Here is a 219,709-nt window from a genome sequence, read left to right as displayed (position 1 = left end):
GGCCGAGCAGCTGGGTGTCGACATCGAAATCGTCTCCAACACCGAACTGTACGAGTCCGGCCGGCTGGAGGACGCCACGCGGCACGTCCTCGCGAACGCGGACCGGGCCCGCGAGGTGCTGGCGAACTACCAGAACAAGGTCGACGCCGACTACGTCCCGTTCAACCCCATCTGTGCGGAGTGCGGGACGGTGACCGAGACGGTCACCGGGATCGACCTCGAGGCGGGCACCGTCGACTACCGCTGTACGGAGATGGAGGCCGGCGACACCACCATCGGGGGCTGTGGCCACGAGGGGACCGCGACGTTCCGTGAGGGGAAGCTCCCCTGGCGGTTCGAGTGGCCGGCACAGTGGCGCGTCCTCGGCGTCGACTTCGAGCCGTTCGGGAAGGACCACGCCGAGGGCTCCTGGCCCTCCGGCGACCACATCGCCCGCGCCGTCTTCGGCGACCGCCCGCCCGTCCCGATGGTGTACGAGTGGTTCACCCTCAACGGGGAGCCGTTCTCCTCCTCCGCCGGCAACGTCGTCCTCGCGGGCGAGGTACTGGACCTGCTGGAACGCGAGGTCGTCCACTTCTTCTTCGCGAAGGATCCCAAGCGCGCCCGGGACTTCGACATCACGACGCTGGACCAGCTCGTCGACGAGTTCGACCGCTTCGAGCAGGTCATCCTCGGCGAGGTCGAGGCCCCCGAGACGGAGCGCGAACGCGCCGCACGCGTCTACCCCTTCGTCGTCGACGCGGTCCGCCCGGAACGGGTTCGTATCGCCTACACCTTCGCTGCCGTCCTCGGGATGACCGACGACACCGACCTCCGGGAGACGATGGCCCGCCGCTCCGGGCACATCCCCGAGGGGACGCCCGAGTGGGCCGTCGCGGACGCGCTCGACCGCGTCCCGCTCGCCCGGAACTGGGCCGTCCGGACGGACAACGCGTACAACTACCGGCTCGCCGAGACCCTCCCCGCGGTGGAGTTCGACGACGACACCACCGCCGCGCTCGCGGACCTCGCGGACCGCATCGAGGCCGACGACCCCGACGACGAGGCGCTTCAGGAAGCCATCTACGGGACCGCCCGCGACCACGGCGTCGACGTGGGGGACTTCTTCACCGCCGGCTACCGGCTGTTCCTCGACGAGGACCAGGGCCCGCGGCTGGGGCCCTTCCTCGCTGCGCTCGACAGCGCGTTCGTCGTCCGACGGCTGCGGCTGGAAGGGTAGCGGGCTCCGTTCGGTCGGTCGGCGGCTGCCCCGATAATCCGACTATCCGAACCGTTCGGCTCGAAAAGTAGAGCTACGCGTAATACTCCCAGTCCTCGACGGAAACGGCGTCACCCTCAGCGTAGCCCTCCGTCCGTTCGGGCACGACGACCCAGCCATCGGCGAGCGCCACGGACGACAACACGCCCGACCCCGAGGCGCGCGTCGGCGTCGCTTCCAGTCCGTCCTCGCCCCGTTCGACCGTGACCCGCGCGAAGGTCCGGGTTCCGGGTTCGCTGGGGACCTTCCGCGTCAGCGTCGCCTCCCGGGTCGGGTGGTCGTGCAGCGGCAGGTTACCGGCCCACTTGATGGCGGGGCGGAGGAACTGGACGGCGTTGACGATGCAGGCGACCGGATAGCCGGGGAGCATCAGGACCGGGGTGTCCCGGACGACCCCGAAGCCGAAGGGGTGGCCGGGTTTCAGCGCCACGCCGTGGACCAGCACCTCGCCCAGGCGGTCGACGACGCCCGGGATGAGGTCGCGCTCGCCGACGGAGGAGCCGCCGGTGGTGACGATCAGGTCCTTCGTGAGGTCGCGCTCGACGGCGGCCCGGAGCGCCTCCTCGTCGTCGGTGACGACGTTCCGGTATTTCGCGGCGCCGCCCCAGCGCTCGACGTAGCGCGAGATCGTGAGCCCGTTCGTCTCGACCACCTCGCCCGGGCCGGGGTCGCGCTCGACGACCTCCTCGCCGGTGGGGATGACGCCGACGGTCGGGCGCTCGTAGGCCCGGACCCGGCGGACGCCACAGGACTTCAGCAGACCCATATCGGAGGGTCGGAGCTGATGGCCGGCGTCGTAGAGCCGCTGGCCCTGTTCGACGTCCTCACCCGGCGGCGCGACGTTCTCCCCCTCGGCGACCGCGTCGAACACCTCCACCTCGCCGGCGAAGCGGTCGGTATGCTCGACCATCACGACCGCGTCGGCGCCGTCGGGCAGCGCGCTGCCGGTGTGGACACGGGTGGCTTCGCCCGGGCCGACGGACGCCTCGGCCGGCTCCCCGTCGGTGCCGACCTCGCGGAGGATTTCGGGGGCCCGGTCGCTCGCACCGACGGTGTCACCGGCGCGGACGGCGAAGCCGTCCATCGCGGCTCGGTGGTAGTCCGGCACCGCGTGCCGGGCATCGACCGGCTCGGCCAGCGCGCGCCCCTCGGCGACGGACAGGTCGAGCGTGTCCGTCCGGGAGTGGGCCGTCACGGCCCCCCGGAGCCGCTCGCGGGCGGCCTCGACCCTGGTGACCTTCTTGAACCCGTGCTCGTGCAGGTCGCTCATACCAGCCCCGAGGGGCGCGTGGCGCAAAAACGGGTGGGTCGCAGCGGTCGTGGCCAGCCGGGGGGCTGGCGGAGGACGACCGGGCAAGATACTTGTCCCCGCCGAGCCGACGCCGCGGCGTGAACCGTCGGGCCGCGCTCCGCCGACTGACACGCGACCGCGCCGCCGACGAGTCCTGGCACCCGGCGGCCGACGGGCGGTTGGGCCGACGCGCCTGGCTCAAGCGGGCGGGCGCCGCGACGGCCGGTGTCGGCACCGCGGTCGCCGGCAACAACGTCGTGCTCGGCTACGGCGTCGTCTCCGGGACGAACCTCACCCAGCAGTCCATCGGCGACATCGCCTCCGAGCCGTTCCTGGAGCTCCCCCGGGAGGCGCCGGTCCCGGGCGGCCGGCTCCGCATCGACCGCGGCGGCGACCGGCTGTCCGTCCGGGGTGACGGCGTCCGGCGACTCCCGCTCACGGGGACGACGCCCGCGCTGGCCCGGGAGGCGGCCGCCGCGGTCGCCGTCGACCCCGATACCGTCGAGACCGCGGTCGCGGACGTACTGGCCCTCCGTCGTGGCGACGTGCGGTGGGAGCCGGTCGAGTTCGACGCGTTCCGCGGGACGGTCGCCGAGGGGACCCCGCGCCCGGTCGCCACGGGACTCCTCCGGGCAGGCTACACCGACGGCGACCCGGAGACGGTGGCCGCGTTCACCGGCGCGGACCCGACCGACCCCGTCGCGACCGCCTACGCGCTGGCCGGGGCGTTCCGGGAGACGACCTACTACGACGTGCCGCGGTACGTCGCCGGCGCCATCTAGTTCAACGTCCTCCTCGACACGGTCGAGATCCGCAAGTACCTCCGGTCTGACACCTCCTTCGAGGCGCTCGTCGAGGGCCGCACCGACGGGATGTTCTGCCAGGAGCTCACGCACCGCTCCATCGAGGCGTTCCACGCCCCCTCCGTGCTGGCGCAGTCCCCGCCGGTCGCCAGCGTCATCGCGTTCGACCCGCGTCACCGGCACAACTACACCGCGGTCGCCAGCGTCACCCGCCGGGACGGGGAACTGGTCGCCCCCATCGCCTTCCTCGACTACACCCATTCGACGCTGTACGACGACCTGAACCTGCGCGGCGTGCTCGGGGAGGGGCTGGAGGCGTACAACTCGCGCCACCGTGCCCGGGAGCTGGCGTGGTGGCAGGACAGGTGAGCGGGCCGGGCCCATGAGCGACCGTGACCCGAGCCGCCCGGCCCGCGCTCCCGGCGCACTGGTCGGACGCGTCGCCGTCGACCGGCGGGCGCTGGCGGCGCTCCGGGTCGCGCTCGGCCTGCTGCTCGTCGCGGACCTCGCGCTCCGCGCGCGGGCGCTCGGTGCCCACTACACGGACCGCGGCGTCCTGCCACGGACGGCGCTCCGGGAGACGTACGGCCCGCTGGCGGATCTCTCGCTGCACGCGCTCTCGGGCGGGTTCGCGCTCCAGGTCGCCCTGTTCGGCCTCGCCGCCGTCGCCGCGCTCGCGCTCGCCGCCGGCTACCGGACCCGGCTCGCGGCCGTCGTCTCGTGGCTACTGCTGGTCTCACTGCACGCACGCAACCCGCTGCTGTTGAACGCCGGCGACTCGCTGCTCCGCCGGCTGCTGTTCTGGGGCCTCTTCCTCCCGCTCGGTGGCGTCTGGTCGGTCGACGCGGTCGGCCGGGTCGGCGAGGACGGTGCGGACGGGAGCCGAGGGGCGGGGAGCGTCGCCGGCGTCGCGACGGCCGCCCTGCTCGTCCAGGTCGTCATCCTCTACGTCGTCAACGCGGTCATCAAGCTCCGCGGCGGCGCATGGCTGGACGGGACGGCCGTCCGGTACGTCTTCGGCATCGACCATCTGACCCTGTGGCTGGGCGGCGTGCTCGCCGGACAGGGCCCGCTCCTCTCGGCGCTGGGTCACGTCTGGCTCGGACTGCTCGTCCTGTCGCCGCTCCTGCTCGTCGTGCGGGGCTGGCCGCGGGCGCTGCTCGCGGCGGCCCTCGGCGCCGGGCACCTCGGGATGGCGCCCACGCTGCGGCTCGGCCCGTTCGCCTTCGTCTCGATGGCGGCGCTGTTGCCCTTCCTCCCCTCCGTGGTCTGGGACGCCGCCGGGCGCCGTGTCCGGGCGGTCGTCCCGGCCGAGCGCCGTACCCGTGTCGGGCGGGCCGCCCGGGGGCTGGCGGCGCGGCTTCCGCGTGGCCCCGAGCCGAGCCTCGGCGACGACCTGCGGACGGCGGCGCGGCGCGTCGCGGCCGTCGTCGCGGCCGTACTGCTCGTGACGGTCCTGGCCTGGAACGCCGTCTCCGTCGGCGCCGCGCCCGCACCCGCGGAGGTCCGGGACGTCAGCCGGGAGTACCGCTGGGACATGTTCGCGCCGGAGCCCCGCCGGGTCGACGGCTGGTACGTCGCGCCGGCGACGCTGCCGTCCGGCGAGCGGGTCGACGCCTGGAACGGCGGCGCGGTCTCGTGGGCCCCGCCGCCCGACACCGCCGCGACCTTCCCGACCCACCGGTGGCTGGTCTACCTGCTCGACCTGCGCCGGCCCGGCGGGGCCGAGCTCCGCGACGAGTTCGGCGCCTACCTCTGCCGGCGGACGGCCGCCCGTCACGGGACGACGCCGCTGAACGTCTCCGTGACCTACGTCGAGCGGCCGGTCCGGCTGGACGGGCCGACCGAGACCCGGCGCGTCGGCCTCGGGACCTACCGCTGCCGGGCGTGAGCGCCCCGCGCCCCCAGCCACAAGCGGTATATCCGGGCACGACAACGGTTCGGACATGCCGCAGGGACCGGCCGACCCGCTCGCGTGGCTGGCCGTCGCCGCGTTCGTCGCCGCCGTCCTCGCCGAGGCGCGGGACCGCCGGACCGCACGCTTCGTCGCCGCCGGCGCCTGGGTCCTGTTCGCCGTCTTCTGGCTCGCGCTCATCCCGCAGTTCCTGCTCGTCGAGAAGAGCGCCATCGAGGGTGTCCTCAGCGCGCTCGGCGTGCCGGCGTCGCTCTCGGCCGCCTACCTGCTCTACCGGGGGCGGGAGTCGCTGCTCGTCATCACCCGCGGGGTCGCCGTGATGGGGCTCATCTACCTCCCCGCGACGACCATCCCGTGGCTCTACGGCCCGCTCGTCGAGACCACCACGGCACAGGTCGACTTCCTCATCCGCCTCGCCGGCTACGACCCCATGGTCACGGCCGGCGACAAGGGGCTCCGGAACACCTTCGTCTTCACCACCGGCGGCCACCGCTACGAGACGTTCATCATCCTCGCCTGCACGGGCCTGGGGAGCATGGCCATCTTCGCCGGGGTCATCGCCGCCGTCCGGGCGCCGCTGCGCCGGAAGCTGGCCGCACTCGCCCTCTCGGTCCCGGTCATCTGGGTGCTGAACCTGGTCCGGAACGCGTTCATCGCGGTCGCCTTCGGGAAGCAGTGGTTCCAGGTCGCCGTCCCACAGCTGACGGCGCTGTTCGGTATCCCGCCGGGGGACGAGGGGCTCGTCTCCTTCTACCTCGCCGACAAGGTGCTCGCACAGTCGGCCTCCGTCGCCGCCCTGCTGCTCATCACCTACCCCGTCGTCCGGGTGCTGCCCGAACTCGCGACCGTGCTCGACGACGCGCTGTACGTGCTCACCCATCGCGAGTTCCAGGTCGCGGAGACGCTCGGCCTGGACGACGATGGCCAGACGGAGCCGACCACCCCCGACCCCGACCCCGGTCCGGTCGGTCCGGCCCGGGACGACGACTGATGACCGGGGGCGTGCCCGTGCGTCGGGTCGTCCGGTCCGGTCCGACGGCACGGACTCACGACAAGAGCTATGCGGCGGATTCTCCTAAAGGGGCGCGATGACGGGACCGGTCGAGGCCGCGCTCGGCGCGTTCGCCGCGCTTGGTGCCCTCTCCGACCCGCTCGCATGGCTCGTCGTGGGCGCCTTCGTCGGCGGCAGCCTGCTGGAGCTCCGAGCCCGCGAGCCCGCACGCTACGTCCTCGCCGCGGCATGGCTCCTGTTCGCCCTGTTCTGGCTCACGCTGGTCCATCACTTCGCGTTCGAGCAGAGGTCGCTCATCGAGGGCGTCGGCAGTCTCGCGGCCGTCCCGCTGTCGGCGTACGTCGGCCTCCTGCTCTACCGGGGCCGGGACTCGCTGTTCGTCCTCTCGCGGGCCGTCGGCGTCATGGGGGTGGTGTTCATGCCGTTCGAGGCGCTCGCGGTCCTCCGGCGACCGCTCATCAGGACCGTCACGATGCAGACGGAGTTCCTGATGGCGCTGCTCGGCCAGGACCCGACCGTCCTGACCTGGACGGAGGCGACCGGCCGCATCGCCGCACAGTACGACTGGTCCGGCGCCCGCGCCCGGGCCTTCCGCGACGGCGCGGGCTACTACGACTACCGCAACACGTTCTTCTTCCTCCGCGAGGGGACCGACCCCATCACCTACACCATCCAGCTCGCCTGTACGGGGCTGGGGAGCATGGCCATCTTCGCCGGCCTGATCGCCGCCGTCCGGGCCCCGCTCCGTCGGAAACTCCGCGCGTTCACCGTCTCGGTCCCGGTCATCTACGCGCTCAACCTCGTCCGCAACGTCTTCATCGGGCTGACCTTCGGCCAGCAGCGGCTGCAGGTCCTCGTCCCGGAGGTCATGGCCCTGTTCGGGACGAGCGACCCGCGGATGGTGTCGTACTTCCTCGCGGACCGCGTACTCGCCCAGTCGCTGTCCGTCCTCGCGCTGGTCGCCGTCACGTGGCTCGTAGTCCGGGAGCTCCCGGAGGTGCTGACGGTCGTCGAGGACCTGCTCTACGTCCTCACCGGGAGCGAGTACGACCTCGGCGCGGCGCTCGACGAGGGCGTCGACCCCGACCCGGAGCCGGCCGCGGTGCATGCCGACGGCGGCGACTGACTCCCCCGCTACGCCAGCCGCTCGTCGGCCAGCGCCGGCGGCGCGTCGGCCAGCTCCACGAGCGCGTCGCGCTCGATGTGGTGCAGCCCGCCGGGCAGGACCAGCAGGTGGAGCGGGTCGCCGACCTCCCGCTCGGCCAGGGCGGTCAGCCGGTCCGCGACGACGACCGGGTCGGGGCTCCCGGCCCGCGCGACGACGGCGCCGAGGTCGTCCCCCCGACCCGCCTCGGTCAGCAGGCTCGCGGCCGTGCTCGCGGTCATGTGTTCGTCCGTCTCCGCGCGCTCGTGGCCGACCTTGATATCGAGGAAACAGAGCGTGTGGAGCCCGCGCTCCCGGTTGGCGTCGACGGTCTCCAGCACCGACGCCGGAACGTCGTCGCCACCGTGTGCGTACGGGAACGGGAGCGTCGTCGCCTTCCCGAAGCGGTAGTTCTGGAGCCCCGTCAGCGAGGCGGCCGCGGCGGCGGCGGTGGTCCCGTGGACGATGCTCGTCTCGATGCCGCGCTCGTGGGCGCGCAGCCGGAGGTCGACGTGCGTGGTGGCGATCATCGTGTCACCCGCCGTGAGAAAGACGGCATCGCCGGACTCGGCGGCGTCGAGGACGGGGCCAGGGTCCCGCTCGACACCCTCACGAGCCCGGACCTCGACGTCGACGTCGTGGTGTTCTTCGAGGTCGGCGACGGTCGTCCCGGCCAGTTTGCTGGTGTAGAACTCCGCGAAGACGCGGTCGGCAGCGCGGACGGCGTCGCGGCCCTCGACGGTGACCGAGCGCTCGTCCCAGAGGCCGAGCCCGACGAACGTGAGCATACCGGGCGTCGGCGGGTCGCGGGGGTAAGGGTGACGAACCGACCGCCGACCGTCCGGGCGATCCGGTCCGCCCGCCTGGGTGAAACCGCTCTCTGTGCCTGGCACACCCACTTCCCTCGCCCCGCCGACGGGAGCGTATGAACCGGAGGACGTGCCTCGGCGGAGTGGGGGGCCTGGCCGCCGTGGCCGGCTGTTCGGAGGCGCTCACGGGGCCGTAGACGGACAGCACCAGCGGGGAACGCCGGCTGGAGTACGACGAGTCCGCCGTCGGCTCCCGGGCCCGGGGCGAGGCGGAGTTCCGGACGTACGTCGAGTCGATGGGCGCCGCCTATGGCTCCTATGGCATCTACGGGCGTGACGAGACATCGGAGGGGGAGCTCGAGTTCGGCGGCGCCCGGACCCAGCCGCTCGAACACGGTGCCGACGTCACCTCCGACCACACGCTGGTCCTCTACCGGCTCCCGGATGCCCCCGACGGGAGCCCAGCGGCAGCACTCCGGCTCTGGAGCGCCGTCGACGTCGCGGATACCGACGGCACGGTCGAGCGGGTCGGGACCGCCGTCGACCTGCCCGGCGACGGGGCCTCGATGAGTATCTACGACCCCGGCGGTGACCACCGGGCCGACCGGACGGACGCCTACACCATCGGGACGGCCCGGCTGGACATCGCCGGGCTGTCGGCGACGATGCCGCTCCCGGCGGGAACGGTATCGCTGGACCCCGAACGGACCGCGGTCGGCGACGCGGGCGGCTACGCGCCGCTCTGGACGGGGAGCCACGACGGGACCGTGGGACTGCTGGCGACCTGCGAGATCCGGTGGCCCGCGGGAACCGAGCAGGAGCTGACCTGGTCGATGGCCGTCGAGACGGCCGGGGTCTGACGCGTCACTCCGTCGCGTCCGGACCCGGCGGCGTCACGGGCGCCGGCGGGTCGGCCCCGCGGCGGTCGTCGAGGAACGCGCGCTCGGCCGGGGTGAGCCCCTCGCGCTCGCGGAAGCGGTCCAGCCCGTCGCGGTAGCGGCCGGGGTCGCGGTCGGCCGGGGTCTCGGCGGGCCGCGCGAGCACGAGTTCGGCCAGGCCGCTCTCGGCGCCGGTCCACGCGAACCCGGCCTTGGAGAGCGCCTCGTAGGAGAACGCGTTGTTGACGCCGATGGCGACCCGGTCGAAGCCGCGTCCGGCCGCGCGAGCGGCGACGAACGCCGCCAGCCGGGCGCCCAGACCGCCGCCGCGGGCGTCCTGCCGTACCGTCAGGTAGCGGATCTTCAGCGTCGCCTCGTCCGTCCGGTCGGCGTCGAACGCGGCCGCCGCCAGCACCGCCTCGGGGTCGGCCGGGTCGCCGTCCCGGTACGCGACGGCCTTCCCGGTCGCGGACATGACGAACTTGCCCGCGTACGCGAACTCGCGGTGGTCGAGCCGCAGTGTCGGCCCGTCCGCCGGCCAGCCGAGCAGCGCGTACGCGACGGTCGACCCTTCCATACCTGCTCTCCGGTCGGCAGCGACAAAACGCCCCCGGGACCGTGAGCGAGGGTTCCGAGCGAACGTCGGGGATACCCGCCGAACCGAGTATGCCCGCCGAGAACGCGCCGGATTACCGAGAAACTCCGCGCGCCCCCGTCCCGGGAGCAGGGGGGTCCAAGTCACCCGGGGTCGAACGGGAGTGCATGAACGCCGCCGGTGTCGTCACGTCCCGGGTGGACCGCTCCGCCACGACCGCCGTCCTTGCCGTCGGGGACCTCGCGCTCGTCCTCCTGTTCTTCGCACTCGGAGAGCTACAACACGGCGGCATCGCCGCGCTGCCGTCGCTCCCCTCGTCGGCGGCCCCGTTCCTGTTCGGCTGGGTCGTCGCGTCCCTCGTCGTCGGGGTGTACGGCGCGCCGTGGCGCGAGTCCCGCTTCGACGCGGCCGTCCGGACTGCCGGCGCGTGGACCGGCGCGGTCGCCATCGGCCAGGTGCTCCGGGATACCCCGCTCCTGCCGGGGAGCGCGGACCCCGCGTTCGTCCTCGTCTCGCTCGTCGGCGGGCTGGTCCTGCTGCTGCCCTGGCGGCTCGCCGCGCTCCGGTACGAACTGGTGTGAGGGGGGCGATGGGGAGGGTCGCGGGGCCGTCGCCACACCCAAACCGCAGCCCCGCCAACGGACGGTATGTACGTCTCGAACGCCGTCAAGCCGATAGTCGAGAACCCGCCCGAGGAGCCGGTCTCGCTGGTCCTGCGGAGCGAGGACGGCATCGACCCGGAGACGCTGGTCGACGCCGTCGGGGCGCTGGGTGGGGAGCGCGAGCGCGACCTCGGCTTCGGCGACGTCCTGGTGACCGTCCCCGGCGCGGCAGTCGCGGACGTGCTCGACATCGAAGGGCTGTCGGCGGTCGAGACCAGTGCCGTCGCGGAGCAGTCCGACGCCGGCGGCGCCGGCGAAGACGTGGACGTGGACGTAGAGGGGGGCGACTTCGACGAGGGAGCGTAGGACAGTCCCCCGACGGTCACGTCACCCGCCGGTCGAGCGGGCCCCGGCGACGCCTACGCCTCCTCGAACGCCACGTCGGCGTCCTCGAACGCGTCGGGGGCGTACGTCTTCAGCTCCAGCGCGTGGATGTCGGTCGTCATGTGGCTCTCCAGTGCGTCGTAGACGAGTTCGTGCTGGTCGACGAGCGTCTCGCCTTCGAACGCGGGCGAGACCACGAGCGCGGCGAGGTGATCGTCGTCGTGCTTTCCGCGGGCCCGGCGCACTCGCACGCGAGCGTCCGGCAGCGCCTCGCGGATGAGGTCCGCCACGTCGGATGGGTCCATGGCCACCTGTGTGTCGGGCGCGGACATAAATCCAGAGATGGGTATCCGAGGGGCTCGTCGGCCGATGCTCCCGGGAGACGGTGACGGTGACGGTCGGACCCGGCGACGGAACGCGCGAGCGGCGTGGTGGCCGCCGACGAGGACGGCGGGGCCGGCGAGAACCCGGCGCCAGCCGACGGGGCCGAGGTGTGCGTCCCGAAGCTCAACGGGATACGGTTGGGACGGCGGTCCGCGGACGGACCCGGAGCTCGCGTTCGAGCCGGCGGGATGGGGGGCCGGGCGCTCAGGATGACGGCTCCCCGAGCGGGTCGCGGCCGACACCGGACGCGGGCACTCAGGTCCAGCGGTCCAGCCCGGTCTGTGAAAGCGCCTCGTCGATGCGCTCGAAGCCGCGTTCGACCTCGCTGGCCGGCACCTCCCACTCCCCGGTGACGTACGCCTTCGCGGCCGGGATGTCGGGCTCGATGGCCGTGTCGAAGTCGACGTCGTCGGTCACGTCGGGGTCGAGGAACAGCCGGCGGATAGCGTCCGCGTTGGAGACGTGGCAGTCCTCGGCCTCGAACACCGCCCAGAGGTCGCCGTGCTCGCGGAGCAGCGTGACAGCGGTCTTCGGCCCGATGCCCGAGATACCCTCGTTGAAGTCGGTCCCCATCAGGATGGCCGCATCGACCAGCTGCTCCCAGGTCAGGTCGTGGGTCGCCAGCGTGGCCTCGAAGTCCATCAGCTCGGGGTCACCCTTGCTCGTCAGCTGGCGGAGTGTCAGCGGCGCACCGAGCAACAACGCGTCGTAGTCCTCCGTCCCGGCGTAGTCGACGCTGCCCTGGCGGACCATGTGTGCCGCCTGGGCCTCCCCCTCCGCGGGCGCCTCGATGACGGGCACGTCGAGCAGTTCGAGGAGCTCCCGCGTCGTCGTCCGGATGGTCTCGGTCAGGCGCTGGGTGCGGGACTCCAGCGTGGCGATGGTCTCGGCGTCGGCGCCCTCCTCGCGCGCGGTCTCGAGGTCGTCCTCGTACCGCTCGCGCTGCTCGCGTCGCTCCGCGACCTCGTCGGCCTTCAGCTCGGTCGTCCCGCCGTCGAAGACGAACACCGGCGTCATCCCGTGTTCCAGGAACTTCGGGAGACCCTGGACGGTGCCGATGAGGTTGGCGACCTCCTCGCCGCCGCCGGTGGTGTAGGCGCTCGACCCGGTGAACTTGACCGTCGTCGTCAGGTAGCGGTAGAGCCAGTTGTGCGCGTCGATGGCGACGACGCTCCCGTCCAGGTCGTCGAACGCCACGTCCTCGATGGCCGCCAGCTGGCGGAGGTCCGCGTTGCCCATTACCGCGTTCTTGGGTGGTGCCCGGCTTGAACGTGGCGTCGGGCGGCCGCCGCCGGACGGGCGGTTACAGCGGTTCCTCGCCGTCGATGATGCGCTGGGCGCGCTGTGCGAGCGCGGGGACGCCGTGGCGCATCTTCGGGTACATCGGGTCGTCGGAGTTGCCCTCCAGGTAGCGTCGGAAGAACATCTCGCCGAGACCGGCCAGCTTGTACACCGCGAGTACGCGGTAGAACCGCTCGTTCTCGAACTCGAGGCCGGTCCGCGCCTCGTAGCGGTCGACCAGTTCCCGGCGGGTCGGGTAGCCCTCGCGGGTCATGAACGTGCTCGAGAGCGAGTCCGTCGACTCGGGCGGCTCGGGGTCCTTCCCGTCCCACCAGTACGACAGCATCCAGCCCAGGTCCGTGAACGGGTCGCCCAGGGTGGCCATCTCCCAGTCGAAGACGGCGTTGATGCGTGGCTCCTCGTCCGTGGCGAACATCACGTTGTCCAGCTTGTAGTCGCCGTGGACCAGCGTCGCCGGCGGGTCCTCCGGGACGTTGTCCTGGAGCCAGCTCATCACGTCGTACAGCGTCTCGACCTCGCGCTCCTCGGCGGTCACCTCGAACGCCCAGGTCAGCTGCTCGGACCAGCGCCGGACCTGCCGCTCGGTGAACCCCGGCGGGTAGCCGAAATCGCCCTCCTCCAGCCCGACGGCCTCGTAGTCGACGGCGTGGATCTCGGCGAGCCGGTCGACCAGCTCCTCGCCCACCTGCCGACGGCGGCCGGTCGTCCCGAACCGCTCCGGTTCGTCCTCGCGGAGCACGTCGCCCTGCATCCGCTTCATCACGTAGAAATCCGCGCCGAGGACGTCGTGGTCCTCACAGGAGAGGACGGTCTCGGGCACGCGGACGTCGGTCCCCTGGAGCGCGTCGACGACACGGAACTCCCGGAGCACGTCGTGGGCGTTCTCGGCGGTCTTGCCCGGCGGTGGCCGCCGGATGACGAGTTCCTCGTCCCCCCAGGTGACGAACAGCGTCTCGTTGGAATGGCCCTCCTGGTGGTGCTCGACCTCGTAGGTGCCGCCGTGTGCCCCCAGCTCCGCGCTCAGGTAGTCAGCCAGGGCGTCGCGGTCGACGATGCGCCGGAAGTAGTCGGTCTCGCCGTCGGTCATGTTCGTATTCGGCACCACCAGCACCGTAAATCCTCAGGTACTAACATTGTAAGAACACGTCGGGGACTCATCCGCCCAGTGGGGCGCAGAAGGGGGTTGTGGCCGGCTCCCAGCGGCGTGGATTCGGCGGTTCCTTTACAATGGTTGGACAGCAACCGCGAGTGTATGAACATCGACTACCACGACTCCGAGCGGGCGACGGAGCTGGCCGAGCGCGCACGCCGGTTCATGGACGAGGTCGTCATCCCGACCGAGCGCGAGTATCTGGGCGAGGGCACCGTCGACGAGTCCGTCATCGAGGACCTGCGGGCCGAGGCCCGGGAGCGGGGCGTCTACTGCCCGCAGATCGGCGAGGAACACGGCGGCATGGGCGAGTCGTTCCGCGACGTGTTGCCGCTGTTCGAGGAGGCCGGGCGCTCACTGCTGGGCGCGGTCGCCATGCGCGTCGACGCGCCCGACGAGGGGAACATGCACACCATCGAACTCGTCGGGACCGACGAGCAGAAGCAGGAGTACCTGGAGCCGCTGGTCGCCGGTGACATCCGGTCGGGCTTCTCGATGACCGAGCCCCGGGACGGTGCCGGCTCGGACCCGAAGATGATCTCGACCACCGCCGAGAAAGAGGGCGACGAGTGGGTCATCAACGGCCACAAGTGGTGGACCACGCAGGGCGACGAGTCCGACGTCCTCATCGTGATGGCCCGGACGAACGAGGAGAACCACCCCTACCAGGGCTGCTCGCTGTTCCTCGTCCCGACGGATGCCGACGGTGTCGACATCGTCGAGCCGACACCCCACCTCGGGCAGTCGATGCTCCCCGAGAGCCACGCCGAGATCGCCTACGACGGCGTTCGGGTCCCCGAGGAGAACCTGCTCGGTGGGCTGGACATGGGCTTCGTCCACGCTCAGGAGCGGCTCGGCCCCGCACGGCTGACCCACTGCATGCGCTTCACCGGGATGGCCACCCGCGCGCTCGACGTCGCCAAGACGTACATGGAGGACCGGGAGGCGTTCGGCTCGAAGCTCTCGGAGAAGCAGGCAAAGCGCTACGAGATCGCCGATATGGAGACCCGGCTCCACGCCACCCGGACGATGGTCCGGCACGCCGCGGGGGAACTCGACCGCGGCGAGGAGGCCCGCGTCGAGGTCGGCATGGCGAAGGTGTACGCCGCGAACACCGCCCAGGAGGCGATCGACCTGGCCGTGCAGTGCTGTGGCGGCGCCGGTATCTCCCGAAAGCTCCCGCTCGCGGACTTCTACGAGGCGGTCCGGGCGTTCCGCATCGTCGACGGTGCCGACGAGGTCCACCGGCGCGTCATCGCCCGCGCGGCGTTCGACGACGAGTTCGACGCCGACGAACTGGAGCGACTCCCGACCTTCGGCGAGCCGAGCGTCTGAGTCCCGGGCCAAGAGATTTGCCGAGCGGGGTGGACGCGACCACCGTGTCCGACTTCGATATCCGGCCGGCGACCGAGCGCGACCTCGACGCGCTCTATGACTGCTGGCACGCCTTCGCCGTGGAGATGGCCGACATGGACCCGTACAACGAGCTCGCCGACCGCGACTGCCGCGCGCTCCAGGACGAGTACCGCCGTGAGGCGCTGGCCGACGACGACCGGCGGGTCCTCGTCGGCACGGATGAAACCGACGCCATCGCGGGGTACGTCGCGGCCGAACGGGAGCCCTCGCCCCCGGTGTTCGCCCGCGGCGACCGCGTCAACGTCGGCGAGCTGTACGTCCGTCCGCCCCACCGTGGCGAGGGGCTGGCCGACCGCCTCCTCGACCGGGTCGTCGCGTGGGGCCGCGACCGCGGCTGCGAGCGGCTCTCGCTCAGCGTCAACGTCGACAACGAGCGCGCCCGGGCGTTCTACGAGCGACGCGGGTTCGAGCCACGCCGGCTGAAACTGGACCGGCTCCTGGAGTGACGCCCACCCCCGCCGAGTCGTTTTAGTCCGACCACACCGTGTGAGAGGACATGACTGACACGGACGTCGACGACGAGATCCGCTTTGCGGCGGGCGCCATCCGCGATGCCGACTCCGTCGTCGCGATGACGGGCGCCGGCGTCTCGACGCCGTCGGGCATCCCCGACTTCCGGAGCGAGGGCGGCATCTGGAGCGAGTACGACCCCATGGACTTCCACATCTCCCGGTTCGAGGCCGACCCCGAGGGGTTCTGGAGCGAGCGGGTCGAACTCGTGGAGGACGCCTTCGGCGGCGACGCCGCCCCGAACCCCGCCCACGAGGCGCTGGCCGGGCTGGAGGCCGACGGCCACCTCGACGGGCTCATCACGCAGAACATCGACGGCCTCCACCAGGACGCCGGCAACGAGGAGGTCATCGAGGTCCACGGCAACGGCCAGCGGGTGGCCTGCCGGAACTGTACGACCCGGTACGAGGCAGAGGGCGTGATGGAACGGGTCCAGGCCGGCGCGGTCCCGCCGCGCTGCCCCAGCTGTGAGGGCCTGCTGAAGCCCGACGTGGTCCTGTTCGGCGAGGAGCTGCCGGAGTACCCACTGTTCCGGGCCCAGTCGCTCGCCGAGCGCGCCGACCTGTTCCTCGTCGTCGGCTCCTCGCTCACCGTCGAGCCCGCCGCCTCCTTCCCCCGAACCGCCGCCGACGCCGGCGCGACCCTCTGTATCGTCAACCTCGACCGGACGGACCTCTCGGACCGCGCCGAGTACGACTTCCGCGCCGACGTGACCGATATCCTGCCGGCGCTCCAGGACGCCGTGCGGAAAGGCTCGTAGCTGCGACGCCCACACGCGGGAGCCCGTGACGCGCGACGGGTCCAGCGGGGCGGGTGCTCCCCACCCCTCCCCGCGCGAGCGCCATCGGAAGCGGGTTCCGGCGAACCCTCGCTCCGCCCGCGGGAGCGCCGAACACGGCCCCATACGGCGCTGCTGCGCCGTTCCGGTCGGGATCACGCCCGCACGTTCCTGTCGGCGGAGTCGGCCGACCGTCCCCTGGCCGGGAGCGCGTGAGTGCTCCGGAGGCGTTGCCATCGTCGCTGCTGTCGCCGCCCGATGGTGGCACGAGGGGTTCGGGGCGAGCCGACCCGGGTCCCCGCCGTATCCCAGCGTGAAAGGGAGAGTCATAAGTCCATGCGCCCCCGATGCGTATGTATGAACCTCCCTGCTCGCTCGGAGCTGTCCTTCCGGCACTACCTGGCCGGGACGACGGGGCTGACGGCGGTGTTGATGCTGCTGGGGGTGTACACGGCCGCCGCGGGGGCCGGGCTGACGTGCGCGCAGCGATGGCCACTGTGCGACGGCGCAGTGTTCGGCCTGTTCCCGGCCGACTGGATGAGCTTCATCGAGTGGTTCCACCGGCTGGTGGCGATGGTCGCCGGGTTCGTGGTGCTGGGCGGGACCGCCTACGCGTGGCGAGCCGGGCTGAGCCGCCGCGTTCGCGGGGCGTTGACGGTCGCGACGGCGCTCCTCCCGGCGCAGATCGCCCTGGGCGCGCTCACCGTCACAGAGTACGAGTGGCTCATCCTGACGGCGCACTTCTCGACGGCGACGATCATCTACGGCGGTATCACACTGGCAACGGCGTGGGCGTTCACCGACCGCGTCCGGCCCGGCGCGGCGCGCCGGGCGACGCTGGCAGCGACGGCACTGCTGCCGGCCTTCCTCGTGCTCTCGCCGCGGCTGCTGTTCGTCTACGGCGGCGGCGCGCAGGTGGCGTTGTACGCCGTCGGGCTGACGGCGCTCGCGGCGCTGTGCTGTGCGACCGTCTGGACGACGGTGGTCCGCCGGGCGCTCGCGACGGGGCTCGCGGCCGTGGTCCTCGGCGCGCTGCTGGTGCTCGGGCGGCAGGCCTTCGGGACCGGCGCGCAACTGGTGATGGCCGGCGGGACGCTGCTGGCGTTCTACCTCTCGTTCGTCGCGGCGAACACGGAGGCGCCGTCCGGCGGGTCGCGGCGCCGCGGGGTGGCCCACAGCGGGAGTCACAGCGATGACTGACCCGGTAAGGGCGTATCCTTTTGCCGACCGCGGGCGTTAACGGACCCATGACAGACCTCCTGTCCGACGACGAGATCGAATCACAGCTCCCCGACGGCTGGGCGCGCGACGGCGACCACATCACCCGGACCTACGAGTTCGACTCCTACCTCGAGGGCGTCGGCTTCGCCGGGGGCGCGGGCGGCCTCGCCGAGGAGGCGTTCCACCACCCGACGCTCACGATCGAGTGGTGCGAGGTGACCGTCGAACTCACCAGCCACGAGGAGGGCGGCATCACGGGCAAGGACATCGACCTCGCCGAGCGACTGGACGAACTGGCCGACTGACGATGCGCGACGGCGGCGAGGCGGACCACGACGTTCCGGCGACGCCGCCTCCGTGTCCCGGGTGACGTTCCACCTCGACCCGGAGCCGGGCGTGGCAGTCGAGCCCGAGCGGTTCGAGACCACCCTGGGGTACCGGGCCCCGCCGCCGGGCGAGGAGGGGTGGCTGTTCTTCCGGGGACGACCTGTGGCGCGGCGAGGCGAACGACCCGGCGCACCTCCGGGGGCTGGCGGGCGAGGCCCTCGGCGTCGAGGCCGTTACCGTCGCCCCCGCGAGTTCCGGACCGGCGAGGCGTACCTGTCGGCACTCCGGGACGCCATCGCGGCGGCCCTCGTGGCCTTCCGGGCCGAAGACGTCGACGAAGCGCTGCACAGCTACCTGGGCTCCTCGATCCACGTCCGGCAGTAGGGGTGTGGCCGGAAGCCCCGGCCGTGTCCAGCAGCTACTTACTCCCACGATGGCAAGAGAGGGCGATGAGCAGCCACGGGTACGACGTCTGGCTGTTCGACCTCGACGGGACGCTGGTCGACGTGGCGTCGTCCTACATCCACGAGACGCTCGGCGAGGTCGGGGACCGGCTGGGCCACGGGTTCACACCGGCCGAGGCCGAGGCGGTCTGGCACGGGTTCGGTGGCGGCGCGAACCGCCGCCTGCGCGAGCGCGGTATCGACGTCGATGCCTTCTGGGACACCTTCCACGAGGTCGAGGACCCTCCCGCCCGCGCGGAGGCGACCGCCCTCTACGAGGACGCGGCCTGGCTCGGCGCCCTCGACCGCCCGGTGGGGCTGGTGACCCACTGCCAGTCGTATCTGACGGAGCCGGTGCTCCGGCGGCTGGATATCCGCGACTGGTTCGACACGGTGGTCTGCTGTGACGAGTCGACGGGCTGGAAACCGGACCCGAGGCCCGTCGAACTGGCGCTCGCGGACCTCGACGTCGGCCCGGACCCGTCGGGGCCGCTGGTCGGCGACGGCCCGGCCGACGTCGGCGCGGCCCGGAACGCCGGGCTGGAGGGAATCCACGTCGAGCGACACGGCCACGAGCGGCGCGGGACCTGCGTTGTCGGGGACCGGCGGCTGCGGAGTCTCGCGTCGCTACGCCCCGACACGGGCGGGCTCGCCTCGGACGGCGGCGCCGAGGGACGCCCTACTTCCGGTGGGTGAACAGGACCGGGTTCCCGTCGTGGACGGTCGCGCAGACGTCCATCAGCTCCGAGAGGTTGAGTCGCGTGAACTCCTTGACCACGACGAGGTCGTCGAACGGTTCCTCACACGAGGGGCAGGCCAGTCCGACCGTGTTCTGGTAGGTGTCGGCGACGGGACCGGTCTCGCGTGGCGTGCACGACGAGACGATCTCCTCGAACTCGTCCATACCGTCGGCAACGCTCCCGACCGCTTAAATCCGACCCTTGTCGTGGTCAGAACCCGAGGAGTATCGCGAGGATACCGAGCGCCATGGCCAACCCGACGAGCAGTAGCCCGAACAGCATGAACCGGTCGGCCCCTTCCATGGCCCGGCTTCACGACATCGGCACTTGAACGTTAGTCGTCCGTCGTCGCCTCGGCGGGCGTGGGCGCGGCGGCGCCGTCCTCGGCGAGGGTCCGGTCGCCGGCCTCGGTGGTCGTGTAGACCATCTCGTTGCTGACCGGTTCCAGGAGGCCCTTCTCCACCAGCACGTCCACCCGGTGCTCCGCGTACCGGACGTGGATGCCGAGCCGGTTGGCCACGGTGGGCACGTACTCCGGCGGGTGCTCCCCGAAGAACTCGAGGATCCGCTCGTCGGCCGGATGGCTCTGTGCCGGCATACCATCGCGTTGTGCGGCGTGATACCACTTAACAGTACCGTTGGGGACCGCGGGAGCCGTCGGTTCAGGGGCGACGATATCGGGTCGGGGAAGCGACGCGCCGGGACGACGACCGACCGCGTCACCCGGCGCAGAGGTCGACGGTGACGTACGCCCGGTTCCGCTCCGTGACGACGACGGCGACACCGAGCGTCCCCGCGTTGCGGTTGAGGAGTTTCTCGCGCTCGGCCGGCTCGTCGAACCAGTTCTCGACCGCGTCGACGGCGACCGCGCGGTCGTCGCGGTTGTTCCGGCCGTTCAGTTCGCTCCCGGCCGAGACCTTCGTCACCGTCTCGATGGCGGAACCGCCCTGGATGCCCGTGTTCGTGTCGTCGGCCATCCGGCAGCGGTCGTGGAGGTCGTTGCGTCGGTAGCGCTCCTCCGTGGTGTAGCCGCCGGCCGCGTGCGAGGCGTACCGCTGGGCCGCCATCCGGCGGCTGTGGTTGCCCGCCATGCGGTCGATCTCCGGGAGCGCGCGGAGGCTGTCCTTGCCGAGTTCGGCCCGCCGCTCGTTGATCTCCTCGACGACCAGCGTCTCGATGTTCGACTCGTCGAACGACTCCGGCGGCACCGTTTCCGGCGTCGGTGTCGCCGCGGGCGTGTCGGTCCACGACACCGATTCGTCGGTAGCCGATTCCGTCGGCGTCGTGGCCGTGGTCGTGGTCGTCCGGTCACCGCCGGACTCGGCGTCCCCCCCGTCGGTGGCCGGCGTCGGGGTCGCGTCGCCCCCACCGTCGCCACCGCCACCACCACCGAGGTCGGCCAGCGAGCCGGACCCGCTCACGTAGAGGCCGAGGGCGGCGCCGGCGCCGGTCGCCGTGACGACGATGGCCGCGAGCAGCAGCAGCGCGATCTTGTTGGCCATCCGATTATCCCCAGAACGGCCCGAGGAATCATAACCCTGTCCCGTGCTGTCGAAAGCGGTTAGCCGCCCGGGCTCGAACGGTCGGCCGTGTCGAGCCCCGACCCGGACGATCCGCTCTCCGTGCTCTCGGCGGACGACCCGCACGCCGACCGCCGCCGGCTCGTGCGCCTGGCCGCCGGCCTCTGCTCGCTCGCCCTGGCGGTCGTCTGGTTCCGCGGGCCGCTGGGCGAACTCTGGCCGATGCTGTGGCCGCCGGGCGGCCCGCGCTGGGCGACGCTCGTCCTCGTCGTCGCGTTCTCGCTGGTGCTCCCGATGATGGTCGGCGCGGCGCTGGTCGACGTGCTCTACCGCCGGCGCTAGTCGTCGTCCGCCTCCGGCTGCGACCGCACGGCATCCCGACGGTCGCCCGCCGCCGCCGGCGTCCGTTCCCCGAGCGCCGTCACCCTCGGCGCCCCCGTGACCGCGTCCTCCGTGACGACCGTCTCGACGCCGTAGGCTGCGGCCAGCCGGTCGCCCTGGAGGACCTCGTGTGGGGGGCCGACGGCCCGGATGTCCCCGTCCGCGAGCAGCGCGACCCGGTCGCAGAACCGGGCGGCGAGATCGAGGTCGTGGATGGCGGCGACGGCGGTCCGGGCCGGCCGGTCCGTTCCGTCGCGTTCGGTTGCCGTCGTGACCAGGTCGCGCACGAGGCCGAGGACCCGAACCTGGTGGTTGATGTCGAGGCTGGCGGTCGGCTCGTCGAGCAGGAGCAGCGGGGCCGCCTGCGCGAGCGCCCGGGCCAGGACGACCCGCTGGCGTTCGCCGCCGCTCAGGGACCCGACCGTCCGGTCGGCGAACGCCGCCGTCCCCGTCCGGTCGAGGGCGCGCGTGACGGCCGCGCGGTCGGCCTCGCTCTCGCGGGAGAGCCGCGAGCGGTGGGCGGTCCGTCCCATCGCTACGAGGTCCCGAACGGGGAAGTCGAAGCCGACGTTCGTCTCCTGCGGGACGGTTGCGACCCGGCGGGCACGCCCCCGGGCCGACAGCGACGTCGCGTCGGCACCGTCGGTATGGACCGTGCCGGACTCCGGCGTCACGAGACCGTTGACCGCCCGGAGCAGCGTCGTCTTGCCGGCGCCGTTCGGCCCCACCAGCGCCAGGAACTCCCCGCGGCGGACGGACAGCGAGACGCCGTCGAGGACCGTCCGCCCACCGTAGCTGACTGTCACGTCATCGAGTTCGAGGGCCGGCGGGTCGGCCCCGTCGTGCGCGCCGGTCACAGTGAATGCACCTCCCGGCTGCGGAGCAGGTAGAGGAAGAAGGGTGCACCGAGCGCCGCGGTGACGATGCCGACCGGGACCTCGGCGGGGCCGGCCCTGGCGAGCGTGTCCGTGGCGACGAGGAAGCCGGCGCCGGCGAGCGCCGAGGTCGGGAGCAGGACCCGGTGGTCCGGGCCGACGAGCAGTCGCATCACGTGCGGGACCACGAGGCCGACGAAGCCGATGACACCGGCCACGGCGACCGCGGCCGCGGTCAGGACGGCAGCGACCACCAGCAGTATCTGCTTGGTCCGCTCGACCTCCACCCCGAGCGTCTGTGCGTCGTCCTCGCCGACGAGGAGGACGTTCAGGTCACGGGCGTAGGCGAAGGTGACGGCGAACCCGAGGACGGCGACCGGCCAGACGGCGCCGACCTTCCCCCAGTTCGCCGCGTGGAGGTGGCCCATCAGCCAGTAGACGGCCCGTTCGAGCGAGTCGCCCGCGAACAGCAGCGTGTAGGAGACGACCGCACCGAGGAACGTCTGGACCGCCACGCCCGCGAGCAGCAGCGTCGCGACCGGGGTCCGGCCGCCCTCGCGCGCGATGAGGTAGACCGCGAACCCCGCGAGCAGCGCCACCCCGAACGCCATCGCCTGCAGGTTCGGCACCAGCGGGATGGCGGGCCGGAAGACGATGGCCGCGACGGCACCGACCGCCGCCCCGGTCGAGACGCCGATGATGGACGGGTCGGCCATCGGGTTCCGGAAGAACCCCTGCATCACGGTACCGGCCGTCGCCAGCGCGAAGCCGACGGCCGCACCCAGCGCGATGCGGGGGAGTCGCAGCTCCGTCACGATGACCGCGTCCGACGACTCGACGGTGAACCTGAAGGGGCGGATCCAGCCGACGCCGGCCCCCGAGAGCGTCGGGAGGGCCACCTCGTTGAGGACCGCCTTCGCCACCGTGCCGGCGGGGATGGAGACGGGGCCGATGGTCGCGCTGACCAGCGCGACGAGGGCCAACGCGACCGCGAGGCCCACCGACCACGCCACGGTCCGCGCCCGGTCGTACATGCGCCACAACTCGACTTGGAGTAGGCAAGTACTTGTTGCATACGCGAGTCCGAGCGGGCATGCAGGTTCGTGGGACGCTGTCCGTACTGGCGATGGTCGCGCTGCTGGCCGCCGTCGCCCCGGGTGGGGCGCTGGCGGCCCCGACAGCCGGAGCCGACGGGGTGGACGCCGCCCCGGCGTCGTCGGCGGTCGGGACCGGAGCACAGAACGACTGCTCGTTCCCCGTCAGCCGCACCGACGCGACCGGTACGAGGGTCACGGTCTCCGAGGCTCCCGACCGCGTGGTCGTGCTGGCCCCCAGCGCCGCGCAGACGATGTGGGAGCTGAACGAGGAGGACCGGGTCGTCGGGCTCCCGACGGGTCCCACGACGGCCTACCTCGAGGGCTCGCAGAACCGGACCGACGTGACCAACCGGGACGGCACGGTCAACCGCGAGCAGGTCGTCGGCCTGGAGCCGGACCTGGTGCTCGCGCCGAACATCGTCCCCAACGAGACCGTCTCGCAGCTCCGGGACGCCGGTCTCACCGTCTACAAGGTCGGTTTCGGTCGGTCGCTGGCCGCCATCACCGCGAAGGTGTCGCTGTTCGGGCGCTTCACCGGTGCCTGCGACCGCGCGGCCACCGTGAACGAGGAGTTCAACGGCACGCTGGACGAGATCCGGGCGGACGCACCCGAGGACCGCCCCCGCGTGGCATACTTCTTCTTCAATTTCACCGCCAGCGAGGGGACGTTCATCCACGAGGCCATCGAGACCGGCGGCGGCGAGAATATCGCGGCCGACGTCGGCGACCGTCCGTATCCGCGACTCAGCGACGAGGTCGTCGCCGACCGGAACCCGCAGTGGGTCGTCCGTCCCAGCAGTTCGTCGCTTCCCTCCGGCGAGCCCTGGTCGTCGACCGACGCGTACGTTCTCGACCAGACCCTGACCGTCGACGACAACCTCATCAGCCAGCCCGGGCCCCGCGTCGTCGAGCCGATGCGGAACATGTCCGAGGCGTTCGCGTCGACGCGGCAGGTCCCGACCGACACGCCGACCTCGACGCCTGCCGGGACCGAACCCGCCACGCCGACGGTGACCGAGGGGGCCGACACGACGGCGACGACCAGCGCCGGTGGCACGGGCTCCGGCGGCCAGCCCGGCTTCGGGCTCGTGGCCGTGCTCGTGGCTGCGGTGCTCGGCACGCTGGCACTGGTCCGGCGGTAGCCGGCGGGTCGACCTCGCTCCGAGACACCGACCGCTTCATGACCGCTCCCGTCCACGATGGCGACAGGGCCGATGACGGACAACGACATCGACGCGCGGCGACGGCTGGCCGAGCGGATGGCCGGCGAGATCACCCTGAGCGACGAGCCCGGCGCGACGATGCGCAAGTGGCGGACCGAGTTCGACGTGAGCGGGACGGCACTCGCCGACGAACTCGACGTCTCACCCTCGGTCGTCTCGGACTACGAGGGCGGGCGGCGGGACTCGCCGGGCATCGGCATCGTCCGGCGTGTCGTCGAGGCGCTCCTCTCAATCGACGAGGCCCGGGGCGGTGGCCGCATCCGCCAGCACGCCCGCGTGGTGGAGGCGGGGTTCGACCGCGACATCGTCCACGACCTGCGGGAGTACCCCGCGCGGGTGCCCATCACCCGGGTCTACGGCGCCATCGGTGCGACGGAGCTCGCGGCCGGAGGGGACACGACCGTCGCGGGCCACACCGTCATCGACTCCATCGAGGCCATCACGCGGCTCTCCAGCGAGGAGTTCTACCGGCTGTACGGCCAGTCCACCAACCGCGTGCTCGTGTTCACTGAGGTGACCCGGGGGGAGTCGCCGCTGGTCGCGCTCCGGGTCGTGACGCCGACGCCGTCGGCGGTGGTGCTGCACGGCATCACGCCGGAGGACTGCTGGGAGCACGCCCCGGAGCTCGCGCGGCTGGACGGGTTCTCGCTGGCCGTCGCGGACGGGCCGCTGGAGGAGCTGCTGAACGGGCTGCAGACGGTCGCCTGAGCCGGGTCAGACGTAGCGGTACTTGCGTTCGCCCATCCGTCCCCAGCCGTCGAAGACGAACTCCCCGTCGGGGGTCGTCAGCGCGTCCACGTCCGTCTCCTTCTCGTGGTTGTGCGCGTCGTGGATGCGCTCGTACTCCTCGAAGCTGAGGTCGTAGCGGTCGCGGAGCCGGTCCTTGACCGCCAGCGCGCGGATGGAGTCCGCCCAGCCCGGCTGGATGGTCTCGTGGTGGATCTCCGCCTGTGCGCCGCTCCCGTAGGAACCGACGAGCAGGCGCGCGCCGGCCAGGTCACGGCCCGCCTCGGCGGCCTCCAGCAGCCCGGACGCCCGCGCGACGTGGACGCTGCCGGTGTACCAGTTGCCGCAGTAGCGCGACAGCTCCAGCGTGGGCTCGACGGTCTCGGCGTACCAGTCCCGGTAGACGTCGGTCTCGGCCAGCGCGTCCGTGTACTCCGAGAGGGCGTCCTGGAACGCCCCCACGTCGTCGAACGCCTCCCGGCGGGGCTGGCGACCGATCTCCTCTGCCAGCCGGTCCTCGTACTCCGTGTCCCGGGCGACGTGCCGGAACCCGAGCAGCGCCGCCTTCCGGACCATCCCCGGGAACGGGGTGTGGAACGGCACCAGGGCGAAGTCGTCCGGGTGGGTGTCGCCCGCGACGGACTCGTAGTCCATCAGCGCCTCGCGCATCCGCGCCAGATACACCTGCACCGACCGCTTCCCGTCGACGCTCGGGAACTGCTGGTTGGGCTTGAGGAAGTCCGTCTCGTCGGCGCTCCCGTACCCCTGGGCTGTCGACAGCTCCACGAGGTCCGGGTCCTCGGAGATGAGCATCGCCACGGCGCCGGCGCCCTGTGTCGCCTCGCCCGGGTCCCCGCGTTCGTACAGCGCCGTGTCCGTCGCCACCACCAGCGCCTTCCGGCCGCGATTGCGGCCCGCACGGATCCAGTTGTACGCGTCGTCCAGCGACTGCGTCCCCGAGATGCAGGCGAACTTCCGCTCGCCCTTGTTGGCGTGGTGGAAGTCCTCGTCGTACACCTGTTCGAGGCAGCCCGCGATATAGGTGGAGACGGGCTTGCTGTTGTCGAACGACGACTCCGTGGCCACGTCGATACGGCCGATGTCGGCGGGTGTGAGCCCGCGCCGCTCCAGCAGCCGGCGGGCCGCGTTCGCGCCCATCGTGACGATGTCCTCGTAGACGTCCGGGAACGAGGAGGCAAAGAGGCCCAGCCCCTTCGTGTACTTCCCGGGGTCGTCGTCCTTCGCGGGCGCGTACGTCTCCGCGAGGTCCAGTCGCAACGTGCCGGTGTGGATCTCCATCGCGTCGATGCCGACGGCTTTCTCGCTCATGGGTTGGGGTCTGTTGCGTGCCTTATGGCTTTGTCGACAGGAGTTTCGTCAGGTGTCGAAAGTCAGTTTGACACATTGAATATGGTTGTCTCTTGGCCCCCGTCACTTCGGCTGAACACGACATCGTACGGGTCGGACTGCTGGCCGTTGTTCCCGGTTGTAGCGCCATCGATATTGATTTCCACTTGCGTACTACTCGTAACCGTACCGCCTGGAGTGTACTCCACAACTGCATTCTCATCGTCTCGCGTGGTGAACTGCGCCGACCCACCGCCGCTATCGACTGATATGGTCGACCCCTGGTAATCGACCTGATACTGGTTCGTGTTCGGTCCCGTCGAATCCTGTGCGTCCGACAGATCGATCGTGACGGTCTCATTTGCCGGGAGGTCCTGATCGGGGGTGAACGTGAGGGTCTGTTCAGCGTCGTTCGTCTGCTGGGTATCCATGTCGCTCGCCGAAACGCTACTGAACCCGGGCGCCGGCCCGCTATCGACGGTGACGGTGACAGTCGTCGTCCGGCTGTTCCCGTTCGCATCCGTCCCGGTAATCTCGATATCGTGGTCGCCGGTCGACCAGTCGTCCGTCGTACTTCCACTGACCGTCGTCTCCACGTCCTCGATGGCCTGGTCGAACTGGCCGTCAGCGGCGGAGAAGTCACCGCTGTCGCCCGAAATGGTATCTGACCAAGTGGCCTCGAAGATGTCGCTCCCGCCGCGACCGCTGGTGTCGTCGAACGTCGCCGAGAGGTCGAACTCCTGACTCTGTACTATCGTGTTCGGCTCCGCCTCGGCGTTCGAGACGGCCGGCGGCGTCCCATCGCCGCCCCCACCGCTTCCGCCGCCACTCGACTGCGCGGTCAGTGACTGCTCGACCAGTTCGTAGTCCTCCACGGTCCCGCTCCCGTCCACGTCGGAGATATTGAACACCAGATCCTCCGTTCCGGTCGCGCCCGCTTGCGCGTCGAAGGCGAACGAGACCCGACCGTCGCTGTCGGTCGTCTTCGTCGTGTTACCGGCGGCGAACGCCCCGATATCGTCCGGCGAGTTCGTCGCGTTGGCGGTCACGTCGACCCCGCTGACCGGGTTGTTCAACTCGTCGCGAACCTCCATGACGTACTCGACTGTCCCGCCCTCGTCGACGTTGGCCGGGCTCTGGACGTCCGTGATGTACGCCGCGCCGGGGCTCGTCACGCCGCTCCCGACGCCGACCCGGGCCAGCCGGAGGTCGTACTGGACGCCCTTCTCGAAGGTGAGCGTCACCGTCGCCGGGCTGGTGCTGTCGTCGTAGCTGATGTTGGTGAGGAACTGCTCGTCTCCGTCCGTCGACACGTTGACGCCGGTGTTGTCGCCGTCGAGTTGGTCGCTCAGCAGCGCCTCCCATTCGCTCTCCGCGAGCGTCGTCGGAATCGTCACGTTCAGTGGTCCACTCCCTCCGCGGACCGGAATCGGTTCTCGCGACGCGCTGACGCCTTTGAACTCCAGGGATCCCGATCCGGTCGCCGTCGTCCCGACGTTCCCCGTGAGCGTCACGAGGCTGATCCGGCGTCCGTTCACGATGCTCTGTCCGGTCAGCGTCCGGTCCGGCGCTCCATCACCGCTATTGAACACGACCGAACTCTCGTACACCGTATCCGGGGCAGTGTAGAGGTTGTAGTTCGGCCGGTACACCAGTCGGTCGTCAGGTTGGATGCGCTCGCGTCCCAGAACTGTCTCGTCTCCTCGTCAGTCGGCTCGATACCGCTGAACGAGACATTACCCAGCGACTCGGTCCGCAGCGAGCCGGACGGTGGACCCGGATTGACGAACACCGTCCGACTGGGGTACTGCGGCGCCAACTGAACGGAGGTCGTCAGGTCGGTCCCCGTGACCGACGTCTGGAACACCGTGTTCCGGACGATCTTCATCTCCTCCTGTGCCTGCTGGTTGTGCTTGAACTCGATCTCGCCGTTCTGGTCCGGAACGACGAACACCTGGTAGAGCGAGAGGTTGATGATGAGGATGGCGAACAGCAGCAGCGCCCCCAGTTGGATGGCCTGGGCACGGTCGCCGCTTCCCCGGACGGGACGCATTATTCGTTATACGTATCCCAGCCGGGCATAAGTATCTGCGGACTCGCGCGCGTCCGGACCAGCTATTACTGTCTTCTACGGCATAGGATCGTAGAGCTGCCGCCGTTATTATATCATCTCTACCTCTCATCTGTTTTCACTCGTCACAGATGAGCAATAGTGGCATTCCGATGGTAATCCGGGAGACGGTCGATGGGACGTCGACGGAACGGGCGGTTGCCGGACATCGGGCCGCCTCGGGGTGCGCCCGGGGCGCCGTCCGTACCGATGGACGGCGAGGGCTGGCCGTCCCGATGAGCCAACCGGATACCGTCGCACGGGTCGAAACGGGTGATGCTCCCGTGCCGGTCGCGGGAGACGACCCCGTGGCCCCGTCGTGTCGGCCCCGGAGCGTGACACGGTCGCACCCGTCGCGTCGACCGGCCGCCCGTGCCCCCGCCGGGCGACCGACGCGCGTTACTCCTCCTCCTCGACGACCTCGGGGTCCCGCATCGCCGTCTGGAGGCTGTCCAGCCCGTTAACCCACTCGGCGACGTAGCCGAACTCCAGGTCCTCGACGACCTCGCGGTCCAGCGAGTCGCCGTCGATGACCAGCGTGCCGGCCTGCGCGCAGAAGCCGACCGCGCTGTCGAGGTCCTCCTCGGCCTCGGCGTCGACGGCGGCGCTGATGTAGTCGGCGACGCTGCCGTCCTCGGCGGGGCCCTCGGCGACGTACTCCTCGGCGGCGTAGAAGACGGGGACCAGCGCGGTCTGGACGCTCTCGACCAGCATCGCCGCGTCCTCGTCGTCCATCTCGACCTCCGGGAGGACGATCTCCCGGATGTTGGCGAGCTCCTCCATGGCGCGCTCCTGCCCCAGCTCCCCGTCCGTGTGCCCCGCGATGACCTTCGCCACCGCGATGGCGGTGTCGTCCTGCAGGTTCAGCAGGAGCCGTCCGGCGTCCTCGTCCTCGGGGTCCAGGTCCTCCTCCTCGACCCGTTCCAACCAGTTCTGCCAGCGCTCCGCCGTGTAGTACTCGTCCGGGGGCGTGCTCATGTCTCGGGTGTACGCGCGACCGGGGTTAGGGCTTTCCCTCGGGCGGCCACCGGAGGAATCCGTCACACGGACACGGCGGCGCCCTGAGGCCGTCTGCGTCCAACTCACGGCCCGAATCCGGTTCCGGGGGCCGCGGCGGCTCGCAGGTCACGACGGCGGGGGCGGTCACCCCTCCAGCGTCGCCTCCGTGTCGATACCGTAGACTCGGGCCGGCGTCCCGACGTGGACCGTCCGGACCGCGTCCTCGTGGCCCGTCTCCAGCAGCCACCGGGTCCGCCGCGGCACCGTCTTCGGCCCGAGCACCGCGCCCGGTCGGTCCGGGTCGTCGATGAAGTCCGTCTCGAGCATGAACGGGCGACCCTGCTCGATGGCCCCCTCGATCTTCGGCTTCTTCGCGAGGACGCTCGGCACCGGCCCGACGGTCCGGCTCCCGGCGAAGTGCTTGACGACCTGCTCGCGGGGGAGCCCCCGCTCCTCGGCCCAGTCGGCGATGTCGCCGAACGCCTCGCCGCCCTCCGTGTGGAGCTGGACGGCGCAGTCGGCCTCGGCGCCGACCGCGAAGGCGTGGCGCATCACCGCGTTCGAGGCCGTCCACACCGCCTCGTCCACGTCGTAATGCGGGCGGCCGGACTTGATGGCGAGCGCCGGCCCGTCGTCGACGTACTCGGCGGCGACCTCGAGGCCGGCGCACATCAGGTCCCGGGCCTCCTCGGGAGTGTAGCCGCGGTCGACGAGCCGTGAGATCAGCGCCGGATGGACCCCGAGCACGGGCCACGCCCGGCCGTCCAGCACCTCGGTGGCGCGCTCGACCGCCTCGACGGTCAGGTCGAACCCCTCGCGGAAGTCCGCCGCCGCGTCCACCTCGACACCGAGGCTCCAGGAGGGCTTGTTCAGCACGAGCAGGTGGGTCCCGCCCGCGTCGGCGAACGTCTCGACGGCCGCCGTGTCCTGCCCGTTCACGGGGTCCAGATGGAGATGGTCGTCCAGTATCGGCCCCTCGTAGTCCATACACACGGTCGGAGCGCCGGCGCGAAAAGCGTCCGGGATACGACCCGGCGGTCGCGCCCGTCGCGCGCCACCGAGGTCGCCCCTTCATAACGTCCCCGTCCCAACGCGGGGGTATGAGCGAGCGCAAGGAGTTCAGGGACCTGGCGACGCCGGCGGAGGCGACGGCCGCCATCGAGGACCTGGACCTCACCCCCGACCCCGAGACCGTGCCGCTCCGCGAGGCACGGGGGCGCGTCCTCGGCGCCCGCATCGACGCCGCCATCGACGTCCCGGGCTTCGACCGGGCCTCCGTCGACGGGTACGCCGTCCGAGCGGCGGACACCGTCGGCGCCGACGAGGCCGACCCCGTCGAACTCGACCTGGTCGGCGAGGTCCACGCCGGCGAGGCCCCCGACGTGACCGTCCCTGCGGGCGGCTGCGCGGAGATATCGACCGGCGCGGTGCTCCCCGAGGGCGCCGACGCGGTGGTGATGGTCGAGCGGACGGACAGCGTGTCGGGCGGCGACGCCGCGAGCGACCGAACCGTCCGCGTCCGAACGTCGCTCGCGCCCGGGGACCGCGTGATGTTCGCGGGCGCGGACGTGGCCGCCGGCGAGCGCGCGCTGGGCCCGGGGACGGAGCTCGGTCCCCGGGAGATCGGCCTGCTGGCCGCGCTCGGCGTCGACGAGGTGCCCGTGCGCGGGCGCCCCGTGGTCGGTATCGTCTCGACCGGCGAGGAACTGGTCCGGCCCGGCGGCGACCTCGACAGCGGGGCCGGCCAGATCTACGACGTGAACTCCTACACCACCGCCACGGCGGTCGAGGCGGCCGGCGGCGAGGCGCGACTCTACCCCCACGCCGGCGACGACTACGACGCCATGGAGCGCGTGCTCCGGGAGGCGGCCACGGAGTGCGACCTCGTCCTCTCCTCGGGCTCGACCTCGGCCTCGGCGGTCGACGTCATCTACCGGGTCATCGAGGAGCGCGGCGAGCTGCTGCTCCACGGCGTCGCGGTCAAGCCCGGCAAGCCGATGCTGGTCGGACGGCTGGTCGGGTCCGAACGGGGTTCGGACGCGTCGTCGGACGAGGGCAGCGAGTCCGACGGAGGGTGTGCCTACGTCGGACTCCCGGGCTACCCGGTCTCGGCGCTGACCATCTTCCGCACGTTCGTCGCCCCCGCCATCCGCGACGCGGCCGGGCTCCCCGAGGCTCGGACGGCCACCATGGAGGGGACGATGGCCGTCGCCGAGCGGTACGCCGAGGGTCGGCTCCGCTACATGCCCGCCGGCCTCGTGACCGACGGCGGCGGCCGGACGCTGGTCTACCCGGTGGACAAGGGCAGTGGCGCGACGACCTCGCTCGTGGAGGCCGACGGCGTAGTCGCGGTCGACCCCGACGTGGAGTACCTCGACGCCGGCGAGTCCGTCACCGTCCAGCTGTTCTCGCCGGACGTGCGCCCGCCCACCCTGTTCGGCGTCGGCGAGGACGACCCGCTGCTGTCGACGCTGCTGGACCGAGTGGCGCGGGGGCCACGCCCGGCGAGCGGGGAGCGAGGCGACCCGCGAGCGACGGTGTCGACGACCCACCGGCCGCGCTACCTCGGCGTCGGCTCGCGTGAGGGGCTCCGCCGGCTCCGCGACGACGTCCCCGACGTCGCCGTGACCAGCGCCCCGGGACCCGTCGAGGTCGACCACGAGCCGGTGGGGGCCTGGACGCGCGAGTGGGGGCTGGTCGTCCCGGCGGGCAACCCCGAGGGGGTCGACGGGCTGGCCGACCTCGCCGACCGCGACCTCCGCTTCGTCAACCGGACGACGGCCTCGGGGCTGCGCACGTCGCTGGGCAACGCGGTGGCCGACCTCGCCGCCGAGCGCGGCGTCGACCGCCACGACGTCGTCGACGCCATCGACGGGTTCGACGCCGGGACGCGGGCCCACGAGAGTCCCGCCCGGCGCGTCCTCGCCGGCAGGGCCGACGCCGGACTCGGCCTGCGGGCGACGGCCGCCGACCTCGACGCCGGCTTCGTGCCGGTCGGCGAGGAGACGGTCCACGTCCTCGCGAACCCGGACCGCGTCGAGAAGCCGGGCGTGAACGCCCTCGAACGGGCCATCGCGGAGGCCGACGCGGCCATCGCGGAGCTGCCGGGCTACGGGCGACCCTGACTCAACGCTCGTCTGCCTCCCGCTCCGACCCGTCCACCCGGAGCCGCTCGGGATGCTCCAGCAGTCCGTTGCCGCGCCGCAGGATGCCCCGCAGCGTCCGCACCTCGCGGCCCGTCGGGTGGGCGCGCCCGAGCACGCGCCGGAGTAGTCGCCGGGCCTTCGGCCGCTTCTCCGCTGGGTGGTTGGCGTTGCGGAGGTAGCGCGCGAACTCCTCGTGGAGCCCCTCGATCTCGGCCTCGGCGGCCCGCTCGATGGGGCCGTCGGGGAGTTGGGTCGTCTCGACGGTCAGGTCGCGGAGTTCGTAGAGGACCACCGTCGCGGCCTGCCCCAGGTTCAGCACGGGGTAGTCCTCGCTGGCCGGGATGGCACAGACCTCGTCCAGCCGGCCGAGTTCCTCGTTCGTCAGGCCGACGCGCTCGCGGCCGAAGACGACGCAGGTGTCGGCCTCGACCTCGCCGAGCGAGGCCGCGAGGTCGGCCGGCGTCCGGAACGGGTAGCGGACGTGCCGGCGGGCGTCCTCGCCGGTGACGGCGGTACAGCCGACCGTGTGGTAACGCCCGACGAGGTGGTCGAACGTGACCTCGCGGGCGTTCGGGAGCACGTCCTCGCGGGCGTGGCCGGCCATCCCGTACGCCTCGCCCTCGGGGTCGAGCTCCGGCGGGTCCACGAGGAGGAGCTCCGAGAGGCCGAAGTTCTTCATCGCCCGTGCGATGGTCCCGACGTTGCCCGGGGTCTCGGCGTCGACGACGGCGACGCTGATGTCGGGGGACACGCCCGGGGATAGCGGACGGGGGTGCAAAAGGGTCGCGTCGCCGGCGCGTCCGGGCCCCTCGCGCGGCCCGCTCAGCTCCCCCGTATCCCGTCGAGGGCCGGCGAGCGCGACGGAAGGGCGTCGATGGTGTCGTCCGGTTCCCGATACGGGACCTCGTCCGCCGACTCGACCCACACCGTCCTCATCCCGAAGCAGTGCGCCATCAGCAGGGCCTCGTCGTCGCGGTTGTCACCCTCACCGTCGCAGGTACAGCACGCCCCCGCACAGCGAAGCGAGGGCCCCGAAGGCCGCCAGGACGGCGAACAGCGCGGTGTCGGTGGCGTACGTGAGGACGCCCCCCGCGACGGCGCCGCCCAGCGCGCCGACGCCGAACACGCCGAGGTAGGTGTAGCCGTAGGAGAGCCCCCGCGTCCCGGCGGGGCTGTACTCGGCGACGGTCGCCTGGTAGAACGGCTGGACGACGAACAGGGAGAAGCCGACGAGCGCGCCCATGACCACGAGCGGGACGACCCCCAGCGTCGCGACGGGGAGGAAGAGGACGGCCAGCACCGCGAGCGTGCCGTAGCCGCCGGCCAACCCCAGTTCCACCGGCACCAGATCGGTCAGGCGGCCGCCGGCGTACTGGCCGGCGACGCCGATCATCAGGAGGCCGACGTAGAAGTACCGCTCCGGTTCGAGCTCGCGCCCGGCGAACTCGACCGGGGCCAGCGACGGGAACTGCCCGAGGACCTCCGGCAAGAAGGTGAGCAGGCCGCGGTAGTAGAGCCCCGACAGCATGACCGCGGCGAAGACGAGGACGAAGGAGCCGGTGAAGAGGAGCCGCGAGTCCGTCAGGAACTCCCCGAGCGAGGAGACCGACCCGGAGGCCCGGGCGTCGGCCGCATCGTCGTCGCCGTCGTCCGGCCCCCCGTCGGTCGCCGTCTCCGGGACGGCGGCGGTCTCGTCCACGTCGATGCGGGCGGTCGCCACGGCCGCGACGAGCGCCGGGACCGCGAGCAGCCCGACCACGACCCGCCAGTCGCCGAGCGCGAACAGCAGGACGGCGGTCACCAGCGGGCCCACCGCGATGCCGAGGTTGCCCGCGACGCCGTGGTAGGCGAACGCCGACCCGCGGGCCTCGACGCCCTTGGAGATGAGCGCTAGCCCGGACGGGTGGTAGACGGAGGCAGCGACGCCCCAGGCGAACAGCGCGAACGCGACGGCCAACAGCGACGGCGAGACCGCCAGCAGCAGGAAGGCGGCACCCATCCCCACCAGACAGCCGAGGATGAGCCGACGGGAGCCGTAGGCGTCCGCCAGCACGCCGCCCGGGAGCGCGCCCAGGCCGAACGGGGCGTAGCCGACGGTGAGGACGACGCCCATCACGAAGCCCGTGACGGCGATGGTCGCAGTCGGGAGCCCGAGCGCCGTGAACTCCGCCTGCCAGACCGGGAGCAGGAGCGGGAGCGAGAGCTCGTACGTGTGCACCATCGCGTGGGCGACCATCACCAGTCCGGTGATGGCCCGGTCGTTCCGGTTCACGTCAGCTACCTCCGGCGCCCCGGGTTTCAACACGTCGCTTCGCGGGACGCCGGCGCGCACCGTAGCGCGGTTGCGGCGGTAGAACGGGCCGAGAGGACGGGCGGCCCCGGCCGCAAACGCCAAGCGACCGCCGCGAGAACCGTCGTCCATGACCGATACGGAGGTACTGTTCCTGCGGAGCGACGAGCTGTCGGGACTGGCGACGTTCCCGGACTACATCGACGCCGTCCGGGAGGGGTACCGCGAGGTCGGCGACGGGGCCCCCGCCGAGCCCCGGACGAAGCTCGTCAACGAGTCCCCGCCGGGGATGCTGACGGGCTACATGGCCGTCCTCCCCGAGACCGGCGCGATGGGTGGGTACACCTACGCCGCCGGGTTCGGCGACCGCGACGCGCACTTCCTCCTACCCCTGTTCGACGCCGAGAGCGGGCGCCCGGTGGCGCTGCTCGACGGGGCGTCGCTCAACCCGTTCAAGACCGGCGCGGCGGGCGGCGTGGCGGCCGACGAGCTGGCGCGACCGGACGCCACGGACCTCGCGCTGTTCGGGTCCGGGGCGCAGGCCCGCGGGCAGCTCCGTGCGGCCGCGGCCGTCCGCGACATAGAGACGGTGGAGGTCTACTCCCCGACCAAGGAGCACCGCGAGAGCTTCGCCGCGGAGATGAACGGGGCGCTCGACGCCTCGGTCGCGGCCGTCGCCTCCCCGGACGCCGCCGTCGAGGGGGCCGACATCGTCGTCACGGCGACGAACGCCGGCGAGCCCGTCTTCGACGGTGAGATGCTGGACCCCGGCACCCACGTCACGGTGATGGGCCAGTACGACGCGGGCAAGCGCGAGGTCGACGCGACGACGGTCGAACGTGCGACCTACGTCCCGGACCTCCGGGCGCGGGCACATCAGGACGCCGGCGCCTTCCTGGCCGCCGTGGAGGCGGGCGCCGTCGACGAGGCCCACATCCACGCCGAACTCGGCGAGGTCGTCGCCGGCGTGGCCGACGGGCGGACCGACCGCGAGGAGATCACGGTGTTCGACTCCGGCGGGACCGGTATCGAGACGGTCGCCGCCGCACAGATGCTCTACGAGCGGGCCGAAGCGCAGGGGCTGGGCGAGACCATCGGTTTCGCACCGGCGAGCGAGGCGCTCACCGGCGAGTAGACCGAGAACGGCCGGGGCCGGTGTGGCACGCGGACGACCCCGGCAGCGGGGTGCTCAGTCGGTCTCGGTGGCCCCGCCGGAATCCCCTCCGTGTCCGGGGGTGGACCGGTGGGGGGACGTGTCCTGAACGACGGCGGACGGCCACCGTGGCTCGTCGACGAACCGGGCCGCGGTTCGCGCGACGAGGGAGGAGAGCGCGACGAGCGACAACGGGAGGAGCGTCGCTGCGGCCACCGCATCGATGAGGGCCGGCGCGACGAGCGCCAGCAGCCCCAGCCAGCCGGCGACGAACAGGACGGTGCCGCCCAGTAGCAGGCGGCGCGTGCGGAGGGGTTCCATCGGGACCATCGGGGAGCGTTCCCCGCATCCGTCGGTAGGGCCCGGGGACGGAAAGGTGTAATCTGAAATACATTTCTGTCGGCGAGGTTACTGAAACTCGCTTCACCAGTCCCCCCGGGTCAGAGGTACGGCGCCAGTCCGAGTGCCTGCACGAGCGGCACTCCGGCCGCGAGCGCCCCGGCGAGGTAGCCCCCGATGGCGCCGCCGTTGAGCAGCGGCAGGCCGGCGTGGGCCCGGCCCTGCATGACGAAGTACATCAGGGCGAGCAGTCCGAGGTTGGTGCCGAGCATCGCCGTCAGCGCGGGCAGCGTGAGCGCGAGTCCCGGGACGAGCGAGGAGACCCCGACCGGGGCGAAGAAGCCCGCCGAGGCCACGAGGACGGCGGGCATCACGGCGTCCCCGAGGCCGATGAAGAAGGCGTCGCGGGGGCCGTCGTCCCCCTCGTCGGCGTCACCGGCATCCGACGCACCACTCCCGTCGGTCAGGGCCTCCTCCGCCTCGACGTCGTCGGCGTCGGCGGCGCCCGAATCCGCGTCACTCCCGCCGGCCGCCGGCGCGGCGTCGAGGAAGGAGTACGAGAACGACAGCGGGACGACGAGTACCACGGGCACCTTCAGGTCCATCACGCCCTCCGCGAGCGCGAGCATGTGTTCGGTCCCGTAGACGCTGATGGCGTCGTAGACGGCCAGCACGACCAGCAGCACGAGTGCCGGGAGGACACCGAAGTTGACGCCGAACAGGCCCGCCGCGCCGGCGCCCATCACCACCCCGGCGGCGTCGATGACGTACCACTCCGGGTGGACCCAGAGCGCGACCGTGACGAGCGCCGCCAGCACGACCGCCGGCGTGAACGCCGCCACCCCGGCGACGGGGAGGGTCGGCACCAGCACGGCGAAGACGTAGAAGGAGAGGTAGCCCGAGGAGCCGACCAGCACCGCCCGGATGACCCGGTCGCCGCCGTACCGGAACGCCCCCAGCATCACCACCGTCGCGACGAGGATGGCGCCGATGTACAGCAGGCTGTTGGTCGGGTCCGAGGGGTCCTCCACGTCCTGGAACCCGGCGGTCTTGAACGGCTCCACCAGCGCGAGCGCGCCGACCTGCACGAGGACGAAGATGCCCACGATGGCGGCCACCGCGGCGTACCGCCGGTCCACGTTCATACCGGCCGTGGGGGAGGGCAGCGCTTGGGCGTTGCGCTCTCGACGACGCCGGGAGACGGCCCCCGAGAGTTATGATCCCCCGCCCGCAACCTGGGAGCATGAGTACCGACGCCGACGCGGGCGACGCGACCGAAGCCGACACGACTGGACCGACCATCACCCTCTACCGGCTGGAGGGCTGCCCGTTCTGCGAGTTCGTCGTCGACCGACTGGACGAGCTCGATCTCGACTACGACAGCGTCTGGGTCGAGGGACTCCACTCCCGGCGCAACGAGGTCAACCGCGTCTCCGGACAGCGCCAGGTCCCGGTCATCGTCGACGACGCGACCGGCGTCACGATGAGCCAGTCCTCGCGCATCCTGGAGTACCTCGACGCGACCTACGCCGACGAGCCCGTCACCGTCGGTCCGGACCCCGTGACGGAGGCGGACTGACCGGGGCCCGGCTCAGTCGTCGGACTGCGCCTCCGCGATCTCCTCGTCGGTGATGTCGTGCGGATCCCGCCCCGGGTCCGCGACGTTGGGGGCGCCCAGCGCGAGGACCGTCCCCGTCTCGCTCACACAGCGGTGGCCGTGGCCGATCATCGGCCCCGCTGCCCAGAATGCCCCCGGACCGACCTCGCGGAACTCCGTCTCCCCCGACGGCCCGAGCTTCAGCGAGAACTCCCCCTCCAGCACGTAGAACAGCTCCTCCTGCTGGCCGTGGGCGTGATAGCCGATCTCCTCACCCTCCTCGAAGTGCCAGACCTTGCAGAGCATCTCCTCTAACCCTAGCGCGGAGTCGATGGACTGCATATCCAGGTCCGGGGGAATCTCCTCGACCTCCGAGAGGTCGGTCACCGCGACATCGTCCGTCTCGACGACGTTGTACTCCATGACGGTCGGCCGGACGGGCGGTCTCGACAAAACCGTTTGGGGCCGCTGCATCCGCGGTCGCTCGCGGTGGTAGGTACGGCGGGGGGCCCAGGGTCCGGACGGGAGGCTGTGCCGAGAGCTCCCCCCTCTGGAGGGGACTGCTGACCGCGTCACCGGGTCCGACGATGACCCCGTCGACTGCGTCGCTACGGGTATCGGTCGGTCGGACGCGGCACGCGACGGATGTCACTCCGTGTCGGCGTGGCGCGCGAAAGAATGGAACCGCAAGTGGTTCGAGAACCCGTGAGGGTTCCGCTCGTCAGTCGCGACGTCGGAGCGCGATGAGCGCGGCGCCGATGAGCGCGATCAGCGAGACGACCAGGCCGAAGCCGGGCTGTCCGCTGGTCTCGGTCGGGGTCGGCGTCGGGTCATCGGGCTCGGGCGTCGCCGTCGGCGTCGGGGTCGCCGTCGGCGTCGGGGTCGGCTCGCTCGGGACGCTTATCTGCGCGCCGTCGAGCACGATTTCGTTGTTAGCGTTGAAGTACGGCGCGTCCTCCGCGCCCTCGCTGCTAACGAAGTCGTAGACCTCGTTGCCGTTGGTGTCGCGATGCGGCATCGCGAAGAACTGGCCGCCTTCCTCGATCGGGTCGTCCAGCGTGATCTCGATGCTGGAGGTCCGACCGGGATCGAAGTACTCGGACGTCCCTCGGACGGACCCGAGCGGGTCGTCAGCGACCGTGTCGTCGTGGATGGTCACGAAGCCGCCGTCCGGCAGCTGCGCGTTCTGGACCTCCACGACCTCACCTTCGGTCTGCTGGTCGTTGAACGTGACCGAGGGTGCGCGCTCGACCGTGATGGTCGCTCCAACGAGCACGATGTTACCCTCGGCGTCCGTGTAGGGGCCGTCGTCGGCGCCCTCGGACGTGACGAAGTCGTAGGTCTCGTCGCCGTCCGTGTCGAGGTGCGGCATGGCGAAGAACGTGTCGCCGGACTCGCTACGAGCGATGGGCTCGTCGAGTTCGACGGTCACGTTCTCCGACGTGCCGGGTGCGAGGAACTCGGACGTTCCTCGGACGGACCCGAGCGGGTCACTGCCGACCGTGTTATCGTGAATCGTCACGAAGCCACCGTCGGAGAGGGAGGCACTCGCGACGTTCACGCTGGTCGCCTGACCGCTGAAGCTCTGGTTGTTGAACGTCACGGTCGCGACCTGACCTCGCACGCGGCCGGGCGTCTCGGCGTCGTCCTCGAAGCCCTGACCGGTGATGGTCGCCGTGAAGTTCTGGCCGTCCGGATACTGCGAGAAGTCCGCAGTGATGTTGAACGTGCCGTTCTGAGTCACTGTGTCGCGGGCCGAGATGAACAGGGACGGCTCGGCGTTAGCCAGCGTGATGTCCAGCTCGGTCCCGGGCGCGACGGTCGTCGTCCCGCTGACGGTCTGCCCCTCAGCGGCGTCGACGACGATCGCGTCGTTGTCGTTTATCTCGAGCTCCCCGGTCGTGTCGAACGTGGCCGATCGCTCGACGACCGTCGAGAGCGTGCTGGTCTCGTCGAGTTCATCAACGTCGGAACCGAACTGGTCGTTCGCGCGCAGTTCGATACTGGCGTTGAACGTGTCACCAGCATCGAGCGAGCGGGTCACGCTCGGGTTGTTAGCGTCGGTCACGTTCAGATTATCCGTGTCGAGGATAATGTAGGCCGTCTGGTTGTCAGCGTCGGAGACGACCCGGAGACCGCCCGCATCCGCGGTCTGGTTGAAGTTGATCCGCTTGATCGGGCGGTTCGCCGTTCGGGAGTCCGACGTCTCGTCGATGATGAAGTCGATCGAGCTCTCGTTGAGCGCGGACGCGTTGACGAACTTCCCGTGGTACTGGAGCCGTTCGCGGCTGCCAGCGCACCGAACAGGCCGGTACCATCGTACTCGTAGATGAGGACGTCCCGCTGTGCGACGTTGTCGGTCGGGTGTACTCCCCGTTCTCCTGTCGCTCGAGGATCTCCTCGAGATCGGTGAGGTCGTTGAACGAGCCGTCGGGCGCTGTCGCCACCGTGATGCTCCGTGCATCGGCCGGCTGGACGCTCAGCGTGCCGAGGTCGGTCTGCTCATCGGTGTCGAACAGGCGGACGGACAGCTCGTAGTTGATCGGGTCGAGCGCCTTGCCCTCGGTGGTGCCGACGACGAGCGACTGACGGTTCACGATGTCGTCATCGTTCTCCGTGTCGAACGCGCTCGCCTCGTTCGGAGTGAGCGTGTTCAGCGTGATGGTGACCGTCCCGTCGTCGTCGGCGTCCTCGAAGGTGACCGTCGAGTTGAAGTTCGACTCGTTCGAGCCGATGACGAGCCGACCGCGGTCGACGTTCTCGAGGTTCATCTCGATACTGGCGACGTCACCGCGCGCCTGGCTGACGATGTTGTTCTCGAAGGTGATCTCGCCACGACCGGGCTCCACGACCCTCACGCTGGCGTCGTCGGACGCAGTGGTGTCCGTCACGTTGAACGTGAAGCTGTAGTTGCCGGTCTCGATGCCGTCGAAGTTGACGGGCGCGACGGCGTCCTGCCCGGCGGTGATGCGGATCCCGTCGTTCGAGGTCTCGCCGTCATCGTCGGTGTCGACGTCGGTCGGATTGACCGCGCTCGGGAAGACCTGGAGCAGGTCCTCGTCGTTCAGCTGCTCCGAACGGACGAAGTGGTCGAAGCTACCGGCACGGTTCGACTCGACGCTGAGGTTGACTCGGGACGTGCCGACTTCGGCGTCGTTGTCCACGGTGTCGTCCTCGAACTCGACGTCGACCGTCTGGATGACGTGTTCGAAGCCGGACTGGTTCCCGCTGGACTGACCGACAAAGAAGAAGTCACCCGCCTGACTGAGGTCCGCGGTGTCGAGGGTGACCTCGCCGGTGGAGTCAGCGGACTCCTCGCGGACGAGCTGGTCGCCGCTGTCCGTCACGCGACGGACGTTGACCGTCTCGCCGGGGTTGAAGTTCGTCCCGACGACGATCTGACCCTGGAACGCGATGTCCTCGAAGTTGGTGTTGTTGTTGCCGTTGGTGGGGACCACCAGGTCGGCGTCCGCGGACGCGTCGTTCTGGATGAAGACCGTGTCGAAGGTCTGGTCGATGTTGTCACCGTTGGTGTCCTCGAAGACGAACCGAACCGGGAGGTTCGTGTCGGAGCTGACATCGGGGTAGTCGATGCCCGTGTCAACGCCCACTTCGAGCGGGAGCGAGTCATCGCTGCCGTCGTCGGCCAGCTCGAACTGGAGCGTGTCCTGCACGCCGTCGCCGTCGGGGCCGTCGACCAGCGAGATACTCTGAGCGACTCCATCAGGGTCGTTCGTCACGGCACTGTTGGCGCTCAGATTGTTCTCGTACCGGTCGGGGAACACCAGCGACACCGTGTCGGAGTTCCCGTCCTCGGAGTATGTCGATACTTCGAACGTTATCTGTTGATTACTCTCCGTCGTCTCTTCGTCTACTGTGCCCGGACTGACGTTGCCGACAGACGGGCCGGATGCGGCGGCCGCAGCCCCACTCAGTGCGACGGTGGCTCAGAAGACGGAGACGACCATCAGCACCGAGAGGAACACGGCACGCAGCTTCTCTCTTGTGCTTGTCATGGTTAGCTTATGGATCGCAATCGGCAACAACAGGTTCCGCCAGCGCCCGGGGCACGCCTGCGTCGCACGCTACGTGCACAGACCCGAGCGGGGTACTCCGTGCTGTCACCATGGTTAGGGGTACGATGTCGACAACCAGCGGGTATAATAAATGCTTTCTGGTCGGGCAGGGGGTGAGACACCGTTTCACATGGCCCAGAACCGCCGGATTCGGCAGAATCGTCCGGAATCCGCGTGGCGCCGGGGGACGACTATCACCTGCGTCCGACGGATGGCAGCCGCCCGATCGACGGGCGCGCGAGTTCCGATCACGGCGCCCCGACGGCTGGTCACGGCGCCCCGACGGCCGGCACGTCCCCGGCGAGGTCGGCGACGAACCGGGCCACGTGGCCGCCGGCCGAGCGCTCGTAGCCGGCCTCGCGGGCCAGCCGGTCCAGCTCCCGGGCGGTGCGACTGCCGTACTGGGCGGCTCGCTTCCCGCGGAAGGCGACGCGGTCGGGCAGCCACGCCCGGGCGGCCCGCCGGAGCGCGACCTTCCGCTCGCCACGGCCGTTCACCAGCAGTCGCCCGGGGAGTCCCAGCGCGACCCGGACGACCCGGTCGTGCAACAGCGGTGCGGCCGGCTCGACGCCGGCGGCTCGCAGCGCGAGCACGTCCCGCTCCAGCTGGTCCGGGAGCCCGCCGACCAGCTCCCGGGCCGCCCCGCGGACGCTGTCGGCCTCGACACGGGGGTCGTCGGGCGCCCGTGCCACCTTGTCGTAGCCGCCGAACAGCTCGTCGGCCCCCTGGCCCACGGCCAGCCGAGTACAGCCGTCCCCGCGTGCGCGACCCGCGACGGCGACCAGCGGTATCGCGATGGCGATGTCCATCGGGTTCGTCCGGCCGGTCGCTCGGGCGATGGTCGCCGCGTGCTCGCGAACGGCCGCCCCGTCGAGCGTCACGACCTGCAGGTCGTCGACCCGCCCGAGCAGCCGGGCCGTCTCGCGGGCCGCCCGCACGTCGGGGCTGTCGGGGAAGCCGGCGACGTACAGCGGGGCATCCGGGCAGCGTGCCGCCACGAGCGCCGAATCCACGCCGCCGGAGAACGCCACGGCGAGCCCCGCGCCCGGAACGGCACCGGCGCTTCGCTCGATGGCCTCCCGGAGCGCCGCCACCGCCGTCGCGCCGTCGGCGTACGGCTCCGGGTTCGGAAGCGTCCAGACCCGCTCGTCGCCGTCGGCCGAGCGGACGTGGCCCGCCGGCAGTCCCACGGGCTCGTCCAGCTCCGTCGGGTCGGAGCCGGCGTTCGTGGGGTCACCGCGCTCGGTGAACACCGGATACCGGCCGAGGGCGTCCCGGACCACGCGCCCGTCGGGCAGCGTCCCGGCGAACCCGCCGGTGCCGGGGAGTGGGTCACGGTCGCGGAGCGCCCCCTCGACGGTGTCGGGGTCGGTCCCCTGCAACGCGTGCGGGGTCATCAGAACGGGGCCAGGACGGCCTGCTTGGCCCGGCGGAGGACGCCGCCGCCGAACTGGCGGACGCTCACGCGCCAGGGCGTCCGCTTCCCGACCACGGTGGTCCGGCCCTCGCGGACGGCCTCAAGGATGCTCGATACGTCCTCGTGGGTCGTGTCCACCTCGGTGACCGCCTGCCCGACCATCTCGCTGATGTGGGCGTCGCTGCCGGCAGTCATCGGGAGCCCCGTCTCGCGGGCGAACCGCTCGGCCCGGCGGTTCGAGCGACCGGTCAGGAGCCGGGAGTTGTACACCTCGACAGCGTCCGCGCTCGCGAGCTGGTCGCGGGTGATGTGGGCGGCCACGCCGTGGCGGGACTTCTGGAACGGATGCGGGACGACGGCGATACCCCCCTGGTCGTGGATGCGCGCCAGCGTCTCGTCGTAGGAGAGTCCCGGCGGGACGGCCTCCTCGATGCCGAGGCCGAGGACGTGGCCCGCCTCCGAGGTGATCTCGATGCCGGGGATGCCGACGAGGCCGTACTCCGGGGCGATGTCCGCGGCCCGGAGCGAGGCGTCGATCTCGTCGTGGTCGGTCACGGCGAGCGCGTCGAGCCCCACGGCCTCGGCCTGCGCCAGCAGGAGCTCGACGGGGTCGTGTCCGTCGTAGGAGAGCGACGAGTGCGAGTGGAACTCGACGGACAGCACGGCTCGCTGTTCGGACGACCGAGGCAAAAACGCGCCGGTGTCGGCGGGGGTGACGACACCGCTCGGCCGTTCACCCGGACGAACCGCCGCCGTCCGCCGTCCGCCGACGTTCCGGTCGGGGTCGCCACCACCGGTCCGGTCGCGGTGCCGTTCGTGACGTCCAGTGCTGACCCGTACCACGCCGGCCTGTCGACCCGGACGCCACCCAGCTCGTAGCGGGTCCGTTGTCCGACCCGAACCGGCTCGTCGGCGATCATCGCGGTGTAGCGTCGTATCCGCGGACTCGTCCGCGGCGGTCGACGGACAGCGCCAGGCTCGCGTTCCGCGGCTCGTCCCTCGGGCCGACCACACTGAGCGCCGACGGGCGGACGAGCGCCTCGTCGATGAGCCGGTAGCCGGCGGTCGGCCCTGCGACGGCTGTGGTTGCCGTCCCGCCCCGGCGCGGGGTTCCGGTGGTAGCCCCATCGTGGGCGCGGGCGCACTCACGGTCAACGGGTGGAGGTGGGCGCACGTGCCGGAGCCACGGCCGTCCCGTTCGGTCCGACCGACCCGTTTCCGCCCTCGCCCGCGAGCGCCGGGCGGACCCCGAAGGCGGAGAGGAGCGCCAGCAGCGAGCCCCGGGTCGGGGGCGGCCCGTGGTAGCCACGCTGCGCGAGATACCGGTCCGGCGCGATGCGGGCGTACCCGGTGGTCGAGCCGTTGCGCGGGTGAACGCCGAGCGGAACCGCTCGCCGTCCGTCCGGAGTTCGAAGCGCCCCGGCGGCAACTGCACCTGCGCGGCGGCCGGCTCTGAGGGGATGGAAAGCGCTTTCCACCGGCCCGACCGAGCGCGGGTATGCCCCTCGCACCCTCGGACCGCGAACTCGTCGTCGACGAGTTGGGTCGGGACCCGACGGCCGCCGAGGAAGCGCTCTTCGAGAACCTCTGGAGCGAGCACTGTGCCTACCGCTCCTCGCGCCCCCTGCTCTCGGCCTTCGCCTCCGAGGGCCCGGGGGTTGTCGTCGGCCCCGGGGACGACGCTGCCGTCGTCGCGCTCCCCGTCCCCGGCACCGAGACCGACGACCAGACCCGCTACTCGGACACCTACATCACGATGGGCGTCGAGTCGCACAACCATCCCTCCTACGTCGACCCGTTCGACGGCGCGGCGACCGGCGTCGGCGGCATCGTCCGGGACACGATGTCGATGGGCGCCTACCCCATCGCGCTCGCGGATTCGCTCTACTTCGGCGACTTCGACCGCGAGCACTCGCGCTACCTGTTCGAGGGCGTCGTCGAGGGCATCTCCCACTACGGCAACTGCATCGGCGTCCCCACCGTCTCGGGTAGCGTCGCCTTCCACGACTCGTACGAGGGGAACCCGCTCGTCAACGTCGCCTGCGTCGGCCTGCTGGGCGAGGACCGGCTCGTCACCGCCGCGGTACAGGAGCCCGGCAACAAGCTCGTCCTCGTCGGGAACGGCACCGGACGGGACGGGCTGGGCGGGGCCTCGTTCGCCTCCGAGGACCTCGCCGAGGACGCCGAGACCGAGGACCGGCCCGCCGTCCAGGTCGGCGACCCGTACACCGAGAAGCTGCTCATCGAGGCCAACGAGGAGCTCGTCGGGGACGACCTCGTTCGCGCGGCGCGTGACCTCGGCGCCGCCGGGCTGGGCGGCGCCTCCTCCGAGATGATCGCCAAGGGCGACCTCGGCGCGGAGATCGAACTCGACCGGGTCCACCAGCGCGAGCCGAAGATGAACGCCCTGGAGATCCTCCTCGCCGAGTCCCAGGAGCGGATGTGCTACGAGGTCCGGCCCGAGGACGTCGACGCGGTCCGGGAGATCGCCGGGAAGTACGACCTCGGCTGCTCGGTCATCGGCGAGGTGACCGAGGACCGCTACGTCTGCACGTTCGAGGGGTCCGAGTCGCGAGGCCGCGAGACGGTGGTCGACGCGCCCGCCGGGTTCCTCGCCGATGGCGCGCCGATGAACGACCTCGACCACGTCGAGCCCGAGCAGCCGGCGACCGACCTGCCCGACCCCGCGCCCGACCTGCGCGCGGCGTTCGAGACGGTCGTCGGCTCGCCGAACACCGCCTCGAAACGCTGGGTCTACCGGCAGTACGACCACGAGGTCGGCACCCGGACCGCCCTGCGACCCGGCGACGACGCCGCGCTCGTGGCCGTCCGCGAATCGGCACCGGTCGACGCCGCGCCCGGAACGGGGCTGGCGTTCTCGGCCGGCGCCGACCCCAACTGGACCGACGTCGCCCCGTACGACGGCGCGCGGGCCGTCGCCCTGGAGAACGCCACCAACATCGCCGCCAAGGGCGCCCACCCGCTCGCGGCCGTCGACTGCCTCAACGGCGGCAACCCCGAGAAGCCCGACGTCTACGGCGGCTTCCGGGGCATCGTCGACGGCCTCGCCGACGAGTGTGCCGACCTCGACGTCCCCGTCGTCGGCGGCAACGTCTCGCTCTACAACGACTCCGAGGCCGGGCCGGTCGCGCCGACGCCCACGCTGGCGATGGTCGGCACGAAGGCCGGCTACGACGCTCCCCCGGCCGCCTTCGCGGGCGAGGGGGCCGTCCTCGTCGTCGGCGACCGCGCCCTCGAGGGCGAGGCCGTCCCTCTGGGCGGCTCGGAGTACCTCGCCCGGCATGGGGGCACCGACGCGTTCCCCGAACCGCCCCGAAACAACACCGCGTTCCTCCGGGCGCTGGCCGACGTCGCCGACCACGACGCCACCCGCGCGGTCCACGACGTGAGCCACGGCGGCCTCGCGGTCGCGCTGGCCGAGATGGTCACCGGGGACGCCGGCGCCGACGTCTCCCTCGGCGGCGACGCCCACCGACTCCTGTTCAACGAACGCGTCGGCCGTGCCGTCATCGAGACGACCGCGCCCGAGGCGGTGGCCGCGGCCGTCGACGGCGTCGCGCCCGTCCACGAGGTCGGGACGAGCACGCCGGACGGAACGCTCGACCTCACCGCCGGCGACGAGTCGCTGTCCGTGGACGTCGCGGATATCCGAGAACTACGGTCGGTTATCGAGCGACAGATGGAATAGTTCCGCTTCCAGTCACTCTTTCGGTTTGTACCGTCGATTCCCGTCTTCTGCGACGGGGGGCGCCCCCGGGATGGTCGAACCCGCTCCTGTCATCGCCGCCGTGGGGGAGTAGTATCGGTGCGAGCGCGTCGGCGCGGGCGGACCCGTCACGGCCACCTCGGGGTGGAGCGGACGAGGATTGAAACCGCAAGCGCACGGAGTACCGGACCGAACCCGGCCACGATGAAGACCCCCTCCGGAACGAGCGTCGGCGTGGACGACCCGTACGAGCACGTCGAGCGGTGCGACCACCTGACCGACGACGGGCGGTGTCGGTACGCCGCCGAGCACGCACGGCACGACCGCGAGTTCGCCCGGGAGCGCCGGGCCGACGACCTGCGCTGTCCGGCGGCGGACCCCGAGGGCGAGTGGGAGTGGGCCGAGTGCCCGCATTTCCGGGCGTGTCAGCGCTCACGCGAGTGCGTCCGCTGCGGGCTGGAGGAGGTCAGACTGGCTCACGCCGAGGCACGGGACACGCGACCGCTGCTTGAGGAGCACCATCTCTCGTATCGCGATACCCCCGAGGCCGATATGGAACACGAGATAACGGTCTCTCTCTGTCGCTGGTGTCACGCGAAGGTCCACGAGTCGTGGGCACGGGTCGACGACGACGCCACACCGGGCCCCGAGGCCATCGCGGCTCGCGAGGAGCGCCGCGCCCGCGAGCAGGCCGAGACCGGCTTCGAGACCGCCGCCGAGCGGTTCGAGCCCGGTGATAGCGACGACGGGGACTGAACGGGGCCCCGCCCCATTTTTGACCCCCGGGGACGCAGGCCGTGGTATGCACGATGCCCGCCATCTCGGGCATGTCCATCTGCGGGTCCGGGACCTGGAGCGGGCGGTCGGGTTCTACCGGACGGTGCTTGGGTTGCGGGTCGAGGAGCGCCACGCCGGCTACGCCTTCCTCACGTTCGGCGGACACCACCACGACCTCGCCCTGCAGGGTTCCGGGGAGGGGGTGACCGCCCCCGGCGACGGGGTCGGCCTCTACCACTCGGCGTGGGAGATGCCCGACGCGAGGGGGCTGCGGGAGACGTACGAGCGGCTCCGCGAGCTGGACGTGGCCGTCGACCCGGTCGACCACGGCATCTCGAAGGCGCTCTACTTCGACGACCCCGACGACAACGGCGTCGAGGTGTATCTCGACGTGCGCGACGCGCGGGACGTCGAGGAGTGGCGTGGCCGGAACGAGTGGTTCGACCCGACCGCGCTCTGAGCGGGGTCGGGCGTCCGGAGGCGTCGGCTCGGGTCCGTCGTTTCACGAGGCTTATACCGGTTCACGAGAGAAGGAACGGTAATGACTCGTATCGTCGTGGTGGACAACCACGGACAGTTCACCCATCTCGAGCAGCGGGCGCTGCGTGACATCGGCGTCGACGCGGCCATCGTCGACAACGGGACCCCACCCGAGGAGGTGGAGGCCGACGGCGTCGTCCTCTCCGGCGGCCCCGACATGGACCGCGTCGGGCGCGCCCCCGACTACCTCGAGGCCGACGTGCCGGTGTTCGGCATCTGCCTGGGGATGCAGCTCATCGCCGCCGAGCTGGGCGGGGAGGTCGGCAGCGGCGACTACGGCGGCTACGCCGACGTGACCGTCGAGATCGAGGACGACGACGACCCGCTGGTCGGCTCGCTGGCCCCGGAGACCCGGGTGTGGGCCAGCCACGCCGACGAGGTCAAGCACGTCCCCGAGGGGTTCACCCGGACCGCGACCAGCGACGTCTGCGGCGTCGAGGCGATGAGCGACGCGGACCGGGACTGCTACGGGGTCCAGTGGCACCCGGAGGTGGCCCACACCGAACGCGGCGAGGAGGTGTTCGAGAACTTCGTCGACGTCTGCGAGGACCGCTGAACGGGCGTCCGCCGCCCGTCCGACTCCGGGTGGATGATTTATCCCGCCGCGGCTGAATCCCCCTGGCACCGAACCGACACGGACGAACGGATGACCACGACCGACAGATGAGCAACACACAGGGCGACCTCGCCTCGCTGTCACGGTTCATCTTCCGGGCCCCGAGCTGGTACTCCAGCATCGCGTTCGCCCTCCTCATCGCGGCGTTCGCGGGGATCGCCGCCTTCGACTCGCGGTTCGTCCTGGAGGACGCCTGGGAGGGGGTGTTCTACATCGGCGTCCCGACGGTGGTGGCGTCGCTGCTGACGCCGCCGGTCGACCGGCTGTTCGGCGGGCAGCTCACCCCGAACCGGGCGTCGCTGCTGGCGCTCACCTGCGAACTCGTCGTCGTCGTCGTCCTCACGACGGCCGGCGCGCTGGCGGTCCTGACGCCGCTCTCGCAGACGTTCGTCTTCGACGCCCTCATCGCGGCGCTGGCGAGTATCTTCGCGCTCCGGCTGCTGGTCGTCATGGCCGTCTCCCACGACTCGCTGGTGACGGCCATCGTTCCGGCCAGCATCCAGACCGTCGCCGCCGCCGTCCTCCTGTTCGTCTACAGCGGCACCCTGCGACTGTTCGAGGTCGGCGGCACGCTGACCGACGTCTACCTCAGCCGTGCGAACCAGGCACCGGCCGAAATCACCGTCGTCGGGCCCGAGACGTTCGTCCTGCTGGCCGTCACCTGTGTGCTCTACGTGGGGTCGGTCTACCTGTTCCTCGTCGTCATCGACCGGCCGTGGCGCAGCTCGCTGGGCGTCTCCGTCCTCGACTTCCTCCGGGGTTTCGTCGGCCATATCGCCGAGGGGACCGACGAGCTGGAGGAGTTCTTCGAGCAGCTCGGCGAGGAGGCCGTCGTCCCCGTCACGGTGCTGGCCTTCCGCGAGCCCGGCGGCATCGAGAAGGCCCGCTTCGTCCTGCCGATGATCCATCCCGGGCCGATGGGCGAGATCGGCGGCGGTAACCTCCCCGAACGGGTCGCCAAGGACGCCGACGGGCTGGCCTTCCCGCCCCACGCCACCGCCGGCCACGACTTCAATCTCGTCACCGCCCGTGAGGTCGAGACCATCATCGACGCGGCCGACCGCGCGCTCGACCGCCTGGAGTACACGAGCGACGCCACCCGGTCGTACCGCGCCAGCCACGGCGAGGCCACGCTCATCGGCCAGGCCTTCGGCGAGGACGCGTTCATGGCCGCCACCTACGCCCCCGCGTTCGCCGACGACGTGGAGTACGCGGTCGGGCTCTCGACACGGGCCGAGGCCCGCTCGGGCGGGCTGGAGGACGTGCTGCTCGCCGACGCCCACAACTGCAACAACGGGCTGGACGGCGGTGACCTCGGTCACGTCACCCCCGGCTCGAAGCGCTCGTTCGACATGATCCAGGCGGCCGGCGACCTCGGGACGGCCCTCGCGGACGCCGAGCGTCACCCCCTCCGACTCGGCGTCGCCTGGGACCGCACGGACTGGACCGCCACCGACGGCATCGGCCCGCTCGGCATCCGTGTCGCCGTCACGGAGGTCGACGGCCAGCGGACCGCGTACGTCCTCGTCGACGGGAACAACATGGAGCCCGGTCTCCGGGACCGGCTGGTGAGCCACCTCACCTCGGCCCTCCCGGTCGACGACGCGGAGGCCCTCACCACCGACACCCACATCGTCAACACCGTGGAGGCGGTCAACCAGGTCGGGACCGCCATCGACGCCGAGTCGCTCTGCGACGCCGTCGAGGCCGTCACCCGCGAGGCGCTCGACGACGTCGAACCGGTGGAGGCGGGGATGGCGACCGAGCGCGCCGAGGTGACCGTCTTCGGCAACGACCGCACGGAGACGCTGGCCAGCCACGCCAACGCCATGATGTCGATGGGTGGCGCGCTCGCGGCGGTGTTCATCCTGGCCGTGACCGCCATCAGCGGCCTCATCTTCTTCCTGGCCTGAGCGGAGCGGGTCGCCGGGCGGGAGACGCCTACAACCGCTGCTGTATCTCCTCGCGCAGCACGTCGCTCACGACCTCGCCGTCGGCCTTCCCGCGGAGGGCGCCCATGCACTCGCCCATGAGCGCGGAGAAGGCGCCCATCCCCTCGGCGTCGACCTGGTCGGCGTTACGCTCGACGACCTCGGCGACGGCCTCGCGGACCTCGGCCTCATCGACGCCGGAGAGGCCGGCCTCATCGACGGCGGCCTCGGCCGAGAGGTCGGGCTGCTCGGCCAGCACGGTCAGCACCTCGCCGATACCCTCCTTGGCGAGGTCGTCGGCCTCGACGAGGTCGAGCGTGTCGAGCAGGTGCTCGTCGGTCAGGTTCTCGACGGGGGCGTCGCGCCGGCGAATCTCGGTCACGGTCGACTCCAGCGTCGTGGCGGCCGTCGTCGGGTCGATGCCGCGCCCGACCGCCGTCTCGAAGGCGGGCATCCGCCGACCGTACGCCACCTGCTCGGCGAGCCCGGCATCGAGGCCGTACTCGGACTGGTAGCGTTCGACCTTCTCGGTCAGCAGCTCGGGCGTCTCGACGCCGGCCGGGTCCGGCTCGACGGGCGGGACGTCCGTCTCGGGGTACATCCGCGCGGCACCCGGCAGCGGCCGCAGGTAGCGGGAGGTGCCGTCCTCGTTCGCGTCGCGGGTCTCCTCGGGGACCCCCTCGAGCGCCGTCCCGGCGCGCTCGGCAACGGCCTCGATGGCCGCCTCGGCCACCTCGCGGTCGGCCGCGACGATGGCGACCGCGTCCGACCCGCCGGCGTCGACGGCGTCGCGTAGGGCGTCGACCTCCGCGGCGGTGACGCCGTAGGCCGGCAGTTCGTCGGTGTGGAAGATGCCGCCGGCACCGTGGCGCTTGGCGTGGTCGCTCAGCTCGGTCCCGAGCCGGCGGTCGGGCTGTATCTCGGCGCCCACGACCCCGTCGAACCCGTACAGCGGCACGGCCATCACCGTCGAGGCCCCCGCGATGACCCCGGAGTCGGTGTCCGCGAAGGTCCCGGTCACGTCCTGCGGGTCGCCCACTGCGGCGTCGCGCTCGCGGAGCTCGTCGCGCAGTTCGAGCAGCCGGACCTGCCGGTGGACCTCCAGCCGGACGATGTCGTCGATGTCGTCGAGCGACTGGACCCCTTTCAGCTCGATGCGGGCCCCCTCCGCGACCGAGACGTTCACGTCCTGCCGGATGGTCCCAAGGCCGCGCTTGACCTTCCCCGTCGAGCGCAGCAGCATTCCGATGCGCTCGGCGGCTTCGCGGGCCTGCGCGGGCGACCGGATGTCGGGTGCGGTGCCGATCTCGACCAGCGGGATGCCCAGCCGGTCCAGTCCGTAACGGACGCCGGCCTCCGTCTCGGAGACCCGCTGTGCGGACTCCTCCTCGAGCAGCATGTCCGTGACCCCGACGGGGCCCTCGCTGGTCTCGATGGCGCCGTCGGTGGCCACCAGCGAGGAGCGCTGGAACCCGGAGGTGTTGGAGCCGTCGACGACGATCTTCCGCATCACCTGCACGCTATCGACGACCTCCATGTCCAGCAGGGCGGCGATCTCCAGCGTCGTCTCCAGCGCCTCCTCGTCGAGCCGGTGGGGGGGTTCGTCGTCCTCCTCGACGAGGCAGGTGGTGTCGAACGCGAGATACTCGAACTCGCGGTCGACCCGTGACTCCTCCAGCGCGGCCTCGTCGATCTCCCCCAGCTCCGAGCGCGTCGGGTGGAGATAGCGGGCGAACCGGCGGTCGGAGGTGTCGGGCTCCCGGCGGGCCGTCGGGCAGTCGCAGAAGAGCTTCGTCGCGGTGTCGAGTTGCTGGTGGATCTCCAGCCCCGCGACGAGCCCGAGGTCGGCGTAGTCGTAGTCGCGGTCGTGGTCCATGCCGCTCGGTGCGTCGGGCGGGACCAAAAACGGCCCGATGGCAGGGGAGCGTCGGCGGCCCCGACACCGTTGCCAGCGGTTCGCACGTGCCACTCGCGGGATGTCCCCGGCCGGAGCCAGGGACATGGGGGCCGCCGGCGGGCTCGATTGCGGGTCGGGCCTGGTTCTGACCGATCGTTTGGACGGATTTGTCTCAATCTTATTTGTCGGATACTGTCCGTTGTTCGACGATGACCGACGGCTCTCGAAACGGGCGGCGAACAGGTGGGGCACTTCTCTCCGTGGCACTGGCGTCGGTTATTCTCGCCGGCGTGTTGGCATCGAGTACAGCGTTGACACCGACGGCCGCCGCTAGCGAGGGTGGGAACGTCGAGGCCGTCGAAAACTGCCAGGAACTGGCGAGCGCCGGCACCCACTACCGGGTCGCTACCGATCTCGCCGAGGACGACGGCCCCTGTCTGCGGATCACGGCCAGCAACGTCACGGTAGAGGGCGACGGTCACGACGTCTCCGGTGGCAACGGCTCCGGGGCGATCGCCGTCGTCGCGAACGGTTCGGCCGTCAGTGGCGTCCGAGTTCGTAACGTCACGGTGGCGGACAGCAGGGCCGGAGTCCGTATCGGGGCCACCGACAGCCCGGCGGTCGGCGTCACCGCGGAGTCGATCACGGCAGTGAACAACTCCCGAGCCGGCGTCATCTCGTTCGCCAGCGATCTGACCCTGAACGATAGCGTGCTGGAGGGGAACGCCGTCGGCGTGGAGGTGATCGAGGGGAACGTGACGATGGACGGCGTCGTCGTCAACGACAGCGACGGGACCGGGCTGAAGACCGCGATCGACGTGTCGGAGGTGCTCATCACGGACAGCCGGTTCCTCGATAACGGCGGACGCGGCCTGCTGCTGCGGAGTGTGGATCCCGGCGGGCTGGCGCTGGCGAACGTCACGGCGAGTCGGAACGGCATCGATGGCATCGAGGTCGAGCAGAGCGCCCCTGGCGCGACCCTCAGTGGGGTCGTCGCGGCGAACAACAGCCGGCACGGGGTAGTGGTGAGATCGGGGGGGACGAGCGTGACGGACTCCGAGCTATCCGATAACGCCGACGCCGGCGCACGACTCGCCGGGTCGAACACGACGGCGACCGGGCTCACCGCGACGGGGAACGCCGACGGCATCGACCTCTCGGGGGCGACCGGCGTCGCGGTGCGCGACACGGACGCGAACGGGAACGAACGCGGTATCGTCCTCTCGAACACCGCCGGCAGCACGGTCGAGGAGACCACCTTCTCGGACAACACCGGCGTCGGCCTCCTGGTCAACGAGTCGACGGACAACACGCTGACCGACCTCACCGCACGGAACGACGGGCGGACCGTCCGGCTGGTCGGCGACGGCCGCGTGAACGTCTCCCGACTGACGCTCTCGAACGGAACGGTGTCGTTCACCGCGAGCGAGGTCGAGTTCGACGAGGTCGGCTCCCCGGGACCGGCGCGGCCGGGCAGCCGGGCGTTCGGGCCGTATCTGAACGTCTCGACCACCGGGGACGACGGGGACTCGCTCCTGCCGGGCGAGGAGGGCGGCGAGTTCCTGGACCTGACGGTGCACTACAGGCCGAGCGACCTGGAGGAGCCGCCGCTGGACGATTCGACCGTGCGGATCGGCCGGTACGACGACGGCTGGTCGACAGTCGGGAACGGCTCCCGCGACACGGCGGAGAGGCGGGTCTCGGCCAACATCACCGCCCCGGGAGGGGTGTACGCGCCCGTCGCGGCCCTCCGGAACGCGGTGACGGAGTGCGGACGGACGCTGGACGGGGACGGCAGGACGTACCGCGTCGACACGGGCCTCTCCGGGAGCGGCTCGCGGTGCCTCCTGGTCGACGGGAGCGACATCACCGTGATCGGCTTCGGTCAGGACGGGGAGCAGCCGCGGTCCCTCGACGGCCAGGACGCCGGCTCGTCGGGCATCGTGGTCGCCGACGGGGCGGCGGGGACCACGCTCCGGAATCTCACCGTGCGTGATTTCGGTACCGGGTTCGAACTCCGCGGCGACGACACGACCATCCGCCGTGCGACCGCGTTCAGCAACGCCGACCGTGGGCTCCTCGTCACGGGGACCGGGACCGCCGTCCGGAACGTCTCCGCCGGCTCGAACGGCGGGGCCGACGGTGACGGCATCCTGCTCCGCGGCGCGACGGATACGAGCCTGGAGCAGGTACTCGTCCGGAACAGCGGCGGCTGGGGCCTCCGGGAGGCCGGGAGCATGAGCGGAACCACCGCCACGGAGCTGAACGTGTTCTACGACGAGGACGACGACGGGGTCGGTCGCAACGTGGTCGTCGCCTTCGACGCGTCGCGCCACATCGCGCTCGGTCCGGTCGCCGACCCGCCGGACCGTGGCAGGGGACTGGAGGGTATCGGCGACTACCTCGACATCGAGGGGCAGCAGGACGACGCCTATCTGGACCTCACGATAGCGTACGACGAAGGTGATGTGAGCGACGAGTCGGCCCTCTCGTTCTACCGGTACGACGACCGGACCGGCACGTACAGCGAGGTCACGGACCCGCGGGTCGACCCGGCCGCCGACACCCTCGGTGCCAACCTGACCTCGTTCAGCACGTTCGCGCCGCTCGTCGATACGTCGACGGATGGAGGCAGTGGCGGCGGTGACGATGGGGGCGGCGATAGCGGCGACGATGGTGGCGATGACGGGGACAGTGGGGGCGATGGGGGCGACAGGGATAGTGGAGACGATGGGGGCGATGGTGGCGATGATAGCGGTGACGGGGGTGATGATGAGGGCAACGATAGTGGAGACGAGGGCACCGACGACGGGGATAGTGGAGACGATGGTGACGAGGGCACCGACGACGGGGATGGTGGGGGCGGCAGTGATGACGGTGACGAGTCGGAACCCGGCGTCGGGGCGGGGACCGGTGATACTGACGACGGAGGGAGTGACAGCGGTAGCAGCAGCGGTGGCGGTGACGGCGGTGGCGGCGGCGGGGCCGCGGCCCAGGGCTCACCGACGTTCGTCACCACCGCGGCGAGCCTCGACCGGAGCTCGATGGCCGTCGGGGGAACGGTCCTGGTGAACGCGACGGTCTCGAACGAGGGCGACGGCGTCGGCACCTACGAGGTCGAGCTCTTCCGTGACGGCCGGTTCGTCCAGAGCCGGCTCGTCGAGCTGGTGCCGGGCGAGACCGAGGCGATCACCTTCGAGCGCTCGCCCGACGAGGCCGGCACGTACGGCTTCCGCGTCGAGAACGTCACCGCGGGGACGGTGAACGTGACGACGACGGATGGCGGCTCGATTTCGACCGCGACACCGGCGGCCACGCCCGACGGGACATCGGCGGACGGGGCCGGTGACGGTTCGGGCGAGGGAGGGTCCGACGACGGCAGTGCCGGTGGATCGAGTAGTGACCAGGGCGGGTCCGGTGCGGACGAGGGGAGTGGGGACAGCAACGAGGTGATCGCGCCGGGGACGGCGGGCGGTTCGGACACCGAACTCGCAGGGTTCGAACCGCTCGGCGTGATGGCCGGGGGCGTCGGCGCGCTGGCGGTGGGTGCCGGCGCTATCTACCTGCTCGTCCTGAGGCCGTAGTCCCGGCCACCGGGCGCTTCTTCCGACTGGTCCCTGTAGGCGGAGTCGTGACCAGAACGGGGACGGCGCTGGTCGGGGGGCTGCTCGTGCCGGCCGGCTGCAGTGCGGTCGACGACCCGGCCGGCCGCGAGCCGACGTCGACCCTGACGCCGGCACCCGTACCGGAGACGGCGGATGCGGCGACGACGTCGCGGCGGCCGGGCGCACTCCGGCAGCCGCTCGACACCTGAGGGTCTCGGACGCACACGCCGCCACGCTCGCAGGGCGGGACTACACCTGGGTGCTCCCGTGCAACCGGACTACCCATCGACCGGGGCCGCTGCGCTCGCGGGCGACGGTCCGGCCCGTGCGGGTCGCGAACCGGACGGCGTACCGCGTCGACCGGACGCGCCGGGGGACGAACTGGAGCGGCTACACCACGGCCGGCACCGAGCCGACCGAGTACGCGACCGGCGGGCGGGTCTTCGAGCGGCGACCGGCGGATGGGCCGGTCCGGGCGCGACCGCTCGCACAGCCCCGCGGCCGCGAGGGGCCAGTGGGTGACCGGGCGGAGGCGGTGGTGGCCCGGTATCCGGCGGCCGACCGGACGACGGTCGAGCCCGGCGCCGCGGAGGGAGCGGCGTACGTCATCCGCGGCAACGATGCGCCACCCGCGGTGACGACGGCCACGGAGGAGTCGGTCGCGGGCTACCGGGTCACGGCGTTCGTCGAATCGAGCGGCCGGGTCCGGGCCATGGCCGCCCGCTGGCGCGACGGCACGCGGGCCGTCGTGACGGTCCGGATGCGCTACCGTGCGGTCGGGGAGACGACGGTCACGCCGCCGTCGTGGTTCAGGGGCGACGACGTCCGGGCGGCGGCGGGGAACGGGACCGCGGGAGCGACGGTCGGGTCGGCTAGCCAGCGTGGGCCAGCGACGACTGACGCGCCGGCTGGTCAGTCGTCGCCGAGGATGCCACGCTCGGTCATCCGCATGGGGTCGAGCACCTCGTCGGCCTCGTCCTCGGTCAGGTAGCCCTCCTCGAGGACGACCTCGCGGACGGTCATGTCCTCGGCGAGGGCGCGCTTTGCGACCTTGCTTGCCTTGTCGTAGCCGATGGCCGGGTTGAGCGCCGTCGCGAGCGCCATCGACTGCTGGACGCGCTCGGCGCAGTACGCCTCGTCGGCCTCCAACTTCGCGACGAACTTCTCGGCGAACACGTCGGCCGTGTTCGCGAGCAGCCGTGCGGACTGGAGGAAGTTGTGCGCGATGACGGGCTTGTAGAGGTTGAGGTCGATCTGGCCCTCCGCGGCGCCTGCGGCGACGGCGGCGTCGTTGCCGACGACCTGCTTGTGGACCTGGTTGACCGACTCGGCGACGACGGGATTGATCTTCCCCGGCATGATGCTGCTGCCGGGCTGGTTCTCGGGCTGGTCGATCTCGTTGAGCCCGTTGCGCGGGCCGGAGGCGAGCAGCCGGAGGTCGTTGGCGATCTTGTTCAGGGAGCCGGCGACGGTGCGGAGTTGGCCATGGGCCTCGCCCATCGCGTCGTGAGCGGCCTGGGCCTCGAAATGGTTGTCCGCTTCGCGGAACTCCAGCCCGGTCTCCTCGCTGATGTACTCCGCGGCACGGGCCGGGAACTCGGGGTGGGTGTTCAGCCCCGTCCCCGTCGCGGTCCCGCCGAGCGCGAGTTCGCCGAGGTGGTCGCGCGTGCTCGCCGCCCGCGTGATACCCTTCCCGACCTGTGCGCGGTAGCCGGAGAACTCCTGGCCCAGCGTCACGGGCGTGGCGTCCTGGAGGTGGGTGCGGCCGGTCTTGACGACGTCCGCGAACGCCTCCTCCTTGGTCGCGAGCGCGTCGTGGAGCGTCTCCAGCGCCGGGATGAGGTCGCGCTCGACCGCCTCCAGCGCGGCGACGTGCATCGCGGTCGGAATGACGTCGTTGCTGGACTGGCCGTAGTTGACGTGGTCGTTGGGGTGGACCTCGCGGGTGCCGATCTCCCCGCCGACGAGCTCCGTGGCGCGGTTGGCGATGACCTCGTTGGCGTTCATGTTCGAGGAGGTGCCGCTCCCGGTCTGGAACACGTCGACCGGGAACTGGTCGTCGTGTTCGCCGGCGATGACCTCGTCGGCCGCCCGGACGATGGCCTCGCCCTTCCCCTCGGGGATGAGCTCGAGGTCGAGGTTCGCCCGGGCGGCGGCCTTCTTGACGATACCCAGCGCCCGGACGAACCGCCGCCCGAAGCCGATACCCGAGATGGGGAAGTTCTCCAGCGCGCGCTGGGTCTGGGCGCCCCAGTAGGCGTCCGCGGGCACCTGCATCTCGCCGAGGCTGTCGCGTTCCGTGCGGAACTCCTGGTTGTCGTCGCTCATGCGTCGGCCGTCGCAGTCGAACGGCTAAACCCCACCGGAGTCGCCATCCCCGCCGGGGCTGCCCCTCAGCGCTCCCCTCTGGCCGCGCGGCCCAGTTCCCGCTCGACGGCGTCGACCTTCTCGTGGGCCTCGAACGTTCGAGTCCGCTTGTCATCGATCTTCAGGACCGTGCTCACGCGGTCCCCGTCGACCGCCTCGTGGGCCGCCTGTGCGGCGTCGAACAGGGTCCCGATGTCCTCGGCCTCGATGACCGTCCCCATCGGGTTCGTCTCGTATGAGACGTCGAACTCGTCGAGGGCGGCGACCGCCCTAGCGACCTCGCCCGCCATGCTGTCCTCGATGACCGGTGCGACACTCAGCAGCGCAACGACCGTCATGCTCTCTCGTACGACACCCATGGCTAAGAGCATGGGCGTCGACGGCGCACTCATGAGCGAGGATCCCGCCGAAACCACTGACCTGAACGCCGACGCCGAGCCGGCGACCCGCCCGTCGGACCCCGTCGCCGCCGGTGACACTGCGGGCTACGGGACCGTCGAACTGGAGGCGAACGGCCTCACCTTCGAGTGTCTGGTCGAGCACCCGTCGGCGGACGCCGAGGACGAGGGCGACCTGGCGGTCTGCCTCCACGGGTTCCCGGACGACGCCGGCTCGATGGTGCCGGTGCTGGACGCGCTGAGCGAGGCCGGCTACACCGCGGTCGCGCCGTACATGCGGGGCTACGCGCCGACCGACCCCGCGCCGGACGGCGAGTACACGGTGCGGGCGCTCGGAACGGATGCGACGGCTCTGCTGGCGGCGACCGCCGACCGGTTCGACTGCGACGGCGACCGGGTGCTGGTCGGCCACGACTGGGGCGCGGTCGCGACGTACGCGGCGGCCGCGGCCAAGCCGGGGGCGATGGACCGGCTGGTGGCGATGGCCGTCCCGCCGCGGTTCAACGCGCTGTTGACGCGCTATCCGCGGCAGGCGTTGCGCTCGTGGTACATGTGGTTCTTCCAGGTGCCCGGCGCGCCCGAACGGGCACTCCGCTGGAGGGATTTCGAGTTCGTGGAGTTCCTCTGGGGGCTCTGGAGCCCGGGCTGGGACTACTCACGCAGCCGCATCGAGAGCGTGAAATCGACGTTCGCACGAGGGGACACCGTCGAACACGCCCTGGAGTACTACCGGCAGATCATGGGAAGTAGCCTGAAGGAGCTGGTCACGAGCGGCCCGCCATCGCCCGACGAGAGGCCGACCATCGAGGTCCCGGCGCTGCTGGTGACGGGGGCCCGCGACGGCAGCATCGGGACGGAGCTGTTCGACGAGGCCGACCGAGCGTTCGACGGGCCCTGCCGGGTGCTGCGGGTGAAGGAGGCGGGCCATTTCATGCACCAGGAGCGGCCCTCGCTGGTCGGTGACGAGGTCCGCCGGTTCCTGCGCGAGTAGGGTGGCATCGAGGCCCGGTGGGGCTTTGCCACGGTCGGCCGGGAGGTGGGCATGAGCAGCCGGGTCCGCCGGGCACGGACCGTCGTCCGGCCGGTCGTCTCGGTGGCGGCCGTCGCGCTCCTGCCCATCTGCTACGTCTTCCCGGACGGGGGCGTCACCGTCCGAGAGGTGGTACCGGGGGCGCTGGTCGCCGCGCTCGACTGGACGACGTTGAGCGGCGTCTTCCGCTACTACGTCGCCGCCTCCTCGACCGCTCGTACGGCGTCGTCGGTGTCATCGTCCTGCTCATCAGCTGGCTCTACTTCGGCGGGCTGATGCTGCTCGCCGGCGCGTCGGCCAACGCCGTGCTCGCGGGGCGGGGCGAGGACGTCGTGGACATCGCGTGGGGCGCCGCCCCCGGCAGGGCGGCCTCGCACAACGACGCCGACTTCGTCACTCCGCTCCGTGAACTGGAGACGGTCATCAGGGCGGCCGAGGCGACCGGGTACGGGGAGGTCACGGTCACCGTTGGCGACCGCGAGGTGACGCTCCCGCGGCCGGACGAGACCGCGGCCCACGCCACGACCGTCGAGCGGCCGCGGCTGCTCGGCGGCGACCGTGGGGACGGGCGGGTCGTCCTCCGGTGTGACTCCGGAGCGCGGTGGGGCAGCGAGGAGTGGGTCGGCTCCGTCGGCCGTCGACCGCTGCCGGGGCGCTCAGAGCCTGTCGGCGCCCGGCGGCGTCCGGCGGTCCCCGACGGACTCGTACGCGACGTAGAGGCCGAGCATCACGACGCCGACGCCGGCCAGCGCCAGCAGGACCCTGACGAGGTCACCGAGAACCGGGACCAGCGAGACGGCGAGCACCAGCAGGAGCCCGACGACCAGCGCGAGATACCGGTCGTCCCGCTCGGTGTACGAGAGCAGCACGGCCCCGAGCAGGTAGCGGCCGTAGATACTCCCCACCCAGAGGAGCACGGCGAGCCCGACCAGCCCGGCGACCGCCAGGGGGAGCCCGACCACCGTGAGCGCCGAGAGCACGGCGACGACCGGGACGCCGATGACCCCGACGAGCCCGGCGAGGGCAACGCGCTGTGGCTCCTCCACGACGGTGTCGGCGGCGTCCTCCGCAAACGACGGGAACGCGGTCAGCAACACGGCACCGGCGAACAGCTCCGCGATCAGGAGGTACAGCGAGAACAGCACGCTGCCGGCGCCGGTCAGCGACGGGAGCAGCGAGAGTTCGCTGACGTGGCGGGCTCCGAGCGAGACGCGCCCGCCCCGGTCCTCGTAGTCCCCGACGTAGGTCAGGAAGCCGTCGATGTTCGCCGATGGCTCGAGGGTGACGCTGCCGGCCACCGTCGTCGCGTCGTCCTGGACCGTCCCGGCGATAACGGCGCTCCCGGCGACCGCGCCGAACGAACCGCCGACACGGCCGGTTTCGGCGACCGTGACCCGTCCGGCATAGGCCACGGCGTTCCCGCCGGTCCTCCCTGCGATGACGGCCGACCCGCCGATGGCACGGACCCGGCCGGTCACCGTGCCGCCCTCCTCGACGACGACCCGTCCGGCGATGGCGGTCAGGTCCCCCTCGACCTGCCCGCGGACCACGACCCGCCCGGCGTACGAGGTGAACCCGTTGACCGTCTCCCCCTCCTCGACGACGACCGTGCCGCCGAGGCGCTGTCCCGACTGTGCCGAGGCGATGCCGGCGAACCCCTGGAGGACGATGGCGAACACCAGCACCGCGACGAGGACCCGTCTCATACCCGAACCGACACGGCCACTCACATATGTCTCCCCACATCGGTCGGCGGAGCGTTCCGCCCGTCGTCACCCCTCACCCCGACCCGGGGCCGTCGCCGTGGCCGTCGGGGTCGTCCCGGCAACCGTCGTGCCGTTCGCCCCGGCGCCGGTCGCGGCCCTGGCCTCGGGGAGCCACGACGGGGGTTCGACGGTCGTCCGGTCGAGGCGGTCGTACGCGACGGTCACGACGATGCGGACCTGCCGCCCGCCGCGCTCGACATCGTAACTCAGCCGGTAGTTCCGCACGAGCCCGGATTCGGTCACGGTGGCGACGAGGCTGATGTTCCGTAGCGGCGGGATGTCCTGCCGCGCGGGGGTCTCGACCCGGTAGTGGCGCCGGCCGTCGACCGTCCGGCGGTCGGTCACCGTCACGTCGACCAGGGTGAGCAGTCGGGCGAGCGAGGTCGCGCCCGTCGCGTTCCCCGGGAACACCTGCGCCGGGGTGTACGGGTCCCCGGTCGGCCCCGCGAGGACCTCGTACTCGGTTCCGTTCGCGTCGCGGGACGCGACGAGCACCCGGTTCCCGTCTGCGTAGCGGTCGATCTCGCTCCGCTCGACCTCCTCGGACCCCCGGGTGGTCTGGTTCAGTCGGTAGCGGAACCGGTCGCCCCCCGCGGCGTACATCAGGGTGGTCTCGTCGCGCTGGCGCAGGCTCCCGTTCACCCTGCGGGTGTCCGTCCGGACGCGGGTGAACGAGCGCCCGGCGAGGCGGTCGGCGTGGGCACGGGCCAGTCGACCGGCGTCGAACACACCGTCTGCCGCGAGGCCGGGAGCCAGACGGGCCGGCCGACCCCGGTCGACCGCCTCACCGTCGGGGACGGGCGCGGGCGTCACCGTCCCGGTCGGAGTGTCGCCGCCGGACCCGACGGTCCCCCCGCAGCCCGCGAGGACGAGCAGGACGGCGAGGGCGAGGGGCGCCGGGCGCATACCGGCCGTTAGGGCGAGCGGTACCTAACGGTTGACGTGCGGACGGGGAGGTCGGCGTCGAAGCGGGCGGGGCCGCCCTGGGCGAACAGCAGCGTCCCAGGGAGGACTGCCAGCCGGCGCCGACCCCGAGCGCGTCGGTGACACACCGGAGGTACTGGGGGCGAGGACGTCGATGAACGGCCCGGGGGAGACCGTTCGGAGTTCGGTGGAGGAGCCGGCGGAGCGGCTGCTCGACCGGTGGGTTCCGGGGAAATGCGCTGGCCGAGATTTGAACTCGGGTTGTGACCATGGCAAGGTCACGTGATACCACTACACTACCAGCGCGCCTACACTCCTGCCGAGGCCGCTGTCCCACAAAAGGATTCCGGAACCCACCGGTTGATGACCTGCCAGGGCGATAGCCGGGGTATGGGAACCGACGCCAGCGACCTCGCACGCGAGTACTACCGTCGCATCGACGGCGGCGCGTACGGGGCGCTCCGGGACCTGCTCGCCGACGGCTTCGTCCAGCACCGGCCCGATATGACCCTGGAGGGGGCCGACCGCTTCGTCGCGTTCATGCGCGACGAGCGCCCCGAGACCGACACCACCCACGTCGTCGAGCACGTCTACCATACCACGGGGACCGGGCCCGGCGCGTCGACCGGGACCGACCCGGACGCCGTCCGCGTCGCCGTGGAGGGGCGGCTCGAACGCGCGAACGGCGAGACCTGGTTCCGGTTCCTCGATGCGTTCCTCGTCCGTGACGGGCTGCTCCGGGAGCTCCGGACCTACACGTTCTGAGACGGTCGGCGGGCCTACCGCCGCCCGTGCACGTCGTCCAGCTGTGCGGCGGTCGGCGCGTTCACGACCGTCACGGTGGTCCCGGACCGGGAGACACGGAAGGCGTCGTCGTACGGGTCGGAGTCGGGGATGACGAAGACGCCGTCGCCGCGGGCGTCGGCGTCCCGCGACCGGAGCAGGTCCCGATAGGCCCCGGCGAACTCCCGGGCCTCGGCGGGCGAGTCCCACTCGCTGCGCCAGACGTAGCCGCACTCCCCGTCGGACCGGTACGGGACGACGCTGTCGCCGTCCCAGCCGGTGGAGTAGGGGTGAACGTAGTCGTAGCGGTCGTGGTCGCCGAGCTGGTCGTTGGCCCAGAACATGGCGTAGATGGAGGCCTCACCGACGGTGTCGGCCTCGGGGTCGACGTCGAACCGCTCCCAGTCGGCCACAGAGCGGTCGGCCACGGTCACCCGGACGGGCGTGTCGCCCGGGTAGCGGTCCGGGTGGATGACCTGCTCCGTCGAGGCCGGGTAGCGGTCGTAGGCGTCGTTGACGGCGGTCCAGCCGCCGCGGTCCTTGAGCTCGCCGACGAAGTCGGGGCCGGTCACGTACGGCGCGAAGACGGTCGTGAACAGACCCTGATTGAACGGGCCGCCGCCACCGCCGCCGCTCTCGGGGCGGTCGAGACAGCGCCACTCGCCCGACCGGCAGCGCTCCTCGTACGCCCGCTCGACGAAGTTCGCGTCGCCCTCGACGAGCCCGTCCTCGGCCAGCTGTGCGTCCTGGGTCTCCGGGCTCCGGTCGAGCCCGAACTGCTGGTCCTGCAGCGCGTGAACCAGCTCGTGCGAGAGCGTGGCCCGGTCGATGGTCGGCGTCTCGCTCCCGCTCACGATGACGATCTCCTCACGCGAGGGGGAGTAGTAGCCCTGGACCGAGGAGCCGAACACCGAGTCCAGCGTCTCGGCCACGCTGTCGTCCTCGCCGACGATGAAGATGGCCTCCCAGACCTGGTCGTTCCAGCGGTTGAACTCGCTGTCCGGGTCCGTGGCGCGGTCGCCGCGGCGCTTGCGGTAGGTCTCCCGCGAGACTACCTCGACCGGCACCCGCGACCGGAACTCCTGGTCGCGGATCCGCTCGACACGGGCCATCGTCCGCGCGACGACCCGCCGGCGCTCGCTCCCGTTCAGCCCGTCGTCGAGGGTCACGTCGACGGGGTCGTCGTACCAGTAGCCGTCCTCCCAGCCGAGCCGGTCCTCGTCGGGGTCCTCGCGCTCGCCGCCCTCCAGCGGACCACCGTCCAGCGGTCCGACCGAACAGCCGGCGAGGACGAGCATCGCCGCCAGGGCGACCGTCAGGAACCGGCGCCGCGTCACCGTCCTGCTACGCTGGCGGCGGTCCCGTCGGAGCCGGCGCCGTCGTCGGCCGCCGCGGGCCGACCCGACCGAACCTCGTCCAGTTCCGCGACGGTCGGCGCGTTGACGAGCGTCACGGTGTCGCCGTCGACCCGGACGCGGAAGGCGTCCGCGAACGGCTGGCGGTCGATGGTGTAGACGTAGTTGACCTGGTCCCCCGAGCGCTGCTGGCCGCCCCAGTGCTCCAGCAGCAGGCGGTAGCCCCGGGCGAACTCGCGGGCGTCCTCGGGCGAGTCCCACGTGGACTTCCAGACGTAGGCCGTCTCGTTGGTACTCCCGTCCGTGGCGGCCGCGGCGGTCGCGTTCCGGTAGACGTGCATCCGGTCGCCGTCCCAGCCGCTGGTCCACCTGAGGTCGTAGTTGAACGGGTCCTGGCGGTCGACCTGCCCGCCGTCACGGTTGATGAACTCGCGGGTCCCGTCGACGGCCGACTCGTTGTACGGGTCGGCGATGGTGTAGGCGAACATCGCACTCATCGAGGCCTGCCCGAAACTCGCGTAGTCCGGGCGGGTCTGGCCCGGCCGCGGCGCCTCGGGGCGCACGCGCTCCCAGTCGCCCGTGTGCTCGTCGGTCACCGAGACGGTCGTCGGCTCGTCCTCGCCGTACTTCTCGGGGTGGATGACCTGCTCGCTGGAGGCCGGCGGGTCGTCGTACATCGCGTCGACACGGTCCCAGCCGCCGCGGTCACGGTGGTGCTCGATGAACGGCGGGCCGTCGCTGTACGGGAAGAAGTTGACGAAGTAGACCCCGAAGTGGATGTCGGAGCCGCCGCCGCCACCGCCCCCGCCGGCCAGCGAGAGGCAGTCCCAGTCGCCGTCACAGCGGTCGCGGTACAGCTGCTCCGTGTAGTGGGAGTCACCCTCGAGCAGACCGTTGGTGGCGCCGTACGTCTCGCGGGTGGGACGGCTGTAGTCCGAGAGGTTGTACACCTGGTCCTGTAGCGCGTGCGTCAGTTCGTGGCCGAGGGTGAGCTCGTCCCGGAGCATCGGCGGCGTCGACTCCGAGACGACGACGATGGAGTCGTTCCGCGGCGAGTAGAACCCCAGCACGTTCGACCCCCGGTTCTGGTTCTGCACCGCGAGCGAGTCCCGGTCCTCGCCGATGAGGAACAGCGACTCGAACTTCGCGTTGTCGAAGGTCCGGAACGTGTCGGTGTAGTCGGCGCCGTCGCCGCTGAACTCCTGTCGGTACGTCGACCGATTGATCACCCGGACGGGGACGGGCTGGCGGAACTCCAGCTCGCGGAGCTGTTCGACGCGGGCCATCGACCGCGCGACCAGCGCCTCCCGCTCGGTCCCGTTCAGCCCGGTGCTGGCGTCGTAGTCGAGCGATTCGTTGTACCAGTAGCCGTTCTCCCAGCCGAGTCGGTCCTCGTCGGGGTCGGCGAAGTCGAACGCCGAGGCGTTCCCCTCGGTGTCGGCGTCGCCGGGGCCCCCGTCGGACCCGGTATCGTTGGGACCGCCGGGGTCCCCGTCGGACCCGGTGTCGCCGGGGTCGGTCGGCGTGGCCGTCGGTTCCGGCGTCGCGTCGTCGCTGAAGGGGTCGCCCCCGGTGAGGCCGGTGGAGCAACCGGCGAGGACGAGCAGGGCGGCGACCAGCAGGGCGGGCAGCGTTCGCATCGGTCGCCCGGAGGGGCGGCGCACGCAAAAGCCCCGCGGGCCTCGGTCCGGGCACTACCGGAACGGCGCCCCGTCGGACGATGGACGACGATTTATACTCCCTCGTGCGTAGTTCCCGCGTATGGACCGCCAGCAGCTGTTCGCCCTGCTCATGGTGCTCATGATGGTCGGGTCGTCCGTCGTCTACGGGCTCGCCTATTTCCTCTGAGCCCCGGGACTTCGGATGTCGAGCGGGGTGGGAGTTGTTCGGCGAACGTCCGCGATAGAACGGCTCGGAGGTCCCCTTCCGAGGTATCGACCGTGAGGTCCGGAGGGCTCCGAGTTTCCGTCGGAACTGGGGGTCGGCGAGAGCCGGTCGATGTCGGTCGAGGCGCCGGCCGCCGGCTACACCGCCTTCTCGCTGATGCCGATCGAGAGGACGCCGATGACGACGGTCATGACGCCCACGATGCCGAGGACGAGGCGAAGGGAGCGTCCCTGGATGCCGGCGAAGGTGAGGAGCGCGAGGATGAGGATGCCCGCGGCCAGCATCACCGCACCGCCCCCGATCTTCTCCCGCTCGTCCATTGCGCTGAGTCGGTCTGCCATACCCATACGTGGCCGTCTAGCGAGCACCTACTTGATGCCCGCGTTTCGCGCTCGGGCCGACCGTGGCGGGCACACCGTCGGCGCTCCCCCGCTGTGTCCTGACGACCCGCCACGTGTGTAAGTATTCGAGATTCATTTGACCGCCTAATACCTCTCTTAGAGCACATTCGTACTGCTATTCTTCGAAATGGTTATCATAGTAGAGCCAAGAAATCGAATCGAAGCCCATGCGTACACATGCACTCCGGACGGCGATGACGCTGTACGAGAGCGGGACCGTCGGTATCGACGCGGCGGCCCGTTCGGCAGGGGTCACCACCGAGCGGATGCGTCATCGGCTGCGGTCGAGCGGCATCACGGTCCGCGAGGGGGGCGCCGGCCAGCCGACCGCTCCGGTGGGCCGCTAGCACACCGCCGCGCCCGAGGGACCGTCGCGCCACCACACCGGCCGTGGCGACCGGGGAACGCCGTCGCCGGCGCGGACGAGCCACGCCGCACACGCTGGTAGAAGCGGGCGTTCATGCCTGCAGGGGGGTCATACGAGGGAATAGCCCGTCCGCGAGGACGGGGACGCCGCCGTGGATTTAAGCCCGGCGCCGCCGCGGACGGGGATATGCACCGGTTCGAGGACATGACGGTCGGGTTCTCGGAGACGTACGGCGACCACGAGATGACCGAGGCCGGCATCATCGCCTTCGCGGAGCAGTTCGACCCACAGCCGATGCATACCGACCCCGAGGCCGCGGCCGAGACGGGGTACGGCGGCCTCATCGCCAGTGGGCTCCACACGGTCGGCGTCGCCACCCGGCTGATGGTCGAGCACTTCCTCAACGACTCCTCGAACCGCGGCGGCCTGGGTATCGACGACCTGACCTGGCACCGCCCCGTCCGGCCGGGTGATGTCCTCCGGGTGCGCCACGAGGTCGTCGACCGCCGGGAGTCGGGGAGCCACCCGGACGCCGGCATCGTCGTCCGCGACGTCGAGGTGCTGGCGGACGACGGGGACGGCGAGGCGGTGGTCTGCTCGTGGACGGTGGCCATCCTGATGGGGAAGCGCGAGCCGTGAGCCACGACACCGGGGCGGTCGACCGCGAGGCGCTGGTCGACCTCCATGACCACCTCGCAGCCACGGCCGAGCGGCCCGTGGAGCGGACCGCCAGTCGGTAGCTCGGCGAGGCCGAGGCGGTCGCGGCCGACGCCCGACAGATCGAGGCCCCCGAGGTGGCCCGGGAACGCGTTGCCGAAGTCGCCGAACTCCTCGCCAACGTCGATGGGACGGGTGACGGAGCCGCCGACGAGCACGTCCGGGCGGCGCGGTCGCTTGCCGAGGCCATCGTCGCTGGGGACGGGGCGGCGGGCGACGGGGCGTGACCCCGCGTCAGGGTCGGGTCGTGGCCCAGACCGCCAGCGCCCCGAGGACGATGGCCGGGACCAGCGGGAGGACGAGGAAGGCGTCGCGAAGTGAGAGACCGAGCGAGGAGACCAACCCCTGTGCGCGGGGCAGGAAGTAGAGGGCGACCGGGATGACGACGAAGGCGAAGAGGATGGCGGCGACGAGGGTCCAGCCGCGCCAGTCGAACTCGCGGGCGTCGCCACGGGGGATGTCCTCCGGGTCGACGTCGTCGCTCCCGGGCGCCGTGGCGTCGGCCGTCTCGGCCGCCGCGTTCGCGTCATCGGCGTCGTCCCCGAACGCCGACGGGTCGTGGACGTAGCCGTCGTCGTCGCTCATACCATGTGGTTCGCGGCCGGCCACCTAAACTCCGCGTTGTGGCGACCGGCGCGCTGGGGGATAGCCCTGCTCCCGGAAGCAGCCCGGCATCACGAGCGCGAGGAACACCGTCCCCGACATCGCCGCGGGCGAGGACCCCGACGGCCTCACGGGTCGGCCAGGCCAACTTCCGGAGGGTGAGTAGGTCCCGGCGGGCGGTGTTGAACTCCGCCGGGGCCAGCGCGTGGAGGCCGAGCGCCTCGGCGACGGCGTCGGACTCGGCCTGCGAGGCCCCGGATGCCCGGAGACAGCTCGTTCCGGTCGCCTTCTCTGCTGCCGCTATGTCGTCGTACTCCTCGATACCAGTCTCCGGGCCGTAGGCGGCAGTCCCGATCACGTTTCCGCCTCCGGCTGCCGCCCACGGCCGGTGGCCAGCAGCGCCAGGCCGACGATGAGTCCGGTGATACTGAGCGCTCGTCCGGGGTAGGCCGCGGTGGTGTCGATGGCGTAGCCGGCGAGACTCGCCACGGTCGACGGCCCGGCGACGGTGAGCCGCCAATCCGTGCCGCACACCCAGCGGCGGCCGGGAGGACTGTTTCCGCGAGTTACGCCTCGCCCGAGTCGCCCGTCTCGTGCTGGACGCCGTTGATCAGCGTGTTCACCGTCTCCCGCTCGCCGTCGAGCTGGGTCGGGTAGACCGCGATGGCGATGACGAAATCGTCGCCGTCACGGACCTGCGTGATATGCATGAACACCTCCGTGCTGGTGCCGTCGGTGGTCCGGGCGTCCGCGCGGAACGTGCCGACGGTGGTTTCCTGGCCCAGCATCGTCTCCGTCCGGTTGCCCTCGCGCTGGACGTTCTCGGTGGTGTCGTACTGGTTCTGGAGTCGGAGGGCGAGTCCCGTGTTGTTCAGATCCGCGACGGGGTTGAACGGCCCCTGCTCGGCCACCTCCACCGCGGGGGTGGTGAAGACGGTGAACCGGGCGATCCGGGCGTCCCCGAACACCGGGAGGTTCGACGAGCGGGCGTACTCGGTGAGCTGGTTGCTCACCTCGACGTCCTGCCCGGCGAACGACCGGGTGATCGTCTGCGTCGACTCGTTCTCCAGCGCGTACCCGGTGTCGTCCAGCGCGGACTGCGAGACGGTTCCACGGTCGGCAGTGAAGCTGGTCGCCCCGGAGAGCGCCGAGCAGCCGGCGGTGATGGTCAACAGCGCGAGCAACGCGGCGACAGCACGTCCTGTCATCGGCCACCGGTTCTCGGCTGCCCGGGATAAGTCCGGTGGCCTCGCGATGAACGGCCGTTCAGCGGCGCGGCGGCGGCCCTACGGCAGCCGGAACTCCGGGCCCTCGTCCGTGTCCTGCACCTCGACCCCGAGCGCGGCCAGGTCGTCGCGCAGTCGGTCGGCGCGCTCGTAGTCGCCGCGGTCGCGGGCGTCCTCCCGGGCCGCGAGGACGACGTCGACGAGGTCCTCGGCCAGGCGCACGTCGCCGCCCCCGCCCGCGTCGCCGAGTTCGAAGCCGAGCGCCTCGCCCGCAAGCGTCTCCAGGGCCTCGATGGCCCGCCGCAGCCCGCGGTAGTCGTACGGCTCCTCGGCGACGTGGCGATTGACGGCGCCGACGAGATCCAGCAGCGCGGTCAGCGCCTCGCGCGTGTTGAAGTCGTCGTCCATCGCGGCGCCGAAGTCGGCCCGGGCGTCGGCCACGGCCTCGCGGAGCGGCTCGTCCGCGACCGTCGCGCCGGCCGCGGGCGAGTCACAGGCGTCGACGGCGGCCTCGTACCCACGTTCCAGGCGCTCCCAGCGCTCCTCGGCCTCGTCGAGCGCGGCCGTCGAGAAGACGGCCTCCGTGTTGTACGCGGCCGACAGCGCCCACATCCGCGCGACGTTCGGTCCCCGCTCCCGGACGAGTCCGGAGACGGTCTCGAAGTTCCCCAGCGACGATGACATCTTCTCCGTCTCCTCGTCGGTCTCGACCTCGACCAGGGCGGTGTGGAGCCAGTAGCGGGCGAACGTCCGTCCCGTTGCGGCCTCGCTCTGGGCGATCTCGTTCTCGTGGTGCGGGAAGACGAGGTCCCGGCCGCCGACGTGGATGTCGATGGTGTCGTCCAGATGGGTCGTCGACATCGCCGAGCACTCGATATGCCAGCCGGGGCGCCCCTCGCCCCACGGGGAGTCCCAGGTCAGCGCGCGGTCGGCGGCCGCCTCGGGGGGCGCGGCCTCGCCGTGGCGGTGTTCCGCGATGGCGTCGGGCGCGACGCCGCCGGCCTTCCAGAGCGCGAAGTCCGCGGGGTTGCGCTTCTCGGAGCGTTCGGCCGGGTCCCCCTGCGCCTCGAGTTCATCGAGCGTCTGGTTCGAGAGCGCGCCGTAGTCCTCGAACTGGGTCACGTCGAAGTAGACGGAGCCGTCGGCCTCGTAGGCGTAGCCCGCCTCGACGAGTCGCTCGACCATCGCGATGATCTCCTCGATATGCTCGGAGACACGTGGGTACACCGCCGCGCGCTTCAGGTTCAGCGACCGCATGTCCTCGATGAGGGCCGCGATGTAGCGCTCCGCGACGGCGGCCTCGTCCGCGCCGGCCTCGCCGACCCGGGCGACGATCTTCTCGTTCACGTCGGTGAAGTTCTCCACGTGGCGCACGTCGTAGCCCCGGTGTTCGAGCCACCGATGCATGGCGTCGACGTGGAGCCACGACCGGGCGTGGCCCATGTGGGCCGGGTCGGAGGTCGTCAGGCCACAGTAGTAGAGCAGCACCTCGTCCTCGTCGCGCGGCTCGAAGACCTCTTTCTCGCCGGTCAGCGTGTTCGTCACCCGGAGCGTCATGGGCGGGAGTAGCCGGGGTCGGCCTTTCAGGATGTCGGAAGGCCGGCCGAATCCGGGGTCGGCCGTTCAGGATGTCGGCCGGTCGCTCGCAACGCCTACAGCGTCTCCTCGATCGCGCGGAGGGCCGTGGGGCCGTCACGGCGGGGGACGACCACCGCCAGTGCGCCGTCGGCGGCCCCGGCGGCCGACACCTCGATGCCGACGGTTCGGAGCCGGTCCAGCACCGGGCCGAGGTCCGGCGCCGCGACGTCACCCGTCGCGAGGACGCCCGTGGCGTCGCCGCCGGTCGGCGCGAGGACCGTCCCACCGACGGCGAGGACGGCGTCCGCGCGGTCGTCTGTCGGCCCGACGCCCGAACGCATCTCGACCCGGGCGTTCGTGCCCGCGGTGGGCGACTCGTACGGTCCGAGCTCGTCGGCGTACCGCCGCAGCGCCGCCGCGACCGCCTCGTGGTCCTCCTCGTCGTCGCCCAGCCCGAGGAACCGGGCCGCAGCGGTGTAGTTGACCACGCCCGCACGGAGGGCCGAGTGCAGGAAGGGCCGCGCGCGGACGGCGTCGCGCGTGTCGGCTGCCAGCGTCATGGCTCGTATGGCTCGTGGAACCATCCTCAACGTGTCGGTGCCGCGGGGCGGTGCGCGCCGGTAGTGTCGGCCGTCCACATCCGAACACCGGGGGCGGGCAGGTCGGCGGGCTCCCGTCTCGGGGGCGTGACGACTCTCGCTGTCACGAGCCCTTGTATGACATATATCCACCGTACCGGCACAACGCCCGACTCGGTTCGGTTACGCGACCCGTTCATGGGATATCTGCAGTATTGTCACGATACGACTGGCAGCCCCCCTCGACGACCCGCAATCCATTTGAGCGGACGGCTCCTGTCTGTCGGTAATGGTAAGCACGCTGTGGCTGGTGGGTGGGGGCGTCCTGCTCTACACCTTCGTCGCGATGGCCCTGAACTCCCAGGGGCGGCTCCCCGACGCGGTCCGTGTGCAGGGGCCCATCACGACGATCCACACCCAGCGCGGCAAGGCGTTCCTGAACTGGCTCTCGGAACCCAGGCGGTTCTGGCGGGCCTGGGGGAACCTGGGCGTCGGCATCGCGCTGGTGGTGATGATCGGGTCGTTCGGGCTGGTGGCGTTCGCGGCGCTGCAGGCGGTGCAGAACCCACAACCCTCACCACTGAACGAACCGCAGAACGTGCTCGCGATCCCGGGCGTCAACGACTTCCTCCCGCTGTCCGTGGCCCCGGAGATCATCGCGGGCCTCGTCATCGGGCTGGTGGTCCACGAGGGCGGCCACGGGCTGCTCTGCCGGGTCGAGGACATCGATATCGAGTCGATGGGGCTGGCACTGCTGGCGTTCATCCCGATCGGGGCCTTTGTCGAGCCGGACGAGAGTTCGCGCAACGACGCGAGTCGCGGCGGGCAGACCCGGATGTTCGCGGCCGGCGTCACCAATAACTTCGCCATCGCGGTGCTCTGCTTCCTCCTGCTGTTCGGCCCGGTCGCGGGGGCCATCGGTGTCGCCGCCGGCGTCCCCGTCGGCGGCTCGCTCCCGGGATCGCCCGCGCGCCAGGCCGGTCTCGAGGAGGGGGCGGTCATCGCGAGCGTCGACGGCCAGTCCGTGGCCGACGCCGACGAGATGCAGGCCGTCCTGGCCAACTCCTCGACCGAGCAGGTGACGGTCGGACTCCGTGACGGCAGTCAGCTGGAGGTCACGCGCGAGGTGCTGGTGACCACGGCCGTCAGGAGCGCGCCGGTCGAGGTGAACGAGACCATCACGGCCGTCAACGGGAGTGAGATATCGACGGCCAGCGGGTTCGAGCGGGCCGTGGCGTCGCGTCCGGTGGCGGACCTGACGGTCCGGGGGGCCGACGGAACCCGGACGGAGACCGTCCCCATCGGGACGTACAGCCTCGTCGCCGAGGACGGCGCGCTCGCGTCGGGGACGGAGCTCTCGGGCGGCGAGACGATGATTGTCACCGATATCGGCGGCGAGCGGACGGTCGACTTCGACGACCTGAGCGCCGTCCTCGACGGGCGGGAGCCGGGCGACACCGTTACCGTGACGGGCTACGTCGGCGGTTTCGACGGTGACCGCCGGACCTACGAGATCGAGCTCGGCGGCAGCGGCTCCGACGCCGTGCTGGGCGTGCGCGTCCAGCGCGGGGTCTCCGGGCTCGTCGTGGACGACTTCGGCGTCGACGTCTACCCCGCGGGCACCTTCCTGACCATCCTCGGCGGCGACGGTGGCGGCGACCTCGGCGGCATCCAGCGGGCGTACCTGGCGCTCGTACTGCCGTTCGCGTCGCTGACGCTGCCGGAGGTCGGCTACAACTTCGCCGGCTTCGTCGGCCCCGTCACGGAGTTCTACACCGTGAGCGGGCCGCTCGGGCTGCTCGGTGCCGGCGGGACCTTCCTGCTCGCCAATCTGCTGTTCTGGACGGCCTGGATCAACCTCATCATCGGCCAGTTCAACTGCGTCCCGGCATACCCGCTCGACGGCGGCCATATCCTCCGCACGACGACGGAGTCGGTCGTCTCCAGACTGCCGGTCACCGACGGCCGGGCGCTCACGTCGGCGGTCACGACGACGGTCAGCGTGGTGATGATACTGGGGCTGCTGGTGATGGTGTTCGGACCGCGGTTACTGGGCTGAGCTCCCCTCGGGCCCGGCGGCCGCCGTCACGGCTCGGCCTACCGCTCCGCGAACCAGTCGGCGAACGCGGCGAGCGCCCGGCCCCGGTGCGAGACGGCGTTCTTCTCCGTGGCGTCCATCTCCGCGAAGGTCGTCCCGTCGTGCTCGAAGATGGGGTCGAACCCGAACCCCCCCTCGCCGCGGGGGTCGACGATGCGGCCCGGGACGGCGCCGCCGAACAGTTTGACCGGCGCCACCCCCTCGTCGGCGACCTGGTCGTCGGTGGTCGCGGTGCCCCGGTCCGCCGCCGAGAGGTCCTGGCCCCGGCGCTCGCCGCGGTCGACCGGGTCCGGTGTCGCGGCGAAGTCCTCGCCGTCGCAGTAACCGATGACACAGCGGAACGCCGCGCGGGCGACCGCGTCGTCCTCGCCGTCGTCCCGGTCCGCAACCGCAGCGCGGGCGACCTGCCCCGTCAGCCCCACACCCAGCGTGTCCTCGACGTACGAGGAGTACGGCCCGGGGAACCCGTCCAGCGGCTCGACGAACAGGCCGGCGTCGTCGACGATGGCCGGTTCGTCCGCGTGCGCGAACGCCTCCCGGGCACCGTGGGCCGCCACCGTCTCCAGGTCCGGCGCCTGGACCTCGGTGTAGTCGTAGTCCAGCGCCGTCACGGCGTCGAGGTACTCCTCCGCCTCCCGTACCTTCCCCGGGTTGGTCGTCACGTACCGAAGGGTCATGCCCGACCGTCGGGCGGCTCCGAGGGTAGTGGTGTCGGTTCCGCGCCGGCGCGTCCGGACCGGCGGCCGCCGCTACAGTCGCGCCAGCAGGGACTCGGCGGCGGCATCGGCGGCCTTGTGGGCCTGCCCGACGAGGTGGTGGTCGGCACCCAGTTCGACGACGTCCAGGTCGAGGGCGCGGGCCCGCTCGACGATCGGTTCCCAGTCCGCGGTCGTGTCCCTGGAGCCGTAGACGACGCGCAGGGGTGCGGCGATGGTCTCGAGCGCGTCGGGCACGGTGCGGTCGACGCCACCTGTGATGCCGGTCCCCGGCGCGAGCGCGACGACGGCCTCGAGGGGGCGACCGTCATCGGCGTCCGCGGCGGCCGCGAGCAACGCGACGGCGCCACCGAACGAGTAGCCGAACAGTCCGACGCGTTCGTACCGTTCGCGGGCCCAGGCGCAGGCCTGCCGTGCGTCCGTCGTCTCGCCTCGTCCCTCGTCCCAGGCGCCGTAGTCGACGCGGAGACAGGCGACGTCCTCCCCGGTGAGGGTCTCCGAGAGCGCCGTCAGTCGTGTATCGGACCGCCGGCCGCCGTACTGTGGGTGGGGCGGGCACGCGACGACACAGGCGTCGGGGACCGTGTCCTCGGGCGTATCGAGCGTTCCACGCACGTCCCGACCACCGGGTACCAGCACCGACTCCGATCGCATGAGCGACCGGACGGGAGCCCGGCGGTTAGTTCCACGGGCGCTCCTCGGGACCCCGGAAGCAGGGGAATTATGCCCGCGCACCACCAAGGGTGCTCCAATGGGAATCCTCGAGAACAAGGCGCGTGCGCGGCTCTTCTACAAGTACCTCTCGAAGGTGTACGACCAGATCAACCCGTTCATCTGGAACGAGGAGATGCGCAACGACTCCCTGGAGCTGTTCGGCATCGAGGAGGGCGACCGCGTGCTGGACGTCGGCTGTGGGACGGGCTTCGCCACGGAGGGGCTGCTGGAGCGCACCGAGAAGGTCTACGGGTTGGACCAGTCCGAGCACCAGCTGGAGAAGGCCTACGAGAAGTTCGGCAAGCGCGACCAGGTCCGGTTCCACCGCGGCGACGCCGAACGGCTCCCGTTCGCCGACGACGCGTTCGACGCGCTCTGGTCCTCGGGGAGCATCGAGTACTGGCCGAACCCGGTCGACGCGCTCGAGGAGTTCCGCCGCGTGGTGAAGCCGGGCGGCCCCGTGCTGGTCGTCGGTCCGAACTACCCCCGCTCCGGCGTGTTCCGGAAGCTCGCCGACGCCATCATGCTGTTCTACGACGAGGCCGAAGCCGATCGGATGTTCCGCGAGGCCGGCTACGGGGAGTTCCGCCACGTCACCATGGGCCCGGACTACAACCCCGAGATCGCCATCACGACCATCGCACGGGTCCCCGGCGGGGCGGACGAGGCCCCCGGGGCGACGGCCGCCGAAATCGTCGACGCCCCGGCGGACGCCTCCGCCGACGACTGACGCCGCGCCCGCCGCGTACGCACTCGCTCTCGCCCCCAGTCACCCCATCTCACGCCCTGTCAGTTCACCTCCGTCTCCGCCGCCGCGACCGTGTAGCCATCCGCCAGTAGTCGCACCCTGACCGACGCGCCCGGCGTCAGGCCGGGGTCGTTCGTGGCCGCGATGCTGAAGCTCGCCGTCTCACCGGCGGTCCAGCCGGGGTCCGACGAGGGATTGAAGGGGCCGGTCGGCCCGGCCCGGAACCCACGGGCGGCGAAGAACGGAACCGGCGGCTGGTGGGTCAGCGGGTCGCCGTCGACCGCGACGTGTACCCGCAGGTCGCGGGTGTCGAGCCGGTCGCCGCCGCGATGGGTACAGGCCACGCGGTCGGGGCCCGCGTCGGCGCGGCAGTCGATGTGCGCGGCCGGGGGCGGGTCGCCCGGCAGGTCCGGAACCGCGCCGACGCCGACCGTCGCGGCCAGGGCGACGGTTACGACGACGAGCAGCACGACACCGACGGCCGGCGAGACGGCGCGGTCGGCCCGCGCGGTAGGACCGGCGGCGTGACTCGGGGGCACGGGCGGCCTGGCGCGGCATGTGCCAAGAGGTTCCGGGACGTCAGCCGGTCGGCGCGCCGTCGCTGAAGATCTCGACGGAGACGGCCGCTCCTTCGTGGACGACGGTGACGTTCGCCGTGGGGCGGGGCGCGATGACCCAGTACCGTCCCTCGCTGCCCGTCCGGCCGACCGTCTCACCGTTGACGAGCACGTCGGCCGCGAGCGGCTCACCGGTCGACGCGTTCGTGGCCGTCACCCGCATCGGACCGCCCGAACGGGTTCGATCCACCGAGAGCGAGACGCCGTCGGAGTCGTTCGTGGCGGCCCGGGTCAGTGGTATCTCGGACAGGTCCTTGTACTGGATCTCACGGAACACCTCCTCCGTCGACCCGTCTATGAACGTGATGAGATCGTAGGTTCGGTCGGCTCCGTGGGGATGGCCGATTCGGACCGAGTAGACGCCTGCGGTGTAGAGGAACGGTTGGCCCTGGAACGACCCGATAGAGGCTGAAATCCGGTTCTCCCACGTCCACGGGTAACTGTTCCGAGACCGGTCACTGGCCGCCTCCAGCCGGTCCTCGGCCAGGTCGAATCGGTCGACCCCGCCGGGGTCACGCGCGCTCGGGACGTGTGCCTCGCGGATGTACCGCTGTGTGAACCCGCGCCGGTCGATGGTGGCGAGGACGACGCCCTCGTCCGAGGTCTGGATGAAAATCCGGACGGGGGGGCCGTCACCACGCATGGCCGCCAGCGCCCGGTCGCGGACCGGTCCCTGAAGCGGGAGGAGGCGGGCTTTCTGGGCCGCGATTCGGGCGGACGGTATCGGTTCGTCGGCGACGGAGTTGTACGTCGAGAGCAGGTCGAGGGTGCCCCGGAGCGAGTCCGCGGCCGCGTCGATGGCGGCGAGCTCGCGCAGATAGCTCCGGGCGGATATCGCCCCGCTGTTGTACCGGTTCAGGGCGACCTGTGCGCGTTGCTCCAGCGCCGTGATGTCGTCGTCGATACGGTCGGCGCTACGGGTGACGACCGCCCGCTGCGCCGTCAGGTTGCCCTCCGTCTCGGTGAACGCCGTCCGGAGCCGTGTCGCCCGGTATATCGACCGGGTTCGGCCGCTGTCGGCCGCGACGGCCCCGCCGACGTCGAACGTGGCGGTGCCGAACCGGCTGGTCCGTATCGTCGTGTCGAGGTCGAGATAGCCGGTTGTGTTCCCCTCGGCGACGACCGGCGCGGTTCCGGCGGTCGTGGGGAGGGCGTCGCCAGGGGCCGGAAGCGCGTCAGGGCCGGGCCGTTCCGTCGGCGGCTGGTCGACCGGAACGGCGGCGACCGGCGCCAGGACCAGCGCCAGCGCCAGGACCGCCACGGCGAGCGCGGACGTGTGGAGGGGGCGGGGACCGCTCATACGGCCACCCTCTGCGTGGGGGAACAAAAAGGCGTCCGTCGGCATCTCCCGCCGGGCGAGACGCCCGCAGCGACGCGGAAACGTTTCATACGGCCCGGAGACGTTTCATCACCCGATGGAAAGCGTTTTCAGCTCGCCCCCGCCATCGGGAGGATATGCGGTCGAGGCCCCCCGTCGCCCTCCACTTACCACTCGCCCTGGCTGTCCTCGCCGCGCTGGTCGTGGTCGGCACGGCACTGCCGGCCGTGGCAGCAGCCCCGGCTTCGGAGCAGGTGTCCGCCGGATCGACCGATTCGGCGTCGCTCGCAGCCCTCCAGTCCGAGTCGCCGTCCCGGAACGGGACGACCCTCAGCGTGCAGCTCCGGCCCGACGGGGATGCCCGCTGGTCGGTTTCGACCGCATTCGTCCTGGAGAACGAGAGCGACCGTGCGGCCTTCGACGAGCTCGCCGAGCAGTTCGAGCAGGGCGACATCGATATCGGCTTCGACCTCGAGACGTTCCGTCGTGCCAGTTCACGGGCCAACGAGACCGTCGATCGTTCGATGGGCATCGAGGAGCCACGGCGGAATGCCACGGTCGCCACCACGAACGGCACGGCGGTCGGCCGGCTGACCCTCTCGTTCACCTGGACGAACTTCGCCACCGTCTCCGGCAGCCGGCTCCGGTTCGGCTCGGCGTTCAACACCTCCGAGGGGACGTGGCTGCCGGGACTGGCGGCGGAGCAGACGCTGGCGATCTATCCGCCGGAGGGGTTCGGCGGACCGGTGACGGCCACGGTCCCGCCGCGGAACGGGGTCCTGCGCTGGTCCGGGCCGACCGACTTCGAGCGCGGTGACGTGGCCGCGACGTACGAGCGCCAGCGCACACAGACGCCGACGGCGTCACCGAGTCCGACGACGAGTCCGGTGACGGACCCGCCGTCCGAGCCGCGGTCGGACATGCTCCTCGTCATCGGCGGCATCGGCGGGCTCGTCGCGCTGGCCGTCCTGCTGGTCCTCGTCGCCCGACGGCGCCCGACGGACGGCGGCCCGACCCCGGCGGCGGGCGGCGACGGCGGCGCGCCCGGCAGCGGGTCGGTCACGGCCGGCACCGACGGCGGGAGCGAGGCCACGGGTGGCGGGGGGAACGGGGCCGCCGGGGTGGCCACGGCCGACGACGACCCGGAGCCGGAGCTCCTCAGCGACGAGGAGCGGGTCGAGCGCCTCTTGGAGCGCAACGGCGGCCGGATGAAGCAGGCCAACATCGTCACGGAGACGGGCTGGTCGAACGCGAAGGTCTCGCAGCTGCTGTCGGCGATGGACGACGACGACCGGGTCGACAAGCTCCGGATCGGCCGCGAGAACCTCATCACCCTTCCCGACGAGGACGTGACGGAACTCGACGAGGAGTGACCGGCGCCGGGGCGGGGGGCGGCATCGAGGGGATCGCCTGTGGGCGGCCACGGAACCCAGTTGAACGGCGCGTATATCCCCGGGCAACGGCGAGTCCGATCCGAATCGTTCGGAAACGTTTATTCACGAACGACCGCTGTGTTGTGACGACTAGCATGAAGATACTCGTCACCGTGAAGGAGGTGGCCGAGGTCGAGGACGAGTTCCAGATTTCGGGACTCGACGTCGACGAAAGCTATCTCGAGTACGACCTCAACGAGTGGGACGACTACGCCGTGGAGGAGGCCGTCCAGACCAGCGAGGAGAACGACGACGTGGAAGTGGTGACGGTCACCATCGGACCCGAGCGGGCCGAGGAGACCGTACGGATGGCGCTCGCGAAGGGGGCCGACCGCGCGGTCCGCGTCTGGGACGACGCGCTCGAAGGCGCCGAGTACCTCTCCGTCGAGGCCAAGGCCGAGCTGCTGGCCGCGGTCGCCGAGGAGGAGGAGCCCGATCTGGTCTTCTCCGGCGTCCAGGCCGCCGACGACTCCAACGGCGCGACCGGCGTCGCGCTGGCGAACAAGCTCGACATGGAGTGGGCCGCGGTCGTCAACACGCTCGACCTCGACATCGAGGGCGAGGTCGCCCACGTCCACCGCGAGCTGGAGGGTGGCATCGAGGAGCTGACCGACGTGCAGACGCCGGCCGTCCTCACCATCCAGTCCGGCATCAACGAGCCGCGCTACGCGAGCCTGCGCGGCATCCGGCAGGCCCAGCAGAAGCCCCTCGACGTCCACGGGCTGGGTGACCTGGGGCTGGACGAGTCGACGCTCGACGCCGACATCGAGCGGACCTCGATGTACGAGCCCGAGTCCGAGGGCGACGCGACGCTCTGGGAGGGCTCGGCCGAGGAGACCGCCGGGGAGCTGGCCGACTTCCTCCGCGAGAAGGGGGTGGTCGAGGGATGACGGTTCTCGCAATCACGGAGCACCGGCGCGGCGAGCTCCGGGACGTCTCCTACGAGGTCATCACCGCGGGTCGGGAACTCGCCGACGAGCTCGGCGGCGAGCTCCACCTCGGCGTCATCTCCGGCGACGTCGACGCGTTCGCCGACGACGTGAACCGCGACGGCGTCGACGCCATCCACACCGTCGACCACGGCGAGGAGTTCAACCACGACGTCTACGCCCAGGCCATCCCGCAGCTGTACGAGACAAGCGGCGCGGACGTCCTGCTCATGCCGAACACGGTCAACGGGCTCGACTACGCCCCCGCCGTGGCCGACGACCTCGACCTCCCGCTGCTGACGGACGCCATCGCGCTCGACGGCGGTGACGTCACGGAGGTCACCCGCGAACAGTACGGTGGCAAGGTCGAGACGACGTTCGATGTCGACGCCGAGGCGTACGCGCTCACGGTCCGCCCGGCCGAGTGGCCCAGGGCCGAGGGCGACGGTGACGCCCCGGTCGGCGCCGTCGACGTCGACATCGACGAGGACGCCATCGGCTCCGAGGTCACCGGCTTCGAGGAGGTCGGCAGCGGCGACGTCGACATCACGGAGGCGGACGTTCTGGTGTCGGTCGGCCGCGGCATCGAGGACGAGGAGAACATCGTCCTCATCGAGGAGCTGGCGGACACGCTCGGCGCGACGCTGTCCTCCTCGCGCCCCATCGTCGACAACGGCTGGCTGCCCAAGAACCGGCAGGTCGGCCAGTCCGGCAAGGTCGTCACGCCGGACGTCTACATCGCCATCGGCATCTCCGGCGCCGTCCAGCACGTCGCCGGGATGAAGGGCGCCGACACCATCGTCGCCATCAACACGGACCCCAGCGCCCCCATCTACGACCTCGCCGACTACGGCATCGTCGACGACCTGTTCGACGTCGTCCCCGAGCTCATCGAGGAGTTCGGCGGCGAGGCACCCAACCTGTAGGCGCGCCTCCCACTCGTTCCTTCTTTCGACGCCCGCTCGGCCACAGCCACGGCCGCGTGACGGCAATACCCCCGGGACGGGACCTCACTGGCGGAGTGGCGGCCGGTAGTGTCCGGAGGGCAGGATTCGATGCACGACTCCGTCACGTACTTCCCGGCACCGGCCTCAGATGGAACGCATGGAGTATCTGGAACGCCGGCGCGCGCGCGTCGAGGACCGGCTGGAGACCGTCCTCGACGGGGTCGAGCCGCCGGCGCTGGCCGAGCAGGTGCGCCACGTCTCCCTCTCGGGGGGCAAGCGCGTCCGGCCGACGCTGACGATGCTCACCTGCGAGGCCGCCGGCGGTGACCCGCTGGCCGACGACACCGCCGCCGACTTCGCGGTCGGCGTCGAACTCGTCCACAACGCCTCGCTCGTCATCGACGACATCATCGACGAGGCCGACCTGCGGCGCGGCGAGACCGCCGCCCACGTCGCCTACGGCCACGGACCGGCCATCATCGCCTCCGACGGCCTGCTCGGCGAGGCGTTCCACCTGTTCTCCGCGGACGAACGCGCCACCCAGGCCGTCAGCGAGGCGATGGTCGAGCTCGGCATGGGCGAGGCGACGGAGCTGGTCGCGATGCCCGAGGACGAGGCGGAGTACATGGCGCTGGCCCGCCGGAAGACGGGCGCGCTGTTCCGCGCGGCCGCCGAGTGCGGCGCCATCGCCGCCGACGCCGACCCCTACACCGTCGAGGCGTTCGGCGAGTACGCCGAGCGCGTCGGCGTGGCCTTCCAGATCCGCGACGACGTGCTGGACGAGACCGCCGACACCCAGTCGCTCGGGAAGCCGACCGGCCACGACGCCCAGATGGAGCGCCCCTCCATCGTCCGGGTGGCGGACCTCTCGCCGGGCGAGGCCAACCAGCGCGCCCGCGACGAGTCCGACGCCGCCATCGAGGCCCTCGAGACCGCTGCCGCCCGGGACTCCCGGGCCGTGGACTACCTCCGCGACCTCGCGGAGTTCGTCGTCGTCCGCGAGCGGTGACGGCAGCGTCGTCACCCATATACCCGTGGCGGTCGCCCCTCCGACGATGAGCGAGGGCGACGACACGGCTATCGACGAGCGGGCCGCCCTCGCGCTGATCGCCGCCGACCTCCCGGCGGCGGGCGACGACGCCGCGGTCGTCGATGGGCAGGTCCTCACGACGGACATGCTCCACGAGACGACGGACTTCCCCGATGGCACCACCCGCTACACCGCCGGCTGGCGGGCGGTCGCGGCGTCGCTGTCGGACGTAGCGGCGATGGGCGCGGACGCGACCGCCGCGGTGGCCGTCTACGGCGCGCCGTCGTTCCGGGCCGACGAGGTCCGCGCGTTCGTCCGTGGCGCCCGCGAGGTCTGCGAGGCCGTCGACGCCGAGTACGTCGGCGGGGACCTGGACGGCCACGAGGAGTTCACCGTCGCCACGACGGCGCTGGGCCGGGTCGGCGAGGCGGGGCCGGTCCGGCGGTCCGGCGCGACCCCGGGCGACGCGCTCTGCGTGACGGGCGACCTCGGCCGGTCGGGCGCTGCGCTCCGGCTGTTCGGCGATGACCCCGACCGCGCCAACGACCTGTTCCGGTTCACACCCCGCGTCGCGGCCGGTCGGGCGCTCGCGGCCCACGCGTCGGCGATGATGGACTCCAGCGACGGGCTGGCGCGGTCGTGCCACCAGCTCGCCGCGGCCTCGGACTGTGGCGTCGTCATCGAGGCCGACGCGCTGCCGGTCCACGACGCGGTCCGCGAGGTGACCGACGGCGGCGCGGCCGCCCGCGAGCTGGCGACCACCTTCGGCGAGGACTTCGAGCTCGTCGTGACCGTTCCCGAGAGCGCGCTCGACACGGCACGGGACGACTGCCCCGTCGCCCTGACGCGGGTCGGGACCGTCACCGATGCCGACGCGGGGCTGACGATGGACGACGAGCCGCTCCCGGACCGTGGCTACACGCACGGGGACGGGTAGACGGGGGGCGGGCCCTCGGCCTCGACTACTCCGTCTCCGCGAGCTGCTGCCCGCGGACGACGACGTACAGCAGGACGATGCCGGCGCCGACGGCGAGGACGAACTGTGCGACGACCGTGAGTATCGCCCCGAGCGCGCTGCTCCCCGCGAACAGGGAGACCAGCGCCAGCGGCACCAGCGCGATGCCGCCGAACAGCCCCACCAGCGCCGCGACGGGCAGCGCCTCCCGGTAGATCTGTGCGGTGTCGAGGCTCCCGGTACCGAGATCGACGAACGGCGGACTGGAGGGCATCAGCGCGGTCATTCATCCTGGCGGGATATCAAGCCCCGGCACGCATCGTCCGGGTTCCGCTGTCGGGGTGGTGGGCCGGACCCGGGCGTCGAACGACCCGTCACGGCTCGCGACCCGAAGCCTTAGGCGCGGACGCGCCGACCGACACGGTATGACTGAGGACGCCACCGCCGCCGAGTTGGCCGAGCTGGTTCGGCAGGGAGAGCTGCGTCTGTACGAACTGGAGGAGCACGCCGACGCCGCGGCCGCCGCGGCCGCCCGGCGGCACCTGCTCGCGACCGAGACCGCCGCCGACCTCGACGCGGTCGGCTCGTACGCCTTCGACGCGGCCGACGCCGAGGCAAACATCGAGAACATGGTCGGCGCGGCGCAGGTGCCGATGGGCGTCGTCGGCCCCGTCCCCGTCGACGGCGAGGCCGCCTCCGGCGACGAGTACCTCCCGCTCGCGACGACGGAGGGCGCACTGGTGGCGTCGGTCAACCGGGGCTGTGCGGCCATCCGGGCCGGGGGTGGCGCGACCGCCCGCGTCCTGAAGAGCGCAATGACCCGTGCGCCCGTCTTCCGCGTCCGGGACGTGGGCGAGGCGAGCGAGGTGGCCTCGTGGGTCCGGGCGAACGTGCCGGCCCTGCGCGAGGCCGCCGAGTCGACGACGGGCCACGGCGAGCTGCGGGACGTGACCCCCTACGTCGTCGGCGACAACGTCTTCCTCCGGTTCGCGTACGACACGAAGGACGCGATGGGGATGAACATGGCCACCATCGCGACCGAGGAGGCCTGCGCCGTCGTCGAGGCCGAGACGCCCGCCTCGCTGGTGGCGCTGTCGGGCAACCTCTGCTCGGACAAGAAGCCCGCCGCGGTCAACGCCGTCGAGGGGCGGGGCCGCACCGTCGCGGCGGACGTGCTGATTCCGGCCGACACCGTCGAGTCCGTGCTGAACACGACGCCAGCGGCCATCGCGGAGGCCAACACCCGGAAGAACCTGGTCGGGAGCGCCAAGGCCGGCTCGCTCGGCTTCAACGCCCACGCCGCCAACACCGTCGCCGCCGCCTTCCTCGCCACCGGGCAGGACATGGCCCAGGTCGTCGAGGGGGCCAACGCCATCACCACCGCGGACGTCCGCGAGACCGACGACGGCGCGGCGCTCTACGCCAGCGTCACGCTCGCGTCGCTGGAGGTCGGCACCGTCGGCGGCGGCACGAGGCTGCCGACGCAGGCCGAGTCGCTGGACGTGCTGGGCGTGCGCGGCGGCGGCGACCCGGCGGGGTCGAACGCGGACGCCCTCGCGGAGGTCATCGCGACGGGGGCGCTGGCCGGGGAACTGTCGCTGCTGGGGGCGCTGGCGTCGTCCCATCTGGCGAGCGCCCACGAGGAACTGGGGAGATAGCGGGTCGGTCCTCCGTCTCGGAGACCGGGCAGGGCGGCGACGGGACGCCCTCCGGAGCCCTGCCGTCGCCGTGGTATCCGTGTGGAGCGGTCGGACGGACGGCCCCCGTCGGACCACCAGCGTCACGGCCCCGGCCCCCGTACCCCACGACCGATGCCCGACGTACAGGCTCCGTTCCTGCTGGACGCGATGCTGGGGAAGCTCGCCACCTATCTGCGGATGTGCGGCTACGACGCGGCGTACGCGCTGGACGAGGGGCGGATGACGGAGGCCGACGACGCGCTGCTGGCGGCGGCCCGCGAGGAGGGTCGGACGCTCCTCACCCGCGACAGGGAGTTGGCCGCCCGGGCCGGCGACCGGGGCACGCTGCTCACGAGCCGGACGGTCGAGGACCAGCTCCGGGCGCTGTCCGAGGCCGGGCTCGCGCTCGAACTCGACGACCGCCCGGCGCGGTGCGGGTCCTGCAACGGGTCCGTCGAGCAGGTGTCGGCGGGCGAGCGCGTCGCACACGCACCCGACGAGGGGCGGGTGTGGCGGTGCGAGCGGTGCGGCCAGCAGTTCTGGAAGGGGAGCCACTGGGAGCGGGTGGGGGGGACGCTCGCGGATATCAGGGGGGATAGTGGGTCGGAGTCGTCGATATCGGAGTAATACGGGGTGTTATCGCGAAACGGAGGGGGTCGGCGACGAGAGGGCGTCGGTTACTGGTTGTTCGGCGTCCACTCCTCGCAGGCGTCCATGTCGTCCATGACCTCGCTGTGGAGGCCGCAGTACGGCTGCATTCCCCGGTCGGTGCGGACGTAGCGGAAGTGCGAGCAGTTGCCGCAGTAGAGGTCCTGGTTGGGGTGGGGGTCGGCGCCCGAGGAGAGCAGCTCGGCGTCGCCGTCGTCGGCCGCGGTCCCGCCGTCGGACACGCCCGACGGGGCTCGCCCGCCGCGCCCACCACCGTCGGAACCGGAGAAGCGCTGGTTCCGGCCGGAGCCCGAGCGGGCCCGCTCGGTGAGGGAGTCGCTCTCGCCCGGCCGGTCGGTGTTCGAGCCGACGGTCGTGGTCGACTCCGTGGTCGTCGGCCCGGAGCCGTTCGACATCACCTCGGCGCCGCCGTCGGTGGTCGAGGCGGTGCCGGACGTGCCGCGCTTCGAACCGGCCGTCTGGGTCTTCACGTCGCCGTCGGGGGTGCCGCCCATCAGGCCGATGCCGCCGAGCTTGCTCGCGAGCCCCTGGTTGGAGACCTCGACGACACGGGTCTCGCCGCCCTCGGTCACGCGGAGTTCGACCGTGCCGCCGGGGTCGTTGCGGGTCGTGAAGTTCGCGACCGCGGTGAACAGCGCCCAGAGGGTCGTCATGGCACCGACGAAGTAGACCGCGACCACCGCGAACGCGTTGCTGAACCAGGCCTGCGGGTAGACCTCGGTGAACAGGAGCACGCCGAACAGCATCACGACGCTCCCGAGGACCGCGGCCGCGTCGACCCGGCGGGACGTCTGCGGGAGGACGACCACGACACCGAGGAAGGTCGCGGGGAGGCCGACACCGGCGGCGATGCCGGCGGCCTCGCGGGCCGCGAACGTGCTCAGGCTCAGTGCCGCCGCGACCTCCATCGAGGTCCCGACGGCGATGCCGCCCACGGTCAGCGCCGCCCCGACGAGGAACAGTCCCACGCCGAGATAGAGCCGCCGCCGGTCGGGTCCCCCGGCCCCGCCCTCGTACACCTCAGTGAGGTTCGTCATACGAGATGCTTCCGGCTCCACCCACAAAACTCCGCGTCAGACGCCCGCACGACACGGTTTGCGGTCGAACGGGGTCGAACACGGGTCGCGCTGACCGGCGGTCGGGGAGCGGCGCGCGGCAGCGGCCCCCGAACGACACGCTTTCCCCCCGGAGTCACCTCGCTCGCGTATGGACGACGCCGCCGCCGACACCCTCGTGGACTGGCGCGAGTGGGGTGCCGAGGCGTTCGCCGTCGCCGACCGCCGGGGCTGCCCGGTGCTGCTGTCGGTGACTGCGCCCTGGTGCACCCACTGTCGCGAGATGGACGCCGAGACCTACAGCGAGCCACGGGTGGCGGCCCACCTCTCGGACGGGTTCGTCCCCGTTCGGGTCGACGCGGACCGCCAGCCACGGGTCCGCGAGCGGTACAACGTCGGCGGCTTCCCCGCGACGGCCTTCCTCACCCCCGACGGTGAGGTGCTGACGGCGGCCGGCTACCTCGGGCTGACGGGCTTTCGCGATATCCTCGATTCGGTCCGGCACACCTGGGACGCCAAGGGCACCGGCGCGGGGTCGATCCCCCGGGCACTGGACGACGAGCCGCCCGCCGGCGAGGTCACCGCGCAGGTCGAGGCCCATATGGTCGATCGGGTCACCGGCGGCTTCGACGGGGAGTTCGGCGGCTGGGGCGAGGGCGCGAAGTTCCCCCTCCCCCGCGCTATCGAGTTCGCGGCCAAGCGCGAGCGCACCCGCGACCACGCCACCCGGACCCTGGAGGCGGTCCACGCCCACCTGCTGGACACCTACGACGGCGGCTTCTACCGCTACGCGGACTCGCGGGACTGGTCCGGCCTCCACCGCGAGAAGCTGCTCGACGAGAACGCCGCCCTCGTGCGGGCCTTCGCGACCGGCTACCTCTACACCGGCGAGGCGACCTACCGGGAGGCCGCCGCGGCGACCGTCGACTACCTGACGACCGACCTCTGGACGGAGGCGGGCGACCGCGGCGCGTTCGCGGGTGGTCAGGCCGGCGGGGGCTACTACACGCTCCCCGCGAGCGAGCGCGAGGACGCCGACCCGCCCCACGTCGACCGGACCGTCCTCGCCGACCGGAACGGCCTGGCGGCCGACGCGCTGCTCCGGTTCGCCGCGGTCACCGACCACGACCCGGCGGCTCGCTACGCCGAACGCGCGCTCGAGACCGTCCTCGCGGAGCTCGTCGCGGACGGCGAGGTGACCCACGTTCCGCCCGCGGCGGCCGACGGCGACGAGCGCGTCGAGTCGGGGCTCCTGGTCGACCAGGCCCGGCTGTTGACGGGGCTGACGACGGCCGCGCAGGTGCGTGGTGGCGACCGCTGGCTCGACGCCGCTCGCGAGGTGGCCGACGCGCTGCTCGACCTGGCCGACGACACGGGCGCGTTCCGCGACGGTCCGGCCGAGGGCCCGGGCCTGCTCGACCGGCCGCTCCGGCCGCTGGACACGAACGTCGAGGCCGCGGACGCGCTCATCGACCTGGCGGCGCTGACGGGAACGGACCGCTACCGCGAGGCCGCCGCCGCCGCGCTGTCGGCGTTCGCGGGCGCCGCCGGCCGGATGGGTGTCGAGGTCGCGGGCTACGCGACCGCCTGCGCCCGGCACGCCAACGGCCCGCTCGTGGTCGAGACGCCACCCGCCGGGAGCGACCTCCACCGCGCGGCGCTGCGACTGGCCGACCACGAGAAGGTCGTCGTGCCGAGCGACCGCGAGGACGCGGTCGCACGCCGTGGGACGACCGCGACCGACCCCGCGACCGACCCCGAGGCGCTGGCCGACGCGGTCGCGATGCTGGACTGAACCCACACCCCGTCGCGGCGGCCGCGACCTGAGACCGCCGGGCCGCACGGTATCGGTCGCCGCTGAGAGTAAACAACGGAAGAGTGGGGTAAACTTCCTCGGTGTTTATGTTCCGTCGCCGAGACCGTCCGGTATGGCGAGTCTCAGGGACCTCGGGCTGTCCGAGTACGAGGCGCGAGCGTATCGCTCGCTGCTGAAGACCGGACCGACGACGGCCAAGGAGCTCTCGCGGGTGAGCGACGTGCCGATGGGTCGCATCTACGACGTGCTGAACAGCATCGAGCAGTACAACCTCGTCCGGTCGCAGTCCGCGAGCCGGCCGAAGAAGTACGTCGCGGTCGAGCCGGAGACGGCGCTGGACCGGCTGCTGGCGGACAAGAAGCGCGAACTGGAGGAGAAGGCCGACCAGTACGAGTCCATCGTCGACGAGCTGGAGGGGGAGCTGGAGACGACAGAACCGGTCGAGGAGCGGTTCTGGACGGCCGCGGTCGGCGCCGACGAGGCCGCGGACCTCCTCGTCGAGCGCATCGCCGCCGCCGACGCCCGCATCGTGATGGTCCTCTCGACGTACACCGAGCAGTACTTCGACGTCACCGAGGTCGGGAGCGCCATCCTCGACGGGCTGGAGGCGGCACTCGAACGCGGCGTGGAGGTGGAGCTGCTGATGAAGCCGGACCTGGCACCGACGCTCCCCGCCGAGTTCGGCGACCGCTACCGCGAGACCCTCAGTGGGTACGGCGGGTTCGAGGTTCGAACCGTCGAGGACGTCTCCGGAACGTTCACGCTCATCGACCGGAACGAGGTCGTCATCGAGGTGCCCCACCCGCTCAAGAGCGAGGAGGCGCTGGCCATGCTGAACCTGAAGGACCACGAGTTCGCCGCCAGTGTCCGCGAGGAGTTCAAACCGCGCTGGGCCGACGCGACCGAACTGACGCTGTAGCCGTCTCGAAGGTCGAAGCGCCCGTCAGGTCGTCTTCGGGGCGCCGGTCGCGCCACGCTCGGTCTCGTAGCCGGCGAGTTCGAGCACGTCGTCGAAGAAGTCCAGCGAGTCGTTCGGGCCGGGGTTGGCCTCGGGATGGTACTGGCGCGTGATGACGTCCAGGTCGTCGGATTCGAGCCCCTCAGGGGTGTCGTCGTTGACGTTGACCTGGGTGACCTCCAGCCGGTCGCCCGGCTCGGCGACGGTGTAGCCGTGGTTCTGGGTGGTCATCACGACGCGGTTCGTCCGGAGGTCGCGCACGGGCTGGTTGACCCCGCGATGGCCGAACTCCATCTTCTCCGTCGACCCGCCGAGGGCGTTGGCGACGACCTGCTGGCCGAGACAGATACCCGCGATGGGGAGGCTACCGACGTACTCGTCGACGAGAGCCGCGGCGGCCTCGAAGTTCTCCGGGTCGCCCGGACCGTTCGAGATGAACAGCAGGTCCGGGTCGGTGCGCTCGATGTCGGCGACGGTGGCGTCGTACGGGACGACGTCGACGACGGCGTCGCGCTCCAGCAGCGAGGAGACGATGCTCCCCTTCGCGCCGCAGTCGATGAGCCCGACACGGGGGCCGTCGCCGTCCGGGTTGTGCGTCTCGCGGCCGGGGACGCTCACCTGTTCGCCGATGTCCGTGTGATCGCTCATGGCGACACACCGCTCCAGTTCCTCGCGGGCGACCTCGGGGGTAGCGTCCGGGCCGGCCGCGATGCCACACTCCATCGCGCCCTCCTCGCGGATGCCGGTGACGAGGTCACGGGTGTCGAGGTGGTCGACGGCGGGGACGCCCTCCTCGGTCAGCCAGTCGGCCACGTCGTCGGTGAGTTCGCGGGCGACGACGCCGCGGGGATGGACCCGCTCGGACTCGAAGCGCTCCTCCCGGACCCCGTAGTTCCCGATGAGGGGGTAGGAGAACGTGAGGATCTGCTCCTCGTAGGACGGATCGGTGAGCGACTCCTCGTAGCCGGTGTAGGCGGTCGTGAACACGAGTTCGCCGCGCGCACGGCCGGGGGCCCGGCTCCGGGCCTCCACGACACGTCCCCCCTCGATGGCCACGTACGCGGTCCGGTCGTCGGCTGCGGCGTCCGTCATTACGAGCCTCGTATTCTCGCCCCCGGAATAACCGTTGCGTTCGAAGCCGAATTGCGAATTTCGTAATCGGTAAGTGGGAGCCAGGGGTAGTCACGCACCTCGCCGGGGGTCCGGCGCCGCCGCGTACGGGCCGCCACGAGCCAATCATGGACAGCCTGGACCGGGAGATACTCGCCATCCTCCGGCGGGACTCGCGCACGCCGTACACCGAGATCGCCGACGCGGTCGGCACCAGCGAGGGCACCGTCCGGAACCGGGTAGACCGGATGCTGGAGGAGGGCGTCATCGAGCGGTTCACCGTCGCCACCCGGACGGGGAACGTGAAGGCGATGGTCGAGATCGACGTGGCCGTCGACGTGGACACCACGGCGGTGTCGGACGCGATGGCCGACTGGTCGGAGGTGGATTTCGTCTGGCAGGTCTCCGGGGAGGAGGACATCGTCATCGTTGCCGACACGACCGACACCGACGCGCTCAACGGGCTCATCACCCGCGCGCGCGAACTGGACGAGGTCGTCTCCACGAAGACGCGACTCATCCTCGACGAGAAACTGGGGTAGCCGTCGCTGCGGAGTCAGTGACTCACCCCGGTCAGGAAAGGGTGTGGACCGGCGATGGATGGTCGGTGGCGGGCGTGTCAGACCGAGCCGCTGGCGGTGCCGGCGTCGCTGGCCTCGGCCGTCCCCTCCTTGAGCTCCCACTCGCCCAGCGGCGGGAGTCCGTCCTCGATGTAGCAGGTCGCGTCCGCCAGGTCGCGGAGTCCGTCCAGCCACTCGTGGTCCGGCGCCACCGGGAGGTGGGCGTGGACGACCGCGTTGGTCGACAGCGCGGCGACCCGCAGCTCCAGCAGGAACCGTTCCAGCTCGAACCGGTCGTCGGTCAGCGAGGTCACGTCGCGCAGGCAGACGACGGGCCGACCCGCGTCGCGACTGGCGATGATCTCCATGGCGTCGGAGACGGCGGCCCCGAGCGCGCGGAGCGAGCCGTTCACCTGGTCGACGGCGGCCCGCGTCGGGATCCCATCGAACCGGCCGTCGTGGTCCGGGCCGCGCGAGGTCCGGACGACCCGGACCGACGCGCCCTCTGGCACGGCGTCGACGTGATGTTTCACGGACGGCAGCGTCCGGGCCGGACTCACGAACAGGTGGTGGTCCTCCTCGGGTGTCCGCGCGTGTAGCCGCGAACTGGCGGTCGCGTGAGCCGGCGACGACTCGCCGACGAACAGCGCCAGGCCGCCCTGTGCGCTCAACCGCCGCAGCGACTGCTCTTCACCGCCCACTTCCCCACGCCCCACACCGCCAGTGTCCACAGCCTGGTGTAGCATCCATGCCCTACATACAGGCTATCGAAATAAAAGGCTCTGCACTAGCCATCTAGAGTCGCCGGCTCCATCCCCGCGGATACGGCGTGTTGTCACGACCCGTAGTGGCCCACGGACCGCTAACCGTCGGGTACGACGGTCGAGCCGCCGGTTCATCCTCCGGTCCAGACGGGTTCGGACCCCCGAACCGACCGATAGGGCGGGACGTCCATCGGGACGAACCCGTCGGCCGACCGTGTGTGTTCGGTTCTTTATACGCTGGGGCGGCCGGCGACCGCGCCGGAATCGGACCTGGAAAGCCGAAGCGGTCTTATGCCACACGGGCGAGCGGCACACATGAGCACCGACGAGACCGGCCAAGGTGCCGTGGGCCCGGACGCCGACCACGAGAACGCCCGCCAGGAGGTCATCGTCGTCGACGAGAACGACCGGGAGCAGGGGCTGGCTAACCGGCTCGAGGCCCACACCGGCGACGGCATCCGGCATCGCGCGTTCACCGTGCTGGTGTTCGACCGCGACGGGAACGTGCTCCTGGCCCAGCGAGCCGACGACAAGCGCCTCTGGGACACCCACTGGGACGGGACCGTGGCCTCCCACCCCGAGGCGGGACAGAGCCAGAAGGCCGCCACCCGACAGCGCCTGGAAGAGGAACTCGGTGTCACGCCCGGTCAGTACAGCAACATCCGCATCACGGACAAGTTCGAGTACAAACGCTACTATCTCGACCAGGGTCTGGAGTGGGAGGTCTGTGCCGTCCTCAAATGCACCCTGGAGGACCGCACCCTCGACCCCGACCCCGCGGAGGTCGGTGGCCGGATGTGGGTCCCCTACGAACATCTCTACGAGCACCAGAAGCAGTACCGCCAGCTGCGACTCTGCCCCTGGTTCGAGATCGCGATGCGCCGGGATTTCGACGGGTAGCGCAGTCATAACCGGGGCGATTCCGGTATAATCCAGAAATAGTCCGACTGTTCCTCGAGACTCGCGCATATCCGGGCAACACCCACCTTTGCCTCCCGCTCCACGCGGCCACTCGTCCTCACTCCCCCCAGACGTCCGAGAGCGGGTGGTCGGAGGGGTCCTGGGTGTCGGACCCGGACCGGTCGAACCGCCCCGACGAGGAGCCGCCCCGGTCGGACCGGCCGCCAGCGCCCCCACCTCCGCCGGGATCATCCGAGTGGTCCCCGCCGAGTGCCGCGTCCGGGTCGAACGCGGGCAGATCCGGCGTCGACAGTCGGTCGACCTGGTCAGCGAACCAGTCCGGCATGTCGTGGCGGGCGCGCTCGAACAGGTCCAGCAGGCTCGAGTCCGCGAGGTAGGTCGCCCCGTAATCGTCGGGCGCGCGGACGACGCGCCCGCACGCCTGGATGACGGTCCGCAGCGCCGAGCGGTAGTACCAGCCCCACTGGTCGTCCGCCAGTCTGCGCGCGACCCGCGAGTCACGCGTGTTCGGGTACGGCGCCTTGCAGAGCACCTGCCACCGACAGCGGTCGCCCTCCAGGTCCAGCGCCTCCTCCATCCTGACCGAGACGAACACGTCCGCGCCCGAGGAGCGTTTCCACGCCGAGAGGGCGGCGTCCCGGCTCTCGGAGTCGTGACTCCGGACCCTGCTTCCGACCCCGAACCTGTCGAGGTGGTCGCGCAGACGCTCGGCGATGGCGTAGGAGTGGGCGTGGACCAGCCCCTTCTCGTCGGGGTGGTTGGCCATCAGCCGGACGATGAGTCGGGCGACCTCCGGGACGGTCTCGTCGCGGTGCTCGTACGTCATCTTCCCCCGGGTCGTGTCGTACAGCGGCCGGCGCTCGACCGGGAAGGTGTGGGGGACATCAACGAGCGCGACGTCGGCCGGGTTCAGGCCGCTCGCCCGACAGAAGGCCGCCTTGTCGAGGATGGTGGCCGAGAGGAGCGCGAACCGCGCCCCTCGGTCCCAGACGGTGTGGTGGAGGTAGCGCGCGGGGTCCATCGGCTTGATTACGACCGCGGTGCCCGCGCCATCGGGCTGGTCGACCACCCACGTCGTCGTCGAGTCCTCGTCCCGGAGGTCCTCGACGAACCAGCCGAGTTCGCGGATGAGCTCGGTCAGCCGGTCGCGCTCGGCGACCTCCTCGCGCTCGAGCTCGGCCTTCGCCCGCAGCTCGGTCAGTCGGCGGTCGGACGCGGCCGCCAGCCGTTCGGCGTACGCCGTGGCGTCCCGGAGGCCGTTGACGGCCGGCGGCGGCGTCGTCTCCCAGACCGCCGTCGGCACCCGACCCGGAGTCAGCTCGATGGTGGCGTACATCTCGGCCCACTCCGCGAGGCCGTGGGCCTCGTCGACCACGACCACGTCGCGACGGCCGAAGACGTCGCTGCCGGCGGTCCGCATGAAGTACGCCAGCGTCATCGCCGCGATGGAGCGGTTCGAGGCGATGGCCCGGTCGGAGAAGTAGGGACAGCGGTGCTCGACCGGACAGTCGAACCCGCGCTCGCGGGCACAGGGCGCCTCGTCGACGGGTGTGTTCGACTCCCCCGGGAGGATGCAGTCGTAGTTGGACTTCCCGCGGATGATGCTCAGGTCGTCGAGCAGCGAGTCGGCCGCCACGTCGTCCAGCTGGGAGACCTGCGGCGTCGTGTAGTAGGCCCCGACGGGCTGGTGGGGTTCGGCCTCCCCGGCCCGGCGCGCACAGCCCGCGATGGCCCGCGCGAGCAGGGACTTGCCGCTCCCCGTCGGCGCACGCACCAGCACTACGTCGTTCCCGGCCTCGAACGCCTCCCGGATGCGGTCGAGGGCGGCCTCCTGTGCGCCCCGGTAGGAGGGAGCGGGGAACTCGGCGTCGATTCGGGCGGGGTCCACATCCCCTCCACCGGTTCGGCGGGCATAACCGCACCGGACCCGGCGACCCCGCGTCGTGGGAACCCACCGAGGGGACGACCGACGGTCACCGGCGCCACGGACCGACGACGCGCCGTGACGGTCGCGTCACTCGCCCGGGTGCCCCCCTTCGTGGCCGTTCCGGCTACGCGTCCCGCTCGGGGAGCGCCGCCACGTCCGCGGCGGTCGGCTCGCGGTCCTCGGGGAGCTCCTCGATGCAGTCGTAGCAGAGGAAGTGCTCGGAGCCGTCGCTCAGCTCCAGCGTGAGCCCCTCCGTGCGGTCCCCGTCCGGCGACCAGATGTTCGCCACGCCGCCGGCGATCGAGAGCGACCGGCCACAGCCGTCGCACGGCTCACGTGCCATGCCCGGACTCGGGACGGGGACGCCAAACCGCTGTCGCACCCGTCGCGGCGGGGTCGCTCAAAGGCGTCTTTGATATTACACAACGGACTGGCTCTCGTACTGCATACGGCCGGCCATGCTACCGCGAACGGTCGGACTGGTCGTGCTGGTACTCGGGGCCTCGATAACCGGGGCCATCACCCTCGCGGACCAGGGTGCAACACCGGGGGATGGTACCGGCGACGGCCTCGCGCCCGCCTCGGCGGCGAACGGGTCGACGGCCGGGAGCGAGGCGGCGCTGGGGCTCACCACCTCAGACTCCACGGAGTCGTTCCGCGCGTACGTCTCCCGGGCACAGCGCGTCTCCGGCGCCGGTCACGGCGGGCCAGTCGAACGCCGGCGACCGGTCCGCACGACCGCGACGCCGGTGGAGACGGCCGCCACGGACGTCTCCCTCGACGCGGGCGCGAGCGCCGAGGGCGGGGACGGAGCCGCCGGCGGGTCGGCGTCGCCCCGGGTCGGCACGACCACCGTGCAGGTGACGGGCGTGGACGAGCCGGACGTCGTCAAGACGGTGGGCGACCGGTTCTACGTCCAGCGGGCCCCTCGTCGCGGCGACGGCGGGACGAGCGTGGTCGCCGCGACGCCGCCCGCCGACGCGACCGTGACCGCGGTCCTGAACCGGAGCGGCCGGATGCTGGTCGGGGACGGCCGCGTGGTGATGCTGCCGGACCGACAGCGCGTGCGGCGGCCGGTCGAGCCACGGCCCGAGCCGCGGCCGGACCCCGTCGGCGGGACCGTTTCGGCGATCGGCGCGGCCGCGGACGCGGTGCTGAGCGACGGCGACGACGAAGCGTCGGCAGCGCCCGCGCGGACGCTGACCGGGTACGACGTCTCCGACCCCGACGCGCCGGCGGCGACCTGGGAGCGGGAGGTCAAGGGGCGCATCGTCTCGGCGCGGCTGGCCGACGGACGGGTGCTGCTCGTCGTGGCGAACGACCTCCCCGCGCGGGGCGAGTCCTGCCAGGTGCAGCCGCTCGGGGACGTCTCCGTTCCGTGCACAGAGGTCCGCCACCCGGACCGGCCGGTGGCCGCCGACGTGAGCTACTCCGTGCTCTCGCTGAGCGCGACCGACGGCGCGGTGCGGGAGCGGACGACGTTCCTCGGGAGCCGTGACGCCACGGTCCACGTCTCGCCCGACGCCGTCTACGCGACCTACACGACGACCGAGCGCCGGGCGGCGCTCCGGACCGACTACCTGCTCGACAGCGAGGTCCTCCCGGCGGACGTCCGCGAGCGGCTGCGGACGGTCCGGGGTTACGACCTCTCGCCGGCGGCCGAGCGCGAGGAGGTCGAGGCGACCGTCCGTGGCTGGCTCGGTACGCTGGCCCCCGCCGAGCGCGAGCGCGCCGCCGAGCGACTGCGGGAGGGCTGGCAGTCGTACCTCCGTGACAACCGGCGCGACGCCACGACCACACATATCGTCCGGTTCCCCGTCGACGACCTCGACGCGACGGCGACCGGGTCGGTCCCCGGCGAGGTGCTGAACCAGTTCTCCTTCGACGTGCACGAGGGCCACCTCCGGGTCGCGACCACGGTCGGCGAGCGACTCCCCCGCGTCCAGAGCGCCAACGACGCGTACGTCCTCGACGCGGCGACGCTCGAACGGACCGGCGCCGTCACCGGGATGAGCCCCGGTCAGCGCGTCTACGGCGTCCGGTTCGACGGCGACCGCGGTTACGTCGTCACCTTCCGACAGGTCGACCCGCTCCACGTGCTGGACCTCTCGAATCCTTCGAGTCCGACCGAGGAGGGTGCGGTGAAGCTCCCGGGCTACTCCTCGTATCTCCACCCGCTCGGCGAGGACCGTGTCCTCGGTATCGGCGAGGAGGGCGGCCGGGTGAAGGCCGTCGTCTTCGACGTCTCGGACCCGGCCGAGCCGCGGGTCGAAACGTCGCGGCTGCTCGACGCCCGGTGGTCGGCCGTCTCCCGGACCCACCACGCGTTCACCCACGACCCGCGCCACGACGTCGCCTTCCTCCCGACGCCGGCGGGCGGCTACGTCCTCTCGACCGACGACCTCGCGACCGAACGCCGCGTCGCCGTCGACGACCCCCGGCGCGCCCGCTACGTCGGCGACCACCTGTTCGTCTTCGGCGCCGGCCGCGCGGTCGTGCTGAACGAGACGGACTGGTCGCGGACGACGACCGTCGACCTGACCGGGGCGCCAGGAACCGCGTAACGGACGCGGTTTCGTGGATATCCGCGCGTCTCGGGACGTACGCGGGACTCGGGTGAGGAACCCGGACGACAGACTCGAAACGCCCGGCGAGTGGCCTCAGGCGCTCAGCGGCGGGTTCCGGAACAGGGCGTCAACCAGGACGAGGGCGCTGGCGACCCCGCCCACGGCCGTGACGACGTGGGGTGGAGCGTCGAGTGAGACCCCCGCGGCCGTCGCGACCAGGAAAGTAAGCGGGATGAGCAGGAGCACGAGGTCGTACCGGGTCAGTCCACGGAGACCGACACTGCGGGCACTCTGAGACATGTTCTCGTTCCACCTCCACAGTACGCTACGAGCAATCGTGACTAAAATCTTGCTCCGATACCGTCCGGAGAACCGCGACCGAACCGCCGGGGAACCGCAACCGAACCGCTTCGGAACTTCCTTCGAACCTTCGAGAATAGTCTTCATAACTTATCGGGGACGCGGTGACCCCGGGCACACCGGTCGACCGCGCTCGCGGACGGGACGCACACTTATCAGAATCCGCCGCCTTGTCCCGGTATGCGCGTACTCGTCACGGGGGCGACCGGGTTCGTCGGCGGGCGACTGGTGCCGGCGCTGCTCCGGGCCGGGCACGAGGTCGTGGCACTGGTCCGGGACCCCGAGCGGTACGACGCCCCGCCGGGCGTCGAGGTGGCGACGGGCGATCTGCTGGAGCCGGGCTGGGAGGACGCGATGGAGGGGGTCGACGCGGCGTACTACCTGGTCCACTCGATGGGGTCCGGCGGGGACTTCGCCGAGCGCGACCGCCGGGCAGCGCGGAACTTCGGCGACGCGGCGGACGCCGCGGGCGTCGACCGCGTGGTCTACCTGGGCGGCCTGGGCGACGACGGCGACGAGCTCTCCGAGCACCTCGAGTCGCGCCGCGAGGTCGAGCGGGTGCTCGGCGGGGGCGAGTACGATCTGACGACGCTCCGGGCGGCCGTCATCATCGGGGACGGCTCGCTCTCCTTCGACCTCATCCTGCAGCTCGTCTCGCGGCTCCCCGTGATGATCACGCCGCGGTGGGTCCGGACTCCCTGCCAGCCCATCGCCATCGACGACGTGGTGGCCTACCTCGTCGGCGTGCTCGACGCGCCGGCGACGCGGGGTGGGACGTTCGAGATCGGCGGCCCGGAGGTGCTGACCTACGAGACGATGCTGCTGGAAACCGCGCGGCTGTCGGGCCGTCGGGAGCCGACGATCCTCCCGGCGCCGATCCTCTCGCCCGGGCTCTCCTCGCGCTGGCTCGGGCTGGTCACCGACGTGCCGACGGAGGTGGCGGTGCCGCTGGTGAAGGGGCTGCGGAACCCGGTGGTGGTCACGGACCGGCGCATCGAGTCGCTGGTCCCGGTCGACCGGACGTCGTTCAGGACGGCGGTACTCCGGGCGCTCTCACCCGCCGAGACGGCACCGGTCGAGTCACCGCGGCGGGTGGAGGCCGACGGCGGCGACCCCCCCGACCCGAGGGGTGACAGCTGATGGCGTCGCCGACGCCTACCCGGCAGCCGGAGTTCGGCGAGACCTGGGTGTACGAGAGCATCATCTCGGCCCTGCCGGGCGTCGAGCTCTCGCAGCCGGTCGCCATCGCCATCCAGCTCGCCATCTTCGAGATCGGCGTGTTGCTGCTGGCGGCCTACTACGGGCTGTGGTCCGCCGCCATCGCGGGGACCGCGGCCGTCTTCGTCGCCGCCGTCGGGAGCGCGGAGATGCTCCGCATCAGCACCCTCACCCGCGCGGTGCCCGTCCCCGAGTCCTACCGGCGGCTCCTCTTCGGCTCCAGCGTTGAGGTCGTGCTCGCGGTGCTCGCGTACATCGCGCTCATCACCCACCTGTTCGTCTTCGACCCCGCGGGCGGCGGGACGCCGCTGACCGAGCGCCTGTTCGGCCCCGAACCGCCGGTGCTGGTCGTCTACTTGACGCTACTGGTGCTGTGGGACGTCTGCTACCGCATCGGAACGAACTGGTGGGCATCGGTGACGGCGTTGTGGCGGTCGGCCCGGTACCAGTTCGAGCCCGACACCGCCCGCGCCTTCCAACGCGCGGACGTCGAGACCGTCGCCTTCGGGCTGCTCCAGCTGCTGCTGGTCCCGTTCATCACGGATTTCCCGGTGCTGATGGCGACGCTGGTCGCCCACGTCGGCGCCGTCACACTCATCTGTGGGCTGTCGGTCGTGCTGTTACAGGTTCGGACGCCGACGGTCTGAAGTCGTCCGGCGGCGGGACCGGTCAGCGGTCCTGTTTCATCTCCTTGAACTGGTCCAGGAGTGCCTCCGTCGAGTCGCCGGCATCGAACTCCACCGAACCGCGGTACTCCGACCGTTCGTCGTCGAAGTCGGTGTCCACCGTGGTCGACTTCTCCTCGCGACGCTCGTGCTCGTCCTCGTCATAGGCACCCATTGACATGGTAGCTACGCACGAGCTTGCGAGCAGGTGCTAATGAATCTATCGTAGCCGGTAACCGGTGAGGACACCCCGGCCGGGGCTCCGGCACCAGCCGTCGGCCCGGGGACGACGCTCGCTCGGGGCCGCCGGCACCAGTCGGACGAACGGGAACCGTTACGGGTCGGGGTCGCCTAATAGGCGTGTGGCAGGGCCACTCCGCCTCCGCCGGTCGCGCGAGCACTGGGGGACCGACCGTGTCCGACAGGAGTTGTACGAGCCGCTCGACCGGCGGTTCGGCGCCACGCTCGCGGACCCCTGGTTCGAGCCCGAGGGCTACGAGACCTGCCGGCTGGAGATGGACAACGGCGACGTCGCGCTGTTCTGCTGGACCCATCACGACACGGACGGGGCCCCCGACGCCTACTGGCTGGGCAACACGGAGACCCCGGAGGTCCTCTGGCGGACGGACAAGTACACGTTCGACGAGGCGCCCGCCGCGGTCGGCGAGTGGGTCGAGGACGAGCTGTTCGCCCGGCTGGAGGTCGAGGAGCCGTGGCTGGCGCGCCACGAGCATCTGGCTCGCTTCTTCCTCCCAGTGCTGTTCTCCAAGGACGGCCGGGAGACGACCCGGGAGTTCTTCGCCGAGCACGCCGCCGGCTTCCCGGACGCCGACGCCGAGCGGACGCTCTCGTACTACGACGCGTTCCTCGCGACCGGCGCGCTTGCCCCCCACCGCTACACGATGGCCGCCAAGCTCGGCACCTCGCGGAGCGGGGACTGGTTCCGCATGGCCGCCACCATGTCGGAGTTCACGGTGGCCAAGCTACTGGCCGGCGCCGGGCTCGATTTCGAGCCGGAGGTCCAGCTCGACAGCGGTTACGCCCTCGACTTCCGCGTCGGCTCACAGCTGGTCGAGGTGACCCGTCCCCGGCCCCCGACCCGTCGCCAGCGTGCCGACACCCCGGTCGCCGCCGTTCGGCAGACGGGGCGGTCCAAGACCGACGGCCAGCTCGACGCCCACCCCCGGACCCTGCTGCTCGTCGACTGCTCCTCCTTCCGCGACGACGAGTGGAACCAGGTTGCCGGCGAGCGGCCCGACATCGCCCACCGGCCGACCGTCGTGTTCCGGGCCCGCCCGGACGACACCTTCGAGGGGTATCGCGTGGGGCGCTGCCCGCTCGACCTCGACGCCGCCATGACGTGGGTGGACTGAGCGCCGGTCGGGCACCGGCCGAGCGCGGGAGCGCCCGGACCGACCCCTTTACCCGGCTACACACCCTACAGCACCCAACGGATGAGCGAACCACGCGTGCCGGGCGGGCGGGGGACGGAACTCGACCTCCCGTGTGGCGAGACGGTCACCCCGCACGAACTGGACCTGGGGCTGCGGGAGTACGCCTGCGACTGCGGCGAGACGCACGCGGTCGTGATGGACGTCCACCCGCTCTCGCGGTGGGTCCCCGAGGAGCTGGTGCGGACCCTGGAGGCCGCGATCGACACGGCCGACGAGTTCGGGCAGTTCGGCACGCCCCACGTCATGGGGATGGTGTTAGAGGAGTTCCCCGAGGCGGTCGTCAGCGCGGACACGAGCGACGACGGCTCGGTCGGCTACGCGATGGTGTGGCTGGCGGACTTCGACGCCCGGCGGCTCCACGAGGTAGTCGTGGAGCTGCTGGTGGAGCTGATGGAGCACGCGCTGAGCCACGCCGAGGACGGCACCGCGGCCGCACAGTTCGAGCAGCAGATGCTCCAGTTCGACGTGGCCGAGTTCGTGGAGGCCTACCGGGACGAGCGCGACTTCGAGGACGAGTTCGACACGCCGGCGTGAACGCGCCGCGACGGACGGGCCGGGACCACAACCGGTAGGACCCTCGGTCGTGCGGGTGGGGACGGGCGGCGGCCGACCGGCGAGTCGTCGGACGACGGCACCCGCCGTCGTCATCGAGCCCTCCGGCGGTTCTCGGCAGCGGCGCGTCCGACATCTGTCTGACGGGGTTCTTTGATTGGGGCCGTGTTGTGTATGCACATGCGCTTACGCCGGGGTGAGTTCGAGCGGATCAGGTCGGTCGTCGCCGACGCCGACGCCGAGCAGCCCCTGACCGCGCGCGAGATCCTCGACCTGCTGGAGGCGCACGGCGAGGAGTTCGACAGCGCCCACCGCGTCGCCACCGTGCTCGGCCGCCGCGCCGAGGCCGGCGAGGTGGAGGTCATCCGCGACCGGCCCTACCGGTACCGGCTGGACGAGCCACAGTGAGCGGCCACGGCCGGGCGACGTATCACCCTCACCAGCGGCCACGGGGGTAAAGACACTTATCGGGCCGACCGCTCCAGCCGACCGATGCCCTCCAGCGAGAGCCACCGGTCGACGGACCGGTGGGCACGCCGCGCACTCCCGGTCCTGTTGCTGGTCACGATTGTGCTCGCGGCCGCCGGACCGCCGGCAGCCGCCGCACCCGCGTCCCCCGTCGTCGGCGGCGACACGGCCAGCACGACCGGGGCGGCCACGCCACACGGCCCGTCCGGGAACCTGACCACCCTCGCCGGCGACACGGTCCGGTACGACGAGTTCGACAGCGTCGCGGCCGTCGACCGCGCCCACGCAAGGGGGTCTCTCGAGACGGCCGGGAACGTCCGGACCGGCGATCTACTGGTCGTGACCCTCGAATCGGAACGGCTCGGGGCGGCATACGCCGAGACCAACGGCTCGGACCGGACCGACCGGCTGGTCCGGGCGCTGAACGAGACCAACGCCAGCCTCGACGTCCTGGGACCGACGCCGCCGAGCTGTGAACAGCTCCGGATCGACGTCCGGGAGAGCCGCAGCCGGACGCTGGTGAACGCCTCGTCGGGGTCCGTCCGGCTCCTGCTCGACAGGGGGGGACTGGCGGCAGAGGGCGGCTGCGACGGGACGGTCAACAACGGTGACTACGAGGTGCGTGCCGACCTGCCGACCGCGAACGGAACCCGGAGCGAGTCGACGTTCTTCCGGCTCGACGCGTCCGAACCGGACGACAGCCCCCGAATCGGGGAGATCGAAACCCGGCGCGGACCGCCGTCGCTGGCCGACGACCTCCGGAGCGCGGCGGCTGTCCGGCGGGCGGCCGCGGCCGACCGGCTCACCGGGGCCGTCCGGGTCGTGGACGGCGAGGTCGCGGTGCTGACGATCCGTTCCGAGCAGCTCGCGAACGCGTATGAGAACGCGAGCGGCGAGACACCGACCGAGCGGTTGCAACGCGCGGTGAACGCGACCGGCGGCCGGTTCACGCTGGCGTCGCGGTCACGGGAGGGAGTCGTGGGCGAGGACACGGACCGGGACGGGGGCATCCTGCTCTCTGGCCCCGGCGTCCGGACGTTGCCGGCGACGGCGAACGACACCGTCCACGTGGTCATCGAGACCGACGCGGCACGAGTCGGTGAGGGGGACGACACGGTGGCGCTGTCGGCCACCGTCCGGAGGAACTTCGAGCCGGTGCTCGTCCTGCCCGGCGGGAGCCCCGAGCGGTACGAGGGCCAGTTGGTCCTCCGGGGCCCGAGCGCCGACCTCCGGGTACGGAACGAGTCGGCCGACCGACAGCGTGACCTGGCGGTCGTCGGGACGGAGGGCCGGTTCGTGGTTCAGGGGTCGACGGTTCTCGCGCCGGGGTCGCGGCTACTGCTGCGGGTTCGGGCGGGGGACCGCACCCTGGCGACTCGGACCGTTCGGGTGGAGGCCGGCGGCCGCAGGGGTGACGGGGAGTTCGATGCCACGTTCGATGTCGGGCCCCGGTCGGCGGGCGATGAGCTGTCCGTCGAGGCCTCCCGCGACGGGACCGTGGCGGGTCGCGTACCCGTCATCGTCGGGGAGCCCGCGACGCTGCGGAACGTGACCGCGCGGCGGGTCGGGTCGGCGCCGGAGGGGTCGGAGGTCCGCTTCGCCGCCACCGCCCGGTATCCGGCGCCAGGGTACGTGGTCGTCCGGAGTCCCTTCCTGGAGGACGGGTTCAAACCAGTCCCGGTCCCGGCGGGCGAGCGCGTCCGGGTGAACGGGACGGTCGTGCGCTCCGACGAGGACCCGGCACAGCGCCGGGTCCGGCTCATCGCCGTCTACGACAGCAACCGGAACGGCGAGTTCGACGGCCCGGGTGTGGAGGGTCGCACCGACCGGCCGTTCCCGGCGACCGGGGGTGGCATCCTCGCACGGGAGGCCGAACTTCCGCCACCTTCTTCGACCCCGACGGTCACCGCGCCACCGCCGGGGACGACGGTAGCAGTGACGGCATCCGGCGCGCCCGGGTTCGGCGCCCTCGCGGCACTGGCCGGCGTGCTGCTGCTCGTCATCGCTCTCGTCCGGCGCGGTCGGTCGTGGTAAGGCTTGCGAATTCCGAAACTGCGTTTCGAGATTCGTAGCCCATCGCCGGCCTTATTACGATGTGCGGACCACGACGCGGTAATGAACGTAACCGGCGAGGACCGGACCATCCTGCTCATCGGGAGCGGGCCGATTCAGATCGGACAGGCCGCCGAGTTCGACTACTCCGGCGCGCAGGCGTGTCGTGCCCTGCAGGAGGAGGGCGCCCGGGTCGTCCTCGTCAACTCGAACCCCGCCACCATCATGACCGATCCGGAGATGGCCGACGAGGTGTACGTCGAGCCCATCACCACCGAGGCCATCGCGGAGGTCATCGAGGAGGAGCGCCCGGACGGTGTCATCGCCGGGCTCGGCGGGCAGACGGGGCTGAACGTCACTGCCGAACTCGCGGAGGAGGGCGTCCTCGAGGAGTTCGGCGTCGACATCATGGGGACGCCGCTGGACACCATTTACGCGACCGAGGACCGCGACCTGTTCCGCGAGCGGATGGAGTCCATCGGCCAGCCCGTGCCCGCCTCCGTCACCATCGAGTCGGGCGAGGAGATCGACGACGCCGTCGACCACGTCGGCGGGCTGCCCGCCATCATGCGGACGACCTACACCCTGGGCGGCGCCGGCTCCGGCGTCATCCACGGGATGGAGGAGATGCGCGAGCGCGTCCGGAAGGGGCTGCGCCTCTCGCGCAACGGCGAGGTGATGATCACGGAGTCCATCGACGGCTGGGTCGAGCTGGAGTACGAGGTCATGCGCGACGCCGACGACTCCTGCATCATCATCTGCAACATGGAGAACCTGGACCCCATGGGTATCCACACCGGGGAGTCGACGGTCGTCACCCCGAGCCAGGTCATCCCGGACGAGGGCCACCAGGAGATGCGCGACGCGGCGCTGGAGGTCATCCGCGAGCTCGGCATCCAGGGTGGCTGTAACATCCAGTTCGCGTGGCGAGACGACGGCACCCCCGGCGGGGAGTACCGCGTCGTCGAGGTGAACCCCCGCGTCTCCCGGTCCTCGGCGCTGGCCTCGAAGGCGACGGGCTACCCCATCGCCCGCGTCACGGCGAAGGTCGCGCTGGGCAAGCGCCTCCACGAGATCGAGAACGAGATCACCGGGGAGACCACCGCCGCCTTCGAGCCGGCCATCGACTACGTCGTGACGAAGGTGCCGCGCTGGCCGAAGGACAAGTTCACCGACGTCGACTTCACCCTCGGGACGGCGATGAAGTCGACGGGCGAGGCGATGTCCATCGGCCGCACCTTCGAGGAGTCGCTGCTGAAGGCGCTGCGCTCCTCGGAGTACCAGCCCGCGGTCGACTGGGCGGACGTGAGCGACGCCGAGCTGGAGACACAGTACCTCGAACGGCCGTCGCCGGACCGGCCGTACGCGATGTTCGAGGCGTTCGATCGGGGCTACTCCGTCGAGGCGGTCGTCGGGATGACCCGCATCAAGCGGTGGTACGTCGAGCGGTTCCGGAAGGTCGCCGAGGCCGCGACCGCCGCCCAGGACGGGGCGTTCGCGGGCGCCGCCGACCTCGGGTTCACGGACCACCAGGCCGCGGCCATGGCCGACGGTGCCGGGACCGCCCCGGAGTTCGCCTCCGAGGCCAACCCCCAGCAGGGGCCGGTCGAGGCGGTCGAGGCCGACGCCACCGCTCGCCGGTTCAAGCAGGTCGACACCTGCGCCGGCGAGTTCGCCGCCAGCACGCCGTACTACTACTCGGCGCGTGACCCGTACTCGGGTATCGCCCGCGACGAGGTGCAGGTCGACCGGGACGCCGAGTCCGTGGTCGTGGTCGGCGGCGGCCCCATCCGCATCGGCCAGGGCGTCGAGTTCGACTACTGCGCGGTCCACGCCGTCCGCGCGCTCCGGGAGCAGGGTATCGACGCCCACGTCGTCAACAACAACCCCGAGACGGTGTCGACGGACTACGACACCTCCGACGGGCTCTTCTTCGAACCGATCACCGCCGAGGAGGTGGCCGACGTGGTCGCGGAGACCGAGGCCGACGGCGTGATGGTCCAGTTCGGCGGGCAGACCTCCGTCAACATCGGCGCCCCCCTGGAGGACGAGCTGGAGCGCCGCGACCTCGACTGCGAGGTCATGGGCACGTCGGTCGAGGCGATGGACCTCGCGGAGGACCGCGACCGGTTCAACCGCCTGATGGACGGCCTGGGCATCGCCCAGCCCGCCGGCGGCACCGCCGTCAGCGAGGCCGAGGCACTGGAGCTGGCCCGCGACCTGGGCTACCCGGTTCTGGTGCGTCCCTCCTACGTGCTGGGCGGGCGCGCGATGGAGGTCGTCCACTCCGACGCCGAACTGGAGGAGTACATCGAGGAGGCCGTGCGCGTCTCCCCGGACAAGCCCATCCTCGTCGACGAGTTCCTCGCCGACGCCGTCGAGCTCGACGTGGACGCCGTGGCGGACGGCGATGACGTGCTCATCGGCGGCATCATGGAGCACGTCGAGACCGCCGGCGTCCACTCGGGCGATTCGGCCTGCATGATCCCCCCGCGCTCGCTCTCGGACGAGGTGCTCGAGCGGGTCCGGGAGGTCACGCAGGACATCGCGGTCGCGCTCGACACCGTGGGCCTGCTGAACGTCCAGCTCGCGGTCCGTGACGGTGAAGTGTTCGTGCTGGAGGCGAACCCGCGCTCCTCGCGCACGGTCCCGTTCGTCTCGAAGGCCACCGGCGTCCCCATTGCCAAGCTCGCCGCGAAGGTGATGGCGGGCTCCTCGCTGGCGGAGCTGCGCGCCCACGAGATGGTGCCCGAGCACGTCTCCGTGAAGGAGGTCGTCCTGCCGTTCGACCGCCTGGCCGGCAGCGACCCGCGCCTGGGTCCGGAGATGAAGTCCACCGGCGAGGTCATGGGCACCGCCCGCTCGTTCGGTAAGGCCTACCTCAAGTCCCAGTCCGCGACGGGCAAGGCCATCCCCACCGAGGGCGTCGCCCACGTCGACCTGGAGTCCGTGCGCGAGCTCTCCCAGCTGGACGAGGACGTCAGCGAGGTCCGCGCGGGCTTCGAGCGCCACTTCGACGTCCGGCAGTTCGACGACCTCGGCCAGGCCATCCGCGACGGCGAGGTCGACCTGGTCGTCTCCCGCGAGCGCGAACCGCTGGAGGTCGCCGTCGAGGAGTCCATCACCTACTTCTCCACACTCCCCTCCGCGAAGGCCGCGCTGGAGGCCATCGAGACGAAGGACGAGCCGCTGGACGTGGCCTCCCTCTCCGAGCGACCCCGCGAGCGCCGGCAGTGGGGCATCCGCGGGGAGTAGGTCTCGCCCCGAGTAGCCCCGTAATGCGTGTCACAACCCGTCTGTGACCGGTTTCACGCCGTAGCTCCAGTGACGAGCGGTTGTTCGTGCAGTAGTCGCGGAGTGGCCGGCACCACGTCGTGGTCAGAACCCGACCGGGTTCCCGTAGACCAGCACGTACAGCCCCCCCATCGTGATGACCATCCCGGCCAGGGTGTTGATGATGGGGTACCACCAGTAGGCCTCGTCGACGTCGACGCGGGCGTATGTGATGCCGAAGACCAGCAGCGGGTACAGCATCAGGACGACGGTGAAGAACGGGTGGACGTAGACGAACGCCATCGCGGCGACGAGCCACATCAACCCGCAGTAGAGGTAGGTATTGAACTCCCCCAGGTAGGTCGCCGTCGTGCGGATGCCGGCCCGGCGGTCGGGCTCGATATCGGGGATGGCCGAGAACGTGTGCATCCCCATCGTCCAGAGCCAGCCGCCGATGATGGCGCCCAGCGGCGGGAGCCGCCCGGCCAGCGCCGTGTACGCGATGACGCCGGGGAGGATGTAGAGCCCGTTCGAGACGGAGTCGAGGAACGGCGTGGTCTTGAACCGGAGGGGTGGCGCGGAGTACTCCGTGGCGAGGAGGCCGAAGAGGACCAGTACGGCGACGGCGGTGAGCGGGAGGAGGGGGACGAACGCCAGTCCGAGCAGGCCCGAGACGATGACGGCCCCGACAACCAGCCGGGAGCCCTGATACCGGACCTCGCGGCCCTCTTTCTTCGGGTTCTCGGCGTCGATGTCGGCGTCGAAGATGTCGTTGACGCCGTAGAGGTAGACGTTCGCGGGGAGCAGGAAGTAGCCGAACAGCGCGAGCCCCAGCGGGTCGAACAGCCCGCTGACGGAGTCGGCCGCGTAGGCGACGCCGACGATGACCGGGCCGGCCAGGTAGAGCCAGAACCGGGGCCGCGAGAGCCGCAGCAGGTAGCCGACGGCGGTGTCCTCCGGCGGGAGGACGCGGTCCAGGGCGAACCGCCCGGGTTCGGACTCCGACCCGGCCATGGCTATCGGTCGGGCGCGCTGCCAGCCAGGTCCTCGATGACGCAGTCCGCGGTGTGCTGGCCGCTGACCAGGCACATCGGGACGCCGATTCCGGGGGTCGTGTACGAGCCGGTGAAGTAGAGCCCGTCGACCTCCTTCGAGCGGTGGGGCGGCCGGAGGAAGGCGGTCTGTCGGAGCGTGTGGGCCATCCCGAGCGCGGTCCCCTGCATGGAGTTGTAGCGGTCGGCGAACTCGGAGACGGAGAACGACTCCTCGACGACGATGCGGTCACGCAGGTCGACGCCGGTGTTCTCCGCGAGGTCGTCCAGTACGAGTTCCCGGTAGCGCTCGCGGGTCTCCGGGCCGTCCTCCAGGTCGGGCGCGACGGGGACGAGGACGAACAGGTTGCTGTGGCCCTCCGGCGCGACCGTCTCGTCGGTCTCGCTGGGAACGCAGACGTAGTAGGCGGGGTCGTCCGGCCACGCCGGGTCCTCGAAGATGGTCTCGAAGTGCTCGTCCCAGTCGGTCGGCAGGACGAGGGTGTGGTGCTCCAGCGGGTCCACGTCGCCCTCGACGCCCATGTAGAGCAGGAACGCCGAGGGAGCGTAGGTCCGGGAGTCCCAGTAGTCCGCGTCGTAGCCGCGCTCGTGCTCGGGCAGGAGCTCCTGCTCCGTGTGGGCGTAGTCGGCGTCGCTGACGACGTAGTCGAATCGCTCGCGTCGGGGGCCGGCGTCGGCCGTCGTCGCCCCGCCGTCCGCGGCCGCCTCGACCGGACTCACACCGTCGGCGGCGGTCGCCTCGTCGCTTCCGCCCGCCGTGCGCGTCGGGAGCGTCGGCTCGGGTGCGTCGCCGACGAGGAGCTCGAAGCCCTCGCGCCGGGTGATGATCTCCTCGACGGGCGCGCCGGTCCGGTAGTCGACGCCCAGCTCCGCCCCCAGGTTGGCCAGGCCGTCGACGACGGCGCCGATGCCGCCGTCGGGGTAGTAGACGCCGAGATTGAAGTCGACGTGGCTCATGATGTTGTACATCGCGGGCGTGTTGCTGGGCGCGCCGCCCAGGAAGACGAGCGTGTACTGCATCAGCTGCCGGAGCTTGGGGTGGTCGAAGTAGTCCGCGACGTAGTCGTCCATCGTCCCGAGCAGTTTCAGGCCGACCGGCGCCGCCTTCAGCACGTCCAGGTCCACGAAGTCCCGCAGCGAGGTGCGGTCCGTGTAGACGAACTGCTCCATCGCGGTCTCGTAGTGGTACTCCGAGGTGTCGAGGTACTCCCGCAGGGTCTCGCCCGCGCCGTCGGCGTACGACTCGAAGGTCGCCACGTTCTCGTCGAGGTCGGGGACCATGTCCACGTGGTCGCCGTCCTTGAAGAAGACCCGGTAGTGGGGGTCCAGCCGGCTGAGCGAGTAGAACTCGTCGGGCGACCGGCCGAAGTGGCCGAAGAACCGCTCGAACACGTCGGGCATCAGATACCAGGAGGGACCCATATCGAACTTGAACCCCTCCGTTTCCAGCCGGGAGGCGCGCCCGCCCAGCTGCTCGTTCTTCTCCAGTACGGTCACGTCCGCGCCCGCGTCGGCCAGGTAGCAGGCCGTCGAGAGCCCGCCGAAGCCGCCGCCGATCACGGCGATACGCTCGCCGTCGAGCCGTTGCATACACCAATGGAGGGGCGGCGCAGGCTAAAGTGGTCCGGTCGGGAGCCCCGGACGCCCCCGGGAGAAGGGCTTTTTACCCGCTCACCCCAGTCGTCGCCGTGCCCCGCACGCACCTGACGAGCGTCGACGACGTACCCGACCGGGGTGGCTGGCTGTGCACCGTCGAGGAGTCGGACGGCTCCCTTCGGGAGGTAGTTCTCGTCCGACTCGCCGACGGCATCGTCGCCTGGAAGAACTTCTGCCAGCACGAGACCGACCAGAAGCTCTACCGCGAGGGGGTCGGGACCGTGATGCGCGACGGCGGCATCGTCTGCCCGAAACACGGCTCCGTCTTCGACGCCGCGACCGGCCACTGCGACAACGGGAAGGCCGCCGGCTCCACGCTGGTCGAGGTCGATGTGACCGTCGAACTCGGAGCGGTCTACCTCACCGACGACGACGTGACGTTCGACCACGCCGGCCCCGCCGACGCCGTCGACGGCGACGACGACGACGATGACGACGACCTGCCCGATTCCACCTCGCATCTGAGCTTCTGAGCGGCGGTCTCGACGCACGGCACCGACCCGCGGCGGCGTTCGAGCGACCGGCGACGGCAGCGAGCGGTCGATGTTTGCGGGCCCGAACGGGCAGCTGGCGCTGTCACGGCTACGCGATGTGGGTGTCGGCGTCGCCCGGGAAGGGGCCGGTCGGCAACCCGTCGGGAGCCAGGCGCTGTCCGTTCCGGCGGAACGGCCCGCCTGAGCGCCGTCGGCGGCGCTCGCGGCGGTCGCGACTCCACCGTTCCGTACCGTTTATACCGGCGCGACCGGAAGCACCGGGCATGGCGAGAGAGCAGACCGAGGTCCGCGAACTCCAGGAGGGGAACTACGTGATGATAGAGGACGTCCCCTCGAAGATCACGGCCTACAGCACGTCCAAGCCCGGCAAGCACGGCAGCGCGAAGGCCCGCGTCGAGGGGACCGGCGTCTTCGACAGCCAGAAGCGCAACTTCACCCAGCCCGTCGACGCGAAGGTGTGGGTGCCCATCGTCGAGCGCAAGCAGGGGCAGGTCGTCTCCACCGCCGACGGCGAGATGCAGGTGATGGACCTCGAGACGTACGACACCATCACGATGCGCATCCCCGGCAGCGAGGAGATCAGCGCCGACGACGAGATCGAGTACCTGGAGTACGAGGGCCAGCGGAAGCTGGTCTGAGCCGGGCGCACCGACCCGCCGACCGACGACCGGTTCCCCTCCTCAGATCGTGACCCCCTTCCCCGGCGCGACCGCCGACCGTTCCGACGCCGACTACGTCCTCGTCGGCGCGCCGCTTGACCGCTCGACCTCCTTCCAGCCTGGGGCCCGCTTCGGGCCCGGCCGCGTCCGCCGGCTCGCCCGCGGCTTCGAGGACTACGATACCCGCACCGACGCGCGGTTCACCGACCTCGCCGTCCACGACGCCGGCGACGAGTCGCCGTGGGCCGACGCCGAGGAGTACCTCGACCTCCTGACCGGACGACTGCGAGACGTCGGAGCCGACGACGCCGTCCCCCTCCTCGTCGGCGGCGAGCATACCGTCACCGTCGCCGGGGTCCGCGCCGTCGAGCCGGACAGCTTCGTCTGTCTGGACGCCCATCTGGACCTCCGCGAGGAGCTGGGCGGCGACCCGCTGTCGCACAGCACTGTCACCCGGCACGCGCTCGAGGTGGCCGACCGGGCGGTCATCCTCGGCGCTCGCGCCGGCAGCGAGGCCGAGTACGAGCGGGCGGCCGGGGGGGACGTGGCCGTCGTGCCACCCGAAGCGGTGCCCGACTGGACGCCCGATTTCGACGGGTCGGTCTACCTGAGCGTCGACATCGACGCCGCGGACCCGTCGGTCGCGCCCGGCACCGGCACGCCGGAGCCGTTCGGGCTGTCGTCTCGGGCGATGCGCGACGTCGTCCGGGACGTGGCGCCCCACTGCGACGGCTTCGACTGCGTGGAGGTCAACGACCGCGACGACGGACAGGCGGCCGTGCTGGGCGCGAAGCTGCTGCGCGAGTTCGTGTTCGCACACGCGGACGGTAGCTGACGGTCGCAAGGGAGCAGTAGCTGGCTTGCAGTTTCTTTTCTTCGGATATCCGCCAGTTTCAGCAATTATTACGGCCCTCGGTCGATAATTGCGCTACATACTACCGCGCAACTTATGCCGCTCGGGCCGTAACCGTCCCCGATGAAGCGGCGCCGATACCTGGCAGCCGCCGGCGCAGCTGGCCTGGCGGGGCTCGCAGGGTGCAAGGGGGACGTCGCGCCGGGCGCCGGCCGGCACCTGCTGGGACCCGATACCGACCGGCGGCAGGTGGCGCTCGCCAGCGTCAACGCGACCCCGGACGACAGCCCCGTAGATATCGACGTGGCGGTGGCCGAGCCGCTGGCGACCGCCGACCAGCCCGTCCGTATCGCCGTCACGACGACGAACCAGGGGCCCGAACGGGCCATCTCGGTCGCCGAGGGGGGTTGCTGCCTGTTCAACCGCGAGAAGGGCGGCAGCGACGACCCCGGAGGGCTCCGGCTCTACCTGGCCGAGAGCACCGACCACGAGGACCGCCGTGGGGACCGCTGGGTGCCGGACGCCAGCGGCGGTCGAGGGGACGCGCTGTACGGCTGCAACCCGCGGCGCTACGCCGGCGGCTCACTCACCAACGAGTACGAGCTCTGGGACGACTACGCGGTCCGGGGCTACTTCCGGCCGGGGGCGTACCGGTGGTCGGAGGCGGTGCAGGTGTACGACGACCCACGGGCGGGATTCGGGGGCGACCCGGATGTCGAGTTCGTCTGGGGGTTCTCGCTCGACGTGACGGTGCCGGAGTAGTCAGTCATCGCTCGCTGCGATGACCGCCCGGAACACCGGGAGCGCCCGCTTGGCCGCGACCCCCGACTCCAGGAACAGCAGCGTCCGCGGCGGCGTGGTGGCCTTCGGCCGCACCCGAAGCCCCGACTCGTCCGCGGCGGCGGCCTCCCGGCCCGCGTCCGCCGCGGCGTCCGGCGCGAGCCGGAACTCCACCCTGGCGCGGTCGAGGTGGACGTACACCTCCGCCAGCCGGTCGACCGCGTCGCGCTCGGCGACGTCGGGGTTGCGCCGGTCGGCCGTCTCCCCCGGCGGCAGCAGCGCCACGCCGTAGGCGAACGTGCCGTGCTCGCTCCCCTCGGCGTCGCGGACATCCACGACGGCCAGCCGGCCGAGCGCCCCGCGCTCGTGGCCCCGGAGCTCGGCGGCGAGCAGCTGGGCGATGCGCCGGCCGTCGGTGATGGACTCGTCGACCATCACAGCTCCTCCCGGGCCCGGCGTGCGAGGTCGGCCACGTCCGCACCCTGCCGGTGGGCGTAGAGGACGGCGGCACCGTCCATCGTCAGCCCACGGTCGGCCTTCAGCTGGTTCATCGCCGCGACGGCCTCCTGCTTCTCGACGCCCTCGTTCGCGAGTGCCGAGAGGACCCGGTCGAACGTCGACCGCTCCTGGAGGAGTGACTCGTCGGGCCGGAACTCCTCGGGCACGTCCACGTCGGCGGGGTCGAACTGCGCGACCAGCCGGTTCCCCTCGCGCGTGAGCAGCCCCTCCCCGACGCCGATATCCGCCAGCCGGCGGGCCTGGTCCGGCGTGAACCACTCCCAGTCCAGCGAGAGCTTCTTGAAGAAGGTGCCCTCGGGGAGCTCCGCCGTCCCCTCGCGCTGGAACGGGGCCCCGATGGCGACGCGCAGGCTCATGTCCGCCGTCAGTTCGCGGGCGGACAAGTATCGCTCGGTGCGGGGTCGCCCGGCCGGCGAACGGGGCTTCGACGTCGCCCGGACGGCGGTCGGAACACCCTCGACGACGTGGAGGTTCCCTACGGGGGATGCGGGCGTTCACCGGCATCATCGACAGGTTCCGGGACGACATCCCGGGCAACGAGCACCGCGACATGGACCGGGAGGCGCCGTAGCCGTCAGTCGGCGGTCTCGGTGATGGTCTCCGGCGCTTCGGGCGGGTCCTCCGGTTCGGGCTCGGGCAGGTCCAGCTCCGTCCCGTCCGTCTCGGCCCGCTCGCGGACACGCCGGAGGACGCGCCGCGCATCGCCCAGCTCGGCGTCACCGACGGCCCGGAGCAGCGCGACCGCCCGCTCGGCACGGGTCCGCCGCCACGAGGCCTCGCGGGCCTGGTAGGTCCGCACCGCCCGGAGGAAGTCGACGCGGCGGAACTCCGGCCAGTACGGCGAGCAGAAGAAGACGGCAGCCTCGTTGCCGTTGGCGTGCCAGGGGAGGAAGTTCGACGTGCGCTCGTCGCCGCCCGTGCGGATGATGAGGTCGACGGCCCGGGCGGGGCCCTCGTACAGTCGGGATTCGACCTCGGCCACGTCGATGTCCGTGGGGTCGAGGTCGCCGGCCGCGACGTCGCCGGCCAGGTCCCGGGTCGCGGAGAGGAGTTCGGCGCGGCCGCCGTAGGCCAGCGCGATGTTGAGATGGAACTCGTCGTAGCCCGCCGTCCGGCGGTCGGCGTAGTCGATAGCCTCGCGCACGCGCGGCGGGAGCCGGGCGAGTTCACCGATGGCGCGGATGCGGACCTCGTTCTCGTGGACCTCCTCGCGGTCGGCGAACTCCCGGAGCTTGCGCTCGATGAGGTCGAACAGCTGTTCGCGCTCCGCGGGCGGGCGCTCGAAGTTCTCGGTGGAGAAGGCGTACAGCGTGAGCTCCTGTACGTCGAGTTCGTTGCACCAGTGGAGCATCCGCTCGGTCGTCTCCGCGCCGGCGCGGTGGCCGTCGGTGGCCTCGTCGCCCGACCGGCGCGCGTACCGGCGGTTCCCGTCCTGGATGACGGCGACGTGGGTGGGAGCCCCGTCGAGTTCCCGCTCCAGCAGGCGCTCGTACAGCGAGAGCGCTCGTCGGCGCAGCCACCCGTGCATGTCCGACCAGCGATGCCCACAGGCTATGGGTCTTGTGACTCGTCACACCGGTCGCTGATGCCGGTGGCGCCGGTTCGTGTCGTCCGGCGGGTGCGACCGGTCGCAGACTTTTTATATGGTCGTATCCTCCGGGCAGTTGCAATGGCGACTGGTAAGGTCGTGTTCTTCAACGACACCGGCGGCTACGGTTTCATCGAGACTGACGAAGCGGACGACGACGTGTTCGTCCACATGGACGACATCGAGGGTCCGGATCTCGAGGAGGGCGAGGAGCTCGAGTTCGAGATCGTCGAATCCGAGAAGGGCCCCCGCGCCCAGAACCCTCGCCGGGTCTGAAGGCCGACGACCACTGAGAGGCAGCGGCACGAAACTGCGGCGCGGTCGCGCGATTCGTCGCGGGCGCGCAGCCATAGCTTCCAAGCTGTGGCTCCCGCGTGCCACCGTCTCTCCCGGCCGACGCGTCGGCCGGTGACCGCTACCTGTTTACCGGCGCGTGGCCAATCCCGGGTATGAGCGAACACGTCGACGAGGGTCTGATCCGGCGGACCCGGGCGCTGCTGGAACCGGGTGATATCGAGTTGAACGGTGTCGTGGTCCACACCACCCTCTCGGGCGAGGAGGAGCCCGCGCTCCACCAGCTCACCCTCGATACCGGCAACCGCATCGCCGCCCACCACCCGGATACCGCGCCGGAGGACACCTACGTCTACTCCGGCAACGACGACCCCGAGTTCGGCGTCAACCAGCACCAGGGGCTGACCCTCGACGACGAGGCGTTCGTCTGGGAGTGCCAGCAGCTGCTCCGGGAGGGGGCCTACGCCGTCGTCACCTACTACGAGGCCGTCGTCGACCACGACGCGCTGCTCTCGGACCTGGAGGAACTGGACGACGTGGACCGGGTCGTCGGCGTCCGCGGCGACGACTGACACCGGGCGGGAGCGCCCACTGTGATGTGGGGAACGCGACGCTTATCCGGCCCTGTCCCCGACAAAGCAGCATGACCGAGGACGACGACGGCTCCCTCTCGCGGGTCGACCGCGCCATCGTGAACGCCTTCCAGGGCGGGTTCCCCGTGGTCGAGCGCCCGTTCGAGCCGGCGGCGCGCGCGCTCCGGGAGCGCGGCGTCGACATCGACGCCGACGGGCTGCTGGCTCGGGTCCGTGCGATGGACGAGGCGGGGACGCTCACGCGCTTCGGCGCGCTCGTCAACGCCGAGGCCATCGGTGGTGCCGCGACGCTGGTCGCGATGCACGCCCCCGAGGACCGCTTCGACGCGGTGGCCGAGCAGGTCAACGCCCACCGGGAGGTCGCACACAACTACGAGCGCGAGCACCCGCATCTGAACATGTGGTTCGTCGTCAGCGTCGCGGACGCCGGCCGCGTCCGCGAGGTACTGGACGAGATCGAGGCCGAGACCGGCCAGGAGACGTACAACCTGCCCAAACAGCAGGAGTTCCGCGTGGAGGCGAAGTTCCTCGTCGACGGGCCCATCGAGGCGGGCGACGTCGACCTCTCGGACCTGGGGCCCGGCGTGACGCCGACCGACCGTGACCACCTCACGCCCCGCGAGCGCGACCTCGTGCTCGCGGTACAGGACGGGTTGCCGCTCTCGGTGACGCCGTACGCGGACGTCGCGAACGAGATCGACCAGCCCGTCGAGTGGGTGCTGGAGACGCTCCAGCGGTTCGACGCCGAGGGGAAGGTCCGTCGCGTCGGGGTCGTCCCGAACCACTACGCGCTGGGTTACACCGAGAACGGGATGACCGTCTGGAACGTCCCCGACGAGGTCGTCGACGAGGTCGGGCCGGCGGTCGCGTCGCTGGACTTCGTCACGCACTGCTACGAGCGGCCGCGCCACGAGGGCGTCTGGTCGTACAACTTCTTCGCGATGACCCACGGTCGCAGCGAGGCCGAGAGCGCCGAGCGCGTCGAGCAGGTCCGCGAGCGGATGGCCGAGTTCTGGGACGTCGAGGACGGTGACTGGGATACGCTGTTCTCCACCCGTATCCTGAAGAAGACGGGCATCCGGCTGGACGAGCGGGCCGACGCGAACACCGACGAGCGGGCCGCCGGGACGACCGGGGTGGACGACGACTAGATGATCCCGCTGCATCACGACTTCCGTGGCGAGACTGTGCTCGTGTTCGGGGCCGGCCCGGTCGGGGCGCGGAAGGCCCGCCGGTTCGCCCGGGAGGCCCGCGTCGTGGTCGTCAGCCCCGCGTTCGTGGACCGGCGGTTCACCCCCGAGGGTGACGCGACCGGCCATGTCGAGCGCGTCCGCGCGGCGCCGACCCCCGGGGACGTGCCGCCCTGGTTCGAACGGACCGACCCCGCGCTGGTCGTGGCCGCGACCGACGATGCCGACCTGAACGCCGCCATCGCGGCGACCGCCGACGAGCGGGGCGTCCTCCACAACCGGGCGGACCGGTCGGGCACCGGCCGGCGGCCGGTCGGCGAGGTGGTGGTTCCGGCGACGGTCCGCGAGGACCCCGTGGTGGCGAGCCTGGCGACCGGCGGCGCCAGCCCCGCACTGTCGAAGCACCTCCGCCAGCGGCTGGAGGAGGAGCTGGCCGGCGCCGGCGCGATGGCGGAGCTGACGGCCGAGGTCCGGACCGATCTCAGGGCGCGAGACGTGGGACCGGACGCCCGCCGGGAGGCGGTTCGCCGGGTGGTTCGCAGCCCGAGCGTTTGGAAGGGTTTAGGTGATGGTAGTACCAACGCTCGTCGAGAAGCCACCGCGGTCATCGCCGAGGTGGTGGGTGACGAACAGTGACCGTTCCAACGGGACTCGTCTCGGGCGTCAGCGTTTCCCACGAGGAGGCCGGCCTGGACCATATCGAACGAGCTGCCGTCGAATCCCAGCACCGGGGCGTCGAGACCCTGCTCTCGCAGCCGGGCGTCCGCGAGGCGTTCTGCCTGCAGACCTGCAACCGCGTGGAGGCGTACGTCGTTACCGACGACGCCGAGACCGGTATGGCGGCGCTCGACCGGTACACCGCCGGGCTGGAGGGCGTCCGTCGGGAGATGACCCACGAGGCGTCCCTGGAGCACCTCATCCGGGTCGCCTGCGGCCTGGAGTCGCTCGTCCTCGGCGAGGACCAGATCATCGGGCAGGTCCGCCGTGCGTTCGTGACCGCCAGCGAGGCCGGCGGCATCGGCCCCGTCATGGAGGACGCCATCACCAAGGCCATCCACGTCGGCGAGCGCGCCCGCGCCGAGACCGGTATCAACGAGGGCGTCGTCTCGCTCGGGAGCGCGGCCGTCCGACTGGCCCGGCGTGAACTGGACGACCTCGCCGCCGAGGACGCCCTGGTCGTCGGCGCCGGGGAGATGGGGACGCTCGCGGCCCGCGCGCTGGCCGGCGAGGTCGCCTCGCTGACCGTCGCCAACCGCACCCCCGAGCGGGCCGCCCGCCTGGCCGACGACATCGACGCGACGCCGACGGAGGCGGTCGGACTGGACGCGCTCGAGGAGGCCATCGGGGCGGCCGGACTCGTCCTCACCACGACCGGCGCCGACGAGCCGATCATCGGGACGGGGCTGCTCGCGGACGCCGGGGAGACGTTCGTCGTCGACCTCGCGTCGCCGCGGGACGTGGCCGCCCCGGCGACGGACCTCGATTCGGTCACCGTCCGGGACCTCGACGCCCTGGAAACCGTCACGAACCGGACCCAGGAGGCCCGGGCCGAGGCCGCCGAACGCGTCGAGCGGATGGTCGCCGAGGAGCTCGACCACCTCCTCTCGCAGTACAAGCGCAAGCGCGCCGACCAGATCATCGGCGCGATGTACGAGGGCGCAGAGCGGGTCAAGAGCCGTGAGGTCGAGAAGGCCATCACCACGATGGAGACGGACGGTCTCTCGGCGGACCAGACGGCCGCCGTCGAGTCGATGGCCGACGCCCTCGTCAACCAGCTGCTGTCGGCCCCGACCAAGAGCATCCGCGAGGCCGCCGAGACGGGCGACTGGACCACTATCAACTCCGCGCTGGAGCTGTTCGGCCCCGGGATGCAGGTCGACCCCGACGAGGTCGCCGGGGAGTTCCTTGACGACGCCGACCCGGACGAGGTCGACCCCGACGACATCCCGCCGGCGATGCGCGAGCGGATGCCCGAGGCCGTCCTCGACCGGCTGGCCACGGGCTCGGACTGAACGCCCGACAGGTTCTGCTATCGGTGAGTTCGTTCTCGGCACCACATCCCGCGTGTTCGTACCCGGAATCGTTCGAGTATCAGCCACGTTCTGTCGTTATCGGGGACGGCGTGCCGTCACGGACAGGGCCGGGCGCTCCCGCCCCGAGCGCCGCGCCGACCAGCACCGTTTAGCCCGCCCCCGACCCAGCGACGGGTAGCGCATGTTCGACACCTTCGAGGTCGTGCCGGCGGTGGACGTCCAGGACGGGCAGGTGGTCCAGCTCGTGGGTGGTGAGCGGGGGACCGGCCGGACGTACGGCGACCCCGTCGAGGCCGCACGCGACTGGGAGGAGGCGGGCGCGCGGACGCTCCATCTGGTCGACCTGGACGGGGCGTTCGAGGGCGAGCGGGCCAACGCGAGCGCCATCGAGCGGGTGGTCGCGAGCACCACCGCGGACGTGCAGATGGGCGGCGGCATCCGTACCGCGACGGACGCGTTCGACCTCCTGGAGGGCGGCGTCGACCGCGTCATCCTCGGGACCGCCGCGGTCGAGAACCCCGACATCGTCTCGACGGTCGCCGACCGCTACCCCGACGGTGTCCTCGTCAGCCTCGACAGTCGCGGCGGCGAGGTCGTCGTCTCGGGCTGGACCGAGGGGACCGGTCTCGATCCCGCCGAGGCCGCCGCCCGGTTCGTCGACGCCGGCGCGGCGGGGGTTCTGTTCACCGACGTGGACGTCGAGGGGCAGATGGAGGGCGTCCGTGGCGAGGAGGTCCGGCGCGTCGTCGAGGCCGTCGACGCGCCGGTCATCGCTAGCGGCGGCGTCGCCACCATCGAGGACATCCGGACGGTCCACGACACGGGGGGCGCCGCGGTCGTCGTGGGAACGGCCCTCTACGAGGGCGCGTTCACCCTGGCGGAGGCCGGCGAGGCCGTCCGCTAGAACCAGAGCACCGCTGTGTTCGGCGACGGGACTGCCCGGCGAGCCGGCGGCTACGTGGAAGCGGTTCGTGGCGGAGGGATCGGGTCGGCGGGCCCCGGTGATGCGGGCCGCCGGTCAGCGCCGGGACGGGGAGACGCCCGCATCGCGGGCCATCCACCTGGTGAGCGCGTAGGCCGCGGCACCGGAGACGGCGGCGCTCGTCGGGGACGCGGCCGCCAGCCTGGGCGCTGCCGTCGCGACGGCGTCGGCCACCGACTGGATGAGCGTCATTATACTGACTGGTCGCCCCCAGGGTTGATAAACGGTCGGTACAGCCCAGTTCACAACGGTCGTCTATATCCCCAGTGGGCGGCGGGGGCCGTCGGTCAGTCCGTGGCCGCCTCGACCCGGGCCTCGTAGCCGGCCGCGACGTCCTCGGCGCAGAGAGTCCGGAACTGGTCGCGCGCCCCGGAACGCCTCGGGCGGCCTCGTACTCACCGAGGCCGAGTAGCGCCTCGCCGCGCTCGCGGGGGGCTCGCGTCGTCTCCGCGCTGTGGACCCCGGAACGGAACGACTCCGGACAGTCGCCGCGGTGGTCGAGCGCGTCCGGCGTCGGCTCCCCGTCGGCGACCGTGAGGGTGGTGCCGAACCGACAGCGGGGCGGGCGGGACGGGCCGAGACACCGCGACCGGACCTGCGGCCCCACCACGTATGACCACATCTGCAGACTGATCAGCGGCGGGCGCTTGGAGGGGAACGGTCTTGACCGTGGCCATCGGAGGCAGGGACATGAGCGACGAGGCGACCGGTGACGACGCCGCGGCGGGCGCCGCGCGTGAGGCTGCCGTCACCCGCGAGACCGCCGAGACGACGGTCGAGGTGACGCTGGCGCTCGACGGCGACGGCGAGGCGACCGCCGAGACCGGCATCGGCTTCTTCGATCACATGCTCGGGGCGCTCGCCACGCACGGCCTGTTCGACCTCACCGTCCGGTGCGACGGCGACCTGGCGGTCGACGATCACCACTCCGTCGAGGACGTCGCCATCACGCTCGGGCAGGCGTTCGACGCCGCACTCGGCGAGAAGCGCGGCATCCGGCGCTACGCCGACCGCCGGGTCCCGCTGGACGAGGCCGTCGCCGACGTGGTCGTGGACGTCTCCGGGCGGCCGTACTTCGCGTTCGACGGCGACTTCTCCCAGGAGCGGGTCGGCGAGTTCACCAGCGACATGGCCGCACACTTCTGCCGGTCGCTCGCGATGAACGCCGGGCTGACCCTCCACGCCGGCGTCGAGGGGGAGAACGCCCACCACGAGGTCGAGGCGCTGTTCAAATCGCTCGCCCGCGCGCTGGACGACGCTACCCGCGTCGACGAGCGACGGGCCGGCGACACGCCGAGCACGAAGGACGAACTGTAGCGGTCCGAGTCCGGCCGGTGGGATCCCGTCGCCACCCCGGAGCGGCCCACATCGACCGGGTCGGTATCGCGCCCGGCGCGGTCATCCCTGTCCCTCGCCGCCCGGCCGGGGCTGCTCCCCGTGCGACCCCGACCCGGGGAACCGCTGACGGTCGAGCAGCCGGAAGTTGACCGTGACGACACCGACCTCGGTGCCGTCGACGGCCCGCTCGACCGTCCCGGAGAAGGTGACCTGCGTGGAGTGGACCGCGAACAGCTCCGTGTCGAAGCGGACGTCGACGCCCTCGGCGGCCGGCGCCGTCAGCTCGAACTCGCCGTTCCGGGTGGCGATGCCGACGCCCTCCGGGAGGTACTCCGCGAGCGCGGTCCGCGCGAGGTCCTCCACCGTCCGGACCGCGCTCCCGGCGTCGAGCACCCGCACCGGCTCGCCGGCGTCCTCCGGGAAGACGTTGGTCCCGTCCCGGACGGTGGCCGTCTCGGCGGCGGCCACCTCGGCGTTCCGGAGCTGCCGTACCGCCCGCTCGATCGCCTGGTCCGACATGGTCGTTGGTGTCGAATCCGCGCCATGGACATAAAACCGCCCGTCACGGCGGCACCTGCGACCGGGAACCCCCGCTCGTGGGGCTCAGTCGCCCGTTCCGGCGGTCTCCAGCACCGCCCGGAGTTCGGCCAGATACGACTCGCGGGTGTGGTCCAGCCGCGCCAGCCACACCGCCTGATAGCTGGGATGCAACAGCGGGACGACCCGCCCGACACCGGTCTCGACGGGGTCCAGCACTAGGTCGAGGAACCCGTCGACGGACCGGTCGTCCATCGCGAACACGGACGCCGTCGCGTGCTTGCTGGTCGTGAGGACCGCGTCAGGGGCGACCGTCGCGAGCTCCTCGCGCAGGTAGGGCCGGCAGTTCGCCCGCTCGGCAGCGGTCGGCTCGCGGTTGCTCCCGGCCCCGTCGCAGGGGAAGCATTTCACGGCGTTCACACACGTCGACGGAGGGGTGGGCGCCCTTCCAGAGCTGCTGGAACGTATCGACATCCACCTTGAGGTACTTGCGCTCGCCATCGATTCACGGGCGATGGAGTTTGAACCGCTCGGAGTTGTGTTGCCACGCGGCCAGTGTCTCGTTGATGCTCCCTCGAAAGAGAGCTTGTGCAGTTGCTCGGCGTCGTCGATTCCGATGCCGAGTTCCGGGTGGAACGTCCCACCACCGGGGGCGGGGCCACCGACTCGGATTTCGAGGTTTCCACGGTCGAGGAGCGTCCCGATGGTGGCGGGCTGGGATTCGACCCACGGGGAGAGCGGCTTGTCGCTGTCTGCAAGGGGTGCGCCTCCCGCTACTGTAGGTCGGCCACAACGATAACGCGCACTCGACCCTCGGTTTCCAGCAGACCCGCAAACTCCATATCTACATCAACGGGCTAGAGTACACCCTGGCGCTGATTGATTCGGAGCCGATCAGGGGCTCGACCGGCCCTCGCCGCCGAGATAGTCGTCGAGGGCTGGAAAATCGATCGTGCAGTGATTGCCGACCACGCCAACTTGTTCGGGGAATAGGGGCTTGTACGGGCGCCCGATCCACACGCCCTTGCGGTCCTGGTGTTTGCGGTCTCACTGTCGATGCCCTGTGCGACCGCCGCAGGCGAGAGGAAGGCGACGGAGACGCCGACGCTGGAGCCACCGGGCCCCTGCTGGCATCACAGGTGTACGGCGGGATAGACACCGACCGGCTTGCAGCGATGAGATACCGTTGACTGATTGAGAAGCTTTTCCTATCACGAAACCGTGATGTAAAACGTGACACTGGTTCACTGTCAGGACCGACCGATGCCTGGCACCGGTCCCGACACCGAGCCGCGTCCGACCGCCTCATCGCCCGACCTCGTCTGCGACAGCCTGGAGGCTGACCAATGACCGGGCGAGCGCTGTACTTCTCCGAGCCCGGCCGCGTGGAGGTGCGTGACCGGCCGGTTCCCGAGCCCGGGCCCGACGAGGTCCGGGTGCGAACGGAACTGTCGGCGGTCAGCCCCGGTACCGAGCTGCTGGTGTACCGCGGCGAGGTACCCGAGTCGATGGACGCCGACGAGACGATCGACGCCCTCGACGGCACGTTCTCGTACCCGCAGCAGTACGGCTACGCGGCCGTCGGCCGGGTGAGTGCCGTCGGGGTCGACGTGACCGACGACTGGCTGGACCGCCGAGTGTTAGCCTTCCACCCCCACGAAAGCCACTTTCTCGCCGACCCAGAGGATCTCGTGCCGACCACTCTGTCCGCCGAGGACGCCCTGCTGGTGCCGAACGTCGAGGCGGCGGTCAACTTCGCCATGGACGCACAGCCCCGTCTCGGCGAGCGGGTCGCCGTCTTCGGACAGGGGCCGGTCGGACTGTTAACGACGGCGGTGCTCGCGGACTTCCCGCTCTCCGAGCTGGTCGCCGTCGACCGCTACGGACGCCGCCGCGACCTCGCGCGGTCGTTCGGGGCCGACCGAGCCGTCCGCCCCGGCGAGGCCGCCGCCGCCCTGAGTGCGGACGGCGCCGATCTCAGCGTGGAGTTGTCGGGGGCACCGGAGGCACTCGATGAGGCCATCGATGTCACCGGCTACGCCGGCCAGGTGCTCGTCGGCTCCTGGTACGGCATCAAGGACGTCTCCCTGGACCTGGGTGGGTCCTACCACAGAAGCCATATCCGGATTCGCTCCAGCCAGGTGAGCCGGGTCGACCCCGACCACGCCGGCCGCTGGGACAAGGAGCGCCGCATGGAGTACGTCCGCTCCTGGCTCGATCGGGCCGACGTCTCCGAGATGTTCACCCACCGGCTCGACGTAAGCGAGGCTCCCAAGGCATACCGACTGCTCGACGAGCGCAAGGACGAGGCTGTCCAGGTCGTCTTCACCTATGACTGACCCGGACACCGACATCACGAGGCCGGGCTTTAGGTGGTTCCCGCCCCTCAACCTGATTGATGTACACGACAACGGTGCGGACTGACTTTGTGGCTCAGCACTACCTTACCGTCCCGAACCCGGGACCGGAGGGTGAGCTCCACTCTCACCATTTCCGGGTGGAACTGGAGTTTCGTGGCCCCGAGCTCAACGAGTACGACTACCTGGTGGACATCGACGATGCACGGGCGGCCCTCGCGGACATAGCCGACCGGTACACTGACGCCACGCTGAATAACCTGCCGGAGTTCTCGGGGTACAACCCCAGCGTCGAGCGGTTCGCCCGGGTGGTGTTCGGCCGAGTGACCGAGCGGGTGGCCGACGACACCGTCACCGAACTGACCGTCACGGTCTGGGAGGACGACCAGGCCGCCGCCGGCTACGACGCGGCGGTATGAGGGTCGGGCTGACGCTGTACGGTGACCTCGGGGAGCGGTCGGGCGGGTTCCGCTACGACCGCAAACTCGTGGCCGGTCTGCGCGCCGCCGGCCACGAGGTTGAGGTGATCTCACTGCCCTGGCGGGCCTACCCTCGCGGGCTCCTGGACGGCTTCTCCTCCCGGGTTCGCGACCGGCTGACCGTCGACGTCGACGTGATGCTCCAGGACGAACTCGCCCACCCCTCGCTGGTCCGGCACAACCCGCAGCTCCCGTACCCGGTCGTCAGCATCGTTCACCACCTCCGGGCCAGCGAGGACCGCCCGCTCGCGCCACTGTACCGTGCCGTTGAGCGCCGCTACCTCCAGACAGTCGACGGCGCGGTCTGCAACAGCGCGACCACCCGCGACGTCGTCACCAACCTCGGCGTCAACCCCAAGACAACGGTCGTCGCCCCACCGGCCGGCGACCGGTTCGACCCCGACATTGACCCCGACGAGGTCGCCGCCCGTGTTCGGGAAGGTCCTCTTCGCGTCGTCTTCGTCGGCAACCTGACCGAACGCAAGGGGCTCGACACCCTCGTCGTGGCGTTCGACCGTGCCCGGCGTCGCGGGGCGGCCGTCGAGCTGACCGTGGTCGGCAGAACCGTTGAACCCGACCACGTCGCCACGGTGCGCGAGACAGTGGCCGACCGCGGGCTTGAGGACGTGGTCACCTTCGCCGGGGAGCTCCCTGACGAGGACCTGGCCACGACCCTCGCGGCGAGTCACGTCCTCGCCGTGCCCTCCCGGTACGAGGGCTTTGGCATCGTCTATCTCGAGGGAATGAGCTTCGGCTTGCCGGCGGTCGCGAGCGCCGCCGGCGGCGCTGACGAGATCGTGGCCGACGGCGAGACGGGCGTACTCGTCGATCCTGGCGACGCCGGCCGGATCGCCGAGGCGCTGGTTAGACTCGACGCCGACCGCGACCGGCTCGCCCGGATGGGCCGAGCAGCACGTGCCTACTACGAGGCTCACCCGGACTGGGCGGAGACGACTGCCCGGGTCCGAGCATTGCTGACCGCCATCATGAACGGCGACCGACGTCGCGACCGCGAGGTGACAACGTGACTAACTTCCAGGACTACCTCGTCGCCAAGCGCTCGGTCGACGACCGGGCGCTGGACCGGCGCCTGCTCGACCGGCTATGCGAGCTATTGACCGCCCGGGCGCAAGACCGGGAGGGACCCCTCCGGGTGCTCGAGGTCGGCCCCGGGGTCGGCACGATGGTCGAGCGGCTGGTCGAGTGGAATCACCTCCCGGCCGGCGAGGTACAGTACACCACGGTCGACCTGAACCCGGACAATATCGCAGCGCTGCGCGAGCGGCTGCCGGCGTGGGCGGCCGATCGCGGGCTCGACGTAGCCGAGTCGGACGACCGCCTCCGGTTTACCGGCGAGGGGCGGACGCTGACGGTCGAGCCGGCCGTCGCCGAGGGGGTCAGGTTCGTTGCCGACGCCGACCGGTCGTGGGACCTCCTCGTCGGGATGGCCGTGCTCGACGTGGCCGGGCTGGACAGCCTGCCCGGCCTGCTCGACGGGCTCGCTCCCGGCGGGCTGTGGTACTTCCCGATCACCTTCGACGGCGGCACCCGGTTCGCGCCGGCCCACCCCGCGGACCGGGCCGTCGAGTGGGCCTACCACCGCCACATGGACCGCAAGCCCGGTGGAGACAGTCGTGCTGGTAGCCACGCCCTCTCCCGGCTCCAGGGCCGGGGCGACGCGACCGTGCTCGATGTCGCGGGCTCGGACTGGGCGGTCCGGCCGGTCGACGGAGGCTATCCCGGGACGGAGCGGGTACTGGTCGACCATGTCCTCGACACGGTGGAGTCGGCCGTCGGCGAGATAACCGGGCCCGGCTTCGCGGAGACGTTCGCGGAGTGGCTGTCAGCCCGCCGCGAGCAGGCCGCCAACGGACAGCTGATGTACACTACACACCAGCTGGACCTGCTCGGCCGTGTCCAAGGCTGAGATCCGCGTCCGAATTCCCAAAGTGCATGTTGTCCGCCCGCAGATATTGGGTACCGTGACAAAGACGCAGATCACTCTGGTTCAGATTGATAACTACGGTCCGTGGACGACGACGCCGGAGCCCCGACGGGAGGTCGATCTTCAGACCCTCCAGTCGCGGCTGTACGCCGACGTCTCCCAGCTGGTGGGCAACCGCGAGGGGTACGCCTTCTTCGGCCGGTTTGATAACATGGTCACCGTCACCAACGGCCTGGGTCGGTCGGCCCATGAGCTGATCCAGGAGTCCATCGCCAACCGCTACCCGGTCACCGCGAGCATGAGCGTCGCCGTCGGCCCGACGCCAGTCGAGGCGCTGGGCACAGCCTCTGACCGCCTCCAGGACGCTGGTAGCGCCCAGGACAGCGACCGTAGGAGGATACTCCGCGGCGAGACGCTCGCGGAGGCCGACCGGTCGACCGAGGACATCCAGATTGCACACTTCGACGTCGACGACGCGACCGGCAAGTACACCGATCAGCTCAACGAGTTCGACACGTTCATCCGCATCGAACAGGGGTACGCCGAGCTGATGCGATACATGCGTCGGGCCCACGACTCGCTTGCCTTCTTCGTCGGCGGCGATAACGTGATTACGGTCTGCTCGGACGTCGACGAAGCGGGCTACGACGACGCGGTCGACCACGTCGAGGACGCCGTCGGGGTCGAGTTGCGAGTGGGCGTCGGCCGTGCCCGGACCGCACAGGGCGCCGGGATGGACGCCAAACACGCCCTGGAGGAGTGCCGCGAGAACGGCTCCGACGTCGAACTGGCTTGGTAACCGTCTCCGGCACCCCTCCGCTTCGGGTAGAGAGGTGATATTCGTCCGCCCTCATAGTACAATGTGCGGCATCAATATTCGACCGGCTCCGCTCCGCCGTCCGGACGAGGCGGTCGCACTCCTCGCCGAGGTTGTTCTGTATCTGCTTGATACCGACCGCTCGCTGTACAGTGCGTTCGGCATCGCGTATCGCATCCCCAGTAATGACGAGGGAGACGACTATTCTTGTACGCGCGGGGAGTGTTGCCCGCCGCTGGACGATGCAGTGTTTTCCTGAAGGGTGTCGGTAACACTGGGAACCTCTTCCGGGTCCTGAACGCTCACTGCATCGAACTCCATCATTCGTCCGGGAGCGTTGCAGGGGTGATTACTGATCCAAAGGAGCGTCGAGGCGACCGTCATGTCCGCGCACTACTCGCTGCCCTACTGGCTGTCGTGGCTGTCAGCACGCTCCGGAAACGGAAGCGTAACACCGGTTTGCTGGCTCTCGTCGGGGCATTCGGGTTCGGATTCAATGCGGCGACCAGCTTCTGTGGCATGAACAGGGCGCTCGGTATCGACAGCACGACTGACGAGTAGTGACTGTCATCCTTTCTCTCAGATAGACGTAGCATACATACTCGATCGTTTATATCGCGTTCGTGTAGTAGGCGCCCCCCGCGAAGCCGGCGTCGGCGACCAGCGGCCGGACCGTCCGCCCGGAGTGTCGCGTCGTGTAGGCCATCCCCGTCAGGTTGCCACCACGCCAGCGGTCGGCGTCGGGCGCGCCGGCACCGGGCGCCTCGCCCACCACGACCACCGCGGCGTCGGTCGGGCCGACGCCATGGCTGATGTGGGTCCGGCAGTCGACCAGCGCCGGACACCGCTCACACCCCGCCGCGACGGGGGAGGTCGCGTCGGGGTCCGGGAAGGTCGGGTCCTCGGGCACGCCCGTTCCGATGCGTGGATAGGCAATCAATCCCGTCGCCGACCGCCCTCTGACCCATCATCCGTCCCCATCGGAGACCTTCCACCGGTAATGGCTGGCAGCAGACTCACAACGGTTCCGGGTCGCGAGGAGCGTATGCACACCGAGAACCCCGGGCCGTCCGCCGTCGAGACTGCCCACGACGACCGCTTGCCCACCGTCCGCCCCGAGCGCTACGGCGCGTTCCGAACCGGGGCGGCGAGACGGTGCTGTACGACAGCGACTCGCCCGACGCCTGGGTCCGTGCGGACTGTGCCGTCGAACTGGGTCGGTAGTTCGCTAATGCGGCTTGTTCGTCCGCCGAGTGCCGTACTTCCCGGTAATGCCAGCATCTATCCGGTTATCCCGGGCGAGGGGCGTGGGTCACCAGCGACGCCGCTGGAGCTCTCGGGCTCTCTGACGGTGGAACCGGCCCAGCCGGGCAGCCGACGGGCCGGGAGCGCGCCCGAGGCGCGTGTCGCCGACGGCACGCGCCCTGGGGAAGGGCGGGGCAGTGCCATCGCGCACCCAACGGGGGTCTCCTGGCGGACTCGAGGGGCGAGGGCACGAGGGCGTCGGGGACGGAACTGTCGTCGTTGTCACCACGATAGTGAGGGGGCGCCAAGCCGCGCGAGAGGGCGCCCCCTCCACGACCGTTCCCATCCGACCGATTCGCCTTTACCCTCACCCCCACTGACACACGACCATGGAACGGTTCGCCGAGGTCCCCGACCAGTACGACCCGGACACGGTCGAGGAGCGGGTCTTCGACTACTGGGACGAGATCGACGCCTACGAACGGACGGTCGAGCATCGTGCCGACGGCGAGGACTACTTCTTCGTCGACGGCCCGCCGTACACCTCCGGTGCGGCCCACATGGGCACCACCTGGAACAAGACGCTGAAGGACGCCTACATCCGCTATCTACGGATGTGCGGCTACGACGTCACCGACCGCCCGGGCTACGACATGCACGGGCTCCCCATCGAGACGAAGGTGGAGGAGCAGCTGGACTTCGAGAACAAGAAGGACATCGAGGCGTTCGGGATGGAGAACTTCATCGAGGAGTGCAAGTCCTTCGCCGAGGAGCAGCTGGCGGGGCTGCAGGAGGACTTCGAGTCGTTCGGCGTCTGGATGGACTGGGAGGACCCGTACAGGACCGTCTCCCCGGAGTACATGGAGGCCGCCTGGTGGGGCTTCGAGCAGGCCCACGAGCGCGGCCTCGTCGAGCAGGGGATGCGCTCCATCACGCAGTGTCCCCGGTGTGAGACCGCCATCGCGAAGAACGAGGTGGAGTACCACCAGGTCGAGGACCCCTCCATCTACGTGAAGTTCGACCTGGCGGACCGCGAGGGCTCGCTGGTGGTCTGGACCACCACGCCGTGGACGGTCCCGGCCAACACCTTCGTCGCGGTCGGCGGGGACGTCACGTACGCGAAGGTCCGGGTCGAGCGCGACGGCGACGAGGAAGTGCTGTACCTCGCCAGCGACGTCGTCGAGGAGGTGGTCCAGAAGGGCGGCTACGACGGGTACACCGTCGAGTCGGAGCTGTCGGGCGAGGAGATGGTGGGCTGGGGGTACGACCACCCGCTCGCCGACGCGGTGCCCGACCACCCCGACTTCGACGGGGCACTGCAGGTGTACACCGCCGACTACGTCGAGGTCGACCGGACGGGGCTGGTCCACTCCGCGCCCGGCCACGGCGAGGAGGACTTCCAGCGCGGGCGCGAACTCGGGCTCGACATCTTCTGTCCCGTCGACGGCGACGGCACCTACGGCGACTCCGCGGGCCGGTACGCCGGCTCCTTCGTCCGGGACGCGAACGAGGACATCCGGGCGGACCTCGACGAGAAGGGCCTGCTGCTGGCCGACGAGACGTACGTCCACGACTACGGTCAGTGCTGGCGCTGCGACACGGATATCGTCCAGATCGTCACCGACCAGTGGTTCATCACGGTGAGCGATATCAAGGACGAGCTCCTGGAGAACATCGACGACTCGGAGTGGTACCCGGCAGAGGCCCGTGACAGCCGTTTCCGGAAGTTCGTCGAGAACTCGCCGGACTGGAACGTCTCCCGGCAGCGCTACTGGGGCATCCCCATCCCCATCTGGACGCCCGAGGACTGGGACGGGAGCATGGAGGAAGCACTCGTGTTCGGCACGCGCGAGGAGCTGGCCGAGGCCGTCGACCAGGACGTCGACCCCGACGCGCTGGACCTCCACCGGCCGACCGTCGACGACCTGACCGTCACCCGCGACGGGACCACCTACAGCCGCGTCCCGGACGTGTTCGACGTCTGGCTCGACTCCTCGGTGGCGTCGTGGGGGACGCTGGACTACCCCAGCGACGGCTCCCGGTTCGACGACCTCTGGCCGGCGGACCTCATCATGGAGGCCCACGACCAGACGCGGGGCTGGTTCTGGTCGCAGCTCGGGATGGGGACGGCTGCACTCGGGGAGGTCCCCTACGAGCAGGTGCTGATGCACGGGTACGCCAACATGCCCGACGGCCGCGGCATGAGCAAGTCCAAGGGCATCACCGTCGAGCCCGGCGAGGTCATCGCCCAGCACGGCGCCGACCCGATGCGGCTGTTCCTGCTCTCGCGGAACCCGCAGGGCGAGGACATGCGGTTCTCCTGGGAGGAGACCGAGGCCATGCAGCGCCGGCTCAACATCCTCTGGAACGTCTTCCGCTTCCCGCTGCCGTACATGCGGATGGACGGGTTCTCGCCGGACGGCGTGAGTCTCGCGGACGTGCGCGATGACCTGGAGACGGTCGACGAGTGGGTGCTCTCCCGGCTCCAGTCCGTCGAGGCCGAGATGGCCGACCACTGGGCGGAGTTCCGGCAGGACCGCGCGCTCGACGCGTTGCTCTCGTTCGTCGTCGATGACGTCTCCCGGTTCTACGTCCAGGCCGTCCGCGAGCGGATGTGGAAGGAGGAGGACGACCCCAGCAAGACTGCTGCCTACGCCACCCTCTACCACGTGCTCCGGGAGGTGACGGCACTGCTGGCGCCGTACGCGCCGCTGGTCGCCGAGGAGGTGTACGGCAACCTCACCGGCGAGGCCGGGCATCCGACGGTCCACATGTGCGACTGGCCCGAGGCCGACGCTGGCTGGCGCGACGACCGGTTGGAGGAGGACGTTCGCCGCCTGCGCGAGGTCGAGGAGGCCGGCGCCGAGGCCCGCCAGCAGGCCGAGCGCTCGCTGCGGTGGCCCGTGACCCGCGTCGTGGTCGTGGCCGACGACGAGCGGACCGTCGACGCCGTCGACCGCCACCGTCCCCTGCTCCGCGAGCGGCTCAACGCGGAGACCATCGAGCTGGTCGAGCCCGGCGAGGACTGGGGCGAGGTCACCTACAGCGCCCGCGCGGACATGTCCGTCCTCGGCCCGGCGTTCGGCGGCGACGCCGCCGACGTGATGAACGCGCTCAACGAGGCCGAGGTCGACGAGCAGTCCCTCGGCGCGCTCGAACGGGCGGTCGCCGACGCCACCGGGATGACCGTCGACCTGACCGACGAGATGATCGAGTTCGAGACGAACACGCCGCCGGAGGTCAGCGGTGTCGAGTTCGGGGGCGGCGTCGTCTACGTCGACACCGCGCTCACCGAGGCCATCGAGCGCGAGGGGTACGCCCGCGAGGTCGTCCGTCGGCTGCAGGAGATGCGCAAGGCCCTGGACCTCGACATCGAGGCGGAGGTCCGGGTCGCCATCGCCGTCGACGACGACCGCGTCGCCACCCTCGTGCGCGACCGCGAGGGCTACATCGCCGAGGAGGTCCGGGTCGCCGGGTTCGTCGACGACGACGAGCTCGACACGCCCCACCGCGAGCGGTTCGAGGACGTGGAGGGCGTCGCGCTGGAGCTGGCCATCGAGCCGGTCGCCGCCCCGCCGGCGAGCGACTGAGCCGGGGGCTGTGGCCCGGCCACTCCGGTAGGGGTTAATGCGAGCCGGCCGTAGCCCGACCCATGACCGATGTGGCTATCAGAGCCGCGACGCCCGGGGAGGCAGAGCCGGTCCGCGAGCTCGCCCGCGCCGCGTGGCACGCCGCGTACGACGACATCATGGGCCCCGACGAGGTCGACCAGCGGCTCGACAACTGGTGGCGGGCAGAGGAGCTCCGTGACGTCATCACCAACCCGGACCACGTCTTCCTCGTGGCCGTCGACGCCGCGGGGCCGGGCGGTGAGGACGGGGCGGCGACCGGCGCGGGCGCGGACCCGGTCGGCGTGGTCCACGCCGGCCCGAGCCCGTCGGGGGCGTACGTCGTGCCGCGACTGTACGTCCACCCGGAGCGGTGGGGGGAGGGTATCGGGACGGCGCTGCTGGACCACGTGGTCACGCGGGCTCGCGAGGAGACCGACCGGCTGCAGGTCGTCCTGCTGTCAGGCAACGAGGTGGGCGTGGGCTTCTACGAGTCCCACGGCTTCGAGCCGGTCGGCGAGTCGGGGCTGGTCGACGCCGGCGAGCAGGAGGTCATCTACGAGCGGCGGCTGGACTGAGTCGGGGGAACGCTTTAGAGAGCATAATCACAACGTTATCTCATGGACGTGGGGTTCATCCCCCCGGCGCTCACGCGCCTGCAGATCGGCTACGCGGGACTGTTCGCGATAGCCACACTGGCCTGTCTTGCGGGGCTGCCCCGGGTCCGGACGATTCCCGACCGTGAGATCAAGTGGGGACTGGGCTCGTTGCTCACCCTCTCGGCGGTCTGGGCCGGCTTCTCGACCGCCCGGTTGCTCGTCGCCGACCCCGGGCTCCAGCGGACGCTCTACATCCTCGGGCTGACCGTCGGGTTCGCCACCGTCTTCGCGTGGCTCTACTTCACCGCCTCGTACGCCGGCCGCGGGTTCCACCGGAACGTCCGACTCCGCCGGACCGCTGCGGCTATCTACGTCGCGGTCGTCGGGGTGAAGCTGACGAACCCCATCCACGGCGGCTACTTCGCCGCCGGGCAACTCGCCGAGCCGTTCCCACATCTCGCCATCCAGCAGAGCCCGGTCCACTGGGTGGTCATCGGGCTGGCCTACGCCGGGGCCGCCCTCGGCTTCTACCTGCTGTACGACGCGTTCGCGGCCTCACGACACGACACGCGGTGGCTGCTGGCGCTGGCCGTCGTCGCGGTCATCCCGGTCGTCGCGGACGCCGTCGCGGTCGTGACGCCCAGCATCCCGGAGGTGAGCTTCGAGTCCGTCGGCGTCGCGGCCTTCGCCGTCGGGGTGCTGTTCTTCGTCGAGGAGGATTTCCTCCGGGCACGGGTGACCGCCCGGCGGGCGCTCCTGACCGACCACCCCGACCCGACGGTCGCGGTCGACGACGAGGGGCGGCTGCTCGACTACAACGACGAGGCCGCGACGCTGTTCGAGGGGCTGGAGCCGAGGGCGTCGCTGGAGTCGGTCGCGCCGGCGCTGTCGGCGGCGCTGTCCGCCGACGCCCCACGGCTGTCGGTCGGTAGTCGCTCCTTCGCCATCCGGCGGCACGACGTGCCCCTCTGGACCGACCGGACGGCCACGACCGTCGTGCTCCGCGAGGTGACCGAGGCCGAACGCCACCGGGCCGAGATCGAGCGCCAGAACGAGCAGCTCTCCGACATCGCGGTCGCCGTCGCGCACAACCTCCGGAACGCCTCCAACGTCCTGCAGGGACATATCGGGCAGGTCGCGACCACCCGGGCGACGGGCGAGAGCCGGGCCGCCGGGGGCGACGAGGTCGTGACCGACGCGTCGGCCGGCGAGTCGCTCGACATCGCGGCGGCAACCGCCGAGCGGGTCGCGGCGGTGGCCGAGGACCTCCGGCTGCTCGCGGAGCTGGGACAGACCGTCGAGCACACGGCGCCCGTCCCGCTGGCGGGGGCCGCCCGGGAGGCCTGGGACCGCTGTGACGCCGACGGGGTGACGCTCGACTGCGAGTCGTTCAACGTCGAGGCCGACCGGCGGCGGCTGGTCTACCTCCTCGAGGCGGTGTTCCGGTTCCACGTCCGGAACGGGGCCACCACGGTCCGGGTCGAGGCGAGTCACTCGCCGGCGGCGGCCGGGGCGACGGCGGCCGGGGCGGCGACAGCGGGGACGGGCACCACGGACGGCGGTGGCGTCGAGGGGTTCGCGGTCACCGGCGACGGGGCGCCGGTCTCCAGCGAGGAGTTCGCGGCACTGCTCCGGTTCGACGCCGAGAGCAAGCTCGACGCCCCCGGGCTGGGCCCCGCCTTCGCCCGCGCGATGGCCGATGTCCACGGCTGGACGGTCGAGGCCGACGCGGAGGCTGGACGGCTGGTCTTCACCACCCGGGCCGGCTAGCTCCGGGTCCGGACCGGCACGCTCTTATCACTCCGCCGCGAGATGGCAGCCGTAACCATGTCGGATTCCGATAACCCGGAGGATAGAGGAAGTCGCCGCGAGGCGGCTGGGTGTGAAATTCGTGGGCTCGTCTGACCCCACACCTGACACCGACGCATCGAACTCGTTCCTGTTCGGCGACCACCCAGCGACGCGCTCGCTGGCCGAGGCGACCGACGTCGAGTTCCTCGACACCACGCTGCGCGACGGGGAGCAGGCACCCGGCGTCTCGCTGACCCCCGCCGAGAAGGCACGCATCGCCAAGCGGCTCGACGACGCCGACGTCTCCGTCATCGAGGCCGGGTCCGCGTGCACGGGGCCGGGCGAGCGCGAGACCATCCGGCGGGTCACCTCGCTGGACCTCGACGCCACCGTCGTCTCGTTCTGCCGGGGCGTGCGCAACGACATCGACCTGGCGCTGGACTGCGGCGTCGACGGCGTCGACATCGTCGTCCCCGCCAGCGACCGCCACATCGAGACCAAGGTCGGGACGACCCACGAGCAGGTCGTCCGGGACACCGTCGAGCTGGTCGAGTACGCCGCCGACCACGGGCTCTGGGTCGAGGTGCTCGGCGAGGACGGCTCCCGGGCGGACCTGGAGTTCCTGGTCGAGCTCATGAGCGCCGCGATGGACGCCGGCGCCGACCGGGTCTGCGTCCCCGACACCGTCGGCCACGCCACGCCCGACCGGATGCTGGAGATCTACGCCGCGCTGAACGAGGTCGGCCCGACCAGCACCCACACCCACGACGACCTCGGCCTCGCGGTGACGAACGCCCTCGTCGGCGTCGCCGCCGGCGCGGACCTCGTCCACGGCACCGTCAACGGCATCGGCGAGCGCGCCGGCAACGTCGCCATCGAGGAGGTCGCCATCGCGCTGGATCACGGCTACGGCGTCGGGACGCTCCGCACCGAGGAGCTGTACGGCCTCGCCGAGCTCGTCGCCAACAGCACCGGCGTCCCCATCGCCCCCAACAAGGCCGTCGTCGGGGAGAACGCCTTCACCCACGAGTCCGGCATCCACACGGACGGCACGCTCAAGGACGACTCGATGTACGAGCCGTACCCGCCAGAGAGGGTGGGCCGTGAGCGCCGGCTCGTCCTCGGCAAGCACGCCGGCCGCGCCGGCGTCGAGGCCGCGCTCACGGAGCACGATGTCGGCGTCGGCGAGGACGAACTTCCCGAGATCGTCTCGCGCGTGAAGGAACTCGGTGACCGCGGCAAGCGCGTCACCGACGCCGATCTGCTGGCCATCGCCGAGGAGGTCCGCGGCCAGGAGCGCGAGCGCCGGGTCGAACTGCTCGACCTCACCGCGGCCTCGGGGTCGGGCACGCCCACCGCGAGCGTCCGGCTCCGGGTCAAGGGCGAGGAGCGGACCGCCGCCGGCACCGGCTCCGGTCCCGTCGACGCCGCCCTGACCGCCGTCCGGGGGGCGCTCGGCAGCGCCGCCGACGCCCAACTGGAGGAGTACCACGTCGACGCCATCACCGGCGGCACCGACGCGGTGGTGACGGTCGAGGTGACGATGTCCCGGGGCGACCGCACCGTCAACGTCGCCGCCAGCGACGCCGACATCACGACCGCCTCCGTGCGCGCCATGGTCGACGCGCTCGACCGCCTGCTCGCGTACGACGAGGACACCGTGTTGGCCGACGACTAGCAGGAGCTTTCGTTCGAGCTTTTTCCCTGCGGGTGACCTCGTCGGCCGGCCTCACGGCCGGCCGTCTTCGGTCACCGCTTGCGCAAAGAACGTTCAAAAAAGTCTCGTCCCTCACTCGGACCTGCTGGCCTGCGGCCAGCAGGACGCCCGTTCAGGACGAGTGAAACCGCGCCTACGGCGCGGTATGCAGGCGGCGGGCCCGCGCTCGCTTCGCTCGCGCGGGTGCAGGATCGTTACGCGAGAAGTCGATTAATCAGAAGCTTCGTAGATATAACCGATAATTGCACGTCAAAAACTATTTGTATCGGAATGTTTGGGCCTCACTCGCTTTCCTCTTCCCGGATCCCCGGCGCCCCCTCGCTCCATGCCGAGTCCGTCGAGTCCCCACCCGTCTTGTAGCTGCCACGGGCCGTCGCCAGGCGGGTGCCCTCGCCGTCGGTGACGACCACATCGACCGTGGCGACCGACTCCCCGACGCGGGCGCAGTCGGCCTCGGCGAGCATGACCTCGCCCGTCCCCGGGGCGAGGTAGTCGATCCGCATGTCGATGGTGGGGGTGATGTCCTCGACCGCGGAGATGACGGCGGCGCCGCCGACGGTGTCCGCCAGCGCGTACGTGACGCCCCCGTGGGCGACCCGCGTGCGGGGGCTGGAGGAGTGGCGGTCCTCCAGGTCGATGCGGCCCTCGGCGTGGCCGTCGTCGGCATGGGTGATCTCGATGCCGACCGCCCGGTTGAACGGCATCTGCTCGAACATCGACTCGACGTCCATACCCGGCGGTGGCGCGGCCCCGGCTTAGGCGGACCGTCTCGGACCTGCGGCGACGGTCACCACCCACTCATCCGGGCGGCCGCCGGCGGGGAGCGACGGCGTACGCCGCGGGCAGGAGGAGCAGAAAGCCAGCGGTCCACGCGAGCCACGCGACCTCCGACAGCGACAGGAGCGCGATCGGCACACCGAGCGCGGTGTACGCCGCCGCGGCGTAGCCGAGGGCACCCGCCCGCCGGGTGAGGAGACGCTCCTCGTCGGGCGGCAGGTCGCCCGGGGTGTAGCCGCTGACGAGCGAGGCGTCGCCGCCGCGGACGAGACGGGCGACAGCCGTCGTGCACACCGCCGCGGCGAGGAGGATGCCGGCCGTCAGGGCCGCGTCCGGGGTCGCCACGACCATCACGCCAGCGCCGCCAGCACGCCCTCGTAGAACCGTTCCTCGCGGTCCGCGACGGCATGGACGCGCTCGGCGGCCTCCTCCAGCAGCGGGGCCATGTCCCCCTCGGCCTCGCTGGCCTCGTACAGCACCGTCGCCAACGACGTCCACGCCTCGGCGATACCGTGCATCTCCGCGGCGAACGACTCGTCCAGGCCGGCGTCGGCGCCGAGTTCGTCGAGGAAGGGTGCGTAGAGCCCGCGGAAGGCCCCGCCGCCGGTCCCCCGGCGCTCGATGTTCTGGTAGGCGAACCGCGCGGTCCAGGTCGGGTCCTCGAGCGCGGGCCAGTCGGGCATCGAGTCGGCGAAGGCGCGCATCCCCGGCAGCCCGTGTCTCCCCATCCCCAGCCGGTCGCCCAGAGTGTCACGGCCGGCGTCGGCGGGGTCGAGCATGTAGCGGGCCGTCTCGCGGATCGCGTCCCGGGCCGCCGTCCCGACATCCGCCCGCGGGTCGCCCGCCGCGACGATGTAGCGGTTGTCCAGCGGGAGCATGTCCGTGGCCGCCCACGCCTCCCGCAGCGAGGAGAGCGGGAGCGGCTGCACCTCGTCGAACTCGCTGTCAGCCATGTACGCGACCCCCGTCCCCGCGTCGGCATCGGCGTGGGGTGCCTCGGTCGCGTCGGCGTCCTCGTCGTAGCCCACGACCAGCAGCGAGTGCGGCGCGAAGTGGGTGTCCGTGTCGTAATAGTCGAGATGGAACAGGTCGACGAACACCATGACCGGGTCGCCGCGGTCGAGGTGGCCCCTCAGGTCGGCCCACGAGGTGGCCCAGTCGTCGCCCCGGCGCTCCGTGTGCGGGACGTCGAGGGTGTCGAAGAAGGCGGATTCGAGCCACAACGGGCGGCCGATGAACAGTCGCCACGGGGAGGTCGGCAGTTCGAGCGAGACGAAGCCGAGGCCCGACCCCAGCCCGAAGCAGGCCGGCTCCGAGAGCCCCCAGTCGTAATGTGTCGAGAGGTCACGCAGCGCGGTGGAGCCACAGTGGGCCCCGGTGGCGTGCTCGAACCCGTCGAGTCGCATGGCCACAGGGTGGGCCGGCTGCGTCGTAATCGTTCGGGTAGGACGGGGTCGCGACGCGCCACCGGGCGCGCCACTGGAACCGGAACGATACCCCTCGAGGGTCCCACCCGACACGGCCAGTGGCGGCTCGCTGCGTGCCTGCCGGGCCCCGGGTTCGCGGCGGTTCGGGAACCGCTCGCGGGCGTTTGCATCACGAGACGGCTCCGCCGGGTACGGTGAACGGCGCCCCCGGCACGCGCGGGTTCCGGGCGAGCCGCTCACCACGCCCCCCGACCCGTGATCCCCGAGGGTCGCGCAGCTCCCGTCGGTCCAGTTGGCGCGCGCTGGCGGCCGAAGGCCGCCGCCAGGCGTGCGAGGGCCGAGGAGCGAAGCGAGGGGTCCGAGAACCGCCTGAAGCGGGATCATCCGTGAAAACGCTTAGATCCGTGTCGATTCCCGCGTTACCGGAATATTCGGGTTGTAAGGGAGTTGTATCGGCCTTACAGCTTGAACTCGATGGCCGCGCCCTGCCCGAAGCCGACACACTCCGTCGCCAGACCGAGTTCGGCGTCGTCGCGCTTATGCATCTCGTGGATGAGCGTCACGGGCAGGCGCGCGCCGCTGGCCCCCAGCGGGTGGCCGATGGCGATGGCGCCGCCGTTGACGTTGTAGATGTCGTCGTCGAAGCCGAGCTGTTCCTGGCTGTAGATGCACTGGGAGGCGAACGCCTCGTTCAGTTCGACGAGGTCGTAGTCGTCGGCGGTCGTGCCCGAGCGCTCGAACAGGCCCTCACACGCAGGGACGGGGCCGATACCCATGACCTCGGGTTCGACGCCGGCGACGTTGTTGTTGCCGACCTCGGCGAGGACGTCCAGCCCGTGGTCCTCGGCGAACGCCCTCGAGGTGAGCATCGTGGCGGCGGCGCCGTCGGAGACCTGGGAGGCGTTCCCCGGCGTGACGCTGCCGTCGGACTTGAAGACGGTCGGGAGTTCGGCCAGCTTCTCCGCGGTCGTCCCGGGGCGGAGCCCCTCGTCCGTCTCGACGGTGATCCGGTTCCCCTCGTCGTCGTGGCCCTCGACGGGGATGATCTCGTCGTCGAAGCGGCCCTCCTCGGTGGCCGCGACGGCCCGCTGCTGGGAGCGGGCGGCGTACTCGTCCTGGCGCTCGCGGGAGACCTCGTAGCGGTCGGCCACCTCCTCGGCGGTCATCCCCATCTGGAGCGCCGCGATGTTGTGGTGGTCGTTGAGGCCGGGGTGGACGGCGTTGTTCTGTCCCATCGGGACGCGGGACATGTTCTCGACGCCGCCGGCGATGAGCACGTCGCGCTGGCCCGCCCGGATGGCGTCCGCGGCGGAGATGATGGCCTGCGCGGAGGAGGCACACCAGCGGTTGATGGTGGTCGCAGGGACCGCCTCGCCGAGGTCGCTCATCAGCGAGATGACCCGCGCCATGTTGTTGCCCTGCTCGTCGCGCTGCTGGGCGCAGCCCCACATCAGGTCGTCCACCTGCTCGCCGGAGAGGCCCGTCTGAGCGAGCATCTCGTTGATGAGCGGGATGGAGAGGTCCTCCGAGCGGACCTCGCTGAAGACGCCGCCCTCCTTGCCCTGGGGGGTCCGATACGCCTGCACGACTACCGGCGTGTTGTCCGACATACGTCCACGGGCTCTGCCTCCGCGGCAATAAACCCGGCCCCTTCGGACGTGGGCCCCCGTTCATCCCGGGGGCGCGGAGGGAAACGGATTTGCCGTCGGGCCGCCCACGACCGGCGAATGCGCGTCATCATTGTCGGCGCCGGCGAGGTCGGGTCGACCATCGCCGAGAGCCTCTCGGGGACCCACGACGTAGTCGTCGTCGACATCGACGCCGACCGTGTCGAGACACTGACCTACGAACTCGACGTGCTGGCCATCCAGGGGGACGGTGGCGACATCAACACGCTCCGGGAGGCCGGTATCGAGGATGCGGACATGTTCATCGCCTCGACGGACGACGACGAGACCAACATCGTCGCCTGCGGGACCGCCGCCGTCGGCGGCAACCCGTTCAGCATCGCCCGGGTGAAGCGGCCCCAGTACCTCCACACATGGGAGGCGGACAACCGCGCCTTCGGCGTCGATTTCATGGTCTGTACGGACCTGCTGGCGGCGGAGAACATCGTTGGCGTCATCGGGCTGCCGACCGCCCGCGACGTCGACAGCTTCGCCGAAGGGGCGGTCCAGCTGGCGGAACTCGAGATCCCGGAGGGGTCCCCGGTGGCGGGCCAGACCGTCAGGGAGGCCGACCGGTTCGACTCGCTCACCTTCGTCGGCATCATCCGCGACGGCGAGGTGGTGGTACCCGACGGGGACACCGTCATCGAGGGGGGTGATGAGGTGGTCATCGTCGGGAACCCGGAGAGCGCCCGGGCGTTCTCCTCGGCCATCGCGCCCCAGGAGAACCGGCCGAGCGACATCGTCATCGTGGGCGGTGGCGAGATCGGCTACCAGACGGCGCGACTGCTGGAGGAACGGGGCTTCAGTCCCCGGCTCATCGAACACGACGGCGACCGTGCCCGCTGGCTGGCCGAGAAGCTCCCGGACACGACGGTCTTAGAGAGCGACGCCACCGACCAGTCGTTCCTCGAGCGGGAGAACGTCGGGAGCGCGGACGCCGTCATCGCGGCGCTGGAGAACGACCAGCAGAACCTGCTGGCGACGCTACTGGCCAAACGGCTCGGCGCCCGCCGTGCCGTGGCGGTCGTCGACACCATCGCGTTCGCGGAGCTGTTCGAGGCCGTCGGCGTCGACGTGGCCGTCTCCCCGCGGGAGGCCACCGCCGAGGAGATCACCCGCTTCACCCGCGGCCGCCACGCCGAGAACGTCTCCATCGTCGACGGGGACCGCGCGGAGGTGCTCGAGGTCGAGATCGACGCGGAGAGCGTCTTCGCCGGCCGGACCATCCGCGAGGCAGCGGCCGACCTCCCGGAGGGGGTCGTCGTCGGGGCCATCACCCGGAAGGGGGAGTTTATCGTCCCGCGGGGGGACACGGTGGTCGAGATGAGTGACCACGTCGTGGTCTTCGTCGAGACGGCGGTGCTCGACCAGGTGACGGAGCGCATCTGATCCGCCGGGAACACGGACGGGCCGGCGGTCGAAACGATGGATTGATTCGCCCCGCGTGAAATCGCGAAGGCGTGTCCCTGCTCGGCGTGACGAACGGGGCGGGTGGCGTCCGCGTCGACTGGCGGACCTCGCTCAGCCTCATCGGAACCGTGCTGAAGTATCTCGCGGTTCCCCTACTGCTGCCGCTCATCGTCGGACTCATCTACGGCGGCGACGTCCTCGTCTTCCTCTGTACCGGCATCCTCACCCTGGTCGTGGGGACGGCGCTCGAGCGGCTGGACCCCGACCCGGATCTGGGCGCCCGCGAGGGGTTCCTGCTGGTCGCGGGCGCCTGGCTCGGCGTCGCCCTCATCAGCGCGGTCCCGTACCTGCTGGCCGCCCACGGGCTCCCCGGCCTGCTCGCGGCCAGTTCGCCCGCTTCGACGCTCGCGAACCCGGTCAACGCGCTGTTCGAGTCGATGTCCGGCTTCACCACCACGGGAGCGACGCTGCTGGGCGAGATCTCGCTCGACCGGCACTCCCACGCGATCCTCATCTGGCGCCAGCTCACCCAGTGGCTCGGCGGGATGGGCATCATCGTGCTCGCCATCGCCATCCTCCCGGAGCTGTCGGTCGGGGGCGCCCAGCTGATGGACGCCGAGGCCCCGGGCGTCGGTCTCGAGAAGCTCACGCCCCGCATCGCCGAGACGGCCCGGGTGCTGTGGATCGCCTACTTCGGCTTCACGGCGCTGGAGATCGCCCTGCTGTACGGCCTCCACCTGGTAGGCATGGCACCGAACATGGGTGCGTACAACGCCGTCGCCCACGGCCTGACGACGCTCCCGACCGGCGGGTTCTCGCCGGAGGCCGACTCCATCGCGGCGTTCTCGGCGGCCGTCCAGTGGGTCGTCATCCCGTTCATGGTCGTCGCGGGGACCAACTTCGCGCTGTTCTACGCCGTCTCCCGGGGGAAGGTCCGGAAGCTGGCGGGCGACGCCGAGTTCCGCGCCTACGCCGGCATCATGGGGGTTCTGGCGGCCGTCCTCTCCGGCGTCCTGTTCGTCGGCGGGGCGCCGCCGCTGGGCGACCTCGGCGGCGTGGTCCAGGGCGACATCGAGAACACCCTCCGACAGTCGGTGTTCCAGGTGGTGAGCATCGTCACCACGACCGGCTACGCCACCAGCGACTTCGCCGAGTGGTCCGAGGCCGGCAAGTTCCTCCTGCTGTTCGCCATGTTCATCGGCGGCAGCGGGGGCTCGACCGGCGGCGCCGTCAAGATCGTCCGCTGGGTGGTCATCGTGAAGGCCATCCGCCGCGAGCTGTTCACCACCACGCACCCCGAGGCCGTCCGGCCGATCCGGCTGGCCGGCGAGGTCGTCGACGAGGACGCCGTGCGTGGCGTCCTGGGGTTCACGCTGTTCTACTTCCTGCTGTTCGGTGTCGGCACCGTCCTCATCAGCCTCGACGTCTCCCGCGTCGGCTACGACATCAACACGCTGGAGGCGATGAGCGCCATCGCCGCCACCCTCGGGAACGTGGGCCCGGGCTTTGGCTCGCTGGGCCCCTTCGGCTCGTATCTGGATTTCCCGAACTCCTCGAAGCTCCTGATGGTGTTCCTCATGTGGATCGGCCGACTGGAGATCCTGCCCGTCCTGGTGCTCCTGACGAGCGGCTACTGGCGGTCGTGAGGTCGGTGACCGGAGGCTCCGCCGCGCCTTGGGGGCTGCCGGCGGGGGGGACCCGCTCGCCGGAACCGCGTCTCAGGGACCGAGCCCCCTCACCAGCGCACGACCGAAGACGAGCACCGGGATGATCTCCAGTCGACCGATCCACATGTTGAGGACGAACATCGCCTCGCCGAGCGGGCTCATCGAGGGACCGACGATGCCGGTCGAGAGCCCGACGTTGCCCTGGGCGCTTGCGACCTCGAACAGCGCGTCGGCGTAGCCGAAGGCCGGCGCGACGTTGACGAGGACGATGCTGGAGACGATGAGCAGCAGCACCCACAGCAGGCTGATGATGGCCGCCTCGGAGAACTCCCGCTCCATCTCCTCACGACCCAGGCGCCGTCCGTCCATCTCGACGGAGACGACCGCGCTTGCGGGGAGGAAGACGCGGCCGAACTGCCACCGGATCCCCCTGGCCACGGTGTACGCGCGGATGATCTTGATCCCGCCGACCGTCGAGCCGGCCGTCCCACCGGTGGTCATCGCGACCGAGAGCAGCAGTTTCCCGCCGTCGCTCCACGAGCCGATAGGGGAGGACTGGAAACCGGTGCAGGTGAGCGCGCTGACGAACTGGAACACCGCGTCCCGGACGCCGTCGGCCGTCGTCCGGTCCACGAGCGGGGCGGCCACGCTGGCCCCGTAGTCGCTGAGTCCGAGGGTGAGCGTGTTCTGCGCCGCCAGGAGGACCGACCCGACCACCAGCAGGACGAGCAGCCAGCGGGTCTGGAGGTCCTCGCGGAACTGACCGTAGTCCCCGTCGTGCAACACGAGGTAGTGGACCGGAAAGGCGATGGCCCCGATGGTCATCAGCGGGAGCAACACGCCCTCCACGATGGGGGCGTTGTAGGTGGCGATGGAGTCGTCGGTCACGGAGAACCCGCCCGTCGAGAGACCGGTCATGGCGTGGTTGAGCGACTGCCAGGCCTGCTCGCCCAGCGTCAGCGTGGCGCCGTAGTCGGAGGTCCGGAGCGCGAGGAAGAAGACGACGATCGCGACGCCGGTGTAGCCGACGAAGATCTTCCAGATGGTCCGGACCGTGGAGACGACGCTCGGGTGGATGCGCTCCTCGCGGGTCTCGCTCCGGTAGAGCGCGTAGCTACCCGACCCCGGGCGCGCGAGGATGGAGACGGTCAGGACGACGACGCCGATACCCCCGACCCACTGGATGACCGAGCGCCACCACTGGATGGCCCGGGGGAGCGACGGCTCGTGGACCGCCATCGTGAGCCCGCTCCCGGTCCAGCCGCTCATCGACTCGAACAGGGCGTGCAGCGGCGACCGGAAGTAGCCGAGACTGGACCGAGTGGCCGGCCCCCAGGCCGTGACGGGGTCGTACGCGGCCCCCGCGGGGACGTAGCCCGCCATCACCGCGACCGGCGTGATATGGGCGGTCAGGAGGAAGGGGAGCGTCCCGAAGACGGCGACGGCGAACCAGCCGCCGGCCGCGATGACCATCCCGTGTTTCATCTGCGGGGCCGGCGCGTCCGCGAGGGCCCGCCGGGCGAGATACCCCGTGCCGGCGGTGACCCCGGCCGCCAGTAGCAAGGCGAGCGCGGGGTAGGGCTCGCCAGCCAGCAGCGCCACGCCGACCGAGACGGTCATCACGAGCGACTCGATGAGCAGCAGCGAGCCGATATCCCGGAGCACCGTCGCGAGGTCCGGTGCGAGGCCGCGGACGCGGCTCCGCTGCCGGGCCACGTTAGGCCTCCTCCTCGGCGCTCGACCGCGTCTCCGGGTCGTCGCGGTCGTCGTACACCCCGAACACGTCCGTCACCTCGGCGGTCGCCCCGCTGGCGGAGTAGACCGTCAGCAGGTCGCCGGCCCGGAGCTCCGTGCCACCACGCGGGGTGATGGGAGCATCGGCGCCCTCCCGCCCGATCGCGACGATGAGCAGCCCCTCGCCGAGGTGGCCCGCCTGCGCGGCCTCCTCGACCGTCAGCCCGGCCACCGGCGCGTCGGGCGCCACCACGATCTCGAACACCTCGGCCTTCCCGCCGAGGCGCATGTAGTCGACGATGGCGGGCCGCGTGACCGCCCGGTAGAGGTACTCCGCGATGAGGCGCTGTGGGTTCCCCATCGTGCCCACGCCGATGCGCTCGAACAGCGACATATGCTGGGGGTCATGGACGACGGAGACGATCTCGGGCACCCCGAGTTCCTCGCCCAGCAGGCAGACCATCACGTTCGTCGCGTCCCGGTCCGTCGTTGAGATGAGCGCGTCAGCCCGGTCGGCACCGGCCTCCTCCAGCGTCTCCTTCACCGTCGCGTCGTCCTGGAGCACCAGGCAGTCGTACCGCTGGGCGGCCTGCTCGGCCCGGTCGGCGTTCTGCTCGACCACCACCACCTCGTTCCCGCCGGCGGTCGCGATCTCGATGAGCGGCGAGCCGATATCACCCGCCCCGACGATGATGAGGTACACGAGCGGGGCTGTGACAGGCGTGGAATAAACGTCTGCTGCTCGTTCCCCGTGTCAGAGCGCGCTCGCGTGCGTATCTCGAAGGGTTGCGCGTCTTCGTAACCGGATGGCATCAGGACATCCAGCGGTCACACGCGGCGAACGCGAAGCTTCAGGTGTCCGCCGACCGCAGCCGGTCGCATGCTGTTACTGGACTTGGATGACCTCACGTTTGAACTGAACGACGGCGCCATCGAGCACGTCGGAGCGTCCGACCGGACCGCCGAGGTGAAACTGTTCGACGCTGACGGCGTCGAGGCGCGCGAGTACGGCGACCGCCGCGTCAAACTCGTCTTCGAGGACGAGGAGGGCAGCGAGGTCACGATAGCGCTCGCCCCGAGCCAGGCGAGCGAGGTCGCACGGGGTATCGAGACCCTCGAGGAGGAGAGCCGCGTGTTCGAGTAGCGCGTCTCGGACCTCCGGACTGGCACCTGTCGACCCCACCGCGTCTACGAGGGACGGTTCGAGGTCGTCACAGCCCCGTGCAAGCGCGTAGACTACACTCGTCCCGTCGCTCTACAGCACTCAACCGAGCTGTCGAGGCGTTCTCCGAGGACGGTGACCCGATACTCCAGCCCCTCGCACCGGTCGCAGATCAGACGCTCACCTCCCCGTCGTCGCTGTACGCGGTTCCATGGCTGGGTTCGGTGCCGTCGATAGGTTCGAACTGCGGGACTCCAGGGTCCTGCCGGGGACCGGACAGCGTCCGGCTACGCTGCTAGTCGTTCGGGAGTCGGAGCACGGTCTTCCCGTCACAGTCGAGCCCATAGTCCGGGCAGCCGGACTGGTGGTTCCAGTGGGCGAACGGGAGGGGCCAGCTGAAGCAGCTGGGACAGCACTCCCAGCACCGGCGGCACTCCGGGCAGCGGTGGCGGTCGCTGATCTCATCCCGGATCATGAGGGCGGGCACGAGGGGGGCGCCACACTCGCACTCGATCATCGGCACTCGGCCTCCGCCGGGAAGCGGGCGGTCCGACAGTAGCGACACTCGGCAGCGTCAGTGGGAACGCCCCGACCACACCAGCAACACCCCTCTGGCTGCTGGTAGGTCGTCGTCTCGTCACCGACGAGGTCCCTCCCATACTCCGGACGGCAGTAACAGCACTCGGTTTCATGCCTGCACGCGGGACATTCTGCGGAGCGGGCCACGGTCGACACGCACCCTTGTCTCGTGTGGTGCAGTCCGGCGGGTCCGCTGGGCAGAGGCGCTCGCCACAGAACCAGCACTCGGGGGCGGGCAGTTCAGCGACGTCGGACGCCGCTACTCGCTCATCGAACACCACCTCGGGGAAACCGTATTCGGCTGAGGAAGGGCCGCAGATGTCCGGTACCGTTTTATTTCGATGGGTTGGGGCGGATTACACGCGTAAGTTATCGTAAGGTTCTCTCGTGGTTCATTCATGATCATCGGTTTCCTCCATCGAGAGTCGGTCAACGGTTCTGGAACGACGCTGGTGGAACTCTTCGTCGGCATCAGCCACGTCGTAGTGCTTCCGAATCGTCTCGGGGCTAGCGTTGACGCGGCGGCTGACCTCGTGCTCGTCGAGCCCGCGGTTGAGCTGCCAGGTAATACTCCCCGTCCGGACCCGGTGTGGCGAGAGCGTCGACGGGCAGTGATGGCCAGAGGTGCGGTCGAACCAGTCACAGGTATCGCGCTGGCGATCGTGGGGGCACGGACCGGCGCGACACGGGGCCGTCGCGTAGTACATCCACTGCCGGATGGTGTTCGTGCTGACGCGACCGTGACTCGTCGTGAGCAACGGCCGGCGCTTCTCGTCGTCGGTCGAGTCGGCGGCGCTGGCCGGCTCGTCGTGGCCGTCGCGGGAGCACGGCCAACACGGCCGCTCCGTGTCCGCGTTCCAGGCGCCACAGTCACAGTCGTCCGGGCCGGCCGTCGTCGCTCACGGACTTGTCGGTGAGAATCCCGCCGCCGTCGCTGGTCTTGAAACCGTCTCCACGACCGGGGACTCGTTCGCGTTCACGATTCCCTCAGGGCTGCGTTGGAAGCACGACCAGACCGGACGCACTGCTGCATACAGGGCGCATATCGGGCGCGAGCCTGGCGGTCGCCCAGCCGCGGCGGAGAGCCGCGCGTCACCGACTCCGACCCCGTATACTCAATCTACGAGGGTTGGGACGGTGCCGGCCAGTATCGCGTTCGTGCAGAGGCGCCGGCGACCGGCGCGAGTCTCACGTTGCCAGTCGAACTCGCGAATACCGAGAGCGACAACCCAGGGGCGGCACTCAGACTTGTGGTCAGCGGCGGGGAGTTTGATGTGTTCCTGAATGAGCAGACGCGCCGACTCGACACCAATTCTTCTTTTATAGGGTGATAACCTCTCTGTAGAGTGAGGACTACCCCCACATTGCACAGTTTCTGCAGTCGTTGATATTAGGGCTAACGCGCACGCATCGGCCGGTCGGCTGAACCGACCGACCCGCAGGTCGACCCGTCGGAAATATCAGCGACGATGACCGAACGTAATCTCATCGAAGCTGCCGTCGTCGCCACCGGCTGAAGCAGCCAAGGGCACCGTGTGACGGTCGCCTCCAATCGATGACGATTCGATACGGACCACGTCACCGGACCGCTGTTTGGTTCGCGCCCTATCGGAGCCGGAGTCAACTCCGAACACCCCACGAACATCGTATACGCTGCCGGTTGATCCAGCGAGAGAATCCCGCCGTTCACTGCGGAAAGGACGTCATTGGCGTGGTATGCGGATCGTAGCCGTCGTTCCCCCGGTGTCGCTCTCGAAGCTCAATGAGGCCCCAGAACGCTCGATCACCGAGTCGACGACCCACAGACCCACACCGATCCCGTGCTCCAACGACGTTTCCCTGCCCTGGTCCCGAACGGCCAGCTCCTGTTCCGGTATTCCCGGGCCGTTATCGGTGATGCTCACCACGACCTCGTCGTCGGTCTCCGTAAGTACCACCTCTACCACGGGGTCCGCGGCGGTGTTGTGCTCTGCAGCGTTCTCTACGAGGTTGTCCAGTGCTAGCCGTATCGACGGGAGTGTCTCGACGGGACACGTACTGGGCAGCCGGTCGCTGAACGCGACTTCCGGATACGTCTCCCGGTGCGTCTCGAGCAGCTGCTCGACCGTCGCGGCGAGGTCGATCGTTGTCGGGTTCTCGTCGCTCTCGATGAGCTGCTCGACGGCGCGGGTCTTCGAGCTGATCGAGAGGAGTCTGTCGGCGCTCGAAACGGTGGTTTCCGCCAGTCGTGCGCGTCGCCCTTCGAGTTCTACCAGCAACTGCTCGTTCTGTGCTTTAATGATATCGAGTTCGTTGCGGATGTTGTGGCGGAGAACCCGTGACTGGACCTGACTCAGCAGGTCGAGCTCACGCTCGCGTTGTTTCAACTGCGTGACCTCTCGAAACACGATGACACGAGCAAGGGGGCTGTCACCTCGGCCGTTGATTTCGGAGACGGTGAGGCTGAAGTCGCGCTTGCGTCCCCCGTGGGTCACCGCGATCGTCCCCTCGGTGCCGGTTTTGAGCCGTTCGACGAGGGCCGGGAACGGTTCGAAGAACGACCCGACGGTCACGTTCTGGTAGCCCGAGTCGACGTCCGAGAGGTCCCGTGCAGCGGGGTTCGCGTCGATCACCCGCCCCTCGGTGTCGATCGCTACAACCGGGTCGCTCATGCTGCGTAAGGCGCGGCTGCGGCTGACCGGGACGAGGTCGAGGAAGTCGGCTCTGAGCACCGCCCAGCCGATGCCCAGTGTCATCACGACGAACCCCAGCGCTGTCCAGTTGAGCGAGGTGATGTCGAGCAGGTGCAGTACGTTCAGCGCGAGCGGCGGCACGATACAGGCCAGGAGTAGGCTGCTCTGCGTCCGACGCGCGTCGGTGGTTTCGAGAACGTCAGAGAACAGTAATCCACAGGCGGCCAGGATGAGTCCATACATACAGAGGATGTGGACGATGTTCAGCGGGAGCGGGAGTACGAACAGCGGCTCCGACTGCCGAAGGTAGATCGGCGAGAAGAACAGGTGGTGGAGTGGGTCGGTGAGCGCGAGGGTCTGTACAATCATAAAATAGCTTCCCCCCGCGGCGAACACCCGTCGGTCCGGGACGATGGTCTCCGTATGCTCGCCGACGGTGACGAGCCACCCGACCCCGAGTAGGACTCCCGAGGCCACGACCACGTTGTTCCCAGCGTATACGGCCCAATCCGGAAGCGGAGTCGCGAGGGGGGCGACCCCGAGCGAAAACAGACTCGCACCAGGTGCGACCATGAGCAGGCCGGTCGCTCCCGGTTTGTCGCGGTTTCGGAGGGCTGGAATCACGACCAGCAGCGACAGGACCGCGCCCAGCAGAGAGATGACAACGAATCGAGACTGAGGCGACAGCATCACCCGTGATACACCAACGAGCTTCCGCTACGATAGGTTTGCGGTGCACGTTACCGGCCGGCCGGCCGGCTTCGGACCGTGGACCGCGGACGGGTCGTGAACGGCCTCGACGACCGGCCGGTCGACACGGCTCGAAGCGGGCCGGGGCGCGTCGGCCCACACGCCCGCTGGCGCCGATCCAGTTATTCGGGCGGAGTGATGTGATTCAGCACCCCAGCGGACGGACATCACCCTAACGGAGCGGGTCCAATTGAGAAGCGACGGATTGGTAGACTGGTCGTCCGACCAGGAATAGGCCTAAGATGCCGAATATAAGCGGTAGAGGGCTACTCTCTCTTTCGAGATACGATTTTGAGGGCGAGCCTTGCACGACATAGGCCGTGGTTGTCTCACCGACATTGTACTGGTCAATTCTGTCTTCCGCGGCAGTTCTTGTGTCGGACGCTTTTGTTCCGATTCCCGGTCTGATGTTGTCGGAAGTGTATTGAGTTCCGTTGTACGTGTAGCTGTATGTAACGTGGGGGGTGTACCTGTCCCCCCTTTTTGAGGAATCCATGGTGACTTCTTTGCTCTCTACTGTGGCTTCAATCTGCACCCCGGACGAGAGGCTTTGTTGCTGAGAGTATGCCATGTACCCAGCAACTCCGAGCAGCACAACCCCCAGTAGTATACTTATCAGAGACAGCTTCGACATATTCGTGATTGTTTAGGCTACTGAATGGCAATTTCGACGTGTTTCTCACTGCGCAACACACGCTCTGTATCGGTCACGCTCATACTGTCAGGTAATGAGACGATAGAGGAGAATCGCTTGTCTCTCCGGACACGAGTTGTCCTCCTACCCGGTCGTGGTATTCCCGGTAGTGGTCGTCGTGTTCGTCGGTGGCCCGCTCGCGCTCGCGTTCGCCCCACTCGCGTCTAGAATGACTGGCACCCCCCCGTCGCTTCCCCCGGACCCGACGACAAACACCGAGCCGCCCTGCAGCGCCTGGATATACCGCTCTTGTAGCACGATTTCGTTCTCCCGGAGCGACTCACCCTTGATACGGATGACGTCGGCCTCGGCCTGGGCTTGCACGCGTTGTTGTTCTGCACGCGCCTCCTCTTGTTGAATCCGCTCTTGCTCGACTTGGACGCGCTGTTTGGCCTCCTCCTTTGCGTCAAGTGCCTGATCGATGTCCGTGGGAAGCCCGACGTTTCGGATCTGGACCGCCTCCAGGATGACTGGCTCCTCCTCGAACGCGGTTTCCAGAGCCGCCCGGGTCACTTGCCCCAACTGTTCCCGACTTGCGGTTTTGTAAATCGCCCCGTCGCCAGTGGTGCGAAGCGATGAGGCCTCGTCGCGCAGGACCGACCGGACTGTCGGGCGGATTAAGCGTTGTTCGAGTTGTGGCTCGTCGTTCCATGTTCTGACGAACCCGTCGGCCTGTGCGGGGTCAATCCGATATCGGACGGTCAGATCGACATCGACGCTGGACCCGTTGACCGTTTTAACGGTGATCGCGTCGGGGCTGGCTCGGTTCCCTTCGTCTGTCGTATTACTCATCGTGTAAGTCCGGGGGCGGGTTTCGACGTTCTGAATCGTCTGTACCCCTGGAATGACGAGATGTGCTCCGCTCTCTCGCGTGTCGCCAGTAACGGCACCGAACTGCTTGACCACCCCTTCATTGCCCGCGGGGACCTGCTGGTAGGAGAGTCCAGCCCCGACAGCGAGCAGGAAGAGCAGAACCAACGCAATCACGCCGGTATATGTGATTCGAGAATCCACATGTTGTCATTGCGTTGTGGGGCATTTCAACCCGTGCTAATTGTTTCAGGATGGGAAACAGTCGCCTCGCTCAGCACTCCCGGGAGGGCTGGCACTCGATTCACTGATCCTGACGGGGAGTCCCGCGAGGCTCGCGACGCCGACGACTGACGCCGAGCGGCCTGCTGGAGCGGATCTCGCCAGCCGCGAACCCTACCTTTTCGACTGCGGGACCGGCGTCCTCCCGCCGGCCCGTCGCGCTGGTGATTACCAACGGTGGCCGAATCGGTTACCAACCGGCCGCCCGACCGCTCGGCATGGAGCGCTGTTCCGACTGCGGCGAGGCGTTCGTCTTCTCGGTAGACCTGGACGAGCACCGCGAGCGCTGCACGGGCTCGCCCGGCGACGCGGTCGCCGGCTCGTTCGGCGACGGCTCCTGTCCGATGTGCGGAACCGACTACGGAGAGAAGGGCTACCTCCAGCACCTCGCCGCCTGTGACGGTGCCGGGGAGGACAAGCGCTTGACGACGGCCGACAGCAGCGAGGAGCCGCCTGCCGATTTGCCCGCCAAGCCGGCACCGACCGAGGTCGCCCGGCACGACACCGACCGGCCGAACCTGGGACTAGTTCGGTCGCCGTAACGGGGGCGGCGGTTAATACTGTACGCACAGTAATGACAGCTGTCTGATTCCCCCTTGCCATGCCACACGCTCCAGGGGGCAGACCTCCCTACATCCCCCACCTTCGGACCGATAGGACAGCAACGCCATGCCCGCTGCTCACAGCCCCAGCGGCGCAATCGCGACGACCATCGAGGCGCCGGTGATAGCGAGTTCAGCAGGTGATTGTAGCGTCCGGTCGTCGGGGCCGCTGCTGGCCGACTCAGGTCGTCGGCAGGAACTCTTCGACGAGGGCCGCGGTATCAGGGGCGAGCGCGTGCGTGATGTCGGTGGTGGTGACAATCCCGACCGGGGCCTCCTCAACGACGACGAGATGTTTGATATCGTGGTCGTCCATCGTCCCCGCGGCGGTGGTCAACTGCGTGTCGGGGCCGACCGTTACGACCGGGCGCGAGACGACGGTACTCACCGCGGTCGTGTCCGGGTCGCCATCGGCTGCGATTACCCCGAGCAGGTCGGTTTTGGTGACAATCCCCTCCAGTGACTCTTCGCCGACCACCAGCGACCCGATGTCGTGGGCAATCAACTGGTGAGATGCCGCTGAGACGGTGGTGTCTGGCGGCACCGTTTCGGCCGGGCTCGACATCACCTCCCGAACGCTTCCGAGAACGTGGCCCATCGGTAACCCTAATTATGATTCATGTGGAATGAGTGTGTCGCCTGGCACGAGCCCGACCGGCCGGTTCGCGTGACGGCTTCCGGGAATGGTCGATAGTCGGAACGCCGCGCCCCCTCGGGCGGCTGTCGTGGCCGCCGACCCCCCGGGTTCGCCCCGGGTCGTCCGGCTTTTGCTGTTTTCTCTTTCCGAAAAACCGAACATGCTTGCGTATACAGGAATAGCATGCAGCACCGGCCCTATCCGGAGAAATCCGGGCGGCGAATCTGGCTGTCACGGTCCGAACAGCAGCGGCTCCTTGACCAGGTCGAGGACCAGCCCAAGCGACAGACCGCGATGTGGCTCGGCCTTCACGGCCTCCGGTCCGACGAAATCGTCGGGCGGGCAGACGAGCCGACCTCGGGTGTCCAGTATCGATACTTCCGCGAGCTGGCGAACGGCGCCGACGGGTGGGTGCTCGAAGTGACCGCCGGGAAGACCGGCCGCCGCGAGGTGCCGGTGTCGAGCGACCTCGTCCAGCAGTGTCGGATGGTGAAGAACGTCGCCGGGCGCCGGCAGGACGAGCCGCTCGTCGACGTGACAACGCGCTCGCTCCGAAACTGGATTCGCGACGCCCGCGAGGTCCTCAATGAGCCCGCGGCCACGCACCTCGGAATGCACGATCTCCGGCGGACGTTCGCCACGGACGCTTACTACTCGCTGGCCCTGGCCGGCGTCCCCATCGCCGAGCAGCTCGTGATGAGCTACGGCGGCTGGGAACAGAGCGAGGCCGGGCGGAACACGTTCCGGTCGAACTACCTCGGGCCGGTCCCGGACCACGTCACCGCCGAGGCGATGCAGCACCTCCCGGCAGTCGCTGGGGATTAGTGAACGCCCCGCCCGTCGGAGGGTTTCACTTCCGCACCGCTCTCGTTGAATATTAGGCCGAACGCACGGGATGTTGTGGGTAGGTGGACCCATGCCAAACTACGAAACCCACCTTGGATTCGGATCAGTCTTCGGCGTGTATGCCGGAGCGATGTATTGGAAGATATTTGAGGGGATAATCGTCCCACGGGACGTCATTGCCGGTGCGCTGTTCGTTGCAGGGGCGTTCGCACTCGGCAGTGTCTTACCGGACATCGACCTCCACAATTCCAAACCGCGCAAACTGCTGAACTTCTACACGGTGATTGGTCTGGGAGGGTTGGCTGCCTATTTGACGGCTACTAACCTCTCCGGCAACGGAGTAGAGGCTACAAATCGATGGGCCGCTGCTGCCGCGATAGCTGTATTCGTGATTATTCTGGCAGCTGCTATCGTCCCACCGGTCGTGCAGGCGGTAATGCCCAGCCACCGAGGCATTGTACATAGTCCCCTGCTCTGGCTAATCGGGCTCGGATATCCAGCCGTTCGAATCTGGAATGACACGCTCGCTATTCCTGGCGCTTCGCCGGTGGTGGATCGGGCGCTGCTTGCGCCGTGTATGCTGGCTGTCGCGCTTGGTGCTGTGCTCCATATCTGTCTCGACCTGTTCGGTACCTCAATCGGTGGCATCAGTGGGAATCGACGGCGGCCGCAGTCGAGGTGGTGAGATTGGATTCAGTCGTTACCGCGGCAGATGTTCTCTGGGGTCCGATAGCCCTAATCGTGAATATTAATCAGCATGGTCTGACCACAGCGCCGGGCGAGGGATTCGCCGAAGTGTTTGCTTCAGCTGTCGGGACGATGCTGTGGGCGACAGCAGCAGGAGTGGTTGGACGGGTTATGCAGTAACTGTGTTGCCAGGACTGTAACGGTGGCTCAGCGGAAATCTGGATCCAGCACGTACCATCTTCTGTGAGGGGCATCGCTGCCCTAAGAGTAGGTGCGGCACTGAGGACACTGACAGTTTTTTAGACACCACTGCGTGCTAATTGGTATGGCCGAGTGTGAGCGGTGTGGGGACTTCACGGACAATCCCGCCGACGGCGAGTACCACTACTGCGACGACTGTCTCGACGAGTTCGCCGCAATCGAGTCGAACGGCGTAATCGTCGAGGAGGAGCCCGATAGTGGCGCGTACCACGTCATCGTCACGGCCCGGGACTCGTCGATGGACGGGGGGAGCGAAGACTCACAGGTCGATGCGCTCGCTCGCGGGAAGTACATCGCCGACATGGATGTCCTGTGTCCACTCGTCGATAGACTCGTCCTGCGAGTCGGGTGCCGTTATCCTGGTCGCCCCCATCCAGCAGCCACGCTGTCCCAGCAGCGCGTGTGCATGATGTAGTGCTCCTGCTCCGGTGCGTCCTCACCCAGCGTCTCGGCGTCGATCTCGACGTGGCGCTGACCCATGTCGACGTACAGCCGGCAGATGGCGCAGTAGGGCGTCGTCATGGGAATCCCACCTCATCGCACGGTTCGCCGTAGTACCTGTCGGTGCTGTCGGGTGATTCACTCATCGCTATCACCGTCCTTCGGGAGAGCGGTTCGCTCTCCAACGATTCCGTCGGTGTAGTGTCGGTTCATAACGACCGGGCGGATACCGTCATCGTCGCCGTGCTCAGGCATCGCCGTCAGAATCCAAGTCTGGTCTCGCTTTCGCAGCTCAAGCGAGACTGAGCCAGATGGTTGGCCGTTGATGTCGTAGCTTCCGTACGCGAAGTCGATAAGCTGCGCCCACTGCCGGAGGTAGGCGGGCGAGAACTGTCCGAGTTGCACAATATCATCCGGCTCCGGGCGCTCCCGGTGATCCATCGCTCCGACCGTGGCGGGCTTATTCGCGAACTCCGCCTCGTTCAACTCGCAGTACGGGGGGTCGTGGAAATACTCGGTCTTGTCGCTCTCGGGCAGCTGCGGAACGCCCGGAAGTGAGTCGATACCCGACTCGCCACTGCTGTCTTGCGTCATTGATCGAACCTCCGCTTGATGGAGTCGAACGCGTCGTGAAGCGCGTCGTAGTGCTCTGTCGGTACGTCGTGTTCGATGATCTCCTCGGCCTCCATCCGCTGTCGGCAGTCGTGGATGTCTATCGCCCACAACTCATCCGCCCACGCCTCGCCGTCGGGGAGCTGCTCCAGTGCGTGATCCCATTCTTGAACGGCACCGCGTTTCTCCAGATACCGCTTCTCAGCCTCGTTGCCCGCGTGGACAGGTCCGATGTTCTCGTCGGTGCTGTCACTCGGCATCGAGAAACACCTCCTGGCGGCAGCGGTGCACGAAGGACCACACCGGGTCCGGAAGGTTGTCCGGTGACTGGTTGGCCGTCCCGTGGACAACCCGTGCGAAGTGCTCCTCATGCGCCGGGAGCGCCGCGACCTCGCCGGCGTCGACGCCGTCGCCCAGAAGGCCGGTTACAATCTCTTTGAACGCCGTCGTCGGCGCGACGGCCCCGTACTGGTCGCTTCCGGGCTCCGGGTCGTGCCACATGCCCTCGCCTTCCGGCGGCCGGTCGTACAGCGGCAGCTCGCCGCCGTCGCGAACGCGCATGTAGAAGGCGTACCGCGGGTCCGTCGGGTCCTCGTCGTCGTAGACGTAGAACCGGTACTCCACATCAGGATCGTTGTTCTCGTCCTGCGAGCCGGTCATGGCCATCCCTCCTCGGGCTCGGTCAGGCCGTGGTCCGGGCACTCGATCTGTCGGTTCGGTGGCTGGGTCGCGTCGCGGACGTGGTCGACCCAGTTCATCTCCTTCCCGCACTCCCCGCAGTGGAACACGCCCGACCCGTCCTGCCTGTCAGTCATCAGTCGGATAGCACCTCGTTGAGTGAGTCGCGGAGCTCGCGCGCTTGCTGCTCGCGGAGCGTTTCGACGTGTCGCGGGTCGCGGATGTTCTCGTACATCTCGGTGTAGCGCGTGATGATGCGGATGCGCGTGCCGTCGTGCTCTGTCTGCACGGGTTCAGCCTCGTAGGTGATTTTCTTCCGGCTCATGCTCCACCTCCGAGCGTCATCTGCGGGTACCGATCGACGACCATGTAGGCCGGCGGGCGTCCGCCTGGGCCGCGCCGAAAGATGTGCACTTCGTCGCGGGTCCAGCCCTGAAGATCGTTGATGTCCTCCGGGGCGTACATGTTGAATCCCATCTCGACGAACGTGCCGCCAGGGCGGACGAGACGAGCCAGCTTCTCTCGGGCTGGCCCGGACTGTCGGGCGTGCATCCCGTCGTAGTGCTCATCAGCCTGTTTCTGACTCCAGGGTGGGTCGAATACCACCGTGTCGAACGACCGCCGCGGAAAATGCTCGTCGATAGTTTCCACGTCGTGGTGGGTGTCGGCGTCGATCTCGTCGTTGAGGTCGTTGCGGTGGATGGTACCGCTGTTGTGTCGGAGCTTGGTCCTACCAGCGCAAGCGTTCAGCACGTCGTCGTGGATGACGTGCTCGACCTGGTAGCGGATAAGACCGTTCTGGAACGTCCACCGGCCGACGTGCCGAGGCGTCCCGTCCTTCTCCTTGCCGCCGGGCGGCCAGACCGTCAGCGTGTAGCCGCCGCAGTCTGTCCGCCTCTTAGGTTCGGCGTGTAATTGCTCTTGGCTGTCTGTCGTCCCGCCGTCGGGCAGCAGCCAGTCGGGCGAGCAGCCTAGACAGAGCGTGCCGTGCTCGTCGTCCTCGACCAGCTCCGCGCCGCAGTCAACACACTCGTCGGTGCTGTCTTGCGTCATGGAGGACCACCTGCCGGTGCCGTAACCTCATCGTCGTCCCAGCGGTGGCCCTCAAGGCGACGTAGGGCAGCGGCGGCGATGTAGGCCTGATGCATCGCGTCGTCCAGCGCATCGTGCTCCACGCCGTCCTGCTCGACCTCTGGCGCGACCGGGAGCGACTTGACGGTCCGGAAGTCCCGTTCCTCGTGAAAGTCCCACGGCGCTTCCATGTCGACGGCGTTGAACGCGGCTTCCAGCAGCTCGCAATCGAACGATGGCGAGTTGGCCCACACCTCGTCCGCATCACCGTACCACTCGCTAAACGAGCGCAGTACCTGTCGAATGTCGATGCCTTTCGTCAGCTGCGCCTGCGCCGCCTCGTCCTGGTCGAGCCACCACTCCAGCGTCCCGGCGTCGATCTCCAAGCCCGCCTCCTGGCACGACGAGAGGCTGATGTGTCCTTCGTACTGGTCGCCGAGCAGGCCCGGGCCGAACCTGACAGCGCCGATGCTGAGGATGGCCGCGCCACGCTCCAGACCGAGCGTTTCGATGTCGACCATCACCCGGTCGAGTGACCCGCCACTGCTGTCGGGTGCCCCGCCGTCCGTTCGCACTTCAGGCTGGTCTACCGGGCCAGTACGGTCCTCCTCAGCGATGGTGACACGGTAGAACCAGCCCTCTTCGGGCACCTCGCCGTGGAACTCCTCGATGGCGCGCTCCCACTCGGACGGACCGTCGAAGCCTGCCTGATGGTAGAACTCGGCCATCCGGTGGTAGATGGTGCGCCGCTCCTCGGTGTGCTCGACGAGTTCGATCTCGCAGTCGTACTGCTTCGGCTCGGTACGCCCGTAGCGGACGTGTGTCTCGCCCGTCGTGCGGTCGCTGGTCCGGAACGTCAGAACGTGGCCGTGCTCCTCCAGCTGGGCTCGAGCGCGCTCGTTTGCGAATATGACCGGCCCCACGCGACCACCCGACCCGTCGGTGCGGGAATCAATCGACATGCGCGCCCACCTCCGCGAGCTGCTGTTCGACGGCGCGGCGGATGAACGCCGAGCGGTCCTCCTCGATTTCGTCCAGTGTCGCCACGGTCTCACTGTCGAGATACGTGACAACGCGTGCTTTCGGTGGCACATCAGACCATGCACCCATGCACCCACCACATCCAGGACTCGCTAACACGGGTGTTAGCGAAATCCGAATGTGGCGATATCGCTAACAGCGTTGTTAGAGAAATCGGCTGCCTGGTGTGAGAGAGGCGGGCCGTCTCGGCCCGCCCTCATGGGGTAAGAGAGGGCGGGCCATCGTCTCCTCGTGTGAGAGAAAATGCGTGCACGTTATTGCGGATGCGGCTGCGTAATCGGCGAGAGGGTGGTGGGCGGGGGCTTGCCCCGCGTTTCTCTAACACCACTCGCGGGATTTCGCTCACAACGGTGTGAGCGATATTCGGCCGTCATTCCCCCACCTCAACGAGTAGCTTGTACGTGGTGTGGTCGGTGTTGTCCGGCGACGTCTTCTCGTGGTACTCCCACTCGCCGCCGGTGACGTGCTTGCGGCCGTGCTGGTCGACCGCGGCCTCACCGCCCGAGAGCTCGGCGAGGCGCTTCATGGCCCGATACACCTGCTCCCAGTGGAGATCCTCGTCGAGGTCCTGCTCAAGCTTCCGCTTCGTCCGGTTGGGCTGGTACTTGGCCGTGCTGTTACGCTTTGTGTCAACGTACCAGCGCCCTTCGCCGTCCTCCATGCTGAGCTCCGGCCACAGCTCGTAGATCGCGACGGCGCGACGCTCCGAGGCCGAGAGCTTCTCCTCGAGGTCGCCGTCGAGCGAGGAGTACCGCTCCAACTGTGTCGACCCGGTGATTTGGTCGCCCCCCTCGACCGCGGCCTCTAGGTCGGAGACGCGGTTCGCCACGTTAGCGAGATCCTGTCGGAGTTGCTGGTTGGTGTCGCGCTCGGCGTCGAGTTCGACCTCGAGCTCGGCGACGCGTTCGCGCAGCGCGGCGACCTCGTCTTTGCCGTCGGGCTGGCCCATCGCCGAGTCCATGACGGCCGTGTCACGGTCCGAGAGCGCGCCATCAGTCATCTGCGACCACCTCGCCGGACTCGTCGATAGCGACACCGGGCTCGCTGGGGCCGAACGCGGCGACGGTGTCGTCCGCCCGTAACGCGCGGAGTGTCCGCCCGCGTGGGCTATCGTTCGGCAGTCGCAGGGCGGCCTTCTGGCTCGCGGTCAGCTCGCAGAACGGGCAGCCGTCGCGTGGCTCAGGGCGGTCGAAGGCCGCCCGGAACGGGCGGAACCACTCGAAACACGAGGGACAGCACTCCCAGAAGCGGCGACACTCCGGGCAGCGATGCCGGTCGCCGACGTCGTCGCGGATGATGACGGCGGGCGCGAGCGTCGCGCCGCACTCGCAGTCGATCATCGGGCATCGACCCCCTGGAGGAAGCGGCCGGTTCGGCAGCGGGGACACTCCGTGCGGTCGTGGGGCAGCGTCCGCCCGCAGGCGGTACACTGCAACGGCCGACGGTAGGTCATCGGCGACCACCTCCGTCGGTGGTCGTCTCGTCACCGACGAGATCCTTCCCGCACTCCGAACAGCGGTAGACCCGTGTCGACTCGCGCCCGCATGCGGGACAGGTGACCGTCCGGCTCATGGCCGACACCTTCCGTCGTCCCGCGCCGTGCAGTCAGGCTCCGCGTCGGGGTCGAACCGCTCCCCGCAGAACCAGCAGATGGGATCGGGGAGTTCCGACACGTCAAGCGAGCGCCGCGGCTCGCTCATACGACATCACCCCGACGAGACCGCGTCGCCTGAAAAACGGCTTGATATGCCCTGTAGGGCTTTTTTACTGGAGTGGGTTGGGGCGGATTTGAACCGCCGGCCTCCTCCATGTCAAGGAGGTGTCATAACCGACCTAGACCACCAACCCAACCGTACCCACTCGTACCGCGCTCGGTTGTTTGAAGGTTTCGGAACGGGCCCCACCGGCGTCCGGAGCGTGGCCGTTCCCTTTCGACTGGACCCACGAAACCGCGGGGAGCTACCGCTGTTGTTGGCCGACCGTGACGCCGTTCGACCGATTCATCGTATCCGTCGACAAGCCCCTCGGTCACCGTTTCGAGCCGCTTGAGCGGCGGTCGTAGCGTGACCCGCGTACACACGTATAAACCGCCGGATATAGCGCCCACAACGGGTATCCTACGAGATACGGACGTACGGACAGAGCATGGCAGTCAGCACTGCACGGAAGATCGCGGCAGTCCTCTTCGCCGTGGCGATGGTCGGCAGCGTCGCTGTCGGCCCGGCCCTGGCGGACGACGACGACGACGTCAGCGTCGGTGACGATGGCGTCAACGTGGGGGGCGATGACGGGACGACCGTCAGCGCAGGAGACGACGACGACACGAACGGTAGCGCGACGGTCGACGCGGACGTCGACTCCGACGGTGCTGACGGCAGCGTCGAAGTCAGTGGGGGGGACGGCGACGGAACCGATGGCTCCGTCGACTGCGACCTGAGCTCGGCCGACTGCGAGACCAGCGGTGGGGACGAGGACGGCGGCAGCGCCCCGGAAACGCCCGATTTCGACGGCCTCCCCGAGGGGGACCTGCCGGACGCCGGGGCGCCGGGTGGCGACAGCGGCTCCACTGTCCCGACCGACCCCATCACCACGCCCGAGGTGCCCGTCGATGCGCCTGACCTCCCGGTCTCCTACACGAGTGAGGGCATCAAAGCCCAGGGGGAGACGGTCGTTCCGTTCGCCGCCCTGCCGGACTTCTGCAACCCGCCGTACGGCGTGGACGACGTCCAGGAGAACAACCCGGTCGACCCGACCGACCCCTTCGGCGGCACGCCGGTCAAGGAGCAGCTCCCGGGCGAGATCCAGGAGCCCCCGAGTACGCCGGTCGGGAACCCGCTCGGCCTGGTCGGTGCACCGATTGGCCAGTGCGAGGTCTTCAACCCGTACGATCCGGCCGTCAACCCGACGAGTCCCCCGGACGACCCGAGCGCGACGGTCAGTTACAACTACGCGACTATGGAGGACGGCGTAATCCTGATCGGGGACGGTGAGGCTATCACTGGTGAAGACGGGCCGGGCGGCGAGACGTTCGCCGCCGTGGTCGCGTCCCAGGACTACAAGATCCTCATCCTCAGACCCGACGCGACGGATAGCCAGAGCCGATTCGGTGGGAACATCAGGATCGTCGTCCCCGGCAACAGTCTCGACCGCTCGAATTCGGAGGTCGGTGTGACTGCGTTCAGTCGAAGTGCAGCCCTGGCGATCGACTGTGATGGCTCCGAGTGCAAACCCACTGCAGAAGGGGTCCCCAGTGGCGAGTCGATCCCGGCGTTCCCCGCCGGTGGCGACGATGATGGCGATGACGGTGGGGCGGAACCGAACCCCTCCGCGGATACCGACGAACCCGTCGTCTACACTGACGACGGCCGCGTCGTCGTCTTCGACGACCGGGATGCAACCCTCGGCGAAGGGCTCCCGGGTGGTGAAAACCGGGTCGTCATCATCTCCGATGGGGAGCAGACAACGGCCAAACAGAACGCCCAGGGCTCACAGGGTAACAACTCGGTAAACGTCGATAACGACTACCGGAGCGGCGAGTACCCCGGCGACGACGACGCGCGGGTCGTCGCCAAGGCCAACGGTGCCGGCGTGGTCGCTGGCTTCGAGTGTGACGAGTACCGCTGCAGTCCGACGCAGGGGACCGGCGTCTACGCCGGGCCGGCCGGCATGCTGTTCGAGATGCTGCCGGACAACCCGACAGAGGAGTAGCGTCCGACCCGCGGCGCGGGACTCCGTTGACTTCCGCGTTCTCCGACCGGAGAGCCACAGCACCCGCTACCGATACAACATGCTTTTATCCCTGTACGACTTCGCCCATCACAACGCAGAACTGTACATCAGTGATTCCACATGCAGGACCACATCGAGCGCGTGGCGGACGGGACGGACCTCACACAGGCCGAGGCCCGTGAGGTATCGACGCTGGTCTTCGAGGAGGCGACGGAGGCGCAGATCGGCGCCATGCTGGCGGCACTCCGGGCGAAGGGCGAGACGGAGGCCGAAATCGCCGGCTTCGCGGAGGGGATGCGCGCCGCCGCGCGGACCATCTCGCCGGACCGCGAGCCGCTGGTCGACACCTGCGGGACGGGTGGTGACGACCACGACACGATCAACGTCTCGACGGCGAGTGCCATCGTCGCGAGCGGGGCGGGCGTCCCGGTCGCGAAGCACGGCAACTACTCCGTCTCCTCCTCGTCGGGAAGCGCGGACGTACTGGAGGTCGCGGGCGTGAACGTGGAGGCCGAGCCGGCGGCGGTCGAGCGGGCCATCGAGCGGGACGGCATCGGCTTCATGCTGGCGCCGGTGTTCCACCCGGCGATGAGGGCCGTCATCGGGCCGCGCCGGGAACTCGGGATGCGGACCGTCTTCAACGTCCTCGGGCCGCTCACCAACCCAGCGGGCGCGGACGCGCAGGTCGTCGGCACGTACGACCCGGACCTCGTGGTGCCGATGGCGGAGGCGCTGGCACGGATGGACGTCGAGCGGGCGCTGGTCGTCCACGGCGACGGCCTCGACGAGATCTGCCTCCACGGCGAGACCGTCACCGCCGAGGTCAACGGCGCGGACGTGACCGAACTCGAACTCGACCCGGGCGATTTCGGGCTGGACCGCGCTCCGGTCGCGGCCATCGCCGGCGGCACGCCCGAGGAGAACGCCGCGGACCTCCGCGCCATCGTCGAGGGCGAGGAGACCGGGCCGAAGCGCGACGTCATCCTCGCGAACGCGGGCGCAGCCGTCTACGTCGCCGGCGAGGCGGACTCGCTGGCGGCGGGGGCCGACCGCGCGCGGTCGGCGATCGAGTCCGGCGACGCCGCGGGGAAACTGGCCGACCTGTGTGACGGTGCTTGAGATGCCGGGGGACGGCGAGGGGCCGGGCCGCACCCGGACGAAGGTCTGTGGCATCACTCGCGAGGCCGACCTCGAGGTCGCGGTCGAGGCCGGAGCCGATGCCGTCGGCGTCATCACGGACGTCGTCGTCGACACGCCGCGGGACGTGTCGCCGGAGCGGGCCGCGGAACTGCTCGCGGCCGTCCCGCCGTTCGTGACGGGGACGCTGGTGACGATGCCCGACAGCGCCGAAGCCGCGGTGCGGCTGGCCGACCGCTTAGAGCCCGACGCGGTGCAGGTCCACGGGCTCGAGCCCGACCGGGTGGCGGCGTTGCGGGTGCGGGCCTCGGTCCCGGTGCTGGCGGCGGTAGACGCCGGATCGGCGCCGGCGTACGCCGACGCCGCGGACGCGCTGGTCGTCGACTCGCTCGACGAGGACGGCGGCGGCGGGACCGGCGAGACGACGGACTGGGGCCGGACCCGCGAACTGGTCGCCGGCCTCGACCTGCCGGTGGTGCTGGCCGGCGGCCTCGGCCCGGACAACGTGGCCGAGGCCGTTCGGACCGTGCGACCGTTCGCGGTCGACGTGGCCTCCGGCGTCGAGCGGGCCGGCGGCGGGAAGGCGGCCGACGCGGTCCGGGCGTTCGTCCGGTCGGCGGACCGGGCGCTGGACGAGGATGACAACCCCACCAGCGACGATACCGGCGAGGTGGAGCTATGACCGACTCCGAGGGGACGGGGGATGGTGGGACCACGCCGGCCCTGGACGTCTCCCGCGAGGAGTTCCGGGCGCTCGTCGCGGACGGTCGGACGACCGACGCCGGTCGGGAGACGGGTGTCGTCGTCCGCGCGGAGGCCCCGCTTCCGGTCGACGTGGACCCGCTCCCGGCGTACGCCGCCCTGACCGGCCGGACGACCGACGCGACGGGCGCGAGCCACACGTTCCTGCTGGAGAGCGCCGAGAAGGTCGCCTCCAGCGACCCCGACGGCGCCTTCACGCCCGACCGCGGCGGCGCCGACCGTCACGCGCGCTACTCGTTCGTCGGCTACGACCCCGCCGCCCGCGTGACGGTCCACCCGTCGGGCGAGGACCGGGTCGAGGTGGAGACGCTCGACGGGCGCTACGCCGACCTCGTGAACCCGGGGACGGGCGACACGCTGGACACGCTCCGGGCCGCGCTGCCCGACGTCGCCCGCCGCGGGTTCGATGGCGTCCACCGCCAGCGCCTCGACGGCGGCCTCGTCGGGTTCCTCTCGTACGACGCGGTGTACGACCTCCACCTCCACGAGGTGGGCGTTGAGCGGCCCGAGTCGCGGTTCCCGGACGCGGAGTTCGTCCTGACCACGCAGACGGTCGTCTTCGACGACGAGCGGGGCGCGGTGTCGCTGGCGTTCACCCCCGTCGTCAGGCCGGGCGACGACCCGGACGTGGTCTACGACGACCTGCTGGCCGAGGCCGAGCGCGTGGCGGGACTGCTCTCCGGAGTGAGGACACCGTCGCCGGGCGGGTTCGTCCGCGCCGGCGAGCGTTCGGGGCCGCAGGACGCGTACGAGGACGCCGTCGCGACGGCCAACGAGCACGTCCTCGACGGCGACATCTATCAGGGCGTCGTCTCCCGGACCCGGGAGCTGTACGGCGACATCGACCCGCTCGGGCTCTACCGGGCGCTGCGCGAGGTGAACCCGTCGCCGTACATGTACCTCCTCGACCACGGCGACCTGACCGTGGTCGGCGCCTCGCCGGAGACGCTGGTCTCGGTCCGGGGCGAGACGGTCACGTCGAACCCCATCGCGGGCACCTGCGACCGGGGCACCTCCCCTGTCGAGGACCGCCGGCTGGCCGGCGAGATGCTGGCCGACGGGAAGGAGCGCGCCGAGCACACGATGCTGGTCGACCTGGCGCGCAACGACGTGCGCCGGGTGAGCGAGGCCGGCAGCGTCCGCGTCGAGGAGTTCATGAACGTGCTGAAGTACAGCCACGTCCAGCATATCGAGTCGACCGTCACCGGTCGGCTCGCCGACGATGCCGACGCCTTCGACGCGACCCGGGCGTCGTTCCCGGCCGGGACGCTGTCGGGCGCGCCGAAGATGCGGGCCATGGAGATCATCGACGACCTCGAACGGCGCCCGCGGGGCCCGTACGGCGGCGGCGTCGGCTACGTCTCCTGGGACGGGGACGCCGACATGGCCATCGTCATCCGCACCGCGACGGTCGAGGCCGGCGCCGGCCCGGACGCGTCGGACCTCGTGACGGTGCAGGCGGGCGCGGGCATCGTCGCCGACTCGGACCCGACCGCCGAGTACGAGGAGACCGAGAACAAGATGCGCGGCGTGCTGGCGGCCATCGAGCGGATCGAGGTCGAGGACGGGGCGGGGCCGGCCGACGCCGGGGAGCCGGAGGTGTCCCGATGAGCGTCGAGGCCGCCGCGGACGTCCCCGACGACGCGCCGCTGGTGCTGTTCGTCGACAACTTCGACTCGTTCACCTACAACCTCGTCGAGTACGTCAGCCAGCACGCCCGGACGACGGTCCGGCGCAACACCGCGTCGCTCGAGGAGCTCCGGGCCATCGACCCGGACGCGATCGTGGTCTCGCCGGGGCCGGGCCACCCGAGGAACGACCGCGACATCGGCGTCACCAGCGACGTGCTGCGGGAGCTCTCGACCGACGTGCCGACGCTGGGCGTCTGCCTCGGACTCGAAGCGGCGGTGTACGCCTACGGCGGCAGCGTCGGCCGCGCCCCCGAACCGATCCACGGCAAAGCGTTCCCGGTCGAGCACGACGGCGAGGGGGTCTTCACGGGGCTGGACCAGGGGTTCCAGGGCGGGCGTTACCACTCGCTCATCGCGACCGAGGTGCCCGAGGCCCTCACCGTGACCGCCACCGCCGACCACGAGGACGTCGACCTGGTGATGGGCATCCGGCACGAGAACTACCCCATCGAGTGCGTCCAGTTCCACCCCGAGAGCGTCCTGACCGGCGTCGGCCACGACGTGGTGCGGAACTTCCTCGACTCGGTGTAGCCGCCGGTCCGGGCTCCCCGTGCACTCCGGCGGTCGGCTCCGAGTTCCTGTCAGCCACCGTTCAGAACTGCGTTTCGGGGAACGGTTACGGGCCGACCGGTCGAACGACGGCCCATGCTACTCGCAGGAACCGAGAACGGCATCCATCGGGTGACCGATGTCGACGGGACCGGGCCGGCGAGCGTGCGGACGGTGCTCGAGACGACGGGCACGATGCGGCTCCGGACGTTCCCGGCGTTCGAGGGCGTCTTCGCGGCCACGGCGTCGGGCCTGTACCACTCGACCGACGCCGGGACGTGGACCGACCTGGCGGTGCCCCGGGAGCAGGTGTACGCCGTCGGCGCGAGCCCCGACGGCCGGCTGTACGCCGGGACCCGGCCCGCACACGTCTACGTCGCCGACGCGACGGACGGTCTCGACGGCCTGGACTGGCGGGAGTGCGAGGGGTTCCAGGACCTGCCCTCCCGCGAGGAGTGGCGGCTCCCCCGGCACGAGGATCTCGCACAGGTCCGGGACGTCCGCGTCCATCCCGAGGCTCCCGACCGGGTCATCGCCGGCGTCGAGGTCGGCGGCGTCCACGTCAGCGAGGACCGGGGGGAGACGTGGACGGAGCGCCGTGACGGCGTCCACGACGACGTTCACGAACTCGCGGTCCTCGGGCCGGAGACCGTCGTCGCCGCGACCGGGTTCGGGCTGTTCCACACCGACGATGCCGGCCGGTCCTGGACCCGGCTCGACGAGCGCCACGACCAGCGGTACGTCCGGTCGCTGGGCGTCGTCGACGGCGACGCCTACGCGGGAGCCGCGCTCGGTCACACGGCGACGTGGCTGGAGGCGGACGCCGACCCGGCGCTGTTCGTCCGGCGCGGCGGCACGAGTGTCGAGACGGTCGACCATCCCTGTCCGGAGGAGACGGTGACCGGCATCACCGGGGTCGACGGCGATCTCGTCGCGGCGACCCACGAAGGCTCGGTCATGCGGGCGGGCGCCGACGGCTGGTGCGTCGTCGGGTCCCTGCCCGCGCCCGACGGCTTCGCCGGGAGCTACACGCCGCTCCTGTGGGTCGGGGACTGAGCCGGATGCAGAGCCCGCGCGTATCGAAACCTACTCCTTTCGACCGCGTGTCCCTCCGCGTGACTATGGCTGCACTCGATAAGCGGACCCACGACCTGAAGTTCGTGCGGACGTTCTTCACGACGCCGACGGCAGAGCAGGGGGAGGCGGACTCCGCAAAGAAGCTGCGCAGCGCCATCGGCCTGCGCGGGATGCAGGCGCCCGACGTCTGGGTGCCGGACAACGAGGACGCGACGGCCCCCAACATGCGCGACGAGGGCGCCGAGAACATCGCCGAGGTCGTCGCCGAAGGCGGCGCCGACTTCCCCGGCGAGATCCACCCGCGCGTCGTCTGGCACCGCGACAGCCCCGAGACGCGGTACAAGGGCTTCCAGCACATGCTCCACATCGCGGACCCCGAGAACGGCGCCGTCGAGAACATCGACGGGTTCGTCATCCCGGAGGTCGGCGACATCGACGACTGGAAGAAGGCCGACGAGTTCTTCACCATCGTCGAGAACGAGCACGGCCTCGAGGAGGGGAGCCTGAAGATGTCCGTCATCATCGAGTCCGGCTCCGCCGAGCTCGGCATGGAGAAGCTCCGTGACGAGATGGGGAAGGCCTCGAACAACCTCCAGCGGCTGTTCATGCTGGTCGACGGCGAGGTCGACTACACGAAGGACCTGCGCGCCATCACTCCCACCGGCGGGCTGCCGGCGTGGAAGGAGCTGCGCCACAACACCTCCCGCGCGGCCAGCGCCGCCGGCCTCATCGCCGTCGACGGCCCGTACGACGACATCCGCGACGTCGAGGGCTACCACGAGCGCATCACCGCCAACAACGCGATGGGGATGCTCGGCATCTGGTCGCTGACCCCCGGTCAGGTCGTCGAGGCCAACCAGAGCCCGCTCCCGCCCGCCGAGGGCTACTGGCTCATCGACGCCGACGGCCGCGAGGTCGAACTCGAGACCGAGGAGGGCGTCGAGGTGTACGACGGCGACCGCATCGAACTCGAGGCCGAGGACGGCGGCTACGAGCTGGAGGTCGGCGGCGACGAGTTCTTCTGCGAAACGGAGGAGGACCTCGTGGCGGAGCTGCTCGACCTGCTCGACTACGTCCCCTCGATGGACGACATCGTCGACTCCATGGAGGAGTTCGAGGCGGCCAAGGAGGCCGGCAAGGGCGCCATCGCGATGACCCAGGCCGCGACCGTCCGCATCGACGGCGTCGAGGTCGACATCGCCCAGGACCGCATGTGGGACGAGGCGACCTACCAGGCGCTCCAGACCCCCATCACGCTGTTCCAGGACGTCTACCGGAACCGCCCGGACCAGCACGGCGACCTCGCGGAGCTCTACAGCGAGGACGTCGTCGAGCGGGCGATGAGCGTCGGGAACTGAGCGACCGGCCGGTCCCCGGGTGGGAACCGGAACCGGATCTGCCCCCCGTTTCGCTCGACAGTACGACCAACCAGGGGGCTATACCCGCAGTTCGGGTCCAGTAAGCCCGCCGTCCCGACGGGTGGACCGCCGGAGAGCGGGTCGCTCGTCTGGCCGGCGTCTGCACGTCGTGACGATAGTGCTGAGACATTTATTACACGCAGCCGTATCACCGGGTGACTCGTGCGACATCTCGGCGGCCCCACGGACCGCGCCATCTCTCCGGTCGTCGGTGTGGCGCTCCTGCTCGCCATCATCATCGCGCTGGGTGTCGTCGTCTCGGGGCTGGTGCTGGGCCTCGCGGACTCCGACCCGGCGTCGCCGGAGAGCCGGCTGACCCTCCAGGGGTCGGGCTGTCCGGTCGACCTGGTCCACCAGCAGGGTGATTCCCTCGACGGGGACCGGCTCCGGTTCCAGGGCACGGAGGACCCCACGCCCCTGCAGGGCCAGCAGTTCGGGGCCGGCGACACGGTCGCCGTGCGGCCGACCGCCGACGAGGTGACCGTCGTCTGGCAGGAGCCCGACGACGGGTCATCGTACACCCTCGAACGGCTGGACCCCGGCGACAGTGGGGCCGTCTGCGGCGGGGTCCTCTACGCGGGCGACGGCGGAGCGTTGACCTCGATCGAGACCGGCGACGACACGCTGGAGACCCTGCCGATTCCCGGAAGCGTCGACGCGCTGGGGCCGGCCACGACCGACCTCCTCGGGGACGGCGATACCGACGTGCCGTACGTGAACGCCTCGGACGCGGTGCGCGTGGCCGCCCCGGACGGGAGCGCGACGACGCTGGCGACCAGTGACGACATCACGGGGACGATCGAGGGGTCGAAGACCCGGCTCGCCACCGGTCGCTGGTCGGGGAGCGACCCGTCGGTCTTCTTCGTGAACGAGAACCACGACACCGTCTACCGGGTCGCGGAGGGCGGGACGCCGACGGCCGTCGCCACGCCCGGCAACAACGCACAGGCGGTCGTCGGCATCGCCGACGTGGACGGTGACGCCGACGACGAGCTGGTGTTCGCCGACGGCAGCCAGCAGCTCCGGGCACTGAACCCGGGCGGGAGCGTGGACTCGCTCGCAGACGGCCAGCTGGGTTCGAACAACGGCATCGGCGCGGGCGCGCTCGCGGACTTCGACGGCGACGGCGTCCACCGCGCCGTCGGCGTGGACGGGAGCAAGCAGCTGAAGCTGGTCGGGGCCGGCACGGCGGCGGGCGGCGAGTCGACCACCGTCCTCACCGGCGGGGTGGCACGGAAGTCGCCGGCGACGGTCGCCGACGTCGACGACGACGGCACTCCCGAGGTCGTCTTCGTGAGCAACGACAGCGAGAAGCTGAAATACGTCGACGACGTCGGCGGTGCGAACACGGTGATGCTGCTCACCGACGCGAACGGCGATCCCATCCAGCGGTCCGAGGGGACTGGCGTGGTCTGAGTCGGTACACGCGACCGGTTCCGACGACGGTTCCCGTGCGTGAGATGGCGTAGCTGTACGGACACGAACGGTGGTCACCGGGTCGGCAGCGGCAGTCGTGACGGCACTGGCGGGTTGCTCGAGGGGCGGCGACGGTGGCGATGGTGTGGAACCGGCTGACAGCAGCACGGGCGCGACCGCGGCGCAGGCGCTTCGGCTGGCCGTGAACGAGGACGGGGCCGGGAGCGAATGGCAGTCGGTGAGTGCCACCACCCCCGTGACCGGTTCACCATCGACTCGGCCCAGCACGGGAACATCGGGCTCGGGGTCGACCAGTCGGGGGACGGGAGCGCCGACGAGGCGTTCGGTGCCGGCGTCATCAGCGGTGTCAACAACGACGACGTCCGTTCACTATCGAACGCGATACGGGCTACACGCCGCAGGCGGGGGACATCCTGCTGGCCGATTATCCGGCGGTCGGGAACCCCGAGGAGGCCGGCGACTGCGAGGTCGAACTCCCGGTCAACGAGGCCCGGACGGAGACGGTGACGGTCACCATCGAGTATCGGTTCCGGGGGGTGCTCGGCGGCGGCCGCATCGGCGCGTCGGAGCCCGCGCGACATCGGCTCGTTGTCGTACAGCTGACCGTATCGGCGTGATGGCCTCGGCGACCACCTCGGTGCGGGCCCCACCGGTGGGTCCGGGTGCCCAGCCCGAGCGAGGGCGCGTCCGAACGCGACCGCGGCCCGGAAGCTTGCGCGAGGCGATACGGGTATGACCCCACCCGTCGAAGTCACGCGTATGCCAGAGGAGGTGCTGTTCGAGACGGAGTCCGTGCGGAGTCGGTCCGAGGTCGCAACGTACCTGCGTAACGTCGCCGACGCCCTCGAGGGCGAGGGGGCGGTGACGCTGTCGGCGGGCGACCAGTCGATGTCGGTGACGCCGCCGAGGCGGGTCGAGTTCGAGGTGAAGGTCGAGCGCGAGGGGCCCGCCGACGGGCCCGGGGAGCTCGGGCTGGAGCTGGAGCTGGAGTGGGACGAGGACGCCCCCGACGACGGCGGCGACCTGACGATCGAGTAGGCTACACGGAGAACGGCGTCTCCGCACGAACCTCGGCCTCGCGGACCCGAAGCTCGCCGACGGCAGTGAAGTCACCGGGCTCGGGGTCGGGCCACTCGGTCTCGAAGGCGGCCGACTCCCCGGGCGCGAACTCGGCGGGGCGGAGCGCCTGTGCGAGGGCGCGGCCGTCGGACCAGCGCCACACCTCCTCGCCGTCCGCGGTCCGGACGGCGAAGTCGGCCCCACCGCTGTCGCGGAAGGTCACCCTGACGGGCTCGTGGCCGCCGTTCTCGACGACGAGCACCAGCCGGACCCGCTCCCCCGAGCCGTCGACCGTGACCTCCAGCGACGTGTCGAGCGTTACCACACCAGTTGTAGCCCCCCCGAAAGCATAGCGTTTGTGCGGGTTCACCCCCGTGGCGGCCGTCCGCGCACAGTCCGCGCGTCGGGGGTATCCATGCCCGGGGGCCGGTAGCGGCATCCCTTTGTCCGCGCCGCACCAACGACCCCTGTGCAGTTCGTCGGCTACGACCGGTCGCCCGCGCCCGCCCTCCTGCTGGCCGACGGCGGCCCCGTCGAGCGCGTGCCGCTCGCGTCCGGGACGGACCTGGCCTACAGCCTCGGCGACCGCCACTGCGCGGGCGCCCTCGTCGCGGACGACGAGGGTGACCTCGGGCACCGCGCCTGCCGGGCGGAGGGGGCGCCGTACTGCCGGGACCACACCTCCACCTGGGCGTGTGCCCGCTGCACGGGCGACTGCGACCTGCCGCTGGAGAACTGCCGGCGCGAGCACGTCTGCTACCTCGCGGCCTTCGCGCCGGCGGTGTTCAAGGTGGGCGTCACCAAGCCCGAACGGCTGCGGACGCGGCTGCAGGAGCAGGGCGCCGACCACGCCGCCCTCCTCGGGCGTTTCCCCGACGGCCGGGCCGCGCGGCGCCGGGAGGCCGCCCTCGCCGAGCGCCTGCCTGACCGCGTGCGGACCCCGACGAAGGTCGCCGGGTTGGCGCGGGCGGTCGACGGGGACGCGTGGACCGCCCTCCTCGACGGGTTCGACCCGCTGGAGACGTTCAGCTTCGACTACGGGCTGGACCTCGGCGGACGCCCGGTCCGGGAGACGCTGGCCACCGGCACCGTCGTCGGCGTCCAGGGTCGGCTGCTCGTCCTGCGTAACGCGGGCACGACGTACGCCGTCGATATGCGGGACCTGCTCGGCCACGAGGTCACCGCCGAGTCGAGCGACCGGGAGCTGCAGTCCTCGCTCGGCACGTTCGGATAAGTCGGAAATCCCGTGTGTTCGGCGGTTATCCCGCCCACAGCACGGTTACTCGGTAGCACCGTCACCTGCCGGGGGGTATCCGGGGTCAGTTCCCATACTTCGCCCCGACCGCGCCGCCGGCCACGAGCAGGACCCCGCCGAGTAGCGGGCCGTGCACACCGACCCCGCTCCGGTCGCCGCAGTCGGACTCCTCGCTCACGCCGACGACGTAGTCCTCGCCATCGTGGGCGACGACCTGGGCCTTCTCGAACAGGCCGCGCTGGACGAGCGCCTGCTGGGCCCCCCGGACCCGGTCGAACACGTCCCGCTGGTCGGCGGTCAGGTCGGCGTAGTCGACGCGGGGCAGGTCCGCGGGCGGCTCCTCGACCGGGGTGACGGTCAGCCCCGCGACGGTCCGGCAGTTCTGGGCGTCGACGTAGGCCGCCCCGCCGGCGCTCAGGGCGACCAGCCCGGCGAGCAGCACCGCGACACCGACGTACGAGGTCCGCATCGCCCGACACTAGCGGGGTGGCGGGGATGGCTTTTGGGTCACGCGGCGACCGGCGGAGGCGGCCACCGGGGCCGGCACCGCTACTGTTTTGCATGCGCCGGACGACGCCCGGTCCATGAAGGCCGTCTATTACGACGAGCACGGCGACACCGACGTCATCGAGCACGGCGACCTGCCGGACCCCGAGGTCGGCCGGGACGAGTGTCTGGTCGACATCCGCGCGGGCGGGTTGAACCATCTGGACGTGTGGACCCGGCGGGGGATGCCGAGCCCCGGCGAGTTCCCGCACATCCCCGGCAGCGACGGGGCCGGCGTCGTGAGCGCCGTGGGCGAGGACGTGGACCGGTTCGAAGCCGGCGACCGCGTGGCCGTCGCGCCGGGCACCTCCTGTGGCTCCTGTGAGTTCTGCCGGGACGGCGACTACTCCCACTGCGCGAACTTCCAGCTCATCGGCGAACACACCCGCGGCGTCCACTCCGAGCAGGCCGCGGTCCCCGAGGACAACCTCGTCGGCGTCCCCGACCACGTCGACTTCGTGCGGGCGGCGGCCGCGCCGCTGGTCTTCCAGACCGCCTGGCGGATGATGACCACCCGTGCCGAGGTCGGGCAGGGCGAGAAGGTGCTGGTCCACGGCGCCTCCGGCGGCGTCGGCCACGCGGCGGTCCAGATCGCCGACAACGCCGGTGCCGAGGTGTGGGCGACGGCCTCCAGCGAGGCCAAGCTCGAACTGGCCGCGGACTGTGGCGCCGACCACCTCATCAACTACGACGAGGACGACTTCGTCGACGAACTCCGGAGCGACACCGGCGGCCGCGGCGCCGACGTCGTGGTCGACCACGTCGGCGCGGCGACCTGGCAGGACTCCATCTCCGCGTGCGCGAAGGGCGGCCGGCTCGTCACCTGCGGCGCGACGAGCGGCCCGAAGCCGGAGACGGACATCTCCCAGATATTCTGGAAGCAGCTCGACATCCTCGGCTCCACGATGGGCACGCCGGGCGAGATGGACGACGTCCTCTCGCTGGTCTGGGACGGCACGCTCACCCCCTACATCCGCGAGGTGCTGCCGATGAGCGAGACCCCGCGCGCCCACGAGATGCTCCAGGACCGCGAGGGCTTCGGCAGCGTCGTCGTCGTCCCCGACAGCCAGTACGAGGCGGGCACGTACGGCGACGTGACGGGCAGTATCTGAGCGCGGCCTCCTGCGGCGGCGCGGACCGATAACGGAAACCTCCTTGCGGCACCGGTCGAAACGCCGGTATGCGACGACGGGCGGCGCTCCGGGCGCTGGGCGCGACGACGGTCGGTGGGCTCGCGGCAGCGAGCGGTTGTCTCGGCGCCGTCGGACTCACCGAGCGGGGGCTCGTCCGCGCGAAGTACATCGCCGTCGGGACCGAGAACGGCCGTGGTCGCATCGTCTTCGACGCCATCGACGAGGCCCGGACGGTCGCCGGCGGCCATCGGGAGGACTTCGCGGAGACGGGACCGCTCATCGTCTCGAAACCACTCGGGGACGCGCTGGACCGGCGCTACGACGGCGTCGACTATCTCATCGAACACGACTGCGCACCCGACGCCGACGGGGCGGGCGGCTGCGGGGAGGCCGAGCTCACGCGCGGCGATTTCAACAGCGTCAGCCTCGGCGACACCGCGGAGCTGTTCTACCGCGAGGGGAACGTGGCGCGGGTGCTGAGCGTCTCCAAGCCGGACGCGACGCCGACGGACCGGCGGACCGACAGCCCCACGGCGAGGGGAACGGGCACCGACCGGTGATCGGCGCCTCAGCGCGCCTCCAGCGGCGGGTACTCCTCCAGCGCCGTTTCCAGCAGGTCCCGCGTCTCGCGGGCAGCTGCCCGGTCCGATTCGACGGCGCCGGCCCGCAGGCGCTCGCGCTCGCGGTCGTCCAGTGCCGCCCGCGCGACGGCCGCCTCGCGGAGCGCCTCGTACTCGGCCGTGTGGGTCAGCTCGCGGACCGTCCGGAGCGTCGCGACGACCGCCTCGTCGGCGAACCGGCGGACGACGGATTCGGCGGCGCCGGCCCACCAGCGCAGGTCGGCGGCGGTCGGCGGCGGCCAGCCGACCGTCAGCGGCTCCGCGTCGAGCCGCTGCAGGTAGGTCTCGTTGGCGGCCACGCAGCGCTGGAACGCCGCCGGGTCCTCGACGTAGTGGCCCAGCTTGGAGTTGGAGTAGCCCGCGTACTCCAGCAGTTCCATCACCGACTCCTCGCCGACCGGCGACTCGCGGACGTAGCCGAGGAGCCGGCTGGGCGGCTGGCGCGCGTCCAGCAGCGGCTCGTCAGCGGCCGCCGCCAGCACCGACAACGTCTCGTGGGCCGGCGCCCGGCGTTTCGCCTCGGTGAACGCCTCGCTGACGCCCTCGTCGTACGTCTCGATGGGGTCACGGAGCCGGCCGACCGGCGCGTCGAGGTCGGCCTCGCCGTAGCGCAGCGTCTGCTCGATGTCCTTGAGACGCTCCTCGACGGCCTCCAGCCGGCGGGCGACGGCGTAGCGGGCGTCGCTGTACCGCTCGCGGGCGGTCTCCCAGTCGTCGTACAGCGCGGCGAGGTCCCGGGCCGGTTCGAGCGCCTCGCGGGCGCGATCGAAGTGTTTCTCCTTCAGGCGGGAGCGCTGGAAGATCTCGTCGGCCGTCTCGAACGCGTCCCGCGCTGGCAGGTCCTCGGGGAGGTCCGCGACGAACTCGACGAAGGCGTCCTGGAACTCCAGGTAGCCCTCGAAGTCGTCGTAGTCGGTGGCGCGGTCCTCGTAGCGCTCGAACAGGCGGTCGACCTGCCGGCAGGCGCCGGCCACCCGGTCGAGCGACGCCTCGCCGTGCTCGGCCACGCGCTCGTCGAGGCGCTCGTACGCGTCGTTCGCGGCGTCGAGCTCGGCGACGAGCGTCTCCGCGCTGTCGGAGCCGGCGGCGCCGCCGGCCATGCTGCTCGAAGCGGTGTCGGTCATGGGTCCCCGTCAGTCGCCGCCTCGTCGGCGTCGTCACCGTACACCTCGTCGGGGTCGAAGGCGCGCTCGCCGACCGTCTCGCCGTCGAGGGTGCGGTGGAAGCAGCTCTCGAAGCCGGTGTGACAGGCGCCACCCTCCTGTTCGACGCGGTAGAGCAGCGCGTCACCGTCGCAGTCGACGCGGACCTCGCGGACGCGCTGGACGTGGCCGCTGGAGCCGCCCTTCTTCCACAGCTCGTCGCGGGAGCGGGAGTGGTAGTGGGCGTACCCCGTCTCCTGGGTGTGGGCCAGCGCCTCCGGGTCGACGTAGGCCAGCATCAGCACGTCGCCCGTCTCGGCGTCCTGCGCGACCGCCGGCAGCAGGCCGTCGTCGAAGTCGAGGGCCACGTCGGCGTCGACCTCGACGCTCGCGGTGGACTCGGTGTCGCTCATGAGCGTGCGGAGGCCCGTCCCGAGGATAGGTCTTTTCGTGGGCGTAGCGGCGGCGAGCGCCCGTCGCTCAGAGCCCGTTCACCAGTGCGAACAGCACGTCCCCGAGCGTGAGCGCGACGAGCAGCCCCACGAACATGGGCACGACGAACGGGATGCCCGGCGAGACCCACACCCGGTCGCGGTCGGGCTCGGTCAGCAGCTCCAGGCCCGCCCGCAGGTCCGCCGGGGTCGTCCCGTAGGCGTAGCCGACGTCGTCGAGGAACGTCGCCGCACCCCACTCGTCGACCCGGTGGACGGCCGGCGTCGCCGGCGTGTCCGTCGTCGGGACACAGGGGGCCGGCGGGGCGCGGGGCGTCGCGCCTTGTGGGGCGTCGTCCGCCGTCGGTCCGCCGTCGGCCACCGGGTCCCCCTCGGCGACGGAGCCGCTGGTCGGGTCGCCGCGCTCGCCGGGCGTGGGCACGGAGTCGGGGTCGCGGAACCGTCCGGGGTCGTCCCGGGCGGCCGAGAGCGTCGTCCCGCGCCACCGCAGGTACATCCGGAGCGCGTCGAGGTCCAGCCCGCGGCGGGTGAACCCGTCGGGCGTCTCCAGCAGCGAGCCGTAGGTCCCCGCGACCGCGTCGACCCGGACGGGCCGGCCGATGAACATCGGCGGCGCGAGCCGCCCCCGGACGGCGTTCCCCGCCGCGAGGACCAGCGGATACGCCAGCCCCGCGAGCACGGTGTTGGTCAGGATGGTCAGCGAGAACACGCCCAGCGTCGCCCGGACCTCCGGTACCGTCCCGAACGGGAGCAGGTAGCTCGGGGAGACGGGGAAACAGAGCGAGAGCGTCATGATGGCCTTCGCGTCGGCGCCGCCGAACGCCCCCAGCCGCCAGAACAGGTAGCCGAGCGACCCCACCAGCCCCAGGGAGACGCCGGTGCGGACGAGCAGCTGCTCGCCCGTGAACGACGTGAGCCCGACCCGCGAGAAATCAAGCAGCAGCGCGACGAGGCCGATGACGACCAGCGGCGCCCACAGCCGGCCGTCGACCCGCCGGGTCCGGATGTCGTGGTACGCGGCGTAGCCGAAGGCCGGGACCACGAGCAGCCGCAGCAGGTCGGCGACCGTGCCGTAACCGGTCGTGGTCGCGACCCGGGCGAGTTCGAAGCCGAACACTAGCCGACGGTGGCGCGGGCACCGGATTAAGACTGCCGGCTCCGGGTACCGCGGCCGGATGGACATCCTCCGGCGGGTGCGGGACCGGGTCACAGGGGCGGCGTCCCGCACGTCGCTCGCCGTAGATTCCACAAAGCACTTATCCGCACACAAAGCGTTTACCGCGGCATCGTCACGGCCCGGCGTATGCGTCGTGAACTGACGCTGGCGGGCGTCGTGGTCCTCATGCTCGGAGGGACCGCGGCGACCGCCACCCAGGTCCCCGGTATCGTGAGCCAACCGACCGAACCGCCCGAGCCGCCCGCGGAACTGGACATCGTGGAGGCGACCGTCTCGACCGGTGCCGTCACGGGGAGCCGCGCGACCCTGCGGATGGGGCTGGGCCTGACCCACCGTGGCAGCCCTGCGGAGTCGGTGTCCGTCCGCTACCGGGCGGTCGAGCCCGACTCCGAACTGGTCGTCGACCGGCACGTCGAGCGCGTCGGCACCGTGACCGGGACGGCCGAGCGGACGGTCAACGGGACGCTGACGGTCCCCCGCGAGGGCGAGTACGAGCTCGAGGCCATCGTCTACGAGAACGGCACCCGGGTCCGGTCGACGCGGACCCGGGTCGCCGGCCTGACCGGTCTGCGCCCGGACTACGCCCGCTCGGACGTGCGGTTCCATCGCTTCTCCGGCGTGGGGCTGCCGGTCGTCCAGTACAGCATCGCCGCGGCCGGCAACCGAACGGCGCTCGACGTCTCGACGTTCCTCACCAACGGCGGCGGTGACCCGGTCGAGGACCTCCGCGTGACGGTCTACGCCCGGCAGGTGGATTCGAACATCGTCGCCGACCGCGCGTCGATGCGGATCGACCGTATCGGCAGCGGCGAGACCGTCACGCCCGGGGCCGAACTGACCGTCCCCGACGAGTACAACTACTATCTGGAGGCGGTGCTCTGGAAGGACGACGTCATCGTCGACACCGCCCGCTCGGGTGCGGCCCTGGCCCCCCGCGAGCGCGTCCCCGAGAACGAAACCGTCCGCGAGAACGACGTCGACGTGGGTGAGTTCGACGAGGAGACGCCGACGGAGACCGCTGTTGCGGAGGAGACCGTCACGGAGCAGGCGACCGAGGCCGGCGGGCAGCCCGGATTCGGCATCGTCGCCGCGATGGTGGCCGCGTTCGCTGGCCTCCTCGCGGTCCGGAGGTGGTCGGCATGACCGACGACGTGCCGGCGGACGGCGGAGCCGGTGAACGGGGCGACCATCGGACGAGCGGGCCCTCGGCTCGCTCGTCAGAGGCGGCGGACGACACGTTCCCGGACCCCGAGACGACGGCCCGCTACCTCCAGTGGGGGGCGCTCGCAGCGTTCTCGCTCCTCGGAGTCATCGCAGCGGTCGGGCTGTACACGAGTGCCGGTCGCGTCATCGACCTGTGGGTGACCGCACGCTACCAGCCCGTCGTCCGGACGGTGTTCAACGCGGCCCTGCTTCTCGCCTCGACCGCCGGCGTCTCGGCGGTCCTGCGGGAACTGGACGACGATTGAGGACCGTCCGTCGGGCCAGTGACCCCCGGCGCCCGCGGATTCCGCACGTTTTTCCGTGGCGCACCGGTATCAGGGTAGTATGACGGATGAATCCGACGAGAGCGCGAGCGAGGGCGGCGAGCAGGCCGAGGGCGAGGACGGCGGCGAGGAGAAGTCCTTCCGCGAGCGGGTCGAGGAGATCCGCCAGCAGCGCGCCGAGGAACACGAGGGCGAGGACGGCGAGGGCGCCAGCCCCGAGGAGCGCATGGAGGAGATGATGGGCGGCGGCCCGCCCGGGATGGGCGGTGGCGGCCCCGGCATGGGCGGCGGTGGCGGCGGCAACCCGTTCGCGCAGATGATGGGCGGCATGATGGGCGGCGGCGGCCCCGGCGGCGCGCTCGGCGGCTCCCCCGAGGGCGGCCCCGGCGGCCGCGGCGAGGGCGGCCAGGACAACGAGGAACTCGTCCGCGAGGTCCGGAAGGTCCGCGACGAACTCCACGACATCCGGCGCGAGGTCCAGCGGATCGCCGACGCGCTCGAGGACTGAACCGACCCAGCGACGGACGCCGCGGTCCCGGTTCCCCGTTTTCGACGGTCCGACCAGAAGCTTGAGGCCCGCCTTCCGGCAAGTTCGACCATGCAGACACGACGGGCCTTCCTCGCAGCCGCCGGTACGGCCGCGACGATTGGCCTCGCCGGCTGTACTGGACCGGGCGGCGGCGGCGATGGTGGCAGCGATAGTGACGGCGAGGGCACACCGAGCGGGCCGGTGGCGACCGCACCGGTTCCGGACGACCCGGGCGCGTACACGTACGCCCGGATGGACGCCGGCGTGTCGACGACGGTCACGTACGTCGGCAACTGGAAGTGCCCGCTCTGCGCGGAGTTCTCGAACGGTACCGACCGGGGACTCTCGCTCGGGGCGCTCGTCACCGACTACGTCACCCCCGGCGATATCGCGCTGGAGTACCGGGCGCTCTGCTACACGGGCGGCGGGGAGCCGTTCCTCGGTCCGGACGCGCCACGCGCGGGTCGTGCGGGGCTGGCGGTCTGGAACGTCGACCCGGCGAGCTACTGGCGGTTCCACGAGCACGTGATGGCGAACCAGCCGCCGGAGGACGAGGCGTGGGCCACACGGCCGCGACTGGTCGAGTTCGCCGGTGCGGCCGGCGTCGCCGACCCGGACGCGGTCGGGAGCGCCATCGCCGACGGCTCCCACGAGAGCGGGGTCCGCGCGAACACCGAGTTCGCCGCCAGCGCGGGCGTCAGGGGGACGCCGACCCTCGTCGTCGGTGACTCGGCCTACTCCCCGTTCGAGCCCGAACCGCTCCGGAGCGCGCTCGACAGCGTCAGCGGGTGATCCGATGGTGACGGAGACACGCCGGTTCGCCCGCGACGGGCCGCTCCCGGGCGTGCGGACACCGCTCGCGCTCGCGACGCTCGTCGCGGCCGTCGCCACCGCCGGCAGCCTCTGGGTCTCGCTCGGGCCGGGCCTGGTCCCGTGGGAACTCTGCTGGTACCAGCGGGTCCTGATGTACCCGCTCGGGCGGTCGGCGTGGCGACCGTCGAGGCGCGGCCGGGCGTCTGGCGGACCGCGCTCCCACTCGCCGTACCCGGGCCGGCCGTCGCCTGCGGGCTCGTGGAGGGTGGCTGTGGGGCGGTCCAGTGGCGTGCGCCGGTCGCCGGGCTCACCGTCCCGAACCTGTCGCTGGTCGCGTTCGCGCTGGTCGTCCTGCTGGTCGGCGCCGTCGCGGTCCGGGAGCGCGAGTGGCTCGGTCGACGCCGGGTCGAGGGCTGACACTCAGTCGGCCGTCGTGTCCGCCTCCGGAGCCTCGGCCGGGTCGACCACGTCGCCGGTCTCCGGATAGACGCCGACCTGGTCGCAGTGGTCGGCCAGCGGGCAGGCGTCGGGGTCGTCTGTGCACGCGGGCTTGCGCGCGCTGCAGAACTCGCGGCCGAACTGGATCATCGCCGTGTGGCCGAAGCCACACTTCTCCGCCGGCACGTCGCGCTCTAGGGCCGCCCGGACCGCCTCGTGGTCGGCGTCGGCCGGCGCGAGCCCCATCCGCCGGGCGATGCGATGGACGTGGGTGTCGACGGGGAAGACACCCCCCCGGCCGCCGGAGAACAGGAGCACGCAGTCGGCCGTCTTCGGCCCCACGCCCTTCATATCGAGCAGCACCTCGCGGACCGTCCCCGGGCTCTCCTCGGTGACGAACCGGTCGAACGCGTCGGCGCCACCGTACTCGTCGAGCACCCGTGCGGCCAGCCGGATGAGCGTCTCCGACTTCCGGTTGTACAGCCCGGCCGAGGCGATGGTCTCCGCGAGATCGTCCTGCGTGGCGGCCGCGACCGATGCCGCCAGGTCGTCCGCCCACTCCGGGCCGCCCGGTCCGTACCGTTCCATCAGCGCGTCGTGGGCCGGCTGCGAGGCCTTGTCGGAGGTATTCTGCGAAAGCACCGTCCGGACCAGGCACTCGAACGCCGCCTGCCCGCCGTAGGCCTTGCGCCAGTACCGCTCGCCGAGTCGGTCCACGACGGCCTCGGCGCGGGTCGCCGGGTCCGCCGCCGGTTCGAACCCTGACGGACCGCCGCCGGCCTCGCCACCGCTGATGTTCTCCGTCGGCTCCGGGTCCCCCTCTGGCTCCTCGCTCATACCGTGACCGTGGGACGGCGCCGACATAGTGGTGGGGTTCGCGACCGTCACGACGGCGAACGGGGGACTCCCGCAGCCGAAACCGTTGAATACCACGCGCCGCCACTGTGTGGTAATGAACCCGTTCCTCGCGCCGATGCGGCTGTTCGTCCGTTCGCTGAACCTGCTCCCCGGCGTCTCGGCGTCCGTCCGCACGGGCCACGTCGAGGTTGAGGACCGGCCCGATACCGGTGGCCGTCGGGTGCTGCTGGTCCGGCGGGGTCGGACTCCGACGGCCGCCCGGCGGGCCGTAGCCGCCGGCCACGAGACGTCGCCCGAGGGCTCGGCGACGGACCCGGCGTCGCGGCCGCTGGTCCGGTTCGACGTCGGCCCCGAGGGCGGGACGGCCACCCTGGTCGTCGACGACCCCGATGCGACGGTCCGGGTGGGGGCGAACGCGGTGACGGTCACCGCCGGGGGCGTCGAGCGTGCGTTCGACCTCCCCTTCGACCCGTCGGGGACCGAGCGACGCGTCTCCAACGGCGTGCTGACCGTCGATATCGAGTAGGACCCGTTACTCCCCCGCCAGCACCCGCAGCGTCAGCCGGAGCTCCGCGCCCGCGGCCAGCGCAGCCACGAGGTCGCGGTCGAGGTCCGCCGAGGCGGCCTCCGTGTCCACCATCACGGTCCGGTCGTCGACGTGGTCGCTGGTGCGTGCGACGACGCCGCGCTCGTCGTCGAACCGCAGGTCCGGGTGACCCCGGCCGCGGACGGTCGCCGTGTGGGCGGGGTCGTCCCAGTCGCCCGCGGGGTCGACCGCGATGACGGCCTCGATACGGGCGTCGGCGGCCCGGCAGCGAGCGACGAACGCCTCGTCGAAGTCCGCGGGCGCACGGTCGGCCTCGACGGCGAGGATGCAGTCCCCGGTCGGCGTGAGCCAGTCGTCGGTCGTCACCTCGAACGTGCTGGCGTGTTCGGCCGTGACGTGCTCGTGTCCGTGCGCGCGGACGACCTCGCGGGCCGCCGCATCGGTGTTGGCACCGTCGGTCATGCTCGAAACCGGATGGCGAGCACACTTCAGGCCGCCGCTCTCCCTGCCGACCGGAGCGGCTGCAGGCCCCGACATCCGACACCCGGTTTATCTATTGACGATGCCGTCGTGTGAACCGTTACCGCGCTTCTCCGCCCGTGAGAGTGGCTTTCACGACGCATGGGGCGGCGAAACTATTATATCTATCACTGCTGAACATAGAAATACCAGAACGCCTCCGGCGTTCGCCAGCATCGTCAGCCGACCAGAATGACAGGACCTTTGGATCCCTCGGTGGCTGCTACGTCCATAGAGACTGCTGTGGGACTCCGGAGCGGTAATGGATAGAGAGTTACCAACAATGGTAGAGAGCATCGACGAAAGCAAGAACGTAGAACTGACAGACGACAACCTCGAGGACGATTCTAAGGGGCAGCTCATCAAGAAGGCCGGCCAGCTCCGCGACCGGCGGAACGAGCTGAACCAGATGGCCTCCGAGCGCGCCTCCAAGCGCGACGAGCTCAACGCGAAGACCCGCGAGAAGGTCGACGAGGCCCAGGAACACCGCGAGAAGCGCGACGAGCTCAACGAGCAGGTTCAGGAGCACAAGGAGCAGCGCAACGAACTCAACGCGAAGGCCAACGAGCTGTTCGACAAGGTCGACGACATGAAGGAGGACCTCGAGCTCAACGAGGGGAAGTCGGCCGACGAGCTCAAGGAGGAGATCGAGGACCTCGAGTTCAAGCAGCAGACCGAGGTCCTCTCGACCGACGCCGAGCGCGAACTCATCGAGAAGATCGAGACCAAACGCGAGAAGCTCCAGGACCGCAAGGCCAAGCTCGACGACACGGGCGACCTCGAGGAGATCAAGCAGGAGGCCCAGGAGGTCCGCGCCGAGGCCAGCGAGCACCACCAGAAGGTGACCGAGCTCGCCGACGAGGCCCAGGAGCACCACAACCAGATGATCGAGGCCTACCGGGAGGCCGACGACATCCGTGACGAGGCCGACGAGTGGCACGACAAGTTCGTCGAGGCCCAGGAGGCCGCCGACCGCCACCACGAGGACTTCGTCCGCGTCCAGAAGCGACTCCGCGAGATGGACAAGGAGGAGGAGGAGGAGCGCAAGGACCAGCGCCAGGCCAAGAAGGAGCAGGCCCAGGAGGAGGCCGAAGAGATCTACCAGCGCTTCAAGGAGGGCGAGACCCTCGACACCGAGGACCTCATGAAGCTGCAGCGCGCCGGCAAGCTCTAGGGGAGCTTCTTTGCCGCTCGGGTGTCCTCGGCGCTCGCTTCGCTCGCGCCTGCGGGCACCACTCGGGGCAAAGAACGTTTGGAAAAAGCCGGTCCTCGCTTCGTTCGGACCGGTGAGACGCGCTCGCCTCGTCATCGGACCACCTCCGACTGCAGGCGGGACGGAGTCCCGCCCTGCTCGCGCGTATGCGGGCATCTCACTGCGAGCCTCGCGGGTCGGGACCTGTTGCGAGTGTCCCGGGGCGGGGTCCGTCCTGGCGTCACGAGTCGTCGCTCCTCCAGCCGCGCCACCGAGTGCTCCCCAGCCGCACGGTGTCGAACGGGTTCGCCGGCCGACCCAGGCAGGTGGCGGACCTACCGTCGTACAGGTGGTTCCGATGGCTGCCATGGTCGACCCGCGGCACGAACTCGAACTGTACCGGGGGCTGACGACTACCTCGTACTGGCGGATGTCGACGCCGCCCCGGAGGATATCGACGTACAGTGGGCGGACGGCCACCTCCACGTCGCCGTCGAACACCGTCACGGCGGTCGGATCCGGGTCACGAACCGCAGACCTTCCCTCGGGCCGTGGATACAGCGGCCATCACAGCCGACTACAACGAGGCCGACGGCGTGCTGGAGATCCGGCTCCTCGTCCTCGGGGAGGTCCCGAGGGCCACGACGCCGAGTCGAACCGCTCGCGTGAGTGATGGGCTCTCGGGCCCATAGAAGAGCTATGACTGCGTCCGGAGTAGCCGGCGTGACGCACCGGGGCAGCATCCCGCTCGTCGTCCGAGCGAGGTGAACGACCCGAGGCCGCGGTCGTCGTTCCATGACCTCCGACACCCGGCGACGGCCCCCGTGTGTGATTCCGTCGCGCTCTTCGGTGCTCGCGTCCGAAACGGCCGCCAGGGTGCTTATTCGTATATATCATCATCATATCGATAATTGTGGATCTGCCGTTCTCGGGGTCGGTCGTTGTGGACTTATACGCCCGATTCTGTCATGACTGGTGTAGGATACGACCTCTCCTCGCGTGAGTGCAGTGCGCGAGTGCCGTAGACGAACCCGGCGAGCATCGCCCGGAGTGGGGCACGTCAGTCCGGTTTCGCGACGGTCATGACGGGGACCGGTGCGGAGCGGACGGTCCTCTCGGTGACACTGCCGAGCAGGATGCGGTCCGTCCCCCGTCTCCCAGTCGTTCCCATCCCCACCGCGTCCACGTCGTGTGCCTCGATACAGTCGAGGATGGCCCCCGCCGGGCGGCCGTGTTCGACGTGTGGGACGATGTCCGTGACGCCCTCCGTTTCGGCGGTCGAGACGATGGCCTCGACCGCGTCGTTCGCGGCCCCCTCGTCGTCCGTCCCGGCCAGCGTCGACCGGACGTCCGGCCCCAGCGTGTCCTCGTCCACGACGGAGAGGACGTGGACGGTCGCGTCGAGTGCGACCGCGAACCGGAGGAGGTGGTCGGCAGCGTGTGTCGCGGCGTCGCTGCCGTCGGTCGGGACGAGGACGGTCTCGTAGGGGAACGCCAGCGTCTCGTCGGGCTGCATCCGGGCGGAGAGGACGGGCACCGAGGAGAGCCGGACGACCTTCTCGGAGACGCTCCCGATGAGGTACCGCGAGAGCCCCTCGCGCCCGTGGGTCGGCATCATGACCAGGTCCTGGTCGAACGCCTCGGCGTACTCGACGATGGTGGGGGCGGGGTTCCCCTGGACGACGTCGGTCCGGTGGGAGACGCCGAGCGTCTCCAGCGCCCTGGCCCCCTCGTCCACGATGTCCCGGCCCTCGCGTTCGAGGACGTCGACGGCGTCACCATCGACGACGGTGACGCTCTCGCGTGCCGTGTCCGCCACGTAGAGCAGCTGGATGGTCGCGTCGGCCCAGTGTGCGATCTCGGCGGCGTGGTGGAGCACCTCCGCGGCGCCATCGCTGCCGTCGAAGGGGAGGAGGATGGTATCGTACATCTTCCGATGCGCGCGGCTACGTCGCCCGGCCGTCTAATCCTTTCCGCCGGCCGTCAGTCGCTCACCGACGGCCGGTCGGCCACTGGCGGTCACTCGAACTCGTCCCCCTCGACCGCCGGACCCTCGTCGTCGGCTCGGTCGAGCTGCCGGTCGACGGTCACACGTATCCGCCGGATGCGGGTGTCCTCCACCTGTTCGGCCCGCAGCGTCACGTTCTCGTAGTCGAACGTCTCGCCCTGCTCGACGAGGCGCCCTGCGCGGTTGAAGATGAAGCCGGCGATGGTCTCGAACTCCTCGGCCTCGGGGAGGTCGATGTCGAGCGCCTCGTTGACCGCCTCGATGTTGACGTCGCCGCGGGCCAGCACCTCCGTGTCGTCGACGGACTCGATCGGGTGGTCCTCGCCACCGACCAGTATCTCCCCGACGATCTCCTCGAGGACGTCCTCCATCGTGATGAGGCCGCCGGTGGCGCCGAACTCGTCGACGACCATGACCATCTGGAGCCGGTTCTCCCGCATCTCCGTGAGGAGTTCGTCGACGTTCTTCGACTCGGGGACGTGGAGCGACGGCGTGACCACGTCCCGCACCAGCAGGTCGGTGCCGTCGTCGTAGTCGACCTCCGCCAGGTTCCGGATGTCGAACACGCCGACGATGTCGTCCAGCGACCCCTCATAGGCCGGCAGGCGGGCATGACCCGACTGGATACACCGCTCGACCGCCTCCCGGACAGTCGCGTCCGCGGAGACGGCCTCCATATCCAGCCGGGGGGTCATCACCTCCTTGGCACTGGCGTCGGTGAACCGGAGAGCACGCTGGAGCAGTTGTCGCTCCTCCTCGTCGAGTACGCCCTCGCGCTCGCCCGTCTTGATGATGTTCCGGATCTCGTCACGGGTGACGTACGTCGACTCGATGGACGGGTTCCCCCCGGTGAGCCGGTTCACGACGCCCGTCAGGTAGTAGAACAGCGTGATGAGCGGCCACAGTACCTTCTCGACGATCTTCAGCCCCCGGGCGACGCGCCGTGCGTGGGCCTCGGTGTTCTCGACGGCGTAGGATTTCGGCGCGCTCTCGCCGAAGATCAGCACCATCGAGGTGATGCCGAGCGAGGAGACGGCGACCGCCGTGCCGGCGTCAAGGTAGAAGCCGACGACTGTCGTCGAGACGGAGGACATCGTGATGTTGACCATGTTGTTGCCGACGAGGATCGTCACGAGCAGGCGGTGGGGGTCCTCCTTGAGCGATCTGACGGCCCGCGCGCCGCGCAGCCCCTGCTCGACCATCGCGTCGATCTGGTGGGCCGGCAGCGAGAACATCGCGATCTCCGAGGAGGAGAAGAACCCGGACCCCATGAGGAGGAACAGGATCAGGACGGCGCCGATAGCGGTGACCGTCGTCCGTCCCAGTTCGGCACCGACGACCGGGACCGTGTACTGCAGAGGACCGCCCGCAGCGGCTGCTGTGAGCAGGCATAAACACATGGTAGCTCCCACCACACGGACCGCCAAGTAACTCCTGATACCGGGTCCGGATCCCGTGAGCGACGGCCACGTGAGAGTCGCGGGCTCGCACCCTGTCGTGGCGTGGGCACGTGGCACGGCCGCTGGGGGCCCCACCACCGAGGTTCCGACCGGCCTCCGGTCGCTCCCGCGAACCCAGCCCAGCAGGGGCGAGAGCCCGTCGGTCCGGGAGGCCCTCCCGGCGAACTCTGGCGTGATGACGGCATAGGCGTGCTCGCAGGCGTCGGGTCGGCTTGCCCTCCGCGTATGCCGGCCCCTCGTACCGGGCCCGTGTGTCCTCGACCGACGGGAACGCCACCACGACGGTCATATCGTGGTCCCAGTCGCTCCCGGTGATCTCGGACGCCTCGTTCCGGACGGTCAGCTCCCCGCCGTGGTCCGCGAGCGTCCCGCCCGCCGTCGGCAGGCACTCGGTCAGGTACCGCTCCCAGTCCGTGGGCTGTTCGAGGAACATCGCGTATCACGTGCGCGACCCCTCGTTCTCCGTTGCCGTACCCGGCGAGACTGACGGGCTCTCGGCTTAACTGTCGTCTCCCGCCAGGGATGCCCGTTCCGACCGCTCCGACCGCTTTCGGGCCTTCCCGAACCATCCCCATGGGTCCCGACGGGGGCCCTCCGATACTCATCCGTCCAGCGACAGCCCGGCGTGCCAGTGGTCGACGCCCGCCTCCCGCTTGACCCGGTCCATCCCGTCGAGGACGACCGCAGCCTCGCTGGCGACCTCGGCGGCTTTCCCCTCCCCCTCGGTGCGGAACTCCCCGGTGGCCCGGTTGGCGAACACCGTGCAGACCGCGCCGGCGCGCAGCCCGTAGATGGAGGCGAGCGTCAGCAGCGCGGCGGCCTCCATCTCGTAGTTGAGCACGCCCGCCTCGCGGAGTTCGTCCATCCGGGCCTCGGCGCCGGCGGCCCGGAAGCCGCCGTGGCCGTCGCGGGCCTGCCCGGCGTAGAACGAGTCCGTCGAGCAGGTGACGCCGAGGTGGTAGTCGTGGCCGAGCCGCTCGCAGGCGGTGACCAGGGCGGTGACCACCTCGTCGTCGGCGCTGGCGGGGTAGTCGGGCCGGACGTACTCGTCGCTGGTCCCCTCCTGGCGGACCGCGGCGGTGGTGATGACCACGTCACCGATGCCCGCCTCCGGCTGGATGGCCCCGCAGGAGCCCACGCGGATGAGCGTCTCGGCGCCGACGCTGGCCAGCTCCTCGGCGGCGATGGCGGCCGACGGGGAGCCGATGCCCGTCGACGTGCACGCGAGCGGCGTGCCGTCCCGCCGCCCACGCATCGTGCGGTACTCGCGGTGCTGCGCGACGGACTCGGCCTCGTCCCACTGCTCGGCGACGACCGGGACGCGCTCGGGGTCGCCCGGGAGGAGGACCGGCCCCGTGATGTCGCCCGGCGCCAGTTCGATGTGATACTGGACCTCGTCGGTCGGGTCCTCACTGTCCATGTCCCCGGTCCGCGGGGCTGGCACTTGAGGGTGCGCGTCGGACGCGGCTCAGACGAACGCGAGCGGGGTCATCGCGAGCACGCCGACCAGGACGCCGACGACGAGTTCACGGTAGCCCCGGCCGGGGAGGTCCGCGCCCTCGGCCAGCGCCTCGGGGATGAACTCCGTCAGGACGAGGTAGATCATCGCGCCGGCGGCGAAGCCGAAGCCGACGGGGAGGAACGCCCGGGCCAGCCGCACGAAGTAGAACGCCAGCACGGCGCCAATCGGCTGCGGGAGCGAGGAGAACACGGCCCACCCGACCATCCGTCGAGGCGGGACGCCCATCGCGCGCAGCGGGATGGAGACCGCGACCCCCTCGGGGACGTTGTGGATGGAGATGGCGACGGTCATGAACACGGCCAGCAGCGGGACGGTGAACCCGAGGGCCGCGACCCCTTCGATATCCAGGTCGGCGAAGGCGACGCCGACGGCGACCCCCTCCGGGAACGAGTGGACCGTCAGTACCCCGAGGATGAGCACCAGTCGGCGGACGTCAGCCGCCTCGTACTGTCGCGGGTCCACCTCGGTCCCCGCGACGACCTCGTGGGCCGCGACGACGAGGACGACACCGGCCAGCAGGCCCAGCGCGACGGCCGCCTCGCCGGCGAAACGGTCCAGCGGCAGTAGATGCGGCTCCCGCCGGGCCTCGGCCAGCCCCTCGCGGACGAGGCCGAACCCCGACGCGGCGAGCATGATGCCCGAGGCCAGTCCCCAGAGGGCGACGGTGAGCCGGTCGCTCATCTCCTCGAGGACGAAGAAGGGGAGCGCGCCGATACCCGTGGCGAGGGCGGTGACCAGCCCCGCCAGAGAGACGAGCAGCAGCGCGGCCGCCGTGACCTCGGCCATGCTCGGCGCTTGGCCGCCCGCCCCGATAACTATCACGGAACTGATGTTTTGGGCCCGCCTAAACGCCGACTCGCGGGGCGGGTGCGGCGTGGGGTCCAGACGGGCCTCAGAGCGGGAACCGGGCGACCGTCCCGTACTCGGGCCCCGTGTCGGTCAGGGTGCTCTCGGTGAGCCGAATCTCGTCGATGTCGATGCCACCCACGTCGGGCTCGCGCTCGCGGACCACCTCCTGGACGTGTGTCTTCGGCCGGGCGTCGCGCATCCGCGCGACGGTCGCGTGCGGGGTGAAGGCGTGGTCCTCGGGGTCGAACCCGAGGTCCGTCGTCCGGGCCTCGACCGACTCGTGGAGCGCCGTCAGTTCCGCCTGCCCCCGGCGGACCCCGAGCCAGACGACGCTGATGTCGTCGAGCGAGGGGAAGACGCCGTAGCCGCCGATCTCCGCGGTGAACGGGCCGACGCCGGCGTCGTCGACGGCGGCGGCGAGCGCCGACCGCACGTCGTCGAGTCGCGCCGGGTCCGTCTCGCCGAGGAACTGCAGCGTCACGTGCACCCCCTCCGGGTCCGTCGGGTCGAGGCCGGGCCGGTCGCGGAACGGCGCCTGTACCGCCCGGACGGCGGCGGCGAGCGGGTCGAGGTCGGCGCTGACGAACAGGCGCATGCGTCTACGGGAGTCCGCCCTCGTCGACCCCGTCGCGGTCGGCCGGGGGGACCGCACAGACCGGCATCTCGGCGCGCCGGACGAGCCGTTCGACGGTACTCCCCAGCAGCACTCGCCCCAGTCCGGTACGCCCATGCGTCCCCATCACGACGACGTCCGCCCCGTTCTCGCGGGCGTACGTGCGGATACGGCTCTCGGGGAACCCCTGGCGGACCGCCGTGACGACCGGGACGCCCGCGTCGTCGGCCCGCTCGGCGACGGCGTCGACGGCGGCCTCCCCCTGCTCGGTCAGCGCCTCGACGGCCGTTCCCGACGGCACGGGGTCCCGCTGTCCGCCGGCGGCCGCCACGTCGACGACGTTGAGCGCGTGGAGTTCCCCGTCTATGGCGTCCGCGATGGCGACCGCGTGGTCGACGGCCCGCTCGGCGGTCCCGCTCCCGTCCGTCGGGAGCAGGACCCGCTCGCATGTGGGGAACTCGCCCGCCGCGCCGACCGTCGGCTCCGCCCCCTCCGCGCGCGCCTCGCCGTCCGGGCAGCGGACCGTGAACACCGGGACCGTCGCGGTCCTGAGGACCCGCTCGGTGACGCTACCGGCGACGAACCTGGTGATCCCACGCCGACCGTGCGTCCCCATGACGATGGCGTCGGGGGCCGCCTCGGCCACGTAGTCGGCGATGGCGTCGGCCGGGTCGCCATCGACGACGGCCGTCTCGACGGGGTCATTGGCCGCCGCGAGCGTGGCGGTCCGCTCTACCGCGGTCCCGGTCTCCGCCCGGACCCGCTCGAGGAACGCCTCGTCCACCCCGCCGGCATCGAAGAGCCCGGCCGCCCGGTCGATGTCGGCCACGCCGAGGACGTGGATGGTGGCGTCGAACGCCCGCGAGAGCGCCAGCGCGTGCTCGGCCGCCGTCATCGCGTGCGTGCTCCCGTCCGTCGGGAGCAGGATGCGGTCGTACATGACGGGAGCTTGACCACCCGCCCTCTTCAATGTGGAGCCGAATCCGTCCCTCTCGGGGGGCTCGGCTCCCGACCCGTGAGTGCCGGCGCGCGAGGAACGCAGCAGGTCCCACCGGGTGAGAGCGCGAGGGCTTCGGAACCCCGACGACTCGGTTCTCCATCGGAGCGACCGCGTAACACCACGATTACCGGTTTGTGGCCCGGACAACGGTAGAACGTCGAGCATACCGGAGTTATCACGGCTCGGGGTCGAAGTACGTCGCCAGCTCCCGGCCGAACGGGTCGGCCAGTTCGCCCACCGCCGTCCCGGCCAGCACGTCGTAGCCGGCCTCCAGGGACGCCTTCACCTGCGGTCCGAGCGAGCAGTCGAGCAGCGCCGTCTCGGCGACCGCCTCGGGCGTCCGGGTCTCGCGGGGGCGCTCGACGACGTACCGGTCGCCGTCGAGGAAGGGGCCGTAGACGGCGTCGTCCGCGGCGTACTTGCCGTAGAACCCCTCGGCGTGCTCCCGGACGCCGGCCGGCGGGCCCTCGTGGCGCTCGACGGCCGGCAGCTCCGCGACCGCGCACTCGACGAGCAGCGCCGCCATCGGGTCGTCGGTCGCGTCGGCCGCCTGGGCGAACCGGTCCGCTCTGAGCGGCCGGAAGCCGCGACGGTCGAGTTCGTCGCGCAGCCCCGCCAGCGAGCGGTCGAGTTGCGGGTAGAGCTGGTCCTCGACCACGTCCGGCGCCCGGAACCGGACCGCGACGGGGTGCGTGCCGCGGTCGTCGATGGCCGCCCGGGCGGCGGCGGCGTCGAGCGGGTCCGGGTCCCGGGGCTCGAAGACGGCCTCGCTGGGGTCGGCCAGCAGGTCGCGGGCGTAGTGCACGAGCCGGGCCACCGCCTCGGCGCCGCAGACCGCCGCCACGTTGCGCTCGGGGTCCGTCGGATCGATGACCACGAGCGGGGCGTCGAACGACGCCCGTCCGTGGCCCTCGGGGTCGAGTTCGACCGGTGGCCGCCAGTCGTCGGCCGCGGCCGCGACGAGGCCGCGGAAGCCGCCGTACTCCAGCACGAGCAGTTCCGTCAGGTAGCCCGAGAACCCCTGCGTCCGGAGGTCCGAGCCGTAGGCGCCGATCCCCTTCAGAAACGCCTTCGCGACGACCACCTCGGCCGCCAGGGCCTCGTCCAGCCGCGTCTCGAGATAGCGCGTGTGGAACGGCGTCCGGTCGACGGCCGACCGGATGGCCGTCGCGTCGTCCAGCCGGTAGCACGGCACCAGGTCCACGTCGAACCCGTCGACGACGCCCTTCACGTAGGGGTGTTCGGCGTACTCCTCGTGGCCATCCGGCAGGACGGCGTGGCCCACGTCGAGCCCGTACCGCTCCAGCGCCTCGCGGTCGAGGTCGGGCGGGAACCGAACGAAGACGTCGAGGTCGCGGTCGCCGGAGAGCCACGTCCCGCGGGCCGTCGACCCGACCCGGAGGACGTCCGCCTCGACGGGCAGGTCCGCGACCGCGTCCTCGGCGCGCTCGACGACCGTCGCCGCCACCCGCTCCATGTCGGCGCGCTCGTCCGCGTCGGGCACCACCCGCTCGCGGACCCGGGCCACCACCCGGTCGAACGCGTCCTCGGCAGCGCCGGCCTCCGCGTCCGCGTCATCGCTCATGTCCCCGGATTGTTCCGGTCCGGTCGAAAGCGTGGCGGTCCGACGGGCCGTCGTGGCGCCGGGTCACACGGTGCGGGAGAAGCGAAAGCGGTTTCTACCGGACCAATCTATCACCGACTGCGTGCCGCCTTAGCTCAGTTGGTAGAGCACCTCGCTGTTAACGAGGTGGTCCCAGGTTCGAGCCCTGGAGGTGGCGTCCTTCCCCGTCGCTTCCCCGCCAGCCGGCGGTCTGCCACGTCGGCCCTGCCCACCGCATCCAGCCCGTCAGCCCCCGACGCGAACGTTGATGTGCTCGTGTGTCGTACTGGCGTGTAATGGACGGGCGCGGGCAGGAGGGTGGCGTCAGATATGGGACGCGCATCGAGGGCGACCAGGTGTACGTCCAGACCGAGGACGGGCCGCTGGTCGTCGGCTCGGTCGCGACGGCCATCGACGCCGTCGGCGGTCCCGCCTGGACCATCGACTACTCCGACTGGGAGCGCCAGCGCTATCCGGAGCTCGACACGGCCGACGAGGGGCTGGTCGTCGACGTCCGGGACATGCTGGCGGCGATGGAGCACGACGCCGACTTCGTCGAGTCGCTGCGCGCCCTCCCCGCGAGCCCCCGCGACGGGGACGACCTCTCCCCGCGGATGGGGCTGTTCGTCGGGAAGCTCCTGGAGAACCTCCAGTCCGGCGTGGCCTGAGCCGGTCGGTCAAACCGGTGTTTGTGTCTCCGTCCGGTTGATAGGGCCGCCGGGCTCAGGAACGGGTATGCCCGATCCCCTCGCCCCCTTCGCCCTCCCCCTCCGTACCGGGCTGGAACGGTCCGTCGCCGGCGTCGTCGCCGCCCTCCGGACGGTCGCCTTCTGGCTCGCGGTCGCCCTCCCGGCCGCGTACCCGGTCGCGCTGTCCGTCCGGGTGGAGGCGCTCCCGGCCCTGCTGGCGGGCCACGCCGTGGCCGTCGCGCTGGGCCACCGCCACCAGCCCGGCGATAGCCCGCTCTCGCCCGATCGCTCGGACTGAGCGTGCGGTCGGCGCGAGTGGACGGAACGGCTATGTCCGGGCCGGCTGGAACGCCGGCATGGTCACGCCGGAGTCGTTCTTCCACGTCGCCATCAAGACGACCGACATGGACCGTGACGTCGCCTTCTACCGGGACCGTCTCGACGGCGAGGTCATCGACCGCGCCGAGGGGACCGGTGACCGGGCCGACGACCTCACCTACGCGGCGCTGTCGGTCGCGGACAAGCGCGTCTACCTGTTCGGGACGGCCCCCTACGAGGCCGCCGGGCTGACCGACGGGCTCCCTCCCGGGTTCCTCCACTTCGGCTACGTCGTCGCCGACGTGGACGCGGCCGCGGCCGACCTCGCCGCCGACGGCATCCCGTTCGTCATGGAGCCGACCGACTTCGGACCCCTCCGGGTCGCCTTCTTCCGCTCGCCCGGGGGCGTCCGCATCGAGCTGATAGAGACGAGCGGCGGCTGAACCCCGGAGTGACGCGTCGGTCGCGGGGGTGGCGGCCGGGAGCGCCTCGCGCACGGACTGCACACGGCGGCACGGGTGGATATGTCGCGGCCGCGGGCACGGCCGTGCCGAACGTCCAAGGGCCGCGGCCGATTACCCGGGGCCGTGAACCGCGAGCAGGTCGTGAGTGGGCTCCTGGCGCTCCTGGCGGTACTGGCCCTGGGTGGCGTCGCTGCGACGCTCGACGCGACCGGCGCCAGCGGGACCGGCACGGGATCGGGCGACGACGCCGGCGTCGGCTCGGGACCCACGTTCAGCCTCGGCGGCGGCTTCGAGCCCGTCGACGCCACGGCGCCGTCGCTCCCGGAGTGGCTCGGCCCACTGCTGGCCGGACTGCTGCTCGTCGTCACGGTCTACGGCATGTACGAGCTCTACCGGGAGCACGGCCTCCGTCGTATCGCGGGCGCGGTGGTCATCGGCCTCGTCGCCGCCGTCGGGCTCTACCTGCTGCTACGACTGCTGCGGCCGGGGGCGTCCGGGGTCGGCTTGGGGACACGAGAGGGCGAGCCGTCGCTCCCCGGGGGCCAGAGCGGGGGCGCCGTGACTGACGCAGCGACCCAGACCGTCGACCCGCCGACGGCGCTGCTGGTCGCGCTGGGGCTCGTCCTGCTGGGTGCGGTGGCGGTCATCGTCCGGGCGACCGGCGACCAGCGGACCACGCTCGCGACGTCGACGCCGTCGGAGGCCCCCGAGACGGCCGAACGGGCCGCCGTCGCCGCGGCCGCGGGCCGGGCGGCCGAGGCGATCGAGGCCGGCGACGACCTCGACAACGCCGTCTACCGGGCGTGGCGGGAGATGGTCGCCGACCTCCCGGTGGCGAACCCGGAGGCGAGCACGCCCGCCGACTTCGCCGACGCGGCGGTCGAGGCCGGGATGGACGCCGACGACGTGGCCGAGGTGACGGCCCTGTTCGAGGCCGTCCGGTACGGCGACCGACCGGTGACAGAGACACGCGCCGAGCGCGCGACCGACGCGCTCCGGCGGCTCGAACGAACCGACGTCGAGGAGGACCCGAGCCCGTGACCGGGTGCCGGGGGCGGGACGGATGAGGGTGAGGTCGCTGCTCGGGGCGGCCGGCGCGGCCGCCGTCATCGCCGGCGTCGCTGTCGTCCTCGACCCGTCACTGGCGAGCGCGTTCGGCCCCACGCCGGACCGGCTGCTGGTGGTCGCGCTCGCCGCGCTGGCACTGCTGCAGGGGCTGGCGGCCGCCGCGAGCCGCATCGGCGGCGACGGTCGGGCGGCCGACCTCCCGGCCGTCGAGCAGCGGTTCCGGGCGACCGTCCCGGGCGACGCGTTCGAGGACCGGCTGGCGGCCCTGCCCGAGCACAGCGTGAGCCGCCGGGACGAGGAGCGGGCTGCGATCCGCGAGCGGCTGGAGGGGCTCGCGGTGTCGGTCCTCGTCGACCGGGGGCTCGACGAGGCGGCCGCGCGGCGCCATCTCGAGGCGGGGACCTGGACGACCGACGACGCGGCGGCGATCTTCTTCATGCCGGCGGCGGACCGCGGGCTGTCGCTCGAACGGCGGGTGCGGGACGCCCTCGGCCCCGACGTGGCGTTCGTCCGGCGGGCCCGGCGGACGGTGGCTGCCATCACGGCCCACGCCGAGGGCGAGGTACCGCCGCCGGGTGACGCGGGTGAGTAGTCCGGTTCCGGACCCGCAGCTGGGCGACCCGGGCGCGGCCGACCGGCGGGCGACGCCGGGCGAACCCATCGACCGCGTCACCGAGCGCTGGCGCGGCGTGACGGCGTTCGCGCTGCTCGCAGCCGCGCTCGGCGTGCTGCTCTCGCGGCCGGCGCTCGTCCTGGCGGGCGCGGCGGGGGTCCTGCTCGGGGGGGCGGCGCGCGCCGCCGGGCCGCCCGCCGGCGCGGTCGCCGTCGAACGGACGGTGGCGAGCGAGCGGGCCGACCCCGGCGAACAGGTTCGGGTGACCGTGACCGTCGAGAACGTCGGCGACTCGCTCCTGCCCGACGTGCGGGTCGTCGATGGCGTCCCGGGGGGACTGACCGTCGCCGAGGGCACCCCGCGCCACGCGACCGCGCTGCGGCCGGGCAAGCGCGCGACCTTCTCCTACGCCGTCCGGGCGAGCCGCGGCCGGCACGCGTTCGGGCCGGCGACGGTCCTGCTGCGCGGGTTCACCGGCACCGTCGAGCGGGAGCGCTCGGTGCCCGCGGCGCCGCCGGACGGCGCGGCGACCGACGGCGGCGAATCGACCGTGAACACGGATGCCCTCGCCTGCACGCCCGAGCTGGGTGCCGGGGCGCGGGTACCGCTCCCGCCACAGACGACCGGCCTCGCCGGCCGCGTCACGACCGATATCGGCGGGTCGGGGACGGAGTTCCACGCCGTCCGGGAGTACCGCCGGGGGGACCCACTCGCCCGCGTCGACTGGGCCCGGTTCGCCCGCACCGGGGAGTTCGCCACCCGACAGTTCCGCGAGGAGCGGGCCGCCACGGTGGTCGTGGTACTCGACACCCGCGAGACGAGCTACACGGCCCCCGGAGCCGACGCGCCGACGGCGCTCGAGCGGAGCGTGGCGGCGGCGGGGACGACGCTCGTCTCCCTGCTGGACGCGGGCGACCGCGCGGGCCTCGCGGCCTGGGGGCCGACGGCCTGCTGGCTGGCCCCCGGCCTCGGGGCGGCACATCGGGCGCGAGCCCGGGAGCTGCTGGGCACACACGCGGCGTTCCGGCCGACGCCACCGGAGCGACGGTTCCTGCCGACTATCGCTCGCCGGCGAGTCGAGCGACGGCTCCCGGCGGACGCGCAGGTGTTCCTGTGCTCGCCGCTGACCGACGACCGGCCGGTCGGGTTCGGTCGCCGGCTGGCCGCGAAGGGCCACCGCGTCACCGTGCTGAGCCCCGACCCGACGGGCGAGGGGTCGACCGGGCGGCGTCTGGCCGCGGTCGAGCGCGACCGACGGCTGTCGACGCTCCGCGAGGCCGGCCTGCGAGTCGTCGACTGGGGTACGGAACCACTCGCGACCGCCATCGCCCGGACCGAGCGACGGTGGTCGCGATGAGCGACGCCGGCAGCGCCGGGAGCGGGGCGCCGCCGACGCGCGAACCGGCGACGGACCGCTTCGACCCGCGACCCGGGCGCGCGGCACTGCCCGCGGTCCTGCTCCCCGCCGTCGTCGCTGCCCTGGCGCTCCTGGCGAGCGGCGTCGCCGGCCTCCTCGGCGCCGTCGGGCTCGGACTGCTCGCCGTCGGGACGCGGGCGGGTCGTCGCGACGCCGTCGGCGCCGGGGCCGTGGCCCTGCTCGCCGGGACGCTGGTCGCGGGGGCAACGGGGGCCGACCCCGCCCTGCTCCTCGTCGCCGGCGGCGCGGGGCTGGTGGCGTGGGATACCGCCGACCACGCGGTCGGCCTGGCCGAGCAGGTGGGGCGGCGGGCGGCCATCGGCCGGTCGGTCGGCGTCCACGCCGCCGGCAGCGGGCTGCTGGCCGCGACCGGCGTCGCCGTCGCCTACGCCGCCTTCCGGTCGACCGGCGGCGGCACGCCGCTTGCGCTCGTGCTCCTGCTCGGTGGTGGCATCGCGCTGCTGCGCGTCCTCCGTCGCTGAGTCGGGGGCGGACGGCAGCGGACCAGCCCGCGGGCCGCGGGTTCAAGACCGAGCGGGCACAAGAGAGGGGTATGTACGCGGTCGTCGGCTGCTCGGACTGCGAGGCGCTGTGGGTCGTGGAGGGGCGGCCGGACACCACCTCCTGTCCGCGGTGCGAGCGACGTCACCAGCACAAGAAGCTGAAGAAGTTCGTCACCCGCGAGACGGCGAGCGAGGCAAAGGACGCCCGGACGCGGCTGCTCGCCAAGCGCGGCGGCTACGAGGGTGCCGCCCGGGACCTGGAGGGGTTCGAGCGGCTCGGCGACGAGGCGATGGCCGCGGGGATGAGCGACGAGGAGTTCCTCGACGCGTCGGGCGTCGACACCGATGCCGTCGAAGCGGCCGCCGAGCGGACCGCGGGCGACGGGCGGAGCCTCTCGCGGACGGAGGCGGTCCGGACGGCACTCCGTGAACTCGAGGCCCCCACGGACGCCGCCGTCCGCGAGTTCGCCGCCGACCACGGCGTCCCCGCCGAGGCCGTCGACCGGCTGCTCGGGAAGCTGGAGCGCACCGGCGAGGTGACCCGGACGACCGACGGCGGCTACCGACTACTGTGACCCCCGGCGAGGGGCGCGACACCCCGGACGCAAGCGCCGGGGACGGTGCGGGCAGCGGCGATGACGAGGAGTACGAGGAGCTCTACCCCGACGGCGACGGGCTCGCGCCGCTCGGGATGGACGGCGTGACGATCGGCGACCTCGACCCCGGGCCGCTGGTGACGGGTGCGTTCGTCGGTCTGGCCGGCCTCCTGTTCCTGGTGCAGCCGGTCGTCCCGTTCGTGGAGCTGGGGCCGCTCCGGCTGCGACCGGTGGCGCTGTCGGCGCTCGCGCTGGCGGTCGGGCTCTGGGTCGGCACCGTCGTCTACCTGGCCCGTGGCAAGCGCCTCGTCGGCGGGGCCCACGCCGTCGGCGCCGTCGGCTGGTCCGGCATCGTCCTCGGCACCGCCACCGGCAACGGTGCCGTCCTGCTCGGTGCGGTCGTCCTGCTGGTCGTCGGGATGCTCGCCCTGGCCGTCGAATCGCGGCGCTACGCGTGAGTGGCCGGGAGTAATAGCGTTATCCACGGTATATCTACCGTACCTCCCTCGTATGATGCCGTGTTCGCCCGTTCGATAGGTGTTCGAGAGGTTTTCCGAATGCCCGCGGGGTGAGTCACATGAAATCCCCGAGTCCGGCCTGCTGGTCGTCCTCCTCGGCGGCCTCCGCGTCGGCCCCGTTGTCATCGTTCTCCTCGCCACCGCCGGGCGTGGCCTTCGCGACCTGTTCGGCCTCCGGCTCGCCGTCGTCCTCGGCGTCGGCCTCCGCCCCGGCGACGCCGCCGGCGAAGGCGCCGCCGGAGTGGTCGACGGCCGCCTGCTCGCGCAGCTCCTCGGCGTCCGCGACGATGTCCTGCACCTTGTTCGTCGACTCGCCGCTGCCAGTGACGAAGGCGACGTGGTCGGTGTCGAGCTCGTAGCGTGCGGCCATCCGCACGGTCAGCTCGCGGTTGGTGCAGTGGTGGGTCATCACCGCGAGGAAGGGCATGATCTCCCGGCGGGCGGTCGCCGTCGAGACGCCGGCGGACTCGGCGATGCGTTCGGCGACGTAGTCCCGGGTCGAGTCCCGTGTGGAGCGGTAGGGTGCGCCGCCGTAGCGGGTCCAGCCGTCCCGGTCGCGCTGTCGGGCCGCGGCCACCCCGGCGGCGATGTTATCGGTCGCGTAGCGCCAGTAGGTGTAGTTCTGGGTCGCACGCACACGCCCGAGCCAGCAGTCCGCCTTCGCGAGGTAGCCGTAGGCGTCGGCGATCTCGTCGCCCTCGTACACCTTCGGGACCTTGTCCTCGACCCACTGGAGCAGGTCGTCGGGCGTCTCGTCCGTGTCGTAGGCCGTCCGGAGCGCCGCCTCCGGGGACTCCTCCTTAAGCACGGCGTCCAACAGGGAGAAGATGTCCTGCGTGCGGTCGCGACTCCCGGTGGCGACGTCGTCCTCCGTGACCCGGTCGCGGCCCTCGGCGGCGGCCTGGAGGTCCTTGATTGCACCCCGGAGGTCACCGTCGTTGGTCTCGGCGATGGTCTCCAGCGCCTCGCTCTCGTACTCGACGTCCTCCTTCCGGCAGATGTCCCGCAGCACGGGCAGGATGGAGCGCCTGGAGACGTCACGGAACTCGATGTCACGGCACGCCCCCCGGAGTCCGCGGGACATCTCGTAGAAGTCGTTGGCGATGAGGACGACCGGCTGGTTGGCCGCCTTGACCAGGCTGGTCATCGCGCTGGCGCCGCCGCGGTCCTTGTGCTGGTGGAGGTTGTCCGCCTCGTCGAGGACGACCAGCTGGCGCCCCGTCGAGGTGAGCGACTGGTTCATCGCGGCGCCGCCGGCGACGCGTTCGATCCGGTCGCGGGTCCGGGAGTCCGAGGCGTTCAGCTCCATCACCGACCAGCCCATGTCGTTCGCGAGCGCGTGCGCGGCGCTGGTCTTCCCGACCCCAGGGGCGCCGTAGAGGACCACCGCCTCGCCGTGGTCGTCCCACGTCTCGGCCCACTCCCGGAGCGCGTCCCGGGCCTTGTCGTTGCCCCGGACCTCCGACAGCGCCGTCGGCCGGTATCGCTCCGTCCAGTCCATTATCGGATGCAGGCGGGGACCGGTCTTGAACCCGGCGACGGCGACTCCGCGGATGGCGGGCCCGCACCGCTCTCGGCTCGGCATGGCGCGGGCCCGCCGGAGGCGCAGCGACCCGTCCTCCGCGGCATCGGGCGTCGACGAGGGGTGGTCGCGGGCCCCTCGAGGGTCCACGGCAGGTGGGACGAGGGACCGGACGAACGCCCAGTTCTGGCCGGCTTTCAGCCGGCTTCGTGCCACCAGCTTCCGGGGACCCGTCGAATCCCGCGAACCGTTACCGAAGGGAAAGCTACTAACAAGAGATATGGGTATACATAGCCATGCCTACCGACGGGGATACCGACCGGCGTTCGTATCTGAAAGCAGTCGCTGCGGGGGGTGTCGTCGCGCTCGCGGGCTGTACCGGCGACGGCGGGGACGGTGGCGACGGCGGGTTCATGCCGGGGTCGCTCGACGACCTCTCGGGGCACCCCATCGGGGCACAGAAGGGGACCACCGGGGAGAGCGTCATCCAGGAGCAGCTCATCGACGCGGGCGAACTCGAGGAGTCCAACTACAACGCCTACGACAGCTACACGCTGGCGGTGCAGGACCTGGAGAACGGCAACATCGACGCCATCGTGCTGGACGAGCCGGTCGGTGCGACCTTCGAGTCCCAGCGCAGCGTCCTGGTGTCGTTCATCTACGAGACGGGCGAGATGTACGGCTTCGGCGTTCGCGAGGGCGACAGCGACCGCCAGCAGGCCCTCAACGAGGGGCTCCAGGCCGTCCGGGACAACGGGACCTACGAGGAGCTCCGCAACGGGTGGTTCGGCGAGGGGGACGGCGGCAGCAGGAGCGTCGACAGCAGCGGCGACGACGGGGCCGACGGGCCGGAGATCGTCGCCGGGACCGCGCCGGGGTTCCCGCCGTTCGAGATCAAGGAGGGCGGCGAGCTGACGGGTTTCGACGTGGAGCTGTTCGAGGCCATCGTCGCCGAGACGGAGTACCAGTTCGGCGGCTGGCAGGAGTTCGAGTTCGACGCGCTCATCCCGTCACTCCGCGACGAGAAGATCGACGCCATCGCCGCGGCGATGACCATCACCGAGGACCGCGACGAGACCATCGACTTCTCGGACCCGTACTACAGCGCCGACCAGTCGATCATCGTCCGCGAGAACTGAGTCGATGACGACCGTGGTCGCGTTGGCCGTCGGGGAGGTCGGCCTCGGCGTCGTCCTGCAGGCCGGCGACTGGGCGTTCGTGCTCCGGAACGCGGAGTTCCTGCTGCTGGGCGCCGGCATCACGGTCGCGCTGACCCTGACGAGCGTCCTGCTCGGCCTGCTGGCGGGGCTCCCGGCCGGCATCATCGAGGTGTACGGCAGCGGAGCGGTCGTGGGCGCGGTGAGCCGGCTCGGCGTCCTCTTCCGGGGAACACCGCTGCTGGTCATCCTCGCGTTCACCTTCTTCGTCAACCCGGTGAACGTGGGCGCGTTCGAGGCCGCGACGCTGGGGCTTGGGCTGCGGAGCGCCGCCTACCAGTCGCAGATCTTCCGCGGCGCCATCCAGAGCGTGAGCGAGGGGCAGATGGAGGCGGCCCGCTCGGTCGGGATGAGCCAGGTCGAGGCCATCCGCCACGTCATCGTGCCGCAGGCGCTCCGGCGGTCGATCCCGGGGTTCCAGAACGAGTTCACCATCGTCCTCAAGGACACCAGCGTGGCCTTCTTCATCGGGCTGGCGGAGCTACTGACGCGGGGGTTCAACCTGTTCACCCAGACCGGGCAGTCGACCGCCATCCTGGAGGTCGTCCTCGCGGTGTCGCTGGTCTACTTCGTGCTGACGGTCGCCACCAACCAGGGGTTGGACTACCTGGGCCGGCGCTTCGCCGTTCCGGACTCTGGGGGTGAACGATGAGCCTGCTCCGCTTCGAGGACGTCCGGCAGTCCTACGGTGCCGAGGAGGTGCTGCGGGGCATCTCCTTCGAGATGGACCGTGGCGACGTGGAGGTCGTCATCGGTCCCTCCGGCAGCGGCAAATCGACGATGCTGCGCTGTGTGAACCGGCTGACGGAGGTCGACGCCGGCACCATCTACCTCGACGGCGAGGCCATCACCACCCCGGATACGGACGTGAACGACCTCCGACGCCGCGTCGGGATGGTGTTCCAGGACTTCAACCTGTTCGCCCACCGGACCGCGCTGGGCAACGTCACCCTCGGGCTGGAGGAGGTGCTCGACTACCCGCGGGAGGAGGCCCGCACGGAGGCGATGGCCCAGCTGGAGCGGGTCGGGCTGGCCGACCAGGCCGACTCCTACCCCGCCGAGCTGTCGGGCGGCCAGAAGCAGCGCGTCGGTATCGCCCGCGCGCTGGCGATGGACCCGGAGCTGATGCTGTTCGACGAGCCGACCAGCGCGCTCGACCCCGAGCTCATCGGCGACGTGCTCGCGGTGATGCGCGACCTCGCCGAGGAGGGGATGACGATGCTGTGTGTCACCCACGAGATGGGCTTCGCCCGGTCGGCCGCCTCCACGGTCTCCTTCCTCGACGGGGGCCAGGTCGTCGAGCGCGGGCCGCCGGCACGGCTGTTCGAGTCGCCCGCGAACGAGCGGACCGGCGAGTTCCTCGAACGGCTCACCAGCCTCCACGGGGGGGAGCAGTGAGCACGGAGGCCGCCGACGAGCCCGGGGAGCCGGCGACCGCCCGCGGCAGCGTCGGCGTCGAACTGGGCCGGCGGCCCCTGTTCTACGCCGTTCTGGGCCCGTTCTGGGCGTGGCTGGTCGTCCGATGGGTCCACGACTGGGTCCTCGCCCCCGAGCTCAACGTCACCGCCCGGGAGACGTTCTTCCCGACGGCGTCGCTCGTCGCAGCGGGGACGACCCTCCGCGGGGCCGGCGCCCCGGCGCCGGTCGCGGGCCTGCTCGACTGGCTCGCCGGCGGGATGGACTTCGTGGCCCTCGGCGTCGAGGCGCTCCCGCAGCTGGCGGCGGGCGCCTGGGCCACCATCGTCCTCACCGTCGTCTCCATCCTCGCCGGGCTGGTGCTCGCGGTGCCGCTGAGCGTGGCCCGCGTCTACGGCGGTCGGGCGGCCCGCTATCCGGCCCTGGCCGTCACCGAGCTCATCCGCGGGACGCCGCTGCTGGCGCAGCTGTTCGTCCTCTACTTCGGCCTGGGCCTCACCCAGTACGTCCGCGAGGTGCCCGGCGTCGGCGTCGCCGTCCTGCCGGACACGGCGGTCGTCGTGGCGCTCATCGGCTTCACCATCAACTCCGCGGCCTACCAGTCGGAGTATATCCGGTCGGCGCTGCTCTCGGTCGACAGCGGCCAGCTCACAGCCGGGCGCGCCATCGGCCTCTCGAAGGTCGACGCCATCCGTCACGTCGTGCTCCCGCAGGGGCTGCGCTTTGCTATCCCCGGCTGGTCGAACGAGCTGGTCTACCTCATCAAGTACTCCTCGCTGGCGAGCTTCATCACGGTCCGGGAGCTCTTCTTCCGGGCCGAGGAGATCGGCAACGCGACCTACCGCTTCGTGGAGGTCTACACCGTCGCGGCGCTGTTCTACATCGCGCTGGTGATCTCGGCGTCGGCGGTGATGAGCTACGTCGAGGGGCGGGTGGCCATCCCCGGGCTCGGGGGGAAGGGTCGCCGGTAGCGCCGGTCGGGCCGGCGAAACGGCTTTGTCCGCTCGTCACCCTCTCCCAGTGTGCCCTCGACGGTCGTCCACGTCGCGTTCGGGCTCCTCGTCGCAGCGGCCGTGTCGGGACCGTACCTCGACCGTCGGGCCCTGCTCGTCGTCGCCGCGGCCGTGGTCGTCGTCGACCTGGACGCGGCCACGAGCCTCATCCTGGAGTCGACCCACCGGGCGCTGTTCCACACCGCGCTCATCCCGCTGTTCGCGGCGGTCTACCTCTACGCGGAGACCCGGCTGAGCGAGCGCTCCCTCGTCCGGGAACGCTACGGCGACCGCGGCGTCCGGGTCGCGTGGGCCACCATCGCCGCGGTGGTCGTCTCGGCCATCGGCCTGGACATGACGAACCCGAACGGCGTGAACCTGCTCTACCCGCTCCACGACCAGTTCTACGCGTTCGACGGCGCCGCCAACGTCTCCACGCGGGCCGGCCCCCAGCAGTCGTTCGTGGAGTTCGAGACGGCCACCCCGGAGCCCGGCGGGGGCGGCGGCAGTGGTGGCACCCGTGTCGACGTCGGGGCCCAGGGGTCGACGGATGACTACCGCGTCGGGAGCGGCGTCAACCCCGACGAGGGTGCTGAGTCACCGGACACGCGGCGGGTCTTCCCGGTCGTCTTCCGGGGCTGGCAGCTTCTGCTCGTCCTCGGGAGCGTCGTCGGCCTGGCCGCCCGCTTCCGCCTCGCGCCCGACGGGCCGGACGCCCCGCCGGCCGACAGGGCGGGCGCGGACGCCCCGCGACCGGCGGTCCGGCGCGTCGAGGGGTCGACGACGGACGGCGGGGGCCCGGGAACCGACTCGGGCGGGGAGCCGCCGCCCGACACCGAGGACAGGGGGGACCCATGACCGACGAGCCGTCGCCGGCGGTCCGCCCGTACGACCCGTCCCGGGACGTCGACGGGCTCTGGGCGGCCAAGCGCGCGTTCGAGCTCGGGCTCGGGGCGGCCGGCGACGACGGGAAGGAGGCCGCGTACGCCGGGAAGCTGACCCCGTCATACCGCGAGGACTGGCTCGACTGGGTGCGCCGGTGCGTCGACGACGACGCGGGCTGCGTGCTGGTGGCCGAGGGCGACGGCGCGGAGGGCCCGGACGAGACGGCCCCACTGGCCGGCTACGCCTTCCTCCTGCCCGAGCGCCTCGACTTCGTCTGGGACGCGGCCGTACTGAACGAGCTGTGGGTCGCCCCGCCGCACCGGGGGACCGGGCTGGCCGACGAGCTCCTCGAGGGGGCACTGGCACACGCCCGGGGACAGGCCCTCCCGCTGGACCGGCTGCTGCTGGACGTGGACACGGCGAACGGGCGGGCGCGGGCCTTCTACGACCGCCACGGCTTCGAGCCGTGGGGGGACCTGGTCGCGCGGGAGCTGTGAGCCGTCAGTCGGTGACCGTCGCGATGAGCCCGCCGATGGTGCCGAACACGAACGGGTAGACGAGGCCGGCGAGCAGGACCCCCGTGGCGATGACCGGGCCGGCGTCGCCGCCGCCCGCCTGGAAGGCCACCAGGTCGACGACGACGAGGACGAGATAGCCCATGACGACGCCGACGACGCCCAGCAGCGCCTCGGCCGGCTCGTCGATGTCCCCGTACTGGCCGACCGCGAGCCCGGCCGCGATCAGTAGCAGCGGCGGGATGACGTAGAGCAGGGCGGTGAAGCCGTCCTCACCGCCGACGAAGCTGCCCGTGCTGCTGCCGAGGACGCCGAGGTCGAACTGCGTCTCGACGAAGTGGGCGTTGAAGAACACCCAGCCGACCGCCCTCCACGTCGGGAGGTCACCGCCGAGCGCGTCGAACACCTGTCGGAGCCCGCTGTCGCGGAGGCTGCCGGAGGTGAGGACGAACACGAGCACGTAGCCGACCAACTCCGCGGCCGCACCGGCGACGGCGCCGACGGCGAGCGGGACCTCGCGGTCGCCAACTGAGACAGACATAACGGTCAGCGATGGTCGCGGGGGTCGAAAGTAGCTTCCGGCCGTCCCGGCCGCGGCGAGGTGCGGGCACGCCCGCTCAGTCGACGACCAGGTCCGACACGGGCGGCGCCCCGGTCGCCGCGGCCCACTCGGACTGCGTCACGGAGAACCGCACCACGTCGACGACCTCTCCACCCTCGTAGCGCATGAACGCCCGGAGCGTCCCCTCCTCGCGCCCGCCGAGATCGTCCATGTAGCCCCGGACGGCCCGGAGCGACGGCTCGTTGTCGACGTTGACCGTCACGACGAGGGTGCCACAGTCCAGCCGGTCGAAGGCGACCCGGGCCAGCGCCCGGGCCCGCTCGGCCGCGTAGCCGTTCCCCTGGTGCGCGGGGCGGAGCCAGAGCCCCATCTCGGCCCGGTCGTGCTCCCAGTCCGGCCTGAGCCCGGTCATCCCGGCCACCTCGTCGGGGGCCTCGCGGGGAGTGACGACGTAGTTCGCGGCCTCGCCCTCGGCGAACGCCGTCTCGCAGTCGGTCAGGAAGTCGTGGGTTGCCTTGGGCGTCTCGTGGGGGTCCCAGGTGAGATACCGCGTCAGATCGTCGATGCCGGGCGCGTCGCGGCTGCAGTGCTGGTACAGCGTCAGCGGGTCGACGGTCTCGGGCGTGGCGGCACGGAGGTAGAGCCGCTCGGTCCGGAGTTCACGGGGGAACAGCGCCATACCGACCGTCCGGCCGGGGACGGCTTCAGCGTTGGCCACTGCCGCGACGGTCGCCGGTCAGTCGTCGGTCGGCGCAGGCCCCTCCTCGGTCGCGGGGGCGGAGGCGTCGGCGTCCGTCCCGTCGGCCGCATCCCCGGCCGTCACGGCCGCCGGCACGCCGGAGCGGGCGGCGGTCCACCCGATGGCCGGCGCGCTGGCCAGCACGAGCAACTGCCAGCCCGAATCCACGACGGCGAAGGTCCGCTCGACGTCCCCGTCCGGCCCCCGGGTCGGGTTGAACGGCGACCGGAGGAACCGGCTCCCGGTGTCGCCCTGCTGGCCGACGTACACCGCGTGGCCGTCGACGTCGAACCGGACGTACGTCTGGACGAACAGCTCCTGATTGGTGAACTGGATCTGCCCGATGATGCCGTAGAACATGTCGTGAAGGGGCCAGAGCGGGTTCGCCGCCGCGATATTGAACAGGTCCAGCCCGATGCCGACGACGGCGTAGACGAGTACCGCGACCCACGCCAGACGCACCCCAGCGGAGCCGTACCGGCCCCGGAAGCGGCGGCCACGGCGCGCGTCGACGTAGACCGCGAACGCGGCGAGGCCGGGGAGGAACACCGAGTGGAGGACGGCGCCGTGGGTGCTCTCCGGGACCGGCAACCCGCCGGGCACCGCGAGCAGCCCGATGACGGCGTCGAGGTCCGGCGCCGCGCCCGCGAGTGCGGCGACGACCGCGGTCCGCCGGTCGAACGCGGGGCCGAGGACCGCCGCTGCCAGGATGACGCCGAGCGCCGCATGCACGACCGTCGGTGGCACAGGCTGGTGTGGGTGGGGCGCGAGTATGAACGTTCGGCCGTCGCGTGGCCAGCGACGATACCGCTCCGACCCCGAATCGGGCGGCCGGCTATCGCCGGACGGCGGGGAGCGCCCGGGTCGATTCGACCGGGGTCGCCGTCGTCGCCGTCCCGGTCTCCGGGGCTGACCCCGACGCGTCGGTGTGGTTCCCGTCATCGGCCGCGTCCCGGGTCGCCCCGTCGACTTCGGCTTGAGCCGTACCGACGGCCGTGTCGTTCGCGCCGGCGAACCGGGTGTCGGCCGCCGCCGCCGCGGCGCGGGCGTCGAGCAGTCCCGCCCCGGTGGCCGGGTCGGGACCGGTCGCGGCCACGTCGCGGGCGCTCGCGGTCAGCACCGACCGGAGTTCGGTCGCGGTCGCGTTCGGGTGCCCGTCGACCAGCAGGGCGGCGGTCCCGGCCACGTACGGCGCGGCGAAGGAGGTGCCTCCCGTCGCGCCCGTCCCGGGCGCGACCACCGCGTCCGGGGCGACCACGTCGACGCCGGTCCGGTTCCCGGCGGGGCCGCGCGAGCTGAACGGGGCGACCGACTCGGCCCCGTAGTCGTAGACCCCGACGGCGAGCACGCCGGGCTGGCTCGCGGGGACCGCCAGGCTCCCGTTCCCCGTCCGGTGGCGGAGGTCACGGGTGGCGAACAGCTCCAGCCGGTGTGGCGTCGAGACGTTGTCGGCCGCCACGGCCAGGTAGTACCGCCCCCGGGGGACGGTGGCGTCGAGGTAGACGCTGGACCCGTTGCCCGCCGGGGCGACCGAGGTGACGAGACGCTGGCCGCCCGCGCCCCGGCGGAACAGGTGGAGTTCGTACTCGCCCGTGGTCGTGTTCGGCGCGTCACCCGTGGTACCCGTCGCGTTCCGCCCTTCGCTGGCATTGGCCGTGGCGTTCCCGGGCGCCGGCGACCACTGCAGGCTGGCGCGGACCCGGCCCGCGAACGCCTCACCGCCGGCGAGGGCGTTCCCCTCGACGCCCGGCTCGAAATCGACCCAGCGACGGTCGTCCGGCTCGTGGACGCCGCGCCAGTGGCGCTGCGCGTAGTTGCCCGCCGACGTGACGAACAGCGTCCCGCCGGAGGCGTTCCGGGCGACCGCTGCCAGTCCGTCGGTACCGGCGTCGCCGTGGCCGAAGTAGCTCCCCGCGTCGACGATGACGTCGGCGCCTGAGTCCCGGAGCCACGTGACCGCGCGGCGGTACTCCGCCGTGCTCGTGCCGGCTCCGACCGCGGCGGCGTGGATGTCGGCGTCGGGCGCGGTGTCGGCGACCACGCTCGCGACGGCCGTCCCGTGGTCAGCCCCGCCGGCGGGGCCGAAGGAGCGGTAGGCGGCGATGTGTCCGGCCAGCTCCGGGTCGGAGATGCGGAAGCCCCCGCCGACGATGCCGACGGTGACGCCGTCGCCCGTCAGTCCGCGCTCGTGGAGCCGGTCGGCGCCGATACGCCGAACCCCGGCGGCGACCCGGCCGGGGTCGGCGTGCTCGGCGCGTAGCCGGACCATCCCGACCGCCGGGTCCGAGGAGAGGTCCCGGACGGTCGACAGGGGAACGTACCCCTTGGCGTGGCGAGTCCCCTGCCGGACGTACCGCCGGCGCACGTCGAGCCGGTCGGCCGACAGCGACCCCTCCCCCCGGAGCCGGACCGTCACCAGCACCTCGCGGTCGACGGCGACCGGCGAGGGGGCGTCGTCCCGGAGCAGCCCCTCGAGCCGCTCGACCGCCCGCCGGTCATCGGCGGACGCCCGCTCGGGTGGGGCGGTGTCGACGACGAGCACCGGTGCGAGCGGCGCCAGGAGTAGCGCGGCGACGAGCACCAGCTGACAGGCGGTCTCGCGGTTCATGCTTCGGGAAATCGGGGTCGTGGGAGTGCGAAAAGCGTTCGGCCGCCTATGTGGTGGTCCAGCGCGAGAGGGCGACGACCAGGCCGGCGACGAGCAGGCCGCCGGCCAGGAAGACGGCGCCGACGGGGAGGGCAAGCGGCGCGACCCCGCCGCCGAGACCCTCGCCGATGCGGGGGAGTTCACCGGTCGCGGCGGTCCCGATGCTCGGGACGACCAGCCACTGGACGAGCAGGCTCGCGACCGCGAGGACTGTCAGGGCCGGAAGCAGGCTGCGCAGCGAGTCCAGCAGCCCGCCGTCGTGCTCGCGGGAGCCGACGAAGACGACCGTCGGGTCGCTGGCGGGCGCGTACACGCTCATCTCGCGTCCCTTCGAGGAGTAGCGTGTCTCGCGGACCTCCACCAGATCCGCCTCCTGGAGGCTGTTGAGATGGTGGCGGGCGTTCTGAAGCGAGGTGTCGACCCGGTCGGCGACCTCGGAGGCGGTCGCCGGTTCCTCGTGGAGCGATGTGAGGACCGACCGTGCGGTATCCGAGGCCAGCGACGACAGCAGGTCCCCGGCCTCGTCGGAGTCGAGCCACATCGTCTGGAGTTCCCCCTCCTCCCGCCCGTCCGCCTCGTCCGCTACATCCCCCGACCCGACCTCGGTGTCCGTGTCGGAGGACAGAAGTTCGGACATCAGCGGAGGTTGCGACGCCGACGGTTTAAACTTTGAGGACGAGCCGAGCATAAAACGACCCGGAGTGACACGGAACGCCCCGTCAGCCCCGTCTGAGGGACGTATCCGCGCATCGCTGGATAACGTCATCCAGCGATCGCCGGTTGCGGCATCGGCCGGTGCTGTCGGTCGGGACGATTCCTGCGGCGGGTCACGGGCGGCGGTCGGGGACCGGGCGGTCAGTCCCCGGCCAGCGCCTCGCGCAGGAGTTCGTTGACCGTCCCCGGGTCGGCGCTCCCGCCCGTGGACTGCATCACCTGGCCGACGAGGAAGTTGAGCGCGCCGTCCTCACCGGCGTGGAAGTCCGCGACGGCGTCCGGGTTCGCCTCGATGGCGTCCCGGACCGCGTCGGCGACCTCGTCGTCGCCGGTCTTGCCGAGCCCCTCGCGCTCGACGATGGTGTCCGGGTCCTCGCCCCCGTCGAGCATCCCGCGCAGCACCGTCTCGTGGGCGTTCTTGGCCGTGATCTCGTCGGTCGCGACGAGCTCGACCAGCCGCGTCACCTCGTCCAGCCGCCCCTCGACGTCCGTGACGTGCATGTCCCGGTAGTTGAGTTCGCCCAGTAGCTCGTCGGCGACCCAGGTGGCCGCCAGCCCCGGGTCGAACGCCTCGGCCACCTCCTCGAAGAAGTCCGCCACCTGTTTCGTCGAGGTCAGCTTGTCGGCGGCCTCCCGCGAGAGGCCGTACGCCTCGCGGAACCGCTCGCGCCGGGCCGCCGGCAGCTCGGGGATGGCGATGCGCTTCTTCCAGTCGGCCACGCGGAGCGGCGGCAGGTCCGCCTCCCGGAAGTAGCGGTAGTCCTTCTCCTCCTCCTTGGTCCGCATCGAGAGGGTGACGCCCTTGGACTCGTCCCAGTGGCGGGTCTCCTGGGCGACGTCGGCACCGCGCTGGATGGCGTTCTTCTGCCGGGACTGCTCGTAGGCCAGCGCCTGCTCCGCGCCCTTGTGACTGGAGATGTTCTTCACCTCCGTCCGGTTGGCGGATTCGAGCGTCGACCCGTCGATGGCGCCGTCGTCGGCGACCGCGTCGGCGTCGACCATCGAGAGGTTGGCGTCCACGCGCAGGGAGCCGTCCCGGGTCGCGTCGAACACGCCCAGATACTCCAGCACCTCCTCCAGCTTCGCGAGGAACGCCCGGACCTCGCCGGGCGACCGGAAGTCCGGCTCCGTGACGATCTCCATCAGTGGCGTTCCGGCGCGGTTGTAGTCGACGAGCGTGTAGTCCGCCGTGTCGATGTCGCCGCCGACGTGCTGGAGACTGCCGGGGTCCTCCTCCAGATGGGCCCGCCGGATGGCGACCGCGCGGTCCTCGCCCTCGACGGAGAACTCCAGCCGGCCGTCCTGGCAGATGGGGGCGTCGTACTGCGTGATCTGGAAGTCCTTCGGGAGGTCGGGGTAGTAGTAGTTCTTCCGGTGGAACCGGGTCTCCACCGGGATGTCCGCGTCGATGGCCTTGCCCACCTTCACCGCGGCCTCGACGGCCGCCTCGTTCAACACCGGCAGTGCGCCGGGCAGCCCGAGACAGACCGGGCAGGTCCGGCTGTTGGGCTCGTCGGCCGGCTCGGTCGAACAGCCACAGAAGATCTTCGTGTCCGTCTCGAGCTGGACGTGCACCTCCAGCCCGATGACGGTCGCGAGGTCGCGCGCCTGGGCGGTCTGTGCGGTCATTACGGCGTTATGGGGTGGGTGGGCGCTTTAGCCTGACGGACGGGGGCCCGGCCCGCCGGCACCGGCCCGGACCTCCGGCGTCACGGTCGGGGCCGCCCGGCCGAGGCCCGGCGGAATCGCGGACCCGGCCCCGTCTTCCGGCGTGTCCGCCCGATGTCTCACATATCGGGAGCGCTCGCACTGGATCCCGGCGTCCCGGCGGATATCCGGCCCCGACCCGTCGGCTCCGCGAACGGACGCGTTTATCCCCGCCGCCCGAATACCACTCGTAACCAGCGATGCCCGCATTCGAAGCCCTGCAGACCGTCCCTCGCTCGGGGGAGCTCGTCGACAAGGCGTTCTCCCGAGCGGCGCGTGCGGGCCGCGCGAAGGAGGGCATCGAGGCCCAGGAGTCGATGCTCATCACCGCGGCCAACATCCTCAGCGACAACCTGGAGAACGTCGTCACGAACTGGCCGGACTTCGACACCGTGGACCCGTTCTACCGGGAGCTGGCCGACGCCGTCTGCCGGGACACGGAGGGGGTTCCCGGCGTGGACGCGCTGCGCCAGAACCTCTCCGAGGTCGGCTGGGCCAGCCGCCAGATCGACGAGCTCCGGAGCGAGTATCAGGGCCGCATCCGCCGGTCGGGCCCCGACACCGCGCGGAAGGTCCGCAAGCAGGCGTTCGCCCGCTTTGCCGACATCTGTGACGAGGTCGAGGACGACCTGCTCGCGCTCGGCGAGGCCCGGGAGGCGCTGAAGACGCTGCCCGACATCCGGGCCGACGAGCCCGCCATCGTCGTCGCGGGCTACCCCAACGTCGGCAAGTCCTCGTTCGTCAACCACGTGACGAACGCGCGCAACGAGACGGCGAGCTACCCGTTCACGACGACGCAGATCCGGGTCGGCCACCTCACCCGGGAGCGCATCCGCTACCAGCTCGTCGATACGCCCGGGCTGCTCGACCAGCCCGCCGACGAGCGCAACGCCATCGAGCAGCAGGCCGTCAGCGCGCTGACCCATCTCGCCGACGCCGTCCTGTTCGTCCTCGACGCGAGCGGCGACTGCGGCTACCCCATCGGCGCACAGCTCGAACTCCGTGACGAGCTCCGCGAGCGCTTCGCCGGCGCGGCCGCCGCGGACGAGGACGCGGTCCCCATCGTCACCGTCTGCAACAAGAGCGACCGCTCGCGCGGCATCGAGGCGGACGCCTACATGAGCGTCACCGAGGACGAGAACGTGAGCGGAGTGCTGGACCTGGTCGTCGAGGCCGTCGGCCACGAGCCGGAACTCCCGTTCGACGGGTGAGTGCCGGCCCCGAGCCCGCAAGAATCAATCTCGTGTCCTGGCTATCGCCGCCTGTGACGCGCTCGGGCTGCGGCCGACGCCCGCTACGCGGTCGTGCTGACGGCCGTCTGGTCGGCGGTGTTCCTGCCCGTCAGCCTGCTGTTCGGCGGCGACCTCGTCGGGGTGAACTGGGGCCCGTTCGTCGTTGGCCTCCTGACGCTGGGCGTCGGCTCGCTCGGACTCCGCCCCGGGAAGCAGTGGCGCGAGGACGACGAGGGGGGCCACGCCGACGGACGTGGTGAGTCACGGGTTTGGCGACTGGTCGATCGGCTCCCACCGTTCCGTGACCGCGCGGAGCCGCTGCGCAACGACGGCCGCCTCTCAGACGGCCTGAAGCTGCTGTTCGGCGCGGTCTGTATGCTCCTCGCCTCGTTCCTGCTGGAGGCCGTCCTCGGGGTAGCGGTCCGTCCGTCCCGGCGTGGGCGGCTCGGCCTCCGGAGCCGACAGCCATCCCCCTCCCCGTCGGGAAACCGGTGTACGACCGACGCCGGAGAGCAGCCGGAGGATGTCGACCCGGCGGAGCGGCTGGCCGCCAGGGCCGACATCGGCTGGGGGCTGGTCCACACCATCCCCGACGACTTCCTCGACGGGTTCGCCGACGCCGTCGACCGTGGCGCGTTCCCCGAGTACGACGTCCTCCGGGACCCCGAGGGGCGCCTCGCCCTGTTCGTCGCGGGTAACTACCCCCTCCAGGGCGCCGAGGGCTGCATCGCCGCCGAGGACGGGGAGGGCCTCTAGTCCTGGCTTCGGGCACCGACGGGACCGTCGCCGGCACGTTCCGGCACGCCGAGCCGTCCAGGTTCTTCCCCCACTGGGAGGACTCCGCGTCGTACTTCGACCGGGACTGACCGGTGCCCCGTCGTCCGTCGCGCCGGACGAGTACGCCGTCCCGCGACCCGCCTTCTCGACGGTCAGACCACGTCCACGTCGATAGCGTCCGCTACCGTCCGTGCATCGCGAACGTAGCGCGGGCCGCGCTCGTCGCGCTCGACACGGAAGGCCCGGAGCGTGACGACCAGCCGTTCCCCGTCGAGCGTCGCCCGCAGCACGGGTCCGACGCTGGTGACGACGACGTACGGCGGCGCAGCCACGGGCTCGGCCCGCAGTCGCTCGCCCGCCGCGGCCACGCACTCGGCGAGGACCGCCGGTAGCGTCCCCAGCACGCCCGCCCGCTCCAGCGTCGCGCGGAGGGGCTCCGTCACCTGCGTCGCCGACGTCGTCGTCGTGCCGTCCCAGCCGGCGACGACGGCGTCCGCGCAGTCGAGCACGGTCGCCACGAGGTCGCCGCGCTCCTCGCGGAGGTGCGTCCGGACGGCGTCGGCGTCGAGGTCCGCCACGTCAGTCGGCCGTCGCGGCGCAGTTGTTCGGCCCCAGCTCCAACTCGAACGCCGCCTCGGCCCCGGCCGTCTCGCGGCCCAGGTTGACCGCGATGATGGTCTCGTGGTTCGCGGGGCGTGGCCCCATCCCCGACAGCACGCGCTCGACGAACGGCTCGCGGTCGAGCGAGAGCGAGGGGAGTCGTTCGCGGAGATCGCCGAGCCGTGCCGTCACCCGGCCGTCGACGACCGCGTCCTCGCTCGCGTAGTGGCCGGGGGCGACGAGCAGCCCGCCGTCGAGCCCGCCGAACCGCTCGGTCAGGGTCCCGTGCAGCGTCCGGGCGAACTCCCGAACCGCCGCGTCGGCGACCTCCAGGTCGGGCCGGGCGACGCCGTCGACGAACAGCGAGTCGCCCGTCAGCAGACAGTCCCCCACCCGGAGCGCGAGCATCCCGGTGGTGTGGCCGGGCGCGGCGACGGCCGCGAGCCCGACCCCACCGACGGTGAGCGTCTCGCCGGGCGCCAGCGACCGCGCGTCGAACGCCAGACCACGGTCGACGGCGCCCACCGGCAGGACGGCCCCGGCACTCGCCCGGTCGGCCACGGCCCGGACGCCGCTGACGTGGTCGGCGTGGACGTGCGTGTCGACGGCGGCGACCAGGTCGGCCCCGCGGTCGGCGGCGTCCGTGACGTACCGGTCGGCGAACGTCCGCAGCGGGTCGACGACGGCCGCCTCGTCGCCCGCGACGACGAGATACGCCAGACAGCCGCTCGAGGGGCGCCGGTACTGGACGACCGTCGCGTCCCCCGTCGCGTCGGTCGGGAGCTCCGTCGCCTCGTACAGCCGTGCCCAGCCGTACATTCCGCCGGCGAGGTTGTACGCCTCGTGACCCGCGTCGGCGAGCAGGTCCGCGACCTCCGCGCTGGCCTCGCCGCGCGGGCAGACGGCCACGAACGGGCCCTCGGCGCCGCCGACGAGGGCTTCGACGTCGCCGGTGACCCGCGCGCTCAGGAACCGCATGTACGGCACGTCCAGGCGCCGAGGGGCCTCGATGCGCCACGCGTCGATCTCGTCGCGGTTCCGCGTGTCGAGCAGGGTGAACTCGCGGCCCGCGTCCAGCCACACGGCGAGGGCGGCGGGCGTGAGCGACCCCGCGGTCCCGGGCTCGGGGGAGTCGGCCACGGGGTCGCCCTCGGCCGGGCTCGCGTCGGGGGCACTCCCACTCCCTGCCGGGCCCGGATCGGGGGTGGCGTCGTCGGTCATGCCACCGGGTAGGTCGCGCTCGGAGATAAGCGTGGGGCGCTCGACGCCGGGACCACACCTTTGACCCCCCCGGCCGACCGTCCGGGCATGAACGGGACGGAACTCGTGACGGACGTCCGGGGGGCGCGTGAGACGGAGCTGAGCCGACTCGGCTCCGAGAAGGCCGTCGTCGCCGCGACCGACGCGCGGCTGGAGCCGGGCCCGGTCCTGAGTGCGGCCGCCCGTCCCCTCGACGGCGGAGCCGGGACGCTGGCCGGGTGGGCCGACGGGACCGACGACGAGCGCGCCCGCACGGCGTTCGCGGACGTGGCCGACGACCTCGCCGACCACCGGGACGCCATCCTCGACCTCGACGACGCGGCGAGCGCCGGGGGTGACGTCCCCTATCTCGTCGACGAGCTGCGGACCGCGGCGACGACGCCCGAGCGCGTCGCCGCCGGGCTCGTCGCCTACCCGCTGGTGGTCGAGCGGCTGCTGTTGCAGGTCATCAACGTCCTCGTCAACGGGGGCGACCGCTCGGACGCGGACGTCGTCCGCGAGGCCCGGGCGGCCCTCCAGGCGATACCCGAGGAGGGCGCGACCCTGCTGGACGCGGTCTGTGTCGACGACGGCGACTGGGTGACCGCACAGACGGCCGCGACCGACGCCATCGGGACCGCGTACGACGAGTACGCGAGCCGGCTGGAGGAGCTGGGACTCGACCCGAAGCCGGTCTGCTGATTTCCATCCGACTCGTCGAATTACCGCGGTACAGACGGAATCCGCCACACGCTGCCGATATATCCAGGATATGCGTGAACTACCCGGTCCGGGTCAGCCCCGGGTCGCCTCCAGGTCCACCGTGGAGATGACGAGCGTCGAGAGGTCCGTCTCGGAGAGGTTGTCGTTGTCGAACGCGTGGAACCAGCCCTCCCGTGTCTCCCACTTCCCCTTCGGCTCGCGGTCGTCGGCCGGCTCGTCGGCGTCGTACACCCAGACGACCACGTCGGTCGCGGGCCAGCCGTCTGCCCGGGCGTCGAGCAGTTCCTGCAGGATGGAACCCATCTCCGAGCGCGGCACCCCCTCCTCCGGCGAGGCCGTCTCGTAGGCGATGTGGAAGGTCCCATCGGTGAGGGTGTGGTCGGTGACGTACACCCCCTCGGCCATCAGGTGCTCCTCGATATGCTCGCCCAGCTCGCGATACGGGTTCTCGGACGCGGTCATGGGCCGTCGTTCGCGCCCGTCCGGCTAAGTGGTGTCGGCGCGACCGCCGGTCAGACCGGCTCCGGGGGCTCGTCCTGGAACGCGACCACCGCCTCCCGGAAGTCGTCGGGGACGCGCGTGGGGCCGTCCTCGCCGACGGCGACGTGGGTGATGGTGCCGCTGGCGACCACGCGGTCGTCGGCGGCCTGCCGGCAGACCCACTCGAAGTCGGCGCTGGACTCGCGGATGGCGGCCACGCGGAAGCCGTTGCGGAGCTCGTCGTCGAACTCCGCGAACGAGTGGTAGTCCAGCTCCGTGTGGACGACGTGGAAGTCCAGGCCGCGGGCCGCAAGCTCCGTGTACGGGAAGTCGAGCCGCCGGAGGAGCTCGGAGAACGTCTCGTCCTGGAAGGTGACGTACTCCCCGTAGAAGACGATAGCCTGCGCGTCGGTCTCGGCGTACCGAACCCGGTTCTCGAACACGTAGTGGAAGCGGTCGTCGGCGGGGTCGGCCGGGAGGTCGTCGGCATCCATACCGGGTGGCCGGGTGCTGGGAAGATAACGCTACCCGTCGTCGTCCGTTCCGTCGTCGTCGTCCGCCGCCCCCGACACGTCGTCGCCCCGCCCGCCCCGCAGTTCACGGGTCATCTCGCGGGCCTCCTCGATGATGGCCTCCCGGTCCTCGTCGGGCAGCTCGCCGCCGGGGAGCGACCCCGTCTCGGCCCCGTCGGGGATGGGGCCGCCGGTCGCGCGGTCGCGGGCGTGTCCCTCGTCGTGTGCGTGCTGGTGGCCGTGGTCGTGGCCGGAGTGGTCGTCGAACAGCGCGCCCGAGCGCTGGTCGGCGGCGTCACGGCCCTCCTCAGCCACGTCGCCGGTCGTGTCCTCGAAGACCTGTGGGTACTCCGCCTCGTCGAGGTCGGCGGCGTGCTCGCGGAGCGCGGCCGTCAGGTCGGCCTCCCCGAGCTCCGACCAGCCAGGGACCCGCTCGCCGAGCCAGTCCCCGTGGCCGTCGCTCCGGAGCATCGCGGTGAAGGCGAGATGATTGGCGAGGTGGCCGATGTCGGCCTGCGGGGCGTCACAGACCGGGCAGGCGTAGCCCGTGCTCATGGGCGGCCGTTGCGCCCGCGGACACAAAACACGGTCGAACCGGCGGGGGCACCGGTCAGTCCGCAGACCGGAGCATGACGAGGGCGTTCGTCCCGTCGTCGTAGTAGCCCGGCACCGTGTGATGCTGTGTGAACCCGAAGTCGCGGTACAGCCCGATCGCCCGGTCGTTCCCCTCGCGGACCTCCAGCTTCACTCGGCCGGCGCCGCGACCGTCCATCACCGCGAGGCCGCGCTCCAGCAGCCGTCGGCCGATGCCGCGTCCCCGGTCGTCCGGGCGGACGGCGAGGTCCTTCACGTGGCCGATGGGGGTGCCGTGGTTCGGGACCG

At 71.0% G+C, this 219,709-nt stretch carries 234 protein-coding genes, 3 tRNA genes and 5 pseudogenes (2 of these 242 running past the window's edge); 126 read left to right on the top strand and 116 right to left on the bottom strand.

What is annotated here, in order from left to right:
* Positions 1-1,219: the 3' portion of a lysine--tRNA ligase gene (gene lysS / locus DP107_RS05160; protein ID WP_144261077.1), read on the top strand. It extends 521 nt beyond the left edge of the window; only the last 1,219 of its 1,740 coding nucleotides appear in the window; its start codon lies off the left edge, out of view; its stop codon occupies positions 1,217-1,219.
* A 73-nt stretch (positions 1,220-1,292) separates the two neighbouring features.
* Here lysS and DP107_RS05155 read toward each other — a convergent pair whose 3' ends face one another.
* Complete coding sequence (locus DP107_RS05155) at positions 1,293-2,528, bottom strand: molybdopterin molybdotransferase MoeA (RefSeq protein WP_144261076.1); 1,236 nt, start codon at positions 2,526-2,528, stop codon at positions 1,293-1,295.
* 119 nt (positions 2,529-2,647) lie between these two features.
* Here DP107_RS05155 and DP107_RS05150 point away from each other — a divergent pair, with 119 nt between their 5' ends.
* From DP107_RS05150 to artA (DP107_RS05130), 5 genes are all read left to right on the top strand, one after another.
* Positions 2,648-3,331, top strand: a complete 684-nt coding sequence (locus tag DP107_RS05150) for a hypothetical protein (RefSeq protein ID WP_144261075.1) — start codon at positions 2,648-2,650, stop codon at positions 3,329-3,331.
* A gap of 90 nt (positions 3,332-3,421) precedes the next feature.
* Entirely contained in the window at positions 3,422-3,721 is a 300-nt protein-coding gene (locus DP107_RS05145; protein WP_144261074.1) for a hypothetical protein, read from the top strand.
* Positions 3,722-3,734: 13 nt separating this feature from the next.
* Entirely contained in the window at positions 3,735-5,243 is a 1,509-nt protein-coding gene (locus DP107_RS05140; protein WP_144261073.1) for an HTTM domain-containing protein, read from the top strand.
* Between the two features lie 55 nt (positions 5,244-5,298).
* A complete protein-coding gene (gene artA, locus DP107_RS05135) occupies positions 5,299-6,258 on the top strand; it encodes an archaeosortase A (RefSeq protein ID WP_144261072.1) in 960 nt (319 codons plus the stop codon).
* Positions 6,259-6,355: 97 nt separating this feature from the next.
* Positions 6,356-7,405, top strand: a complete 1,050-nt coding sequence (gene artA, locus DP107_RS05130) for an archaeosortase A (protein WP_144261071.1) — start codon at positions 6,356-6,358, stop codon at positions 7,403-7,405.
* 8 nt (positions 7,406-7,413) lie between these two features.
* Here the strand turns inward: artA (DP107_RS05130) and dph5 are convergent, their stop codons facing one another.
* Entirely contained in the window at positions 7,414-8,211 is a 798-nt protein-coding gene (gene dph5 / locus DP107_RS05125; RefSeq protein WP_144261070.1) for a diphthine synthase, read from the bottom strand.
* 317 nt (positions 8,212-8,528) lie between these two features.
* Here dph5 and DP107_RS05120 point away from each other — a divergent pair, with 317 nt between their 5' ends.
* Positions 8,529-9,092: a hypothetical protein gene (locus tag DP107_RS05120; protein ID WP_144261069.1), complete on the top strand. Its 564-nt coding sequence runs from the start codon at positions 8,529-8,531 to the stop codon at positions 9,090-9,092.
* A gap of 4 nt (positions 9,093-9,096) precedes the next feature.
* Here DP107_RS05120 and DP107_RS05115 read toward each other — a convergent pair whose 3' ends face one another.
* Entirely contained in the window at positions 9,097-9,687 is a 591-nt protein-coding gene (locus DP107_RS05115; protein ID WP_144261068.1) for a GNAT family N-acetyltransferase, read from the bottom strand.
* Positions 9,688-9,872: 185 nt separating this feature from the next.
* On the opposite strand from DP107_RS05115, the gene DP107_RS05110 reads away from it, so the two are divergent.
* Both DP107_RS05110 and DP107_RS05105 read left to right on the top strand, forming a co-directional pair.
* Positions 9,873-10,286 carry a DUF3054 domain-containing protein gene (locus DP107_RS05110; protein WP_144261067.1) on the top strand — a complete coding sequence of 138 codons (414 nt, stop codon included), beginning with the start codon at positions 9,873-9,875 and terminating at the stop codon, positions 10,284-10,286.
* Positions 10,287-10,352: 66 nt separating this feature from the next.
* Positions 10,353-10,673: a hypothetical protein gene (locus DP107_RS05105; protein WP_144261066.1), complete on the top strand. Its 321-nt coding sequence runs from the start codon at positions 10,353-10,355 to the stop codon at positions 10,671-10,673.
* A gap of 53 nt (positions 10,674-10,726) precedes the next feature.
* Here the strand turns inward: DP107_RS05105 and DP107_RS05100 are convergent, their stop codons facing one another.
* The 3 genes from DP107_RS05100 to DP107_RS05090 all read right to left on the bottom strand — a co-directional run bounded on the left by DP107_RS05100 (position 10,727) and on the right by DP107_RS05090 (position 13,464).
* Complete coding sequence (locus DP107_RS05100; protein WP_144261065.1) at positions 10,727-10,996, bottom strand: BolA/IbaG family iron-sulfur metabolism protein; 270 nt, start codon at positions 10,994-10,996, stop codon at positions 10,727-10,729.
* Between the two features lie 334 nt (positions 10,997-11,330).
* The gene (gene fen / locus DP107_RS05095; protein WP_144261064.1) at positions 11,331-12,314 is read right to left on the bottom strand and encodes a flap endonuclease-1; all 984 of its coding nucleotides are present in this window, start codon (positions 12,312-12,314) and stop codon (positions 11,331-11,333) included.
* Positions 12,315-12,378: 64 nt separating this feature from the next.
* Positions 12,379-13,464: a phosphotransferase family protein gene (locus DP107_RS05090; protein ID WP_144261063.1), complete on the bottom strand. Its 1,086-nt coding sequence runs from the start codon at positions 13,462-13,464 to the stop codon at positions 12,379-12,381.
* 171 nt (positions 13,465-13,635) lie between these two features.
* Between DP107_RS05090 and DP107_RS05085 the strand changes: the two genes are divergently transcribed.
* The 7 genes from DP107_RS05085 (at position 13,636) to DP107_RS05055 (ending at position 18,918) form a co-directional block, all read left to right on the top strand.
* Positions 13,636-14,862, top strand: a complete 1,227-nt coding sequence (locus tag DP107_RS05085; RefSeq protein ID WP_144261265.1) for an acyl-CoA dehydrogenase family protein — start codon at positions 13,636-13,638, stop codon at positions 14,860-14,862.
* A gap of 44 nt (positions 14,863-14,906) precedes the next feature.
* Positions 14,907-15,389 carry a GNAT family N-acetyltransferase gene (locus DP107_RS05080; protein WP_202877342.1) on the top strand — a complete coding sequence of 161 codons (483 nt, stop codon included), beginning with the start codon at positions 14,907-14,909 and terminating at the stop codon, positions 15,387-15,389.
* A gap of 50 nt (positions 15,390-15,439) precedes the next feature.
* Positions 15,440-16,213 carry an SIR2 family NAD-dependent protein deacylase gene (locus DP107_RS05075; RefSeq protein ID WP_144261062.1) on the top strand — a complete coding sequence of 258 codons (774 nt, stop codon included), beginning with the start codon at positions 15,440-15,442 and terminating at the stop codon, positions 16,211-16,213.
* A 375-nt stretch (positions 16,214-16,588) separates the two neighbouring features.
* Entirely contained in the window at positions 16,589-17,431 is an 843-nt protein-coding gene (locus tag DP107_RS05070) for a COX15/CtaA family protein (RefSeq protein ID WP_185977180.1), read from the top strand.
* 47 nt (positions 17,432-17,478) lie between these two features.
* Entirely contained in the window at positions 17,479-17,757 is a 279-nt protein-coding gene (locus DP107_RS05065) for a 4a-hydroxytetrahydrobiopterin dehydratase (RefSeq protein ID WP_144261060.1), read from the top strand.
* Positions 17,758-17,818: 61 nt separating this feature from the next.
* On the top strand, positions 17,819-18,163 hold the full coding sequence (locus DP107_RS05060; RefSeq protein ID WP_238330779.1) for a hypothetical protein: 345 nt from the start codon (positions 17,819-17,821) through the stop codon (positions 18,161-18,163).
* A 65-nt stretch (positions 18,164-18,228) separates the two neighbouring features.
* Positions 18,229-18,918, top strand: a complete 690-nt coding sequence (locus tag DP107_RS05055) for an HAD family hydrolase (protein ID WP_144261059.1) — start codon at positions 18,229-18,231, stop codon at positions 18,916-18,918.
* Here DP107_RS05055 and DP107_RS05050 read toward each other — a convergent pair.
* The 3 genes from DP107_RS05050 to DP107_RS05040 form a co-directional block, all read right to left on the bottom strand.
* On the bottom strand, positions 18,902-19,126 hold the full coding sequence (locus DP107_RS05050) for a DUF7385 family protein (RefSeq protein ID WP_144261058.1): 225 nt from the start codon (positions 19,124-19,126) through the stop codon (positions 18,902-18,904). The genes DP107_RS05055 and DP107_RS05050 overlap by 17 nt on opposite strands.
* A gap of 170 nt (positions 19,127-19,296) precedes the next feature.
* On the bottom strand, positions 19,297-19,560 hold the full coding sequence (locus tag DP107_RS05045; RefSeq protein ID WP_144261057.1) for a MarR family transcriptional regulator: 264 nt from the start codon (positions 19,558-19,560) through the stop codon (positions 19,297-19,299).
* A 121-nt stretch (positions 19,561-19,681) separates the two neighbouring features.
* A complete protein-coding gene (locus DP107_RS05040; RefSeq protein WP_144261056.1) occupies positions 19,682-20,464 on the bottom strand; it encodes a CAP domain-containing protein in 783 nt (260 codons plus the stop codon).
* A gap of 87 nt (positions 20,465-20,551) precedes the next feature.
* Here DP107_RS05040 and DP107_RS05035 point away from each other — a divergent pair, with 87 nt between their 5' ends.
* A complete protein-coding gene (locus tag DP107_RS05035) occupies positions 20,552-20,824 on the top strand; it encodes a hypothetical protein (protein WP_144261055.1) in 273 nt (90 codons plus the stop codon).
* Here DP107_RS05035 and DP107_RS05030 read toward each other — a convergent pair.
* Together DP107_RS05030 and btuC are read right to left on the bottom strand one after the other, a co-directional pair.
* A complete protein-coding gene (locus DP107_RS05030; RefSeq protein WP_144261054.1) occupies positions 20,821-21,720 on the bottom strand; it encodes an ABC transporter ATP-binding protein in 900 nt (299 codons plus the stop codon). The genes DP107_RS05035 and DP107_RS05030 overlap by 4 nt on opposite strands.
* Positions 21,717-22,772: a vitamin B12 ABC transporter permease BtuC gene (gene btuC / locus DP107_RS05025; RefSeq protein WP_144261053.1), complete on the bottom strand. Its 1,056-nt coding sequence runs from the start codon at positions 22,770-22,772 to the stop codon at positions 21,717-21,719. The genes DP107_RS05030 and btuC overlap by 4 nt, the downstream gene beginning before the upstream one ends.
* A 59-nt stretch (positions 22,773-22,831) precedes the next feature.
* On the opposite strand from btuC, the gene DP107_RS05020 reads away from it, so the two are divergent.
* Entirely contained in the window at positions 22,832-23,977 is a 1,146-nt protein-coding gene (locus DP107_RS05020) for a PGF-CTERM-anchored ABC transporter substrate-binding protein (protein ID WP_144261052.1), read from the top strand.
* Positions 23,978-24,049: 72 nt separating this feature from the next.
* Positions 24,050-24,766: a helix-turn-helix domain-containing protein gene (locus tag DP107_RS05015; protein WP_144261051.1), complete on the top strand. Its 717-nt coding sequence runs from the start codon at positions 24,050-24,052 to the stop codon at positions 24,764-24,766.
* 6 nt (positions 24,767-24,772) lie between these two features.
* Here the strand turns inward: DP107_RS05015 and hmgB are convergent, their stop codons facing one another.
* The 5 genes from hmgB to DP107_RS04990 all read right to left on the bottom strand — a co-directional run bounded on the left by hmgB (position 24,773) and on the right by DP107_RS04990 (position 30,227).
* On the bottom strand, positions 24,773-26,113 hold the full coding sequence (gene hmgB, locus DP107_RS05010; protein ID WP_144261050.1) for a hydroxymethylglutaryl-CoA synthase: 1,341 nt from the start codon (positions 26,111-26,113) through the stop codon (positions 24,773-24,775).
* 62 nt (positions 26,114-26,175) lie between these two features.
* Positions 26,176-27,783, bottom strand: a complete 1,608-nt coding sequence (locus DP107_RS05005) for a hypothetical protein (RefSeq protein WP_185977179.1) — start codon at positions 27,781-27,783, stop codon at positions 26,176-26,178.
* On the bottom strand, positions 27,684-28,184 hold the full coding sequence (locus tag DP107_RS05000) for a hypothetical protein (protein WP_144261048.1): 501 nt from the start codon (positions 28,182-28,184) through the stop codon (positions 27,684-27,686). The genes DP107_RS05005 and DP107_RS05000 overlap by 100 nt, the downstream gene beginning before the upstream one ends.
* Before the next feature lie 456 nt (positions 28,185-28,640).
* On the bottom strand, positions 28,641-29,219 hold the full coding sequence (locus tag DP107_RS04995) for a DUF2150 family protein (protein ID WP_144261047.1): 579 nt from the start codon (positions 29,217-29,219) through the stop codon (positions 28,641-28,643).
* 165 nt (positions 29,220-29,384) lie between these two features.
* Entirely contained in the window at positions 29,385-30,227 is an 843-nt protein-coding gene (locus DP107_RS04990; protein WP_144261046.1) for a TatD family hydrolase, read from the bottom strand.
* Positions 30,228-30,340: 113 nt separating this feature from the next.
* Between DP107_RS04990 and DP107_RS04985 the strand changes: the two genes are divergently transcribed.
* A complete protein-coding gene (locus tag DP107_RS04985) occupies positions 30,341-32,365 on the top strand; it encodes a molybdopterin biosynthesis protein (protein ID WP_144261045.1) in 2,025 nt (674 codons plus the stop codon).
* A gap of 1 nt (position 32,366) precedes the next feature.
* Here DP107_RS04985 and DP107_RS04980 read toward each other — a convergent pair whose 3' ends face one another.
* From DP107_RS04980 to DP107_RS04975, 3 genes are read right to left on the bottom strand one after another with little or no spacing between them, the layout of a single operon-like run.
* Complete coding sequence (locus DP107_RS04980; RefSeq protein ID WP_394348526.1) at positions 32,367-33,164, bottom strand: RNA methyltransferase; 798 nt, start codon at positions 33,162-33,164, stop codon at positions 32,367-32,369.
* Between the two features lie 44 nt (positions 33,165-33,208).
* Entirely contained in the window at positions 33,209-33,340 is a 132-nt protein-coding gene (locus tag DP107_RS21085) for a hypothetical protein (protein WP_272949822.1), read from the bottom strand.
* A gap of 31 nt (positions 33,341-33,371) precedes the next feature.
* Positions 33,372-34,658 carry an MFS transporter gene (locus DP107_RS04975; protein ID WP_238330778.1) on the bottom strand — a complete coding sequence of 429 codons (1,287 nt, stop codon included), beginning with the start codon at positions 34,656-34,658 and terminating at the stop codon, positions 33,372-33,374.
* A 148-nt stretch (positions 34,659-34,806) separates the two neighbouring features.
* Between DP107_RS04975 and DP107_RS04970 the strand changes: the two genes are divergently transcribed.
* Complete coding sequence (locus DP107_RS04970; protein ID WP_144261042.1) at positions 34,807-35,811, top strand: ornithine cyclodeaminase family protein; 1,005 nt, start codon at positions 34,807-34,809, stop codon at positions 35,809-35,811.
* A gap of 54 nt (positions 35,812-35,865) precedes the next feature.
* Here the strand turns inward: DP107_RS04970 and DP107_RS04965 are convergent, their stop codons facing one another.
* Together DP107_RS04965 and DP107_RS04960 are read right to left on the bottom strand one after the other, a co-directional pair.
* On the bottom strand, positions 35,866-36,150 hold the full coding sequence (locus DP107_RS04965) for a hypothetical protein (RefSeq protein ID WP_144261041.1): 285 nt from the start codon (positions 36,148-36,150) through the stop codon (positions 35,866-35,868).
* A 119-nt stretch (positions 36,151-36,269) separates the two neighbouring features.
* A complete protein-coding gene (locus DP107_RS04960; RefSeq protein ID WP_144261040.1) occupies positions 36,270-37,313 on the bottom strand; it encodes a presenilin family intramembrane aspartyl protease PSH in 1,044 nt (347 codons plus the stop codon).
* 98 nt (positions 37,314-37,411) lie between these two features.
* Between DP107_RS04960 and DP107_RS04955 the strand changes: the two genes are divergently transcribed.
* Positions 37,412-37,747, top strand: coding sequence for a glutathione S-transferase N-terminal domain-containing protein (locus DP107_RS04955; protein WP_144261039.1), 336 nt, complete (start codon positions 37,412-37,414; stop codon positions 37,745-37,747).
* Positions 37,748-37,759: 12 nt separating this feature from the next.
* Here the strand turns inward: DP107_RS04955 and DP107_RS04950 are convergent, their stop codons facing one another.
* From DP107_RS04950 to DP107_RS04930, 6 genes are all read right to left on the bottom strand, one after another.
* A complete protein-coding gene (locus DP107_RS04950) occupies positions 37,760-38,188 on the bottom strand; it encodes a cupin domain-containing protein (RefSeq protein ID WP_144261038.1) in 429 nt (142 codons plus the stop codon).
* Between the two features lie 298 nt (positions 38,189-38,486).
* A complete protein-coding gene (locus tag DP107_RS04945) occupies positions 38,487-39,833 on the bottom strand; it encodes a DUF7282 domain-containing protein (RefSeq protein WP_185977178.1) in 1,347 nt (448 codons plus the stop codon).
* A 43-nt stretch (positions 39,834-39,876) separates the two neighbouring features.
* Positions 39,877-41,559, bottom strand: a complete 1,683-nt coding sequence (locus DP107_RS19850; protein WP_185977177.1) for a DUF7827 domain-containing protein — start codon at positions 41,557-41,559, stop codon at positions 39,877-39,879.
* Between the two features lie 153 nt (positions 41,560-41,712).
* Positions 41,713-41,781: a surface glycoprotein gene (locus tag DP107_RS21375; protein WP_144261263.1), complete on the bottom strand. Its 69-nt coding sequence runs from the start codon at positions 41,779-41,781 to the stop codon at positions 41,713-41,715.
* 329 nt (positions 41,782-42,110) lie between these two features.
* Entirely contained in the window at positions 42,111-43,223 is a 1,113-nt protein-coding gene (locus DP107_RS04935; protein ID WP_185977194.1) for an asparagine synthase C-terminal domain-containing protein, read from the bottom strand.
* A 14-nt stretch (positions 43,224-43,237) separates the two neighbouring features.
* Positions 43,238-43,921 carry a PHP domain-containing protein gene (locus DP107_RS04930; protein ID WP_144261035.1) on the bottom strand — a complete coding sequence of 228 codons (684 nt, stop codon included), beginning with the start codon at positions 43,919-43,921 and terminating at the stop codon, positions 43,238-43,240.
* A gap of 835 nt (positions 43,922-44,756) precedes the next feature.
* Here DP107_RS04930 and purL point away from each other — a divergent pair.
* The 5 genes from purL (at position 44,757) to DP107_RS04905 (ending at position 50,831) form a co-directional block, all read left to right on the top strand.
* Entirely contained in the window at positions 44,757-46,967 is a 2,211-nt protein-coding gene (gene purL / locus DP107_RS04925; RefSeq protein ID WP_144261034.1) for a phosphoribosylformylglycinamidine synthase subunit PurL, read from the top strand.
* 222 nt (positions 46,968-47,189) lie between these two features.
* Positions 47,190-47,741: a DUF7097 family protein gene (locus DP107_RS04920; RefSeq protein WP_144261033.1), complete on the top strand. Its 552-nt coding sequence runs from the start codon at positions 47,190-47,192 to the stop codon at positions 47,739-47,741.
* A 46-nt stretch (positions 47,742-47,787) separates the two neighbouring features.
* Complete coding sequence (locus tag DP107_RS04915) at positions 47,788-48,222, top strand: VOC family protein (protein ID WP_144261032.1); 435 nt, start codon at positions 47,788-47,790, stop codon at positions 48,220-48,222.
* 81 nt (positions 48,223-48,303) lie between these two features.
* The gene (locus DP107_RS04910) at positions 48,304-48,858 is read left to right on the top strand and encodes a GMP synthase subunit A (protein WP_144261031.1); all 555 of its coding nucleotides are present in this window, start codon (positions 48,304-48,306) and stop codon (positions 48,856-48,858) included.
* Between the two features lie 107 nt (positions 48,859-48,965).
* On the top strand, positions 48,966-50,831 hold the full coding sequence (locus DP107_RS04905) for a DUF2070 family protein (protein ID WP_144261030.1): 1,866 nt from the start codon (positions 48,966-48,968) through the stop codon (positions 50,829-50,831).
* 28 nt (positions 50,832-50,859) lie between these two features.
* Here the strand turns inward: DP107_RS04905 and gatE are convergent, their stop codons facing one another.
* Positions 50,860-52,725 carry a Glu-tRNA(Gln) amidotransferase subunit GatE gene (gatE, locus tag DP107_RS04900; protein ID WP_144261029.1) on the bottom strand — a complete coding sequence of 622 codons (1,866 nt, stop codon included), beginning with the start codon at positions 52,723-52,725 and terminating at the stop codon, positions 50,860-50,862.
* Between the two features lie 281 nt (positions 52,726-53,006).
* Here gatE and DP107_RS04895 point away from each other — a divergent pair, with 281 nt between their 5' ends.
* The 3 genes from DP107_RS04895 to DP107_RS04885 all read left to right on the top strand — a co-directional run bounded on the left by DP107_RS04895 (position 53,007) and on the right by DP107_RS04885 (position 57,342).
* The gene (locus tag DP107_RS04895; RefSeq protein ID WP_185977176.1) at positions 53,007-56,330 is read left to right on the top strand and encodes a right-handed parallel beta-helix repeat-containing protein; all 3,324 of its coding nucleotides are present in this window, start codon (positions 53,007-53,009) and stop codon (positions 56,328-56,330) included.
* 47 nt (positions 56,331-56,377) lie between these two features.
* A complete protein-coding gene (locus DP107_RS04890) occupies positions 56,378-56,560 on the top strand; it encodes a hypothetical protein (RefSeq protein WP_144261027.1) in 183 nt (60 codons plus the stop codon).
* Between the two features lie 116 nt (positions 56,561-56,676).
* On the top strand, positions 56,677-57,342 hold the full coding sequence (locus DP107_RS04885) for a hypothetical protein (protein WP_144261026.1): 666 nt from the start codon (positions 56,677-56,679) through the stop codon (positions 57,340-57,342).
* Here DP107_RS04885 and DP107_RS04880 read toward each other — a convergent pair.
* On the bottom strand, positions 57,264-58,679 hold the full coding sequence (locus DP107_RS04880) for a class II fumarate hydratase (protein ID WP_144261025.1): 1,416 nt from the start codon (positions 58,677-58,679) through the stop codon (positions 57,264-57,266). The genes DP107_RS04885 and DP107_RS04880 overlap by 79 nt on opposite strands.
* A gap of 65 nt (positions 58,680-58,744) precedes the next feature.
* Positions 58,745-59,056: an MTH1187 family thiamine-binding protein gene (locus DP107_RS04875; protein ID WP_144261024.1), complete on the bottom strand. Its 312-nt coding sequence runs from the start codon at positions 59,054-59,056 to the stop codon at positions 58,745-58,747.
* A gap of 52 nt (positions 59,057-59,108) precedes the next feature.
* Here DP107_RS04875 and DP107_RS04870 point away from each other — a divergent pair, with 52 nt between their 5' ends.
* Both DP107_RS04870 and DP107_RS04865 read left to right on the top strand, forming a co-directional pair.
* Entirely contained in the window at positions 59,109-60,107 is a 999-nt protein-coding gene (locus DP107_RS04870) for an alpha/beta fold hydrolase (RefSeq protein WP_185977175.1), read from the top strand.
* A gap of 51 nt (positions 60,108-60,158) precedes the next feature.
* Positions 60,159-60,422, top strand: coding sequence for a hypothetical protein (locus tag DP107_RS04865; protein WP_144261022.1), 264 nt, complete (start codon positions 60,159-60,161; stop codon positions 60,420-60,422).
* Between the two features lie 380 nt (positions 60,423-60,802).
* Here the strand turns inward: DP107_RS04865 and DP107_RS04860 are convergent, their stop codons facing one another.
* The 3 genes from DP107_RS04860 to DP107_RS04850 all read right to left on the bottom strand — a co-directional run bounded on the left by DP107_RS04860 (position 60,803) and on the right by DP107_RS04850 (position 63,142).
* Positions 60,803-61,852 carry a bactofilin family protein gene (locus DP107_RS04860; RefSeq protein ID WP_144261021.1) on the bottom strand — a complete coding sequence of 350 codons (1,050 nt, stop codon included), beginning with the start codon at positions 61,850-61,852 and terminating at the stop codon, positions 60,803-60,805.
* A gap of 66 nt (positions 61,853-61,918) precedes the next feature.
* Entirely contained in the window at positions 61,919-62,818 is a 900-nt protein-coding gene (locus DP107_RS04855) for a DUF7537 family lipoprotein (protein WP_144261020.1), read from the bottom strand.
* A 253-nt stretch (positions 62,819-63,071) separates the two neighbouring features.
* Positions 63,072-63,142, bottom strand: a tRNA-Gly gene (locus DP107_RS04850).
* Positions 63,143-63,226: 84 nt separating this feature from the next.
* Here DP107_RS04850 and DP107_RS04845 point away from each other — a divergent pair.
* A complete protein-coding gene (locus DP107_RS04845) occupies positions 63,227-63,601 on the top strand; it encodes a nuclear transport factor 2 family protein (protein WP_144261019.1) in 375 nt (124 codons plus the stop codon).
* A gap of 14 nt (positions 63,602-63,615) precedes the next feature.
* Here DP107_RS04845 and DP107_RS04840 read toward each other — a convergent pair whose 3' ends face one another.
* From DP107_RS04840 to DP107_RS04830, 3 genes are all read right to left on the bottom strand, one after another.
* A complete protein-coding gene (locus DP107_RS04840) occupies positions 63,616-64,956 on the bottom strand; it encodes an Hvo_1808 family surface protein (protein ID WP_338072722.1) in 1,341 nt (446 codons plus the stop codon).
* Positions 64,953-66,614 (bottom strand): Hvo_1808 family surface protein, encoded by a 1,662-nt coding sequence (locus tag DP107_RS04835; protein WP_185977174.1) that lies wholly within the window; start codon positions 66,612-66,614, stop codon positions 64,953-64,955. Before DP107_RS04835 ends, DP107_RS04840 begins: the two co-directional genes overlap by 4 nt.
* A 384-nt stretch (positions 66,615-66,998) precedes the next feature.
* Positions 66,999-67,202 carry a hypothetical protein gene (locus DP107_RS04830; RefSeq protein ID WP_144261018.1) on the bottom strand — a complete coding sequence of 68 codons (204 nt, stop codon included), beginning with the start codon at positions 67,200-67,202 and terminating at the stop codon, positions 66,999-67,001.
* 227 nt (positions 67,203-67,429) lie between these two features.
* On the opposite strand from DP107_RS04830, the gene DP107_RS04825 reads away from it, so the two are divergent.
* From DP107_RS04825 to DP107_RS20685, 3 genes are all read left to right on the top strand, one after another.
* Complete coding sequence (locus tag DP107_RS04825; RefSeq protein ID WP_144261017.1) at positions 67,430-67,609, top strand: hypothetical protein; 180 nt, start codon at positions 67,430-67,432, stop codon at positions 67,607-67,609.
* A gap of 206 nt (positions 67,610-67,815) precedes the next feature.
* On the top strand, positions 67,816-68,268 hold the full coding sequence (locus tag DP107_RS04820; protein ID WP_185977173.1) for a MaoC family dehydratase: 453 nt from the start codon (positions 67,816-67,818) through the stop codon (positions 68,266-68,268).
* A 155-nt stretch (positions 68,269-68,423) separates the two neighbouring features.
* Entirely contained in the window at positions 68,424-68,573 is a 150-nt protein-coding gene (locus tag DP107_RS20685; protein ID WP_238330777.1) for a hypothetical protein, read from the top strand.
* A 7-nt stretch (positions 68,574-68,580) separates the two neighbouring features.
* Here DP107_RS20685 and DP107_RS04810 read toward each other — a convergent pair whose 3' ends face one another.
* From DP107_RS04810 to DP107_RS04785, 5 genes are all read right to left on the bottom strand, one after another.
* Positions 68,581-68,931 carry a hypothetical protein gene (locus DP107_RS04810; RefSeq protein ID WP_144261015.1) on the bottom strand — a complete coding sequence of 117 codons (351 nt, stop codon included), beginning with the start codon at positions 68,929-68,931 and terminating at the stop codon, positions 68,581-68,583.
* A gap of 372 nt (positions 68,932-69,303) precedes the next feature.
* Positions 69,304-69,438: a hypothetical protein gene (locus DP107_RS21080; RefSeq protein ID WP_272949821.1), complete on the bottom strand. Its 135-nt coding sequence runs from the start codon at positions 69,436-69,438 to the stop codon at positions 69,304-69,306.
* Positions 69,439-69,515: 77 nt separating this feature from the next.
* A complete protein-coding gene (locus DP107_RS04795; RefSeq protein WP_144261012.1) occupies positions 69,516-70,157 on the bottom strand; it encodes a DUF6517 family protein in 642 nt (213 codons plus the stop codon).
* A gap of 78 nt (positions 70,158-70,235) precedes the next feature.
* Positions 70,236-71,732, bottom strand: coding sequence for a cysteine--tRNA ligase (cysS, locus tag DP107_RS04790; protein ID WP_144261011.1), 1,497 nt, complete (start codon positions 71,730-71,732; stop codon positions 70,236-70,238).
* Positions 71,733-71,827: 95 nt separating this feature from the next.
* The gene (locus tag DP107_RS04785) at positions 71,828-72,313 is read right to left on the bottom strand and encodes a DUF7523 family protein (RefSeq protein WP_144261010.1); all 486 of its coding nucleotides are present in this window, start codon (positions 72,311-72,313) and stop codon (positions 71,828-71,830) included.
* Between the two features lie 307 nt (positions 72,314-72,620).
* Between DP107_RS04785 and DP107_RS04780 the strand changes: the two genes are divergently transcribed.
* Positions 72,621-74,390, top strand: coding sequence for a site-2 protease family protein (locus DP107_RS04780; protein ID WP_144261009.1), 1,770 nt, complete (start codon positions 72,621-72,623; stop codon positions 74,388-74,390).
* Between the two features lie 38 nt (positions 74,391-74,428).
* Here DP107_RS04780 and DP107_RS04775 read toward each other — a convergent pair whose 3' ends face one another.
* Together DP107_RS04775 and DP107_RS04770 are read right to left on the bottom strand one after the other, a co-directional pair.
* Positions 74,429-75,106, bottom strand: coding sequence for a non-canonical purine NTP pyrophosphatase (locus DP107_RS04775; RefSeq protein WP_144261008.1), 678 nt, complete (start codon positions 75,104-75,106; stop codon positions 74,429-74,431).
* 72 nt (positions 75,107-75,178) lie between these two features.
* Positions 75,179-75,799, bottom strand: coding sequence for an alpha/beta hydrolase (locus DP107_RS04770; protein ID WP_144261007.1), 621 nt, complete (start codon positions 75,797-75,799; stop codon positions 75,179-75,181).
* A gap of 97 nt (positions 75,800-75,896) precedes the next feature.
* On the opposite strand from DP107_RS04770, the gene DP107_RS04765 reads away from it, so the two are divergent.
* The gene (locus DP107_RS04765) at positions 75,897-76,589 is read left to right on the top strand and encodes a methyltransferase domain-containing protein (protein ID WP_144261006.1); all 693 of its coding nucleotides are present in this window, start codon (positions 75,897-75,899) and stop codon (positions 76,587-76,589) included.
* A 59-nt stretch (positions 76,590-76,648) separates the two neighbouring features.
* Here DP107_RS04765 and DP107_RS04760 read toward each other — a convergent pair whose 3' ends face one another.
* Positions 76,649-77,146: a type IV pilin gene (locus DP107_RS04760; RefSeq protein ID WP_144261005.1), complete on the bottom strand. Its 498-nt coding sequence runs from the start codon at positions 77,144-77,146 to the stop codon at positions 76,649-76,651.
* A gap of 40 nt (positions 77,147-77,186) precedes the next feature.
* Positions 77,187-78,524, bottom strand: a complete 1,338-nt coding sequence (locus tag DP107_RS04755) for a DUF7096 domain-containing protein (protein ID WP_144261004.1) — start codon at positions 78,522-78,524, stop codon at positions 77,187-77,189.
* Between the two features lie 155 nt (positions 78,525-78,679).
* On the opposite strand from DP107_RS04755, the gene DP107_RS04750 reads away from it, so the two are divergent.
* The 5 genes from DP107_RS04750 (at position 78,680) to thiL (ending at position 83,818) form a co-directional block, all read left to right on the top strand.
* Complete coding sequence (locus tag DP107_RS04750) at positions 78,680-79,915, top strand: helix-turn-helix transcriptional regulator (protein ID WP_144261003.1); 1,236 nt, start codon at positions 78,680-78,682, stop codon at positions 79,913-79,915.
* Between the two features lie 155 nt (positions 79,916-80,070).
* Entirely contained in the window at positions 80,071-80,865 is a 795-nt protein-coding gene (locus tag DP107_RS04745) for an electron transfer flavoprotein subunit beta/FixA family protein (protein WP_144261002.1), read from the top strand.
* Positions 80,862-81,830 carry an electron transfer flavoprotein subunit alpha/FixB family protein gene (locus DP107_RS04740; protein WP_144261001.1) on the top strand — a complete coding sequence of 323 codons (969 nt, stop codon included), beginning with the start codon at positions 80,862-80,864 and terminating at the stop codon, positions 81,828-81,830. Before DP107_RS04745 ends, DP107_RS04740 begins: the two co-directional genes overlap by 4 nt.
* A 178-nt stretch (positions 81,831-82,008) precedes the next feature.
* On the top strand, positions 82,009-82,860 hold the full coding sequence (locus tag DP107_RS04735) for a polyprenyl synthetase family protein (RefSeq protein ID WP_144261261.1): 852 nt from the start codon (positions 82,009-82,011) through the stop codon (positions 82,858-82,860).
* A 70-nt stretch (positions 82,861-82,930) separates the two neighbouring features.
* Positions 82,931-83,818, top strand: a complete 888-nt coding sequence (thiL, locus tag DP107_RS04730) for a thiamine-phosphate kinase (protein ID WP_144261260.1) — start codon at positions 82,931-82,933, stop codon at positions 83,816-83,818.
* Positions 83,819-83,843: 25 nt separating this feature from the next.
* Here the strand turns inward: thiL and DP107_RS04725 are convergent, their stop codons facing one another.
* Positions 83,844-84,110, bottom strand: a complete 267-nt coding sequence (locus DP107_RS04725; RefSeq protein WP_144261000.1) for a hypothetical protein — start codon at positions 84,108-84,110, stop codon at positions 83,844-83,846.
* A 151-nt stretch (positions 84,111-84,261) separates the two neighbouring features.
* Between DP107_RS04725 and hmgA the strand changes: the two genes are divergently transcribed.
* Both hmgA and DP107_RS04715 read left to right on the top strand, forming a co-directional pair.
* The gene (gene hmgA, locus DP107_RS04720) at positions 84,262-85,494 is read left to right on the top strand and encodes a hydroxymethylglutaryl-CoA reductase (NADPH) (protein ID WP_144260999.1); all 1,233 of its coding nucleotides are present in this window, start codon (positions 84,262-84,264) and stop codon (positions 85,492-85,494) included.
* A 153-nt stretch (positions 85,495-85,647) separates the two neighbouring features.
* Positions 85,648-86,142 carry a Mut7-C RNAse domain-containing protein gene (locus DP107_RS04715; RefSeq protein WP_144260998.1) on the top strand — a complete coding sequence of 165 codons (495 nt, stop codon included), beginning with the start codon at positions 85,648-85,650 and terminating at the stop codon, positions 86,140-86,142.
* A 50-nt stretch (positions 86,143-86,192) separates the two neighbouring features.
* On the opposite strand, the gene DP107_RS04710 is transcribed toward DP107_RS04715, so the two are convergent.
* Positions 86,193-87,221 carry a DUF7139 domain-containing protein gene (locus tag DP107_RS04710; protein WP_144260997.1) on the bottom strand — a complete coding sequence of 343 codons (1,029 nt, stop codon included), beginning with the start codon at positions 87,219-87,221 and terminating at the stop codon, positions 86,193-86,195.
* Positions 87,222-87,390: 169 nt separating this feature from the next.
* Between DP107_RS04710 and DP107_RS04705 the strand changes: the two genes are divergently transcribed.
* Positions 87,391-89,034: a DUF255 domain-containing protein gene (locus tag DP107_RS04705; protein WP_144260996.1), complete on the top strand. Its 1,644-nt coding sequence runs from the start codon at positions 87,391-87,393 to the stop codon at positions 89,032-89,034.
* Positions 89,035-89,167: 133 nt separating this feature from the next.
* On the top strand, positions 89,168-89,974 hold the full coding sequence (locus DP107_RS04700) for a TrmB family transcriptional regulator (protein ID WP_144260995.1): 807 nt from the start codon (positions 89,168-89,170) through the stop codon (positions 89,972-89,974).
* 24 nt (positions 89,975-89,998) lie between these two features.
* Here the strand turns inward: DP107_RS04700 and carA are convergent, their stop codons facing one another.
* The gene (gene carA / locus DP107_RS04695; RefSeq protein ID WP_144260994.1) at positions 89,999-91,105 is read right to left on the bottom strand and encodes a glutamine-hydrolyzing carbamoyl-phosphate synthase small subunit; all 1,107 of its coding nucleotides are present in this window, start codon (positions 91,103-91,105) and stop codon (positions 89,999-90,001) included.
* 146 nt (positions 91,106-91,251) lie between these two features.
* Between carA and DP107_RS04690 the strand changes: the two genes are divergently transcribed.
* The gene (locus tag DP107_RS04690) at positions 91,252-91,665 is read left to right on the top strand and encodes an Lrp/AsnC family transcriptional regulator (RefSeq protein WP_144260993.1); all 414 of its coding nucleotides are present in this window, start codon (positions 91,252-91,254) and stop codon (positions 91,663-91,665) included.
* A 77-nt stretch (positions 91,666-91,742) separates the two neighbouring features.
* Here DP107_RS04690 and DP107_RS04685 read toward each other — a convergent pair whose 3' ends face one another.
* Complete coding sequence (locus DP107_RS04685) at positions 91,743-92,429, bottom strand: DUF7504 family protein (RefSeq protein WP_144260992.1); 687 nt, start codon at positions 92,427-92,429, stop codon at positions 91,743-91,745.
* Between the two features lie 333 nt (positions 92,430-92,762).
* Here DP107_RS04685 and DP107_RS04680 point away from each other — a divergent pair, with 333 nt between their 5' ends.
* Positions 92,763-93,347 carry an NUDIX hydrolase gene (locus tag DP107_RS04680; protein WP_144260991.1) on the top strand — a complete coding sequence of 195 codons (585 nt, stop codon included), beginning with the start codon at positions 92,763-92,765 and terminating at the stop codon, positions 93,345-93,347.
* 118 nt (positions 93,348-93,465) lie between these two features.
* Here DP107_RS04680 and DP107_RS04675 read toward each other — a convergent pair whose 3' ends face one another.
* Positions 93,466-95,256 carry a helicase C-terminal domain-containing protein gene (locus DP107_RS04675; protein ID WP_144260990.1) on the bottom strand — a complete coding sequence of 597 codons (1,791 nt, stop codon included), beginning with the start codon at positions 95,254-95,256 and terminating at the stop codon, positions 93,466-93,468.
* A 163-nt stretch (positions 95,257-95,419) separates the two neighbouring features.
* Positions 95,420-95,638 (bottom strand): DUF7561 family protein, encoded by a 219-nt coding sequence (locus DP107_RS04670; RefSeq protein WP_144260989.1) that lies wholly within the window; start codon positions 95,636-95,638, stop codon positions 95,420-95,422.
* A 115-nt stretch (positions 95,639-95,753) separates the two neighbouring features.
* Between DP107_RS04670 and DP107_RS04665 the strand changes: the two genes are divergently transcribed.
* Entirely contained in the window at positions 95,754-97,859 is a 2,106-nt protein-coding gene (locus DP107_RS04665; RefSeq protein ID WP_144260988.1) for a beta-propeller domain-containing protein, read from the top strand.
* A gap of 96 nt (positions 97,860-97,955) precedes the next feature.
* On the opposite strand, the gene DP107_RS04660 is transcribed toward DP107_RS04665, so the two are convergent.
* On the bottom strand, positions 97,956-98,162 hold the full coding sequence (locus DP107_RS04660) for a hypothetical protein (RefSeq protein WP_144260987.1): 207 nt from the start codon (positions 98,160-98,162) through the stop codon (positions 97,956-97,958).
* Between the two features lie 240 nt (positions 98,163-98,402).
* On the opposite strand from DP107_RS04660, the gene DP107_RS04655 reads away from it, so the two are divergent.
* Positions 98,403-99,362: an NAD(P)H-binding protein gene (locus DP107_RS04655; RefSeq protein ID WP_144260986.1), complete on the top strand. Its 960-nt coding sequence runs from the start codon at positions 98,403-98,405 to the stop codon at positions 99,360-99,362.
* Positions 99,362-100,087: a DUF7530 family protein gene (locus tag DP107_RS04650; RefSeq protein WP_144260985.1), complete on the top strand. Its 726-nt coding sequence runs from the start codon at positions 99,362-99,364 to the stop codon at positions 100,085-100,087. The genes DP107_RS04655 and DP107_RS04650 overlap by 1 nt, the downstream gene beginning before the upstream one ends.
* A 22-nt stretch (positions 100,088-100,109) precedes the next feature.
* Here the strand turns inward: DP107_RS04650 and DP107_RS19845 are convergent, their stop codons facing one another.
* Complete coding sequence (locus tag DP107_RS19845) at positions 100,110-100,286, bottom strand: DUF5786 family protein (RefSeq protein WP_238330776.1); 177 nt, start codon at positions 100,284-100,286, stop codon at positions 100,110-100,112.
* 181 nt (positions 100,287-100,467) lie between these two features.
* Here DP107_RS19845 and DP107_RS04645 point away from each other — a divergent pair, with 181 nt between their 5' ends.
* From DP107_RS04645 to carB, 5 genes are all read left to right on the top strand, one after another.
* Entirely contained in the window at positions 100,468-101,478 is a 1,011-nt protein-coding gene (locus DP107_RS04645; protein WP_144260984.1) for a DUF5784 family protein, read from the top strand.
* A gap of 81 nt (positions 101,479-101,559) precedes the next feature.
* On the top strand, positions 101,560-102,093 hold the full coding sequence (locus DP107_RS04640; RefSeq protein WP_144260983.1) for a DUF5815 family protein: 534 nt from the start codon (positions 101,560-101,562) through the stop codon (positions 102,091-102,093).
* Between the two features lie 198 nt (positions 102,094-102,291).
* A complete protein-coding gene (locus DP107_RS04635) occupies positions 102,292-102,519 on the top strand; it encodes a hypothetical protein (protein WP_144260982.1) in 228 nt (75 codons plus the stop codon).
* A gap of 84 nt (positions 102,520-102,603) precedes the next feature.
* Positions 102,604-104,613 carry a hypothetical protein gene (locus tag DP107_RS04630; protein ID WP_144260981.1) on the top strand — a complete coding sequence of 670 codons (2,010 nt, stop codon included), beginning with the start codon at positions 102,604-102,606 and terminating at the stop codon, positions 104,611-104,613.
* Positions 104,614-104,694: 81 nt separating this feature from the next.
* On the top strand, positions 104,695-107,886 hold the full coding sequence (gene carB, locus DP107_RS04625) for a carbamoyl-phosphate synthase large subunit (protein WP_144260980.1): 3,192 nt from the start codon (positions 104,695-104,697) through the stop codon (positions 107,884-107,886).
* A 123-nt stretch (positions 107,887-108,009) separates the two neighbouring features.
* On the opposite strand, the gene DP107_RS04620 is transcribed toward carB, so the two are convergent.
* Both DP107_RS04620 and DP107_RS04615 read right to left on the bottom strand, forming a co-directional pair.
* Positions 108,010-108,918 carry a prenyltransferase gene (locus DP107_RS04620; RefSeq protein ID WP_144260979.1) on the bottom strand — a complete coding sequence of 303 codons (909 nt, stop codon included), beginning with the start codon at positions 108,916-108,918 and terminating at the stop codon, positions 108,010-108,012.
* Positions 108,919-108,920: 2 nt separating this feature from the next.
* The gene (locus DP107_RS04615; RefSeq protein ID WP_144260978.1) at positions 108,921-110,546 is read right to left on the bottom strand and encodes a phytoene desaturase family protein; all 1,626 of its coding nucleotides are present in this window, start codon (positions 110,544-110,546) and stop codon (positions 108,921-108,923) included.
* 98 nt (positions 110,547-110,644) lie between these two features.
* Between DP107_RS04615 and DP107_RS04610 the strand changes: the two genes are divergently transcribed.
* The 4 genes from DP107_RS04610 to DP107_RS04595 all read left to right on the top strand — a co-directional run bounded on the left by DP107_RS04610 (position 110,645) and on the right by DP107_RS04595 (position 113,380).
* A complete protein-coding gene (locus DP107_RS04610; RefSeq protein WP_144260977.1) occupies positions 110,645-111,085 on the top strand; it encodes a Rieske (2Fe-2S) protein in 441 nt (146 codons plus the stop codon).
* A gap of 284 nt (positions 111,086-111,369) precedes the next feature.
* Positions 111,370-111,744: a translation initiation factor IF-5A gene (locus tag DP107_RS04605; RefSeq protein ID WP_144260976.1), complete on the top strand. Its 375-nt coding sequence runs from the start codon at positions 111,370-111,372 to the stop codon at positions 111,742-111,744.
* A gap of 49 nt (positions 111,745-111,793) precedes the next feature.
* A complete protein-coding gene (locus DP107_RS04600) occupies positions 111,794-112,600 on the top strand; it encodes an arginase family protein (RefSeq protein WP_144260975.1) in 807 nt (268 codons plus the stop codon).
* A gap of 141 nt (positions 112,601-112,741) precedes the next feature.
* Positions 112,742-113,380 carry a hypothetical protein gene (locus tag DP107_RS04595; RefSeq protein ID WP_144260974.1) on the top strand — a complete coding sequence of 213 codons (639 nt, stop codon included), beginning with the start codon at positions 112,742-112,744 and terminating at the stop codon, positions 113,378-113,380.
* On the opposite strand, the gene DP107_RS04590 is transcribed toward DP107_RS04595, so the two are convergent.
* From DP107_RS04590 to uppS, 3 genes are all read right to left on the bottom strand, one after another.
* Positions 113,381-113,833, bottom strand: a complete 453-nt coding sequence (locus DP107_RS04590) for a hypothetical protein (protein WP_144260973.1) — start codon at positions 113,831-113,833, stop codon at positions 113,381-113,383. It abuts the gene before it with no gap.
* Positions 113,833-114,273, bottom strand: coding sequence for a DUF2240 family protein (locus tag DP107_RS04585; protein WP_144260972.1), 441 nt, complete (start codon positions 114,271-114,273; stop codon positions 113,833-113,835). Before DP107_RS04585 ends, DP107_RS04590 begins: the two co-directional genes overlap by 1 nt.
* 218 nt (positions 114,274-114,491) lie before the next feature.
* Positions 114,492-115,445, bottom strand: coding sequence for a polyprenyl diphosphate synthase (gene uppS, locus DP107_RS04580; protein ID WP_144260971.1), 954 nt, complete (start codon positions 115,443-115,445; stop codon positions 114,492-114,494).
* Between the two features lie 141 nt (positions 115,446-115,586).
* Between uppS and DP107_RS04575 the strand changes: the two genes are divergently transcribed.
* The 6 genes from DP107_RS04575 to hisA all read left to right on the top strand — a co-directional run bounded on the left by DP107_RS04575 (position 115,587) and on the right by hisA (position 120,519).
* A complete protein-coding gene (locus DP107_RS04575; RefSeq protein ID WP_144260970.1) occupies positions 115,587-115,781 on the top strand; it encodes a cold-shock protein in 195 nt (64 codons plus the stop codon).
* A gap of 173 nt (positions 115,782-115,954) precedes the next feature.
* Positions 115,955-116,371 (top strand): DUF5778 family protein, encoded by a 417-nt coding sequence (locus DP107_RS04570; RefSeq protein ID WP_144260969.1) that lies wholly within the window; start codon positions 115,955-115,957, stop codon positions 116,369-116,371.
* 71 nt (positions 116,372-116,442) lie between these two features.
* Entirely contained in the window at positions 116,443-117,543 is a 1,101-nt protein-coding gene (ahbB, locus tag DP107_RS04565; RefSeq protein ID WP_144260968.1) for a siroheme decarboxylase subunit beta, read from the top strand.
* Positions 117,544-118,218: a precorrin-2 dehydrogenase/sirohydrochlorin ferrochelatase family protein gene (locus DP107_RS04560; protein ID WP_144260967.1), complete on the top strand. Its 675-nt coding sequence runs from the start codon at positions 117,544-117,546 to the stop codon at positions 118,216-118,218.
* Positions 118,215-119,594 (top strand): glutamyl-tRNA reductase, encoded by a 1,380-nt coding sequence (gene hemA, locus DP107_RS04555; RefSeq protein ID WP_144260966.1) that lies wholly within the window; start codon positions 118,215-118,217, stop codon positions 119,592-119,594. The genes DP107_RS04560 and hemA overlap by 4 nt, the downstream gene beginning before the upstream one ends.
* Positions 119,595-119,796: 202 nt before the next feature.
* Positions 119,797-120,519, top strand: coding sequence for a 1-(5-phosphoribosyl)-5-[(5-phosphoribosylamino)methylideneamino]imidazole-4-carboxamide isomerase (gene hisA, locus DP107_RS04550; RefSeq protein WP_144260965.1), 723 nt, complete (start codon positions 119,797-119,799; stop codon positions 120,517-120,519).
* A gap of 114 nt (positions 120,520-120,633) precedes the next feature.
* On the opposite strand, the gene DP107_RS19840 is transcribed toward hisA, so the two are convergent.
* Complete coding sequence (locus DP107_RS19840) at positions 120,634-120,789, bottom strand: hypothetical protein (protein ID WP_185977172.1); 156 nt, start codon at positions 120,787-120,789, stop codon at positions 120,634-120,636.
* Positions 120,790-121,287: 498 nt separating this feature from the next.
* Between DP107_RS19840 and hisB the strand changes: the two genes are divergently transcribed.
* Positions 121,288-121,914, top strand: a complete 627-nt coding sequence (hisB, locus tag DP107_RS04545; protein ID WP_144260964.1) for an imidazoleglycerol-phosphate dehydratase HisB — start codon at positions 121,288-121,290, stop codon at positions 121,912-121,914.
* Between the two features lie 81 nt (positions 121,915-121,995).
* Here hisB and DP107_RS04540 read toward each other — a convergent pair whose 3' ends face one another.
* Positions 121,996-122,454: a hypothetical protein gene (locus tag DP107_RS04540; RefSeq protein ID WP_144260963.1), complete on the bottom strand. Its 459-nt coding sequence runs from the start codon at positions 122,452-122,454 to the stop codon at positions 121,996-121,998.
* Between the two features lie 84 nt (positions 122,455-122,538).
* Positions 122,539-122,892: a uracil-DNA glycosylase family protein gene (locus DP107_RS04535; protein WP_338072721.1), complete on the bottom strand. Its 354-nt coding sequence runs from the start codon at positions 122,890-122,892 to the stop codon at positions 122,539-122,541.
* 401 nt (positions 122,893-123,293) lie between these two features.
* Between DP107_RS04535 and DP107_RS20680 the strand changes: the two are divergent.
* The 7 genes and pseudogenes from DP107_RS20680 to DP107_RS21225 all read left to right on the top strand — a co-directional run.
* Positions 123,294-123,438 (top strand): annotated as a pseudogene (locus DP107_RS20680) (DNA polymerase sliding clamp); the annotation flags it as partial.
* 380 nt (positions 123,439-123,818) lie between these two features.
* The gene (locus DP107_RS04530) at positions 123,819-124,811 is read left to right on the top strand and encodes a zinc-binding dehydrogenase (RefSeq protein ID WP_144260961.1); all 993 of its coding nucleotides are present in this window, start codon (positions 123,819-123,821) and stop codon (positions 124,809-124,811) included.
* A 59-nt stretch (positions 124,812-124,870) separates the two neighbouring features.
* Complete coding sequence (locus tag DP107_RS04525) at positions 124,871-125,248, top strand: 6-pyruvoyl trahydropterin synthase family protein (protein ID WP_144260960.1); 378 nt, start codon at positions 124,871-124,873, stop codon at positions 125,246-125,248.
* Entirely contained in the window at positions 125,245-126,336 is a 1,092-nt protein-coding gene (locus tag DP107_RS04520; protein ID WP_144260959.1) for a glycosyltransferase family 4 protein, read from the top strand. Before DP107_RS04525 ends, DP107_RS04520 begins: the two co-directional genes overlap by 4 nt.
* Positions 126,333-127,235, top strand: a complete 903-nt coding sequence (locus DP107_RS04515) for a class I SAM-dependent methyltransferase (RefSeq protein ID WP_144260958.1) — start codon at positions 126,333-126,335, stop codon at positions 127,233-127,235. The genes DP107_RS04520 and DP107_RS04515 overlap by 4 nt, the downstream gene beginning before the upstream one ends.
* Positions 127,236-127,290: 55 nt before the next feature.
* The gene (locus DP107_RS04510; protein ID WP_144260957.1) at positions 127,291-128,052 is read left to right on the top strand and encodes a GTP cyclohydrolase III; all 762 of its coding nucleotides are present in this window, start codon (positions 127,291-127,293) and stop codon (positions 128,050-128,052) included.
* A 240-nt stretch (positions 128,053-128,292) separates the two neighbouring features.
* Entirely contained in the window at positions 128,293-128,631 is a 339-nt protein-coding gene (locus DP107_RS21225) for a YgaP-like transmembrane domain (RefSeq protein WP_338072725.1), read from the top strand.
* 52 nt (positions 128,632-128,683) lie between these two features.
* Here the strand turns inward: DP107_RS21225 and DP107_RS04500 are convergent.
* Positions 128,684-128,980, bottom strand: a pseudogene (locus tag DP107_RS04500) (uracil-DNA glycosylase); the annotation flags it as partial.
* Between the two features lie 724 nt (positions 128,981-129,704).
* Here DP107_RS04500 and ileS point away from each other — a divergent pair.
* From ileS to DP107_RS04480, 4 genes are all read left to right on the top strand, one after another.
* Positions 129,705-132,905: an isoleucine--tRNA ligase gene (gene ileS, locus DP107_RS04495; protein WP_144260955.1), complete on the top strand. Its 3,201-nt coding sequence runs from the start codon at positions 129,705-129,707 to the stop codon at positions 132,903-132,905.
* Positions 132,906-132,967: 62 nt separating this feature from the next.
* Positions 132,968-133,501, top strand: coding sequence for a GNAT family N-acetyltransferase (locus DP107_RS04490; RefSeq protein WP_144260954.1), 534 nt, complete (start codon positions 132,968-132,970; stop codon positions 133,499-133,501).
* A 42-nt stretch (positions 133,502-133,543) separates the two neighbouring features.
* On the top strand, positions 133,544-135,292 hold the full coding sequence (locus DP107_RS04485; RefSeq protein ID WP_144260953.1) for a histidine kinase N-terminal 7TM domain-containing protein: 1,749 nt from the start codon (positions 133,544-133,546) through the stop codon (positions 135,290-135,292).
* A 169-nt stretch (positions 135,293-135,461) separates the two neighbouring features.
* On the top strand, positions 135,462-136,991 hold the full coding sequence (locus DP107_RS04480) for a (R)-citramalate synthase (protein ID WP_202877352.1): 1,530 nt from the start codon (positions 135,462-135,464) through the stop codon (positions 136,989-136,991).
* 320 nt (positions 136,992-137,311) lie between these two features.
* Here the strand turns inward: DP107_RS04480 and DP107_RS04475 are convergent, their stop codons facing one another.
* The 4 genes from DP107_RS04475 to DP107_RS04460 form a co-directional block, all read right to left on the bottom strand.
* Positions 137,312-137,761: a PaaI family thioesterase gene (locus DP107_RS04475; protein WP_144260951.1), complete on the bottom strand. Its 450-nt coding sequence runs from the start codon at positions 137,759-137,761 to the stop codon at positions 137,312-137,314.
* A gap of 67 nt (positions 137,762-137,828) precedes the next feature.
* Positions 137,829-138,161 carry a hypothetical protein gene (locus DP107_RS04470; protein WP_144260950.1) on the bottom strand — a complete coding sequence of 111 codons (333 nt, stop codon included), beginning with the start codon at positions 138,159-138,161 and terminating at the stop codon, positions 137,829-137,831.
* Complete coding sequence (locus DP107_RS04465; RefSeq protein WP_144260949.1) at positions 138,158-139,213, bottom strand: BtrH N-terminal domain-containing protein; 1,056 nt, start codon at positions 139,211-139,213, stop codon at positions 138,158-138,160. The genes DP107_RS04470 and DP107_RS04465 overlap by 4 nt, the downstream gene beginning before the upstream one ends.
* A 479-nt stretch (positions 139,214-139,692) precedes the next feature.
* The gene (locus DP107_RS04460) at positions 139,693-140,844 is read right to left on the bottom strand and encodes a thiolase family protein (protein WP_144260948.1); all 1,152 of its coding nucleotides are present in this window, start codon (positions 140,842-140,844) and stop codon (positions 139,693-139,695) included.
* Between the two features lie 117 nt (positions 140,845-140,961).
* On the opposite strand from DP107_RS04460, the gene trkA reads away from it, so the two are divergent.
* Both trkA and DP107_RS04450 read left to right on the top strand, forming a co-directional pair.
* On the top strand, positions 140,962-142,293 hold the full coding sequence (gene trkA / locus DP107_RS04455) for a Trk system potassium transporter TrkA (RefSeq protein WP_144260947.1): 1,332 nt from the start codon (positions 140,962-140,964) through the stop codon (positions 142,291-142,293).
* Between the two features lie 140 nt (positions 142,294-142,433).
* On the top strand, positions 142,434-143,960 hold the full coding sequence (locus tag DP107_RS04450; protein WP_144261258.1) for a TrkH family potassium uptake protein: 1,527 nt from the start codon (positions 142,434-142,436) through the stop codon (positions 143,958-143,960).
* A gap of 72 nt (positions 143,961-144,032) precedes the next feature.
* On the opposite strand, the gene DP107_RS04445 is transcribed toward DP107_RS04450, so the two are convergent.
* Together DP107_RS04445 and DP107_RS04440 are read right to left on the bottom strand one after the other, a co-directional pair.
* On the bottom strand, positions 144,033-145,697 hold the full coding sequence (locus DP107_RS04445; RefSeq protein ID WP_394348525.1) for a TrkH family potassium uptake protein: 1,665 nt from the start codon (positions 145,695-145,697) through the stop codon (positions 144,033-144,035).
* Between the two features lies 1 nt (position 145,698).
* A complete protein-coding gene (locus tag DP107_RS04440) occupies positions 145,699-146,418 on the bottom strand; it encodes a potassium channel family protein (protein ID WP_144260946.1) in 720 nt (239 codons plus the stop codon).
* A 177-nt stretch (positions 146,419-146,595) separates the two neighbouring features.
* On the opposite strand from DP107_RS04440, the gene DP107_RS04435 reads away from it, so the two are divergent.
* A complete protein-coding gene (locus tag DP107_RS04435) occupies positions 146,596-146,859 on the top strand; it encodes a hypothetical protein (protein ID WP_144260945.1) in 264 nt (87 codons plus the stop codon).
* Between the two features lie 313 nt (positions 146,860-147,172).
* Here DP107_RS04435 and DP107_RS04430 read toward each other — a convergent pair whose 3' ends face one another.
* From DP107_RS04430 to DP107_RS04410, 5 genes are all read right to left on the bottom strand, one after another.
* A complete protein-coding gene (locus tag DP107_RS04430) occupies positions 147,173-147,394 on the bottom strand; it encodes a hypothetical protein (RefSeq protein ID WP_144260944.1) in 222 nt (73 codons plus the stop codon).
* A 454-nt stretch (positions 147,395-147,848) separates the two neighbouring features.
* Complete coding sequence (locus tag DP107_RS04425; protein ID WP_144260943.1) at positions 147,849-148,163, bottom strand: hypothetical protein; 315 nt, start codon at positions 148,161-148,163, stop codon at positions 147,849-147,851.
* A 996-nt stretch (positions 148,164-149,159) separates the two neighbouring features.
* The gene (locus DP107_RS04420) at positions 149,160-150,818 is read right to left on the bottom strand and encodes a histidine kinase N-terminal 7TM domain-containing protein (RefSeq protein WP_144260942.1); all 1,659 of its coding nucleotides are present in this window, start codon (positions 150,816-150,818) and stop codon (positions 149,160-149,162) included.
* A gap of 232 nt (positions 150,819-151,050) precedes the next feature.
* Positions 151,051-151,512 carry a DUF3592 domain-containing protein gene (locus DP107_RS04415; RefSeq protein ID WP_144260941.1) on the bottom strand — a complete coding sequence of 154 codons (462 nt, stop codon included), beginning with the start codon at positions 151,510-151,512 and terminating at the stop codon, positions 151,051-151,053.
* Between the two features lie 144 nt (positions 151,513-151,656).
* Positions 151,657-152,586: a prohibitin family protein gene (locus tag DP107_RS04410; protein ID WP_144260940.1), complete on the bottom strand. Its 930-nt coding sequence runs from the start codon at positions 152,584-152,586 to the stop codon at positions 151,657-151,659.
* Positions 152,587-152,882: 296 nt separating this feature from the next.
* Here DP107_RS04410 and DP107_RS04405 point away from each other — a divergent pair, with 296 nt between their 5' ends.
* Entirely contained in the window at positions 152,883-153,206 is a 324-nt protein-coding gene (locus tag DP107_RS04405; protein WP_144260939.1) for a hypothetical protein, read from the top strand.
* Positions 153,207-153,447: 241 nt separating this feature from the next.
* Here the strand turns inward: DP107_RS04405 and DP107_RS04400 are convergent, their stop codons facing one another.
* On the bottom strand, positions 153,448-153,864 hold the full coding sequence (locus DP107_RS04400; RefSeq protein WP_144260938.1) for a CBS domain-containing protein: 417 nt from the start codon (positions 153,862-153,864) through the stop codon (positions 153,448-153,450).
* A 222-nt stretch (positions 153,865-154,086) separates the two neighbouring features.
* Here DP107_RS04400 and DP107_RS04395 point away from each other — a divergent pair, with 222 nt between their 5' ends.
* The 3 genes from DP107_RS04395 to DP107_RS04385 all read left to right on the top strand — a co-directional run bounded on the left by DP107_RS04395 (position 154,087) and on the right by DP107_RS04385 (position 156,112).
* Positions 154,087-154,728, top strand: coding sequence for a site-specific integrase (locus tag DP107_RS04395; protein ID WP_144260937.1), 642 nt, complete (start codon positions 154,087-154,089; stop codon positions 154,726-154,728).
* A 91-nt stretch (positions 154,729-154,819) separates the two neighbouring features.
* The gene (locus DP107_RS04390) at positions 154,820-155,434 is read left to right on the top strand and encodes a metal-dependent hydrolase (protein ID WP_185977171.1); all 615 of its coding nucleotides are present in this window, start codon (positions 154,820-154,822) and stop codon (positions 155,432-155,434) included.
* A 327-nt stretch (positions 155,435-155,761) separates the two neighbouring features.
* Entirely contained in the window at positions 155,762-156,112 is a 351-nt protein-coding gene (locus DP107_RS04385; RefSeq protein WP_144260935.1) for a hypothetical protein, read from the top strand.
* Here the strand turns inward: DP107_RS04385 and DP107_RS19835 are convergent.
* From DP107_RS19835 to DP107_RS04340, 14 genes are all read right to left on the bottom strand, one after another.
* Positions 156,052-156,219, bottom strand: coding sequence for a hypothetical protein (locus DP107_RS19835; protein WP_185977170.1), 168 nt, complete (start codon positions 156,217-156,219; stop codon positions 156,052-156,054). The genes DP107_RS04385 and DP107_RS19835 overlap by 61 nt on opposite strands.
* A 57-nt stretch (positions 156,220-156,276) precedes the next feature.
* Positions 156,277-156,732 (bottom strand): hypothetical protein, encoded by a 456-nt coding sequence (locus DP107_RS04380; protein WP_144260934.1) that lies wholly within the window; start codon positions 156,730-156,732, stop codon positions 156,277-156,279.
* On the bottom strand, positions 156,729-157,010 hold the full coding sequence (locus DP107_RS04375) for a hypothetical protein (RefSeq protein WP_144260933.1): 282 nt from the start codon (positions 157,008-157,010) through the stop codon (positions 156,729-156,731). The genes DP107_RS04380 and DP107_RS04375 overlap by 4 nt, the downstream gene beginning before the upstream one ends.
* A complete protein-coding gene (locus DP107_RS04370) occupies positions 157,000-157,410 on the bottom strand; it encodes a hypothetical protein (protein WP_144260932.1) in 411 nt (136 codons plus the stop codon). Before DP107_RS04370 ends, DP107_RS04375 begins: the two co-directional genes overlap by 11 nt.
* On the bottom strand, positions 157,407-157,565 hold the full coding sequence (locus DP107_RS19830; RefSeq protein ID WP_185977169.1) for a hypothetical protein: 159 nt from the start codon (positions 157,563-157,565) through the stop codon (positions 157,407-157,409). The genes DP107_RS04370 and DP107_RS19830 overlap by 4 nt, the downstream gene beginning before the upstream one ends.
* Complete coding sequence (locus DP107_RS04365; RefSeq protein WP_144260931.1) at positions 157,565-157,753, bottom strand: hypothetical protein; 189 nt, start codon at positions 157,751-157,753, stop codon at positions 157,565-157,567. Before DP107_RS04365 ends, DP107_RS19830 begins: the two co-directional genes overlap by 1 nt.
* Positions 157,750-158,481, bottom strand: a complete 732-nt coding sequence (locus DP107_RS04360) for a TRM11 family methyltransferase (RefSeq protein ID WP_144260930.1) — start codon at positions 158,479-158,481, stop codon at positions 157,750-157,752. The genes DP107_RS04365 and DP107_RS04360 overlap by 4 nt, the downstream gene beginning before the upstream one ends.
* Positions 158,478-159,461, bottom strand: coding sequence for a 3'-5' exonuclease (locus DP107_RS04355; RefSeq protein WP_185977168.1), 984 nt, complete (start codon positions 159,459-159,461; stop codon positions 158,478-158,480). The genes DP107_RS04360 and DP107_RS04355 overlap by 4 nt, the downstream gene beginning before the upstream one ends.
* Positions 159,451-159,591 carry a hypothetical protein gene (locus DP107_RS19825; RefSeq protein ID WP_185977167.1) on the bottom strand — a complete coding sequence of 47 codons (141 nt, stop codon included), beginning with the start codon at positions 159,589-159,591 and terminating at the stop codon, positions 159,451-159,453. Before DP107_RS19825 ends, DP107_RS04355 begins: the two co-directional genes overlap by 11 nt.
* Positions 159,592-159,910: 319 nt before the next feature.
* Positions 159,911-160,540: a hypothetical protein gene (locus DP107_RS04350; protein WP_144260928.1), complete on the bottom strand. Its 630-nt coding sequence runs from the start codon at positions 160,538-160,540 to the stop codon at positions 159,911-159,913.
* On the bottom strand, positions 160,533-160,880 hold the full coding sequence (locus tag DP107_RS04345; RefSeq protein WP_144260927.1) for a hypothetical protein: 348 nt from the start codon (positions 160,878-160,880) through the stop codon (positions 160,533-160,535). Before DP107_RS04345 ends, DP107_RS04350 begins: the two co-directional genes overlap by 8 nt.
* 109 nt (positions 160,881-160,989) lie before the next feature.
* Positions 160,990-161,112, bottom strand: coding sequence for a transposase (locus DP107_RS21075; protein ID WP_185977166.1), 123 nt, complete (start codon positions 161,110-161,112; stop codon positions 160,990-160,992).
* On the bottom strand, positions 161,109-161,240 hold the full coding sequence (locus DP107_RS21070) for a hypothetical protein (RefSeq protein ID WP_272949820.1): 132 nt from the start codon (positions 161,238-161,240) through the stop codon (positions 161,109-161,111). Before DP107_RS21070 ends, DP107_RS21075 begins: the two co-directional genes overlap by 4 nt.
* Positions 161,241-161,313: 73 nt before the next feature.
* Positions 161,314-161,388 (bottom strand) — tRNA-Val (locus tag DP107_RS04340).
* Between the two features lie 297 nt (positions 161,389-161,685).
* Here DP107_RS04340 and DP107_RS04335 point away from each other — a divergent pair.
* From DP107_RS04335 to DP107_RS04295, 9 genes are all read left to right on the top strand, one after another.
* Positions 161,686-163,248: a hypothetical protein gene (locus DP107_RS04335; protein WP_144260926.1), complete on the top strand. Its 1,563-nt coding sequence runs from the start codon at positions 161,686-161,688 to the stop codon at positions 163,246-163,248.
* 141 nt (positions 163,249-163,389) lie between these two features.
* A complete protein-coding gene (gene trpD, locus DP107_RS04330) occupies positions 163,390-164,388 on the top strand; it encodes an anthranilate phosphoribosyltransferase (protein ID WP_144260925.1) in 999 nt (332 codons plus the stop codon).
* A 1-nt stretch (position 164,389) separates the two neighbouring features.
* The gene (locus tag DP107_RS04325) at positions 164,390-165,088 is read left to right on the top strand and encodes a phosphoribosylanthranilate isomerase (protein WP_144261256.1); all 699 of its coding nucleotides are present in this window, start codon (positions 164,390-164,392) and stop codon (positions 165,086-165,088) included.
* Positions 165,085-166,779 carry an anthranilate synthase component I gene (gene trpE, locus DP107_RS04320; protein ID WP_144260924.1) on the top strand — a complete coding sequence of 565 codons (1,695 nt, stop codon included), beginning with the start codon at positions 165,085-165,087 and terminating at the stop codon, positions 166,777-166,779. The genes DP107_RS04325 and trpE overlap by 4 nt, the downstream gene beginning before the upstream one ends.
* Positions 166,776-167,390, top strand: coding sequence for an anthranilate synthase component II (trpG, locus tag DP107_RS04315; RefSeq protein ID WP_144260923.1), 615 nt, complete (start codon positions 166,776-166,778; stop codon positions 167,388-167,390). Before trpE ends, trpG begins: the two co-directional genes overlap by 4 nt.
* A gap of 114 nt (positions 167,391-167,504) precedes the next feature.
* Complete coding sequence (locus DP107_RS04310) at positions 167,505-168,464, top strand: WD40/YVTN/BNR-like repeat-containing protein (protein WP_144260922.1); 960 nt, start codon at positions 167,505-167,507, stop codon at positions 168,462-168,464.
* 65 nt (positions 168,465-168,529) lie between these two features.
* Complete coding sequence (gene aceB, locus DP107_RS04305; protein ID WP_144260921.1) at positions 168,530-169,843, top strand: malate synthase AceB; 1,314 nt, start codon at positions 168,530-168,532, stop codon at positions 169,841-169,843.
* Between the two features lie 222 nt (positions 169,844-170,065).
* Entirely contained in the window at positions 170,066-171,319 is a 1,254-nt protein-coding gene (locus DP107_RS04300) for a type IV pilin (RefSeq protein WP_144260920.1), read from the top strand.
* 780 nt (positions 171,320-172,099) lie between these two features.
* Positions 172,100-172,378, top strand: coding sequence for an amphi-Trp domain-containing protein (locus tag DP107_RS04295; protein ID WP_144260919.1), 279 nt, complete (start codon positions 172,100-172,102; stop codon positions 172,376-172,378).
* A gap of 1 nt (position 172,379) precedes the next feature.
* On the opposite strand, the gene DP107_RS04290 is transcribed toward DP107_RS04295, so the two are convergent.
* Positions 172,380-172,724 (bottom strand): BsuPI-related putative proteinase inhibitor, encoded by a 345-nt coding sequence (locus tag DP107_RS04290; RefSeq protein WP_238330774.1) that lies wholly within the window; start codon positions 172,722-172,724, stop codon positions 172,380-172,382.
* Between the two features lie 144 nt (positions 172,725-172,868).
* On the opposite strand from DP107_RS04290, the gene DP107_RS04285 reads away from it, so the two are divergent.
* On the top strand, positions 172,869-173,633 hold the full coding sequence (locus DP107_RS04285; RefSeq protein ID WP_144260917.1) for a DUF2797 domain-containing protein: 765 nt from the start codon (positions 172,869-172,871) through the stop codon (positions 173,631-173,633).
* A gap of 85 nt (positions 173,634-173,718) precedes the next feature.
* On the opposite strand, the gene DP107_RS04280 is transcribed toward DP107_RS04285, so the two are convergent.
* On the bottom strand, positions 173,719-174,123 hold the full coding sequence (locus tag DP107_RS04280) for a hypothetical protein (protein ID WP_144260916.1): 405 nt from the start codon (positions 174,121-174,123) through the stop codon (positions 173,719-173,721).
* Between the two features lie 115 nt (positions 174,124-174,238).
* Between DP107_RS04280 and DP107_RS04275 the strand changes: the two genes are divergently transcribed.
* Both DP107_RS04275 and DP107_RS04270 read left to right on the top strand, forming a co-directional pair.
* Positions 174,239-175,312 carry a zinc-binding dehydrogenase gene (locus DP107_RS04275; RefSeq protein WP_144260915.1) on the top strand — a complete coding sequence of 358 codons (1,074 nt, stop codon included), beginning with the start codon at positions 174,239-174,241 and terminating at the stop codon, positions 175,310-175,312.
* Between the two features lie 68 nt (positions 175,313-175,380).
* On the top strand, positions 175,381-175,893 hold the full coding sequence (locus tag DP107_RS04270; RefSeq protein WP_144260914.1) for a hypothetical protein: 513 nt from the start codon (positions 175,381-175,383) through the stop codon (positions 175,891-175,893).
* 8 nt (positions 175,894-175,901) lie between these two features.
* Here DP107_RS04270 and DP107_RS04265 read toward each other — a convergent pair whose 3' ends face one another.
* The 3 genes from DP107_RS04265 to DP107_RS04255 all read right to left on the bottom strand — a co-directional run bounded on the left by DP107_RS04265 (position 175,902) and on the right by DP107_RS04255 (position 178,664).
* Positions 175,902-177,077 carry a DUF7118 family protein gene (locus DP107_RS04265; RefSeq protein ID WP_144260913.1) on the bottom strand — a complete coding sequence of 392 codons (1,176 nt, stop codon included), beginning with the start codon at positions 177,075-177,077 and terminating at the stop codon, positions 175,902-175,904.
* A complete protein-coding gene (hisI, locus tag DP107_RS04260; RefSeq protein WP_144260912.1) occupies positions 177,074-177,508 on the bottom strand; it encodes a phosphoribosyl-AMP cyclohydrolase in 435 nt (144 codons plus the stop codon). Before hisI ends, DP107_RS04265 begins: the two co-directional genes overlap by 4 nt.
* A gap of 67 nt (positions 177,509-177,575) precedes the next feature.
* Positions 177,576-178,664 (bottom strand): A24 family peptidase, encoded by a 1,089-nt coding sequence (locus DP107_RS04255; RefSeq protein ID WP_238330773.1) that lies wholly within the window; start codon positions 178,662-178,664, stop codon positions 177,576-177,578.
* Between the two features lie 186 nt (positions 178,665-178,850).
* Here DP107_RS04255 and DP107_RS21065 point away from each other — a divergent pair, with 186 nt between their 5' ends.
* The 5 genes and pseudogenes from DP107_RS21065 (at position 178,851) to DP107_RS04230 (ending at position 181,970) form a co-directional block, all read left to right on the top strand.
* Positions 178,851-179,867, top strand: a complete 1,017-nt coding sequence (locus tag DP107_RS21065; protein WP_144260910.1) for a DUF7490 domain-containing protein — start codon at positions 178,851-178,853, stop codon at positions 179,865-179,867.
* A complete protein-coding gene (locus DP107_RS04245) occupies positions 179,864-180,193 on the top strand; it encodes a hypothetical protein (RefSeq protein WP_144260909.1) in 330 nt (109 codons plus the stop codon). The genes DP107_RS21065 and DP107_RS04245 overlap by 4 nt, the downstream gene beginning before the upstream one ends.
* A 79-nt stretch (positions 180,194-180,272) precedes the next feature.
* The gene (locus DP107_RS04240; RefSeq protein WP_144260908.1) at positions 180,273-180,719 is read left to right on the top strand and encodes a hypothetical protein; all 447 of its coding nucleotides are present in this window, start codon (positions 180,273-180,275) and stop codon (positions 180,717-180,719) included.
* A 90-nt stretch (positions 180,720-180,809) separates the two neighbouring features.
* Positions 180,810-181,532, top strand: a complete 723-nt coding sequence (locus tag DP107_RS04235; RefSeq protein ID WP_144260907.1) for a DsbA family protein — start codon at positions 180,810-180,812, stop codon at positions 181,530-181,532.
* A gap of 4 nt (positions 181,533-181,536) precedes the next feature.
* A pseudogene (locus DP107_RS04230) lies at positions 181,537-181,970 on the top strand (disulfide bond formation protein B).
* 3 nt (positions 181,971-181,973) lie between these two features.
* Here the strand turns inward: DP107_RS04230 and DP107_RS04225 are convergent.
* Entirely contained in the window at positions 181,974-182,828 is an 855-nt protein-coding gene (locus DP107_RS04225; RefSeq protein WP_144260906.1) for an endonuclease III domain-containing protein, read from the bottom strand.
* Between the two features lie 115 nt (positions 182,829-182,943).
* On the opposite strand from DP107_RS04225, the gene DP107_RS04220 reads away from it, so the two are divergent.
* A complete protein-coding gene (locus DP107_RS04220; RefSeq protein ID WP_144260905.1) occupies positions 182,944-183,375 on the top strand; it encodes a hypothetical protein in 432 nt (143 codons plus the stop codon).
* A gap of 6 nt (positions 183,376-183,381) precedes the next feature.
* Here DP107_RS04220 and DP107_RS04215 read toward each other — a convergent pair whose 3' ends face one another.
* The gene (locus DP107_RS04215) at positions 183,382-183,858 is read right to left on the bottom strand and encodes a DUF371 domain-containing protein (protein WP_144260904.1); all 477 of its coding nucleotides are present in this window, start codon (positions 183,856-183,858) and stop codon (positions 183,382-183,384) included.
* Between the two features lie 340 nt (positions 183,859-184,198).
* Between DP107_RS04215 and DP107_RS04210 the strand changes: the two genes are divergently transcribed.
* Both DP107_RS04210 and DP107_RS19815 read left to right on the top strand, forming a co-directional pair.
* Positions 184,199-185,089 (top strand): coiled-coil protein, encoded by an 891-nt coding sequence (locus DP107_RS04210; protein ID WP_144260903.1) that lies wholly within the window; start codon positions 184,199-184,201, stop codon positions 185,087-185,089.
* Between the two features lie 569 nt (positions 185,090-185,658).
* Complete coding sequence (locus DP107_RS19815) at positions 185,659-185,799, top strand: hypothetical protein (protein ID WP_185977165.1); 141 nt, start codon at positions 185,659-185,661, stop codon at positions 185,797-185,799.
* A gap of 368 nt (positions 185,800-186,167) precedes the next feature.
* Here the strand turns inward: DP107_RS19815 and DP107_RS04205 are convergent, their stop codons facing one another.
* From DP107_RS04205 to cca, 8 genes and pseudogenes are all read right to left on the bottom strand, one after another.
* The gene (locus DP107_RS04205) at positions 186,168-187,037 is read right to left on the bottom strand and encodes a universal stress protein (protein ID WP_144260902.1); all 870 of its coding nucleotides are present in this window, start codon (positions 187,035-187,037) and stop codon (positions 186,168-186,170) included.
* A gap of 89 nt (positions 187,038-187,126) precedes the next feature.
* The gene (locus DP107_RS04200; protein WP_144260901.1) at positions 187,127-188,515 is read right to left on the bottom strand and encodes a hemolysin family protein; all 1,389 of its coding nucleotides are present in this window, start codon (positions 188,513-188,515) and stop codon (positions 187,127-187,129) included.
* A 319-nt stretch (positions 188,516-188,834) separates the two neighbouring features.
* Positions 188,835-189,008, bottom strand: a pseudogene (locus DP107_RS21370) (DUF1330 domain-containing protein); the annotation flags it as partial.
* A gap of 168 nt (positions 189,009-189,176) precedes the next feature.
* Positions 189,177-189,995, bottom strand: coding sequence for a nucleoside phosphorylase (locus DP107_RS04190; protein ID WP_144260899.1), 819 nt, complete (start codon positions 189,993-189,995; stop codon positions 189,177-189,179).
* 48 nt (positions 189,996-190,043) lie between these two features.
* On the bottom strand, positions 190,044-190,883 hold the full coding sequence (locus DP107_RS04185) for a ZIP family metal transporter (protein WP_144260898.1): 840 nt from the start codon (positions 190,881-190,883) through the stop codon (positions 190,044-190,046).
* A gap of 106 nt (positions 190,884-190,989) precedes the next feature.
* Positions 190,990-191,541 (bottom strand): RNA 2',3'-cyclic phosphodiesterase, encoded by a 552-nt coding sequence (gene thpR / locus DP107_RS04180; protein WP_144260897.1) that lies wholly within the window; start codon positions 191,539-191,541, stop codon positions 190,990-190,992.
* Positions 191,542-191,545: 4 nt separating this feature from the next.
* Positions 191,546-192,499, bottom strand: coding sequence for a universal stress protein (locus DP107_RS04175; protein ID WP_144260896.1), 954 nt, complete (start codon positions 192,497-192,499; stop codon positions 191,546-191,548).
* A 235-nt stretch (positions 192,500-192,734) separates the two neighbouring features.
* On the bottom strand, positions 192,735-194,144 hold the full coding sequence (cca, locus tag DP107_RS04170; protein WP_144260895.1) for a CCA tRNA nucleotidyltransferase: 1,410 nt from the start codon (positions 194,142-194,144) through the stop codon (positions 192,735-192,737).
* A gap of 123 nt (positions 194,145-194,267) precedes the next feature.
* Here cca and DP107_RS04165 point away from each other — a divergent pair.
* The 10 genes from DP107_RS04165 (at position 194,268) to DP107_RS04120 (ending at position 200,288) form a co-directional block, all read left to right on the top strand.
* Positions 194,268-194,340, top strand: a tRNA-Asn gene (locus DP107_RS04165).
* A gap of 118 nt (positions 194,341-194,458) precedes the next feature.
* Positions 194,459-194,830, top strand: a complete 372-nt coding sequence (locus DP107_RS04160) for a hypothetical protein (protein WP_144260894.1) — start codon at positions 194,459-194,461, stop codon at positions 194,828-194,830.
* 67 nt (positions 194,831-194,897) lie between these two features.
* Positions 194,898-195,149 carry a hypothetical protein gene (locus tag DP107_RS04155; RefSeq protein WP_144260893.1) on the top strand — a complete coding sequence of 84 codons (252 nt, stop codon included), beginning with the start codon at positions 194,898-194,900 and terminating at the stop codon, positions 195,147-195,149.
* Positions 195,150-195,207: 58 nt separating this feature from the next.
* Positions 195,208-195,612 (top strand): VOC family protein, encoded by a 405-nt coding sequence (locus DP107_RS04150; protein ID WP_144260892.1) that lies wholly within the window; start codon positions 195,208-195,210, stop codon positions 195,610-195,612.
* A gap of 144 nt (positions 195,613-195,756) precedes the next feature.
* Positions 195,757-196,674 carry a DUF4129 domain-containing protein gene (locus DP107_RS04145; RefSeq protein WP_185977164.1) on the top strand — a complete coding sequence of 306 codons (918 nt, stop codon included), beginning with the start codon at positions 195,757-195,759 and terminating at the stop codon, positions 196,672-196,674.
* A 22-nt stretch (positions 196,675-196,696) separates the two neighbouring features.
* Positions 196,697-197,293, top strand: a complete 597-nt coding sequence (locus tag DP107_RS04140) for a DUF7269 family protein (protein WP_185977163.1) — start codon at positions 196,697-196,699, stop codon at positions 197,291-197,293.
* Entirely contained in the window at positions 197,286-198,671 is a 1,386-nt protein-coding gene (locus DP107_RS04135) for a DUF58 domain-containing protein (protein WP_238330772.1), read from the top strand. The genes DP107_RS04140 and DP107_RS04135 overlap by 8 nt, the downstream gene beginning before the upstream one ends.
* Positions 198,668-199,213: a DUF7519 family protein gene (locus tag DP107_RS04130; RefSeq protein WP_144260889.1), complete on the top strand. Its 546-nt coding sequence runs from the start codon at positions 198,668-198,670 to the stop codon at positions 199,211-199,213. The genes DP107_RS04135 and DP107_RS04130 overlap by 4 nt, the downstream gene beginning before the upstream one ends.
* 71 nt (positions 199,214-199,284) lie before the next feature.
* Positions 199,285-199,809, top strand: a complete 525-nt coding sequence (locus tag DP107_RS04125; RefSeq protein ID WP_144260888.1) for a DUF5817 domain-containing protein — start codon at positions 199,285-199,287, stop codon at positions 199,807-199,809.
* Entirely contained in the window at positions 199,806-200,288 is a 483-nt protein-coding gene (locus DP107_RS04120; protein ID WP_238330771.1) for a hypothetical protein, read from the top strand. The genes DP107_RS04125 and DP107_RS04120 overlap by 4 nt, the downstream gene beginning before the upstream one ends.
* 115 nt (positions 200,289-200,403) lie before the next feature.
* Here the strand turns inward: DP107_RS04120 and DP107_RS04115 are convergent, their stop codons facing one another.
* The gene (locus DP107_RS04115) at positions 200,404-201,852 is read right to left on the bottom strand and encodes a replication factor C large subunit (protein ID WP_144261253.1); all 1,449 of its coding nucleotides are present in this window, start codon (positions 201,850-201,852) and stop codon (positions 200,404-200,406) included.
* Positions 201,853-202,166: 314 nt separating this feature from the next.
* On the opposite strand from DP107_RS04115, the gene DP107_RS21365 reads away from it, so the two are divergent.
* The 6 genes from DP107_RS21365 to DP107_RS04085 are packed head-to-tail and all read left to right on the top strand — an operon-like array spanning position 202,167 to position 206,877.
* On the top strand, positions 202,167-203,009 hold the full coding sequence (locus DP107_RS21365; RefSeq protein WP_238330770.1) for a transporter substrate-binding domain-containing protein: 843 nt from the start codon (positions 202,167-202,169) through the stop codon (positions 203,007-203,009).
* A 4-nt stretch (positions 203,010-203,013) separates the two neighbouring features.
* Complete coding sequence (locus tag DP107_RS04105; RefSeq protein ID WP_144260887.1) at positions 203,014-203,739, top strand: amino acid ABC transporter permease; 726 nt, start codon at positions 203,014-203,016, stop codon at positions 203,737-203,739.
* A complete protein-coding gene (locus tag DP107_RS04100; protein ID WP_144260886.1) occupies positions 203,736-204,485 on the top strand; it encodes an amino acid ABC transporter ATP-binding protein in 750 nt (249 codons plus the stop codon). The genes DP107_RS04105 and DP107_RS04100 overlap by 4 nt, the downstream gene beginning before the upstream one ends.
* Positions 204,482-205,474 (top strand): amino acid ABC transporter permease, encoded by a 993-nt coding sequence (locus tag DP107_RS04095; protein ID WP_394348523.1) that lies wholly within the window; start codon positions 204,482-204,484, stop codon positions 205,472-205,474. Before DP107_RS04100 ends, DP107_RS04095 begins: the two co-directional genes overlap by 4 nt.
* Before the next feature lie 51 nt (positions 205,475-205,525).
* A complete protein-coding gene (locus tag DP107_RS04090; protein ID WP_144260885.1) occupies positions 205,526-206,353 on the top strand; it encodes a metal-dependent hydrolase in 828 nt (275 codons plus the stop codon).
* Entirely contained in the window at positions 206,350-206,877 is a 528-nt protein-coding gene (locus DP107_RS04085) for a GNAT family N-acetyltransferase (RefSeq protein ID WP_144260884.1), read from the top strand. Before DP107_RS04090 ends, DP107_RS04085 begins: the two co-directional genes overlap by 4 nt.
* Before the next feature lie 4 nt (positions 206,878-206,881).
* Here the strand turns inward: DP107_RS04085 and DP107_RS04080 are convergent, their stop codons facing one another.
* The 6 genes from DP107_RS04080 to gatB form a co-directional block, all read right to left on the bottom strand.
* Entirely contained in the window at positions 206,882-207,436 is a 555-nt protein-coding gene (locus DP107_RS04080; protein WP_144260883.1) for a hypothetical protein, read from the bottom strand.
* 76 nt (positions 207,437-207,512) lie between these two features.
* Positions 207,513-208,136, bottom strand: coding sequence for a GNAT family N-acetyltransferase (locus DP107_RS04075; protein WP_202877339.1), 624 nt, complete (start codon positions 208,134-208,136; stop codon positions 207,513-207,515).
* Positions 208,137-208,193: 57 nt separating this feature from the next.
* Entirely contained in the window at positions 208,194-208,943 is a 750-nt protein-coding gene (locus tag DP107_RS04070) for a metal-dependent hydrolase (protein ID WP_185977162.1), read from the bottom strand.
* Positions 208,944-209,031: 88 nt separating this feature from the next.
* Complete coding sequence (locus DP107_RS04065; protein ID WP_144260881.1) at positions 209,032-210,804, bottom strand: S8 family serine peptidase; 1,773 nt, start codon at positions 210,802-210,804, stop codon at positions 209,032-209,034.
* 46 nt (positions 210,805-210,850) lie between these two features.
* Complete coding sequence (locus tag DP107_RS04060; protein ID WP_144260880.1) at positions 210,851-211,480, bottom strand: ArsR/SmtB family transcription factor; 630 nt, start codon at positions 211,478-211,480, stop codon at positions 210,851-210,853.
* Positions 211,481-211,698: 218 nt separating this feature from the next.
* The gene (gatB, locus tag DP107_RS04055; protein WP_144260879.1) at positions 211,699-213,186 is read right to left on the bottom strand and encodes an Asp-tRNA(Asn)/Glu-tRNA(Gln) amidotransferase subunit GatB; all 1,488 of its coding nucleotides are present in this window, start codon (positions 213,184-213,186) and stop codon (positions 211,699-211,701) included.
* Between the two features lie 278 nt (positions 213,187-213,464).
* On the opposite strand from gatB, the gene DP107_RS04050 reads away from it, so the two are divergent.
* The 3 genes and pseudogenes from DP107_RS04050 to DP107_RS21650 all read left to right on the top strand — a co-directional run bounded on the left by DP107_RS04050 (position 213,465) and on the right by DP107_RS21650 (position 215,252).
* On the top strand, positions 213,465-214,475 hold the full coding sequence (locus DP107_RS04050; RefSeq protein WP_144260878.1) for an NOG1 family protein: 1,011 nt from the start codon (positions 213,465-213,467) through the stop codon (positions 214,473-214,475).
* A 75-nt stretch (positions 214,476-214,550) separates the two neighbouring features.
* Positions 214,551-214,901 (top strand): annotated as a pseudogene (locus DP107_RS21655) (DUF7555 family protein); the annotation flags it as partial.
* Positions 214,890-215,252 carry a DUF7529 family protein gene (locus DP107_RS21650; RefSeq protein ID WP_449405190.1) on the top strand — a complete coding sequence of 121 codons (363 nt, stop codon included), beginning with the start codon at positions 214,890-214,892 and terminating at the stop codon, positions 215,250-215,252. The pseudogene DP107_RS21655 and the gene DP107_RS21650, both read left to right, overlap by 12 nt.
* Before the next feature lie 173 nt (positions 215,253-215,425).
* Here DP107_RS21650 and DP107_RS04040 read toward each other — a convergent pair whose 3' ends face one another.
* Positions 215,426-215,851, bottom strand: coding sequence for a hypothetical protein (locus tag DP107_RS04040; RefSeq protein WP_144260876.1), 426 nt, complete (start codon positions 215,849-215,851; stop codon positions 215,426-215,428).
* Between the two features lies 1 nt (position 215,852).
* Positions 215,853-217,094, bottom strand: coding sequence for an MBL fold metallo-hydrolase (locus DP107_RS04035; protein ID WP_144260875.1), 1,242 nt, complete (start codon positions 217,092-217,094; stop codon positions 215,853-215,855).
* 87 nt (positions 217,095-217,181) lie between these two features.
* Here DP107_RS04035 and DP107_RS04030 point away from each other — a divergent pair, with 87 nt between their 5' ends.
* Positions 217,182-217,814, top strand: a complete 633-nt coding sequence (locus tag DP107_RS04030) for a hypothetical protein (protein ID WP_144260874.1) — start codon at positions 217,182-217,184, stop codon at positions 217,812-217,814.
* A 93-nt stretch (positions 217,815-217,907) separates the two neighbouring features.
* Here the strand turns inward: DP107_RS04030 and DP107_RS04025 are convergent, their stop codons facing one another.
* The 4 genes in view from DP107_RS04025 to DP107_RS04010 are tightly spaced (at most 55 nt apart) and all read right to left on the bottom strand, a layout consistent with a single transcriptional unit that may run on beyond the window.
* Entirely contained in the window at positions 217,908-218,297 is a 390-nt protein-coding gene (locus DP107_RS04025; protein ID WP_144260873.1) for a hypothetical protein, read from the bottom strand.
* A gap of 50 nt (positions 218,298-218,347) precedes the next feature.
* Positions 218,348-218,809: an acyl-CoA thioesterase gene (locus tag DP107_RS04020; protein WP_144260872.1), complete on the bottom strand. Its 462-nt coding sequence runs from the start codon at positions 218,807-218,809 to the stop codon at positions 218,348-218,350.
* A gap of 30 nt (positions 218,810-218,839) precedes the next feature.
* The gene (locus tag DP107_RS04015) at positions 218,840-219,382 is read right to left on the bottom strand and encodes a DUF5810 domain-containing protein (protein ID WP_144260871.1); all 543 of its coding nucleotides are present in this window, start codon (positions 219,380-219,382) and stop codon (positions 218,840-218,842) included.
* Between the two features lie 55 nt (positions 219,383-219,437).
* On the bottom strand, positions 219,438-219,709 hold the 3' portion of the coding sequence (locus tag DP107_RS04010; RefSeq protein ID WP_144260870.1) for a GNAT family N-acetyltransferase. The gene runs 220 nt beyond the window's last position; only the last 272 of its 492 coding nucleotides appear in the window; its start codon lies beyond the right edge, outside the window; its stop codon occupies positions 219,438-219,440.

Origin of the sequence: Haloglomus irregulare (assembly GCF_007421925.1) — an archaeon.
Lineage (GTDB): Archaea > Halobacteriota > Halobacteria > Halobacteriales > Haloarculaceae > Haloglomus > Haloglomus irregulare.
This window is presented reverse-complemented; position numbering and strand designations above follow the sequence as displayed.

Excerpts from the sequence above, each read along its gene's own strand:
- DP107_RS05155 (WP_144261076.1), bottom strand. The coding sequence starts at position 2,528 with ATGAGCGACCTGCACGAGCACGGGTTCAAGAAGGTCACCAGGGTCGAG.
- DP107_RS05145 (WP_144261074.1), top strand. The coding sequence starts at position 3,422 with ATGTTCTGCCAGGAGCTCACGCACCGCTCCATCGAGGCGTTCCACGCC.
- DP107_RS05140 (WP_144261073.1), top strand. The coding sequence starts at position 3,735 with ATGAGCGACCGTGACCCGAGCCGCCCGGCCCGCGCTCCCGGCGCACTG.
- artA (WP_144261072.1), top strand. The coding sequence starts at position 5,299 with ATGCCGCAGGGACCGGCCGACCCGCTCGCGTGGCTGGCCGTCGCCGCG.
- artA (WP_144261071.1), top strand. The coding sequence starts at position 6,356 with ATGACGGGACCGGTCGAGGCCGCGCTCGGCGCGTTCGCCGCGCTTGGT.
- dph5 (WP_144261070.1), bottom strand. The coding sequence starts at position 8,211 with ATGCTCACGTTCGTCGGGCTCGGCCTCTGGGACGAGCGCTCGGTCACC.
- DP107_RS05120 (WP_144261069.1), top strand. The coding sequence starts at position 8,529 with ATGGGCGCCGCCTATGGCTCCTATGGCATCTACGGGCGTGACGAGACA.
- DP107_RS05115 (WP_144261068.1), bottom strand. The coding sequence starts at position 9,687 with ATGGAAGGGTCGACCGTCGCGTACGCGCTGCTCGGCTGGCCGGCGGAC.
- DP107_RS05110 (WP_144261067.1), top strand. The coding sequence starts at position 9,873 with ATGAACGCCGCCGGTGTCGTCACGTCCCGGGTGGACCGCTCCGCCACG.
- DP107_RS05105 (WP_144261066.1), top strand. The coding sequence starts at position 10,353 with ATGTACGTCTCGAACGCCGTCAAGCCGATAGTCGAGAACCCGCCCGAG.
- DP107_RS05100 (WP_144261065.1), bottom strand. The coding sequence starts at position 10,996 with ATGGACCCATCCGACGTGGCGGACCTCATCCGCGAGGCGCTGCCGGAC.
- fen (WP_144261064.1), bottom strand. The coding sequence starts at position 12,314 with ATGGGCAACGCGGACCTCCGCCAGCTGGCGGCCATCGAGGACGTGGCG.
- DP107_RS05090 (WP_144261063.1), bottom strand. The coding sequence starts at position 13,464 with ATGACCGACGGCGAGACCGACTACTTCCGGCGCATCGTCGACCGCGAC.
- DP107_RS05075 (WP_144261062.1), top strand. The coding sequence starts at position 15,440 with ATGACTGACACGGACGTCGACGACGAGATCCGCTTTGCGGCGGGCGCC.
- DP107_RS05070 (WP_185977180.1), top strand. The coding sequence starts at position 16,589 with ATGAACCTCCCTGCTCGCTCGGAGCTGTCCTTCCGGCACTACCTGGCC.
- DP107_RS05065 (WP_144261060.1), top strand. The coding sequence starts at position 17,479 with ATGACAGACCTCCTGTCCGACGACGAGATCGAATCACAGCTCCCCGAC.
- DP107_RS05055 (WP_144261059.1), top strand. The coding sequence starts at position 18,229 with ATGAGCAGCCACGGGTACGACGTCTGGCTGTTCGACCTCGACGGGACG.
- DP107_RS05050 (WP_144261058.1), bottom strand. The coding sequence starts at position 19,126 with ATGGACGAGTTCGAGGAGATCGTCTCGTCGTGCACGCCACGCGAGACC.
- DP107_RS05045 (WP_144261057.1), bottom strand. The coding sequence starts at position 19,560 with ATGCCGGCACAGAGCCATCCGGCCGACGAGCGGATCCTCGAGTTCTTC.
- DP107_RS05040 (WP_144261056.1), bottom strand. The coding sequence starts at position 20,464 with ATGGCCAACAAGATCGCGCTGCTGCTGCTCGCGGCCATCGTCGTCACG.
- btuC (WP_144261053.1), bottom strand. The coding sequence starts at position 22,772 with ATGTACGACCGGGCGCGGACCGTGGCGTGGTCGGTGGGCCTCGCGGTC.
- DP107_RS05020 (WP_144261052.1), top strand. The coding sequence starts at position 22,832 with ATGCAGGTTCGTGGGACGCTGTCCGTACTGGCGATGGTCGCGCTGCTG.
- DP107_RS05015 (WP_144261051.1), top strand. The coding sequence starts at position 24,050 with ATGACGGACAACGACATCGACGCGCGGCGACGGCTGGCCGAGCGGATG.
- hmgB (WP_144261050.1), bottom strand. The coding sequence starts at position 26,113 with ATGAGCGAGAAAGCCGTCGGCATCGACGCGATGGAGATCCACACCGGC.
- DP107_RS05000 (WP_144261048.1), bottom strand. The coding sequence starts at position 28,184 with ATGCGTCCCGTCCGGGGAAGCGGCGACCGTGCCCAGGCCATCCAACTG.
- DP107_RS04995 (WP_144261047.1), bottom strand. The coding sequence starts at position 29,219 with ATGAGCACGCCCCCGGACGAGTACTACACGGCGGAGCGCTGGCAGAAC.
- DP107_RS04990 (WP_144261046.1), bottom strand. The coding sequence starts at position 30,227 with ATGGACTACGAGGGGCCGATACTGGACGACCATCTCCATCTGGACCCC.
- DP107_RS04985 (WP_144261045.1), top strand. The coding sequence starts at position 30,341 with ATGAGCGAGCGCAAGGAGTTCAGGGACCTGGCGACGCCGGCGGAGGCG.
- DP107_RS21085 (WP_272949822.1), bottom strand. The coding sequence starts at position 33,340 with ATGGCGCACTGCTTCGGGATGAGGACGGTGTGGGTCGAGTCGGCGGAC.
- DP107_RS04970 (WP_144261042.1), top strand. The coding sequence starts at position 34,807 with ATGACCGATACGGAGGTACTGTTCCTGCGGAGCGACGAGCTGTCGGGA.
- DP107_RS04965 (WP_144261041.1), bottom strand. The coding sequence starts at position 36,150 with ATGGAACCCCTCCGCACGCGCCGCCTGCTACTGGGCGGCACCGTCCTG.
- DP107_RS04960 (WP_144261040.1), bottom strand. The coding sequence starts at position 37,313 with ATGAACGTGGACCGGCGGTACGCCGCGGTGGCCGCCATCGTGGGCATC.
- DP107_RS04955 (WP_144261039.1), top strand. The coding sequence starts at position 37,412 with ATGAGTACCGACGCCGACGCGGGCGACGCGACCGAAGCCGACACGACT.
- DP107_RS04950 (WP_144261038.1), bottom strand. The coding sequence starts at position 38,188 with ATGGAGTACAACGTCGTCGAGACGGACGATGTCGCGGTGACCGACCTC.
- purL (WP_144261034.1), top strand. The coding sequence starts at position 44,757 with ATGCCCCTCGCACCCTCGGACCGCGAACTCGTCGTCGACGAGTTGGGT.
- DP107_RS04920 (WP_144261033.1), top strand. The coding sequence starts at position 47,190 with ATGAAGACCCCCTCCGGAACGAGCGTCGGCGTGGACGACCCGTACGAG.
- DP107_RS04915 (WP_144261032.1), top strand. The coding sequence starts at position 47,788 with ATGCACGATGCCCGCCATCTCGGGCATGTCCATCTGCGGGTCCGGGAC.
- DP107_RS04910 (WP_144261031.1), top strand. The coding sequence starts at position 48,304 with ATGACTCGTATCGTCGTGGTGGACAACCACGGACAGTTCACCCATCTC.
- DP107_RS04905 (WP_144261030.1), top strand. The coding sequence starts at position 48,966 with ATGAGCAACACACAGGGCGACCTCGCCTCGCTGTCACGGTTCATCTTC.
- gatE (WP_144261029.1), bottom strand. The coding sequence starts at position 52,725 with ATGGACCACGACCGCGACTACGACTACGCCGACCTCGGGCTCGTCGCG.
- DP107_RS04880 (WP_144261025.1), bottom strand. The coding sequence starts at position 58,679 with ATGAGCGACGACAACCAGGAGTTCCGCACGGAACGCGACAGCCTCGGC.
- DP107_RS04875 (WP_144261024.1), bottom strand. The coding sequence starts at position 59,056 with ATGACGGTCGTTGCGCTGCTGAGTGTCGCACCGGTCATCGAGGACAGC.
- DP107_RS04870 (WP_185977175.1), top strand. The coding sequence starts at position 59,109 with ATGAGCGAGGATCCCGCCGAAACCACTGACCTGAACGCCGACGCCGAG.
- DP107_RS04865 (WP_144261022.1), top strand. The coding sequence starts at position 60,159 with ATGAGCAGCCGGGTCCGCCGGGCACGGACCGTCGTCCGGCCGGTCGTC.
- DP107_RS04860 (WP_144261021.1), bottom strand. The coding sequence starts at position 61,852 with ATGAGACGGGTCCTCGTCGCGGTGCTGGTGTTCGCCATCGTCCTCCAG.
- DP107_RS04855 (WP_144261020.1), bottom strand. The coding sequence starts at position 62,818 with ATGCGCCCGGCGCCCCTCGCCCTCGCCGTCCTGCTCGTCCTCGCGGGC.
- DP107_RS04845 (WP_144261019.1), top strand. The coding sequence starts at position 63,227 with ATGGGAACCGACGCCAGCGACCTCGCACGCGAGTACTACCGTCGCATC.
- DP107_RS04835 (WP_185977174.1), bottom strand. The coding sequence starts at position 66,614 with ATGCGAACGCTGCCCGCCCTGCTGGTCGCCGCCCTGCTCGTCCTCGCC.
- DP107_RS04830 (WP_144261018.1), bottom strand. The coding sequence starts at position 67,202 with ATGGCAGACCGACTCAGCGCAATGGACGAGCGGGAGAAGATCGGGGGC.
- DP107_RS04825 (WP_144261017.1), top strand. The coding sequence starts at position 67,430 with ATGCGTACACATGCACTCCGGACGGCGATGACGCTGTACGAGAGCGGG.
- DP107_RS04820 (WP_185977173.1), top strand. The coding sequence starts at position 67,816 with ATGCACCGGTTCGAGGACATGACGGTCGGGTTCTCGGAGACGTACGGC.
- DP107_RS04810 (WP_144261015.1), bottom strand. The coding sequence starts at position 68,931 with ATGAGCGACGACGACGGCTACGTCCACGACCCGTCGGCGTTCGGGGAC.
- DP107_RS04795 (WP_144261012.1), bottom strand. The coding sequence starts at position 70,157 with ATGACAGGACGTGCTGTCGCCGCGTTGCTCGCGCTGTTGACCATCACC.
- cysS (WP_144261011.1), bottom strand. The coding sequence starts at position 71,732 with ATGACGCTCCGGGTGACGAACACGCTGACCGGCGAGAAAGAGGTCTTC.
- DP107_RS04785 (WP_144261010.1), bottom strand. The coding sequence starts at position 72,313 with ATGACGCTGGCAGCCGACACGCGCGACGCCGTCCGCGCGCGGCCCTTC.
- DP107_RS04780 (WP_144261009.1), top strand. The coding sequence starts at position 72,621 with ATGGTAAGCACGCTGTGGCTGGTGGGTGGGGGCGTCCTGCTCTACACC.
- DP107_RS04775 (WP_144261008.1), bottom strand. The coding sequence starts at position 75,106 with ATGACCCTTCGGTACGTGACGACCAACCCGGGGAAGGTACGGGAGGCG.
- DP107_RS04770 (WP_144261007.1), bottom strand. The coding sequence starts at position 75,799 with ATGCGATCGGAGTCGGTGCTGGTACCCGGTGGTCGGGACGTGCGTGGA.
- DP107_RS04765 (WP_144261006.1), top strand. The coding sequence starts at position 75,897 with ATGGGAATCCTCGAGAACAAGGCGCGTGCGCGGCTCTTCTACAAGTAC.
- DP107_RS04755 (WP_144261004.1), bottom strand. The coding sequence starts at position 78,524 with ATGAGCGGTCCCCGCCCCCTCCACACGTCCGCGCTCGCCGTGGCGGTC.
- DP107_RS04750 (WP_144261003.1), top strand. The coding sequence starts at position 78,680 with ATGCGGTCGAGGCCCCCCGTCGCCCTCCACTTACCACTCGCCCTGGCT.
- DP107_RS04745 (WP_144261002.1), top strand. The coding sequence starts at position 80,071 with ATGAAGATACTCGTCACCGTGAAGGAGGTGGCCGAGGTCGAGGACGAG.
- DP107_RS04740 (WP_144261001.1), top strand. The coding sequence starts at position 80,862 with ATGACGGTTCTCGCAATCACGGAGCACCGGCGCGGCGAGCTCCGGGAC.
- DP107_RS04735 (WP_144261261.1), top strand. The coding sequence starts at position 82,009 with ATGGAGTATCTGGAACGCCGGCGCGCGCGCGTCGAGGACCGGCTGGAG.
- DP107_RS04725 (WP_144261000.1), bottom strand. The coding sequence starts at position 84,110 with ATGCCCTCCAGTCCGCCGTTCGTCGATCTCGGTACCGGGAGCCTCGAC.
- hmgA (WP_144260999.1), top strand. The coding sequence starts at position 84,262 with ATGACTGAGGACGCCACCGCCGCCGAGTTGGCCGAGCTGGTTCGGCAG.
- DP107_RS04715 (WP_144260998.1), top strand. The coding sequence starts at position 85,648 with ATGCCCGACGTACAGGCTCCGTTCCTGCTGGACGCGATGCTGGGGAAG.
- DP107_RS04710 (WP_144260997.1), bottom strand. The coding sequence starts at position 87,221 with ATGACGAACCTCACTGAGGTGTACGAGGGCGGGGCCGGGGGACCCGAC.
- DP107_RS04705 (WP_144260996.1), top strand. The coding sequence starts at position 87,391 with ATGGACGACGCCGCCGCCGACACCCTCGTGGACTGGCGCGAGTGGGGT.
- DP107_RS04700 (WP_144260995.1), top strand. The coding sequence starts at position 89,168 with ATGGCGAGTCTCAGGGACCTCGGGCTGTCCGAGTACGAGGCGCGAGCG.
- carA (WP_144260994.1), bottom strand. The coding sequence starts at position 91,105 with ATGACGGACGCCGCAGCCGACGACCGGACCGCGTACGTGGCCATCGAG.
- DP107_RS04690 (WP_144260993.1), top strand. The coding sequence starts at position 91,252 with ATGGACAGCCTGGACCGGGAGATACTCGCCATCCTCCGGCGGGACTCG.
- DP107_RS04685 (WP_144260992.1), bottom strand. The coding sequence starts at position 92,429 with ATGCTACACCAGGCTGTGGACACTGGCGGTGTGGGGCGTGGGGAAGTG.
- DP107_RS04680 (WP_144260991.1), top strand. The coding sequence starts at position 92,763 with ATGAGCACCGACGAGACCGGCCAAGGTGCCGTGGGCCCGGACGCCGAC.
- DP107_RS04670 (WP_144260989.1), bottom strand. The coding sequence starts at position 95,638 with ATGGCACGTGAGCCGTGCGACGGCTGTGGCCGGTCGCTCTCGATCGCC.
- DP107_RS04665 (WP_144260988.1), top strand. The coding sequence starts at position 95,754 with ATGCTACCGCGAACGGTCGGACTGGTCGTGCTGGTACTCGGGGCCTCG.
- DP107_RS04660 (WP_144260987.1), bottom strand. The coding sequence starts at position 98,162 with ATGTCTCAGAGTGCCCGCAGTGTCGGTCTCCGTGGACTGACCCGGTAC.
- DP107_RS04655 (WP_144260986.1), top strand. The coding sequence starts at position 98,403 with ATGCGCGTACTCGTCACGGGGGCGACCGGGTTCGTCGGCGGGCGACTG.
- DP107_RS04650 (WP_144260985.1), top strand. The coding sequence starts at position 99,362 with ATGGCGTCGCCGACGCCTACCCGGCAGCCGGAGTTCGGCGAGACCTGG.
- DP107_RS19845 (WP_238330776.1), bottom strand. The coding sequence starts at position 100,286 with ATGTCAATGGGTGCCTATGACGAGGACGAGCACGAGCGTCGCGAGGAG.
- DP107_RS04640 (WP_144260983.1), top strand. The coding sequence starts at position 101,560 with ATGAGCGAACCACGCGTGCCGGGCGGGCGGGGGACGGAACTCGACCTC.
- DP107_RS04635 (WP_144260982.1), top strand. The coding sequence starts at position 102,292 with ATGCGCTTACGCCGGGGTGAGTTCGAGCGGATCAGGTCGGTCGTCGCC.
- DP107_RS04630 (WP_144260981.1), top strand. The coding sequence starts at position 102,604 with ATGCCCTCCAGCGAGAGCCACCGGTCGACGGACCGGTGGGCACGCCGC.
- carB (WP_144260980.1), top strand. The coding sequence starts at position 104,695 with ATGAACGTAACCGGCGAGGACCGGACCATCCTGCTCATCGGGAGCGGG.
- DP107_RS04620 (WP_144260979.1), bottom strand. The coding sequence starts at position 108,918 with ATGGCCGGGTCGGAGTCCGAACCCGGGCGGTTCGCCCTGGACCGCGTC.
- DP107_RS04615 (WP_144260978.1), bottom strand. The coding sequence starts at position 110,546 with ATGCAACGGCTCGACGGCGAGCGTATCGCCGTGATCGGCGGCGGCTTC.
- DP107_RS04605 (WP_144260976.1), top strand. The coding sequence starts at position 111,370 with ATGGCGAGAGAGCAGACCGAGGTCCGCGAACTCCAGGAGGGGAACTAC.
- DP107_RS04595 (WP_144260974.1), top strand. The coding sequence starts at position 112,742 with ATGAAGCGGCGCCGATACCTGGCAGCCGCCGGCGCAGCTGGCCTGGCG.
- DP107_RS04590 (WP_144260973.1), bottom strand. The coding sequence starts at position 113,833 with ATGGTCGACGAGTCCATCACCGACGGCCGGCGCATCGCCCAGCTGCTC.
- DP107_RS04585 (WP_144260972.1), bottom strand. The coding sequence starts at position 114,273 with ATGAGCCTGCGCGTCGCCATCGGGGCCCCGTTCCAGCGCGAGGGGACG.
- uppS (WP_144260971.1), bottom strand. The coding sequence starts at position 115,445 with ATGCACGGGTGGCTGCGCCGACGAGCGCTCTCGCTGTACGAGCGCCTG.
- DP107_RS04575 (WP_144260970.1), top strand. The coding sequence starts at position 115,587 with ATGGCGACTGGTAAGGTCGTGTTCTTCAACGACACCGGCGGCTACGGT.
- DP107_RS04570 (WP_144260969.1), top strand. The coding sequence starts at position 115,955 with ATGAGCGAACACGTCGACGAGGGTCTGATCCGGCGGACCCGGGCGCTG.
- ahbB (WP_144260968.1), top strand. The coding sequence starts at position 116,443 with ATGACCGAGGACGACGACGGCTCCCTCTCGCGGGTCGACCGCGCCATC.
- DP107_RS04560 (WP_144260967.1), top strand. The coding sequence starts at position 117,544 with ATGATCCCGCTGCATCACGACTTCCGTGGCGAGACTGTGCTCGTGTTC.
- hisA (WP_144260965.1), top strand. The coding sequence starts at position 119,797 with ATGTTCGACACCTTCGAGGTCGTGCCGGCGGTGGACGTCCAGGACGGG.
- DP107_RS19840 (WP_185977172.1), bottom strand. The coding sequence starts at position 120,789 with ATGACGCTCATCCAGTCGGTGGCCGACGCCGTCGCGACGGCAGCGCCC.
- hisB (WP_144260964.1), top strand. The coding sequence starts at position 121,288 with ATGAGCGACGAGGCGACCGGTGACGACGCCGCGGCGGGCGCCGCGCGT.
- DP107_RS04540 (WP_144260963.1), bottom strand. The coding sequence starts at position 122,454 with ATGTCGGACCAGGCGATCGAGCGGGCGGTACGGCAGCTCCGGAACGCC.
- DP107_RS04530 (WP_144260961.1), top strand. The coding sequence starts at position 123,819 with ATGACCGGGCGAGCGCTGTACTTCTCCGAGCCCGGCCGCGTGGAGGTG.
- DP107_RS04525 (WP_144260960.1), top strand. The coding sequence starts at position 124,871 with ATGTACACGACAACGGTGCGGACTGACTTTGTGGCTCAGCACTACCTT.
- DP107_RS04520 (WP_144260959.1), top strand. The coding sequence starts at position 125,245 with ATGAGGGTCGGGCTGACGCTGTACGGTGACCTCGGGGAGCGGTCGGGC.
- ileS (WP_144260955.1), top strand. The coding sequence starts at position 129,705 with ATGGAACGGTTCGCCGAGGTCCCCGACCAGTACGACCCGGACACGGTC.
- DP107_RS04490 (WP_144260954.1), top strand. The coding sequence starts at position 132,968 with ATGACCGATGTGGCTATCAGAGCCGCGACGCCCGGGGAGGCAGAGCCG.
- DP107_RS04485 (WP_144260953.1), top strand. The coding sequence starts at position 133,544 with ATGGACGTGGGGTTCATCCCCCCGGCGCTCACGCGCCTGCAGATCGGC.
- DP107_RS04475 (WP_144260951.1), bottom strand. The coding sequence starts at position 137,761 with ATGGACGTCGAGTCGATGTTCGAGCAGATGCCGTTCAACCGGGCGGTC.
- DP107_RS04465 (WP_144260949.1), bottom strand. The coding sequence starts at position 139,213 with ATGCGACTCGACGGGTTCGAGCACGCCACCGGGGCCCACTGTGGCTCC.
- DP107_RS04460 (WP_144260948.1), bottom strand. The coding sequence starts at position 140,844 with ATGTCGGACAACACGCCGGTAGTCGTGCAGGCGTATCGGACCCCCCAG.
- trkA (WP_144260947.1), top strand. The coding sequence starts at position 140,962 with ATGCGCGTCATCATTGTCGGCGCCGGCGAGGTCGGGTCGACCATCGCC.
- DP107_RS04435 (WP_144260945.1), top strand. The coding sequence starts at position 146,596 with ATGCTGTTACTGGACTTGGATGACCTCACGTTTGAACTGAACGACGGC.
- DP107_RS04430 (WP_144260944.1), bottom strand. The coding sequence starts at position 147,394 with ATGATCGAGTGCGAGTGTGGCGCCCCCCTCGTGCCCGCCCTCATGATC.
- DP107_RS04425 (WP_144260943.1), bottom strand. The coding sequence starts at position 148,163 with ATGTACTACGCGACGGCCCCGTGTCGCGCCGGTCCGTGCCCCCACGAT.
- DP107_RS04420 (WP_144260942.1), bottom strand. The coding sequence starts at position 150,818 with ATGCTGTCGCCTCAGTCTCGATTCGTTGTCATCTCTCTGCTGGGCGCG.
- DP107_RS04415 (WP_144260941.1), bottom strand. The coding sequence starts at position 151,512 with ATGTCGAAGCTGTCTCTGATAAGTATACTACTGGGGGTTGTGCTGCTC.
- DP107_RS04405 (WP_144260939.1), top strand. The coding sequence starts at position 152,883 with ATGGAGCGCTGTTCCGACTGCGGCGAGGCGTTCGTCTTCTCGGTAGAC.
- DP107_RS04400 (WP_144260938.1), bottom strand. The coding sequence starts at position 153,864 with ATGGGCCACGTTCTCGGAAGCGTTCGGGAGGTGATGTCGAGCCCGGCC.
- DP107_RS04395 (WP_144260937.1), top strand. The coding sequence starts at position 154,087 with ATGCAGCACCGGCCCTATCCGGAGAAATCCGGGCGGCGAATCTGGCTG.
- DP107_RS04390 (WP_185977171.1), top strand. The coding sequence starts at position 154,820 with ATGCCAAACTACGAAACCCACCTTGGATTCGGATCAGTCTTCGGCGTG.
- DP107_RS04385 (WP_144260935.1), top strand. The coding sequence starts at position 155,762 with ATGGCCGAGTGTGAGCGGTGTGGGGACTTCACGGACAATCCCGCCGAC.
- DP107_RS19835 (WP_185977170.1), bottom strand. The coding sequence starts at position 156,219 with ATGACGACGCCCTACTGCGCCATCTGCCGGCTGTACGTCGACATGGGT.
- DP107_RS04380 (WP_144260934.1), bottom strand. The coding sequence starts at position 156,732 with ATGACGCAAGACAGCAGTGGCGAGTCGGGTATCGACTCACTTCCGGGC.
- DP107_RS04375 (WP_144260933.1), bottom strand. The coding sequence starts at position 157,010 with ATGCCGAGTGACAGCACCGACGAGAACATCGGACCTGTCCACGCGGGC.
- DP107_RS04370 (WP_144260932.1), bottom strand. The coding sequence starts at position 157,410 with ATGACCGGCTCGCAGGACGAGAACAACGATCCTGATGTGGAGTACCGG.
- DP107_RS19830 (WP_185977169.1), bottom strand. The coding sequence starts at position 157,565 with ATGACTGACAGGCAGGACGGGTCGGGCGTGTTCCACTGCGGGGAGTGC.
- DP107_RS04365 (WP_144260931.1), bottom strand. The coding sequence starts at position 157,753 with ATGAGCCGGAAGAAAATCACCTACGAGGCTGAACCCGTGCAGACAGAG.
- DP107_RS04360 (WP_144260930.1), bottom strand. The coding sequence starts at position 158,481 with ATGACGCAAGACAGCACCGACGAGTGTGTTGACTGCGGCGCGGAGCTG.
- DP107_RS04355 (WP_185977168.1), bottom strand. The coding sequence starts at position 159,461 with ATGTCGATTGATTCCCGCACCGACGGGTCGGGTGGTCGCGTGGGGCCG.
- DP107_RS04350 (WP_144260928.1), bottom strand. The coding sequence starts at position 160,540 with ATGACTGATGGCGCGCTCTCGGACCGTGACACGGCCGTCATGGACTCG.
- DP107_RS04345 (WP_144260927.1), bottom strand. The coding sequence starts at position 160,880 with ATGATCGACTGCGAGTGCGGCGCGACGCTCGCGCCCGCCGTCATCATC.
- DP107_RS21075 (WP_185977166.1), bottom strand. The coding sequence starts at position 161,112 with ATGAGCCGGACGGTCACCTGTCCCGCATGCGGGCGCGAGTCGACACGG.
- DP107_RS21070 (WP_272949820.1), bottom strand. The coding sequence starts at position 161,240 with ATGAGCGAGCCGCGGCGCTCGCTTGACGTGTCGGAACTCCCCGATCCC.
- DP107_RS04335 (WP_144260926.1), top strand. The coding sequence starts at position 161,686 with ATGGCAGTCAGCACTGCACGGAAGATCGCGGCAGTCCTCTTCGCCGTG.
- trpD (WP_144260925.1), top strand. The coding sequence starts at position 163,390 with ATGCAGGACCACATCGAGCGCGTGGCGGACGGGACGGACCTCACACAG.
- DP107_RS04325 (WP_144261256.1), top strand. The coding sequence starts at position 164,390 with ATGCCGGGGGACGGCGAGGGGCCGGGCCGCACCCGGACGAAGGTCTGT.
- trpE (WP_144260924.1), top strand. The coding sequence starts at position 165,085 with ATGACCGACTCCGAGGGGACGGGGGATGGTGGGACCACGCCGGCCCTG.
- trpG (WP_144260923.1), top strand. The coding sequence starts at position 166,776 with ATGAGCGTCGAGGCCGCCGCGGACGTCCCCGACGACGCGCCGCTGGTG.
- DP107_RS04310 (WP_144260922.1), top strand. The coding sequence starts at position 167,505 with ATGCTACTCGCAGGAACCGAGAACGGCATCCATCGGGTGACCGATGTC.
- aceB (WP_144260921.1), top strand. The coding sequence starts at position 168,530 with ATGGCTGCACTCGATAAGCGGACCCACGACCTGAAGTTCGTGCGGACG.
- DP107_RS04295 (WP_144260919.1), top strand. The coding sequence starts at position 172,100 with ATGCCAGAGGAGGTGCTGTTCGAGACGGAGTCCGTGCGGAGTCGGTCC.
- DP107_RS04280 (WP_144260916.1), bottom strand. The coding sequence starts at position 174,123 with ATGCGGACCTCGTACGTCGGTGTCGCGGTGCTGCTCGCCGGGCTGGTC.
- DP107_RS04275 (WP_144260915.1), top strand. The coding sequence starts at position 174,239 with ATGAAGGCCGTCTATTACGACGAGCACGGCGACACCGACGTCATCGAG.
- DP107_RS04270 (WP_144260914.1), top strand. The coding sequence starts at position 175,381 with ATGCGACGACGGGCGGCGCTCCGGGCGCTGGGCGCGACGACGGTCGGT.
- DP107_RS04265 (WP_144260913.1), bottom strand. The coding sequence starts at position 177,077 with ATGACCGACACCGCTTCGAGCAGCATGGCCGGCGGCGCCGCCGGCTCC.
- hisI (WP_144260912.1), bottom strand. The coding sequence starts at position 177,508 with ATGAGCGACACCGAGTCCACCGCGAGCGTCGAGGTCGACGCCGACGTG.
- DP107_RS21065 (WP_144260910.1), top strand. The coding sequence starts at position 178,851 with ATGCGTCGTGAACTGACGCTGGCGGGCGTCGTGGTCCTCATGCTCGGA.
- DP107_RS04245 (WP_144260909.1), top strand. The coding sequence starts at position 179,864 with ATGACCGACGACGTGCCGGCGGACGGCGGAGCCGGTGAACGGGGCGAC.
- DP107_RS04240 (WP_144260908.1), top strand. The coding sequence starts at position 180,273 with ATGACGGATGAATCCGACGAGAGCGCGAGCGAGGGCGGCGAGCAGGCC.
- DP107_RS04235 (WP_144260907.1), top strand. The coding sequence starts at position 180,810 with ATGCAGACACGACGGGCCTTCCTCGCAGCCGCCGGTACGGCCGCGACG.
- DP107_RS04225 (WP_144260906.1), bottom strand. The coding sequence starts at position 182,828 with ATGAGCGAGGAGCCAGAGGGGGACCCGGAGCCGACGGAGAACATCAGC.
- DP107_RS04220 (WP_144260905.1), top strand. The coding sequence starts at position 182,944 with ATGAACCCGTTCCTCGCGCCGATGCGGCTGTTCGTCCGTTCGCTGAAC.
- DP107_RS04215 (WP_144260904.1), bottom strand. The coding sequence starts at position 183,858 with ATGACCGACGGTGCCAACACCGATGCGGCGGCCCGCGAGGTCGTCCGC.
- DP107_RS04210 (WP_144260903.1), top strand. The coding sequence starts at position 184,199 with ATGGTAGAGAGCATCGACGAAAGCAAGAACGTAGAACTGACAGACGAC.
- DP107_RS04205 (WP_144260902.1), bottom strand. The coding sequence starts at position 187,037 with ATGTACGATACCATCCTCCTCCCCTTCGACGGCAGCGATGGCGCCGCG.
- DP107_RS04200 (WP_144260901.1), bottom strand. The coding sequence starts at position 188,515 with ATGTGTTTATGCCTGCTCACAGCAGCCGCTGCGGGCGGTCCTCTGCAG.
- DP107_RS04190 (WP_144260899.1), bottom strand. The coding sequence starts at position 189,995 with ATGGACAGTGAGGACCCGACCGACGAGGTCCAGTATCACATCGAACTG.
- DP107_RS04185 (WP_144260898.1), bottom strand. The coding sequence starts at position 190,883 with ATGGCCGAGGTCACGGCGGCCGCGCTGCTGCTCGTCTCTCTGGCGGGG.
- thpR (WP_144260897.1), bottom strand. The coding sequence starts at position 191,541 with ATGCGCCTGTTCGTCAGCGCCGACCTCGACCCGCTCGCCGCCGCCGTC.
- DP107_RS04175 (WP_144260896.1), bottom strand. The coding sequence starts at position 192,499 with ATGTACGACCGCATCCTGCTCCCGACGGACGGGAGCACGCACGCGATG.
- cca (WP_144260895.1), bottom strand. The coding sequence starts at position 194,144 with ATGAGCGATGACGCGGACGCGGAGGCCGGCGCTGCCGAGGACGCGTTC.
- DP107_RS04160 (WP_144260894.1), top strand. The coding sequence starts at position 194,459 with ATGGACGGGCGCGGGCAGGAGGGTGGCGTCAGATATGGGACGCGCATC.
- DP107_RS04155 (WP_144260893.1), top strand. The coding sequence starts at position 194,898 with ATGCCCGATCCCCTCGCCCCCTTCGCCCTCCCCCTCCGTACCGGGCTG.
- DP107_RS04150 (WP_144260892.1), top strand. The coding sequence starts at position 195,208 with ATGGTCACGCCGGAGTCGTTCTTCCACGTCGCCATCAAGACGACCGAC.
- DP107_RS04140 (WP_185977163.1), top strand. The coding sequence starts at position 196,697 with ATGAGGGTGAGGTCGCTGCTCGGGGCGGCCGGCGCGGCCGCCGTCATC.
- DP107_RS04130 (WP_144260889.1), top strand. The coding sequence starts at position 198,668 with ATGAGCGACGCCGGCAGCGCCGGGAGCGGGGCGCCGCCGACGCGCGAA.
- DP107_RS04125 (WP_144260888.1), top strand. The coding sequence starts at position 199,285 with ATGTACGCGGTCGTCGGCTGCTCGGACTGCGAGGCGCTGTGGGTCGTG.
- DP107_RS21365 (WP_238330770.1), top strand. The coding sequence starts at position 202,167 with ATGCCTACCGACGGGGATACCGACCGGCGTTCGTATCTGAAAGCAGTC.
- DP107_RS04105 (WP_144260887.1), top strand. The coding sequence starts at position 203,014 with ATGACGACCGTGGTCGCGTTGGCCGTCGGGGAGGTCGGCCTCGGCGTC.
- DP107_RS04100 (WP_144260886.1), top strand. The coding sequence starts at position 203,736 with ATGAGCCTGCTCCGCTTCGAGGACGTCCGGCAGTCCTACGGTGCCGAG.
- DP107_RS04085 (WP_144260884.1), top strand. The coding sequence starts at position 206,350 with ATGACCGACGAGCCGTCGCCGGCGGTCCGCCCGTACGACCCGTCCCGG.
- DP107_RS04080 (WP_144260883.1), bottom strand. The coding sequence starts at position 207,436 with ATGTCTGTCTCAGTTGGCGACCGCGAGGTCCCGCTCGCCGTCGGCGCC.
- DP107_RS04075 (WP_202877339.1), bottom strand. The coding sequence starts at position 208,136 with ATGGCGCTGTTCCCCCGTGAACTCCGGACCGAGCGGCTCTACCTCCGT.
- DP107_RS04065 (WP_144260881.1), bottom strand. The coding sequence starts at position 210,804 with ATGAACCGCGAGACCGCCTGTCAGCTGGTGCTCGTCGCCGCGCTACTC.
- DP107_RS04060 (WP_144260880.1), bottom strand. The coding sequence starts at position 211,480 with ATGTCCGAACTTCTGTCCTCCGACACGGACACCGAGGTCGGGTCGGGG.
- gatB (WP_144260879.1), bottom strand. The coding sequence starts at position 213,186 with ATGACCGCACAGACCGCCCAGGCGCGCGACCTCGCGACCGTCATCGGG.
- DP107_RS04050 (WP_144260878.1), top strand. The coding sequence starts at position 213,465 with ATGCCCGCATTCGAAGCCCTGCAGACCGTCCCTCGCTCGGGGGAGCTC.
- DP107_RS04035 (WP_144260875.1), bottom strand. The coding sequence starts at position 217,094 with ATGACCGACGACGCCACCCCCGATCCGGGCCCGGCAGGGAGTGGGAGT.
- DP107_RS04030 (WP_144260874.1), top strand. The coding sequence starts at position 217,182 with ATGAACGGGACGGAACTCGTGACGGACGTCCGGGGGGCGCGTGAGACG.
- DP107_RS04025 (WP_144260873.1), bottom strand. The coding sequence starts at position 218,297 with ATGACCGCGTCCGAGAACCCGTATCGCGAGCTGGGCGAGCATATCGAG.
- DP107_RS04020 (WP_144260872.1), bottom strand. The coding sequence starts at position 218,809 with ATGGATGCCGACGACCTCCCGGCCGACCCCGCCGACGACCGCTTCCAC.
- DP107_RS04015 (WP_144260871.1), bottom strand. The coding sequence starts at position 219,382 with ATGAGCACGGGCTACGCCTGCCCGGTCTGTGACGCCCCGCAGGCCGAC.